The 230686-nt window shown below is 70.2% G+C and carries 210 protein-coding genes, 1 tRNA gene, 2 rRNA genes and 3 pseudogenes (2 of these 216 running past the window's edge); 90 read left to right on the top strand and 126 right to left on the bottom strand.

The genetic code is table 11. The annotated features are described in order from the left end of the window. The 3 genes from NOO62_RS23930 to NOO62_RS23920 form a co-directional block, all read left to right on the top strand. A protein-coding gene (locus tag NOO62_RS23930; protein ID WP_268772935.1) for an NACHT domain-containing protein crosses the window boundary here: on the top strand, positions 1-2712 show its 3' portion. The gene continues 9 nt to the left of window position 1, outside the view; 2712 of the gene's 2721 nt are visible here — the last part of the coding sequence; its start codon lies off the left edge, out of view; the stop codon is at positions 2710-2712. Positions 2713-3522: 810 nt separating this feature from the next. Then, positions 3523-4875 (top strand): hypothetical protein, encoded by a 1353-nt coding sequence (locus NOO62_RS23925; RefSeq protein ID WP_268772934.1) that lies wholly within the window; start codon positions 3523-3525, stop codon positions 4873-4875. After that, the gene (locus NOO62_RS23920) at positions 4872-5768 is read left to right on the top strand and encodes a DNA adenine methylase (RefSeq protein ID WP_268772933.1); all 897 of its coding nucleotides are present in this window, start codon (positions 4872-4874) and stop codon (positions 5766-5768) included. The genes NOO62_RS23925 and NOO62_RS23920 overlap by 4 nt, the downstream gene beginning before the upstream one ends. A 244-nt stretch (positions 5769-6012) precedes the next feature. Here the strand turns inward: NOO62_RS23920 and NOO62_RS23915 are convergent, their stop codons facing one another. Together NOO62_RS23915 and NOO62_RS23910 are read right to left on the bottom strand one after the other, a co-directional pair. Further along, the gene (locus NOO62_RS23915) at positions 6013-6483 is read right to left on the bottom strand and encodes an NUDIX domain-containing protein (protein ID WP_268772932.1); all 471 of its coding nucleotides are present in this window, start codon (positions 6481-6483) and stop codon (positions 6013-6015) included. 2 nt (positions 6484-6485) lie between these two features. Beyond that, on the bottom strand, positions 6486-7232 hold the full coding sequence (locus NOO62_RS23910; RefSeq protein WP_268772931.1) for an XRE family transcriptional regulator: 747 nt from the start codon (positions 7230-7232) through the stop codon (positions 6486-6488). Positions 7233-7478: 246 nt separating this feature from the next. Between NOO62_RS23910 and NOO62_RS23905 the strand changes: the two genes are divergently transcribed. Together NOO62_RS23905 and NOO62_RS23900 are read left to right on the top strand one after the other, a co-directional pair. Further along, positions 7479-7661 (top strand): hypothetical protein, encoded by a 183-nt coding sequence (locus tag NOO62_RS23905; protein ID WP_150477940.1) that lies wholly within the window; start codon positions 7479-7481, stop codon positions 7659-7661. After that, positions 7649-7894 (top strand): hypothetical protein, encoded by a 246-nt coding sequence (locus tag NOO62_RS23900; RefSeq protein WP_268772930.1) that lies wholly within the window; start codon positions 7649-7651, stop codon positions 7892-7894. Before NOO62_RS23905 ends, NOO62_RS23900 begins: the two co-directional genes overlap by 13 nt. Before the next feature lie 903 nt (positions 7895-8797). Here NOO62_RS23900 and NOO62_RS23895 read toward each other — a convergent pair. After that, positions 8798-9295 carry an SCO5717 family growth-regulating ATPase gene (locus NOO62_RS23895; protein ID WP_268772929.1) on the bottom strand — a complete coding sequence of 166 codons (498 nt, stop codon included), beginning with the start codon at positions 9293-9295 and terminating at the stop codon, positions 8798-8800. A 163-nt stretch (positions 9296-9458) separates the two neighbouring features. Here NOO62_RS23895 and NOO62_RS23890 point away from each other — a divergent pair, with 163 nt between their 5' ends. The 6 genes from NOO62_RS23890 to NOO62_RS23865 all read left to right on the top strand — a co-directional run bounded on the left by NOO62_RS23890 (position 9459) and on the right by NOO62_RS23865 (position 15264). After that, a complete protein-coding gene (locus NOO62_RS23890) occupies positions 9459-9815 on the top strand; it encodes a hypothetical protein (protein ID WP_268772928.1) in 357 nt (118 codons plus the stop codon). 110 nt (positions 9816-9925) lie between these two features. Continuing rightward, entirely contained in the window at positions 9926-11332 is a 1407-nt protein-coding gene (locus tag NOO62_RS23885; RefSeq protein WP_268772927.1) for an FtsK/SpoIIIE domain-containing protein, read from the top strand. Positions 11333-11380: 48 nt separating this feature from the next. Beyond that, complete coding sequence (locus NOO62_RS23880; RefSeq protein ID WP_268772926.1) at positions 11381-12076, top strand: DUF2637 domain-containing protein; 696 nt, start codon at positions 11381-11383, stop codon at positions 12074-12076. Between the two features lie 142 nt (positions 12077-12218). Next, a complete protein-coding gene (locus NOO62_RS23875) occupies positions 12219-13670 on the top strand; it encodes a replication initiator (RefSeq protein ID WP_268772925.1) in 1452 nt (483 codons plus the stop codon). Next, positions 13667-13861, top strand: a complete 195-nt coding sequence (locus NOO62_RS23870; protein ID WP_414930872.1) for a helix-turn-helix transcriptional regulator — start codon at positions 13667-13669, stop codon at positions 13859-13861. The genes NOO62_RS23875 and NOO62_RS23870 overlap by 4 nt, the downstream gene beginning before the upstream one ends. Next, entirely contained in the window at positions 13858-15264 is a 1407-nt protein-coding gene (locus NOO62_RS23865) for a tyrosine-type recombinase/integrase (RefSeq protein ID WP_268775743.1), read from the top strand. Before NOO62_RS23870 ends, NOO62_RS23865 begins: the two co-directional genes overlap by 4 nt. Positions 15265-15397: 133 nt before the next feature. Here the strand turns inward: NOO62_RS23865 and NOO62_RS23860 are convergent. Next, a tRNA-Tyr gene (locus NOO62_RS23860) sits at positions 15398-15479 on the bottom strand. A gap of 197 nt (positions 15480-15676) precedes the next feature. Between NOO62_RS23860 and NOO62_RS23855 the strand changes: the two genes are divergently transcribed. Further along, positions 15677-16165: a YajQ family cyclic di-GMP-binding protein gene (locus tag NOO62_RS23855; RefSeq protein WP_268772923.1), complete on the top strand. Its 489-nt coding sequence runs from the start codon at positions 15677-15679 to the stop codon at positions 16163-16165. A gap of 90 nt (positions 16166-16255) precedes the next feature. Here NOO62_RS23855 and NOO62_RS23850 read toward each other — a convergent pair whose 3' ends face one another. From NOO62_RS23850 to NOO62_RS23780, 15 genes are all read right to left on the bottom strand, one after another. Next, on the bottom strand, positions 16256-16522 hold the full coding sequence (locus NOO62_RS23850; protein WP_268772922.1) for a GlsB/YeaQ/YmgE family stress response membrane protein: 267 nt from the start codon (positions 16520-16522) through the stop codon (positions 16256-16258). Positions 16523-16710: 188 nt separating this feature from the next. Next, the gene (locus NOO62_RS23845; RefSeq protein ID WP_268772921.1) at positions 16711-17247 is read right to left on the bottom strand and encodes an SMI1/KNR4 family protein; all 537 of its coding nucleotides are present in this window, start codon (positions 17245-17247) and stop codon (positions 16711-16713) included. A 74-nt stretch (positions 17248-17321) separates the two neighbouring features. Next, complete coding sequence (locus NOO62_RS23840) at positions 17322-18194, bottom strand: hypothetical protein (protein ID WP_268772920.1); 873 nt, start codon at positions 18192-18194, stop codon at positions 17322-17324. A 14-nt stretch (positions 18195-18208) separates the two neighbouring features. Next, positions 18209-18604, bottom strand: a complete 396-nt coding sequence (locus NOO62_RS23835; protein ID WP_268772919.1) for a YccF domain-containing protein — start codon at positions 18602-18604, stop codon at positions 18209-18211. Continuing rightward, entirely contained in the window at positions 18601-19464 is an 864-nt protein-coding gene (gene htpX, locus NOO62_RS23830; protein ID WP_150185717.1) for a zinc metalloprotease HtpX, read from the bottom strand. The genes NOO62_RS23835 and htpX overlap by 4 nt, the downstream gene beginning before the upstream one ends. Before the next feature lie 183 nt (positions 19465-19647). Continuing rightward, positions 19648-21180: an NADH-quinone oxidoreductase subunit N gene (locus NOO62_RS23825; RefSeq protein ID WP_268772918.1), complete on the bottom strand. Its 1533-nt coding sequence runs from the start codon at positions 21178-21180 to the stop codon at positions 19648-19650. Then, complete coding sequence (locus NOO62_RS23820) at positions 21177-22886, bottom strand: NADH-quinone oxidoreductase subunit M (RefSeq protein WP_268772917.1); 1710 nt, start codon at positions 22884-22886, stop codon at positions 21177-21179. Before NOO62_RS23820 ends, NOO62_RS23825 begins: the two co-directional genes overlap by 4 nt. Before the next feature lie 30 nt (positions 22887-22916). After that, positions 22917-24926 (bottom strand): NADH-quinone oxidoreductase subunit L, encoded by a 2010-nt coding sequence (locus NOO62_RS23815; protein WP_268772916.1) that lies wholly within the window; start codon positions 24924-24926, stop codon positions 22917-22919. Beyond that, on the bottom strand, positions 24923-25333 hold the full coding sequence (gene nuoK, locus NOO62_RS23810) for an NADH-quinone oxidoreductase subunit NuoK (RefSeq protein ID WP_268772915.1): 411 nt from the start codon (positions 25331-25333) through the stop codon (positions 24923-24925). The genes NOO62_RS23815 and nuoK (NOO62_RS23810) overlap by 4 nt, the downstream gene beginning before the upstream one ends. After that, on the bottom strand, positions 25333-25992 hold the full coding sequence (locus NOO62_RS23805) for an NADH-quinone oxidoreductase subunit J (RefSeq protein ID WP_414930871.1): 660 nt from the start codon (positions 25990-25992) through the stop codon (positions 25333-25335). The genes nuoK (NOO62_RS23810) and NOO62_RS23805 overlap by 1 nt, the downstream gene beginning before the upstream one ends. Further along, positions 25989-26555, bottom strand: coding sequence for a NuoI/complex I 23 kDa subunit family protein (locus tag NOO62_RS23800; RefSeq protein WP_268772914.1), 567 nt, complete (start codon positions 26553-26555; stop codon positions 25989-25991). Before NOO62_RS23800 ends, NOO62_RS23805 begins: the two co-directional genes overlap by 4 nt. Then, positions 26555-27523, bottom strand: a complete 969-nt coding sequence (locus NOO62_RS23795) for a complex I subunit 1/NuoH family protein (RefSeq protein WP_268772913.1) — start codon at positions 27521-27523, stop codon at positions 26555-26557. Before NOO62_RS23795 ends, NOO62_RS23800 begins: the two co-directional genes overlap by 1 nt. Further along, positions 27520-28746 (bottom strand): NADH-quinone oxidoreductase subunit C, encoded by a 1227-nt coding sequence (locus NOO62_RS23790; protein ID WP_268772912.1) that lies wholly within the window; start codon positions 28744-28746, stop codon positions 27520-27522. The genes NOO62_RS23795 and NOO62_RS23790 overlap by 4 nt, the downstream gene beginning before the upstream one ends. Beyond that, positions 28743-29357, bottom strand: a complete 615-nt coding sequence (locus NOO62_RS23785) for an NADH-quinone oxidoreductase subunit B family protein (RefSeq protein WP_321170655.1) — start codon at positions 29355-29357, stop codon at positions 28743-28745. The genes NOO62_RS23790 and NOO62_RS23785 overlap by 4 nt, the downstream gene beginning before the upstream one ends. Before the next feature lie 59 nt (positions 29358-29416). Then, complete coding sequence (locus tag NOO62_RS23780; protein ID WP_150171008.1) at positions 29417-29806, bottom strand: NADH-quinone oxidoreductase subunit A; 390 nt, start codon at positions 29804-29806, stop codon at positions 29417-29419. A gap of 219 nt (positions 29807-30025) precedes the next feature. On the opposite strand from NOO62_RS23780, the gene NOO62_RS23775 reads away from it, so the two are divergent. From NOO62_RS23775 to NOO62_RS23755, 5 genes are all read left to right on the top strand, one after another. Continuing rightward, the gene (locus NOO62_RS23775; protein ID WP_268772911.1) at positions 30026-31219 is read left to right on the top strand and encodes a sensor histidine kinase; all 1194 of its coding nucleotides are present in this window, start codon (positions 30026-30028) and stop codon (positions 31217-31219) included. Between the two features lie 216 nt (positions 31220-31435). Continuing rightward, the gene (locus NOO62_RS23770; RefSeq protein WP_268772910.1) at positions 31436-32800 is read left to right on the top strand and encodes a sensor histidine kinase; all 1365 of its coding nucleotides are present in this window, start codon (positions 31436-31438) and stop codon (positions 32798-32800) included. A gap of 423 nt (positions 32801-33223) precedes the next feature. Further along, complete coding sequence (locus tag NOO62_RS23765; RefSeq protein ID WP_321170654.1) at positions 33224-33883, top strand: response regulator transcription factor; 660 nt, start codon at positions 33224-33226, stop codon at positions 33881-33883. Between the two features lie 506 nt (positions 33884-34389). Further along, complete coding sequence (locus NOO62_RS23760) at positions 34390-36321, top strand: 2-oxoacid:acceptor oxidoreductase subunit alpha (protein WP_268772908.1); 1932 nt, start codon at positions 34390-34392, stop codon at positions 36319-36321. A 1-nt stretch (position 36322) separates the two neighbouring features. After that, the gene (locus NOO62_RS23755) at positions 36323-37405 is read left to right on the top strand and encodes a 2-oxoacid:ferredoxin oxidoreductase subunit beta (protein WP_398977421.1); all 1083 of its coding nucleotides are present in this window, start codon (positions 36323-36325) and stop codon (positions 37403-37405) included. Positions 37406-37453: 48 nt separating this feature from the next. On the opposite strand, the gene NOO62_RS23750 is transcribed toward NOO62_RS23755, so the two are convergent. Beyond that, complete coding sequence (locus NOO62_RS23750) at positions 37454-37825, bottom strand: winged helix-turn-helix transcriptional regulator (protein ID WP_268772906.1); 372 nt, start codon at positions 37823-37825, stop codon at positions 37454-37456. Positions 37826-37927: 102 nt separating this feature from the next. On the opposite strand from NOO62_RS23750, the gene NOO62_RS23745 reads away from it, so the two are divergent. Next, positions 37928-38803 carry an SDR family oxidoreductase gene (locus NOO62_RS23745; RefSeq protein WP_268772905.1) on the top strand — a complete coding sequence of 292 codons (876 nt, stop codon included), beginning with the start codon at positions 37928-37930 and terminating at the stop codon, positions 38801-38803. Between the two features lie 169 nt (positions 38804-38972). Further along, on the top strand, positions 38973-39962 hold the full coding sequence (rarD, locus tag NOO62_RS23740; RefSeq protein WP_414931007.1) for an EamA family transporter RarD: 990 nt from the start codon (positions 38973-38975) through the stop codon (positions 39960-39962). 181 nt (positions 39963-40143) lie between these two features. On the opposite strand, the gene NOO62_RS23735 is transcribed toward rarD, so the two are convergent. Continuing rightward, positions 40144-41217: a hypothetical protein gene (locus tag NOO62_RS23735; RefSeq protein WP_268772903.1), complete on the bottom strand. Its 1074-nt coding sequence runs from the start codon at positions 41215-41217 to the stop codon at positions 40144-40146. Between the two features lie 209 nt (positions 41218-41426). Between NOO62_RS23735 and NOO62_RS23730 the strand changes: the two genes are divergently transcribed. From NOO62_RS23730 to NOO62_RS23715, 4 genes are all read left to right on the top strand, one after another. Further along, on the top strand, positions 41427-41879 hold the full coding sequence (locus NOO62_RS23730; protein WP_268772902.1) for a VOC family protein: 453 nt from the start codon (positions 41427-41429) through the stop codon (positions 41877-41879). Between the two features lie 108 nt (positions 41880-41987). Beyond that, on the top strand, positions 41988-43583 hold the full coding sequence (locus NOO62_RS23725) for an ArnT family glycosyltransferase (RefSeq protein WP_268772901.1): 1596 nt from the start codon (positions 41988-41990) through the stop codon (positions 43581-43583). A 197-nt stretch (positions 43584-43780) separates the two neighbouring features. Then, positions 43781-44737, top strand: a complete 957-nt coding sequence (locus tag NOO62_RS23720; protein WP_268772900.1) for a M28 family metallopeptidase — start codon at positions 43781-43783, stop codon at positions 44735-44737. Between the two features lie 198 nt (positions 44738-44935). Further along, a complete protein-coding gene (locus tag NOO62_RS23715; protein ID WP_268772899.1) occupies positions 44936-45529 on the top strand; it encodes a flavodoxin family protein in 594 nt (197 codons plus the stop codon). 77 nt (positions 45530-45606) lie between these two features. Here the strand turns inward: NOO62_RS23715 and NOO62_RS23710 are convergent, their stop codons facing one another. The 4 genes from NOO62_RS23710 to NOO62_RS23695 form a co-directional block, all read right to left on the bottom strand. Continuing rightward, complete coding sequence (locus tag NOO62_RS23710; RefSeq protein ID WP_268772898.1) at positions 45607-46539, bottom strand: ABC transporter permease; 933 nt, start codon at positions 46537-46539, stop codon at positions 45607-45609. Then, positions 46526-47497, bottom strand: coding sequence for an ABC transporter ATP-binding protein (locus NOO62_RS23705; protein ID WP_268775740.1), 972 nt, complete (start codon positions 47495-47497; stop codon positions 46526-46528). The genes NOO62_RS23710 and NOO62_RS23705 overlap by 14 nt, the downstream gene beginning before the upstream one ends. Positions 47498-47688: 191 nt before the next feature. After that, positions 47689-49002 (bottom strand): LolA family protein, encoded by a 1314-nt coding sequence (locus tag NOO62_RS23700; RefSeq protein ID WP_268772897.1) that lies wholly within the window; start codon positions 49000-49002, stop codon positions 47689-47691. 266 nt (positions 49003-49268) lie between these two features. Further along, positions 49269-50279, bottom strand: a complete 1011-nt coding sequence (locus NOO62_RS23695) for a polyprenyl synthetase family protein (protein ID WP_268772896.1) — start codon at positions 50277-50279, stop codon at positions 49269-49271. 315 nt (positions 50280-50594) lie between these two features. On the opposite strand from NOO62_RS23695, the gene NOO62_RS23690 reads away from it, so the two are divergent. Both NOO62_RS23690 and NOO62_RS23685 read left to right on the top strand, forming a co-directional pair. Next, the gene (locus tag NOO62_RS23690; protein WP_268772895.1) at positions 50595-52109 is read left to right on the top strand and encodes a peptide MFS transporter; all 1515 of its coding nucleotides are present in this window, start codon (positions 50595-50597) and stop codon (positions 52107-52109) included. 28 nt (positions 52110-52137) lie between these two features. Next, positions 52138-54129, top strand: coding sequence for a CocE/NonD family hydrolase (locus NOO62_RS23685; protein ID WP_268772894.1), 1992 nt, complete (start codon positions 52138-52140; stop codon positions 54127-54129). A gap of 40 nt (positions 54130-54169) precedes the next feature. On the opposite strand, the gene NOO62_RS23680 is transcribed toward NOO62_RS23685, so the two are convergent. After that, entirely contained in the window at positions 54170-54979 is an 810-nt protein-coding gene (locus NOO62_RS23680) for an HAD family hydrolase (protein ID WP_268772893.1), read from the bottom strand. A 320-nt stretch (positions 54980-55299) separates the two neighbouring features. On the opposite strand from NOO62_RS23680, the gene fahA reads away from it, so the two are divergent. The 3 genes from fahA to NOO62_RS23665 all read left to right on the top strand — a co-directional run bounded on the left by fahA (position 55300) and on the right by NOO62_RS23665 (position 57964). Continuing rightward, positions 55300-56589, top strand: a complete 1290-nt coding sequence (gene fahA / locus NOO62_RS23675) for a fumarylacetoacetase (protein ID WP_268772892.1) — start codon at positions 55300-55302, stop codon at positions 56587-56589. A gap of 188 nt (positions 56590-56777) precedes the next feature. Continuing rightward, entirely contained in the window at positions 56778-57575 is a 798-nt protein-coding gene (locus NOO62_RS23670) for a hypothetical protein (RefSeq protein WP_268772891.1), read from the top strand. After that, a complete protein-coding gene (locus tag NOO62_RS23665; RefSeq protein WP_268772890.1) occupies positions 57572-57964 on the top strand; it encodes a GntR family transcriptional regulator in 393 nt (130 codons plus the stop codon). Before NOO62_RS23670 ends, NOO62_RS23665 begins: the two co-directional genes overlap by 4 nt. Before the next feature lie 134 nt (positions 57965-58098). Here the strand turns inward: NOO62_RS23665 and recQ are convergent, their stop codons facing one another. The 15 genes from recQ to NOO62_RS23590 form a co-directional block, all read right to left on the bottom strand. Then, positions 58099-60117, bottom strand: a complete 2019-nt coding sequence (gene recQ / locus NOO62_RS23660) for a DNA helicase RecQ (protein WP_268775739.1) — start codon at positions 60115-60117, stop codon at positions 58099-58101. Positions 60118-60281: 164 nt separating this feature from the next. Further along, positions 60282-61931: an NADH-quinone oxidoreductase subunit NuoN gene (gene nuoN / locus NOO62_RS23655; RefSeq protein WP_268772889.1), complete on the bottom strand. Its 1650-nt coding sequence runs from the start codon at positions 61929-61931 to the stop codon at positions 60282-60284. Next, entirely contained in the window at positions 61928-63499 is a 1572-nt protein-coding gene (locus NOO62_RS23650) for an NADH-quinone oxidoreductase subunit M (RefSeq protein WP_268772888.1), read from the bottom strand. Before NOO62_RS23650 ends, nuoN begins: the two co-directional genes overlap by 4 nt. A gap of 5 nt (positions 63500-63504) precedes the next feature. Further along, positions 63505-65451: an NADH-quinone oxidoreductase subunit L gene (gene nuoL, locus NOO62_RS23645; protein WP_268772887.1), complete on the bottom strand. Its 1947-nt coding sequence runs from the start codon at positions 65449-65451 to the stop codon at positions 63505-63507. 14 nt (positions 65452-65465) lie between these two features. Continuing rightward, the gene (nuoK, locus tag NOO62_RS23640; protein ID WP_003974374.1) at positions 65466-65765 is read right to left on the bottom strand and encodes an NADH-quinone oxidoreductase subunit NuoK; all 300 of its coding nucleotides are present in this window, start codon (positions 65763-65765) and stop codon (positions 65466-65468) included. Further along, a complete protein-coding gene (locus NOO62_RS23635) occupies positions 65762-66601 on the bottom strand; it encodes an NADH-quinone oxidoreductase subunit J (protein WP_268772886.1) in 840 nt (279 codons plus the stop codon). The genes nuoK (NOO62_RS23640) and NOO62_RS23635 overlap by 4 nt, the downstream gene beginning before the upstream one ends. Further along, positions 66598-67257 carry an NADH-quinone oxidoreductase subunit NuoI gene (gene nuoI / locus NOO62_RS23630; protein WP_268772885.1) on the bottom strand — a complete coding sequence of 220 codons (660 nt, stop codon included), beginning with the start codon at positions 67255-67257 and terminating at the stop codon, positions 66598-66600. Before nuoI ends, NOO62_RS23635 begins: the two co-directional genes overlap by 4 nt. After that, positions 67250-68587: an NADH-quinone oxidoreductase subunit NuoH gene (gene nuoH / locus NOO62_RS23625; protein WP_223832484.1), complete on the bottom strand. Its 1338-nt coding sequence runs from the start codon at positions 68585-68587 to the stop codon at positions 67250-67252. Before nuoH ends, nuoI begins: the two co-directional genes overlap by 8 nt. Before the next feature lie 38 nt (positions 68588-68625). Next, positions 68626-71139, bottom strand: coding sequence for an NADH-quinone oxidoreductase subunit G (locus NOO62_RS23620; protein WP_268772884.1), 2514 nt, complete (start codon positions 71137-71139; stop codon positions 68626-68628). Beyond that, complete coding sequence (nuoF, locus tag NOO62_RS23615) at positions 71136-72497, bottom strand: NADH-quinone oxidoreductase subunit NuoF (RefSeq protein ID WP_268772882.1); 1362 nt, start codon at positions 72495-72497, stop codon at positions 71136-71138. Before nuoF ends, NOO62_RS23620 begins: the two co-directional genes overlap by 4 nt. Further along, positions 72497-73348: an NADH-quinone oxidoreductase subunit NuoE gene (gene nuoE / locus NOO62_RS23610; protein WP_268772881.1), complete on the bottom strand. Its 852-nt coding sequence runs from the start codon at positions 73346-73348 to the stop codon at positions 72497-72499. The genes nuoF and nuoE overlap by 1 nt, the downstream gene beginning before the upstream one ends. Beyond that, positions 73345-74679, bottom strand: coding sequence for an NADH-quinone oxidoreductase subunit D (locus NOO62_RS23605; RefSeq protein WP_268772880.1), 1335 nt, complete (start codon positions 74677-74679; stop codon positions 73345-73347). Before NOO62_RS23605 ends, nuoE begins: the two co-directional genes overlap by 4 nt. Next, the gene (locus NOO62_RS23600; RefSeq protein WP_268772879.1) at positions 74679-75401 is read right to left on the bottom strand and encodes an NADH-quinone oxidoreductase subunit C; all 723 of its coding nucleotides are present in this window, start codon (positions 75399-75401) and stop codon (positions 74679-74681) included. The genes NOO62_RS23605 and NOO62_RS23600 overlap by 1 nt, the downstream gene beginning before the upstream one ends. Then, entirely contained in the window at positions 75398-75952 is a 555-nt protein-coding gene (locus tag NOO62_RS23595; protein ID WP_055564035.1) for a NuoB/complex I 20 kDa subunit family protein, read from the bottom strand. Before NOO62_RS23595 ends, NOO62_RS23600 begins: the two co-directional genes overlap by 4 nt. 21 nt (positions 75953-75973) lie before the next feature. Continuing rightward, positions 75974-76333, bottom strand: a complete 360-nt coding sequence (locus NOO62_RS23590; protein WP_003992243.1) for an NADH-quinone oxidoreductase subunit A — start codon at positions 76331-76333, stop codon at positions 75974-75976. An 815-nt stretch (positions 76334-77148) separates the two neighbouring features. On the opposite strand from NOO62_RS23590, the gene NOO62_RS23585 reads away from it, so the two are divergent. Beyond that, positions 77149-77967 (top strand): C40 family peptidase, encoded by an 819-nt coding sequence (locus NOO62_RS23585; protein WP_268772878.1) that lies wholly within the window; start codon positions 77149-77151, stop codon positions 77965-77967. A 124-nt stretch (positions 77968-78091) separates the two neighbouring features. Here NOO62_RS23585 and NOO62_RS23580 read toward each other — a convergent pair whose 3' ends face one another. Beyond that, positions 78092-78421, bottom strand: a complete 330-nt coding sequence (locus tag NOO62_RS23580; protein WP_150170931.1) for a putative quinol monooxygenase — start codon at positions 78419-78421, stop codon at positions 78092-78094. A 61-nt stretch (positions 78422-78482) separates the two neighbouring features. Further along, positions 78483-79769, bottom strand: a complete 1287-nt coding sequence (locus NOO62_RS23575; protein ID WP_268772877.1) for a geranylgeranyl reductase family protein — start codon at positions 79767-79769, stop codon at positions 78483-78485. A 97-nt stretch (positions 79770-79866) separates the two neighbouring features. Between NOO62_RS23575 and NOO62_RS23570 the strand changes: the two genes are divergently transcribed. Continuing rightward, the gene (locus NOO62_RS23570; protein ID WP_268772876.1) at positions 79867-80418 is read left to right on the top strand and encodes a GNAT family N-acetyltransferase; all 552 of its coding nucleotides are present in this window, start codon (positions 79867-79869) and stop codon (positions 80416-80418) included. A gap of 68 nt (positions 80419-80486) precedes the next feature. Here NOO62_RS23570 and NOO62_RS23565 read toward each other — a convergent pair whose 3' ends face one another. From NOO62_RS23565 to NOO62_RS23535, 7 genes are all read right to left on the bottom strand, one after another. After that, positions 80487-82439: a hypothetical protein gene (locus NOO62_RS23565; RefSeq protein ID WP_268772875.1), complete on the bottom strand. Its 1953-nt coding sequence runs from the start codon at positions 82437-82439 to the stop codon at positions 80487-80489. Further along, positions 82397-83011, bottom strand: coding sequence for a zinc ribbon domain-containing protein (locus tag NOO62_RS23560; protein ID WP_268772874.1), 615 nt, complete (start codon positions 83009-83011; stop codon positions 82397-82399). Before NOO62_RS23560 ends, NOO62_RS23565 begins: the two co-directional genes overlap by 43 nt. 157 nt (positions 83012-83168) lie before the next feature. After that, on the bottom strand, positions 83169-83864 hold the full coding sequence (locus NOO62_RS23555) for a demethylmenaquinone methyltransferase (protein WP_268772873.1): 696 nt from the start codon (positions 83862-83864) through the stop codon (positions 83169-83171). A gap of 384 nt (positions 83865-84248) precedes the next feature. Then, positions 84249-84848: an imidazolonepropionase-like domain-containing protein gene (locus NOO62_RS23550; RefSeq protein WP_268772872.1), complete on the bottom strand. Its 600-nt coding sequence runs from the start codon at positions 84846-84848 to the stop codon at positions 84249-84251. A gap of 17 nt (positions 84849-84865) precedes the next feature. Then, entirely contained in the window at positions 84866-86065 is a 1200-nt protein-coding gene (gene mqnC, locus NOO62_RS23545; RefSeq protein WP_268772871.1) for a cyclic dehypoxanthinyl futalosine synthase, read from the bottom strand. An 80-nt stretch (positions 86066-86145) separates the two neighbouring features. Continuing rightward, a complete protein-coding gene (locus NOO62_RS23540; RefSeq protein ID WP_414930870.1) occupies positions 86146-86880 on the bottom strand; it encodes a prepilin peptidase in 735 nt (244 codons plus the stop codon). Between the two features lie 34 nt (positions 86881-86914). Further along, positions 86915-89995: a BTAD domain-containing putative transcriptional regulator gene (locus tag NOO62_RS23535; protein ID WP_268772870.1), complete on the bottom strand. Its 3081-nt coding sequence runs from the start codon at positions 89993-89995 to the stop codon at positions 86915-86917. A 353-nt stretch (positions 89996-90348) separates the two neighbouring features. On the opposite strand from NOO62_RS23535, the gene NOO62_RS23530 reads away from it, so the two are divergent. Together NOO62_RS23530 and NOO62_RS23525 are read left to right on the top strand one after the other, a co-directional pair. Next, positions 90349-93528, top strand: a complete 3180-nt coding sequence (locus tag NOO62_RS23530; protein ID WP_268772869.1) for a DUF6531 domain-containing protein — start codon at positions 90349-90351, stop codon at positions 93526-93528. A 35-nt stretch (positions 93529-93563) separates the two neighbouring features. Further along, positions 93564-93938 (top strand): hypothetical protein, encoded by a 375-nt coding sequence (locus tag NOO62_RS23525; protein ID WP_268772868.1) that lies wholly within the window; start codon positions 93564-93566, stop codon positions 93936-93938. Between the two features lie 12 nt (positions 93939-93950). Here the strand turns inward: NOO62_RS23525 and NOO62_RS23520 are convergent, their stop codons facing one another. The 9 genes from NOO62_RS23520 to NOO62_RS23480 form a co-directional block, all read right to left on the bottom strand. Continuing rightward, complete coding sequence (locus tag NOO62_RS23520; RefSeq protein ID WP_414930869.1) at positions 93951-94433, bottom strand: TadE/TadG family type IV pilus assembly protein; 483 nt, start codon at positions 94431-94433, stop codon at positions 93951-93953. Next, positions 94430-94852 carry a TadE/TadG family type IV pilus assembly protein gene (locus tag NOO62_RS23515; protein ID WP_268772867.1) on the bottom strand — a complete coding sequence of 141 codons (423 nt, stop codon included), beginning with the start codon at positions 94850-94852 and terminating at the stop codon, positions 94430-94432. The genes NOO62_RS23520 and NOO62_RS23515 overlap by 4 nt, the downstream gene beginning before the upstream one ends. Then, positions 94852-95229, bottom strand: coding sequence for a TadE family protein (locus tag NOO62_RS23510; protein ID WP_223828450.1), 378 nt, complete (start codon positions 95227-95229; stop codon positions 94852-94854). Before NOO62_RS23510 ends, NOO62_RS23515 begins: the two co-directional genes overlap by 1 nt. A gap of 125 nt (positions 95230-95354) precedes the next feature. Further along, a complete protein-coding gene (locus NOO62_RS23505) occupies positions 95355-95600 on the bottom strand; it encodes a hypothetical protein (RefSeq protein ID WP_150185664.1) in 246 nt (81 codons plus the stop codon). Positions 95601-95705: 105 nt separating this feature from the next. Next, positions 95706-96635, bottom strand: a complete 930-nt coding sequence (locus tag NOO62_RS23500) for a type II secretion system F family protein (protein ID WP_268772866.1) — start codon at positions 96633-96635, stop codon at positions 95706-95708. Continuing rightward, positions 96632-97627: a type II secretion system F family protein gene (locus NOO62_RS23495; RefSeq protein ID WP_268772865.1), complete on the bottom strand. Its 996-nt coding sequence runs from the start codon at positions 97625-97627 to the stop codon at positions 96632-96634. The genes NOO62_RS23500 and NOO62_RS23495 overlap by 4 nt, the downstream gene beginning before the upstream one ends. Positions 97628-97634: 7 nt before the next feature. Next, positions 97635-98945, bottom strand: a complete 1311-nt coding sequence (locus NOO62_RS23490) for a CpaF family protein (RefSeq protein WP_268772864.1) — start codon at positions 98943-98945, stop codon at positions 97635-97637. After that, positions 98942-99778 carry a hypothetical protein gene (locus tag NOO62_RS23485; protein WP_268772863.1) on the bottom strand — a complete coding sequence of 279 codons (837 nt, stop codon included), beginning with the start codon at positions 99776-99778 and terminating at the stop codon, positions 98942-98944. Before NOO62_RS23485 ends, NOO62_RS23490 begins: the two co-directional genes overlap by 4 nt. A 17-nt stretch (positions 99779-99795) precedes the next feature. Continuing rightward, complete coding sequence (locus NOO62_RS23480) at positions 99796-100518, bottom strand: hypothetical protein (protein ID WP_268772862.1); 723 nt, start codon at positions 100516-100518, stop codon at positions 99796-99798. A gap of 360 nt (positions 100519-100878) precedes the next feature. Between NOO62_RS23480 and NOO62_RS23475 the strand changes: the two genes are divergently transcribed. Beyond that, the gene (locus tag NOO62_RS23475; protein WP_268772861.1) at positions 100879-101802 is read left to right on the top strand and encodes a hypothetical protein; all 924 of its coding nucleotides are present in this window, start codon (positions 100879-100881) and stop codon (positions 101800-101802) included. A 198-nt stretch (positions 101803-102000) separates the two neighbouring features. Then, positions 102001-102879: a S1 family peptidase gene (locus NOO62_RS23470; RefSeq protein ID WP_268772860.1), complete on the top strand. Its 879-nt coding sequence runs from the start codon at positions 102001-102003 to the stop codon at positions 102877-102879. A 105-nt stretch (positions 102880-102984) separates the two neighbouring features. Here the strand turns inward: NOO62_RS23470 and NOO62_RS23465 are convergent, their stop codons facing one another. Beyond that, positions 102985-103626: a hypothetical protein gene (locus NOO62_RS23465; RefSeq protein WP_268772859.1), complete on the bottom strand. Its 642-nt coding sequence runs from the start codon at positions 103624-103626 to the stop codon at positions 102985-102987. A 117-nt stretch (positions 103627-103743) separates the two neighbouring features. Further along, positions 103744-104421 (bottom strand): DinB family protein, encoded by a 678-nt coding sequence (locus NOO62_RS23460; protein ID WP_268772858.1) that lies wholly within the window; start codon positions 104419-104421, stop codon positions 103744-103746. A 536-nt stretch (positions 104422-104957) separates the two neighbouring features. Between NOO62_RS23460 and NOO62_RS23455 the strand changes: the two genes are divergently transcribed. The 7 genes from NOO62_RS23455 to NOO62_RS23425 all read left to right on the top strand — a co-directional run bounded on the left by NOO62_RS23455 (position 104958) and on the right by NOO62_RS23425 (position 112520). Beyond that, complete coding sequence (locus tag NOO62_RS23455; protein WP_268772857.1) at positions 104958-107429, top strand: hypothetical protein; 2472 nt, start codon at positions 104958-104960, stop codon at positions 107427-107429. Continuing rightward, on the top strand, positions 107419-108882 hold the full coding sequence (locus NOO62_RS23450) for a hypothetical protein (RefSeq protein ID WP_268772856.1): 1464 nt from the start codon (positions 107419-107421) through the stop codon (positions 108880-108882). Before NOO62_RS23455 ends, NOO62_RS23450 begins: the two co-directional genes overlap by 11 nt. Positions 108883-109045: 163 nt before the next feature. Next, a complete protein-coding gene (locus NOO62_RS23445) occupies positions 109046-109339 on the top strand; it encodes a hypothetical protein (protein WP_150216924.1) in 294 nt (97 codons plus the stop codon). 59 nt (positions 109340-109398) lie between these two features. Next, positions 109399-110754: a putative T7SS-secreted protein gene (locus tag NOO62_RS23440; protein WP_268772855.1), complete on the top strand. Its 1356-nt coding sequence runs from the start codon at positions 109399-109401 to the stop codon at positions 110752-110754. After that, positions 110748-111188: a hypothetical protein gene (locus tag NOO62_RS23435; protein WP_268772854.1), complete on the top strand. Its 441-nt coding sequence runs from the start codon at positions 110748-110750 to the stop codon at positions 111186-111188. Before NOO62_RS23440 ends, NOO62_RS23435 begins: the two co-directional genes overlap by 7 nt. Continuing rightward, on the top strand, positions 111178-111906 hold the full coding sequence (locus NOO62_RS23430) for a hypothetical protein (protein WP_268772853.1): 729 nt from the start codon (positions 111178-111180) through the stop codon (positions 111904-111906). Before NOO62_RS23435 ends, NOO62_RS23430 begins: the two co-directional genes overlap by 11 nt. Further along, entirely contained in the window at positions 111903-112520 is a 618-nt protein-coding gene (locus NOO62_RS23425; protein WP_268772852.1) for a hypothetical protein, read from the top strand. The genes NOO62_RS23430 and NOO62_RS23425 overlap by 4 nt, the downstream gene beginning before the upstream one ends. Positions 112521-112533: 13 nt before the next feature. Here NOO62_RS23425 and NOO62_RS23420 read toward each other — a convergent pair whose 3' ends face one another. Further along, positions 112534-113136, bottom strand: coding sequence for a hypothetical protein (locus tag NOO62_RS23420; RefSeq protein ID WP_268772851.1), 603 nt, complete (start codon positions 113134-113136; stop codon positions 112534-112536). A gap of 384 nt (positions 113137-113520) precedes the next feature. On the opposite strand from NOO62_RS23420, the gene NOO62_RS23415 reads away from it, so the two are divergent. Continuing rightward, on the top strand, positions 113521-114195 hold the full coding sequence (locus tag NOO62_RS23415) for a hypothetical protein (RefSeq protein WP_268772850.1): 675 nt from the start codon (positions 113521-113523) through the stop codon (positions 114193-114195). Beyond that, positions 114186-115283, top strand: coding sequence for a hypothetical protein (locus tag NOO62_RS23410; RefSeq protein WP_268772849.1), 1098 nt, complete (start codon positions 114186-114188; stop codon positions 115281-115283). Before NOO62_RS23415 ends, NOO62_RS23410 begins: the two co-directional genes overlap by 10 nt. A gap of 60 nt (positions 115284-115343) precedes the next feature. Here the strand turns inward: NOO62_RS23410 and NOO62_RS23405 are convergent, their stop codons facing one another. The 5 genes from NOO62_RS23405 to NOO62_RS23385 form a co-directional block, all read right to left on the bottom strand. Continuing rightward, complete coding sequence (locus tag NOO62_RS23405) at positions 115344-115940, bottom strand: hypothetical protein (RefSeq protein WP_268772848.1); 597 nt, start codon at positions 115938-115940, stop codon at positions 115344-115346. Position 115941: 1 nt separating this feature from the next. Continuing rightward, entirely contained in the window at positions 115942-116637 is a 696-nt protein-coding gene (locus NOO62_RS23400) for a hypothetical protein (RefSeq protein ID WP_268772847.1), read from the bottom strand. Beyond that, a complete protein-coding gene (locus NOO62_RS23395; RefSeq protein WP_268772846.1) occupies positions 116637-118010 on the bottom strand; it encodes a hypothetical protein in 1374 nt (457 codons plus the stop codon). Before NOO62_RS23395 ends, NOO62_RS23400 begins: the two co-directional genes overlap by 1 nt. Then, on the bottom strand, positions 118010-118315 hold the full coding sequence (locus NOO62_RS23390; protein ID WP_268772845.1) for a hypothetical protein: 306 nt from the start codon (positions 118313-118315) through the stop codon (positions 118010-118012). The genes NOO62_RS23395 and NOO62_RS23390 overlap by 1 nt, the downstream gene beginning before the upstream one ends. 119 nt (positions 118316-118434) lie before the next feature. After that, entirely contained in the window at positions 118435-118734 is a 300-nt protein-coding gene (locus NOO62_RS23385; protein ID WP_150185642.1) for a WXG100 family type VII secretion target, read from the bottom strand. 329 nt (positions 118735-119063) lie between these two features. Between NOO62_RS23385 and NOO62_RS23380 the strand changes: the two genes are divergently transcribed. From NOO62_RS23380 to NOO62_RS23370, 3 genes and pseudogenes are all read left to right on the top strand, one after another. Further along, a complete protein-coding gene (locus NOO62_RS23380) occupies positions 119064-123839 on the top strand; it encodes an FtsK/SpoIIIE domain-containing protein (RefSeq protein WP_268772844.1) in 4776 nt (1591 codons plus the stop codon). Positions 123840-123882: 43 nt separating this feature from the next. Beyond that, positions 123883-124533, top strand: coding sequence for a hypothetical protein (locus NOO62_RS23375; RefSeq protein WP_268772843.1), 651 nt, complete (start codon positions 123883-123885; stop codon positions 124531-124533). Beyond that, a pseudogene (locus NOO62_RS23370) lies at positions 124490-124715 on the top strand (hypothetical protein); the annotation flags it as partial. The gene NOO62_RS23375 and the pseudogene NOO62_RS23370, both read left to right, overlap by 44 nt. Positions 124716-124750: 35 nt before the next feature. On the opposite strand, the gene NOO62_RS23365 reads toward NOO62_RS23370, so the two are convergent. Beyond that, positions 124751-125587 (bottom strand): menaquinone biosynthetic enzyme MqnA/MqnD family protein, encoded by an 837-nt coding sequence (locus NOO62_RS23365; RefSeq protein ID WP_268775736.1) that lies wholly within the window; start codon positions 125585-125587, stop codon positions 124751-124753. A gap of 354 nt (positions 125588-125941) precedes the next feature. On the opposite strand from NOO62_RS23365, the gene NOO62_RS23360 reads away from it, so the two are divergent. Continuing rightward, entirely contained in the window at positions 125942-126145 is a 204-nt protein-coding gene (locus tag NOO62_RS23360; RefSeq protein WP_006138897.1) for a cold-shock protein, read from the top strand. A 172-nt stretch (positions 126146-126317) separates the two neighbouring features. On the opposite strand, the gene NOO62_RS23355 is transcribed toward NOO62_RS23360, so the two are convergent. Further along, positions 126318-126887, bottom strand: coding sequence for a helix-turn-helix domain-containing protein (locus tag NOO62_RS23355; RefSeq protein ID WP_268772842.1), 570 nt, complete (start codon positions 126885-126887; stop codon positions 126318-126320). Between the two features lie 96 nt (positions 126888-126983). Between NOO62_RS23355 and NOO62_RS23350 the strand changes: the two genes are divergently transcribed. Beyond that, the gene (locus NOO62_RS23350; protein WP_268772841.1) at positions 126984-127757 is read left to right on the top strand and encodes an AzlC family ABC transporter permease; all 774 of its coding nucleotides are present in this window, start codon (positions 126984-126986) and stop codon (positions 127755-127757) included. Further along, positions 127754-128068, top strand: a complete 315-nt coding sequence (locus NOO62_RS23345) for an AzlD domain-containing protein (protein WP_268772840.1) — start codon at positions 127754-127756, stop codon at positions 128066-128068. The genes NOO62_RS23350 and NOO62_RS23345 overlap by 4 nt, the downstream gene beginning before the upstream one ends. 3 nt (positions 128069-128071) lie before the next feature. On the opposite strand, the gene NOO62_RS23340 is transcribed toward NOO62_RS23345, so the two are convergent. Both NOO62_RS23340 and NOO62_RS23335 read right to left on the bottom strand, forming a co-directional pair. Next, positions 128072-129844 carry an AMP-dependent synthetase/ligase gene (locus NOO62_RS23340; protein WP_268772839.1) on the bottom strand — a complete coding sequence of 591 codons (1773 nt, stop codon included), beginning with the start codon at positions 129842-129844 and terminating at the stop codon, positions 128072-128074. 102 nt (positions 129845-129946) lie between these two features. Then, entirely contained in the window at positions 129947-130264 is a 318-nt protein-coding gene (locus NOO62_RS23335; protein ID WP_268772838.1) for a hypothetical protein, read from the bottom strand. 143 nt (positions 130265-130407) lie between these two features. Here NOO62_RS23335 and NOO62_RS23330 point away from each other — a divergent pair, with 143 nt between their 5' ends. Continuing rightward, positions 130408-131547 (top strand): AraC family transcriptional regulator, encoded by a 1140-nt coding sequence (locus NOO62_RS23330; RefSeq protein ID WP_268772837.1) that lies wholly within the window; start codon positions 130408-130410, stop codon positions 131545-131547. 434 nt (positions 131548-131981) lie between these two features. On the opposite strand, the pseudogene NOO62_RS23325 reads toward NOO62_RS23330, so the two are convergent. Both NOO62_RS23325 and NOO62_RS23320 read right to left on the bottom strand, forming a co-directional pair. Then, positions 131982-132275, bottom strand: a pseudogene (locus NOO62_RS23325) (tetratricopeptide repeat protein); the annotation flags it as partial. Between the two features lie 141 nt (positions 132276-132416). Then, positions 132417-132650, bottom strand: coding sequence for a hypothetical protein (locus NOO62_RS23320; RefSeq protein WP_268772836.1), 234 nt, complete (start codon positions 132648-132650; stop codon positions 132417-132419). 371 nt (positions 132651-133021) lie between these two features. Between NOO62_RS23320 and NOO62_RS23315 the strand changes: the two genes are divergently transcribed. From NOO62_RS23315 to NOO62_RS23300, 4 genes are all read left to right on the top strand, one after another. Next, positions 133022-134170 (top strand): lipase family protein, encoded by a 1149-nt coding sequence (locus NOO62_RS23315; RefSeq protein ID WP_414931006.1) that lies wholly within the window; start codon positions 133022-133024, stop codon positions 134168-134170. Positions 134171-134328: 158 nt separating this feature from the next. Continuing rightward, a complete protein-coding gene (locus NOO62_RS23310) occupies positions 134329-134490 on the top strand; it encodes a hypothetical protein (protein ID WP_268772835.1) in 162 nt (53 codons plus the stop codon). Beyond that, positions 134487-135545 (top strand): molybdopterin-dependent oxidoreductase, encoded by a 1059-nt coding sequence (locus NOO62_RS23305; protein ID WP_268772834.1) that lies wholly within the window; start codon positions 134487-134489, stop codon positions 135543-135545. The genes NOO62_RS23310 and NOO62_RS23305 overlap by 4 nt, the downstream gene beginning before the upstream one ends. Before the next feature lie 76 nt (positions 135546-135621). Continuing rightward, positions 135622-136533, top strand: coding sequence for an aminoglycoside phosphotransferase family protein (locus tag NOO62_RS23300; protein WP_268775734.1), 912 nt, complete (start codon positions 135622-135624; stop codon positions 136531-136533). A gap of 60 nt (positions 136534-136593) precedes the next feature. On the opposite strand, the gene NOO62_RS23295 is transcribed toward NOO62_RS23300, so the two are convergent. Next, positions 136594-137490 carry a ScbA/BarX family gamma-butyrolactone biosynthesis protein gene (locus tag NOO62_RS23295; RefSeq protein WP_268772833.1) on the bottom strand — a complete coding sequence of 299 codons (897 nt, stop codon included), beginning with the start codon at positions 137488-137490 and terminating at the stop codon, positions 136594-136596. Positions 137491-137656: 166 nt separating this feature from the next. Here NOO62_RS23295 and NOO62_RS23290 point away from each other — a divergent pair, with 166 nt between their 5' ends. From NOO62_RS23290 to glpX, 4 genes are all read left to right on the top strand, one after another. Further along, entirely contained in the window at positions 137657-138286 is a 630-nt protein-coding gene (locus tag NOO62_RS23290; RefSeq protein WP_268772832.1) for a ScbR family autoregulator-binding transcription factor, read from the top strand. 89 nt (positions 138287-138375) lie between these two features. Beyond that, complete coding sequence (locus tag NOO62_RS23285; protein ID WP_268772831.1) at positions 138376-139074, top strand: HAD family hydrolase; 699 nt, start codon at positions 138376-138378, stop codon at positions 139072-139074. Positions 139075-139190: 116 nt separating this feature from the next. After that, positions 139191-139946, top strand: coding sequence for an SDR family NAD(P)-dependent oxidoreductase (locus NOO62_RS23280; RefSeq protein WP_268775733.1), 756 nt, complete (start codon positions 139191-139193; stop codon positions 139944-139946). Positions 139947-140130: 184 nt separating this feature from the next. Continuing rightward, the gene (gene glpX / locus NOO62_RS23275) at positions 140131-141168 is read left to right on the top strand and encodes a class II fructose-bisphosphatase (RefSeq protein WP_268775732.1); all 1038 of its coding nucleotides are present in this window, start codon (positions 140131-140133) and stop codon (positions 141166-141168) included. Positions 141169-141364: 196 nt separating this feature from the next. Here the strand turns inward: glpX and NOO62_RS23270 are convergent, their stop codons facing one another. Continuing rightward, positions 141365-142561: a transposase gene (locus tag NOO62_RS23270; RefSeq protein WP_268772830.1), complete on the bottom strand. Its 1197-nt coding sequence runs from the start codon at positions 142559-142561 to the stop codon at positions 141365-141367. A 246-nt stretch (positions 142562-142807) separates the two neighbouring features. Between NOO62_RS23270 and NOO62_RS23265 the strand changes: the two genes are divergently transcribed. From NOO62_RS23265 to NOO62_RS23245, 5 genes are all read left to right on the top strand, one after another. Continuing rightward, positions 142808-143503 carry a helix-turn-helix domain-containing protein gene (locus NOO62_RS23265; protein ID WP_268772829.1) on the top strand — a complete coding sequence of 232 codons (696 nt, stop codon included), beginning with the start codon at positions 142808-142810 and terminating at the stop codon, positions 143501-143503. Positions 143504-143668: 165 nt separating this feature from the next. Then, the gene (locus NOO62_RS23260) at positions 143669-145045 is read left to right on the top strand and encodes a sulfotransferase family protein (protein ID WP_268772828.1); all 1377 of its coding nucleotides are present in this window, start codon (positions 143669-143671) and stop codon (positions 145043-145045) included. Positions 145046-145192: 147 nt separating this feature from the next. Then, entirely contained in the window at positions 145193-146485 is a 1293-nt protein-coding gene (locus NOO62_RS23255; RefSeq protein ID WP_268772827.1) for an MFS transporter, read from the top strand. A gap of 69 nt (positions 146486-146554) precedes the next feature. Then, entirely contained in the window at positions 146555-147736 is a 1182-nt protein-coding gene (locus NOO62_RS23250) for an acyltransferase family protein (protein WP_268772826.1), read from the top strand. Between the two features lie 197 nt (positions 147737-147933). Further along, positions 147934-148383 carry a MarR family transcriptional regulator gene (locus NOO62_RS23245; protein WP_268772825.1) on the top strand — a complete coding sequence of 150 codons (450 nt, stop codon included), beginning with the start codon at positions 147934-147936 and terminating at the stop codon, positions 148381-148383. A gap of 111 nt (positions 148384-148494) precedes the next feature. Here NOO62_RS23245 and NOO62_RS23240 read toward each other — a convergent pair whose 3' ends face one another. From NOO62_RS23240 to NOO62_RS23225, 4 genes are all read right to left on the bottom strand, one after another. Continuing rightward, positions 148495-149310 carry an alpha/beta fold hydrolase gene (locus NOO62_RS23240; protein ID WP_268772824.1) on the bottom strand — a complete coding sequence of 272 codons (816 nt, stop codon included), beginning with the start codon at positions 149308-149310 and terminating at the stop codon, positions 148495-148497. Between the two features lie 107 nt (positions 149311-149417). Then, complete coding sequence (locus NOO62_RS23235) at positions 149418-151058, bottom strand: FAD-binding oxidoreductase (RefSeq protein ID WP_268772823.1); 1641 nt, start codon at positions 151056-151058, stop codon at positions 149418-149420. Positions 151059-151134: 76 nt separating this feature from the next. Then, the gene (locus tag NOO62_RS23230) at positions 151135-152361 is read right to left on the bottom strand and encodes an MFS transporter (protein ID WP_268772822.1); all 1227 of its coding nucleotides are present in this window, start codon (positions 152359-152361) and stop codon (positions 151135-151137) included. A gap of 44 nt (positions 152362-152405) precedes the next feature. Further along, on the bottom strand, positions 152406-153317 hold the full coding sequence (locus tag NOO62_RS23225) for an NADP-dependent oxidoreductase (RefSeq protein ID WP_268772821.1): 912 nt from the start codon (positions 153315-153317) through the stop codon (positions 152406-152408). Between the two features lie 202 nt (positions 153318-153519). Between NOO62_RS23225 and NOO62_RS23220 the strand changes: the two genes are divergently transcribed. From NOO62_RS23220 to NOO62_RS23185, 8 genes are all read left to right on the top strand, one after another. Next, the gene (locus tag NOO62_RS23220) at positions 153520-154824 is read left to right on the top strand and encodes a sedoheptulose 7-phosphate cyclase (RefSeq protein WP_268772820.1); all 1305 of its coding nucleotides are present in this window, start codon (positions 153520-153522) and stop codon (positions 154822-154824) included. Then, positions 154817-155680, top strand: coding sequence for a cupin domain-containing protein (locus NOO62_RS23215; RefSeq protein WP_268772819.1), 864 nt, complete (start codon positions 154817-154819; stop codon positions 155678-155680). Before NOO62_RS23220 ends, NOO62_RS23215 begins: the two co-directional genes overlap by 8 nt. Beyond that, positions 155677-156096 (top strand): hypothetical protein, encoded by a 420-nt coding sequence (locus NOO62_RS23210; RefSeq protein ID WP_268772818.1) that lies wholly within the window; start codon positions 155677-155679, stop codon positions 156094-156096. Before NOO62_RS23215 ends, NOO62_RS23210 begins: the two co-directional genes overlap by 4 nt. A gap of 16 nt (positions 156097-156112) precedes the next feature. Beyond that, positions 156113-157210: a zinc-dependent alcohol dehydrogenase gene (locus NOO62_RS23205; RefSeq protein WP_268772817.1), complete on the top strand. Its 1098-nt coding sequence runs from the start codon at positions 156113-156115 to the stop codon at positions 157208-157210. A 116-nt stretch (positions 157211-157326) separates the two neighbouring features. Continuing rightward, the gene (locus tag NOO62_RS23200) at positions 157327-158112 is read left to right on the top strand and encodes an SDR family oxidoreductase (protein WP_268772816.1); all 786 of its coding nucleotides are present in this window, start codon (positions 157327-157329) and stop codon (positions 158110-158112) included. A gap of 30 nt (positions 158113-158142) precedes the next feature. Continuing rightward, entirely contained in the window at positions 158143-159264 is a 1122-nt protein-coding gene (locus NOO62_RS23195; RefSeq protein WP_268772815.1) for a VOC family protein, read from the top strand. Between the two features lie 35 nt (positions 159265-159299). Beyond that, a complete protein-coding gene (locus tag NOO62_RS23190; RefSeq protein WP_268772814.1) occupies positions 159300-160310 on the top strand; it encodes a ketoacyl-ACP synthase III family protein in 1011 nt (336 codons plus the stop codon). 76 nt (positions 160311-160386) lie between these two features. After that, entirely contained in the window at positions 160387-161475 is a 1089-nt protein-coding gene (locus NOO62_RS23185; RefSeq protein ID WP_268772813.1) for a transaldolase family protein, read from the top strand. Between the two features lie 10 nt (positions 161476-161485). Here NOO62_RS23185 and NOO62_RS23180 read toward each other — a convergent pair whose 3' ends face one another. Both NOO62_RS23180 and NOO62_RS23175 read right to left on the bottom strand, forming a co-directional pair. Next, positions 161486-163069 (bottom strand): alpha/beta hydrolase, encoded by a 1584-nt coding sequence (locus NOO62_RS23180; RefSeq protein ID WP_321170596.1) that lies wholly within the window; start codon positions 163067-163069, stop codon positions 161486-161488. Positions 163070-163176: 107 nt separating this feature from the next. Further along, on the bottom strand, positions 163177-164457 hold the full coding sequence (locus NOO62_RS23175) for an acetyl-CoA C-acetyltransferase (protein WP_268772812.1): 1281 nt from the start codon (positions 164455-164457) through the stop codon (positions 163177-163179). Positions 164458-164529: 72 nt separating this feature from the next. Here NOO62_RS23175 and NOO62_RS23170 point away from each other — a divergent pair, with 72 nt between their 5' ends. Together NOO62_RS23170 and NOO62_RS23165 are read left to right on the top strand one after the other, a co-directional pair. After that, positions 164530-165846, top strand: coding sequence for a 3-oxoacyl-ACP reductase (locus NOO62_RS23170; protein ID WP_268772811.1), 1317 nt, complete (start codon positions 164530-164532; stop codon positions 165844-165846). Between the two features lie 642 nt (positions 165847-166488). Further along, positions 166489-167346, top strand: coding sequence for a MaoC/PaaZ C-terminal domain-containing protein (locus NOO62_RS23165; protein WP_268772810.1), 858 nt, complete (start codon positions 166489-166491; stop codon positions 167344-167346). Here the strand turns inward: NOO62_RS23165 and NOO62_RS23160 are convergent. The 6 genes from NOO62_RS23160 to NOO62_RS23135 form a co-directional block, all read right to left on the bottom strand. Continuing rightward, positions 167309-168040 carry a TetR/AcrR family transcriptional regulator gene (locus NOO62_RS23160; protein WP_268772809.1) on the bottom strand — a complete coding sequence of 244 codons (732 nt, stop codon included), beginning with the start codon at positions 168038-168040 and terminating at the stop codon, positions 167309-167311. The two genes, NOO62_RS23165 and NOO62_RS23160, sit on opposite strands and share 38 nt — an antisense overlap. Before the next feature lie 315 nt (positions 168041-168355). Then, positions 168356-169783 carry a dicarboxylate/amino acid:cation symporter gene (locus tag NOO62_RS23155; protein WP_268772808.1) on the bottom strand — a complete coding sequence of 476 codons (1428 nt, stop codon included), beginning with the start codon at positions 169781-169783 and terminating at the stop codon, positions 168356-168358. Between the two features lie 375 nt (positions 169784-170158). Continuing rightward, positions 170159-170458 (bottom strand): DUF4229 domain-containing protein, encoded by a 300-nt coding sequence (locus NOO62_RS23150; protein WP_268772807.1) that lies wholly within the window; start codon positions 170456-170458, stop codon positions 170159-170161. 116 nt (positions 170459-170574) lie between these two features. Further along, positions 170575-171099: a GNAT family N-acetyltransferase gene (locus NOO62_RS23145; RefSeq protein ID WP_268772806.1), complete on the bottom strand. Its 525-nt coding sequence runs from the start codon at positions 171097-171099 to the stop codon at positions 170575-170577. A gap of 35 nt (positions 171100-171134) precedes the next feature. After that, positions 171135-172298, bottom strand: coding sequence for an aminofutalosine synthase MqnE (gene mqnE / locus NOO62_RS23140; protein WP_268772805.1), 1164 nt, complete (start codon positions 172296-172298; stop codon positions 171135-171137). 63 nt (positions 172299-172361) lie between these two features. Continuing rightward, positions 172362-172817 (bottom strand): Lrp/AsnC family transcriptional regulator, encoded by a 456-nt coding sequence (locus NOO62_RS23135; RefSeq protein WP_030791839.1) that lies wholly within the window; start codon positions 172815-172817, stop codon positions 172362-172364. Positions 172818-172950: 133 nt separating this feature from the next. Between NOO62_RS23135 and NOO62_RS23130 the strand changes: the two genes are divergently transcribed. After that, positions 172951-173076 carry a hypothetical protein gene (locus NOO62_RS23130; RefSeq protein ID WP_268775983.1) on the top strand — a complete coding sequence of 42 codons (126 nt, stop codon included), beginning with the start codon at positions 172951-172953 and terminating at the stop codon, positions 173074-173076. On the opposite strand, the gene NOO62_RS23125 is transcribed toward NOO62_RS23130, so the two are convergent. From NOO62_RS23125 to NOO62_RS23115, 3 genes are read right to left on the bottom strand one after another with little or no spacing between them, the layout of a single operon-like run. Further along, on the bottom strand, positions 173073-173747 hold the full coding sequence (locus NOO62_RS23125; protein ID WP_268772804.1) for a UbiX family flavin prenyltransferase: 675 nt from the start codon (positions 173745-173747) through the stop codon (positions 173073-173075). The two genes, NOO62_RS23130 and NOO62_RS23125, sit on opposite strands and share 4 nt — an antisense overlap. 25 nt (positions 173748-173772) lie before the next feature. Beyond that, positions 173773-174675, bottom strand: a complete 903-nt coding sequence (gene mqnP / locus NOO62_RS23120; RefSeq protein WP_268772803.1) for a menaquinone biosynthesis prenyltransferase MqnP — start codon at positions 174673-174675, stop codon at positions 173773-173775. Next, positions 174672-176132, bottom strand: coding sequence for a menaquinone biosynthesis decarboxylase (locus NOO62_RS23115; protein ID WP_268772802.1), 1461 nt, complete (start codon positions 176130-176132; stop codon positions 174672-174674). The genes mqnP and NOO62_RS23115 overlap by 4 nt, the downstream gene beginning before the upstream one ends. A gap of 89 nt (positions 176133-176221) precedes the next feature. Between NOO62_RS23115 and NOO62_RS23110 the strand changes: the two genes are divergently transcribed. Further along, positions 176222-176539 carry a PLD nuclease N-terminal domain-containing protein gene (locus NOO62_RS23110; RefSeq protein WP_268772801.1) on the top strand — a complete coding sequence of 106 codons (318 nt, stop codon included), beginning with the start codon at positions 176222-176224 and terminating at the stop codon, positions 176537-176539. A 5-nt stretch (positions 176540-176544) separates the two neighbouring features. Further along, a pseudogene (locus NOO62_RS23105) lies at positions 176545-177438 on the top strand (LysR family transcriptional regulator); the annotation flags it as partial. Here the strand turns inward: NOO62_RS23105 and NOO62_RS23100 are convergent. Next, positions 177338-178303 (bottom strand): DMT family transporter, encoded by a 966-nt coding sequence (locus NOO62_RS23100; RefSeq protein WP_268772800.1) that lies wholly within the window; start codon positions 178301-178303, stop codon positions 177338-177340. The pseudogene NOO62_RS23105 and the gene NOO62_RS23100 sit on opposite strands and share 101 nt — an antisense overlap. A gap of 122 nt (positions 178304-178425) precedes the next feature. On the opposite strand from NOO62_RS23100, the gene NOO62_RS23095 reads away from it, so the two are divergent. Then, positions 178426-179373, top strand: a complete 948-nt coding sequence (locus NOO62_RS23095) for an isopenicillin N synthase family dioxygenase (protein WP_268772799.1) — start codon at positions 178426-178428, stop codon at positions 179371-179373. Positions 179374-179401: 28 nt separating this feature from the next. Here NOO62_RS23095 and NOO62_RS23090 read toward each other — a convergent pair whose 3' ends face one another. The 9 genes from NOO62_RS23090 to hemL all read right to left on the bottom strand — a co-directional run bounded on the left by NOO62_RS23090 (position 179402) and on the right by hemL (position 188868). Beyond that, the gene (locus NOO62_RS23090) at positions 179402-180337 is read right to left on the bottom strand and encodes a CU044_5270 family protein (RefSeq protein WP_268772798.1); all 936 of its coding nucleotides are present in this window, start codon (positions 180335-180337) and stop codon (positions 179402-179404) included. Beyond that, positions 180334-180969: an RNA polymerase sigma factor gene (locus NOO62_RS23085; RefSeq protein ID WP_268772797.1), complete on the bottom strand. Its 636-nt coding sequence runs from the start codon at positions 180967-180969 to the stop codon at positions 180334-180336. The genes NOO62_RS23090 and NOO62_RS23085 overlap by 4 nt, the downstream gene beginning before the upstream one ends. A gap of 81 nt (positions 180970-181050) precedes the next feature. Continuing rightward, positions 181051-182148, bottom strand: coding sequence for a c-type cytochrome biogenesis protein CcsB (gene ccsB, locus NOO62_RS23080; RefSeq protein WP_268772796.1), 1098 nt, complete (start codon positions 182146-182148; stop codon positions 181051-181053). Further along, entirely contained in the window at positions 182145-183926 is a 1782-nt protein-coding gene (locus NOO62_RS23075) for a cytochrome c biogenesis protein ResB (protein WP_268772795.1), read from the bottom strand. Before NOO62_RS23075 ends, ccsB begins: the two co-directional genes overlap by 4 nt. A gap of 3 nt (positions 183927-183929) precedes the next feature. Next, positions 183930-184694 carry a cytochrome c biogenesis CcdA family protein gene (locus tag NOO62_RS23070; protein ID WP_268772794.1) on the bottom strand — a complete coding sequence of 255 codons (765 nt, stop codon included), beginning with the start codon at positions 184692-184694 and terminating at the stop codon, positions 183930-183932. Next, complete coding sequence (locus NOO62_RS23065; protein ID WP_268772793.1) at positions 184694-185329, bottom strand: TlpA family protein disulfide reductase; 636 nt, start codon at positions 185327-185329, stop codon at positions 184694-184696. The genes NOO62_RS23070 and NOO62_RS23065 overlap by 1 nt, the downstream gene beginning before the upstream one ends. 89 nt (positions 185330-185418) lie before the next feature. Next, positions 185419-186639, bottom strand: coding sequence for a hypothetical protein (locus tag NOO62_RS23060; RefSeq protein WP_268772792.1), 1221 nt, complete (start codon positions 186637-186639; stop codon positions 185419-185421). Positions 186640-186853: 214 nt separating this feature from the next. Continuing rightward, entirely contained in the window at positions 186854-187546 is a 693-nt protein-coding gene (locus NOO62_RS23055) for a histidine phosphatase family protein (protein WP_268772791.1), read from the bottom strand. Continuing rightward, a complete protein-coding gene (gene hemL / locus NOO62_RS23050; RefSeq protein ID WP_268772790.1) occupies positions 187543-188868 on the bottom strand; it encodes a glutamate-1-semialdehyde 2,1-aminomutase in 1326 nt (441 codons plus the stop codon). The genes NOO62_RS23055 and hemL overlap by 4 nt, the downstream gene beginning before the upstream one ends. 335 nt (positions 188869-189203) lie before the next feature. On the opposite strand from hemL, the gene NOO62_RS23045 reads away from it, so the two are divergent. Continuing rightward, positions 189204-189641, top strand: coding sequence for a hypothetical protein (locus NOO62_RS23045; protein WP_016640275.1), 438 nt, complete (start codon positions 189204-189206; stop codon positions 189639-189641). A gap of 19 nt (positions 189642-189660) precedes the next feature. Here the strand turns inward: NOO62_RS23045 and NOO62_RS23040 are convergent, their stop codons facing one another. Next, positions 189661-190290, bottom strand: a complete 630-nt coding sequence (locus NOO62_RS23040) for an FMN reductase (RefSeq protein ID WP_268772789.1) — start codon at positions 190288-190290, stop codon at positions 189661-189663. Next, on the bottom strand, positions 190287-191411 hold the full coding sequence (locus NOO62_RS23035; protein ID WP_268772788.1) for an LLM class flavin-dependent oxidoreductase: 1125 nt from the start codon (positions 191409-191411) through the stop codon (positions 190287-190289). Before NOO62_RS23035 ends, NOO62_RS23040 begins: the two co-directional genes overlap by 4 nt. A 438-nt stretch (positions 191412-191849) precedes the next feature. On the opposite strand from NOO62_RS23035, the gene NOO62_RS23030 reads away from it, so the two are divergent. The 3 genes from NOO62_RS23030 to NOO62_RS23020 all read left to right on the top strand — a co-directional run bounded on the left by NOO62_RS23030 (position 191850) and on the right by NOO62_RS23020 (position 193278). Next, complete coding sequence (locus NOO62_RS23030; RefSeq protein ID WP_268772787.1) at positions 191850-192185, top strand: YnfA family protein; 336 nt, start codon at positions 191850-191852, stop codon at positions 192183-192185. Positions 192186-192301: 116 nt separating this feature from the next. Beyond that, a complete protein-coding gene (locus tag NOO62_RS23025; protein WP_268772786.1) occupies positions 192302-193066 on the top strand; it encodes an SDR family NAD(P)-dependent oxidoreductase in 765 nt (254 codons plus the stop codon). A 2-nt stretch (positions 193067-193068) separates the two neighbouring features. Continuing rightward, positions 193069-193278 (top strand): hypothetical protein, encoded by a 210-nt coding sequence (locus NOO62_RS23020; RefSeq protein WP_268772785.1) that lies wholly within the window; start codon positions 193069-193071, stop codon positions 193276-193278. 27 nt (positions 193279-193305) lie between these two features. Here NOO62_RS23020 and NOO62_RS23015 read toward each other — a convergent pair whose 3' ends face one another. Further along, a complete protein-coding gene (locus NOO62_RS23015) occupies positions 193306-194499 on the bottom strand; it encodes an RtcB family protein (protein WP_268772784.1) in 1194 nt (397 codons plus the stop codon). A gap of 180 nt (positions 194500-194679) precedes the next feature. On the opposite strand from NOO62_RS23015, the gene NOO62_RS23010 reads away from it, so the two are divergent. From NOO62_RS23010 to NOO62_RS23000, 3 genes are all read left to right on the top strand, one after another. Continuing rightward, positions 194680-195630, top strand: a complete 951-nt coding sequence (locus tag NOO62_RS23010) for a DUF3558 domain-containing protein (RefSeq protein ID WP_321170595.1) — start codon at positions 194680-194682, stop codon at positions 195628-195630. Positions 195631-195774: 144 nt separating this feature from the next. Further along, on the top strand, positions 195775-196647 hold the full coding sequence (locus NOO62_RS23005) for a DUF3558 family protein (RefSeq protein WP_268772783.1): 873 nt from the start codon (positions 195775-195777) through the stop codon (positions 196645-196647). A gap of 250 nt (positions 196648-196897) precedes the next feature. Beyond that, positions 196898-198250, top strand: a complete 1353-nt coding sequence (locus NOO62_RS23000; RefSeq protein ID WP_268772782.1) for a DUF2637 domain-containing protein — start codon at positions 196898-196900, stop codon at positions 198248-198250. Positions 198251-198266: 16 nt separating this feature from the next. On the opposite strand, the gene NOO62_RS22995 is transcribed toward NOO62_RS23000, so the two are convergent. Continuing rightward, positions 198267-198476 (bottom strand): hypothetical protein, encoded by a 210-nt coding sequence (locus NOO62_RS22995; RefSeq protein ID WP_268772781.1) that lies wholly within the window; start codon positions 198474-198476, stop codon positions 198267-198269. Between the two features lie 92 nt (positions 198477-198568). After that, the gene (lysS, locus tag NOO62_RS22990) at positions 198569-200350 is read right to left on the bottom strand and encodes a lysine--tRNA ligase (RefSeq protein WP_268772780.1); all 1782 of its coding nucleotides are present in this window, start codon (positions 200348-200350) and stop codon (positions 198569-198571) included. 156 nt (positions 200351-200506) lie between these two features. Here lysS and argS point away from each other — a divergent pair, with 156 nt between their 5' ends. After that, the gene (argS, locus tag NOO62_RS22985; RefSeq protein WP_268772779.1) at positions 200507-202267 is read left to right on the top strand and encodes an arginine--tRNA ligase; all 1761 of its coding nucleotides are present in this window, start codon (positions 200507-200509) and stop codon (positions 202265-202267) included. A 45-nt stretch (positions 202268-202312) separates the two neighbouring features. Here the strand turns inward: argS and NOO62_RS22980 are convergent, their stop codons facing one another. From NOO62_RS22980 to NOO62_RS22970, 3 genes are all read right to left on the bottom strand, one after another. Then, positions 202313-203254 carry a hypothetical protein gene (locus tag NOO62_RS22980; protein WP_268772777.1) on the bottom strand — a complete coding sequence of 314 codons (942 nt, stop codon included), beginning with the start codon at positions 203252-203254 and terminating at the stop codon, positions 202313-202315. 110 nt (positions 203255-203364) lie between these two features. Next, entirely contained in the window at positions 203365-204588 is a 1224-nt protein-coding gene (locus NOO62_RS22975; RefSeq protein WP_268772776.1) for a PLP-dependent aminotransferase family protein, read from the bottom strand. Between the two features lie 99 nt (positions 204589-204687). Beyond that, on the bottom strand, positions 204688-205992 hold the full coding sequence (locus NOO62_RS22970; RefSeq protein ID WP_268772775.1) for a helix-turn-helix domain-containing protein: 1305 nt from the start codon (positions 205990-205992) through the stop codon (positions 204688-204690). 322 nt (positions 205993-206314) lie between these two features. Here NOO62_RS22970 and NOO62_RS22965 point away from each other — a divergent pair, with 322 nt between their 5' ends. Continuing rightward, a complete protein-coding gene (locus NOO62_RS22965; protein WP_268772774.1) occupies positions 206315-206788 on the top strand; it encodes a carboxymuconolactone decarboxylase family protein in 474 nt (157 codons plus the stop codon). A 153-nt stretch (positions 206789-206941) separates the two neighbouring features. Further along, positions 206942-207853, top strand: coding sequence for an NAD(P)-dependent oxidoreductase (locus tag NOO62_RS22960; RefSeq protein ID WP_268772773.1), 912 nt, complete (start codon positions 206942-206944; stop codon positions 207851-207853). 40 nt (positions 207854-207893) lie between these two features. On the opposite strand, the gene NOO62_RS22955 is transcribed toward NOO62_RS22960, so the two are convergent. From NOO62_RS22955 to NOO62_RS22925, 7 genes are all read right to left on the bottom strand, one after another. Further along, on the bottom strand, positions 207894-208874 hold the full coding sequence (locus NOO62_RS22955) for a zinc-binding dehydrogenase (protein ID WP_268772772.1): 981 nt from the start codon (positions 208872-208874) through the stop codon (positions 207894-207896). A 91-nt stretch (positions 208875-208965) separates the two neighbouring features. Continuing rightward, positions 208966-209955 (bottom strand): porphobilinogen synthase, encoded by a 990-nt coding sequence (gene hemB / locus NOO62_RS22950; protein ID WP_268772771.1) that lies wholly within the window; start codon positions 209953-209955, stop codon positions 208966-208968. Positions 209956-210082: 127 nt separating this feature from the next. Then, the gene (locus NOO62_RS22945; protein ID WP_268772770.1) at positions 210083-211738 is read right to left on the bottom strand and encodes a uroporphyrinogen-III synthase; all 1656 of its coding nucleotides are present in this window, start codon (positions 211736-211738) and stop codon (positions 210083-210085) included. Beyond that, positions 211735-212694, bottom strand: coding sequence for a hydroxymethylbilane synthase (gene hemC / locus NOO62_RS22940; RefSeq protein WP_268772769.1), 960 nt, complete (start codon positions 212692-212694; stop codon positions 211735-211737). The genes NOO62_RS22945 and hemC overlap by 4 nt, the downstream gene beginning before the upstream one ends. Continuing rightward, complete coding sequence (locus NOO62_RS22935; RefSeq protein WP_268772768.1) at positions 212691-214220, bottom strand: glutamyl-tRNA reductase; 1530 nt, start codon at positions 214218-214220, stop codon at positions 212691-212693. Before NOO62_RS22935 ends, hemC begins: the two co-directional genes overlap by 4 nt. After that, a complete protein-coding gene (locus NOO62_RS22930; RefSeq protein ID WP_268772767.1) occupies positions 214217-214972 on the bottom strand; it encodes a redox-sensing transcriptional repressor Rex in 756 nt (251 codons plus the stop codon). Before NOO62_RS22930 ends, NOO62_RS22935 begins: the two co-directional genes overlap by 4 nt. 305 nt (positions 214973-215277) lie before the next feature. Continuing rightward, positions 215278-215580 (bottom strand): glutaredoxin family protein, encoded by a 303-nt coding sequence (locus NOO62_RS22925; RefSeq protein WP_268772766.1) that lies wholly within the window; start codon positions 215578-215580, stop codon positions 215278-215280. Positions 215581-215683: 103 nt separating this feature from the next. On the opposite strand from NOO62_RS22925, the gene NOO62_RS22920 reads away from it, so the two are divergent. From NOO62_RS22920 to NOO62_RS22910, 3 genes are all read left to right on the top strand, one after another. After that, a complete protein-coding gene (locus tag NOO62_RS22920) occupies positions 215684-216637 on the top strand; it encodes an HAD family hydrolase (protein ID WP_268772765.1) in 954 nt (317 codons plus the stop codon). 337 nt (positions 216638-216974) lie between these two features. Further along, complete coding sequence (locus NOO62_RS22915) at positions 216975-217769, top strand: ECF subfamily RNA polymerase sigma factor, BldN family (RefSeq protein WP_268772764.1); 795 nt, start codon at positions 216975-216977, stop codon at positions 217767-217769. A gap of 238 nt (positions 217770-218007) precedes the next feature. After that, a complete protein-coding gene (locus NOO62_RS22910; RefSeq protein WP_268772763.1) occupies positions 218008-219261 on the top strand; it encodes a DUF5667 domain-containing protein in 1254 nt (417 codons plus the stop codon). A gap of 302 nt (positions 219262-219563) precedes the next feature. Here NOO62_RS22910 and NOO62_RS22900 read toward each other — a convergent pair whose 3' ends face one another. The 11 genes from NOO62_RS22900 to NOO62_RS22850 form a co-directional block, all read right to left on the bottom strand. Continuing rightward, positions 219564-220631 carry a lysophospholipid acyltransferase family protein gene (locus tag NOO62_RS22900; RefSeq protein WP_268772762.1) on the bottom strand — a complete coding sequence of 356 codons (1068 nt, stop codon included), beginning with the start codon at positions 220629-220631 and terminating at the stop codon, positions 219564-219566. 14 nt (positions 220632-220645) lie between these two features. Further along, on the bottom strand, positions 220646-221701 hold the full coding sequence (locus tag NOO62_RS22895; protein ID WP_268772761.1) for an NAD-dependent epimerase/dehydratase family protein: 1056 nt from the start codon (positions 221699-221701) through the stop codon (positions 220646-220648). A gap of 175 nt (positions 221702-221876) precedes the next feature. Further along, positions 221877-221975: a 30S ribosomal protein bS22 gene (locus tag NOO62_RS22890; RefSeq protein WP_003948845.1), complete on the bottom strand. Its 99-nt coding sequence runs from the start codon at positions 221973-221975 to the stop codon at positions 221877-221879. Between the two features lie 147 nt (positions 221976-222122). Beyond that, positions 222123-222332 (bottom strand): helix-turn-helix domain-containing protein, encoded by a 210-nt coding sequence (locus NOO62_RS22885; RefSeq protein ID WP_157869005.1) that lies wholly within the window; start codon positions 222330-222332, stop codon positions 222123-222125. A gap of 132 nt (positions 222333-222464) precedes the next feature. Beyond that, positions 222465-223280 (bottom strand): phosphatase, encoded by an 816-nt coding sequence (locus tag NOO62_RS22880; RefSeq protein WP_268772760.1) that lies wholly within the window; start codon positions 223278-223280, stop codon positions 222465-222467. 147 nt (positions 223281-223427) lie between these two features. Then, a complete protein-coding gene (locus tag NOO62_RS22875; RefSeq protein WP_268772759.1) occupies positions 223428-224603 on the bottom strand; it encodes an acetoin utilization protein AcuC in 1176 nt (391 codons plus the stop codon). Further along, positions 224554-225774, bottom strand: coding sequence for an MFS transporter (locus NOO62_RS22870; protein ID WP_268772758.1), 1221 nt, complete (start codon positions 225772-225774; stop codon positions 224554-224556). The genes NOO62_RS22875 and NOO62_RS22870 overlap by 50 nt, the downstream gene beginning before the upstream one ends. A 56-nt stretch (positions 225775-225830) precedes the next feature. Beyond that, complete coding sequence (locus tag NOO62_RS22865; protein WP_268772757.1) at positions 225831-226634, bottom strand: VC0807 family protein; 804 nt, start codon at positions 226632-226634, stop codon at positions 225831-225833. 141 nt (positions 226635-226775) lie between these two features. Then, complete coding sequence (locus NOO62_RS22860) at positions 226776-227420, bottom strand: HAD family hydrolase (protein WP_268772756.1); 645 nt, start codon at positions 227418-227420, stop codon at positions 226776-226778. 104 nt (positions 227421-227524) lie between these two features. Continuing rightward, a 5S ribosomal RNA gene (gene rrf / locus NOO62_RS22855) occupies positions 227525-227641 on the bottom strand. Positions 227642-227728: 87 nt separating this feature from the next. Then, positions 227729-230686, bottom strand: a 23S ribosomal RNA gene (locus NOO62_RS22850) (it continues 164 nt past the right edge of the window).

Raw genomic sequence — 230686 nt, 5'->3', positions numbered from 1 at the left:
GCCGTGATCGGAGCCCGGCTCGCGTCGAGCGTCGTGGGGCCGCTGATCAGAAAGCTGTTCCAGCCCGAGGGCGCCGGGGCCGATCTCGTCGACAAGCCCGTCCGTGTGTCCCGTCTCGTCTCCTTCCGGGGCGAGAAGCGCACGCTCTCCGACAAGGATCTGTACAAGATCGCGGAAGAGCTGGTGAAGCGGGCCGCTCACTCCACCGGCGTGGAGGAACTGCTTCCGTCGTTCGAGAAGCGAGCCGTCATCCACGCCGTCACCGACTCGCTGCGTTCCCTCGGAACGCTCGAAATGGACGACGTACAGGCGGTGCGCCTCGGCCACCTGGCGCTCTCCCAGCATCTGCGCGCGCAGAACAGGACGGCGACGCTGGGCCTGTCCCACGACGCGGTCACACTGCACGCGGGCGTCCTGGACACCGCCTGCCTGCACATCCTGAACTTCTTCACCCAGCGGTCCACGTTCGTCCCGCGCACCCTTCTGGAACAGAGCCGCGGAATCGAGGAGTTGACCAGGAAGATCGACTCCCTGATCACCCGGTCCCCGTCGCCCGCGGACGGCCCCTTCGAGGACCGGTACGCGCACTACATCGCGACCAAGCACGGCAAGCTGAGCATCTTCGGCCTCGACCTGTCGGGCGCACCGGAGAGCTGGCGGCTCGATGTGGCGTATCTGCGGCTGAACGCGGCCGCCGACGTGTTGAGCACCGCGCCCACCATGGTCCCGGCCGACCACGTCCTCGCGGGACGCAACCGCGTACTCCTGCGCGGGCTCGCCGGCTCCGGGAAGACCACGCTCATCCAGTGGCTCGCGGTGTCCACGGCGAAGAGGTCCCTGAACGAACAGCTGCTCTACCTCTACGGACTCGTACCGTTCGTGCTCCCGCTGCGCACCCTGACACGCAGCGGCGCACCTCTCCCGACACCCGACAAGTTCCTGTCGGCCGTGGACTGCCCGATCGCGGGCAGCCAGCCGCACGGGTGGATCGACAGGGTGCTGCAGGCGGGGCGCGGGCTCATCATGATCGACGGGATCGACGAGATCCCCGAGGACGACCGCCACGACGCCCGCCGCTGGCTCCGGGAGTTGCTGAGCGCGTACCCCGACAACCGCTGGCTCGTCACCTCGCGGCCGTCCGCCGTACGGGAACGCTGGCTGCACGACGACGACTTCGCCGAGCTCGACCTGGCCCCCATGAAGCGCGACGACATCGCCGAGTTCATCCAGCGGTGGCACAAGGCGGCCGGCATCAGCGACCAGTACGCCAGCGAGCTGCTGCGTGCGGTGCGGGCCCAGCGAGACCTGAGCAAACTCGCGATCAACCCGCTGATGTGCGGGCTGATCTGCGCGCTGCACCAGGACCGCCGCGGATACCTCCCCCAAGGCCGCAAGGAGATCTACGACGCGGCCCTGTCGATGCTGCTGTTCCGGCGCGACCGCGAGCGCGGTGTCCACAAGTGCGGGCCCATCCATGTCAGCGAGGCCGAGCACATCCAGCTGATCCAGAAACTGGCCTACTGGATGATCCGCAACGGCCGCTCCGAGATGACCCGCACCGACGCGGTGGAGCTCCTGGGCCAGGTCCTGCCCGCCATGCCCAAGGTCGCCGAGCAGGGCACACCGGAGGCCATCTACCGGCATCTGCTCGTCCGTAGCGGCCTGCTGCGGGAGCCGAGTGCGGACTCCGTGGATTTCGTCCACCGCACCTTCCAGGACTACCTGGGGGCGAAGGCGGCCGTCGAAGGGCTCGACTTCGACTTCCTGATCGCCAACGCGCACCTGGACCAGTGGGAGGACGTCATCAGGATGGCGGTGGCCCACGCGCGGCCCACCGAGCGCACGTACCTGCTCACCGGCCTGATCAGGCGCGAGGACGCTTCCCGCCAGGGCAGGGACCGCCTGCACCTCCTCGCGGCCGCCTGCCTGGAGCACGCGACCGAGCTCGCCCCTTCGGTACGGGCGGAGGTGCAGGGGCGGGCGGCGGCCCTGATCCCGCCGCGCTCACCGGACCAGGCGCGTGCGCTGGCGGCGATCGGACCCTTCGTACTGGAGTTGCTGCCCGGGCCGCGAGAGCTGCCGCCGCGCCCCAACGCGCCGGACCCGTTCGCCACGGACGCCCAGAAGGCGCAGGCCGTGGCGGAGGAGGCGGCCTACTGGGCGGTGGCCGACGAGGCGTACTTCACCGTGCTCACGGCCACGCCGATCCCCACGGACGCCGCGATCGAGCTGCTCGCCAAGTACCGCGACCACCCGGACCTACGGGTCCGCAACGAGCTCGCACGCGCGTGGGACAGGTACGACACGGACCTGTACGGCCAGGAGGTCGTCGCCCACCTCGACGAAGACGGTCTCTACTTCCCCGTGTCGAAGCTGCCCGAACTGCACGCACTGCGCAGCTTCGGCGGCCGCTCCCACATCAAGATCACGGGCGAGCTCGCCGTGGACGAATTCGTCGCCATATGTCCGGGGCAGCGCCTCACCCATCTGTGGGTGGAGGCGGACATGGGAGCCACGTGGGACTGGCTGAGCCTCTTCCCCAAGCTGTGCGAACTCACCATCGAAACGCTCCACCCGAGCATCGACGTCAGCACCCTGGAACGGGTCCGCAGCCTGCTCACTCTCCGTGTCCCCGAGGAGACCACGCTCATCGGCACGGACCTGCTTCCGGAGTCCACGACAGTCGTACGGGGACGCCTGGGCCCACTCTGACGCCCGCCCCGCCGCCGACCCTGGGACCACAAACGAAGAAACCCCCTCCGGTCTACGTTTCCGCAGTTCGGAGGGGGTTTACCTTCATGTGGCGGCGCCAGGATTCGAACCTGGGAAGGCTGAGCCGGCAGATTTACAGCGGGCTGGCTTCGCGCGTCCTGACCTGCAAATCCACAGGTTGCCGTGACCACTGGGGGACGTATGGGGGACGCCCCGGCGAGGCGGACATCCGAGTCTCCTCAACCCCGCTCTTCAAATCCGATCAAAGACGCGACGTTCCCAGCACCGCGTGGACGCCAAGGGCGCTGGGCGCGTCTGAAGATTCAACACAACCGAGCTGCTTGCTGACGCATCCGACGGGATCTTGCCATCATGGCATCTACACCCCGAGCAACCCCAACAGGCGTTTCCCGCCCTGTAGTTGACTCGCCAACTGCGCAAACGGCTAGCTGACGGTCGCGGCTCATCGCCTCTGCGCGTCGGCGTTGTCACGGACATAGACCCAGTTGGTGAGCCACGCGATCGGGAACGGACCTGAGAATCGGCAGACCGAGCACCTCGCGTGAGGAGTGCCGCCGTCCTCCTGCTCGGCTCGCACTGCCCGGCTTGGACGGTCGGCTCCGCAGCTTTAGCCACAGACCGGGCAGGACACCGACCAAACCCGCTCCGCCAGCCTCACGACCCATACGGCGACGTCGCCTTTCAGCCAAAAGGCTTGATTTCAACCTTCAGATGGGTACTGAAAGACGATTATGATCTAGTTTTGATAAATGCCGTGCGAGACCGGTACCAGACGAGGACCATAGCGGCATGAAGCAAGCAAGCATGCACGTAGCGTCCTTGACGCTGGACGAAACCAACCCGCGGTACGCAACCAAGACTGGAGGCCTTGAGGAGTCGATCGCTGCGCTACTCGCGAAAGACGACCACAAGCTCCTGAGGCTGGCTCGGGACATCTGCCAGCATGGCATCAACCCATCAGATCTGACCATCGTGCTCGTCGACGGGGCGCAGAACGTGGTACTGGAAGGAAATCGTCGGGTCGCAGCACTCAAGCTGCTGCACAACCCCTCTCTCGCCCCCACGGAAAAACTGAGCAAGCAGTTCGCAGCAATCGGCAAAAGCGGGGAATTCCCTCGGCGGCTTACATGTGTAGTGGCCGAGAGCCGGATGCAGGCCGAGCATTGGATCAGGTTGAAGCACACCGGAGAGAACGGCGGCGTAGGGGTCGTCAGGTGGAGCAGCGGTGAGATCAGTAGATTCAGCGGCCGCTCCACCCCAACCGAGAAAGCGCGGCTTTTCATTGAGGCAATCAATGACTGGTTCCCCGACGACCTGGGTTTGCGGTCCGATGCTCAGACGGTGCGCGGCAATCGGATCACCAATCTGGGAAGAATGATCGCAGATCCCGCCATTCGGAACCGGCTCGGTATCTCTTTCGATGGGGACGTCGTCCTCAGAAGCTATCCGGCCGATAAACTCCGGCCCATTCTCGTTCGACTCTTCCACGATCTCGCCGGCCCTGTCTCTGTAGACCAGATCAAGAACAAGAGGCAGCGGGAAGACTACCTGGAAAGGGTGGAGGGTGATCTCCCCAAGCTGGCCGACCGGCTGGAGGAACCGCAAAAGTACTCGAAGTTCGCCGACAGTGACAGCGCTGGCAATAACGGCGAAGCGTCTGACGCGACCTCCGACACGCCACCCAAGCCGGGGCGTCGGAAGCGGGCCGACTTCGAGAAGAGACTCTTCCAGGGCGTGACTCTCCGGCACGCGAGTCTCAGAACGTCCGACGTGATCGAGGAAGCCAAGCGGATCAAGGTTGATGAGATGCCCAACGTTGCGGCCATCATGGTCCGGGCGGTAGTGGACATCGTGGTCACTGAGGTTGCTGACAAGCTCGGGTGGAGGCGGAATCAGGACACTCTGAAGGGTAGAATCGGCGCCGTCCTGAACCAGGTAGACCCGAAGAAGGACGATCCCCTCCTGGCGAACGCTTGGCGGTTTTCTCAAGAGGATGACGGAGCACTAATTTTGAAATCGCTGCATTCATTTGTGCATACCTGGCAGAATGATCCCCTCTCCTCCGAGGTGCGCAAGTTGAGCGCCGCCTATTCGGCACTGCTCATTAAGGCTGATGAATTGCTGGAAAAGAAAAAGCGATGAGGTACATTAGCCCACTTCGCTACCCGGGCGGGAAGGCCCGCCTGGCGCCATACGTAGCGCACCTTCTAGCGCGACAACGCCCGCGCCCCAAAGCGTATGCAGAAGCATTCGCAGGGGGCGCGGGCGCCGCGCTGCGATTGCTGATCGACAACGAAGTCGAACATATCTACATTAACGATCTCGACCCCGGCGTGGCATCGCTGTGGCGATGCATCTTTAATCATACCGAGGAATTTGTCGATCTTGTTTCCCGTGAAGAAGTCAGCATTGAAGCATGGCATCGGCACGCAGAAATTTATCGTACACCTGCTGACAGGGGCGACCTGGAGCTTGGCTTCTCAACATTCTTCCTAAATCGTTGCAATCGCTCAGGCATCCTGCGAGCGCGACCGATTGGTGGCCTTGATCAAACAGGCGACTGGAAGATCGACGCTCGCTTCAATCGAGTTAACCTGGTTGAGAGAATTAGAAACCTCGGAAGCTACAGCAGTCGGGTTACCCTCTCAGAGATTGATGCGCGAGCATTCATTAAGTCACTAGAACACCAGAGTGACGAGGTTCTCCTCTATGTGGATCCTCCATACTTGGTGCAAGGCGATCGCCTGTACATGGACTCGCTAGCAGAGCATGATCACAAGGAACTCTCGATTGTTCTGCGCGAAACTCCCTTGCGTTGGCTACTGACATACGATGCCGATAAGCGCATTACCGAACAACTCTACAAGGGCTTCCGCTGTGTAGAGTTCAGCATCTTGCACACCGCTCAGATACAGCGCACAGGTGCGGAGTACGCCATTTTCGGAAATCGATTGATCCTTCCCGAGGTCACAGGGATTATCGGCGAGGGGAACTATCGGTGGATGACCTCGAAAAGAAAAAAGAAGGCGGTTTAGCTCGACGAGCGCGAAACCCTGCCCGCCGGAACCCGCCTCATCTTCCGTCTCATTCAGCGCCATTTATGGCTACCTGTATAGGCCCGGTGATGACAGTCACCCCGCGGCTGTCCGCCCATGAATGAACTGTCTGAGTTCCCCGATAGACCATCAATTCAGTTGGTAAGCGTGTTAAAGACGTACCGCTAGGCTTTCGGCGACAGCATCCGCACCGACGCCTAGCTAACGTTGCGCCCCATCACCGTCAGCCGAGATATGGGCACTCGCGGTGCTCCAAGAAGTGCCGGATCCTGAGCCGCTGCGTGTGGTGCATGGGCAACTCCCCAAGCTCCGCCGGACGGACAAATCGAAGCTCCGTCGACTCGTTGGAGATCGCGAGCTGGCCGCCGACGGTCCGGGCGGTGAAGCAGACGTTGAACTGTCGCCGGACCTCGCCGTCCGAGTACTCGATGATGTGCTTCGGGTCGGTGTACGTGCCGACCAGGCCCGTGATTTCGACGTCGAGGCCGGTCTCCTCCTTGACCTCGCGAACCGCCGTGCCCGGTAGGGAATCGGTGAGGTCCATGCCGCCTCCCGGCAGCGCCCACAGGTCGTTGTCCCGGCGTCGCTGAAGCAGGATGCGCCCCTGCTCGTCGGTGACGACCGCTGAAGCGGCGACAACCATGCTGTTCGGCTTCGGGGCGTTCGGGTCGTCGTAGTACTCGGTGCGCGCCATGGTCACTCCTCCTGCTGTACCGGCTTCGCCGTCGCCCAGACCGCGTCGAAGCTCTGCCCGTAGGTGTCGAACATGCCGCCTTCCCCGTTACGGCGGAGGTGCCACACCGGCGCACCGTACGCGTTCGCTCCCCAGACGTGGGCGTTGACCAACAGCTGGTCGTCGGCGCGGTACAAGGAGTTGTAGAGCGTCGTTTCATGGGTCCTTATCTCGATGCCGGATACCCCGACGAGAGGTCGGTAGTGCATGAGGGCCAGTCGGCACCGGGACTCGATGCCGTGCCCGAACCGCTCCTCCTGGCCGCGCGCTTGGACGTTCGGGCTTTCGGCGTCGCCAACTGCGATGCGTACGGAGCAGCCCTCGGCGGCTCGTTCGCGCAGCAGATCGTTGAGCCGCGGGTAGGCCTCGTGCAGGAAGATGGCCGCGTAGACCAGGACGTCGATGCGCTCGCGGGCCTGGGTCATCATGTCGACGAACGCGGATACGGGGAGGTCGGCTCGTTGTTCGTAGAGGGCGACGAGTTCCGGGCTGATCGCGCGGGCGGCGCGGGCCTGGCGAAGCGCCGGCCAGAGTGCGTGCACGTCTTCTCCTAGGGCTTCAGCTGCCTCCAAGGCTGTGGCACGGCGCGGCGTACGGCCCAGATTCACCCAGCGCTCAACCGACTTGGGGTCGACCTCAACGGCCTTAGCGAGTCCGGCGTACGTCCAGCCTCCGGCCGCCATGACGGCTCGTAGTCTCTCGTTCTGCATGAGTCTTCCCCTGAGTCTCGGGACGGCACTAGGGACGTTTTACCCGACGCGGGACGTCCCGAAGTGGGGTTTGGGGGTTGTTCCAAGGTCCCCTCTGTTGACCCGATGCTTCTGCGCACGAGCACGGACGGATATCGACTGCTTACGGGGCGACGCGGACGCTCCGATTGGGCGTCAATCCGCTCCGTCGGCGAGTAGGAGGCAGAAGTGATCGACGACGCGTCCCTTCCGGCTGTCGGCACCCTCATGGTCGATACGCGCACTGGCAAGACGGGCATAGTCACGGGACACGAGGGCCCGTACGTGCAGCTTCGTCCGTCCGGTGGGGGCACCGAGTGGGATGTCCCTCCCGACGCGCTTCGACAACCCACCCAATCCGAAGGGATGAGCTCCAAGGTGGCGGTCGCCAACAGGCGGTGGGGGCTGTGAGCACCCGGGCGGTTCTGAGGTTCGAGAAATGGACCCTCGAACCCGACGTCGAGCCCGACTCGGAGCCGGTGACCTACGCGATGCAGTGCGCTGTGGACAAGGAGACGTCACCGGTTAGTGAGGACTGGGTGGCGCCGCAGGACTGGGTCCTGAAGCACTGCGGCAAGCATCCCTCCCATCACACCTACCGCGAGATCATCACGCGCCCCTGGCGGGCCTGGAGGCGGTCTTGATGCGACGAGCGATCGCGTGGTTGGGGCAGTTCACCGGGCCTCTGTTGATCATCATGATCTCCGGTTCCTGCGGCCTGGTCATCGGCTTCACGCTGGCGACCGGCGCCCTGCCTCTCTGAACCCTCACCCGACAACGAAAGACCGGACCACCCCTCAGCCTGGACAGCATTCCGGGGTGGTCCGGTCGCGGAAGCCCTGATCAGGACCCCGGTGCCGATGGTACCGGGGTGATCGGCGTGCCCGAACGCGGGTTCGGCTGCAACCCCGGCTCCACACAGACAAGTCGGAGAGGAAACAGCATTGCGGCGCGGCCCGTGCATCCCCAGTTCTGACCTCAGCCACCGAAAGTCAGCCACGACGGCGGGGCGGCCGAACGAGCACCCGCCACGTATGCCTCCAGCAACCCCGTGCCGGTCTCAGCCACGCTGCCTCAATACGTCACGGCCCGTGCCACCGACCGGCCTTGGCGATTCGGACGCGGCCTCGGTTCGGTGCTCGTCGGCCTGGTCCTGGTGCTCGAAGTGGTCGGGGTGCTTCATGGTCCCCTCGACCGTCTCGGCGTTGTTGCGCGCTGAGTGGCGGGGGGCCGCCGGAGCGGTGGCGGAGACATGGAGCGGCGGCGGCCCCCGGCCGCCAGCGCGCGCGGCACGCCGCAGGCGGGCCGCCTTGATCCAGTAAAGAAACTCTGAACAGCTCCGCTGCGCTCGGGCTCGCGCAGTACGCACCGATGGCACGGCAGCGAACGGGGAGATATGTCCGACCAGGTAGGCCAGGTAGAAGGGGAGTTGAGCGTCATTCACAGCCCGGAGTCCGCAGAGGTGTCTGCTCTGGTCCGTGAGATCGCGGCCATGGTGGCCAGGCTCAGCCGTGAGACGCGGGAGCTACGGAATGAGGTGGCGCGACTCAGGGCTGCGGATCGTGTCGAGCCTGCTTCAGCTCCTCGACTTCCCGGCGCAACTCCTGATGCTCGGCGCTGAGTACGCGAATCTCGTCGCGCAACGCGGTGAGCACTTCGGCGAGGGAGGGCGGGGCCGTTTCCGAAGTTCGGGGCTCATTGCCCCCGCTCTCACCATCCGCCGGCTCACGTTCGGGGTCGTTGGCCAGGTACCAGGCAGGCGGGGTGTAGTCGATGGCGAACTCGCCCGTGGTGTCGCCGACAGCCACGTCTGCAACGAAGCTGCCGCGGCCGTGAATGGTGTAGATCAGCCCCTCGTCCCGCAGCACGTTCAGAGCGCTTCTCGCGGTCATGTTGGCGACGCCAAAACGCTCTTGCAGCTCACGGACGGGCGGCATCTGCTCGCCGGGCTTGAAGCGGCCTTGCATGATCTCGCGCCGGAGCTCGTCGGCAGCGTGCTGATACGGCGGCCGGCGGTCCTGCTTCTTGTCTGGCGCGGGAGTCATGCCCTCAGAGTAGCCACCCCTAGCTGCCCTAGCACACCCCGCTGACATAGGTCACTAGATACCTAGCTCACTCTTCATACTTGACAGTGCTAGGTCACCGAGGTTCTATAGATCGCACCTCACCGCCTCGTGGTGAGGCTCCTACCGAAGGGACACAACTGTCATGGCCCGTATCCGTGTTGGCCTGCTCCCGACCGCTGCGTTCATAGTCGGCACCCTGCCGGTGCCGAAGTACGCGGACGCCGAGAAGACCCAGTTCGCGACCGACCGCGAGACCGGCGCGAAGTTGATGACGATCACCCTCTTCTTCATGGAGGAGGACCGCGCCGAGGCCCTGAAGATCACCGTTCCGGAGACCGGACTCCCCAACGGCCTCAAGCCGGGACTGCCGGTGAAGCCGGTGGAGCTGTTCGCCACCCCGTGGGCCCGCATCTTCAACGGCTCGCTTGCGGACGGCATCGCCTACCGCGCCGACCGCATCGACCTCCTCACCCCCGCACCGGCCGCCGACGCGGCGTGAGCGGCCCCACCCTCCGGTCCGGCGCTGAGCACGACTGCCCATCGGCTCACGCCGGGCCGGATGCCCGCCCCAGTGCACTCCCCTTCCTCGACTACTCCCAGGAGCAATGAATGTCCGTGCAGGAGGTGTTCGGCATAGCCCCGCTCGTCGTACAAGTCGGCCTCGCTGTGATCGCCGTGTGGGCCGTGGGGTGGGTGGTCCGCTACGTGCGTGCTGACGCCATGACCCGCCAGTCGATCCGTCAGGCCGTGCGCGTGCGGTGGGGCTGGAAGCGGCTCGCGCCGATGCTGAAGCTGTCGGTCACGGACAAGACCCCGACAACGATGGCGTCGCTGGCCAACACGGGCAACAAGCCGATCAAGCCCCGCGTGCTGATCCCGGCTCTGAAGGTCCAGCACGACGCGTACGGGGTGATCGCTCGGGCCAAGTGCCTGCCCCCTGTCGGCCTCGAACAGTTCCAGAAGGCAGCTCCTCACCTGGCCGACGCCTGGGGCTGCACCCGGGTCGCGGTCACCCAGGACAAGCCCGGACAGGTCCTCATCCGTGGCGTCCGCCTCGACCCGCTGAAGATCCCTGCCGAGCACCACCCCACGGGTGAGGTGCCGGACGAGATCGCCCGGTGGGACCTGGGCCTGGACGAGTACGCGCAACCGGTGTCCGTGGACCTGACGCAGGTCCCCGGTGTGACCGTGGCTGGCCTGCCCGGCTTCGGGAAGACCTCGCTCATCAACCGTCTGATCTGCGACTGGGCGCCCTCGCCCACGGTGCAGTTCGTGTGTGCCGACGGCAAGGTGTCGACCGCCCGGGAGGGGGACTACGCCCATCTCGTCAAGCGGATGTTCGCCTTCGTCGGTGACGACCTCGAAGAGGCCAACGCCCTCTTCCGGCGCCTGGTGGACCTGCGCCGTGCCCGCGTCTCGGCCGCCGAACGCGTCCTGGGCGTCCAGAGCATGTGGGAGGTCGGACCGTCCCCGACATGGCCGCTCGTCGTCGTGATCATCGACGAAGCGCACACCTACTTCCGCGACCACAAGGGCAGCGACCCCAAGACGAAGAAGCTCGCCGCCCTCGCTGCCGAGAACGCCCGGCTCGTCGAGGACCTGGTCAAGAAGGGCCGCAGCACGGGCATCCTCACCATCCTTGCCACCCAGAAGTCCACGGGCGACGCGATCCCCACGTTCATCCGCGACGTGTGCCCCATCGGCCTGTCCTTCGCCCAGAAGACCGCTGAAGCGGCCGTGGCCGCCCTCGGCGAGGACATCCGGGAGTGGCCCGACGCCAACCCGATCAATCTTCAGGACCGCTCTTACGTCGGCGTGGCCTCCATGAACCACCAGTCACAGCCGGGCTTCACCCGCATCCGCACCCCCTACGTCTCCGGCGAAGACAGCGCGGCCATCGCCGAGCAGACAGCCCACCTCACCGCCGACCCGGCCGCCTTGCTCACCGGCCGCCTCCCTGGCCTCGACCTCACCAAGACGAGCCCGGGGGACACCACCCCGCCCGTGGCGGCCTGACCTGCCGCACCACCCGTCGCGTCCTCGCCCGGAAGGAGGTGAACACCCATGACTGAGGACCGCATCACTCAGCGCACCATCACCGCCGTGATGATCGTGATCGCCGCCCTGGCGTTCGTCTTCTCCTTCGGCAACGTCTGGTCCCTGGCCCTGCGCCTGGGCGTCCCCGCCCCCATCGCCCCGCTCATCGCGCCGATGGTGGACCTGTCCGTGGTCGGCCTCCTGGTGGCCCTGCGCTACCTCTCCCTGCGCGGCGTCCCGTCCGAGCAGATGACGGCCGCCACACGCCTCATGCACGTCTCCGGCCTGCTGACCCTGGCCCTCAACATCGCCGAACCCATCGCCGCCGAGCACTACGGCCGTGCCGCAGTCGACGCCGTGGCCCCGCTGCTGCTCCTCGGCTGGGGAGCCGTCGGCCCGCAGCTCCTCCGCTGCTTCCACGCAGTCGCGAGCGAGCCCGCCGCACCGGCCACGGAAACCCCCACGGACACCGTCCCTGCGCCCACGCCTGCGGCCCCCGCTGACGACCAGGCACCCGCTCCCACGCCCAGTCGGCCCGAGCCTTCGACCACGCCCGCACCGGCCGCCCCCGCGCTGAAGGTCCCCGAACCGCTGCTGACCGAAGCACGCTCCATCGCCGCATCACACCGCGCCGAGCACGGCGAGCCCATCACCGCGGCTCAGCTCAAAATGCGCCTGGCCATCGGGCTGCCCATGGCCACCGCCCTCCACGCGGCCCTGTAACTCCCCCGCCGGCCTCCCGGCACTTCCGTACCTCGCCCGTCCCCGGGCCAGCCAGTCATGCCTGCGGACAGCAGCCCGAGCGCACTGAATCGCTGCTGCCCGCAGGCCCCACCCTCACGTCGGACGGGAGACCCCGCCACCCATGCGCCGCCACCTCGACCTGCACCACGTACTCAGCCCCGGCTTGCGGGACCTGATCGACCTGGCCAACACCGGCAACTTCGGCCGCGTCACCGAACAGGTCCGCGACCTGCGCGGCTGCACCAACCCCGTCAACCTCCACGGCTGGACGGTCACCACCGACCAGACGACCAAGGAAGTCGTCCGCTCCTACCGCTCCGAAGACGAACCGACCGGACGCCTCCTCACCACCTGCGGCAACCGCCGCTCCTCCCGCTGCCCCACCTGCTCACGGATTTACGCCGCCGACACCTACCACCTGATCAAAGCCGGACTCTCCGGCGGCAAGAACGTCGCCGAAACCGTCCGCGACCACCCCCGCGCCTTCGTTACCCTCACCGCCCCCTCCTTCGGCCCCGTCCACAACCGCAAGACCGACCCGACGGGCAAGCCCCGCCCCTGCGCCTGCGGCACCCACCACACCGAAGACGAACCCCTCGTGGGTACGCCCCTGAACCCCGCCACCTACGACTACACCGGTGCCGTGCTTTGGAACGCCCACGCAGGACAGCTCTGGGCCCGCTTCACGATCTACCTCCGCAGGGCCCTCGCCGCCCACCTCGGCATGACACAGGAAGCACTCAGGACCGGCCTGCGCATCTCCTTCGCGAAGGTCGCCGAGTACCAGAAACGCGGCCTGGTCCACTTCCACACCGTGATCCGCTTCGACGGTCCCAGCGGTCACACGAGCGCCCCTCCCCCGTGGGCCACCTTCGACGCCCTGAACGTCGCCGTGGGCCTGGCCGTCCGCCGCGCTCGGCTCACGGTCGAGTCCGACGCCATCGGTGAACGGGTCATGACCTGGGGCGAGCGGTTCAAGGTCGACCCCATCACCGCCCTCGGTGACGGCGAACTGACGGACGCCAAAGTCGCCGGATACGTCGCCAAGTACGCGACCAAGAACGCTGAAGGCGCGGGCACCGTGGACCGCACCCTCATATGCCGCCCCTGCAAGGGACGCGGATACCTACGCGGCCCCGACGGCTTCCTCGACCTGTGCGCCGACTGCGACGGCACCGGACAGGCCGAACTCATCAAGGCCCTGCCTATCCAGTACCACGCCCGCCAGATGATCCGAACCGCCTGGGACCTCGGCCATCTGCCGGAGTTCGCCCACCTCAAGCTCTGGAAGTGGGCCCACATGCTCGGCTTCCGTGGCCACTTCTCCAGCAAGTCCCGCGCCTACTCCACCACGCTCGGCGCCCTGCGCGACGTACGCCGAGCCTGGCGCCTCGCCACAGCCCGCGCCCGCCGCGGCCTCCCCGACGAAGAGACCACCACCCTCGTCACCGACTCCGCTTGGACCTTCCTCGGCACCGGCTACCGCCCCGGCGAAGAACTCCTAGCCGCCCAAGTCCGCCACGACCAAGCACTCAAGCAACGCGCCAAGACGGAAGGAGACCCGTGGCTGTGAGCACCACCCGAGACCCCAAACTCACCCTCGCCGAGGCGCTCGACGAACTCGGCATGTCGCGAGCGGCCTTCTACCGGCTACGCGCACGCGGCAAGGCACCCAGACTCCTGAAGCTCCCCAACGGCCAAATACGCATCCGCCGTTCCGACCTGGACTCGTGGTGGGACACCTGCGAGGTCGCCGCGTGCTGACCTACGACGTACGTGTCTACAGCATCGAGACCCGCCCCGACCGCCCCAAGCCCTACCGCGTTCGCTGGCTGGTCGGTCCGCAGAAGCACTCCAAGAGCTACACCCTCAAAGCTCAGGCAGATGGTCGGCGCTCCGAGCTGATGACCGCCCTGCGCAAGGGCGACCAGTTCGACGTGGAGACGGGCTTGCCCACCTCCGAACTCCGAGCCTTGCACGGGTCCGTGACCTGGTACGAGCACACACGCGCGTACGTCGACCGCAGATGGGACCGTCTTCCCGCGAAGTCCCGCCGGAACGACGCGGACGCCCTGGCCACCATCACCCCCGCCCTAGTGAAGACGACCGTGGGCCGGCCGCCCGCTCGCGCGCTCCGCACCGCCCTGTACGGGTGGGCGTACAACAAGAGCCGCTGGGATCAGGAGCACCCCACGGAGGTCGCGGACGCGCTGCGCTGGGTGGAGAAGAACTCCGTACCCGTCTCGGCGCTGGAAGACCCCGGGACGATCCGGTTGGCGCTGGACGCTCTGTCGACACTGCTTGATGGCTCCCCTGCGGCCGGACGTACGGCCAACCGCAAGCGGGCCTGCCTCAGTGACGTACTCGGGCTCGCGGTGGAACGGCGGTACTTCAGCGTTCCCGTGAACCCGCTGACCACGGTGAAGTGGACGCCTCCGAAGTCAGCGGAGGAGGTTGACCCTGCGAGCGTCGCGAATCCTCGACAGGTTCATAAGCTGCTCGAAGCCGTGCGCGCACAGGGCGACCGCGGCGCCCATCTCGAAGCCTTCTTCGGATGCCTCTACTACGCCGCCATGCGCCCCGCCGAGGCCGTGGGCCTGACCGCGTCGCAGTGCCACCTTCCTAAGCACGGATGGGGTCGGCTCACGCTTCGCGGCGGCATCGTCCACGCAGGACACGGCTGGACGGACGACGACCGGGCCCACCAGCATCGCCACCTGAAGGCACGAGCAGCCCGGGACTCGCGGGTGGTGCCGATCCCGCCGCACTTCGTGGCCATGCTCCGCTGGCACCTCGCACGCTTTGGCGCGGCCCCTGACGGGCGGCTCTTTCGCACGAGTCGCGGAGGTGTGATTCAAGACACGGGCTATGGCGAGGTGTGGGCAGAAGCCCGGAGCTCCGCCCTCTCCCCCATTGAGGTGGCGTCTCCGCTAGCTCGTCGCCCATACGACCTTCGGTGTGCCGGAGTCTCCTTCTGGCTCTTCTCCGGGGTCGATCCGATGGAGGTCGCTCGTAGGGCCGGGCACTCCGTGGCCGTGCTCCTCCGGGTCTACGCGAAGGTCCTGGCGCAGGCGCAGGAGCGAGCGAACCGCCAGATAGAAGCTGGCCTGCGGGAATGGCACGGAAGCGGCTCATCCCCCGGGGGACGCCTGGGGGACACGCGTTGATCAGGGCCGGGCCAGCCCGAGATTCAGTGAGACAAGCCACGCGTTTCGACCAGCGTTCGAATCGCCGTGTTCGCACACGAAGAAACCCCCTCAGATCAACGTTTCCGCAGATCGGAGGGGGTTTACCTTCATGTGGCGGCGCCAGGATTCGAACCTGGGAAGGCTGAGCCGGCAGATTTACAGTCTGCTCCCTTTGGCCGCTCGGGCACACCGCCGGGTTTGCTGCCCACACTCCGCTTTCGCGGCGCTCCGTGGCAACGACGTAAACGATACCTGATGCCCGGGGGTGCTTCGCCACCCGATTGATCGGCACCCCGTGCGGGGGCGGTGGCTAGGCTTTGCGGATGCGGCCAGCGTCAGTCGGCCGTGTATCCGCTGAGTACGCATACCCCGATACAAGGAGCCACAGGACATGGCCGACTCCAGTTTCGACATCGTCTCGAAGGTCGAGCGGCAGGAGGTCGACAACGCCCTCAACCAGGCCGCCAAGGAGATCTCGCAGCGCTACGACTTCAAGGGCACCGGTGCCTCGATCTCGTGGTCCGGCGAGAAGATCCTGATGGAGGCGAACGGCGAGGAGCGGGTCAAGGCGATCCTCGACATCTTCCAGTCCAAGCTGATCAAGCGGGGCATCTCGCTGAAGTCGCTGGACGCGGGCGAGCCGCAGCTGTCCGGCAAGGAGTACAAGATCTTCGCCTCGATCGAAGAGGGCATCTCCCAGGAGAACGCGAAGAAGGTCGCCAAGATCATCCGCGATGAGGGTCCCAAGGGCGTCAAGGCGCAGGTCCAGGGCGACGAGCTGCGGGTCAGCTCGAAGAGCCGGGACGACCTGCAGACCGTGCAGGCACTGCTCAAGGGGCAGGACTTCGACTTCGCCGTGCAGTTCGTGAACTACCGGTAGGCCGGGTTCGCCGTCGCACGGACTACTGAGGGCGGGCACCCCCGTGGGGCGCCCGCCCTCGCTGCTGGCCGCAGACCGTGGGACGGCGTCTCAGCGCCGTGAGTGTCCGAAGAGGATGCGGTAGGCGACGAGCAGGACGAGTGAGCCGCCGATGGCCGCCACCCAGGTGGCGCCGTCGTAGAAGTCGTCGGCGATCGGGCGGTCCAGGTAGCGGGCCGATATCCAGCCGCCGATGAAGGCGCCCGCGATGCCGATCACGGTCGTGCCGATGAAACCGCCCGGGTCGCGGCCGGGCAGCAGCAGTTTGGCGACCGCTCCGGCCAGCAGTCCCAAGACGATCCAGCTGATGATGCCCATGTGATGACCCGGCCTTTCCCGCGCGGTGAGCTTGGTGCGCTGTTGTCCTGTTAGGACGTCTCTACGGAGAGGCGCGGTTGCGGTGATCCGTGAGGTGCGGCGCATGCCACAGCGGTCGGGCGGTCGGGAGTGCCAGGGGACGAGGGTGCACGGGGGCGAGGGTGCACGGGGGCGAGGAAAAAGCGCTGCTACTCGCGCGTGCGGGTGTCCTCCCACGGCGGTAGGTCCATGCCGTCGTTCTCCTCCTCGTACCACCCCGTGCCGTCGAGCCACGCTATGAGCCAGGTTGTGAGGGTCGGGGCGTCGACGAACCAGGCGTGCCGGGGATCGCCGCCGTTGGGTTCGAAGAGCAGGACCTGTCCGTCGGTGGTCCGGCAGTCCACGCACGCGTACATCGCGCAGCCCCAGTGGGATATCGGCAGCACGCCTTCGGGCCAGCCCCAGGCGGATTCGCGCATCGCGTGGTACTTCTCGACGACCGCCGGTTCGCCTCCGGAGGACTTGCCTTCGAGCAGCGGCAACAGGCCGTACTCCGGGCCGAACCCGCCGTCTCCTATGCGGGTGTAGAGCGCGGTGAGCAGCGGCGGCAGCGTGAAGCCCAGGGACGCCTCCGCGCGGGCCAGGGTGTCCGCGTCCACGGGGGTGGGCAGGGAGTCCCATCCCCAGGGACGGGTGGTGCGCGCCTCGGCGGCGACACGGGCCAGCAACTGCTCGGCGTCGGTCATGAGTTCATGGTGGACCACGGCACTGACAATGCGTCCCGGGCGGCCGCCTCCTCCCCTGTCCGGCGTTTGAGCCTTCAGGCCAGGAGTACCTCGATGTCCATCTGCCTGAGCAGGGCCAGGAGTTCCTCGAAGGTCCGTGCGTGGTCGTCCGTTCGCGGTGTGACGCCCAGACAGGTTCGCGCTGTGTACGCGGTGTGCCAGACGAGGGTGTGGGGAGACGGGGTGTCCATTGCTCCGCGGAGGGCGTCGGTTTTCCCGCGGAGGGAGTCGGTTTTCCCGCGGGTGTGGTCCGTGAGGGTTTCCGGGCTTTGTCCGGCGTAGCCTCCGGGCCCGTTCACCGCCTCGCCCAGTGCGCAGTAGAAGGCGGGTTCGTCGGTGATGTGGCGGCCGTCGAGGTGGCAAGTCGTGGCGGGGGCGCGCGCCGGGGCGAGTTGCTCCGCGTGCTCGCGGGCGATGGCCAGCCAGTGGGACCGGCCGTCCGCGCCCATGCCGTCACGCGCCCAGATGTTGGGCTCCGTGGGGCGGCCGGACCACCAGGCGTCCCAGACCATCCCGGCGGCACGCGGCGGCCGTACGGTCCACGGCTCCAGGGCCAGGTCGACCAGGCCCCTTCCGCGCGCGGAAGGGATCCAGGCCACGACCTCGCCCTCCACGGCGTGCTGCAGGGGGCGCCCCAGCCTTCCGAGGCGCAGCACCCGGCCGTGGCCGAGGTCGCCTCTGCCGGACTCCAGCGCGTCCCGCAGGGCGCCGCGCGGTGCGCAGCCGAGCAGCCGCACCGGAGGCTCCGTCAGCTCGTCCGACGGGGCGTCACGCTCTTCGGGGAGGCCGGATTGGTGCGGCAGTTGATCGGCGAACAGGTGCTGCGCGTCCGCGCAGAGCGCCCAGATCTCGTCGTACGGGGCGGCCTCCGGGTCGTACGCGGCGAGGGCGTACTTCGGCTGCTGCACCGTCGTGCGCCCCGCTAGTAGCGCGCGGCGAACGGCTGGTCGGTGCGGACGATGTCGCGGCCGAGCGGCAGCAGGGAGACGGGGATCAGCTTGAAGTTGGCGACGCCCAGGGGGATGCCGATGATCGTGACGCAGAGCAGGAGGCCCGTGACGATGTGGCCGATGGCGAGCCACCAGCCGGCGAGGACCAGCCACAGGACGTTGCCCACGCAGGACGCGGCGCCCGCGTCGCGGCGCTCGACCGTCGTGTAGCCGAAGGGCCACAGGGCATAGCGGCCGATGCGGAAGCTGGCCAGGCCGAACGGGATGCCGATGATGGTGATGCAGAGCAGTACGCCCGCCAGGAGGTACGCCAGGAACATCCAGAAGCCGCAGAGGACGAGCCATATGACGTTGAGGATTGTCTTCACTGTTGGCGACCTGCCATCTGCTCGAGTCGGGCGATGCGCTCCGCCATCGGCGGATGCGTGGAGAACATCTTGGACATGCCCTGTCCCGGACGGAAGGGGTTCGCGATCATCATGTGACTCGCTGTCTCGAGACGGGGCTCGGGCGGCAGCGGCAACTGCTTCGTCCCTGTTTCGAGTTTACGCAGCGCGCTGGCGAGGGCGAGGGGGTCGCCGGTGAGCTGCGCGCCGGACGCGTCGGCCTCGTACTCCCTGGAGCGGCTGATCGCGAGCTGGATGATGGAGGCCGCGAGCGGGCCGAGCAGCATGATCAGGAGCATCCCGAAGATGCCGGGCCCGTCGTTGTCGTTCGAGCGGCCGACAGGGATCAGCCAGGCGAAGTTGACCAGGAACATGATCACGGACGCGAGGGCGCCCGCGACCGAGGAGATCAGGATGTCCCGGTTGTAGACATGGCTGAGCTCGTGGCCGATGACTCCGCGCAGCTCGCGCTCGTCGAGGAGCCGCAGGATGCCGTCGGTGCAGCACACGGCCGCGTTGCGGGGGTTGCGGCCCGTCGCGAACGCGTTCGGCGCCTCTGTGGGCGAGATGTACAGGCGGGGCATGGGCTGGCGGGCCTGGGTGGAGAGCTCGCGGACCATGCGGTACAGCTCGGGGGCCTCGAATTCGCTCACCGGGCGGGCACGCATGGCGCGCAGGGCGAGCTTGTCGCTGTTCCAGTACGCGTACGCATTGGTGCCGAGCGCCACGAACAGCGCGACGATCAGGCCCGTACGCCCGAAGAAACTGCCGATGACAAGGATGAGCGCGGACAGTCCCCCGAGGAGTACGGCGGTCTTCAATCCGTTGTGCCGGCGGTGCACGGTACGCCCTCCTGGTGGTGCGTGGGGGAACCCTCTGCTGACTGGTGCTTCCACTGTTCAGTGGACCCTCCCGTACTGGTCAACGCCAGGCGGGGAGCACTAGTTCCCTTGTGCACGCAGGAGCGATGTAGGCCGCGCGGGTGATGGTCGCGCGCGCCTTGCCGCGGCCGGTCGCGGAGTGTGTCAGAAGAGGCCGGTGTCCGAGAACCTGAGGATCAGCTGGGGCGCTCCGGAGAGGGCGATGCCGAGGACCGCCGTGAGCGCGATGGCCGCGGTGAGCGGGGCGGGGACACGGTGCTCGACCGGCTCGCCCTTGGGGGCGCGGAACAGGAGCGCGGTCCACTGGAGGTAGTAGAAGAGCGCGATCACCACGTTCACGGCCATCACCACGGCGAGCCAGCCGAGGCCCGCGTCGACGGCGGCCGAGAAGACCGTGACCTTGGCGAAGAGGCCGATGATGCCGGGCGGCAGGCCGGCCAGGCAGAGCAGGAAGAAGCCGAGAACGAGGGCGGCAAGCGGCTTGCGGGCGTACAGCCCGCGGTAGTCGCTGACGCGGTTCAGGCGCCGCGTGCGGCCGACGAGGGCCGCCACGGCGAAGGCGCCGAGGTTCACGGCCGTGTACATCAGGGCGTAGGCGACGGTGGAACCGATGGCCTTCTCGGTGTCGGCGGTGTCGTCGGCGTATCCGGCGGCGGCGATCGGCACCAGGAGGTAGCCCGCTTGGCCGACCGACGACCAGGCAAGGAGACGCACCGCGCTGTACGCGCGCGTGGCCTGCTGGCGCAGGGCCGCCACGTTGCCCGCGGTCATGGTGAGTGCGGCCAGGACGGCGAGTGCCGGGCCCCAGACGTCCGCGTACGACGGGAAGGCGACGACGGTGACGAGGATGAGGCCGGTGAAGCCGACGGCCTTTCCGACGACCGAGAGGTAGGCGGCGACGGGCAGCGGCGCGCCTACGTAGGTGTCGGGCACCCAGAAGTGGAAGGGCACGGCCGCCACCTTGAAGGCGAAGCCGACGAGGGTGAGGGCGACGCCCGTCTGAGCGAGGGTGTGCAGCTGACCATCGACATTCTGGAGCTCTGTGGCGATGTCTGTGAGGTGCAGCGTGCCCGTGGCGGCGTACACGAAGCTGACGCCCATGAGGGTCACCGCGGTCGCGGTGACGGAGGAGAGGAAGAACTTCAGGGCCGCTTCGGAGGAGCGTTTGTCGCCCCGCTTGAGACCGACAAGGGCGAACGCCGGGAGGGAGGCCACTTCGAGGGCGACGATGAGCGTGGCGAGGTCCCGTGAGGCGGGCAGCAGGGCGGCGCCCGCCGCGGACGACAGCAGCAGGAACCAGTACTCCCCGGCGGGCAGTTCGTCGCCGGAGTCCTTGAGGGTGCTCATCGAGAGCAGGGCGGCGAGCAGGGCGCCGCCGAGGACGAGGAGCTGGATGACGAGAGTGAAGCGGTCGGCGGTGTAGCTGCACGCGTGCGTGCCGCCGCCGGTCAGGCAGAAGGTCGAACGGTCGTCGTTCAGGAGCGGCAGCAGGGCGAGCGCGGCCGCGGCGAGACCCGCCACGGAGATCCAGCCGAGGAGCGCCTTCTTGCCGTCCTTCACGAAGAGGTCGGCAACGAGCACGACGAGGCCGACGACCGCCGCGATGGTCGGCGGCGCGATCGCGAGCCAGTCGACGGACTGGACGAGGCTTGCGGCGCTTTCGGCGGCCACGGTCACGACTTGCCTCCAGTGAGGAGCTTCTGCACGGCCGGGTCGGTGAGGCCGAGGAGAGCCGCGGGCCAGAGTCCGGCGAGGACGGTGAGGGCGACGAGCGGGGTCCAGGCGGCGAACTCGTAACCGCGGACGTCGGCGAACTCGGGGACACGGGAGGGAGCGCGGGTGCCGGCGAGGGCCTTGGGCGCGGGTCCCTCGGCGAGCTTCCCGTGCGCGGCTTCGTCCGCGACCTCCCCGTGCGCGGGTTCATCGGCGAGCTTGCCGTGCGCGGGTTCATCGGCGAGCTTGCCGTGCGCGGGTTCCTCGGTCGTCCGCGGCATCGGGCCCATGCAGACGCGGCGTACGACGATGAGCATGTACGCGGCGGTGAGCAGAGTCCCGAAGGCGGCGATCGCCATGAAGGTGAGGAAGGCGGGACGGCTCAGGTCGGCCGCGGGCTCGAACGCGCCGAACAGCGCCAGCATTTCGCCCCAGAACCCGGCGAGGCCCGGCAGGCCGAGCGAGGCGACGGCGGCGAACGCGAGGAGTCCGCCGAGGCGGGGCGCCCTGCCGTAGAGCGCGGCGCCGGAGCCCTGCGCGAGGGTGTCGAGGTCGGTCGTGCCGGTGCGGTCCTTCAGCGCGCCGACGAGGAAGAAGAGCAGGCCGGTGATGAGGCCGTGGGCGATGTTGGCGAACAGGGCGCCGTTCACGCCGGTGGGGCTCATCGTCGAGATGCCGAGCAGGACGAAGCCAATGTGGCCGACGGACGAGTACGCGATGAGGCGCTTGAGGTCGCCCTTCGCGCCCTGCTTGGCGAGCGCGAGGCAGGCCAGGGATCCGTAGATGATGCCCACGACCGCGAAGGCGGCGAGGTACGGCGCGAACTCCCGCATTCCGTCCGGGGCGACAGGCAGGATGATCCGGACGAACCCGTACGTACCCATCTTCAGCATGACGCCGGCCAGCAGCACCGATCCGACGGTGGGCGCGGCGGTGTGGGCGTCGGGCAGCCAGCTGTGCAGCGGCCACATCGGCGTCTTGACCGCGAGCCCGATCCCGATCGCCAGAACCGCGATGACCTGCACGGATGTGGTCAGGTGCCGGCCGTTGTCAGTGGCGAGTGCCACCATGTCGAATGTGCCGGACTTGAGCCCGATGAGGAGCAGGCCCAGCAGCATGACGACGGAGCCGAGCAGTGTGTAGAGGATGAACTTCCAGGCGGCCTGGACCCGTTGCTCACCGCCCCAGCGGGCGATGAGGAAGTACATCGGGATGAGCACCATCTCGAACGCCAGGAAGAACAGCAGCAGATCGAGGACGGCGAAGGTCGCGAGGGTGCCGGACTCGAGCATGAGGATCAGTGCGACGAACGCCTTGGGGGAAGGCCCGGTCGGCATTTTGAAGTAGGAGTAGAGCGCGCAGAGGAAGGTCAGCAGCGCGGTCAGGACCAGAAGGGGGAGCGAGATGCCGTCGATGCCGAGATGGATGCGCACGTCGAGTGCGGGGATCCAGCTGATATCGGTCGTGGCCTGCATCTTCGACGGCTGGTCGTGGTCGAAGCCGAGCGCGAGGACGATCGCTGCGAGCAGGATCGCGCCGGTCACGACCACGCCGTGGCGCAGCACGGCCTGGTCGGGCGACTTTCCCTTCAGCCCGGGCGGGGCGGGCAGGAGAGCGGCCACAGCGCCGATGAGCGGGCCGACGACGATCAACGCCAGAAGAAACTGCATCACGGACTCACTGATACCGATCACGGCTGCTCACGCTCCGGCGGTGGCGACAAGGACGGCGGCGACGGCCAGGACGACCGTGCCTGCGAGCAGCGCGCTCAGGTAGGTCTGCACGTTGCCGGTCTGCGCGCGGCGGACGGCCGCGCCGAGCCAGCGGGGTGCGGTGCCGGCACCGCGCACGTACGTCTCGACGACCTCGCGGTCCAGAAAGCGGACCAGGCTCGCCGCGGCGCGGACGGGGCGCACGAACAGGGCGGTGTGGACGGCGTCGAGGTGGAAGCCGGCAGCCGCGTGCCGGTGCAGCGGGCCGAGCAGCAGACGGCCGGGGTCGGCCGGGTCCGGTGCCGAGGCGACGTCTCCGTACGCGAGCGTGTGGGTGGCGATGGCCTCCGCCTCGACCTGGGCGCCGTCGCCGTCCGGGGTCGCGGCGACCGCGCCCATGGGGACGCGGGCGGCGAGCGCCGTGGTGTGCCGCCACGCGCCGTAGGTGACCAGGGCACCGACGAGGGCGACGCCCGTGCCCAGGACGGAGGTGGTGAGCGTCGGGGCGAGCGAGTGGCCGTCGAACCAGTCCGGCAGGACGCCGACGGTCAGGCCGAAGACGAGTGAGGGGACTGCGAGCACCCAGAGCACGGCAGTCATCGCGAGGGGCTGGCGCCCATGGTCGGGGACCTGTGCTCCCCGGCCGTGGAAGGCGAGCAGCCACAGGCGCGTCGCGTAGGCAGCGGTGAGGAGGGCGGTGAGGAGACCGGCGACGAGGACGATCCAGCCCGCCGCGGTGGGCACGGACTCGGCGTGACCGGTGGCCGTGTGCTCGGCGGCGCCGAGCACCGCCTCCTTGGAGAAGAAGCCGCTGAACGGCGGGATCGCGGCGAGCGCGAGGAGCGCCACGGTCATCGTCCAGTACGCGTCGGGGATGCGGTCGCGCAGGCCGTCCATGCGGGACATGGCGGCCAGCGAGTTGGTGCCGGCGGCGTGGATGATCACGCCCGCCGCGAGGAACAGGAGCGCCTTGAAGGCGCCGTGCGACAGGAGGTGGAAGACGGCGGCACCGCGGTCGCCGACGGCGAGAGCGCCGGTCATGTAGCCGAGCTGACCGATCGTCGAGTACGCGAGGACGCGCTTGATGTCGTCCTGGGCGAGCGCGGCGAGGGCCGAGCCGGCCATGGTGACGGCGGCCATGACGGCGAGGACGACCAGGGCCGCGCCGGAGAGGGCGAAGACGGGGAGGAGCCGGGCCACGAAGTAGACACCGGCGGCGACCATCGTCGCGGCGTGGATCAGCGCGGAGACGGGCGTGGGGCCTGCCATCGCGTCGGGCAGCCAGGTGTGGAGCGGGAACTGCGCGGACTTGCCGGCGACGCCCGCGAGCAGCAGCAGGGCGATCAGCGTCGGGTGGTCCAGGCCGTTGTCCGCGACCGTCGACAGGATCGTCGTGATGCGGAAGGAGCCCGTGTCGGCGGCGAGCGCGAACAGGCCGATCAGGAAGGGGACGTCGCCGAGCTTGGTGACGAGGAAGGCCTTCAGGGAGGCGGCGCGCGCCTCGGGGGTCTCCCAGTAGTGGCCGACCAGGAAGTACGAGCAGATGCCCATGATCTCCCAGCCGACCAGGAGCACCATCAGGTCGCCGGAGTAGACGACGAGCAGCATCGCGGAGGTGAAGAGGGAGACGAGGGAGGCGTACGAGGGGTAGCGCGGGTCCTCGCGGAGGTAGCCCGTCGAGTAGATCTGCACGCACGACGCGACGACGCCGACCAGGACGGCGACGAGGGCGGCGAAGCCGTCGATGTGCAGGGCGAGCTCGATGGGGACCGAGCCGGTCGGGGTGAGTTCGGTGGCGGCGTCGACCGCAGCCGTGCCGCCGCCGGTGCCCCCGCCCTGACGGGCCGCCACGAGCACGGCGAGCAGGAGTGCCGTCAGCGTGGGCAGCACGGCAAGGGGGCGTACGAGACCGGGGATCCGTCGGCCGAGCAGCAGGCCCGCGGCCGCGCCAAGGAACGGAAGGAGGGGGACGAGGACGGCGAGGGTGGTCGTGGTCACGCGGTGGCCTCAGCCTTCTGCGCCGGTGCGGCCTCTTCGTCGGTGTCGCCGGTGTCGCCGGGATCGCCGTCGCTGTCGCCGGGGTCGTCGTCCGGGTGCTCGGCGGTGTCGCGGAGGTCGTCGACGGCGGAGCTGCCGCGGTTGCGGTAGACCGCCAGGACGATCGCGAGGCCGATGCCGATCTCGGCGGCGGCGATGGCGATGGTGAAGAGGGTCAGGGCCTGACCGGCGTGGAGGGAGTCGCGGAGCCAGACGTCGAAGGCGACGAGGTTGAGGTTGACGGCGTTGAGCATCAGCTCGACGGACATCAGGACCAGGATCGCGTTGCGCCGTGCGAGCACGCCGTACAGGCCCACGCAGAAGAGGAGGGCGGCCAGGACCGCGGGGTAGGCGAGGTGGAGGTGCATCAGTTGTTCTCCTCCTGGTCCTGGGAGCGGCCTCGGTTCTGGGTCCGTCCTCGGTTCTGGGCCTGCGACTGGTCCTGGGCGGTGCTCTTGCGGGACAGGACGATCGCGCCGACGAGGGCGGCGAGGAGGAGGACCGAGAGGGCTTCGAAGGGGAGCACCCAGTGCCGGAAGAGGATCGAGCCGGTCACGTCGGTGGAGCCCTGGGCCGCGCCGTCCAGGTCGATCACCGTGGTGCGGAACGCGTCCACGACGACCCAGACCAGGGCGGCCGCGGCGACGAGGGCCACCGCGAGCGCGACGGGGCGGTTGCCCGAATCGGCCTCCGGTGAGCGGCCGATGGGGGCCCTGGTGAGCATCAGTCCGAAGAGGAGGAGTACGACGACGGATCCGACGTAGATGAGGACCTGGACCCAGGCGATGAACTCGGCGGTCAGGAGGAGGTACTCGACGGCGAGCCCGCCGAGCGCGACCACCAGCCACAGCGCGGCGTGCACCAGCTGCCTCGTCGTGACCGTGATGACGGCCGCGCCGAGGGTGACGAGGCCGACCAGGAGGAAGGCGATCTCGACACCCGTCGGGGACAGGAAGCCCTGTGTTTCGGCGGCGCGTGTTCCGGAGGCGATCGTTTCGACGGCGATCGTTTCGGCGGCGATGTTCACGACGACTCCTCGCCCTTCGCCTCGGCTGCCCCAGCCACCTCAGCCGCGGCCAGTTTCTCGGCCGACTTGCGGGCGGCGGCGAGTTCCTTCGGCTCCTCGGCTGCGGGGTCCAGGGCGGGTGGGGTGGGGACGGTCCACATCCACTCGCGGAGCTTGTCGCGCTCGTGGGTGAGTTCGTGGATGTCGGTCTCGGCGTACTCGAACTCCGGCGACCAGAACAGCGCGTCGAAGGGGCAGACCTCGATGCAGATACCGCAGTACATGCAGAGGGCGAAGTCGATGGCGAAGCGGTCCAGGACGTTGCGGCTGCGCTCGCGTCCGCCGGGGGCGGCGGGCGGCACCGTCTCCTTGTGGGAGTCGATGTAGATGCACCAGTCGGGGCATTCACGGGCGCAGAGCATGCAGACCGTGCAGTTCTCCTCGAAGAGGCCGATGACGCCGCGGGTGCGGGGCGGCAGTTCGGGCTGGTGCTCGGGGTACTGCTCGGTGACGGTCTTCTTCGTCATCGTGCGCAGGGTGACGGCGAGGCCCTTGGCGAGGCCCGAGCCTGGGATCGGGGGCATCAGTTGATCGCCACCTTCACGATTCCGGTGAGCGCGATCTGCGCGAGGGCGAGCGGGACGAGGAGGGTCCAGGAGAGCTTCTGGAGCTGGTCCTCGCGGAGACGGGGGTAGGACACGCGCAGCCAGATCACGACGAAGGCGAGGACGGCCGTCTTGAGCAGGGTCCAGACCCAGCCGAAGCCGTCGGCGCCCCACGGTCCGTGCCAGCCGCCGAGGAAGAGGACGGTGGTCAGACCGCACAGGACGACGATTCCCGCGTACTCGGCGAGGAGGAAGAGGGCGAAGCGCAGGCCCGTGTACTCGGTGTAGGCGCCGAAGATGATCTCGGAGTCGGCGACCGGCATGTCGAAGGGCGGGCGCTGGAGTTCGGCGAGGCCCGCGATGAAGAAGACGAGCGCGCCGACGATCTGCCAGGGCAGCCACCACCACTCGAAGGCGTCGACGATGCCGGGCAGTGAGACCGTGCCCGAGGCCATCGCGACCGAGGCGGCGGCGAGCAGCATCGGAAGCTCGTACGCGAGGAGCTGGGCGGCGGTACGGAGGCCGCCGAGGAGGGAGAACTTGTTGGCGCTGGCCCAGCCGGCCATGAGGGAGCCGAGTACGCCGACGCCCATCACCGCGAGCACGAAGAAGATGCCCGCGTCGATGACCTCGCCGACCGCGCCCTCGTCGGGGCCGATCGGGATGGCGATCAGGACGAGGAGGTAGGGCAGCAGGGCGATGGCGGGCGCGAGTTGGAAGACTCGGCGGTCGGCCGCGGCGGGGACGACGTCTTCCTTCTGGGCGAATTTGACGCCGTCGGCGACGAGTTGCGCCCAGCCGTGGAAGCCCCCCGCGTGCATCGGGCCGAGGCGACCCTGCATGTGGGCCATGACCTTGTGCTCGGTCTGGCCGATGACGAGGGGGAGGACCAGGAACACGGCGAAGACGATGACGAGGCGCAGGGCGACGTCGAGGGCGTCGTTCACTCGGTGCCTCCGGTATTTCCGGTGTCGCCGGAGTCCGCGGTGTCGGCGGTGTCCGCGGATTTCCCGGTGCCGCCGGAGTCCGCGGATTTCCCGGTGTCGGCGGTGTCCTTGGGGTTTTCGGTTTCCCCGGTACGGGGGGTGTCTGGCTTCGTCGTGGGCTTCGGCTGGTCCGAGGGCTCGAACGCCGGGCGGGCGTGGTGCCACGGGGCGTCGGACTTCGGTTCGGGGGCGGCCTTCGGAGCGGGGGGCTCTTGTTGCGTGGTTGCCGGTTGGGGGGTTTCCGGTTCCGGGGTTTCCCGTTCCGAGGTTTCCGGTTCCGAGGTTTCCGGTTCCGGGGTTGCCGCTCGTTGGGATGCCGAACCCTGGCTCGCGCTGCGTGCGCGGCGCGGGGGGCGGGCCGGGGCGTCCGGCTGTTGTGCCTCGGTGGGCACTGTGCCGGGCTGCGTGTCCGGGGTCGCCGGGACCTCCGGAGTCACCGGAGATTCCGGGGTCCCCGTGGGCTGCGCTTCGGGGGCCGTCTGGCTTGCCGAGCCCTGGCTGACCGAGCGGGTTCTGCGGGGCGGGCGTTCGCCTGCACCCGCACGGCCTGCGGCGCCCGCACCCGCACCCGCACCCGCCGCGCGTCCCGCGCCGCGGGCCGGGCGGGCCGGGGCCGCGGGGAGCTGGCCCTTGAGCGGGCCCCACTCGTTCGGGTCGGGGACGCCGGGCGGCAGCATCTGGCGGCGCTTGGGGCCGCCGTGCTCCGACTCGCCCGGCTCCTTGGCGCCCGGCCAGGCCTTCGCTACCCGCGCCGCGAGTACGAAGTCCTTGCGGAGGGGGTGGCCTTCGAAGGTGTCGGGCAGGAGGAGCGGGGTCAGTCCGGGGTGGCCCTCAAACATGACGCCGAACATCTCGTGGGTCTCGCGCTCGTGCCAGGCGGCGCCCGCGTACACGTCGACCGCGGAGGCGAGTACCGGGGCGTCGTGCGCGACGGTCGTACGGACGAGGAGGCGGCGTACGGGAGCGAGGGCGACCACGTGGGCGGCGACGCGGAAGCCCGTGCCCGGTTCGTCGACCGCGCTGAGCCAGTCGAAGTAGGTGCAGGTGAGGGTGGTGCGGGCGGTCTCCAGGGCCGTGGTCCAGGAGGCCGCGGGGACGTCGACCGTCAGGACGTCGTACGACTCCTCGGCCGTCGCCTCCGCACCGAAGAGCTCCTCGACGAGGCTCGGCAGCCAGCCGGTCATGCCGTGGCCTCCCCCGGCGCGGGCGGCTGTACGAGGCCGCTCTGGAGTACGGCTGCCGAGGGGCGGGCGCCGGAACCGTTCGCGTACCGCTCCCCCAGCGACTCCCGCGCGATCTTCTCCTGAAGTTTGAGGATGCCCTGGAGCAGCGCCTCGGGGCGGGGCGGGCACCCGGGGACGTACACGTCGACGGGGATGATCTGGTCGACGCCCTTGGTGACGGAGTACGAGTCCCAGTAGGGGCCGCCGCAGTTGGAGCAGGCGCCGAAGGAGATGACGTACTTCGGTTCGGGCATCTGCTCGTACAGGCGCTTCACGGCGGGTGCCATCTTGTCCGTGACCGTGCCGGACACGACCATCAGGTCGGCCTGGCGTGGCCCGGGCGCGAAGGGGATGACACCGAGCCGGATGAAGTCGTGCCGCGCCATGGACGCGGCGATGAACTCGATGGCGCAGCAGGCGAGGCCGAAGTTGAAGACCCAGAGGGAGTACCGGCGGCCCCAGTTGAGGACCACCTTCATCGGTTCGGGGGCCAGCCGGGCGAGCGCGCCCAGCCTCTTCGGCTCGGGAAGCAGCACGGGTTGCGAAGCGGGTTGCGAAGCGGGTTGCGGCACAGGCTGCGAAGCGGATTGCGCAGCGGGCTGCGGCACGGGCTGCCCGTCGGTGTCCGGGGTCACGTCCACGTCAGGACGCCCTTCTTGTATGCGTACAGCAGGCCCACGGCGAGGAAGCCGAGGAAGATGAACATCTCCACGAGCGTCGTCGCGCCGTAGCCGGGCGCGGCGAAGATCGTCGCCCAGGGGAAGAGGAAGATCGAGTCGACGGCGAAGATCACGTAGAGGAACGCGTAGACGTAGTAGCGGACCTGGGTGTGGGCCCAGCCCTCGCCGACGGGGTCGACGCCGCACTCGTACGTCAGGAGTTTCTCCGGGGTGGGCACCACCGGGCGCAGCAACCGCCCCGCGCCGAAGGCCACTGCGACGAACAGCACGCCGACGACGGCGAGCAGTCCGACGACGGAGTACGACTGGTAGTAGCTCGCCGCGACGTTCGTCACGTGCACGTCAGCCCCTCACTCCCTGAACTCCTTGACCTTCCTGGCCCTTTTCGACGATCTGTACGCACGGGAGTCTAGGGCCTGCTAAAGGTTCAGTAAGCAGAGCGTCACGCATTCGGTAAGCAGGGCGTCACGTCGCGGTCGCCCTCGGGTGGGGTTATCCCCCGGCCGTCCGGGCGGCCGCCCTCATGGCGTCGCGGCGGCGGGCCGGGCACCCTAGCGCGTATGACCGCACGCACCACGCCTTTGCACGACGACCGGCCGCCGCCCGCGCGCTTCGCGTACGACACGTACACCTGGAAGGAGATCGTCCACCTCCTGGTGAACCTGCCGATGGGCATCGTCGCCTTCGTCTACACGGTGAGCGTGCTGTCCGTCGGCATCGGTCTGACCGTGACCGTGGTCGGCCTGCCGCTGCTCGCGCTGGCGCTGCTCGGCGCGCGCGTCCTGGGCAGGGCCGAGCGGGCGCGGGCCAGGAAACTGCTGGGCGTACGGGTCGACGAGCCGAGTCCGATGCCGGGAGAGCGGGGGCAGAGTCTTCTCGGGCGGCTGTGGTCGAACCTGAAGGACCCGGTGGGCTGGCGCACCATGCTGTACGGGTTCATCCGGCTGCCCTGGGGCGTGCTGACCTTCGCCGTCGTCGCCGTCGGGCTCTTCGTGCTCTGGCCGGTGCTGCCCTTCATCGTGCGCGGGCTCACCAACGCGGACCGGGCGATGGTGCGCGGCCTGCTCTCCCCCTCCGACGAATTGGAGCGGCGGATCGCCGAACTGGAGTCCGACCGGGGCGTGGTCGTGGACACCGCCGCCGCCGACCTGCGCCGCATCGAGCGCGATCTGCACGACGGCGCGCAGGCCCGCCTCGTCGCCCTCGCCATGGGACTCGGCCTCGCCAAGGAGAAGCTCCTCGAGGACCCCGACGCCGCGGCCTCCATGGTCGACGAGGCGCACGGCGAGGTGAAACTGGCCTTGCAGGAACTGCGCGACCTGGCCCGCGGCATCCACCCCGCCGTCCTCACCGACCGCGGCCTGAACGCCGCCCTCTCCTCGGTCGCCTCGCGCTGCACCGTGCCGGTCAAGGTGGCCGCCGACCTGCCCGCGCGCCCGGCGGCGGCCATCGAGGGCATCGCGTACTTCACGGTCTCCGAGCTGCTGCAGAACATCAGCAAGCACAGCGGGGCGAGGAGCGCGAGCGTCGACGTCTGGCGCGCGGACGAACGGCTGCTCATCCAGGTGTGGGACGACGGGCGTGGCGGGGCGCGGCTCGACGGCGGCACGGGCATGTCGGGGCTCGCCGACCGGCTCGGCGCGGTGGACGGGCTCTTCGTGATCGAGTCGCCCGAGGGCGGTCCCACGACGATCACGGCGGAGCTGCCGTGGCGCGACCGCTCGACGGACGCGGCGCCCGGCCTCCGCAAGTGACGGGTGCCGCCGCTGACCCTCACGGGTCCCGGAGGTAGGGAAAACCCCCGGTTCAAGACGCCGACCGGCTCCATGGCCCGGGGCCGGCGCAGCGGCGAGTCTGTAACCACGGCAACCACGGCAACCACGGCGGACAGGCAGCCGTGAAACACGAAACACCACGGGCCCAGGCCCAGCTCAGGCTCGCACATACGGACGCAGAAACGGACGGCAGCGATGGCCACGGATTACGGACAGGGGTACACGCACATGGACCGGCCGGACTTCCGGGGAACCGACGTCGAGGAGCGGCGGCGCCACCGGCTGCCCGCAGGACTGCGCGCCCCCATCGAGGCCCGCACCTGGCGGGAGTTCGGCTACACCATGCTGAGCCTGCCGATCGGCATCACGTCCTTCGTCTTCGCCGTCACCATGCTCTCGCTCGGCGTGGGCCTGCTGATCACCTTCATCGGCATCCCGGTGCTCGCGGCCGCCCTCGCGGGTTGCCGCGGCATCGGCGCCCTGGAACGGACGCGGGCGCGCGGCCTGCTCGGCGTGGACGTCGCCGCGCCGGAGCCGCTGCGTCCCAACGGCCGCGGTCCGATGGCGCTCGTGGGCGCGGTCCTCAAGAGCGGTGCGTCCTGGCGGCACGTCCTCTACTCGCTGCTGATGCTGCCGTGGTCGGTCTTCTCGTTCACGGTGGCGATCATCTTCTGGGCGTACGGCTGGGTGATGCTCACGTATCCGCTGTGGTTCTGGCTCTTCCCGATGTACGGAGGACAGGACGGCATCCAGCTGTACGGCGGGGACGACGGGCACCGCATCTACCTCGACAACCCCTTCGAGATCGGCATCACCGCCGCGACGGGCCTCCTCATCACGCTGGCCACTCCGTGGATCCTGCGGGCGCTGACGACCGTGGACCGCGTGATGGTGTACGGGCTGCTCGGCCCCTCGCGGCTCGCGACCCGCGTCGTCGAGCTGGAGTCGGACCGTGGCGTGGTCGTGGACACCGCCGCCGCCGACCTGCGCCGCATCGAGCGCGATCTGCACGACGGCGCGCAGGCCCGCCTCGTCGCCCTCGCCATGGATCTGGGCCTGGCCAAGGAGAAGCTGTCCGAGGACCCGGAGGCGGCGGCGCGCATGGTCGACGAGGCGCACGGCGAGGTGAAGGTGGCCTTGCAGGAGCTGCGTGATCTGGCCCGCGGCATCCACCCCGCCGTCCTCACCGACCGCGGCCTGGACGCCGCCCTCTCCTCGCTGGCGGCCCGCTGCACGGTGCCGGTCCAGGTGGAGGTGGACCTGACGAGCCGCCCGGCGGCGGCCATCGAGGGCATCGCGTACTTCACGGTCTCCGAGTTGCTGCAGAACATCAGCAAGCACAGCCGTGCCAGGGCCGCGGGCGTCGACGTCTGGCGCGCCGAGAACCGGCTGATGCTCCAGGTGACCGACAACGGGACGGGCGGCGCCGACGTGTCGGCGGGCTCCGGCCTCGCGGGGCTCGCGGAGCGGCTCGACGCGGTCGACGGGATCCTGGTCGTCGACTCGCCGGTGGGCGGCCCGACGACGATCACGGCGGAACTGCCGTGGCGCCAGGCCTGAGGGGGTCGGCCGCTGGCCCCGAGTGCGGCGCTGAGCCCCGCCTTCGCCTCGCCGCACTCCTGAGGCCTCGCCCCACCCCGCCCCGCCCCGCCGCACTCCTGAGCTGAGCCCCGCCCTGCCTCGCCCCGCCTCGCCCCGCCTCGTCCTGAGCTAAGTCCCCCTCGCCCCCCGCCCCCGGTACGTACCCCCACCGGGGGCGGCCCCCTGCCCCGGCGGCAAGGGAGCAGTCCGGCGAGCGGGCCGGTGGGTCGCGGCGGATCGCGCGATACTGAGGTGCCAAGTGTTCGGCGCCAAGCGGTCGGCGCCACGTGTCCGGCCGGCAACACCGCCGACGGCCGGACGCGGACCAGACAAGCGCGCCGGGGGGCCAAAAGTGCCCGGGGGCCAGAAAAAGTGCCGGGGGGCCAAAAAGTGGAGGACAAAGTGCGGGTGGTCATCGCCGAGGATTCAGTGCTGCTCAGGGAGGGCCTGACCCGGTTGCTGACCGACCGCGGGCACGATGTGGTCGCCGGGGTGGGAGACGCCGACGCCCTGATCAAGACGATCACCGAGCTGGCCGCGCAGGACACGCTGCCGGACGTGGTCGTCGCCGACGTGCGGATGCCGCCGACCCACACCGACGAAGGCGTGCGCGCCGCCGTGTATCTGCGGCATCAGCACCCCGGCCTCGGGGTCCTGGTCCTTTCGCAGTACGTCGAGGAGCAGTACGCCACCGAACTGCTCGCCGGTTCGAGCCGTGGTGTGGGCTATCTGCTCAAGGACCGCGTCGCCGAGGTGCGGGAGTTCGTCGACGCCGTGGTGCGCGTGGCGGACGGCGGCACGGCGCTCGACCCGGAGGTCGTGGCGCAGCTCCTCGGCCGCAGCCGCAAGCAAGATGTGCTCGCGGGGCTTACTCCGCGCGAACGCGAGGTACTCGGCCTCATGGCCGAAGGCCGGACCAACTCGGCGGTCGCCCGGCAGCTCGTGGTGAGCGACGGCGCCGTCGAGAAGCACGTGAGCAACATCTTCCTGAAGCTCGGGCTCTCCCCGAGCGACGGGGATCACCGCCGCGTGCTCGCGGTCCTCACCTATCTCAACTCATGAACAACTGACACCCTGTCAGGTAGACGGGAGCCGGCGGAAGGCGCCGGTCCGGGGCTGTGGCCACAGCCCCGGTCGGGCGTCACTGGAGCCCCGGTCGGGTGCCGTCGGACCCCTTGCCAGGGCCATCGAGGGGCGCCTTCGGACACGCCCGGGACCCGACGGGACATCACCGTAGGCACGAGCGCGACCAGCGGAATCAGGAGTGGAATCAGGAGCGGGATCAGGGGAAGCCACGGAGAGTGACCGAACGTCGCAGGCAGCCGGAGTCGGCCGGAAGCAGGCCCCAGGGACGCAAGTCCTAGAACCAAAGGATGAGCGGGGAGCGTCATCCATGACGGACCGGGGGGCGAGGCGAACCATGGCAAACCAGCGCAACACGGTGTCTCAGAAGTACATCCATCATGCGAACAACCCCAGGAAGGCGACCCTTACAGACGTAGGGTGGACCTTGGGAGCGCCGGTCGTCCCGGCGATCCGCTCAGTCGCCTCGAGGGAGGTCCAGTTCAGTGACCAGCCAGGTCAGTAGCCAAGCCGAGCAGGCCGACGGAGCTGTCGTCGGAGAGCAACGCAAGCCCGCAGGTGACAAGGACGTGCGGCGTCTGGACCGGGTCATCATCCGCTTCGCGGGCGACTCCGGTGACGGTATGCAGCTCACGGGTGACCGGTTCACCTCGGAGACCGCGTCCTTCGGCAACGACCTGTCGACGCTGCCGAACTTCCCCGCCGAGATCCGCGCGCCCGCAGGAACACTGCCGGGCGTGTCGTCTTTTCAGCTGCACTTCGCCGACCACGACATCCTGACGCCGGGCGACGCCCCGAACGTACTGGTGGCGATGAACCCGGCGGCGCTGAAGGCGAACATCGGTGACGTGCCGCGCGGCGCCGAGGTCATCGTGAACACCGACGAGTTCTCCAAGCGCGCCATGCAGAAGGTCGGCTACGCCACCTCCCCGCTGGAGGACGGCTCCCTGGACGGCTACAGCGTGCACCCGGTGCCGCTGACCACGCTGACCGTGGAGGCCCTCAAGGAATTCGACCTCTCCCGCAAGGACGCGGGGCGCTCGAAGAACATGTTCGCGCTCGGACTCCTTTCGTGGATGTACCACCGGCCGACCGAGGGAACCGAGAAGTTCCTTCGAGCCAAGTTCGCCAAGCGCCCGGAGATCGCCGAGGCGAACATCGCGGCGTTCCACGCGGGGTGGAACTTCGGCGAGACCACCGAGGACTTCGCGGTCTCCTACGAAGTCGCCCCCGCCTCCCACGCGTTCGCGACCGGCACCTACCGCAACATCTCCGGCAACCTGGCACTGTCGTACGGTCTGATCGCGGCGGGCCGGCAGGCGGATCTGCCGCTCTACCTGGGCAGTTACCCGATCACTCCCGCCTCGGACATCCTGCACGAGCTCTCCAAGCACAAGAACTTCGGCGTGCGGACCTTCCAGGCCGAGGACGAGATCGCGGGCATCGGCGCGGCCCTGGGCGCCGCGTTCGGCGGATCGCTCGCGGTGACGACGACGTCGGGCCCCGGTGTGGCGCTCAAGTCGGAGACCATCGGCCTGGCCGTCAGCCTCGAACTGCCGCTGCTGGTCGTGGACATCCAGCGCGGCGGGCCGAGTACGGGCCTGCCGACGAAGACCGAGCAGGCCGACCTGCTCCAGGCGATGTTCGGGCGCAACGGCGAGGCGCCGGTGCCGATCGTGGCGCCGAAGACCCCGGCGGACTGCTTCGACGCGGCGCTGGAGGCGGCCCGGATCGCGGTGACGTACCGGACACCGGTGTTCCTCCTTTCCGACGGCTACCTCGCCAACGGCTCGGAGCCCTGGCGCATCCCCGAGGTCGACGAACTGCCCGACCTGCGGGTTCAGTTCGCTTCGGGCACCAATCACACCGAGGCCGACGGCAGCGAGGTCTTCTGGCCGTACAAGCGCGATCCGCAGACCCTGGCCCGCCCGTGGGCGATCCCGGGCACGCCGGGTCTGGAGCACCGCATCGGCGGCATCGAGAAGCAGGACGGCACGGGCAACATCTCGTACGACCCAGCCAACCACGACTTCATGGTCCGGACCCGCCAGGCCAAGATCGACGGGATCGCCGTACCCGACCTGGAGGTCGACGACGCGGGCGGGGACGCCGACACGCTGGTCCTCGGCTGGGGTTCGACGTACGGGCCGATCACCGCGGCCGTCCGGCGGCTGCGTGCCGCGGGTGAGTCCATCGCGCAGGCCCATCTGCGCCACCTCAACCCGTTCCCGCGGAATCTGGGCGACGTCCTCGCGCGTTACGACAAGGTGGTGATCCCCGAGATGAACCTCGGGCAGCTCGCCACGCTGATCCGGGCGCGATATCTGGTGGACGCAGTCTCGTACAACCAGGTCAACGGAATGCCGTTCAAGGCCGAGCAGCTCGCCACGGCTCTCAAGGAGGCCATCGATGGCTGACATGAAAACGGCCGGGCCGGAGGGGACCGGGAGCACGATCGAAGCGCTTTCCCTGGTGCCCAAGGCCGAGGCCCAGCAGTCCATGAAGGACTTCAAGTCCGACCAGGAGGTGCGCTGGTGCCCCGGCTGCGGTGACTACGCCGTGCTTGCCGCGGTGCAGAGCTTCATGCCGCAGCTGGGTCTGGCGAAGGAGAACATCGTCTTCGTCTCGGGCATCGGCTGCTCCTCCCGCTTCCCGTACTACATGAACACGTACGGGATGCACTCCATCCACGGCCGCGCCCCGGCCATCGCCACCGGCCTCGCGTCGTCGCGGCGGGATCTGAGCGTGTGGGTGGTCACCGGTGACGGTGACGCGCTGTCCATCGGCGGCAACCACCTGATCCACGCCCTGCGCCGCAACGTGAACCTGAAGATCCTGCTGTTCAACAACCGGATCTACGGCCTCACCAAGGGGCAGTACAGCCCCACATCGGAAGTCGGCAAGATCACGAAGTCGACGCCGATGGGTTCCCTGGACGCGCCCTTCAACCCGGTCTCGCTGGCCATCGGCGCCGAGGCGTCGTTCGTGGCGCGCACGGTGGACTCCGACCGCAAGCACCTCACCGAGGTGCTGCGCGAGGCCGCCGAGCACCCCGGCACCGCCCTGGTGGAGATCTACCAGAACTGCAACATCTTCAACGACGGCGCCTTCGAGGTCCTCAAGGACAAGCAGCAGGCGGAGGAGGCGGTGATCCGCCTCGAGCACGGGCAGCCGATCCGCTTCGGCACCGAAGGCTCGAAGGGTGTCGTACGCGACACGGTGACCGGTGACCTCAAGGTCGTCGCCGTCACACCGGAGAACGAGGGCGACGTCCTGGTCCACGACGCGCACTCCACGTCGCCGACCACGGCGTTCGCCCTCTCCCGGCTCGCCGATCCGGACACGCTGCACCACACGCCGATCGGCGTCTTCCGCAACGTCGAACGGCCGGTCTACGACACGCTCATGGCCGACCAGCTCGACACCGCCATCGAGCAGAACGGCAAGGGCGACCTGGCCGCGCTGCTCGCCGGCGGCGACACGTGGACAGTCGTCGGCTAGTCCGGCCTTCTCTTGTGTGTTCTCTTGCGCGAGGCCCGGTCCTGATCCTCAGGACCGGGCCTCGTCGTATGCCTGGCGCGCCTTCTGTACATCGCCCATGCGCCGGTCGGTCCAGGCCGAGAGGGCCCTGACCTGCGCTGCCGCCTCGCGGCCGAGGTCCGTGAGGGAGTAGTCGACCCGGGGTGGGATGACCGGTTTGGCGTCGCGGTGCACGATGCCGTCGCGCTCCAAGGTCTGCAGGGTCTGCGCCAGCATTTTCTCGCTGACGCGGCCGATGTGCCGTCGCAGCTCACTGAACCGGTACGAGCGCTCCTCCAGGGCCAGCAGGACGAGGACGCCCCACCGGCTCGTCACATGCTCCAGAACGAGCCGGTGGGGACACATTTCCTCGCCCGCGACCCTCCACGTGCTTACGTCCATGCCAGTACCTTACTTCAAAGTGGGTACTTTCGAATAGTTAGCGCTGTAGCTAGCGTGGGTGGCAGACCACACCGAAGAGTCACTCACCAGGAGCTTTCAGACATGAGCATCGTCGTCACCGGAGCCACCGGAAACCTCGGCCGTCTCGTCATCGAGGGGCTGCTCGCCACCCGGGTCCCCGCCGGGGACATCGCGGCCGTCGTACGCGACAAGGGCAAGGCCGCCGACCTCGCCGAGCGCGGCATCGAGCTGCGAATCGCCGACTACAGCGTCCCCGAGACTCTGGAGGGCGTCTTCGCCGCCGGTGACCGGGTCCTGATGATCTCCGGCAGCGAGGTCGGGCAGCGCGTGCCGCAGCACCGCGCGGTGGTCGACGCGGCGAGCACGGCGGGCGTCGCGCTCCTCGCCTACACGGGCGTCCTCGGCGGCCCCGACGCCGACTTCGAGCTGGCGGCCGAGCACAAGGTGACCGAGCAGCTCATCCTCGACTCCGGCCTGCCCTACACGTTCCTGCGCAACGGCTGGTACCACGAGAACTACACCGAGCACCTCGCCCCGGTCCTTGAGCACGGCGCCGTCGTCGCCTCCGCGGGCGAGGGCCGAGTCGCCTCCGCCTCCCGCGCCGACTACGCGGCGGCCGCCGTCGCCGTCCTGACCGGCGACGGCCACGAGAACAAGGTGTACGAGCTGAGCGGCGACGTCGCCTGGAGCTTCGCCGAGTACGCCGCTGAGGTCGCGACCCAGACCGGCCTGGACATCTCGTACGCGAACGTCCCCGCCGAGCAGCACCTCGCCGTGCTGACCGGCGCCGGGCTGCCGGAGCCGCTGGCCGCGGTCCTCGTCGACGTGGACGCGGCCGTCGCGCGGGGCCGGCTGGCCGGGACGACCGGTGAACTGGCCCGGCTCATCGGCCGCCCGACGACGCCCCTTTCCGAAGCCATCTCGGCGGCGCTCGAAGGCCTGAACCGCCGGTCATGACTGTCTCCCATTTACGGGCATGACAGGCGGGGGCTCGCGGCGCTACCGTCAGTGCGGCAGCAGCGGGACTGCCGTGCATCGAGGAGGAGCCGTGGACAGCGGAGCAGCCGGGACGTCGGCAAAGAACGAGCAGCGCGCCGGGCTGCTGAACGGCTTCGCCGCCTACGGGATGTGGGGCCTTGTCCCCCTCTTCTGGCCGCTCCTCAAACCGGCCGGCGCCGTCGAGATCCTCGCCCACCGGATGGCCTGGTCCCTCGTGGTGGTCGGCATCGCACTGCTCTTCATACGCCGCTGGGACTGGGCGCGCGAGTTGCTCCGCCAGCCGCGCAGGCTGGGCCTGGTGACGATCGCCGCGGCGGTCATCACCGTCAACTGGGGCGTCTACATCTGGTCCGTGAACTCCGGTCACGTCGTCGAAGCCTCCCTCGGCTACTTCATCAACCCGCTGGTCACCATCGCCATGGGCGTCCTGCTCCTCGGCGAGCGGCTGCGCCCGCTGCAGTGGACGGCGGTCGGCGTCGGGTTCGCCGCGGTGCTCGTCCTCGCGTTCGGGTACGGCCAGCTGCCGTGGATCTCCCTCTGCCTCGCCTTCACCTTCGCGACGTACGGCCTGGTGAAGAAGAAGGTCAACCTCGGCGGCCTGGAGTCCCTCGCCGCCGAGACCGCCGTCCAGTTCCTGCCGGCCGTCGCCTACCTGATGTGGCTCGCCACGCAGGGCGACATCGTCTTCGGCACGGAAGGTGCGGGGCACGCGGCGCTGCTCGCGGCGACCGGCGTGGTGACCGCGGCGCCCCTGGTCTGCTTCGGAGCGGCGGCGATCCGTGTACCGCTCTCCACGCTGGGACTCCTCCAATACCTCGCTCCCGTCTTCCAGTTCCTGCTCGGCATCCTGTACTTCCACGAAGCCATGCCGCCCGAGCGCTGGGCCGGCTTCGCCCTGGTCTGGCTCGCCCTCTCCCTCCTGACCTGGGACGCCCTACGCACGGCCCGCCGAAACGCGTCACGCCTTGCGGCGGCACGGGTGGCGGCAACGGGGGTTGAGGCGGGGGGTTCCCTGGAGCAGGGGGGTTCCCTGGAGCAGGGGGGTTCCCTGGGGCAGGGGGGTTCCCTGGGGCAGGGTGATCGCGGGGAGCGGGACGAGCGGGAGGCGGCGGTCTGAGGGTGGGGCGGGCTGCCGCGGAGTGCGGCGGGATCGCTTCGCTTGTAGAGGGTGGTGCGGGATGGTGGCCGGTGGTCGGTGGCCGGTGGCCGGTGGCCGGTGATCAGTGGCCGGTGATCAGTGGCCGGTGGTCGGTGGTCGGTGGTCGGTGGTCGGTGGTCGGTGGTCGGTGGTCAGCCGACTATGCCGCTCGGGCCCCCGGTGAGACCGGGGCAGGGGGTGGGGTCGGGGCAGGGGGTTGGGTCGGGGCAGAGGCCGGGACCAGGGCGCGCTGAGCGGACAGGGACGCGGATATCACCCAGAGCAGGGTCAGGTCGACGCCCAGCTCCACCACCGCTGCGAACTGGTCCATCGTGAACTTGAATATCTGGCCGATGAACATGTCCGCGAGCAGCGCCGCCTGGAAGAGCCGGAAGGCCGTCGCCCGGTCGCTGCGCAGGCGTATCAGTCCGATGATTCCCAGGACGGCCGACACCACTTCGGTGAGCGCGACCGCAAGGTGAGCGCCCGGCTGCGGTTCCCGCGCCAGTTGTCCGCCGAAGAGGTCCACGGACATCCAGACGGAGAACAGCAGCGCTTCGGTCAGCAGGCAGAGCACGGCCAGAGCGAGCACAATCCGTGTCCGTGCCAGCCACCTCAGCGCACGCCCCACGCCGGACGCCCACCTCCGCCACCACGCGTGAACCGCGGGCGGACGCTCGGGGACGGCGGCGATCAGCCGCGCGAGAGCCGCGTCCAGCTCGCGGTCCGAGCCCTCGACAAGTCGCAGTGCAGCCCGGCGCTGCTCGGCCGTGAGCCCGTCGGCAACACCGGCCAGAGCGAGGTCGGCGGCGTGCACGGAGCGCTGTCGCGCGTCGAGGCCGGTGGCCCGAGTGGCCCGGCGGCGTATGAGGTGGGTGAGGAGGAGCAGCAACGCGAAGCTCAAGTAGATGATCCCGGCGGCCGGTTCATAGAAGTAACCCGGCTCGTCCGTGATCTGTTTGCCGACCTCGTCGATGAAGAGTCCGAAGCCGATACCGCCGATGAAGGCGCCGACAATCCGGGACGCTCTGCCGAGGAAGCCCAGCGTGAGCAGGATCGCCGCCATCATCAGCAGGCCACCCCACAGCATGTGGGCGATGTGCAGCGGGCTGCCGCCGCCCCCGCCCAGCTGTGGATAGCCCGCCTGAGCGAGGAAGGCTCGGGTGACGAGGACCGTGGCGATGCCGGTCAGCGCGAAGACGTTGACGTAGGTGGCCGCGTCTGCGGCGCGCACGAGTGATCGACTCCGCCTCATGGCCTGCTCCCCCCCCCTTCCCTCGATTTCAAGGTTCCGCGCAATCCCAGAGTGACGCCTGCGTCGCCGCCGCACGATCCGGGATCACCCCGAGCCAGCCCTCAAAGTCCCCCTAGGTGGCGGCAGTTTGGCGGCCGTACACGGCAAATGCGTGCACAGGGCCTACGTAACCGATATAACTGGTTACCATGTCCACCCTGCATTGGAAGCTCGTCATCGACGCCGCCGACCCACATGCCCAAGCCACCTTCTGGGCTGACACGTTGGGCTACGAGATCGAGGACAACAGCGCACTGATCGAGCGCCTGCTCGACCTCGGCGCCGCCCCCGAAGCCGCGACCCTCGAATTCCGCGGCCGCCGCGCCTGGCGGGACCTGATCGCAGTACGGCACCCCGACGACCCGTACGACGAGGGGAGCGGCACCGGCCTCGGCCGCCGGATCCTGTTCCAGCGCGTACCCGAGACCAAGACCGGCAAGAACCGGCTCCACCTCGACGTACACACCGAGCCGGGAAGCCGTGACGACGAGGTGGCCCGCCTCCAGGCGCTGGGCGCCGCCGTGGAGCAGCACGTCAAAGAGCCGGGAGGCGAGTGGGTGATCATGACGGACCCGGAGGGGAACGAGTTCTGCGTCCACTGAGTCCGCTCAGGCCGCTCAGGCCAGGCTTCTGAGGCCACTGACCGTTCATGGCAGCCGCCGCTCAAGGCGACGCCCCCGCCCGGCACGCCGGACCAGGAAGGCCGCCGCATGGCATCGCAGTCGCGCGCCCATCACCTCCTCCTGGGCGTCAGCGGTGTCTTTGCCGTGTTGTCCCTCGTCCTCGTACCGCTCACCCTGCCCCTCGGCTGGGACGAGACCGTCTACGCGAGCCGCTTCTCGCCGTACGCCCCCGCCACGCCGTTCAGCGCGCCCCGCACGCGGGGTGCGCCGTTCCTCATCGCACCGGTGGCCACCTGGAGCGACTCCGTCGTGCTGCTCAGGGTGTGGCTGACGCTGCTCGCAACGGCCGCTCTCTACCTGGGATTCCGCCCCTGGCTGCGGTTTCTGATCCGGCCGTCGGGGGCCGCGGTCGCCGCCGCGCTGTACGGCGGACTGTGGTTCGTGCTCTTCTACGCGAGCGCGGCAATGCCCAACCACTACACCGCCATGGGTGCCGTCGGGGCGGTCGGGCTCTTCCTCCGGGCACGCCAGTCCCCCGTGACCTGCGCCGGAGTCGCGGGTGGCCTCGCCCTTGCGACTCTGATGCGACCCAACGACGGAGTCGCCCTCGGCGCACCGCTCTTGGCCACCGCCCTGCTGGTGCCCGCCTGGCGGGGGTGGAGTCGCGTCCTTGCCGTGCTCGGCGGGCTCGCGGCGGGTGCGTTGCCGTGGATCGTCGAGGCGTACGTACGGTTCGGCGGAGTCCGCGAACGGCTGACGGAGGCAAGTGAGGTGCAGGGGGACCTGCGTCCCCTGCTCTCCGTGGTCCATCACCTCACCGTCATGGACGGGCCGCTGCTCTGCCGCCCTTGTGACAGCGACACCGTTCGTCCGCTCTCGGCGGAGTGGTGGTTCCTGCTGCCCCTACTGGTGGCGGTCGGGCTATGGAGTGCGCGCGGTGGTAGCCGGGGTGTGGGCGCCCCGAGGCGCGAGGCGCGCCAAGGCCCCCAGGGCAGGCCTCCGCAGCCAAGTAGCGCGGTCCTCCCCGGATGCCTGCTGGCCGCAGCCGTCGCTCTGTCCGTCGCCCTCCCCTACCTCGTCCTCGTCCCCTACGCCGCCCCGCGCTTCCTCGCCCCCACCCACGCCCTGCTCGCCCCGGCCGCGGCCCTCGGCGTGCTCGCCCTTGTCGACGTCGCCCGCGCGTCCCGTCGTCCACGTATCGGCCTCGTCGCCCTGGGGCTGGCCCTCGCCGGACACCTCACCGTCCAACTCCCCCTGGCCCACAGCAATGCCGGGATCCAGGCGGGCGCCCGCGGCGACTGGGCCCGTGTCGCCGAAGTCCTGCACGAGCACGGCGTCGGCGGAAAATCCCGCACAAGCACAAGCAGGGAATCCCGCACAGGCAGGGACTCCCACACAAGCGGGCAATCCCGCACAGGCAAGGACTCCCACACAGGCAGGGACTTCCGCGCAGGCGGGGGCCCCCGAAGCGGAACACACCCTCCCTGCGTCCTCCGCGGCAACACCTCGGTCATTCCCATCGCCTACGTCACCGGCTGCACCCCCGGCCGCCGCGGCACCCCACGCCGCCCCACCGCGCTCGTCCTGCGCGAAGCGGAACCGCCGGCCTGGGCCCGCTCATGGCCCCGCCACCGCGTGCCCGGCACCTACGCACCAGGGTGGGTCGTCCACGTACGCCCGTGAACGTCGGCACCACACGAGCAAGCGCACGTTATCCGGAACCCCGCGCCCGTTTTGCGGTCTTGACGTCACCACAGTCCCACCCGCACCATCAGGCAACTCCGAACTCCTGCGCGACTCACAACCCCCCACCCCCACATGCCAACCCGCTTACCAAGCGCACGAGTTCGTATGACCATTACGGAAACCGGAGCCCCCACATGAAACTCTCCGTTGCCGGACGTACCGCCGTGGCCGCAGCCATAGCCGTCGCCGGACTCCTGACGACCACCGCGATATCCAACGCGGCGCCCGCCCCGAAGGCGGCCTCTCCGAAGGCCGCCGCCCCCGACATCTCCGTCGACAACGTCAAGGCCCACCTCGCCGACCTCCAGTCCGTCGCGGACGCCAACGGAGGCAACCGGGCCCATGGCAGCAGCGGCTACAAAGCCTCCATCGACCAGCTGAAGAAGAAGCTCGACGCCGCCGGTTTCACCACCTCCGTCCAGGAGTTCACGGCAGGCGGCAAGACCGGCTACAACCTCGTCGCCGACTGGCCCGGTGGTGACGACGGACAGGTCGTCATGGCGGGCGCCCACCTCGACAGCGTCTCCGACGGACCCGGCATCAACGACAACGGGTCCGGCTCGGCCGCCATCCTGGAGACCGCGCTCACCGTGGCCCGGGAGAAGTACCAGCCCAAGAAGCACCTGCGGTTCGCATGGTGGGGCGCCGAGGAGATCGGCATGGTCGGCTCCTCGCACTACGTCGACAGCCTGGCCGGCGGCGACCGCTCAAAGATCAGCGCCTACCTGAACTTCGACATGCTCAGCTCCCCGAACGCGGGCTACTTCGTCTACGACGACGACCCCACGGTCGAAAAGACCTTCAAGGACTACTACGCGGGCAAGAACGTCGCCACGGAGCCGGACGACGAGGGCGACGGACGCTCCGACCACGCGCCGTTCCAGCAGGCGGGCGTGCCGGTCGGCGGGCTGTTCAGCGGCGCCGAGACCACGAAGTCGGCGGAGCAGGCGGAGAAGTGGGGCGGGACGGCGGGAGAGGCGTTCGACAAGTGCTACCACTCGTCCTGCGACGGCATGTCGAACATCGACGGCACCGCACTCGACCGCAACAGCGACGCGGTGGCGTACGCGGTGTGGGGGCTGTCCTCGTAGGCGCCGCGGGACGTCGCCCGGAGTGAAGGCCACCCGCCGCGGGACGCCGCCCGGAGCGGAGGCCACCCCCCAGCGGGAGGCATCCACGCCCATAGGTCACCCCCGGCCGTAGGCCACCCCTGACGGGCCAACCCCTGGACGGCATTGCTTGCGCGTGCATATAGTGCACGTGCAAGCAACTGCATCCAGGGGGATCCCATGACCCGCAAGTTCCTCTTCGTCCTCGGCAGCGCACGCCCCGAGGGCAACACCGAGATCCTGGCCCGCAAGGCGGCCGAGCAACTCCCCTCCGACGTCGAGCGGCGCTGGCTGAACCTGTCCGACCTGCCACTGCCCGACTTCGAGGACCGGCGCCACGACGACTCCCGTCCCAGGGCCCGCCCCCGTCCCGTTGGCGACAACGAGGCGGAGCTCCTGGACGCCACCCTGGAGGCCACGGACATCGTCATCGTGTCGCCCCTGTACTGGTACTCGCTCTCGGCCACCGTGAAGCGCTACCTCGATTACTGGGACGCGTGGCTGGAGACTCCGGAGATTGCCTTTAAGGACACTCTCAAGGGCCGCACCCTGTGGGGCGTCACAGCGCTCGCCCACCGCGAGGAGGAGGTCGCCGAGCCTCTTGTCGGCACACTCCGTAACACCGCCGCCTTCTTCCCCATGCACTTCGGAGGCGTCCTGTTGGGCAACGGCACCCGGCCCGGCCACGTCCTGGAGGACACCGATGCCATGGCGCGCGCCAAGACCTTCTTCGCGCAGGAGCCGACGCTGGCCCGCTATCCCTACGACAAGTGAAGACTGCGGATACTGAACGCTGCGGATACTGAAGGCTGCGGAAACCTCCACGCCATCACGTCAGGCCCCACCCCGCCCTACGCCATCACGTCCTTCGCCCCGAACCGCGCCCACGCCGCCGAGCCGAACACGGCCGCGTACAGCCCCTGCATCTGCAGGTTCTTGATGATGTCGTCCCAGTAGATCGGCTCGCGCATCAGGTCGGCGAAGGACAGCCAGTAGTGCGAGAAGAAGTACGGGTGGAGGGCGTGCAGCTGCGGGATCTGGTCCAGGATCTGGACCGTGATCAGCAGGCCGACAGTCGTCGCCATGGCCGCGATACCGCTGCTCGTGAGCGTCGACACGAACAGGCCGAGCGCCGCCACCCCGATCAGTGACACGGCGACGACGAGCGCGATCAGAAGGGCTCTCAGCAGCCCTTCGCCGAAGCCCATACGGGTGCCGGAGATCGTCGTGACCTCGCCGAGCGGGAAGAGCAGCGCGCCGGTCGCGAGCGCCGACGTCGCCACGACCAGGGTCGCGACCAGGCAGAACGTGAGCGTGGTCGCGTACTTCACGAGGAGCAGCCGGGTCCGCCCGGCGGGCGCGACCAGTAGGTAGCGCAGGGTGCCCGCGCTGGCCTCGCCCGCGATCGCGTCCCCCGCAATGACGCCGATCGCCATCGGGAGGAAGAACGGCAGGGTCGCGGCGAGCGCGGTGAAGACCAGGAACAGGCCGTTGTTGGTGATCTGCGCGATGAAGGCGGGCCCGCCTTCGTCGCCGCCTCCGCCGATCGTGGAGCCGTCGCTGGTCTCGATCTTGACGGCGATGCCCACGAGGATCGGTACGGCGGCGAGCACGCCGAGCAGCGCGAGGGTCCGCCAGCGGCGGAAGGTGATCCCGAGCTCGCTGCGGAACAGGCCGAGCGTCCAGATCCATCGCGTCTCCCGCGCGCCCCCCGCCGATGGCGGCCCGGAGGCGCTCTCACCTTCCACGACCCCAGCTGCCCCGGCCGCCTCAGCCCGCGACATCGAACCCCTCCCCCGTCAGTGCCACGAACGCGTCCTCCAGAGAGGCCCGTTCGAGTCCGAATCCGCGGACGCGGACGCCCGCCCCGACCAGCGCGGCGTTCAACTCGGCGAGCTCCACTTCCTGGCCGGACTCGTCCTGACCAGGTGGTTCACCGGTCACGTGGTCCTCCGTCACCACGAGATCCGTCACGCCGTGCTCCTTCAGGACGCGGGCGGCGTCACCCCCGTCCGGCGTCGTCACGACGAGCCTGCCGCGCGCACCCGCCGCGAGTTCGGCGACCGGCCCCTGGGTGATGAGGCGGCCCTGCGTCATCACGGCCGCATGCGTGCAGACCTGCTCGATCTCGTCGAGGAGGTGCGAGGAGAGGAAGACGGTCGTGCCCTCCGCCGCCAACTCCCGCACCAGGGTGCGGATCTCGCGCATGCCCTGCGGGTCGAGTCCGTTCGTCGGCTCGTCGAGGACGAGGAGCCTGCGCGGCTGGAGCAGCGCGGCCGCGAGCCCGAGCCGCTGCTTCATACCGAGGGAGTACGCCTTCGCCTTCTTGCCAGCGGCCGCGGTGAGCCCGACCCGGTCGAGGGCCACCTCGGCCCGTACGCGCCGCGTCCGCGGGTCGGCGGTCGGGTCCGCGGAGTCGTAGCGCAGGAGGTTGTCGCGGCCCGACAGGAAGCCGTAGAGGGCCGGTCCTTCGATCAGCGCGCCCACGTGCGGGAGCACGCTGCGCGTGGAGCGCGGCATGGGGCGACCGAGGACCTGGGCCCGGCCGGAGGTCGGCTCGATGAGGCCCATCAGCATGCGGATGGTGGTCGTCTTGCCCGAGCCGTTCGGCCCGAGGAAACCGAAAACACTGCCTACGGGGACGGTGAGGTCGAGCTGGTCGACGGCGAGGTGTTTTCCGTAGCGCTTGGTGAGCGCGTGCGTCTCGATGACGTGCTCCACCGAGTCCGCCTGCCCCACCACGTCCGCTTCACCCGCCGAGCTGCCGTTGGTACCCGGCACGTTGCCCTCCCTCTTGCCCTCGTGCGACGAGACGGATGGAAGGTGCCTCGGCAGGCACCTTCCATCCGCCGTTCCCCTACGTCAACGCACGACGCGTGCCGCACGTGCCGTACCAGTGGGCATCGTTCGCCACCGGTGGGCGTCGTTCGCCGCTAGTGCGCGTCGTTCGCCGCCTTCACCAGTGCGTCCTTCGTGACCGCGCCTACGTAGACAGTGCCGTCGTCGGTGACGAGGGCGTTGATCAGGCGGGTCGAGAAGACCGTGCCGGAGCCGAACTTGCCGTCCACCTGGTCGCCGAGCGAGTCCAGCAGCTTCTGCGCGTCCTGCGGGACGTCGCCCGAACCAGCCGTCGGCAGGCCCTGGCCGCCCGGCAGCTTCAGTTCGGCGATGGTGCTCCAGCCCTCACCGATGATCTTCGGTTCGTTGAGGTCGCCCTTGTCGAACTCCTTGCCGCCCTTGCCGCCCTTGTCCTGGAAGTCGCGGCCTTCCTTGCCGTGCTCGTCGCCCTCGGTGACCTTCGTGCCCTTCGGAGGCGTGAAGTCGAACGTGGAGGCGGACGGCTTGTCGAAGTCGACCTTCGTAAAGCCCGCGTCGACGACGGCCGCGCCTCCGGAGGCGGGTGTCAGGGTGAACTTGAGCGGCGTGCCGGTCTTCTCGTCCACCGCGATCGTGATCTGGCCGACCGTCGAGCCGGCCTCCTTCGGTTTGATCACCAAGCGATACGCGTCACGGCCGGCGACCTGCGCGGTGCCGTCGACCTTCACGGAGGTGGTGTCGTCGACGGCCTTCAGGGCCTGCTCGGCGAAGTCCGCCGGGGTGGAGGGAACATCCGCCCCGCGACCGGCTTCGTGGCCCTTGTCGCCCTTCTCCGTAGAGGAGCCCTTCTCCGTAGAGGTGCCCTTCTCCGTAGAGGACCCCTTTTCTGAGGAGGCGGCCTTCTCCGTGGCGTGATAGGCCTCGTTCGACGCGCTGTCGTACGCCCACACGTCATCGCCGTTGTGGATCACGCTGTACTCGGATGCGTCCCCTAGGACGGACACCTTCTGCTTGTCGGGGCCGTCGGCCGCGACGCGCAGTGTGTGCGTGCCGGACGCCAGCTCCATCAGCTTGCTCTTGGGGTCGGCCGCCGAGCCCTTGTCGTCGCCGTCCTCGCCGCGGTCCGCGCCGCCGCCACCGCCGAAGCCGCCCGCCATGCCTCCGATCGACGGCAGCCCCAGGTCAGTGCTGATCTTGACGTTGCCGGACAGCTGCTGCGTGTCCGACTCGGCGATCTTCTCGATGAGTTCCTGTGCGGTGACCTTCGGCAGGTCCGGGTCGCCCGATGTGGCGAGCGCCGGGACGAGCCCGATGGTCGCCGCCGCCACCCCCGCCACCGCGATCGGGACCGCGTAACGGGCCGCCTTGCGGCGGCCGGCACGCAGCTCCCCGGCCTCGCTGGTGTCCTTCTCCGGTTCGTACGGTGCCATTGTCTGCCTTACCTCCGTGGTCGGCGGCGGCCTTACCTGTACGTGCCTGCGTCCACCCTGTGCCGCCATTCTCACCCGAATTGGTCAGGAGTGGTTGTTCTCGCTGGACTCCATCCGACCAAATCGGCCAACGAGAAGCGTCAGACCCCGGGCGCAACTCCGCGTACTGCCCTGGGATGACATGAAACGGCGGCGCCTCCCCCATCCCGTAGGGGTCGGCGCCGCCGCTCGACAGTTGTTCGGGGATTGTGTCGCCGTCGGGGCGCTCAGCCCGCGCGGTGCACCACCAGGTCGCAGAGCTCCAGCAGGGACGCCTTGGCGTCGCCCTCAGGAAGCGGTCCCAGCGCGGCGCGTGCGCCCTCCGCGTAGCACACCGTGTCCCTGCGGGCATCCTCCAGCGCGGGGTGCGCACGGAGCCTGTGGAGGGCCTCCGCGTGCCGTGCGTCGTCCGTGAGGTCCGAGTCGAGCAGCTCGCACAGGGCGATGTCCTCGGCGAGGCCGAGCCGCGCGGCCCGCTCGCGCAGCCGCAGGACCGGCAGCGTGGGGATGCCCTCGCGCAGGTCGGTGCCGGGCGTCTTGCCGGACTCGTGCGAGTCGGACGCGATGTCGAGCACGTCGTCGGCGAGCTGGAAGGCGACGCCGAGCCGCTCTCCATACTGCGTGAGGACGTCGACGACGGTCTCGTCGGCGCCGGACATCATCGCGCCGAACCGGCAGGCCACGGCGACCAGCGAGCCGGTCTTGCCCCTCAGCACGTCGAGGTAGTGGTCCACCGGGTCACGGCCCTCGGTCGGCCCCGCGGTCTCCAGGATCTGGCCGGTGACCAGGCGTTCGAACGCCTCTGCCTGGATACGGACGGCCTCGGGGCCGAGGTCGGCCAGGATGTAGGAGGCGCGGGCGAAGAGGAAGTCGCCGGTCAGGACCGCCACGGAGTTGCCCCAGCGCTGATTGGCGCTGGCGACGCCGCGGCGTACGTCGGCCTCGTCCATGACGTCGTCGTGGTACAGCGTCGCCAGGTGCGTCAGCTCGACGACAACGGCGGAGGGCACTACGCGCGGCGCGTAGGGGTCGCCGAACTGGGCAGCGAGCATCACGAGCAGCGGACGGAAGCGCTTGCCACCGGCACGGACGAGGTGCTGGGCGGCCTCGGTGATGAAGGGCACCTCGCTCTTGGTGGCCTCGAGCAGTCCCTCCTCGACAGCCGCCAATCCGACCTGGACATCGGCTTCGAGAGCCTGGTCCCGCACGCTCAGCCCGAAAGGCCCGACGACGGTCACGAGAGGTTCTCCTGTCTGCTGACGATCACACGGCCAACTCGGTCGATCATTGGATCTCGTTCGATGACACGGGTTTGTCGATGTGTCGCTGCCATCACTCAAGTCAGCGTATCCGGTCGACTTTCGATCACGGCGAGCACCTGCCCGCCCGTCGCACGTCGCGGCGCTGGTGGGCGCCCTGCGGAGGCCCTCCGCGGCCGCCCGGCTGACCAGCCCGCGCGGTGGCCGAAGGTCACCGGTATGTTCTTGATCAGCCCATACGACCGACAAGCCCGTCCCGCACCACAACAACCGTAACGATCGGGAGAAGACCCTTTGTCCCGTACTACGGCCGAGTACGAGCCGCCTGCCGAACCGCCCGGTGACCCCGCGCCGGGCGACGACCACGCCTTCTTCGGGCAGCCGCGCGGCCTCCTGACGCTCTCCGGCCTGGAGGTCTGGGAGCGCTTCTCGTTCCTCGGCATGCAGGCCATCCTGGTCCTCTATTTCGCCGACTCCGTCGCGAACGACGGCATGGGGATGGACGCCGGTACGGCCGCGTCGGTATCAGCGGCGTACGGCACTCTGGTCTATCTGGTGTCCGTGGCCGGCGGCTGGCTCGCCGACCGCATCCTGGGCTCGTACCGCGCGGTGCTGTGGGGCGGCATCCTCATCGCGTGCGGGCACTACTCGATGGCCGTGCCGACGGCGACGATGACCTGGGTGGGCCTCGGCCTGATCAGCGCGGGCACCGGCCTGCTCAAGCCCAACGTCGCCTCCATGGTCGGCAAGCTCTACCGCACCGAGGACCAGCGCCGCGACGCCGGTTTCGCGCTGTACTACATGGCGATCAACGTGGGCGCCTTCGCGGGCCCGCTGATCACCGGCTGGCTCGGCGACCACAAGGGCTGGCACTGGGGCTTCTCGGCGGCCGCGATCGGCATGACCTTCGGCCTCGTCCAGTACGTCCTGGGACGGCGCCACCTCGCCGGACGGAAAGCCTCCGCCGAGTTCGCGCTCCCCGGGGACGCGATGCGCCGGGCCGTCCTCATGATCGTCGCCGGCTGTGCCGTGGTCGCCGCGCTCGCGGCGCTGCTCGCCGCCGTGGGCTGGCTGACCATGGACCGCTTCGTCGATCTGCTCACCCTCATCTCGGTGATCGCACCGGTCGTCTACTTCGCGGTGATGTTCCGCAGCCCGCGCGTCACGGGCGACGAACGGCGCAGGCTGCGCCCCTACGTAGTCCTTTTCGCCGCCTCCGTAGTCTTCAACTTCATCCTCTTCCAGGCGTACTCGACGATGATGCTCCTCGCCGCGTCGAACGCGGAGACGTCGATCCTCGGGTACCACTTCCCGGCCAGCTGGTACGCCTCCGCGCTCGGCGCCTTCGAGGTGGCACTCGCGCCGGTCGTCGCCGCCGTATGGGCGCGGATGGGCCCGCGCCAGCCGCACGCGTCCAACAAGATCGCGTTCGGCGTGATCCTGGGCGGCCTGTCGTTCCTCCTGATGGTGCTGCCCACCTCGGGGCACGCCGACGGCACGTACAAGATGGCCGCCTGGTGGATCGTCGGCTCGTACCTGCTGCTGGGGCTCGGCGACATCCTCCTGGAGACGTCCGGGATGTCGGCGACCACGAAGCTCGCCCCCAAGGCCTTCGCCAGCCAGACCATGGCGCTGTGGTTCCTCTCCCTCGCGCTCGCCAACGGCATCCAGGCGCAGGTCGTGAAGGTGTACGGAGAGGTCTCCAATCCGGCGTACTTCGGCGTGAACGGCGCCATCGCCGTGGTCGCGGGCATCGCCGTGATCGCCCTGGCGCCTTGGCTGCGCCGCACCATGCACCCCGTCCACTGAGGACAACCCGTCCACTGAGGTTTCACTCATGCAGATCCGCGACTCCTACCCGTACGAGACCACCCGCGAGGACTTCCGCGTACCCCTCGCCGACGGGACCACGCTCTACGCGCGCGTGTGGCGTCCCGTGACCGACGAGCCCGTCCCCGTACTTCTCGAATACCTCCCCTACCGCCTCAGCGACTGGACGGCGCCGCGGGACTGGCAGCGGCACCCCTGGTACGCGGGCCACGGCTACGCCTCCGTACGGGTCGACGTCCGCGGGCACGGCAACAGCGAGGGTCTGCCCACCGACGAGTACTCGGCACAGGAGCTGGCCGACGGCGTCGAGGTGGTGAACTGGCTGGCCGCCCAGGAGTGGTCGACCGGCAAGGTCGGCATGTTCGGCATCTCCTGGGGCGGCTTCAACTCCCTCCAGATCGCGGCGCTCGCCCCCGAACCGCTCAAGGCGATCGTCACGGTCTGCTCGGCCGACGACCGCTACGACAACGACGTGCACTACATGGGCGGGTCCGTCCTCGCGGTGGACATGCACGCGTGGGCGGCGACCATGCTGGCCTTCGTCTCGCGCCCGCCGGACCCGTACTTCGTGGGCGACGCCTGGCGCGAGATGTGGCTGACGCGCCTCGCGGCCGTGGAGCCCTTCATCCACACCTGGCTGGACCACCAGACCCGGGACGACTACTGGCGGCACGGCAGCGTCAGCGAGGACTACTCCGCGATCGGCGCCGCGGTCCTCGCGGTGGGCGGCTGGCACGACCCTTACCGCGACACCGTCCTGCGCCTCGTCGAACACCTCCCCGACGACCAGGTGCGTGGCCTGATCGGCCCCTGGTCGCACCAGTACCCGGACCGCGGGCTGCCGCCGGGACCCTCGATCGGCTTCCTCCAGGAGACCCTGCGCTGGTGGGACCACCACCTCAAAGGCATCGACTCCGGAGTGATGGCCGAGCCGAAGCTGCGCTCCTGGATCAGCGACTCCCACCCGCCGGCGACGGTCTACCCGGAGCTGCCCGGCGGCTGGGTGGGCGACCCGTCCTGGCCGTCCCCGAACGTCACCCCTGTCCCGTACGCCCTCCAGGGCACCCCTGTCGTCGTCGACTCCCCCCAGCACACGGGCCTGGACGCCGGCCGCTACTTCCCCTTCGGCAACGACGCGGACCTGCCGCCGGACCAGCGGGACGAGGACGCGAAGTCGGCGTGCTTCGAGTTCGAGGTCCCCGCTCAGGTACGCGTCCTGGGGCGCCCCAAGGTGACCCTGCGGCTGCGGATGGACGTGCCGTACGGCCAGGCCGTCGCCCGGCTCTGCGACATCGCGCCGGACGGCTCGTCCACCCTCGTCACCCGGGGCGTCCTCAACCTGTCCGCGCGCAACGGCAGGGACCGCGCGGACGCCTGGCCCCTGGGCGCCACCGAGGACGTCACCTTCGAGCTCAACGGCATCGGCCACACCTTCCCGCCGGGCCACCGCATCCGGCTCGCCGTGTCCTCCGCCTACTGGCCCTGGATCTGGCCCCAGGCGGACTCGGTGGGCTTCACCTTGGAGCCGGTCGGCAGCGCTCTGGAACTGCCGGTCCGCGACGGCGACTTGGATCCGTCGATCACGTTCGGTCCCGCGGAGCAGTCGGAGCCGCTGGGCGTGGTCCACCCCGCGACCCTGGACGAGCAGCGGCCCGAGCGTCTGGTCGTACGCGACGTCGCCAAGGGCGAGTGGCGTCTTGAGGTGGACCCGCGGTACGGCGGCACGCGCGTGTACCCCGACGGGCTCGAGTTCACCGAGGTCGCCCTGGAGACGTACACGATCCAGGAGGGCGACCCGCTGAGCGCCCGCACCCGCTCGGACTGGACGATCCGCCTGCACCGGCCCGATCTCGGCTGGGACACGCGCGTGGAGACGCGCTCGGAAATCACCTGCGACGCGGCGGACTTCATCACGTCGAACGAGGTGGTGTGCAAGGACGGCGACGAGGTCGTCTTCCACCGCACCTGGGAGAAGCGGATCCGGCGGACGGCGGGCTAGGGCCTGTGATGTGGAGACCTGGTACCTGTGTGGTGAGGACCTAGCGCCTCAGCAGACGTTCGAGGACGACGGCGATGCCGTCGTCCTCGTTTGAGAGGGTCAACTCGTCTGCCACCGCTTTCAGTTCCCCATGAGCGTTGGCCATGGCCACCCCGTGCGCGGCCCACAGGAACATGGGGATGTCGTTGGGCATGTCCCCAAAGGCGACCGTGTCGGCCGCCGTCAGGCCGAGCCGCTCGGCGGCCAGCGCGAGCCCGGTCGCCTTGGTCACCCCGCACGGTTGGAGTTCCACCGTGCCGGGCCCGGACATGGTCACCGACGCGAGCGTGCCCACCACGCCCCGCGCGACCGCCGCCAACTCATCGTCCGCCAGCGTCGGATGGCGCAGCAACACCTTGCTGATGGGCTCCTCCCACAGCACGTCCCGCCCGGGCACCCGCACCGCGGGCAGCGTGGGGTGCGGCATCTCGTACCCCGGCTCGATGAGCGTGAGGCCCTCCACGCCGTCCTGGTCCACGGCCGCGTGGACCTGCCCGACCTCCGCCTCGATCTTCCCGAGCGCGACCTCGGCGAGCTCGCGGTCGAGGGTCACCGACCACTCCATCCGGTCCGCGCCGACGTCGTACAGCTGGGCACCCTGACCGCACACGGCCAGGCCGTCGTACCCGAGTTCGTCGAGGAGAGGCCGCACCCGCGGGGCCGGGCGGCCTGTCACCACGAGGTGCCGGGCGCCCGCCCCGCCTGCGGCGGCCAGCGCCCGCCGCGACCGGTCCGAGACCGTGTCGTCGCCGCGCAGCAGCGTCCCGTCCAGGTCAGTGGCGATGAGTGCATATGCGAGGGAGGCGGACATGATCCAGAGAATACGGATCCTGGGCCCGGCCGGAAGCTGCTTGGCAAGGTGCGCATACGGGTGGGTGAGACCGGACTGTACGGAGGCACCGCCGGTTCACCGGAAAGTGGAGGATTACATTCCGGCATGCCTCGTTCCGACTATGCCACCCGGCCCACGCCGGGTGGTCATATGCGGCTGCCAAGTGCCTGTACATCAAGCCGGAATTGAAGGCTTCAGTAAGGCTTATGCGGACATTGTCGACTCTTTAGACACTGCCGCAACTGGGGTATCCACACGTAACGTGTGGCACATCCCTATGGAAAGCGAGGCAGGTACGCATGTCCGAGCAGACCCCGCTCGACCCGGCCGCCGGTGACTCCGCCGACCTTCCCGGAGACGATCCCTTCGGCCTCCCCGAGGGCGACCCCTTCGGACCGCACAACCTTCCCTACGGCGTGTTCTCCCTGACCGGGGAGGCGGACGGCCGACGCAGGGTGGGGGTACGGCTCGGCTCGTACGTCCTGGACGCGGGCGCCGCGGCCGCCGCACTCGGCTCCCCCTACGTCTCGCTCCTCGCCCGTACCACGCTGAACCCGCTGCTCGCCGCGGGCCGCAGGGCCTGGTCCGACGTGCGACGCGCCCTGACGGCATGGGTGACGGTGCCCGCCCACCGTGAGGCCGTACGCCCCCTGCTGCACCCTCTCTCCGAAGTGACCCTGCACCTGCCCTTCGAGGTCGCGGACTACGTCGACTTCTACGCCTCCGAGCACCACGCCTCCAACCTGGGGCAGATGTTCCGGCCGGACGCGCCGACGCCGCTGACCCCCAACTGGAAGCACCTGCCCATCGGTTACCACGGCCGGTCCGGCACGGTCGTCGTCTCCGGTACGGACGTCGTCCGTCCCACGGGCCAGCGCAAGACGCCCGCGGACCCGGCCCCCGTCTTCGGCCCGTCCGTCCGGCTCGACATCGAGGCGGAGGTCGGCTTCGTCGTCGGCGCCTCCTCGGAGCAGGGCACCGCCGTGCCCCTCGCGGACTTCCGGGAGCACGTCTTCGGACTGACTCTCCTCAACGATTGGTCGGCACGCGACATCCAGGCGTGGGAGTACGTCCCGCTCGGGCCGTTCCTCGGCAAGTCGTTCGCCACATCGGTGTCCGCGTGGATCACCCCGCTGGAAGCGCTGGACTCGGCACGGGTCGCACCGCCGGAGCGCACGCACCAGCTCCTGCCCTATCTGGACGACTCCGCGGAGTCCGCGGCGGACGAGCCCGGCGGCTACGACCTGCGCATCACGGTCACCCTGAACGGCCAGGTCATCTCGGAGCCGCCGTTCTCCACCGTGTACTGGACGGCCGCGCAGCAGCTGGCGCACATGACGGTCAACGGCGCCTCGCTGCGCACCGGCGACCTGTACGGCTCGGGCACGGTCAGCGGCCCCGGCCCCGGCCAGTTCGGCTCGCTGATCGAGATGACCTGGAACGGCCGTGACCCCCTCGAACTCCCCGACGGCAAGCGGACGTTCCTCGAGGACGGCGACGTGGTCACGCTCTCGGCCTGGGCGCCGGGACCCAATGGCACGAAGGTCGGACTGGGCGAGGTGACGGGCCGGATCGCGTCGGCGCGCTGAGCTCCGCTCCGCCGATTCACATCGACGCCGACTCGCACCGCCACCCACTTGTACCGACACCAACTTGTACCGACCTCTTGACACAAGCCTCCGAGTCGGGTGAACTTGTACTCAGCGCTTGATACAAGCGAGCGCTGAGTACAGGTCCGGGCCCGACCACCCGGCACCATTCGCTCGGGGGTTCACACATGCACGACACCGACACGGCCAACGACACCCGCACCGCGCCACCGCTCTCATCCCTCGCACCCCTCCCACCAGAGGCAGCAGCGCGCGCCCGCGCCGATCTGTACGCCCGCTGGGCCGGTCTCGCCGCCGGTGCCGCCGCGGCCTGGGCGGTGGCATCCCGCGATAACGGCCTGGGCATCGGGATCCTTTACGCCATACCGGCGTTCGGCCTCTGCGCCGTCGCCGGAGTACTGCTCGGTGACGCCCTCACACCCCCGCCACGCGGCCCCGTCCGCAGCGCCGACCTCACCCCCCGCAGAGCCCGGGACTATGTACCGCGCCGGACGACCCGCTTGCTCATCGCGCAGGCGCTGGCCCTGATCGCCCTACTCGTCGCGGCCGCCGTCATGGCCTCGCCCGACGACCAGGGCCGAGCCGGACGCACCCTCTCTGCCACGTGCCAGGGCATGACCCAAACCGTCGGCCCCTGGCCCGGCCTCTTCTACGGCGCCCCGGTCCTCGCCTCGCTCACCCTCGGCACGGTCGCCTGCGCGTGGTCCCTGCGCCGCATCGCCCGCCGCCCCGCGGAAGAACAGCCACGCCGCGACCGGGCACTGGCGATCACCGCGGCCTGGGGCCTACTGGTCTCCACTCCCCTGCTGGGGACCACGACGTTCGCCGCGGGCTCCCTGCTGGGCCTGGACTGCATGGGGGCATCCGGGTCGGCCTGGATCCTGATACCTGTGGCCCTCTCCGCGGCGTCCACGATGACGTGGTCCCTGACCACGATCGTCTCCCCCCGGGCAGGCCGCCGATGACGGACCCGGCCAGAGGCCCCGCCGTCCGGGTCGACACCACGAGCCCCGTCCCGCCCTACGAACAGATCCGGGCCCAGCTCTCCGCCCTCATCACCACGGGCCGCCTCCCCGAGGGCGAACGCCTCCCACCCGTGCGCCAACTCGCCGCCGACCTGGGCCTGGCAGCGGGCACGGTGGCCCGCGCCTACCGCGAACTGGAAGCGGCCTCCCTCATCCACACCCGCCGCGGCGCCGGCACGAGGGTCGCCCCGCTTCCGGCGGGCACGGCCCCTCTTGACCCGGAGCAACTCGCCGAGCTGGCAGTTCAGTTCGTCACCGCGGCGCGCTCGCTCGGGGCGGACGACGCGGCGGCCATGGGGGCGGTAAGGAAGGCGCTGGACCACGCGTGACCTCGGCGTACGCCTCGGAACGAGTCAAGGTACCGACACTCGTTCACATGTACGTGCAGACCTCTACGGGTTCCCGCCAGTACGCACCGACCGGCAGCTTCCATGATGACGCCGGCGGTCCACGAGGCCCGGGCCTAAGACGTCCAGTCCGGCTCTTGCTCGTCCCCCCAGTCCGGCTCCACCTCATCGCTGAGCGGCACCTCGGCCTCGGTGGACGCTCCGCCCGGCGCTCCACCCGAAGCACCACTCCCCGCAACCGCCCCGCCCAAGAACTCCGCGACGACTCCGACCACGCCCTCGCCGTACGTCGCCCGCTTCTTCTCGCCGACTCCGCTGATGCCCGCCAGGTCCGCGACGGACCCGGGCCGGAGGGTCGCGATCTCACGGAGTGTGGCGTCGTGGAAGATCACATACGCCGGGACGCCCTGTTCCTTCGCCTGGGCGCCGCGCCAGGCGCGCAGTGCCTCGAAGAGGGGGACCGCGTCCTGGGGCAGCTCGGCGACCGCTGCCGCCGACTTCGCCTTGCGCTCGCTCTTGGACGCCCGCGCCGCCGGTGCCCGCTTCGGCTCCTTGCGCAGCCGCACCTCACGCTCCCTGCCCAGGACGGAGCCGCTCGCCTCGGTGAGCACCAGCGTTCCGTACTCCCCCTCGACCGCGATCAGGCCCTGCGCCAGCAGCTGACGGACCACGCCGCGCCATTCGGCCTCCGCCAGCTCTTCGCCGATGCCGAAGACCGAGAGCTGGTCGTGGTCGAACTGGATGACCTTCGCGGTCTTCTTGCCCAGGAGGATGTCGATGATCTGGCCCGCGCCGAACTTCTGGCCGCGCTCGCGCTGCAGGCGCACGACTGTGGAGAGGACCTTCTGCGCCGCCACCGTGCCGTCCCAGGTCTCGGGCGGGGTCAGGCAGGTGTCGCAGTTGCCGCAGGACTCCGCGCCCGCCTCCTGGCCGAAGTAGGTCAGGAGCTGCGCGCGGCGGCACTGGGCGGTCTCGCAGAGCGCCAGCATCGAGTCCAGGTGGGAGGAGGCGCGGCGCCGGAACGCCTCGTCGCCCTCGCCGCCCTGGATCAGCTTCCGCTGCTGCACGACGTCCTGGAGGCCATACGCCATCCAGGCCGTCGAGGGCAGGCCGTCGCGGCCCGCGCGGCCCGTCTCCTGGTAGTACCCCTCGACGGACTTGGGCAGGTCGAGGTGGGCGACGAAGCGGACGTCGGGCTTGTCGATGCCCATCCCGAAGGCGATCGTCGCGCAGACGACGAGGCCCTCCTCCCGCAGGAAGCGGGACTGGTTCCTCGCGCGCGTGCCGCCGTCCAGACCCGCGTGGTACGGGACGGCCTCGATGCCGTTCTTGCAGAGGAACTCGGCGGTTTTCTCCACCGAATTGCGGGACAGGCAGTAGACGATCCCGGCGTCGCCCGCGTGCTCCTCCTTCAGGAAGGCGAGGAGCTGCTTCTTCGGTTCGGCCTTCGGCACGATGCGGTACTGGATGTTGGGCCGGTCGAAGCTCGCCACGAAGTGCCGGGCGTCGGGCATGCCGAGCCGCTGGGTGATCTCCCGGTGCGTGGCGTCGGTGGCCGTCGCGGTCAGGGCGATCCGCGGTACGTCCGGCCAGCGCTGCCCGAGGAGGGACAGGGCGAGGTAGTCGGGGCGGAAGTCGTGGCCCCACTGGGCGACGCAGTGCGCCTCGTCGATGGCGAAGACGGAGATCTTGGCCCGCCCGAGGAGGTCCAGCGTCGCGTCCAGGCGCAGCCGCTCCGGCGCCAGATAGAGCACGTCGAGCTCGCCCGCGAGGAACTCCGCCTCCATCACGCGACGCTCGTCGAAGTCCTGCGTGGAGTTGATGAACCCGGCGCGCACCCCGAGCGCCCGCAACGCGTCCACCTGGTCCTGCATCAGCGCGATGAGCGGGGAGATCACGACGCCGGTGCCGGGCCTGACCAGGGCCGGGATCTGGTAGCAGAGGGACTTGCCGCCGCCGGTCGGCATGAGGACGACGGCGTCCCCGCCACCCACCACGTGGTCGATGACCGGTTCCTGCTCGCCGCGGAAGGCGTCGTACCCGAAGACGCGGTGGAGCGTGCGCAGCGCGTCGCTCTCCGTCACGGTGCCGGTCGCCACGCCCGGCGCCGGTACCGCCGCCGTCACCTCGCTCATGCCTTTGGTCCCATCCATCGCCCTGTCCCCCGCTGTACGTCCTGCCTCGACCACTGCCTCCACGATAGGGCTCCCCACCGACACCGCGGACAGTTATCCACAGGCCACCGCCCGGCACCCCTTCTCGGGATGCCGGGCGGCAGGGTCCGCGCAGGGGAGCCGGGCTAGCGGACGAAGACTCCCGCCTGGTTCGCCAGGTCCAGGAAGTACTGCGGGGCCACGCCCAGCACCAGCGTCACGGCGACGCCCATGGCGATCGCCGTCATCGTCAGCGGCGAGGGCACGGCGACCGTGGGGCCGTCCGCCTTCGGCTCGCTGAAGAACATCAGGACGATCACGCGGATGTAGAAGAACGCGGCGATCGCCGACGACAGCACACCGACCACGACCAGCGGGCCCGCGCCGCCCTCCGCCGCCGCCTTGAAGACCGCGAACTTCCCGGCGAACCCGGAGGTCAGCGGGATACCGGCGAAGGCGAGGAGGAAGACCGCGAAGACCGCGGCCACCAGCGGGGACCGGCGTCCGAGCCCCGCCCACTTGGAGAGGTGCGTCGCCTCGCCACCCGCGTCCCGCACCAGCGTGACGACGGCGAAGGCGCCGATGGTCACGAAGGAGTAGGCACCCAGGTAGAAGAGGACGGAGGAGATGCCGTCCGGGGTGGTGGCGATGACACCGGCGAGGATGAAGCCGGCGTGCGCGACGGACGAATACGCGAGGAGCCGCTTGATGTCGGTCTGGGTGATCGCGATGATCGCGCCGCCCAGCATCGTGATGACCGCGACGCCCCACATGACCGGCCGCCAGTCCCAGCGCAGGCCGGGCAGGACCACGTAGAGGAGGCGCAGGAGGGCGCCGAACGCGGCCACCTTCGTCGCCGCCGCCATGAAGCCGGTGACCGGCGTCGGAGCGCCTTGGTACACGTCCGGGGTCCACATGTGGAACGGCACCGCGCCGACCTTGAAGAGCAGCCCCATCACCACCATCGCGACGCCGATCAGGAGCAGCGCGTCGTTGCCCATGGTGTCGGCGAGCGCCGGGTCCACGGTCTTGACGTTGCCCTCGACGACGTCCGCGACCGTCGCGTACGACACGGAACCCGCGTATCCGTAGAGGAGCGCGATACCGAAGAGCGTGAACGCCGAGGCGAACGCGCCGAGCAGGAAATACTTGACGGCGGATTCCTGTGACATCAGGCGCTTGCGGCGGGCGAGGGCGCACAGCAGGTACAGCGGCAGGGAGAAGACTTCCAGCGCGATGAAGAGCGTCAGGAGGTCGTTGGCCGCGGGGAAGACCAGCATGCCGCCGATGGCGAAGAGCGCCAGCGGGAACACCTCGGTGGTGGCGAATCCGGCCTTGGTGGCGGCCTGTTCGCCCTCACTGCCCGGGACGGACCCGGCCTGCGCCACGAACGAGTCGACGCGGTTGCCGTGCGCCTCCGGGTCGAGACGCCGCTCCGCGAAGGTGAAGATCGCGACGATTCCGGTGAGCAGGATCGTGCCCTGGAGGAAGAGCGCGGGTCCGTCGACCGCGATGGCGCCCATCGCGGCGATCTGCGCCTTGGTGGTGCCGAAGCCGCGGGCCGCGAGCCCGACCACCGCGGCGAAGGCGGCGGCCAGGGAGACCACGGAGAGGAACAGCTGTGCGTAGTACCGGGACTTGCGCGGGACGAAGGCTTCGATGAGCACTCCGATGACGGCCGCGCCGATGACGATCAACACCGGCGACAGCTGCCCGTACTCGATGGTGGGCGCGTCGATCTTGTCGATCGGCTCGGCCGCCGTTGTCCACAGGCTGTGGACGGCTGTTGTGCTCACTTGGCCGCCTCCACATCGGGCTTGGGGTCTTTCTTCTGTACGTCGGACATCGTGTGCTCGACCGCCGGGTTCACCAGATCGGTGAGCGGCTTCGGGTAGACCCCGAGGCCGATCAGGAGGGCGATCAGCGGAGCGACGACGACCAGCTCACGCACCCGCAGGTCGGGCATGGCCGAGACCTCCGCCTTCACAGGTCCCGTCATCGTCCGCTGGTACAGGACGAGCGTGTACAGCGCGGCCAGCACGATGCCGACGGTCGCGATGATCCCGACCACCGGATAGCGCGCGAACGTGCCGACCAGGACCAGGAATTCACTGACGAACGGTGCCAGGCCGGGCAGCGAAAGGGTGGCCAGGCCGCCGATCAGGAAGGTGCCGGCGAGCACCGGTGCGACCTTCTGCACTCCTCCGTAGTCGGCGATCAGGCGCGAGCCGCGGCGCGAGATCAGGAAACCGGCCACCAGCATCAGCGCGGCGGTCGAGATGCCGTGATTGACCATGTAGAGCGTCGCGCCGGACTGGCCCTGCGAGGTCATCGCGAAGATGCCGAGGATGATGAAGCCGAAGTGCGAGATCGACGCGTACGCCACCAGGCGCTTGATGTCGCGCTGGCCGACCGCGAGCAGCGCTCCGTAGATGATGCTGATCAGCGCGAGGACGAGGACGACCGGCGTCGCCCAGTCGCTCGCCTCCGGGAAGAGGCCGAGGCAGAACCGCAGCATCGCGAACGTGCCGACCTTGTCCACGACCGCGGTGATCAGGACGGCGACCGGGGCGGTGGACTCCCCCATCGCGTTCGGCAGCCAGGTGTGCAGCGGCCACAGCGGCGCCTTCACCGCGAAGGCGAAGAAGAAGCCGAGGAAAAGCAGCCGCTCCGTGTTGGTCGCCATGTCGAGCGAGCCGTCCGCGCGGGCGGCGGAGATCTCCTGGAGGGAGAAGTTGCCCGCCACTACGTAGAGCCCGATTACGGCGGCCAGCATGATGAGGCCGCCGACGAGGTTGTAGAGAAGGAACTTCACGGCCGCGTACGAGCGCTGCGCCGAGGCGTTCTCGTCCGTGCCCGCGTGGGCCCGGTCTCCGAAGCCGCCGATGAGGAAGTACATCGGGATGAGCATTGCTTCGAAGAAGATGTAGAAGAGGAAGACGTCCGTCGCCTCGAAGGAGATGATCACCATCGCCTCGACGGCCAGGATCAGGGCGAAGAAGCCCTGGGTCGGCCGCCAGCGCGACGACTTGGTCTCCAGGGGATCGGCGTCGTGCCAGCCCGCCAGGATGATGAACGGGATCAGGAGTGCGGTGAGCGCGAGGAGCGCGACGGCGATGCCGTCGACCCCGAGCTCGTACCGCACCCCGAACTCCTTGATCCAGGCGTGCGATTCGGTCAGTTGATAGCGGTCGCCGTCGGGGTCGAACCGGACGAGCACGGTCAGCGCGAGGCCGAGCGTGGCGAGCGAGACGAGCAGCGCGAGCCACTTGGCGGCGGTCCGCCGGGCGGCCGGAACGGCTGCCGTGGCGATCGCGCCGACCGCGGGCAGGACCGCCGTCGCTGTCAGCAGGGGAAAGGACATCGGTATCAGACCGCCCTCATCAGCAGGGTCGCGGCGATGAGCACCGCAGCGCCGCCGAACATCGAGACCGCGTAGGAGCGGGCGTAGCCGTTCTGCAGTTTGCGCAGCCGCCCGGAGAGGCCGCCGACCGAGGCCGCCGTGCCGTTGACGACGCCGTCGACCAGGGTGTGGTCCACGTAGACCAGGGACCGCGTGAGGTGCTCGCCGCCGCGCACCAGGACGACGTGGTTGAAGTCGTCCTGGAGGAGGTCGCGGCGGGCGGCACGGGTGAGCACCGAACCGCGCGGGGCGGTGACCGGGACGGGCCTGCGCCCGTACTGCACGTAGGCAAGGGCGACGCCGATGACGAGGACCACCATGGTGGCGCCCGTGACCGTGGCGGCACTCAGCGGCGAGTCGCCGTGGTCGTGGTGGGTGACCGGCTCCAGCCAGTGCATGAAGCGGTCGCCGATGCTGAAGAAGCCACCCGCGAACACCGACCCGAAGGCGAGCACGATCATCGGGATGGTCATGGACTTCGGGGACTCGTGCGGGTGCGGCTCGTCGTGTGCGCCCTGCGTCTCGGCGGCGGGCTCGACGTCCGGCTGAGCCGGGGAGGCCGTCGCGCGGTGGCGCCAGCGCTCCTCTCCGAAGAAGGTCATGATCATCACGCGCGTCATGTAGTACGCGGTGATGGCCGCGCCCAGGAGTGCCACCGAGCCGAGGATCCAGCCCTCCGTGCCGCCCTTGGCGAACGCCGCCTCGATGATCTTGTCCTTGGAGAAGAAGCCGGACAGACCGGGGAAACCGATGATCGCGAGGTAGCCGAGGCCGAAGGTGACGAAGGTGACCGGCATGTACTTGCGCAGGCCGCCGTACTTCCTCATGTCGACCTCGTCGTTCATGCCGTGCATGACCGAACCGGCGCCGAGGAAGAGTCCGGCCTTGAAGAAGCCGTGCGTCACCAGGTGCATGATCGCGAAGACGTAGCCGATGGGGCCGAGTCCTGCGGCCAGGATCATGTACCCGATCTGGGACATCGTCGATCCGGCGAGGGCCTTCTTGATGTCGTCCTTCGCGCAACCGACGATCGCACCGAACAGGAGCGTGACCGCTCCGACGACGGTGACGACGAGCTGCGCGTCCGGCGCGCCGTTGAAGATCGCGCCGGAGCGGACGATCAGGTACACGCCCGCGGTCACCATCGTCGCGGCGTGGATCAGGGCCGAGACCGGGGTCGGGCCCTCCATCGCGTCGCCGAGCCAGGACTGCAGCGGCACCTGCGCGGACTTGCCGCACGCGGCGAGCAGCAGCATCAGGCCGATGGCGGTGAGCTTGCCCTCCGAGGTGTCACCCGTGGCCTCCAGGACGGGCCCGAAGGCGAACGTCCCGAAGGTGGTGAACATCAGCATGATGGCGATGGACAGGCCCACGTCGCCGACCCTGTTGACCAGGAAGGCCTTCTTCGCGGCGGTGGCCGCGCTGGGCTTGTGCTGCCAGAAGCCGATCAGGAGGTACGAGGCGAGGCCGACGCCCTCCCAGCCGACGTACAGGAGCAGGTAGTTGTCGGCGAGGACAAGGAGGAGCATCGCCGCGAGGAACAGGTTCAGGTAGCCGAAGAAGCGGCGGCGCCGCTCGTCGTGCTCCATGTACCCGATCGAGTAGATGTGGATCAGGGTGCCCACGCCGGAGATCAGCAGGACGAACGTCATCGACAGCTGGTCGAGCTGGAAGGCGACGTCCGCCTGGAACCCCTCCACGGGGATCCAGCTGAACAGGTGCTGCGACAGGGAGCGTTCCTCCGCGCCCTTGCCCAGCATGTCCGAGAAGAGCACCACGGCGATGACGAAGGAGGCGGCGGCGAACAGCGTGCCGAGCCAGTGGCCCGCGCGGTCCAGTGCCCGCCCGCCGCACAGCAGTACGGCTGCTCCGAGCAGAGGCGCCGCGACGAGCAGCGCAATCAAGTTCTCCACGATTCAGCGACCCCTCAGAGCTTCATCAGGCTGGCGTCGTCGACCGAGGCCGAGTGGCGGGAACGGAACAGCGACACGATGATCGCGAGCCCGACCACGACCTCCGCGGCGGCGACGACCATCGTGAAGAAGGCGATGATCTGTCCGTCGAGGTTGCCGTGCATCCGGGAGAAGGCCACGAACGCGAGGTTGCAGGCGTTGAGCATGAGCTCGATGCACATGAACACCACGATCGCGTTCCGCCTGATGAGCACGCCGGTCGCGCCGATCGTGAACAACAGTGCCGCGAGGTACAGATAGTTGACGGGGTTCACTTCGACGCCTCCTCGGTCCGCCCGGTGTCGCCGCTCCGCAGGTCGGGCCGGTCCAGACGGTCGGTGGAGCGCTGCTCGAGCGCCCGCAGGTCGTCCAGCGCCTGGTTCGACACGTCGCGGATCTGGCCGCGCTCACGCAGCGTCTTGTTGACCGTGAGCTCCGACGGGGTGCCGTCGGGGAGCAGGCCCGCGATGTCCACGGCGTTGTGCCGTGCGTACACACCCGGGGCGGGCAGCGGCGGCAGGTGCTTGCCCTCGCGCACCCGCTGCTCGGACAGCTCGCGCTGGGTCTTGGGACGCTCCGTGCGCTCGCGGTGGGTGAGCACCATCGCGCCGACCGTCGCCGTGATGAGGAGGGCGCCGGTGATCTCGAAGGCGAAGACGTACTTGGTGAAGATGAGCCCCGCGAGGCCCTCCACGTTGCCGCCGGCGTTCGCCTTGCCGAGGCCGTTGAACTCCTTCATGGAGGCATTCCCGATGCCCGCGAAGAGCAGCACCGCGAAGCCGAGTCCACACAGGAGTGCCAGCCAGCGCTGCCCCTTGATGGTCTCCTTGAGGGAGTCCGCCGCGGTGACGCCGACGAGCATGACGACGAAGAGGAAGAGCATCATGATCGCGCCGGTGTAGACGACGATCTGGACGATGCCCAGGAAGTACGCGCCGTTGGCCAGGTAGAACACCGCGAGGATGATCATGGTCCCGGCGAGGCAGAGCGCGCTGTGCACGGCCTTCTTCATGAGAATGGTGCACAGGGCGCCGATCACCGCGACCGTGCCGAGCACCCAGAACTGGAAGGCCTCGCCGGTCGAGGTCGAGTAGGCGGCGAGCTGCGTCATCGGCCGACCACCTTCTCCGAGGCGGGCTCGCCGTCTCCGAAGTCCGCTGCCGCCTCTTGGGGCGTCTCGCCCTTGGAGACGGCGACCTGGGGCACGGTGCCGGGCGCGGCCTCGGTGACCAGGCCGCGGTAGTAGTCCTGCTCGTCCGTGCCGGGGAAGATCGCGTGCGGCGAGTCGACCATGCCCTCTTCGAGGCCGGCGAGCAGCTGCTCCTTGGTGTAGATGAGGTTCTCGCGGCTGCTGTCGGCCAGCTCGAACTGGTTCGTCATCGTCAACGCGCGCGTGGGGCACGCCTCGATGCACAGGCCGCACAGGATGCAGCGGGCGTAGTTGATCTGGTAGACGCGGCCGTACCGCTCACCCGGCGAGTACCTCTCCTCGTCCGTGTTGTCCGCACCCTCCACGTAGATGGCGTCCGCGGGACAGGCCCAGGCGCAGAGCTCACAGCCGACGCACTTCTCCAGGCCGTCCGGATGGCGGTTCAGCTGGTGCCTGCCGTGGAAGCGGGGAGCAGTGGTCTTCTGCTGCTCCGGATACTGCTCGGTCAGCCGCTTCTTGAACATGGCCTTGAAGGTCACGCCGAAGCCCGCGACAGGGTTCTGGAACCCCTGGTTCGATTGGTTCGAGTCGTGCGACTCCTGGTTCGACTCAGCCATCGGACGCCTCCTTTCCGTCACTTCGGGTTCCGTCACTTTGCGTATCCGGTCCACCACTGACAATCAACTCCCGCTCCTGGCGCGAGCGTCGGCGCGGGACGGGTGGCAGGCTCTGGCCTGGCAGCGGCGGCACGGGGAATCCGCCCGCCATGGGGTCGAAGGCGACCGGCTTCTCCTCCTCGGCGGCGGCTTCCTTCTCGCGCTTGTCGCGGAAGATGTCGACGACGACGGAGAGCAGCAGCAACGCGATGACCCCGCCGCCGACATAGAGCGCGATCGAGGTGAATTCGTAGTCCTCGTTCCGCATCGCCCTGACCGTGGCGACCAGCATCAGCCAGACGACGGAGACCGGGATCAGGACCTTCCAGCCGAGCTTCATCAGCTGGTCGTAACGGACACGGGGCAGCGAGCCGCGCAGCCAGATGAAGAAGAACAGCAGCAGCTGGACCTTGATCACGAACCAGAGCATCGGCCACCAGCCGTGGTTCGCGCCCTCCCAGAAGGTGCTGATCGGATACGGCGCCCGCCAGCCGCCCAGGAAGAGCGTGGCCGACACCGCCGAGACGGTGACCATGTTGATGTACTCGGCGAGCATGAACATCGCGAACTTGATGGACGAGTACTCGGTGTTGAAGCCACCGACGAGGTCGCCCTCGGACTCCGGCATGTCGAACGGCGCCCGGTTCGTCTCACCGATCATCGTGACGATGTAGATGATGAAGGAGACGGGCAGCAGCAGGACGTACCAGCGGTCCGCCTGCGCCTCGACGATCGCGGACGTCGACATCGACCCGGAGTAGAGGAAGACGGAGGCGAAGGCAGCGCCCATCGCGATCTCGTACGAGATCATCTGCGCGCAGGAGCGCAGGCCGCCGAGGAGCGGGTACGTCGATCCCGAGCTCCAGCCCGCGAGCACGATGCCGTAGATGCCGACGGAGGCGACCGCGAGGATGTAGAGCATCGCGATCGGCAGGTCGGTGAGCTGCATCGTGGTGCGGTGGCCGAAGATCGAGACCTCGTTGCCCGCGGGTCCGAACGGGATCACCGCGATCGCCATGAAGGCCGGGATCGCCGCGATCACCGGAGCGAGGACGTAGACCACCTTGTCCGCGCGCTTGACGATCACGTCTTCCTTGAGCATCAGCTTGACGCCGTCCGCGAGGGACTGCAGCAGACCCCAGGGGCCGTTCCTGTTGGGGCCGATCCGCAGCTGCATCCAGGCGACGACCTTGCGTTCCCAGACGATGGCGAGGAGGACCGTCACCATCAGGAACGCGAAGCAGAAGACCGCCTTGAAGGCGACCAGCCACCAGGGGTCGCGGCCGAACATGGACAGGTCTTCCGCCGCAAGCGGCACCAGGGTGTGCGTCACGACGTCACCTCCGGGGCCTCAGAGGGCTCCGGCAGGACCGCCGGGCCGATGCGGACGAGGTCGCCGGGGCGGGCGCCGGTGTCCGACGTGACGCCTCCCCCGGTCGAGTTCAGCGGCAGCCAGACCACGCGGTCGGGCATCTCCGTGATCTGGAGCGGGAGTTCGGTCGCGCCCGCCGGTCCTGCGACCGACAGGAGGTCGCCGTCCTTCACGCCCGCCTCCGCCGCGGTGGCAGCGGACACGCGCGCGTGGGCGGCGTGCCGCGTACCGGCCAGGGCTTCGTCGCCGTCCTGGAGGCGACCCTGGTCGAGCAGCAGCCGGTGCCCCGAGAGGACGGCCTCGCCGGCGGCAGGCCGCGGCGGCTGGGCGCCGGTCTCCAGGGGGGCCGTGGCATGAGACCCGTCCCAGCCGCCGAGCCGGTCCAGTTCGCGACGCAGGGTCAGCAGGTCGGGCAGGCCCAGGTGGATGTCACCGGCGTCGGCGAGCATGTGCAGCACGCGCGCGTCGGTGGGCGCCAGCCTGCGCGTCATCTGATCCGGCTTCAGCGCGGCGTCGAACATCCGCGCCCTGCCCTCCCAGTTCAGGAAGGTGCCCGGCTTCTCCGCGACGGCGGCGACGGGCAGGACCACGTCGGCCCGGTCCGTGACCTCGCTGGGCCGCAGCTCCAGGGAGACCAGGAAGCCGACCTCGTCGAGCGCCGCACGCGCGCGTGCCGGGTCCGGCAGGTCGGCGACCTCGACACCCGCCACCAGGAGGGCACCGAGTTCGCCGGTCGCGGCGGCCTCGATGATCTGGCCGGTGTCGCGGCCGTAGCGGTGCGGGAGTTCGGCGACGCCCCAGGCGGCCGCGACCTCGTCCCGCGCGCGCGGGTCGGTGGCCGGGCGCCCGCCGGGCAGCAGCGATGGGAGGGCGCCCACCTCGACGGCGGCACGCTCCCCGGCCCTGCGCGGAATCCACACCAGCCGGGCGCCGGTCGCCGCGGCGGCCCGCACGGCGGCGGTGAGCCCGCCGGGCACGGCCGCGAGCCGCTCGCCGACGACGATGACTGCGCCCTCGGCGCGCAGCGCCTCGGACGCCTCCGTACCGGGGGCCTCCAGGCCGACGCCCGCGGCGAGCGCGTCCAGCCACTCGGTCTCGGTGCCCGGCGCCGCGGGCAGCAGCGTGCCGCCCGCCTTCTCCAGGCCACGGGTCGCGAACGGGGCGAGGGAGAACGTGCGCTGGCCGTGCTTGCGCCAGGCCTTGCGCAGCCTCAGGAAGACGCCGGGCGACTCCTCCTCGGACTCGAACCCGGCGAGCAGGACGGCGGGCGCCTTCTCCAGGAGGGCGTACGTGACGCCGGTCCCGTCGAGGTCCCTGCCCCGGCCCGCCACCCGAGCCGCGAGGAAGTCGGCCTCCTCGCTGCTGTGCACGCGCGCGCGGAAGTCGATGTCGTTCGTGTCGAGCGCCACGCGCGCGTACTTGCTGTACGCGTAGGCGTCCTCCACGGTGAGGCGGCCGCCGACGAGGACCCCGGCCCGGCCGCGCGCACCGGCGAGACCGCGGGCCGCGATCTCCAGGGCCTCCGGCCAGCTGGCGGGTTCGAGCTCACCCGTCGAGGCGTTGCGTACCAGGGGCGTGGTCAGGCGGTCCGGGCGCTGCGCGTACCGGAAGCCGAAGCGTCCCTTGTCGCACATCCATTCCTCGTTGACCTCGGGGTCGTCCGCGGCGAGCCGCCGCATGACCTTGCCGCGCCGGTGGTCCGTGCGCGTCGCGCAGCCGCCCGAGCAGTGCTCGCACACCGAGGGCGACGACACGAGGTCGAAGGGCCGGGAGCGGAAGCGATACGCCGCCGAGGTCAGCGCGCCGACCGGGCAGATCTGAATGGTGTTCCCGGAGAAGTACGACTCGAAGGGGTCGCCCTCGCCGGTGCCGACCTGCTGGAGGGCGCCACGCTCGATGAGCTCGATCATCGGGTCGCCGGCGACCTGGTTGCTGAAGCGGGTGCAGCGTGCGCAGAGCACGCACCGCTCGCGGTCGAGCAGCACCTGGGTGGAGATCGGGACCGGCTTCTCGTACGTCCGCTTCTTGCCCTCGAAGCGGGTGTCCGATTCGCCGACCTGCATCGCCTGGTTCTGCAGCGGGCACTCGCCGCCCTTGTCGCAGACGGGGCAGTCCAGCGGGTGGTTGATGAGCAGCAGCTCCATCACGCCGCGCTGGGACTTCTCCGCGACGGCCGAGGTCAGCTGCGACTTCACGACCATGCCGTCGGTGCAGGTAATGGTGCAGGACGCCATCGGCTTGCGCTGGCCCTCCACCTCGACGATGCACTGGCGGCAGGCGCCCGCGGGGTCGAGCAGCGGGTGGTCGCAGAACCGCGGGATCTCGATGCCGAGCAGTTCGGCAGCCCGGATCACCAGCGTCCCCTTGGGGACGCTGATCTCGATGCCGTCGATGGTCAGCGAGACGAGATCCTCGGGCGGAACCGCCGCCTCCCCGCCCCCGGAGGGAGCGTTGTTGGTGGTCACTGTCATGCGTTCACCTGCGCGCTTTCAGCGGGCCGGTCGGCCCAGAGAGTCGACTTGGCCGGGTCGAAGGGGCAGCCCTTGCCGGTGATGTGCTGCTCGTACTCCGCACGGAAGTACTTCAGGGAGGAGAAGATCGGCGAGGCCGCGCCGTCGCCCAGGGCGCAGAAGGACTTGCCGTTGATGTTGTCGGCGATGTCGTTCAGCTTGTCGAGGTCGGCCATGGCGCCCTTGCCGGCCTCGATGTCGCGGAGCAACTGCACCAGCCAGTAGGTTCCTTCGCGGCAGGGCGTGCACTTGCCGCAGGACTCGTGGGCGTAGAACTCGGTCCAGCGGGTCACGGCCCGTACGACGCACGTCGTCTCGTCGAAGCACTGCAACGCCTTGGTGCCGAGCATCGATCCGGCGGCGCCGACGCCCTCGTAGTCCAGGGGGACGTCGAGGTGCTCGTCGGTGAACATCGGCGTCGAGGAGCCGCCCGGCGTCCAGAACTTGAGCCGGTGCCCGGCGCGCATGCCGCCGCTCATGTCGAGCAGTTGGCGCAGCGTGATGCCGAGCGGTCCCTCGTACTGGCCGGGGTTGGTGACGTGCCCGCTCAGCGAGTAGAGCGTGAAGCCGGGTGACTTCTCGCTGCCCATCGACTTGAACCAGTCCTTCCCCCGATTGAGGATCGCGGGAACGGACGCGATGGACTCGACGTTATTCACGACAGTGGGGCACGCGTAGAGGCCCGCGACGGCAGGGAAGGGGGGACGCAGTCGCGGTTGGCCGCGGCGACCTTCGAGCGAGTCGAGCAGTGCGGTCTCTTCACCACAGATGTACGCGCCCGCGCCGGCGTGCACGGTGAGTTCGAGATCGAGTCCGCTGCCCAGCACGTTCTTCCCGAGGTAGCCCGCCGCATAAGCCTCTCGGACGGCCTCATGGAGCCTGCGCAGGACGGGGACGACTTCACCCCGCAGATAGATGAAGGCATGCGACGACCTGATCGCGTGGCACGCGATGACGATCCCCTCGATGAGGGAATGCGGGTTCGCGAAGAGGAGCGGGATGTCCTTGCAGGTCCCCGGCTCCGATTCGTCGGCGTTGACAACTAGATAGTGCGGCTTGCCGTCTCCCTGTGGAATGAACTGCCACTTCATTCCGGTGGGGAATCCCGCGCCGCCCCTGCCCCGCAGTCCGGAGTCCTTCACGTACGCGATGACGTCGTCCGGGGCCATGACGAGCGCCTTGCGCAGGCCTTCGTATCCCTCGTGCCGTCGGTAGGTCTCCAGCGTCCAGGACTTCTCCTCGTCCCAGAAGGCCGAAAGGACCGGTGCGAGCAGCTTCTCGGGGCTGGTCTCGTTGTCGATCTCGGCTGCCAAGGTCATCACTCCCCCTCCTCGGCGGTCGGCCCTGCCGGGTGCGCCGGGTCGGACGCCGAGGTCTCCTGCGGTGCGTCGTGCGAGCTGAGGTGCTCGGCGGGAGCCTCGTCCTTCGGGCCTCCCGCGCGGGGGTGGACCACGCGCGGCTGCGGCTCCTCGCCCTTGGCCAGGCGCAGTCCGATGAGCGAGGCGGGGCCCGCGCCGCCGCTCGCCTCGACGGCGCCGGGCCGCTGGTCGGGGAAGCCCGCCAGGATCCGGGCGGTCTCCTTGTACGTGCAGATCGGCGCCCCGCGTGTGGGCTCGACCGGTACGCCCGCGCGCAGGTCGTCGACGAGCCGCTTGGCGGACTCGGGGGTCTGGTTGTCGAAGAACTCCCAGTTGACCATCACCACGGGGGCGAAGTCGCAGGCGGCGTTGCACTCGATGTGCTCAAGAGTGATCTTGCCGTCCTCGGTCGTCTCGTCGTTGCCGACGCCGAGGTGCTGCTTGAGTTCGTCGAAGATCGCGTCGCCGCCCATGACGGCGCACAGTGTGTTGGTGCAGACGCCGACCTGGTAGTCACCCGACGGCTTGCGCCGGTACATGGTGTAGAAGGTCGCCACGGCCGTGACCTCGGCGGTGGTCAGGCCCAGCATCTCGGCGCAGAACCGCATGCCCGTGCGCGTGACGTGGCCCTCCTCGGACTGCACCAGGTGCAGCAGCGGGAGGAGGGCGGACCGGGACCCGGGGTAGCGCGCGATGACGTCCTTGGCGTCCACCTCGAGGCGGGCGCGCACGTCGGCCGGGTAGTCGGGGGCGGGGAGTTGGGGCATGCCCAGGCTGACGCCCGTGCCCTGTTCCGAAGGAGTGGTGGTCACCGGTCGACGCCTCCCATCACGGGGTCGATGGACGCGACGGCGACGATGACGTCGGCGACCTGGCCGCCTTCGCACATGGCCGCCATGGCCTGGAGGTTGGTGAAGGACGGGTCGCGGAAGTGGACCCGGTAGGGGCGGGTGCCGCCGTCGGAGACGACGTGCACGCCGAGCTCGCCCTTGGGCGACTCGACCGCCGTGTACGTCTGGCCCGGCGGGACCCGGAAGCCCTCGGTCACCAGCTTGAAGTGGTGGATGAGGGACTCCATGGAGGTGCCCATGATCTTCTTGATGTGGTCGAGCGAGTTGCCGAGTCCGTCGGGGCCGAGGGCCAGTTGGGCGGGCCAGGCGATCTTCTTGTCCTCGACCATGACCGGTCCGGGGGCGAGCCGGTCGATGCACTGCTCGACGATGCGCAGCGACTGCCGCATCTCCTCCAGGCGGATCAGGAAGCGCCCGTAGGAGTCGCAGGTGTCGGCGGTGGGGACGTCGAACTCGTAGTTCTCGTACCCGCAGTAGGGCTGGGACTTGCGCAGGTCGTGCGGGAGGCCCGCCGAGCGCAGGACCGGGCCCGTGGCGCCGAGGGCCATGCAGCCGGCGAGGTCGAGGTAGCCGACGTCCCGCATGCGGGCCTTGAAGATGGGGCTCCCGGTGGCGAGCTTGTCGTACTCCGGGATGTTCTTCTTCATGGTCTTCACGAACTCGCGGAGCTGGTCGACCGTGCCCGGGGGCAGGTCCTGGGCGAGTCCGCCGGGCCGGACGTACGCGTGGTTCATGCGCAGGCCGGTGATGAGTTCGAAGACATCGAGAACGAGTTCACGATCCCGGAAGCCGTAGATCATGATCGTCGTGGCGCCGAGCTCCATGCCGCCGGTGGCGATGCACACCAGGTGCGAGGAGAGGCGGTTGAGCTCCATGAGGAGCACGCGGATGACCGAGGCGCGGTCCGGGATGCGGTCCTCGATGCCGAGGAGCTTCTCGACCCCGAGGCAGTACGCCGTCTCGTTGAAGAACGGCGTCAGATAGTCCATGCGCGTGACGAACGTCGTGCCCTGCGTCCATGTGCGGTATTCGAGGTTCTTCTCGATGCCGGTGTGCAGGTACCCGATGCCGCAGCGGGCTTCGGAGACGGTCTCGCCCTCGATCTCGAGGATGAGCCGGAGCACGCCGTGCGTGGACGGGTGCTGGGGGCCCATGTTGACGATGATGCGCTCGTCGTCGGCCTTGGCCGCCGACTGGACGACCTCGTCCCAGTCGCCGCCGGTGACCGTATATACGGTCCCCTCGGTCGTCTCGCGGGGGGAAGCGTGGGAAGTTCCCTGAGTGGCAGACATCAGCTGTACGACCTCCGCTGGTCCGGAGCCGGGATCTGGGCGCCCTTGTATTCGACGGGGATGCCGCCGAGGGGGTAGTCCTTGCGCTGCGGGAAGCCCTGCCAGTCGTCCGGCATCATGATCCGCGTGAGCGCCGGGTGGCCGTCGAAGACGAGGCCGAAGAAGTCGTACGCCTCGCGCTCGTGCCAGTCGTTGGTCGGGTAGACCGGGACCAGCGAGGCCAGGTGCGGATCGGCTTCGGGGACGCCGACTTCGAGCCGGATCAGCCGGTTGTGGGTGATCGAGCGCAGGTGGTAGACGGCGTGCAGCTCGCGGCCCTTGTCGCCGGGGAGGTGCACCCCGCTCACGCCCGTGCAGAGCTCGAAGCGCAGGGCCGGGTCGTCGCGCAGGGTCCTGGCCACGCGGACGAGGTGCTCGCGCTCGATGTGGAAGGTGAGTTCGCCGCGGTCGACGACCGTCTTCTCGATCGCGTTCTCCGGGACGAGGCCCTGCTCTTCGAGCGCGCCTTCCAGTTCGTCCGCGATCTCGTCGAACCAGCCGCCGTAGGGGCGCGAGGAGGCGCCGGGCAGGGTGATGGTCCGTACGAGCCCGCCGTAGCCGGACGTGTCGCCGCCGTCGTCGGCGCCGAACATGCCCTTGCGTACGCCGATGACCTCGCCGGCCTCGTCGCGCGGCGCGGGGACGCCGTTGCCGTTCAGGTGCTCGTCGTGCGCGTCGCTCACCGCAGCAGCCCCTTCATCTCGATGGTGGGGAGCGCCTTGAGGGCCGCCTCCTCCGCCTCACGGGCGGCTTCTTCCGCGTTCACGCCGAGCTTGGTGTTCTGGATCTTCTGATGGAGCTTGAGAATCGCGTCCAACAGCATCTCGGGGCGCGGCGGACAGCCGGGCAAATAGATGTCAACCGGGACAACGTGGTCGACGCCCTGCACAATCGCGTAATTGTTGAACATTCCACCTGATGACGCGCAAACCCCCATGGAGATGACCCACTTGGGGTTGGGCATCTGGTCATAGACCTGGCGGAGCACCGGCGCCATCTTCTGGCTCACCCGGCCCGCCACGATCATCAGGTCGGCCTGGCGCGGTGAGCCGCGGAACACCTCCATGCCGAAGCGCGCCATGTCATAGCGCCCGGCACCGGTCGTCATCATCTCGATGGCGCAGCAGGCGAGGCCGAACGTGGCGGGGAAGACGGACGACTTCCGCATCCAGCCCGCGGCCTGCTCGACGGTGGTCAGCAGAAACCCGCTCGGCAGCTTCTCTTCGATTCCCATGCTCTTAGACCCCTCTGACCCTTAGTCCCATTCCAGGCCGCCGCGCCGCCATACGTACGCGTACGCAACGAAGACGGTGAGCACGAAGAGCAGCATCTCCACGAGCCCGAAAATCCCCAGCGCGTCGAAGGTGACGGCCCAGGGATAGAGGAAGACGATCTCGATGTCGAAGACGATGAAGAGCATCGCCGTCAGGTAGTACTTGATGGGGAATCGCCCGCCGCCTGCCGGCGTCGGCGTCGGCTCGATGCCGCACTCATAGGCCTCTAGCTTTGCGCGGTTATACCGCTTTGGACCGATAAGCGTGGCCATGACCACGGAGAAGATCGCAAAGCCTGCCCCGAGGGCTCCCAGCACGAGGATGGGCGCATAGGCGTTCACGCTCCTCGCTCCTCTCAGTCGGCACTGACTGTTGGCGGTTGCGTCGGACCGCGCCCTGCTCCCCTTCGAAGATCGCTTACATGTGAAGCAGGTCACAAGCCCAACTGCCCCGCATCCTATGCCCGGCGGTCTGTGATCTGCGACACGGGGTACGCCAACGGCTTTGTGATCTCCACCACCTGACGAAGGATCATGAAGTCGGATGAGCGGTGATCTTCGTACGCGAAGCGCCTGAGTGATCACTAGAGGTGACATCTCGGCGCGTCATCGCTGGTCGAAGGCGTGTCGCACTATCAAGCGATGGCCTCTGCAAGCAAATTGGCGCTGGGCAGGTTCGCTTGGTAAAGGAGCCGCGTTCACACTTTGGCGGCAGAGGTGTGGACGGATGTGGACGCGTGCGCGGATTCACGAGCGACCGAACGCCGGAGGAATCGGGTCCGGCGACCGGTCCGGCGACCCCCTCTTACCGGTGCCGAAATCTGCGGGAGATCTCAGGGATGTCTCAGCGAGATCTCAGGGAGATCCCCGGCAGGCCTCCGGGAGATCCCCAGGAGCCCACGCTGTGACCTGTGCCACACGGGCAACTTCCGTGAATAAGCCGGGCTTGGCCAACGGACTCAACGGGTGGTAGACCGAGGGCAATTCGGGCGTATCGCAGAAAACCCATGATCACAGGCGTGATCGACCCTGTCCGCATTGCCCGTTACGGCGTCAATAAGAAGCGACACGCCCGGGATTCAGGCTCAGAATCCGCAACTGTGGCGCAGCACACGTTTCTTGAAGGGAACCGTGGGTCCCTGCTAGCAGTTGTTCTCATGTCCCACACCGCTCACATACCCAGCCACCGGAAGCCCCGTCGCAGCGCCTCGAAGATTGCTCTGCGCGCCGGTGTTGCCGGTGGCGTCCTCAGCACCCTGGCAGTGGCCGCGGCGGCCGGTACGGCTAACGCTGCCGAGCCGGTGTCCGAGACCATCGAGATGCCCACCCTCTCCACCGATCTGTCCGCTCAGATCGCGCAGTCGGCGGACGCCACCCAGCAGGCCGCCGACACCTACGAGTCGCGCGCCGAGCAGGACGCCGCCGCCTCCAAGGCCGCCAAGCAGGCCAAGGAAGACCTCGCGAAGGCGGAGAAGAAGGCCGAGGCCGAGCGCAAGGCCGAGGCCGCCGCCAAGAAGAAGGCGGACGAGGAGCGCGCCTCGCGTTCCGCCGACCGCACGTCGCTCTCCACGCAGTCCGCGGGCGGCAGCTCCACCACCGCTGACGCCCCGGCTCCGGCCAGCGGCAGCGTCGGCGCCGTCATCGGCTTCCTGAAGGCCCAGCTCGGCGACGCCTACGTGATGGGTGCCTCGGGCCCGAACGCCTGGGACTGCTCCAGCCTGGTGCAGGCCGCGTTCAAGCAGGCGGGCGTGGACCTCCCGCGCGTCTCGCAGGACCAGTCGACGATGGGCACCGAGGTCGGCACCTCGAACCTTCAGGTCGGCGACATCCTGTACTGGGGCGGCAAGGGTTCCGCGTACCACGTGGGTGTGTACATCGGTAACGGCCAGTACCTGGACGCCGCCAACCCCGGCAAGGGCGTTGTCATCCAGGACCTGTCCGGCTACCCGGCCTCGGGTGCCGTGCGCGTCCTCTGACGGCCCCTTAAAGCTACGACCAAGGGCCGGAACCCCCCTGGAGGGGTTCCGGCCCTTGGCGCGCCCTGAGACGCCTTCTCAGGCGTCCTGTGGCGTCTGGCTCACGCGTACGTCGGCGTCCGCGTCACGCGTTCTTCGGCTTCAGCTCCGCCATCTCGGACCAACCACTGCCCTCGATCTCGGTGTTCACGATCTGCGGCACGGACGCGATGAGCTCGCCCATCGTCTCCAGGCCGGCCTTGAAGTGGTCGGAGTTGACGTGCGCGGCGCCCGCGTCCCCGTCGGCGAAGGCCTCCAGCAGCACGAACTGGTTCGGGTCCTCCACCGAGCGGGACCACTCGAAGAAGATGTTGCCCGGCTCCGCGCGCGTGGCGGCGGTGAATGCGGCGGTCCGCTCCAGCCAGCTGTCGCTGTGCTCGGGCCGGACGGTGAACTTGACGGCAATAAATATCATGCGTCCATTTTGCACCGTACTGAGCGGACCGCCCACTGGGGTTACGCCTTAAGTGCCAGGGTTACGCCTTCGGTGCCACCTTGCTCAGGCCGTTGATGATGCGGTCCATCGCGTCGCCGCCCATCGGGTCCGTCAGGTTCGCCAGCATCTTCAGCGTGAACCTCATCAGGACCGGGTGGGTCAGGCCGCGCTGGGTCGCGATCTTCATGACCTTCGGGTTGCCGATGAGCTTCACGAAGGCGCGGCCCAGCGTGTAGTAGCCGCCGTAGACCTCCTTGAGCGTCTTCGGGTAGTTCTGCAGCGCCAGTTCCCGCTGGGCGGGGGTGGCACGCGCGTGTGCCTGCGCGATGACGTCCGCCGCGATCTGGCCGGACTCCATGGCGTACGCGATGCCCTCGCCGTTGAAGGGGTTCACCAGGCCGCCCGCGTCGCCGACGAGCAGCAGGCCCTTCGTGTAGTGCGGCTGACGGTTGAAGGCCATCGGCAGGGCGGCGCCGCGGATCGGCGTCGTCATGTTCTCCGGGGTGTAGCCCCAGTCCTCCGGCATCGAGGCGCACCACGCCTTGAGCACCTCGCGCCAGTCGAGCTCGCGGAACGACTTGGAGGAGTTGAGGATGCCGAGGCCGACGTTGGACGTGCCGTCGCCCATGCCGAAGACCCAGCCGTAGCCGGGCAGGAGACGGTCCTCGCCGGGGCCGCGGCGGTCCCACAGTTCCAGCCAGGACTCCAGGTAGTCGTCGTCGTGGCGGGGCGAGGTGAAGTACGTACGGACCGCGACGCCCATCGGGCGGTCCTCGCGGCGGTGCAGGCCCATGGCGAGCGAGATCCGCGAGGAGTTGCCGTCGGCCGCGACGACGAGCGGGGCGTGGAAGGTGACCGGGGTCTTCTCCTCGCCCATCTTGGCGTGCACGCCGGTGATGCGGCCGGTGCGGTCGTCGATGACGGGCTCGCCGACGTTGCACCGCTCGTACAGGCGTGCGCCCGCCTTCTGTGCCTGGCGCGCGAGCTGCTCGTCGAAGTCGTCACGCTTCCGTACGAGTCCGTAGTCCGGGTAAGAGGCGAGTTCCGGCCAGTCCAACTGGAGCCGTACGCCGCCGCCGATGATGCGCAGGCCCTTGTTCCGCAGCCAGCCCGCCTCTTCGGAGATGTCGATTCCCATGGACACCAGCTGCTTGGTGGCGCGGGGCGTGAGCCCGTCACCGCAGACCTTTTCCCGCGGAAACGCGGTCTTCTCAAGGAGGAGTACGTCGAGACCGGCCTTCGCCAGGTAGTACGCCGTCGTCGAACCGGCGGGGCCGGCGCCGACGACAATTACGTCCGCGGTGTGTTCGGAGAGGGGCTCGGTCACGGCGGGTTCTCCCCAAGGCTCGAAATCTGTGTGCCGACCGGCACGGGATATGGGCAGTCTATGAGGCGGTACTGATCAGCCAGCCGAAGGGCCACACGTGACCGAGCAGACCGCTACCCTGCCCGCGCCGCTCCTCCCCGCCGTGGAGCTGCGCGTCCCCACCCACGAGGACGCCTTTGCCTGGCACCGGCTCTTCGACGACCCCGAGGTCATGGAGTTCTTCGGCGGGTCATCGGCGGAGCTCTCCATGTACGAGGAGCTGACCGCCCGCCAGCGCAGACACGACGCCGAACTGGGCTACTGCCTGTGGACCATGCTCGACGCGGCCGGCGAGCCGATCGGCTTCACCGGCGCCCAGCCCTGGCCCAGGAGCTGGGGCCCGGTGGGCGAGATCGAGATCGGCTGGCGGCTGGGCCGCGCGGCCTGGGGAAAGGGGTACGCGAGCGCGGCGGCGGAGGCGACGGTCGAGCGGCTGCGGGCGGTGGGGGTGCCGAGCGTCGTGGCGATGATCGCCTCCGAGAACGCGCGGTCCGTCGCGGTGGCGCGGCGGCTCGGCATGGAGCTCGGCGAGTCGTACACCACGCCCCCGCGGGTGCCTGGTGACGAGTCGTCGCGGCAGACTTCGCATTGCTTTCGGCTGGTGCTTTAGGGCTGGAGCTTTAGGGCTGGTGCAGGCTCGCCCTCTAGCGAGCCTGCAGCAAGCTTGGAGCCCGGCGGTCAGTCCGTGAGGCGCCACGTGTCGAGTGCGGCCGTGTGCGTCTTCGCGCCCTCGCCCGCGGGCCAGAAGTCCTCGCGCCAGGAGAGCTGGATCGCGTACTCCGTGCCGTTCTCCGCGACGTAACTCTGGTTGAGGGCGTGGATCGTGCGGCCGCCCTCGTCGGTGTACGTGTACTCCCAGAGCGCCCCGTCCCGCCCCTGGAAGGTGTTCTCCTCCATCCGGACGCGGTCGTAGTCCGACTTGTCCGGCGCGGTCTTGGTGTGCTTTTCGATGTTCCTGAAATTGTCGTACGAGGTGTAGGGGGCATCGGCGACGACGCCGACGAGGAACTCCTCACGTCCCGTCGACCCGGCATAGGTGATCTGTCCGGGGCGCTCGGGGTTGACGGGCTGGCGGGTCCACCCTTCGGGCACGGCGAAGGAGAAGCCCTCGGGGTCCGTGACGCGGTCGGTGCCCTCGGGGTCCGGGTTGGGTGAGGCTGAGGGGGTCGGGTCGACGGTGGGGTCGGCGGTGGGATTGTCGGTCGGGCCGTTGACCGGGTCGCCGGACGGGTCCTCGGAGCGGCTGGCCGGGGGCTTGTTGTCCTTGCCCGCGTTGCCCGCCTTGTCGTCCCCCGTGTCCCGCCACAGCAGTGCGCCCGCGGTCGCGCCGCCTCCGACGACCAGGGCCACGGCGATGGTGACCACCCAGGTCGTGGCTCGGTTGCGGGGTTTGGTGGGGAGGGGGTGGAGGGGCTGGTGGGGTTGGTGGGATTGGGGGTTCAGGTGGGTGGGGTGCGTGGGGGGTGGGCTGTAGGTGGCGGCCGTTTGGGTGGGGGCCGTCGGGGTCGCGGGCGTCGGCGCTGGGCTGCTCGTCGGGGGCGGGGGTGTCTGGGTGGGAGGCGTCTGGGGCGTCTCCGTCGGAGGGGTCTGGGGTGTCGCGGGGAGTGGGGCGTACGCGGGCGGCGTGGGGGGTGTGGCGTGTCCGCCCGTCATCTGGAGGAGGTACGGCGCCAGCAGTACCGCCGGGATGGTCCACAGCAGGCCGAACAGGAGGACCTCCGGCACGCTCAGGCCCGTCTCCACGCTGCCGCCGCCACCGCTGCTCGACCCGCCGAATCCCGAACCGCCGTCGAACGCCTGCCCGGACACCTCGACGCCGATGCCGCTGAACCCGGCGAGCAGCAGGACGGAGCCGAAGAAGACGCCCGCGGCGAGGAGCTGCTCTCCGCGGCCCACGCAGCGCCGCGCGGCGAGCACGCCGATCGTCAGCGCGCAGACGAGACCGAGTGCCAACGCGCCCACGATCGCCCAGTCGTTGGTGACGTCACCGAGTTCGGAGAGCCCGAACGACCCGCTCTCGCGCCCGCTCCCGTACATGGAGCTGCTGCCGTGCACCGAGGCCTCCGCGCCCGCTCCCCAGCCGATGCCGAGTGCCGTCACCGCGAGGTTCGGCAGGATCAGCAGCGCGACCAGGAGCGGTGAGACACCGGAGTCGTCGAGGTCCGTGATCTCGGACAGGTCGTCCACCTGGGCGAGGCTGATGAAGGCGACGACCGAGCAGAGTACGAGTACGACGACCAGCGCCCGCAGAGCCGTGCCCGTCGCCCGGATGAGGGACTGTGCTCCCGGCCGTGCGGTCACCCTCGCCCAGACCGACGTGTCCACGCGGAGCAACACCGCGCTGGAGACGGCGAGTCCGAGCAGGAGCGCGCCCAGCGCGGCGAGCACCGGGGACGACGACAGCTCCACGCCCTCGATCTCGGGCTGCGCGAAGAGTGCGAGTCCGAGCACGCCGACGGTCACCAACAGCGCGACGCGCACGGCGGCTTCGAGCCCTGCGGTGGTGCTGTGCCGGGTCGCGCCCCGGGCGATGACGCGGGTCCGGAGCACGCGTACGCCGATGTAGAGCGCCACGAGCCACAGTGCGGTCATCGTGAGCGGGACCAGGTGCAGGGAGGCGGTGCCTTCCACGGCCGTCGCCGTGGAGTCCGAACCCGTGCCGAGGCCTCCGGTGCCGAGGCCTCCCGTGTCCAGGCCTCCCGTGTCCAGGCCCAGGCCGTCGCTTCCGGACCCCGAACCGTAGTCCGGGCGCTCCTCGCGGCCCGAGAACTCGAAGCCTCCGCCGACCGACTGGAGCAGGAGTGCGAGGGCGATGCGGAGCCGGTCGGTGAAGCCGAAGACGGCGTCGTCGTCCTGGCCGTACGCCGGTGTCGCGAGCGCGGCGGCGCCGACCAGCAGTAGGACGACGGGCCAGAGCGCGGCCTGTATGGAGCCGGCCCAGTCGCCGCGGAAGGTGCGGGCGAAGAAGGTGGCGAAGGGGGGGGGGGGGGGGTGGGGGGGGGGGTGTGCGTGGGGGGGGTGGGGGGGGTGGGTGGGGGGGGTGTTTGGGGTGCGGGAGGTGTTCTCTCTGGCTGTGGGGCCGCCTCTTCCGGGTTCGGAGTTTCCTCCGTCGTCGGCTCAGGAAGGCGTTCGCGGCCGCACTTCATGCAGAAGCGGGCCTCATCGGGGGTGGGCGCCCCGCAGTGTGGGCAGTACGACGCCATCAAGACGCTCCGTGGGCTCAGGAGTTCGGCAAGGAATGCGGACCGGCCCGTAAGCGCCGCATAAGTAAACGGCAGGGTCGTATCAACGGACACATCTTGCCTGGTGGCCGGTTCCCTCGGGTCCGCGGAATCCGAGTCTCAACTGGAGCGTTACGAATCAGCTCTGTTTGAAGCCGCGGTGCAGCGCCACGACGCCGCCCGTCAGGTTGCGCCACGCCACCTTCGACCAGCCCGCGTCCTGCAACAGCGCGGCCAGCGACGGCTGGTCGGGCCAGGAGCGGATCGACTCCGCGAGGTAGACGTACGCGTCCGGGTTCGAGGAGACCGCGCGGGCGACCGGGGGCAGCGCGCGCATCAGGTACTCCTCGTAGACCGTGCGGAACGGGGTCCACGTCGCGTGCGAGAACTCGCAGATCACTACCCGGCCGCCGGGCTTCGTCACGCGGTACAGCTCGCGGAGAGCGGCGCTCGTGTCCTGGATGTTGCGCAGGCCGAAGGAGATCGTGACGGCGTCGAAGGTGTCGTCCTTGAACGGCAGCTTCGTGCCGTCGCCCGCGGTGAACGGCATCCACGGGTGGCGCCGCTTGCCGACGCGCAGCATGCCGAGGGAGAAGTCGCAGGGGACGACGTAGGCGCCGGCCTGGGCGAAGGGCTGGGAGGAGGTGGCCGTGCCGGCGGCGAGGTCGAGGACCTTTTGGGCGGGGCGGGCGTCGACTGCGTTTGCGACTGCCTTGCGCCAGAGGCGGGCCTGGCCGAGGGAGAGCACGTCGTTGGTGAGGTCGTAGCGTTCTGCGACGTCGTCGAACATGGTGGCGACGTCGTGCGGCTGCTTTTCCAAGGTGGCTCGGGTCACCCGGCCCATTGTGTCAGGCCGGTCTTCTGCCTTGGCGGCGGCCTCTTTCGCCTGCGGCGGGCTCTCTCGCCTGCGGCGGGCTCTCTCGCCTGCGGCGGGCCTCCTCGCGGGTGCGGCTGCCCTGTGCGGGGGCTTTCGCGGGTGCGGGCTCGTCGTGGTTGCTCGCGCAGTTCCCCGCGCCCCTAAAAACGTCCGCCCCCCGCGCCTGGAAACGTCCGTCCCCCCGCGCCCGGCAAGAGCCGCCTTCGCGGCTGCCCCATGCGGCGCAATCGCGAGTGCGGGCTCGCCGTGGTTGCTCGCGCAGTTCCCCGCGCCCCTAAAAACGTCCGCCCCCCTGCGACTTGAGGCACCGCCGCACCGAAGGATCACCGCACCCATATCGGCTCAGCGCGACCTGTACACCAACCGGCCCTCCACCACCGTCGCCACGCACGTGCCCGCGCCCCGCCTCACCAGGTCTCGGCGGTCTCGTACGTCGAAGACCGCGAAGCGGGCCGGGGAGGCCTCGGCGAGGGGTGGGAGGAGGATCAGGGGGGTTGGGGAGAGGGATGGGGGGCCCGGGAGGGTTGGGGGGCGGTGGGCCTGGGCCAGGGATGCTCTGCGGACCGCGTCCGCGGCCGGGCGGGTGCGGAGGGCGCCGGCGAGCGCCACCGTGCCGTGTGCCAGGAGGCGCTGGACGCCGCGGCGGGCGCTCGCGCCGAGGCGGGAGGGGTCCGCGGCGAAGATCGCGCGGGCGCGTTCGCCGCCGATGGGGTCGACGCCGAGGGTGTCGGACTCGCGCGGGTCGGGGTGGTACGTCGCCTCGAGGAGTTCGGGGGCGTACGGGTTCAGGAGGCCGGGGGTGAGGATTCCGGGCCAGCGGCGGACTCGGGCCGACGGGTGCGCCGCGGCCAGGTCGTCGTACGGACCGACCGCCGCGACGCTCGCGCCGGATACCAGGACCGCCGTCTCCGGGGAGTGCTCGGCAACGTGCAGGGTCAGCAAGGTGGTTTTCGCCGCGCTCAGTTGGTGGCGAGGAGCTTGAGCTCCGGGTGGGCCGTGCCGCCCTCGATCGCCGTGGAGGAGATGTGCGAGGCGACGCGGTCGTCGACCGGGTCGTTCGCCGGGTCGTCGTGCACGACGAGGTGCTCGTACGTCGTGGCGCGCTGCGCCGGGACGCGGTCCGCCGTGCGGATCATCTCGATCATCTCGCGGAGGTTGTTGCGGTGCTTGGCACCGGCCGAGGAGACCACGTTCTCCTCCAGCATGACCGAGCCCAGGTCGTCCGCTCCGTAGTGGAGCGTGAGCTGGCCCGCCTCCTTGCCCGTCGTCAGCCAGGAGCCCTGGATGTGCGCGACGTTGTCGAGGAAGATCCGGGCGATCGCGATCATGCGGATGTACTCGAAGATCGTCGCCTGGGTGCGGCCCTTGAGGTGGTTGTTCTCGGGCTGGTACGTGTACGGGATGAAGGCCCGGAAGCCGCCCGTGCGGTCCTGCACGTCGCGGATCATCCGGAGGTGCTCGATGCGCTCGGCGTTCGTCTCGCCCGTGCCCATGAGCATCGTGGACGTGGACTCCACGCCCAGGTTGTGGGAGATCTCCATGATCTCCAGCCAGCGCTCCCCGGACTCCTTGAGGGGCGCGATGGCCTTGCGGGGACGGGCCGGGAGCAGCTCGGCGCCCGCGCCCGCGAACGAGTCGAGGCCCGCCGCGTTGATGCGCTGGATGGCCTCCTCCACGGAGACCTTCGAGATACGGGCCATGTGCTCGACCTCGGACGCGCCGAGGGAGTGGATGACCAGCTGCGGGAAGTCCTTCTTGATCGCCGCGAAGTGCTTCTCGTAGTACTCGACGCCGTAGTCCGGGTGGTGTCCGCCCTGGAACATGATCTGGGTGCCGCCCAGCTCGACGGTCTCCGCGCAGCGGCGCAGGATGTCGTCGAGGTCGCGGCTCCAGCCCTTCTTCGTGTCCTTCGGAGCGGCGTAGAAGGCGCAGAACTTGCAGGCCGTCACGCAGACGTTCGTGTAGTTGATGTTGCGCTCGATGATGTACGTCGCGATGTGCTCCGTACCGGCGTACCGACGGCGGCGCACGGCGTCGGCGGCGGCGCCGAGGGCGTGCAGCGGGGCGTCGCGGTAGAGGACGAGCGCCTCTTCCGCGGTGATCCGCCCACCTGCGGCGGCGCGGTCGAGGACGGACTGAAGGTCGGCCTTCTCGGTCACCGGGGCGTCCCTTTCGTAAGTTTCGTAAGGGTTGTGGACGGACCAAGCCAGCGTACGCCAGCGGTGTGGAACGCCCGACGTCAGGCGGTGCAGCCCCCCAGCAGCAGGCCCACGAAGGCGCCGCCGATCAGGAACGGGCCGAAGGGGATCGCCGTCTTGCGGCTCGCGCGGCGGGTGACGACCAGGGCCGTTCCGTACAGCGACGCCAGCAGGAAGCCCGCGAAGGTGCCGATCAGGAGGACGCCCCAGCCGTACCAGCCGAGTACGGCGCCCAGACTCAGCGCCAGCTTCACGTCGCCGAAGCCCATGCCGTTGGGGTTGATCAGGAAGAGGATGAAGTACGCGGCTGCGAGGGCCAGTGCTCCGTAGAGGGACGCTTTCCAGGAGCCCGCCTGCTCCGGCACCAGCGTCACCAGTCCTAGCAGGGCGAGCGACGCGGCCGCCAGCGGGAGCGTCAGGACGTCCGGCAGGCGGTGCACGGTGAAGTCGACCAGGGCGAGCAGTACGCCCACGGGGGCGAGCAGGAGCCAGACCGCCAGCTCGGGGCGTGTGCCCGTGGTCGCGGCCAGCGCGGCGCAGACCAGGGCGGTGGTGATGGTCGTGGCGGAGGTTCGGGGGCCGTATGCGGGGGCGGCGCGGCCTTCCTGTTCCCCGCACCTCGCCAGTCCCAGCCATGACCGGAGCGGGTGTCCCTCCGGGCACTCCGCGCGCCACGGCTCGCCCGGCGGCACCGACAGGCGGTACGCGGCCCGCGGTACGAAGAGGCCGACGGAGGCGCCCCACAGGGCGCCTCCGATGATGAGTGTCAACAGCAACAGCTACGACTTCCCTCGTGGACCATTCGTGGCCTCAGCCCGCCGCCGTGACGCCGCTGCGCCACGTCGGCAGCAGCTCGTCAAGGAGCGCCTCCGTGCGCGGCGGCAGTCCGCGTGCGCCGCTGCGGGCCATGAGGTCCGCGGCGACCTGCTGGAGGCGGGCCGGGTCCTCCGTGGCGTGCGTGGCGCGGAGCAGCTCGTTCCAGAGGCGTTCGTCGCCGGGCGCCGAGCCCAGCGCCGCGTTGAGCGCCTCGATCGCCTTCTCCGCGCGGTTCTTCTCCAGGTGGAACTCGGAGAGCGCGAGCCCGATGTCGGCGACGAGCAGCGGGAGCTGGGCGTCGATGATCTCGTGTGTCAGCCAGCCGTACCGCCCCTGCGGCCGGTCGGCGAGCAGCGGACCGCGCACCAGGACCAGCGCGTCGGTGAGCATCCGGCCGCGCACCGCGCGGTTGCCGGCGCCGCGCCCCTGCGTCGCCTCGTGGTAGAGCGACCGCAGCACGTCCAGGTCGGAGACCACCGACTTGGCGAGCGTGAGACGGCCGGTGCGGTCGGCGCGCAGCCTCGGCGAGCCGTCGGGCTCGGTGCCGAGCCAGTCGCGCAGCCGGTCGACGAGCGCGTCCCGCACGTCGTCGGTGACGCCGCGCGGCCACAGCGCGGAGGCGAGCACCCGGGGGTGCACTCCCTCGCGGTGCAGGAGCAGCAGGGCCAGCGCCTCGTGCATCAGCGGGCTGCGCTCGCCGTCCGGGGTTTCGAGGCCGATGATCTCGTACGTTCCGACGAGACGTGCGTAGACCGCGGGGCGGCCCTGCTCGGTGACGTCGACGAGGAACGGCGGCGCGGCGCCCGTGGGGCCGTCGCCGGGGCCCGTGGGGCTGCCGGAACCCTCCGGGTCGGCGTCCGTGAACAGCTGGACGACGGCGCGCTGCTGGGCCTCGGGGAGCGCCTGCGCGGCGAGTTCGAGTCCGAGCAGCGGCGCGAGCAGCTTGCCGTCGCGGGTGATCTCCATCTCCCAGGCGGCGCCGGGCAGGTCCCCGGACTCCGCGCCGACGAGGTAGCCGATGCCCAGGCGGCTCGCGTCCGCGGCGAGTTCGGCGAGCCTGACCGCGTCCTCCGCGCTCGGCTCGGCGGCGAGCAGCACCAGGTGCGGGGCCCAGCGGGTGTGCTGGGCGGGGCCGGTGCGGCCGGTGAGCACGGAGTCGTGCCCGGCGGCGCCGAGCGCGCCGCGCCGCTGCCGCGTCTCGGCCTCCATCGTCTCGATGAGGGCCTCGACGTCCTCCAGGTGGCGGAGGCGGTTGGGCGCGAGCGGCGTGAGGTCCTGGCCGAAGCCGACGACGGTGATGGTCATCCGGTCCGACCAGCCGTTGGTGGCGAGTTCGGCGGCGACCGACGCGAAGACGGCGGCGCGGTCGGCCTCGCTGCCGCTCAGCGACACGATGCCGGGCACGGCCTCCAGGTTGAGGAGGAGTCGCGAGTCGTCCAGGGTGCCCAGGCAGACGAGACCGGGGTAGGGCGCGGCCGTGTCCACGTCCTCGTACCGCTCGGCGTCGGCGCGCGAGAGCACCCAGAACGTCTGGTCCTGGCCCAGCTGCCAGGGCGCGGGCGGGCGTCCTGCGGGCGTGGCGAGCTGGAGGTGCAGGTCGCCGTTGGTCAGCCAGGCCGCGTACACGGTCGGCAGGGGGCGGTTCTCCTCGGCGAGCGAGGCGGCGAGGCCGCGCAGCGACCGGTCGAGGAGGCGTACGCCCTCGGGGTCGGCGCCCACGAGCAGCGCGTCCTGCACGTCCGCCGCGGCGCCGGTCGGCGTCGGCGGCTGCATTCCGCCGCGCCCGCCGACGGCGCCCATGGCCGACTGCCACAGGGCGTGGCGGCGCCGGCGGCCGAGCGCGCCGAGCAGTCCCGCGGCGAGGAGGGGCGCGCCGAGGAGCGCCTCAGGCAGCCCGAAGTCGAAGCCTTCGGAGTCGCTGCCGACCGTGGCGGAGGGAGCCTCGGCGGAGGGACTTTCCGCGGAAGGGGTCTCCGGGGCCTGCGGCATGGCGGGCTTCTCCGGTGCGGCGGGGCGCTGCTCGGGGAGGACGATGTGAGCGGTGTCGCGGTCGACGGAGCCGCCGCCCTGCTGCCCACCACCCTCTTGGGCTCCGCCGCCCTGCTGCCCACCACCCTCTTGGGCTCCGCCGCCCTGCCGCTGATCGCCCGTCTTCGAGTAGTCGGAGATCTGCTCCTTGACGTCCTCGGAGACCTTGGGCGCCTCGTCGGGCATCTCGACGAGCTCGCCGCCATGCGCGTCCGCGGGCATCTCCATGATCCAGCCGGGCCGGATGAGGCTGGCCTCGCTCAGCTTCGAACCGTCGGGCTGCTCACGGTCCTTGTTGAGCTGGTAGATCTCCTTGTACCGGCGGCCGTCACCGAGGTGCCGCTCCGCGACCTCCCACAGGGAGTCGTGGTGGCGCCCCTCGGGGGGCTGGATCCGGTAGTACTTCGTGTCCCCGTCCCTGGCGGTGTTGCCGCCGCCCCCGTCGGCGCGCGCGGCGGCCTGGTCGGCCTGCGCGGCCAGCGCGTCGGCCGCGGTCGCCGCGGCCTGCTGCTCCTGCCCGAAGAGGCCGGGGGTCTGCTGGGCGCTCGCGGCGGACGCAGGCTTCTGGTTGCCCTCCAGGGACTGCCCGAACTGCGAGAGTCCCGGCGCGAAGCTGGCCGCGGTGGCGCCGACGAGCAGCACGGCGGCGACGAGCTGCCGCGCGAGCATCTGACTGCCACCGGCACCCGGCACCCGGCCCGGGATGCCGACTCCGGAGAGCGCGGCCTTTATCTCGACGAGTACGCAGGCGGTGAACTGCGCCCAGGCGAACCAGACGACGACGGTCAGTACGTTGATGAACGTACTGACCGTGATCTCCTGCTGCAGCCAGTTCAGCGACGGCGTACCGCCCGGCAGCGGCCACCCCACGAAGACGGCGAGGGCTCCGGGCACGCCGACGAGGAGCACGGCCAGCGCTACGAACGCGAGGAAGGCCTTGACGAAGTCCCCCGCGGTGCGCCTGCGCCGCGGCAACGGCTGCGGCGTCCGGTTCCGCGGGGACCGCGGGTTCGGCGGGCTCGTCGAGCGTGAGGTGGTGCGCGCCATGGCAGGTGTCCTGGTGTCCTGTGGGGAGGAGTGGATGGTCAGAGGGGTCGGGTGAGCCTACTGAGGTGATGTTACGGAAGGGGTCGGACGTCAGACAGGCCCGGACGGTCCCGGGCGCCGGACCGTCGGCCCGCTTCCTCCCGCCGCATCCGATAGGCCCGTTTCCTTCGCGTGCGGGGCGTGCGGTCCGTCGGCGGCGCTGAGCTTGCGGTTGTACGGATCGGGGGTCCCCGTCACAGTTCCGGTACGGATCCTCGCCGCCCTGGATCCTTCGAACCATGCGCCGATACTGGGCACACAAAGGACCAGGCAGGCCTCATGGATGTGGCCGAATCAGGAAAGGGGCTCCGGGGTTGAACGACGGGCTCAAGGGATCCAAGTCGGCCCGTACGGCGGTCAAGGGCGGGGAGCCGGGCGCGTACGGCCGCGTCAGGAGCAGGATCAGAAGCTGCGGTGACGCGGTCGACGTCGCCACCGGGCAGATGTTCCTGGAGGAGACGGACCTCTCGCTGCCCGGCACGCTGCCGCTGGATTTCACCCGCCGGGTCGCCTCGGGCTATCGGTCCGGCGGCTGGTTCGGGCCGATGTGGACGTCCACGATCGACCAGCGCCTCGAAGTCGACGAGGACGGGATCGTGTTCGTCACGGAGGACGGCATGCTCCTCACGTACCCGCACCCGACGGAACGGGACGCGCCGGACGCACCCGCCGCGCTCGTCCTGCCCGAGTCCGGCCCCCGATGGCCCCTGAAACGCCTCGCCGACGGCGGCTACCGCGTCACCGACCCGGTCACCGGCATCGCCCGCCGCTTCGCCGCGCCCCGCGAGGACGACGGCGTGGCCCTGCTGACCATGATCTCGGACCGCAACCGCAACACCGTCGACTTCGACCACGACACGGAGGGCGCCCCGCGCGCGATCCTCCACAGCGGCGGCTACTACGTGATGCTGACCGTCGAGGAGGGGCGCGTCACCGCGCTCGGCGTGGCGGGCGCCGCCGCGGACGGCAGCGGCGACGACCTCGTCGTCAAGCGGTACGGCTACACCGACGGCAACCTCACCGCCGTCACCAACTCCTCCGGCCTGCCGACGCGGTTCACGTACGACGAGCGGCTGCGCCTCACCGCGTGGGAGGACACGAACAACAGTCGCTACACCTACGCCTACGACGACCAGGACCGCTGTGTCGCCCAGCGGGGCATGGCCGGGCACATGGCCCACACCTTCACGTACGACGTGCCCGACCCCGCCCGGCCGGGGTGCCGCGTCACCGAGGTCACCACGGCCGGGGGCGCCACCTCGCGCTTCGCCGTCGACGACCACTGCCTGGTCGTCGCCGAGACCGACCCGCTCGGCGCGACGGTCACGACCACGTACGACGCGCTGCACCACGTCGCCGCCACGACGGACCAGCTCGGGCACACCACGGCGTACGTCAACAACGAACTGGGCCTGCCGACGGAGCTGACGCGGCCCGACGGCGCCGTCATCCGCGTCGCCTACAACGACCTGAACCTCAAGACGGTCGTCGACCTGCCCGACGGCACCACGTGGCAGTACACGTACGACGAGCGCGGCAACTGCACGTCGGTCACCGAGCCGTCCGGCGTGACCGTCCACAACGCCTACACGCCCGCGGGACACCCTCTCTCGGTCACCGACGAGGCCGGCAACACGACCACCGTGCGGTGCGACGGCGCGGGCCTGCCGCTCAAGGTCACGGACCCGCTGGGCGCCGTCACGGTCTGGCAGCGCGACGCGCTGGGGCGCCCCACGGCCCTCACCGATCCCCTCCGTCACACCACGCGCCTCGCGTGGTCGACGGAGGGGCGGCTCATCGGGCGCACGACTCCTGACGGCGCGGCGGAGTCCTGGACGTACGACGGCGAGGGCAACCGCGTCGCCCACACCGACCAGCTGGGCCAGGTCTCGTCGTTCGAGTACACCCACTTCGACCTGCTCGCCGCGCGTGTCGGCGCCGACGGAGCACGCCACCATTTCGACTACGACGCGTCCCTGCGCCTCACCCGCGTGGACAACCCGCAGGGCCTGTCCTGGACGTACCAGCACGATGCCGCGGGCCGCCTGATCGCGGAGACGGACTTCGACGGCCGCACCACGTCCTACGCGTACGACGCCGCGGGCCGCGTCGTGACCCGTACGAACGCGGTCGGAGAGGCGATCTCGTTCACCTACGACGCGCTGGACCGGCTGATCCGCAAGGAGACAACCGAGGCGGTCACCACCTTCGCGTACGACCTGTCCGGCAACCTGGTCGAAGCGGTCGGCCCCGACTGCCGACTCACCCTGCTGCGATCCCCTTCCGGGCGGCTGCTCTCCGAGACGGTCGACGGGCGCGGGCCCCTCACGTACGCGTACGACGATGCGGGCCGTCGTACGGGACGCACGACTCCGACGGGGGCGACCAGCAGCTGGGAGTACGACGCGGCGGGCCGCCGCACCCGGCTCACCGCGCCCGACGGCCGGACCGTGGAATTCGAGCGGGACGCGGCGGGCAGGGAGACGGCCCGGCGCATCGCGGCCGCCGCCCTCCCGCACTCCGCCGACGGCGCATGCGTGACCCTGGAGCGCGCCTACGACGAAGTCGGCCGCCTCACCACTCACACGGTGACGGCACCCGACGGCAGCCCGATCCAGTACCGCGCCTACGCCTATCGCGCCGACGGAGTCCTCACCGCCCTCGACGACCGGCTCTCCGGCGACCGCCACTTCCAACTCGACCCGGTGGGCCGGGTGACGGCCGTGTCCGCCCACGGCTGGACGGAGACGTACGCCTACGACGCCGCGGGCGACCAGACGCACGCCGCCTGGCCCGACAGCCACCCGGGCCACGAGTCCGCGGGCCCCCGGGAGTACAACGGAACACACCTCACGCGCGCCGGCCACACCGGCTACGCGTACGACGCGCTGGGCCGCATGGTCCTGCGCCGGAAACCGGGGCGGCCCCACCCCCCGCAGACGTGGCGCTACACGTGGGACGCGGAGGACCGCCTCGCGTCGGTGACCACCCCGGACGGCACGCGCTGGCGCTACACGTACGACCCACTGGGCCGCCGCCTCTCGAAACAGCGACTCGGGCCCGAGGGCGAACCCGAAACCGTGGTCGAGCGCACCGACTTCACATGGGACGGCACGACGCTCTGCGAACAGACGACGACGGCGCGGGACCTGCCGCGCCCGGTGAGCCTGACCTGGGACTACGAGGCCCACCACCCCATCACGCAAACGGAACGCCTCCTGCCGACGACCGGCGCGCCCTCCCCCGACGCCATCGACTCCCGCTCCTTCACGATCCTCACCGACCTCGCGGGAACGCCGACGGAACTCGTGGACGAAGGCGGCACCGTCGCGTGGCGGGCCCGCAGCACGCTCGGGGGCACGACCGCGTGGCCGTCGAACAGCACGGCGTACACGCCCCTGCGTTTCCCGGGCCAGTACTTCGACCCCGAAACGGGCCTGCACTACGCCGGCTCCCGTTACTACGACCCAGAAACCGCCCGCTACCTCACCTAAGCTGTCCAGGCACCTAAGGGGAGGGGACAACAACCATGGGCGCCAAGGGCAAGAGCGACCTTTCGATCCCGCTCACCGATCTCGAGGACTACGGCAGCAGGCTGCGCTCCATCAAGACCCGCATGAACCGTACGAAGAAGACCTTCGAGTCCTACAAGGACGACATCGGCGACGGCGGCGTCTACGACTCCCTGGACGACTTCGAGTCCAACTGGGAGGACGGCCGCGAGGACATCGGCCAGCAGCTGGACCAGCTCGCCGACCTGTCCGACGCGGTGGTCCGCGAGTTCAAGAAGCTCGAGGACGACCTGACGAAGAAGATCAACGACGCGGTCAAGGAGAAGGAGGGGACGGGGAAGGGGAAGGGTCAGGGGAAGAGCGGCGGAAAGGGCAAGGAGGGCGAGAAGTAGCCCTGCTGAGCCTCAGCCCACCTCGTTCTCCGCCACCGCTCGTCCCCGCACCGTCACGTCCCCGCCGTAGAACATCCCCGTGAACACCGGGCTGTACGTCATCTGGACCTCGACCTCGACCTGTTGCGGGTTGGCCGTCACACAGTGCGTGTTGGCGACGTCCGCGCCCTTGAGGCCCGCCTCCGCCACGTACGCCGCCACCCGCGCGTCGCAGTTCTCGAAGTTGATGGGGGCGCCCTTGACGCCCTCGTATATGCCTTCGAGGTCCAGGTCCTGGGCTGCGTAGCGCGCGGCCTGTTCCGCGATGTCCGCGGCGCGTTCCCGCTTGGAGATGGAGAGGCCGCCGTCGATGACGAACGCGGCGAGCGCGAGGAAGACGATCGCGAAGATGATGACCGCGCCGGCGCCCGAGCCCCGGTCGTCGAGGCGGGTGCGGCGGGACACGAACCAGTCGCGTACGGCGACGGTGGCGGCAGTGGCGGTGCGGCGTGTCACGCCTGCCTCCGGTACGGGTCCAGCGGGGAGCTGAAGGTGGCCTCCAGCGTCGTCGGGATGTCCAGGCCGAGCATGGCGAGTCCCCTGACCTCGCAGCTGACCTCCACCGTGAAGAACGGGTCGACGGTTTCGTCGAAGCCCTCGCTCTTCTGGACCACCGAGACCGGGCCCGAGCAGACGTCCGCCAGGTCGGCCCGTGCCGCCGCGCGTGCTTCCGCGAGCGCCGTGCCGTGTTCCTTCTGGATCGAGCCCGCGCGTGCGGCGTCGCGCGCCGCGCCGTCGATGGCTCCGCGGCCGTCGACGAGCTGGCCGAAGGCGACGAGGACCAGGATGAGGAGGATCATCACCGGGGCCAGGATCACCACTTCGACCGTGGAGAGGCCACGGTCGTCGCGCAGGCGAAGGCGTACGTTCCGCATCAGCCGTTGTCCTCCACGAAACGCTCGACGGGGCCCGCCGACCGCGCGTGCACGTCCAGGTCCAGGCCCGGGAAGACCGTGGGGACCCGTGCCGTGATCTCCACGCCGACCGTGTTCTGCTCCGGCTGGATCGTCTTCACGTCCGGGCCGAGCACGAGCTTCGGTCCGAGCTGGCGGATGTACGCGTCGGCCACGTCACGTGCCTCGCCCCGCCAGCCGCCCGCGTTCTCGTCGGCCGTGGCGCGGGCCTTGCGCGCGCCCGCCTGCGCCGCCGCCTGGGCGACGTGGTCCGCGAAGAAGTACAGGGCGAACTGCACCGTCGCGAAGATCATGAAGAACAGCACCGGGGTGAGCAGCACGAACTCGATCGCGGTCATGCCGGATTCGCCGCGGGTGGAGGCGGCCTCCACCCTGCGGCGTACGAATCCCCGTATCCCCCGCGATCTCCGCACTCGAACCCCGTCGTCTCTCACGATGCCGCGAACAGTGAACCGTCCGACGGTCAGCAGGTGCTGCCCGCGTCCGCGCCCTTGATGCAGTCGCTGACCTTGTCCGCGCCGCCCTTCAGCGCCGCGTTGATCACCGCGGCCACCACGCCGACGATCGCCACGACGACCGCCGAGATGATGACCCACTCGACCGCGGACGCGCCGCGGTCGAGCTCGCCGGAGCGGGCTCGCTCCACGCGGCCCTTCAGGAAGGCCACGAGGAAGTCGACAGCCGGGTGACTGAAGTTCCGTCCGTTCATGATGAGTAGTCCTCTCAGAGTTGGTGGGGGGAAGAAGCGCCGACCCCCGTTGTCGTCGGCGCCACCTGGTCCTGGCGCACGCGCATCAGATCCGGCACACGCGCATCAGACCTGGAACACGCGCATCGCCGCCGGGAAGATGAGGAAGACCAGGAAGCCCGCGCACAGCAGCAGCTGCGCGACCAGCATCGACTGGGATTTCTCGCCCGCACTGCCCTCGATCTCGGCCAGTTCGCGGTGTCGCATCGTCTCCGCGCGGGAGGCGAGGGACTCGCGCACCTTCGCGCCGTCGTCCGCCACCAGCGCCAGGGACGCCGACAGGTCCTTCAGCTCCTCCACGCCCAGTTCCTCACCGAGCGAGCCGAGTGCCTGCCACTGGCTGACGCCGGTGATGCGGGCGTCGGCCAGAGCGCTTCGGATACGTTGCGTCGCCCATCCGTCGGAGACCTCCGCCGCCGCCATGAGCGCCTCGGGGAGACCGCGGCCGCCCGCGAGGCTCATCGACACCAGGTCGAGATAGGCGCCGATGACGCGGCGCAGGTCGCGCCGCTTGTCCGCCGCGTCCCTGCGTACTTCCAGGTCGGGCAGGAAGAAGAAGAGCGCGCCGAACATCAGCGCCAGCCACACCGGGATGATCGGGCTGCGGCCGACGCCGAGCGTGTAGATGACGGCGAAGAGGAACGGGCCGAAGAACACGCCGGCCGCGGCGAGCAGCACCTTCGTCGCCAGGAACTTCTCCCAGCTGCGGTCGAGGACCGCCAGGTCGGCGCGGAGCGAGCGCTGCTCCCAGCCCTGCTGGAGGTAGAAGTCGGCGACCCGCTGGCCCACGCGGCCGCGCATCGTGCCGAACCGGCCGGGGTTCTCGGTGTCCGTCGTGGCCCGCTGCGACTCGTACGCCGCGCCGCGCGCCCGCATCGCGTCGATGCGCGCGACGGTCGCGATCGCGCTGCGCTTCGACGGCATCAGGGCGCGTACGAGGACGAAGATGCCGAGGCCGAGGATCGCGCCTATCAGTACCGGCATGGTCAGGCTCATCGTCGTACCCCCTCGGACGGGTTGGTGTGGCCCGGCAGGGTCTGCGGGGCGGCGCCGGGGCCCCGGGGACGTACGAACTGGACGCCCGGCTCGTCCTTGACCAGGAAGCGGTCCGGCGTCTCCACCGTCGACAGCTTCCGCAGCCACCAGAAGCCGAGCGCGAACAGCGCGCAGACCAAGGCGAGGACGAGCTGGCCGACCGGCGTGCCGTACGGCTCGACGAACTCGCGGTTGAAGATGGAGAGGCCGAGCACGAACGCGATGGAGACGGCGACCACGATCTGCACCGAGCGTCGGGTCGAGGCGCGCTGCGCCATGACGCGCTGCCGCATGTCGACCTCCTCGCGCGCCGACTTGGCGAGCGCGCCGAGGACCTGGCGCAGGCCGGGGCCGCGCAGCTTGGCGTTGAGGATCAGGGCCGCGACGATGATGTCCGCCGAGGCGTCGTCGATCTCGTCGGCGAGTATCTGGAGGGCCTCGGGGAGCGGGGTGCGTGCGCGGAGGCGGTCCACGAGCGCGTCCAGGTGGGGGCGGAGCACCGGGGCGGCGGCCCGCGCGGACGCGGGGATCGCCTGTTCCAGGCCGACCGCGCCCGCGATGGTGTCGCGCAGCGACTCCGTCCAGGCGGCGAGGGCCTCGACCCGCTTCATCTGCGCCCGCTCCTCGGCGGCGCCGCCGAACAGCTTGTCCCAGAAGAAGACGAGGATGCCCGCCGCGATGCCCGCGACGGCCCAGCGGGTGAGGAGCAGCACGACCAGGCCCACGCCGATGGCGGCGGAGCCGCGCCGGCCCACGAAGCGGACGAGTTCGCTCGCGCGCTCGCTCGCCCGGTGCTTCTCGTGCGCGGGCTTGGCGGGCAGGCCGCGGATCGCGACGGCGAGCAGCGCGAGGCCGCCGCCCGCGGCGACGCCGCAGCCCAGTGCGTACAGGACGGGCAGCGAGAAGACGCCGCCCATGGAGCCGAGACCGTCGAGTGCGGCCAGTGAGTTCATGTCGTGCTCACCCCCATTGCCCGGCGGGGCGGTAGCCGTACGCGGCCAGCTCGTCCATGCAGGCGATCGGCGCGTGGGCGACGATCCGTCCGTCGGGGGCCTCCGCGAAGACCTCGCTGGACAGGACGCGGCCGTCGACGCCGTTGACCTCGCGGACGGAGGTCACCATGCGCTGGAGCTTGCCGCCGGACTGGTAGTTGTTGCGCCGCTGGATGAAGACGACGAAGTTGACGGCTCCCGCGACGAGCATCTGGCTCGCCTCGATGGGGAGCCTCTCGGAGGCCTGCAGCGCGTACGTCGAGATGCGGTTGAAGACCTCACTGGAGCTGTTGGCGTGGATCGTGGAGAGCGAGCCGTCGTTGCCCTGCGACATCGCGTTGAGCATGGTCACGATCTCGTCGCCGAGCACCTCACCGACGATGACGCGGGAGGGGTTCATGCGCAGGGACCTGCGGACCAGCTCCGCCATCGAGATCTCGCCCTGGCCCTCGGAGTTGGGCAGGCGCTCCTCGAAGGCGACGACGTTGGGGTGCAGGTCAGCGAACTGGTCGAGGCCGAGCTCCAGGGCGCGTTCGACGGTCACGAGGCGCTCGTGCGGCGGGATCTCGTTGGCGAGGGCGCGCAGCAGCGTCGTCTTGCCGGCGTTGGTGGCGCCCGCGATCATGATGTTCTTGCGGGCGCGGACGGCGCAGGCCAGGAAGTGGCCGATCTCCGGCGTGATGGTGCCGTTGCCGACGAGGTCGGACATGAAGACCTTGCCCATGCGGGCGCGGCGGATGGAGAGCGCGGGGCGGCGCGTGACGTCCATGACGGCCGACAGACGCGAGCCGTCGGGCAGCCGCAGGTCGAGCTGCGGGTTCGCGGAGTCGAAGGGGCGGGACGACAGGCCCGAGTACGCGCCGAGCACCTGGATGAGCTCGACGAGCTCTTCATCCGTCTCGGCGACCGGGTCGGCCTTGGCCTCGCGGCCGTCGGCGTACCCGACGAAGACCTGGTCGCAGCCGTTGATGTCGATGTTCTCGACCTCGGGGTCGTCGAGCAGCGGCTGGAGCCGTCCGACGCCGAAGAGCGCGGCGTGCACGGCGGCCGCGTACTGCTCCTCGGTCTCCGCGTCGAGGGGGGTGCGCCCGGCGTTGATCTCCGTGCGCGCGTGCTCCTCGAGGATCTGCGCGATGACGGCGCGGGCGTAGTGCCGCTCGTCCTCGCCCGACATCGGGGTGACGCCGGAGACCTGGTCGAGGCGGCGCTGCTCGGCGATGCGGTCACCGGCGTCCTGCCGGAACCGCTTGACGAGCTGGTGATCGACGGGTGCGCTCATCGGCCCGTCCCGGGCTGCTGCGCGACGGGGTTGGTCCAGGCGGCGCCGTACTGCTGGTACAGGTCGACGGTCACCTTGCGCGCGGAGCGGATCAGCAGCGACTTGTCGAGCCTGCCGCGACGGCGTCCGGCCAGCTGGTCGGCGCCCGCGGGGTCCTCGGCGAGGGTGCCCACGACGCGTGCGCCGGTCTGCGCGGCCATCAGCATGTCGTTGACCTGGTGGACGAGCTTCGCGGAGGCCGAGGGGTCGGCGATCAGGAGTACGCCGATGAGGGGCTGCGCCAGGGACGCGGCGCCGCGCGGGCCGCCGTGCAGCTTGGTGGCGAGGGCCGCGGCGCGGTCGCGGACGCGCGCGATGGCCTCGGGCTCGGTGCGCGAGACGAGCAGCACGAGCGCCGCGTGCGGGAACAGCTCGACGGCCGGGCTGTCGCCGCTGATCCGGCCGCAGTCCGCTATGACGTCGGCGGGCGCGTGCGGGGAGTCGGCGAGCTGCGAGAAGGCGCGGCCGAGGGTGGGCCAGAGCCCGGCGAGACCGGCGGCCTGCTCGGCGATGCCGAGGCCGACGAGTACTTCGAGGCCGCCGCTCAGCGGCTGCGTGTGGTCCCAGAGCTGGTCGGGCACGAGGCCGCGGCGTGCGGTGGCCGCGATGGAGAGCATGCCGGTGTTGGGGTTGAGCGGTCCGCCGTGCGCGGCGGCGCTGCGGTAGACCAGGTCGCCGCCGGCCGGGTCGGTCTCCGCGACCAGCACGCGGCGCGGCCAGACGGCGGCGAGCGCGACGGCCGCGGTGGTGACGCCGGGCGAACCCTTGTCGGCGGCGAGTGCGATGAGCGCCATGTCTCTTGTACTCGCCTCTAGTTGGCGTCGTCGGAGACGCGGGCTACGACGGCCTTGCCCTCGGACGCCGCGCTCGCCAGAGCCGCGACCTCCTCCTGCGGGACGACGAGGGTGATGTTGAGGTTTCCGGTGCTCACGGTGGCGTCGCTCTTGGCCGCGATGCTGTTCACCTTGGCGTCGGCGACCAGGGGCGTGCCGCTGGTGGAGCCGCTGCCGCCGCTGGAGCCCTTGCCGGTGGAGGTGCCGGAGACGACGGGGAAGACGGAGACGGTGTCGCCGCTCTTGAGGTCGGAGGGGTATTGGCCCTCCTTCAGGGAGAGGCCCACAGAAGCCTTCCCGGCCGGCAGTTCGGCCTTGGCACCGAACATCTCGCCGACGGCGACGACGCCACCGGGGATGGTGCTCTTGGCCTTGAGCTTCTTGAGCGCGCCGCGCTGCTCGTACGGGATGTAGTTGATGGAGTCGTCCTTGGCGACCATCACGCCGGTGATGTTCTCGTTCTCGACGACGGACTCACCGGCCTGAATGGGCTTGGTCACCTTCACGACCTCGATCCGGTCGCCCGCGCGCAGCACGAGCACCGTGGCGCCGAGGGCACCGACGAGGATGAGGAGGACGGCCAGCGCGGCGAGGGCCGGTTTGCGCTCGCGAGGCGGCGCGGGAAGGCGCTCACCGACTCCCGGCTGGGCCGGTGCGGCAGAACGGTTGTTGCCCGCCCCCGTACGCTCCTGGATCTTCACGCAACTGCTCCCCGCACACCCAAGAAGATTCGGTCAAATATCGTCATCTGCGACACTCGCGGGTCTCTCACCCGGTCTCGGACGGGCTATTCAGCCCCAGGTCCGGTGTCAAGTCATCGCACCGTATCAGCAGCACATAAGCCCCTCAAGGCGCGTTAAAGATCGCGAACCTCACAGCTGTCATCGTTATCCACGCGCGATCCGTGCTGTTCGGTTCCGGTGTCGTCGGACGTGCTTGGGGGTGCCTGGGGGTGGGTTCTGTGACGCGCGCCGGAGCCTGTGCCATGATCCGTCAGCCTCAAGGATGACGCCCCGGAGGACCGGGCCGGTTCTCCACGCGCGAAGGGACACGACGCCACCATGGGCACCCCCACGGAACACCCGTCACTCCTCCCCACAACCCACGCAACCCTGGCCGCGGATCCGCAACTTCTGGCGGCCGCGCGGGACATCGGTGCACGGCACGGCTTCGACTACACGGACGACGCGGCGACGGCGACGCTCCTGCGGGAACGCCGCAAGGCGATCCGCGGGGCGGGGAACAGTGCGCCCGGCTGGCTGGGTGCGCTGGCGGTCGTCGCGGGCGTCTGCTGGCCACTCCTCTCCCCCGCGGTCCCGGCCCTGGCGGACCGCCCTCCGACGTTCCGGTTCGGCCCGGCGGCCTTTCTGCTGGCCCTGACGGCCTGGCTCTGGATACTCGTGTGGCGCCGCTGGAAGAGGGAGTTGCTGCATCCGCTGCTCGCGGGGTACCGCGAGGTGATCGGGGCGGCGACGGCGTACGGGGCGCCGGTGACGCAGGTGCCGGACTGGCTGGTGGGGCGGTCGGAGGGTGGGACGGGGAAGGGGGTGGCGCCGATCCCTTCGTACGGGGAGGTGGGGATCACCCCGACCGGGGGCGCCCCGACCGGGAGCGCCCCGGCCGACACCAGTGTCCCGATTCCGGTGAAAACGGCTGCCGTATCCCAATACGAGGCAAGGGCGGACGAAGGCGGCTGGCACGACGAGGCCGGGTGGATCCTGCTGTTCGCGGGAGGCATCGGGGTCGGGTGGGGATACACGCAGCACGCCCCCGTCGGCTACCTGGCGGGCGCGCTCATCCCGCTGGCGATCGTGGTCTGGCTGGCGGGCAGCCGACAGGGCAACGAGAAGCGGGCGTTGCGCGAGGAGGCACTGGCGTACGTGAGGGCACTCGCGTCGGCGCAGGCGGCGGGCGCGAGGGTGCCGGAACTGTCGCCACAATTGCGGAAGTTGTACGCGGAGGAATCCGAGGAAGAGAAGGAATGAACCCGCCGCACACATTCACCCTCTCTCTTTTCGGCGCGCGGGAATGGGTACGGGATGGTTGAACAACTTAATAAATGCGGGGCAGTTCACTGCCTAGCAGTTCGCAACGTTTGACACAGCCTTCTGGTACGGACTTTTCGCGCGCCGAGTGATTCGTCATTTCCGTCACACGGACGCACGAAAGAGACGTAACCCCCCATGAGAACCCCTCCGAAGACCCCCACGCGCAAGTCCTCCATAGCCGCCGGTATCGCCGCGACCGGCGCGGCGCTGGCGATGGTCGCCACCTCCGCCCCCGCGGCACACGCGATCATCGGCGGCACCGAAGTGCCCAACGACGCCTACCCGTTCATGACGGCGGTCCTGGAGAAGGGGCCGGGCGGCGCGCGCGACCGCCAGTTCTGCGGCGCGAGCCTGGTCACGCCCGACACGGCCGTGACGGCGGCGCACTGCCTGGTCGACGACGCGGGCAAGCCGGTCAAGCCGAAGACGCTCCAGGTGGCGGTGGGCCGTACGGTCCTGTCGTCGCGGCAGGGCCAGCTACGCGACATCGCCAAGGGCGGCGTGGTCGTGCACCCCCGCTATCTCAAGGGCAAGGAGGCGTACGACGTCGCCTTCCTGCGGCTGGAGAAGCCGGTCCGCGGCATCTCGCCCATGGCGCTCCCCACGCAGGGCACGGACGCGCTGATCCGCCCGGGCCAGAAGGCGACGGTCGCGGGCTGGGGCAACACGGACACGGAACTGACGCACACGCCCGACCGCCTGCGTCAGGTGAAGGTGCCGATCCTGTCCCACGCCGAGTGCGGGACGAGCTACAAGGAGTACGACGCCAAGGTCAACTTCTGCGCGGGCGTCGAGGCGAAGGACTCCTGCCAGGGCGACAGCGGCGGCCCCGTCTTCCGCAAGGTCCCCGGCCGCGAGGCCCCGATCCTCATCGGCGTCGTCTCCTACGGCGACGGCTGCGGTGCGCAGGGCGCCCCCGGTGTCTACACGTCGCTCAGCTCGTCGAAGCTGTGGAAGACGCTGGACGAGTCGGCGGCGGGCAAGAAGGTGAAGCGGGCGATGAACCGCCGCTAGCGGCGGGGTGACCGGACCGGCCCGGGACGCGCGCACGTGAACCGCCGCGCTCGGGCCGAGCCGGGCCGGGCCGGGCCCTGCCGGGCGGCCTCGTGGTCGGTGCGCCTACTCCGCGAAGCGGAACGTGGAAGTCACCGCGTCGAAGATGTCGAAGAAGGAGTCCGCGAGTTCGAGGAGCTGGCTGCTGCCGGAGACCAGGGCCACCTTGCCCTCCTGGCCGGGGACCGGGATGAAGGTCTGCATGAGGACGACGCGGATGGTGCGCTCGTCGCCGGGGACGGAGATGTCCTCGACGCCGTACGTGCGGGCCGCGAGGCCCACGCCCGGGATGTCGACCGTCTCGACCTTCCGCCACGCGTCCCCCTCCCGCTTGGCCTCGCGGACGCCGAGCTGGGCGACGATGCGGTCCGGTTCGGTGGGGAGCACGTCGCCGTTCGGAGTGCGGGCGCCGACCAGGGAGACGGTGACCGAACCCGTCACCGGCGTATCGCCGCCGAAGCTCTCCGCCATGCAGCCGCAGTACAGCGCGCCGGACTGCCACGCGTCCTTCGACGCCTTGCGCAGGAACGCCTCGAACGTCTCCCGGTGTGGGGCGAGCTCCGGGCGGGCCCGGACGCGGTCGTTGATCATCTGGCGGATGGCGGCGTCGCGCGACTCGGGGCGCACGTCGAACTCCCACCACGTCTCCGGCACCTTGATGCTGAAGCCTCCGCGCGCGATGGTCTGCGGTGCTGTGTAGCGGGCCATGGCTGGCACCCTTTCCGTCCCCCGGTCGTCCCCCGGTCCGACTGTTCTCTCGTCCGCCAGCCTACGGGGGCGGAGTTCCGGGGCCTGCGCCGCGACCGCTCCCTCCCTCTCCCCCTGCTACTCCCCCGTGGTTCCGTCGATTCGCTCCCTGAGCAGGTCGGCGTGGCCGTTGTGGCGTGCGTACTCCTCGATCATGTGCGTGAGGATGTAGCGCAGTGAGTACGTGTCTCCGCGGAAGTCGACGGTGATGTCGAGGGAGCCCGCGCAGTTCAGGGACTCCACGATGCCGCGGGAGCGGGCGCACTCCGCGTGCCAGATCTCGAACGCCTCGTCGGGGTCCGCGTCCGCCACGTCGAAGTCGGCGGGCTCACCGGGGGCCCGGCCCGTCCAGTGGGCGTTCGCCGCCTCACCGTTCAGCACGTTGCGGAACCAGGACCGCTCCACCTCCGCCAGGTGCCGGACGAGCCCGAGCAGCGACATGTCCGAGGGCGGTACGGCCCGCTCCTTGAGCTGCTCGGCGGTCAGGCCCGCGCACTTCATCGCGAGGGTCTCGCGCTGGTACTGGAGGAAGGCGGCGAGTGAGCCGCGTTCGTCGGCGGCGGCGTGTGGGGGGTCGGTTCTGCGGGGGCCGGGGGCGAGGGCGGGTTTGGTGGGGGTGAGGGCGGGTTTGGTGGGGGTGAGGGGTGTGGTGGGGGTGAGGGGTGTGGTGGGGGTGAGGCCTTTTGGGGGTGTGGCGGGTGTGGGTGTTGTGGGAGGTACGGCGGGTGTGTCGGGTGCGGGGATCTCGTCGGGCATCGGGCCATCATGCCGATGCCGGGCGGGCGCCGCGCCGGAAATCCGCGTACCGAAATTGGCGGCGGGACCTCGACGGGAGCGGCAACCGGACTGCACCCCCGCCCCGGACCGAGCCGAGCCGAGCCGGACCGACCCGGACCGACCTGGACCGACCCGGACCTACCCGGACCTACCCGGACCTACCCGGCCCGGACCGACCCGGCGGGACACCCCGGACCGACCTGGACCGACCCGACCCGGACCTACCCGGACCTACCCGGACCTACCCGGACCGACCCGACCCGACCCGACCCGGACCCACCCGACCCGGACCGACCCGACCCGGACCGACCCGGACCCACCCGACCCGGACCCACCCGACCCGGACCGACCCGGACCGACCCGGACCTACCCGGACCGACCCGACCCGACCCGGACCGACCTAGACCGACCCGACCCGACCCGGCGGGACGCCCCCGCATCCCGTATCTCGTCGGCCTGTCCCGCCGCCCCGGCATCCGTGGTCCTCCGCTCGTCGCGACAGTAAAGTGCGGCGCATGAACGAGGGGGACGCTGTGGCCAAGGAAGCGGAGGGCGCGGGGCGCACGTGGGCCGGGCGGGTTCGCCCCGGCAACGGGGTGGCGGCCGCGCGGGGTGACGGGGTTCGGGCCGATCCGCGGCGTCGTCGACTCGGTCTCCCGCCCGTTCTCCCGCCCGTTCTCCTGCCCGTCCTCCTGCCCGTCCTCCTCGCCGCCTTCCTCACCGTCGGCCTCCTCCCCCTCCTCACCGCCACCCCCGCCCTCGCCGCGCCCAAGCGGTCCCCGCAAGGACCGACCCAAACCACCGCTCTCGCCGCCCTCGCCGCGCCCAAACAGTCCCCGCAAGAGCGCACCCAAGCCGCAGCCCCCACCCCCTCCTCCCCCAGCCCCTCCCCCCGAGACCGCACCCAAGCCGCCACCCTCGCCGCCCACCTCCGCTCCGACCCCGTCTACGTCACCGACCAACTCCCCCGCGCCGTCCCCCGCTCCACCGCCCCCGACTACACCGCGATCGCCGCGGGCATCACCGAGCGGACCGGCGTGCGGACCTACGTGCTCGTGCTGCCGGGGGCCGGGAGCAGCATGGAGAGCAAGGCGTTGCTCGGTGCCGTGCACGACCGGCTCGGGCGGGACGGGCTGTACGTGCTCATCGACGAGTACTCCGTCTCCCAGGCCGTCGCCTTCGGCGTGCGCGCGCCCGCCGAGGACGCGTGGTCGGTACAGCTCCACGAACTCCCGTCCGACGCCGGTCCCCTGCTCAGCTTCGAGCGGTTCGCCGACGTCATCGCGCTGGGTCCGAAGAAGGCCGCGCAGCGGGCCGAGGCCGCCCGCGAGAAGTACGGGTCGAACGGCGCGAACCGCGGCGGCGGCGAGGAGCCCGACGAGTTGCACATCGGCCCCACCGACCGCCGCAACCAGTCCTTCCTCACCGGCATCGCGCTCACCGGCCTACCGCTGCTCGTCCTGCTGATCTCCCCCTACGTACGCCGATGGTGGCGACGGCGGCGCACCCCGGCCGTCGACGTCGTCTCCCTGCGGAAGGGCGACGGGGAAGCGCCCCCGCCCCGACCCCCGTCCCGCCCCCGCCCGCTCCATTGGGTCGAGGCCGCCGTCGCCCTCGCCCTCGCCGCAGCCGTCGCCCTCACCGCCACCGCCCTCTTCGACCAGACCACGTCCAGTGCCTCGCCGCCGCCCACCGGCGCCGACCTGGCATCCCGAGTCGACCGCGTCACGGACGGGCTGCGCCGTGACCCCGTCTACAGCGACCCCGAGAGCCCCCGGCCCCTCACGCCCCGGCAGCTCGCCGACCTCCGCTCCCGTATGAAGGACGCCGACTACGGCTCCGTGCGCGTCGCCCTCGTGCCCCAGCTGCCCGAGGACGAGTCCGGCGGCAACCCCGAGGTGTTCGCCGACGCGCTCTACCGCGGCCTCGGCAAGTCCGGCGTGTACGTCGTCGCCGATCCGCTCACGGGGGACATCGACGTCGTCACGTACGGCGTACGCATCGACGCGAACCTCGTCGCCTTCGATCTGCCCGACGCCATCAGCTACGACGACTCGGACGAGCGTTCCGCCGACCACCGGCTGGGCGAACGCCTCGACGACCTCCTGACGTTCCTCGACGACGCGCCCCGCACGGACACCCCCGAGACGTCGTCGCTCGGCACCGACGCTCCCGACCCCGTCGAGGACGCCGCCCTGCCCCGCCTCTTCAGCACGGACTTCTGGCCCGGTCTCCTGGTGGGGGCGATCGGGGCCGTGTTCGTCTTCCTGGTGGTCGCCGCCGTCCTCGGGATCCTGGGGCACGCGGTGCCGGGGCTGCGTCCCGCCGCTCCGGGGCTCCGCGTCATCCGGCCCAGAAACGGGGGTGGATGTGGTGGTGGGAGCCAGGGCCGGGGACGGAGCGCGGCGGTCATCGGTTTCGACGCGCCCACCGACCCCTCCCCCGCCTACCTCCGCCGCACCGCCCGCGAGGAACTCGACGCGCTGGCCCGCGAGTTCGACCCCGATGCCGCGCTCCCCTCCGGGCTGCGCACCCGCGTGTGGGACTGCCTCGACACCGCCACCCTGCTCGCCGACCGGAACGCCGGCGGGCCCGACGGCCGCGTGGACGACGACGTGCCCGCCGCCGACCTCGCCGCCGCGGTCGCCCTCGCCCGCATGGGCCGCGCCGCGCTCGCGAACCGCGACACCGACAAGCCCTGCTGCGCGCTCAACCCGCTGCACGGCCCGGCCACCGGCTGGCGCGACGCCCAGTACGCGCCGGCGGACACCAGGCGCCGCACCATCCCCGTCTGCGACGCCTGCCGCGCCTTCGTCACCGAGCGGCCGGACCTCGCCCACACGCGCCGCCTCACGCTGCCGTCGCCGTCGGGCGGGCGCGGCGCCGACCGCGTTCCGTACGAGAACGTCGCGGGTCCCCTGCCCGCAGCTCGCAGGGGAGTTCCCCAACTCATCCGCCAGGTACGGGAGTACGCCGGTGTCCAGTGACCCGAACCCTCCGACCACGCCGATCGCCCGTCGGCGGCCGGTGGCGGCATCCCTCGCCGCGCTGATCGCCGCCACCGTCCTGGCTCCCGCGGTCCTCCTGACGTCCACCGCGCCCGCGCAAGCGACTCCCTCCGGCCCCGGCCCCGGTCCCGGCCCCGGTCCCGGCGAGAAGATCGCGAAGGCACTGGCCGAATCCCCCGTGTACGTCGACCCTTCCTACGCCGCGTCCGCCGTACCGCCCGCCCGGCAGAAGGAACTCGTCCGGCGGATCGAAGCCACCGGCCTGCCCATCAAGGTCGTCCTCGTACCGCTGACCAAGGGCGATGCGTACAACGGCGACGCGGACACACTCGCGGGCGTCGTACGCGACCGCCTCGGGGACCGCAGCCCGAAGGCGGACGGCGACCTCATCCTCCTCACCACCGACGGCGAGTTCCACGACTCGATCCGCGGCCACGAGTGGCCCGGCGAGGCGCACCAGGCCGAGGACGCCGCGAACGCGGTCGACCTCATGGACGAACTGGACGACGCGGGCCTCGCGGACCTGACCGCCGAGACCGTCACGGTGATCGAGCGGGGCAACGGCAGGGCGGAGTACGAGAAGCAGTCGAAGAAGCTGCACGAGGACCTGGCCCGGAACCGCGAGCCGGAGACCTCCAAGGACGGCGACTCCAACGACTCCGATGACGGCCGGGACGGCGGTCTCCCCTGGCCCCTCATCGCAGCCCTCGCGGTACCGACGCTCGCCCTCGCCCTCCTCGCGGCCTTCCTCGTACGTTCCGCACACCGCCGCCGCACCGGGCAGGCCGACGCCCCCTTCGCCTTCCCCCGCGCGGTCTTCGCGGCAGCACGCGCCGCGGACGAGGCCGAGCTGCGCCGACGCGCGGAGGCGGAGGTCCTCGCGCTCGGCGAGGCGGCGCGGGCGGCGGACACCGGGGCGACGCCGGGCCTCCAGCGGGCCCTCGACGCGTACGACGCCGCCGGTACCGTCCTCGACTCCGCACGCGGACTGCCCGACCTGGCCGGGGTCCTCGCCCTGGTCATGGAGGGACGCGACGCCCTCGCCGGCACCCCGGACCCGCTCCCCCTCTGCTTCTTCAACCCCCTGCACGGCCGCGCCGTCCGCACCCTCTCCTGGCGCCCCCTGGGCCACCGCGAACAGCTCCGGGTCTCCGCCTGCACCGACTGCGCCCACGCGGTCCGCGACCGCCGCGCTCCGGAAGTCCTCACGGATACGGGTACGGGTACGGGTACGAACACCGGAACATCGGCGGGTTCGGGACCCGGCGGCACCCCGCTCCCCTACTTCGAGGTGGACGCGTCCAAGAGCGTGTGGGCGGCGACGGGTTACGGCTCACTCATCGACGGCGGCGGCCCCGACGCGGAGGACGGGCTTGCGCGGCGGGTGGGGCGGGGGGACTTCTCGCGGGGGCGGGGGTCTTCCCGGGGGTAGGGCCCTTCCCCAGGACATCCACATAACGGCAGCCGCCGAAGCATGACGATCATGGCAAAGTAGTGCCCGCGCAAGGCGACGCACCGAATAGGTAGCGTAGGGATTGCGCCAACGGGGCCGGATGCACGTACAAAACCGGCAAGCACGGCGAGAACGGGGAGACATGTCCGGATCGGACTTGGTCGTCGACTTCCAGCTGCTCAACAAGTCGGCGAGTCAACTGAGCGCCATCGAGAAAGAGTTCCGGAATCTCGGTGAATGGAAGGACGACATCAAGACCGCGGTCGGTGCGTCCGACATCAAGGACGCGATGGGCGACTTCGTGGACAACTGGGACAAGAACCGCAAACGACTTCTCGAATCCCTCGACGAGGTCGGGAAGATGGTCGAGAACACGCGGGACGCGTTTCAGAAGCTCGAGGACCAGTTGTCGAAGAAGGGCAAGAAGGAGAAGTAGGGCAGCCGCTCAGCACGGTCGGAATCACGAGCATTCAGGTTCATTCGGGGGAGAAGGAAATGGCACGGCCCAAGGACTGGCAACCACTGCGCGAGAGCGATCCCGTACCGGGCGATCCCGTCGCGGTGCGCGAGCAGGTCAAGCACATGAAGAAGATCGCCGAGTATCTGCGTACGCAGGCAGAGGCGCTCAATGCGATGGCCGACGCGGACAACCTCAAGGGAAAGTACGCGGAGAAGCTCGGTGAGGACTCCCGCGCCCTGGGCCGCAAGCTCGACGAGGCCGAGGACCGCTATCGCGAGGTGAAGGGCCACCTTTCCGGCTGGGCCGATGATCTCGAAGGGTTCCAGAAGCGGGCGGACAAGGCACTCGACGACGCCAAGGACGCCCAGCGCATCATCGACACCCACGAGAACAAACCGGATTCCGACAAGAAGGCCAAGGACGGCGACGAGAAGGACAAGAAGGGCGACAAGGACTCCGACACGGAGGATCCCGCCCTGAAGAAGGCCAAGGAAGACCTGTCGAACGCCCGCGGCCGCCTCAACACCGCGGCCGGGGACTACGACGAGCGCGCGAGCCATTACGCCGGCAAGATCCGCAAGTCCATCGACGACGACATGGAAGACAGTTGGTGGAACGACTTCAAGGCCTGGGTCGGCGACGCCGACTGGATCGGTGACTGGGCGGACATTCTGAGCTGGGCGGCCACGATCGTGGGCATCGCCGCCATGTTCTTCCCGATCCTCGGTGTCGTCGCCCTCGCACTCACCGCCGTCGTCGCCCTCGCCCACCTGGTACAGGCGGCGACAGGCAACGGATCGTGGTTCGACGTCGTCATGGACATCGGCGCGCTCAAAATGGCGCGCAACGGCGTGAAGGCCGCCAAGGCCATCAAGATGCTGCAGCAGAGCTCCCGCAAAACGGCGGCGGGAGTGGCCAAGGAAGGCGCCGAGTCCGGTGCGGCGGCGACCCGTAAGAACGCCATGAAGAACGCGGCCAAGGGCGAGAAGAAGGGCGGCGGCCGGTCGGGCGGCGACCGCCAGAGAAACCGCGCCCGCCGCCTGAAGATGGAGCAGAAGAACCGCGCGACCGGCAAGAAGGCGGGCGACGAGGTGCGCGACGCCGAGATGCCGCAGATCACCGCGCAGGAAAAGGCCGGTGTTCTCGGCGACGCCAAGCTCGGCAAGCAAATGAAGGACATCAACAAGTGGCGTGACGCCTACCCGGACAACACCAAACTGGCGGACAACGCCCGCGAGGCCGCGCGCCAGAAGGACGCGCTCCGGGGGTCCTGGGCGGTCGGCACCGGACTCGACGCCGCGGACAAGAGCGGCGACGCGGTGTCGGACGGCGAGTACAGCAGGATGAAGGACCGGATGACCACGCCGGTGCCGGGGACGTCGCGATGGTGACGCACGAGCCGCGTGAGGCGCGGGAGCTCCGGGAGGCCCGCCGGGAGGCCCAAGCGGCTCGGGACCGGCGCTTGAACATCGGCGTCGCCGCCTTCCGGTGGATCTTCGTACTGGCCCTGCTCCGCATGTTCGCCACCCCCGCCACCAAGGACTTCTTCGACGAGGAACTGCTGCCGTCGCCGACGTGGGAATGGGCGCTGTGCTCGCTCACCCCCGGCCTGCTGATCTGGCTGGCACGTGCCCCCAAGGACTGGCGGCGGCTGGAGGGCGAGCGCTCGCTCCTGCGCATCGCGCTCGCCCTCTACTTCCTCTACGCCCTGGCCTTCGCGCTCGGCCAGAACGTCCTGGTGCACTGGATCGCCGTCGCCGCCTCCCTCGCCGGTTTCGCCGGGATGTGGCACCTCAACCGCAAGGAACAGCCAAGTGCCCGCTGACCACCCCATACCGGACGGCCCCTCCGCCGAGCCTGCCGACTACGCCGAGCCCGTCGACTCCGCCGAGTCGGCCGTCGAGCTGCCGCCCACCGGCTACCGCGTCCTGCTGCCCTCCGAGTGGGCCCAGATCCCGCTGCGCCACGGCACGGAGGACGCCGTTCGCCGCATCCTGGACGAGGCGTACGCCCGTATCCCCGCCGACGCCCCGCGGGACAAGATCACCCCGTACAAGCGCGAGCTGGAGCGCCGCTTCCGCGCGTCCGTCGCCGAGGCCCAGCGCGGCAAGGGCCTGGACCTCTACCTGCCGGTGAAGCCCATGGGCGACTTCAACGTCGGGGCCTCGATCCTCGTCTCCGAAGCGGTCGTGCCCCGGCGTCCCGGACAGCCGCCATCCACGTCCGAACCGACCGAGGTGGCCGTGCAGTTGCTGTCGCGGGACGGTCGGGACGGTGTGGCGGACGCCGACCTGAGCTCGGGCGAGATCGACGGCGCGCTGGCGGTACGGCGCGAGCACATCGCCGACGCCGCGCCGGACAAGGGCGCCGAGCTCGCGTCGCGGCGCGTCGAGTACATCCTGTCCGTGCCCGCCGACCCGGACCGCTGGTTCGTCGCCGCGTTCTCGACCGTCGGGGGCGGAGACCCGCGGGACGAGCTGGCCGAAGCGCTCGTCGAGTGGTTCGACGCGGTGATGGCCAACTTCCGCTGGAGCCGACCATGAGTGAACTGTTCTGGCCGATCCTCGACATCGAGGACGTCGACGACGACGCGTGGGTGATGGTCCCGCCCCGTGCCGGGCGGGCGGCCCCCTTCCCCGAGTGGGACGACATCGGCGTATGGGCCCGGGAAGTCGCCGAGGACCTGTGGACGGACAGCGACCTCGACCCCGGCCCCAACGGCGTCGACTTCGTCGCAGGCACCCTGCAACGCACCGCCGAGGCCCTCGCCCCGCCCGGCTCGGACCACTGGCTCTTCCTCCACCTCGACCACCCGGCCGACGTCCCGCTCCCCGTCTGCGCGGCGCTCGGCCCGGCCACGGGACCGCGCGAGGAGACGCTCCGCGCCCTCACCGAGGCGGACGACAGGAGCGCCGTCGAACCGCCGGTCGTGAAGACGATCAAGTCCGACCGGCTCGGCAAGGGCATGACCACCTTCCGCTACGTACCGCAGGAGGGCTCCCCGCACCTGCTGGCCTGCGTGCGCTACGCGTGGCAGGTCGATGAGCACGGTGCGGACGTCGTCATCTGGACGGCTTCCGAGGACATCGCGCACGTCATGCGGGCGGCGGAGGACCTGGAGAACCTGGCGCGGTCCCTGAGCGTGTGGGCTCCCTGAGAGCCTGCCCCGCTCACGAGGCGGGCGGCCCCGGCATGCCGATGCGCCGTACGAAGTCGTCGAGGTCGTCCATCGCGCCCAGCACCCGTCGCGGATCGGGGGCGGACACGATGACCACGACATCGCAATCGGTCGCCTCGTGGCGCCAGGCGTACCGCACGCCCGCGACGAGCGTGCCGGCGTCCGCCTCCGTCAGCTGCGTGTAGCGCAGGGAGCGCAGGCCCGTGCCGAGCGACTCCGTGGTGAAGTCCTCCACGATCGGCTTCTCCACGAGGGCCGGGTCGTCCGTGGTGACCAGGGCACGCAGGCTCGCGTCCCGGTCACCGTCCGCCTCGATCGAGGCGACGTACACCGGCAGCGGCATCAGGCGCGGGTCGGGCAGATGGAGGTAGACGTCGAACTCGGGGTGGCTCAAGGGGAATCGCTCCGCGCAGGAGCGCAGCGTCGCGGCCAGGAGCTTGACGTCCTTGCGGGTCGGCTCCAGGCCGCTGTCACCCCACCACGCCTCGGACAGATCACGGCCCCACTCCTTGGGGCCCTTCCACGGCGTGCCCTCCCAGGAGTGCGGGATCTGCATCCACAGGTCGGTGTCGTAGTCCACATGTGGCCAGCTCACGGGCGACTCCAGTCGAGATCGGCCTTCTCGAAGGTCTTCCGCGTCGACTCGACCCAGCCGCCGATCTCCTCGATCTGCTCGACGAGCTTGTCGTCGACCTCATCGGAACCGGCCACTTGAACCCCCGTGCGTGCGCGCTGGATGCCCACCCCTATGACACCTACGACATCTACTACATGGCTGTAGAGGAAACTACCATCGCGCCCGAGCGGAAGATCGCACTCCCGAACCCCCGCGTCACGACACGGTGACAGTCCGTGGGTATCAGGCGACTTGCCCCGCTATCACCGCACTTTCAACCCTGGCGGAACCCGGAACCCCATGGTTAACGTCGGCACGCCGAAGACACCCGTCACCCCACCCTCGCCTCACCGGGAGCCGACCGTGAACCGCCGCACCATGCCCGTCACCGCCGCGCTCGCCGCGACCGCTGCCCTGCTCCTGACGGCATGCGGCGGCGGGGGCGACGGTGACTCCAAGGACAAGGACAAGATCGCCGGAGCCGACGTAGGCCCGGCGAAGCCGAAGAAGTCGGCGGCCCCGTCGGACGCCCCGGCCGCGGACAAGCCGGACGGCGTCGACGTATCGCTGCCGAAGAGCATGAATCTGGTCTTCGACTGGGCCAAGCCGAAGGACGAGAACGAGGCGGCGGCGATGGATGACGCGGCGAACTTCATGCGGGCGATCTATCGGGGCGTCGACAAGCGCACGTCGAAGGACGCGGCGGTGTCCGCGTACTCCACCGGCGGCGGACTGCACTACGCGAAGGTGCAGATCGACGGCCGGATCGACGGCGGCTGGACGGCCACCGGGACTCGGCGCCACTACCAGGCCACCACCCGGTCCGCCCCGAACGGCAAGTCGGTGGAGGTCGCCTTCTGCGTCGACTCGAGCAAGTTCTACGGCAAAGAGGTCAAGACCGGAAAGGTCCTGAAGAGCAAGCCCAGCATCAAGGACTACGACCACTTCAAGATCGTGATGGTCAAGTTCCCCACAGGTGACGGTCTGTGGCAGGCAACGAAGGTGTTCGTCGAGACGAAGGCCAAGCAATGCCAGTGAACAGATCACGGCTCACGACGCTCGGTACCGGCGTGGCGGCCCTGGCACTCGCCGTCGGAGCATCAGCCCTCGCAGCACCGGCGTACGCCGCGGAGCCCAGCAGCAACGGCGACGGCGGAAGCACCGAACAGCAGGGCGGCAGCGACAAGTCCGGCAACGGCATCTACGCCGCCGCGAAAGTCACGTACTCCGGCTCCGTGACCAAGGGCGGCGGCAGCGGCAACGTGACGTCCTCCGACGTCAACTGGACGCCCCCGCCCTGCTGGTACGCCCCGAAGTACGGCGCCAAGGAATTCAAGAAGAAGATGTCCAAGGAGCTCGAGGACGCCACGAGCGCACCCGGGATGGCCGGGCACGCGGGCGCGGCGATCAACGAGTTGCAGCGCCATTACGAGGACGACTACGGCTGGACGGACACCCCCGGCTACAAGGACTACAACGTCGACAAGGACGGCGACGGGATGTTCTGGGCGGCGTTCGAGAACCCCGACGAGCCGGACTACCTCAAGCGGACCTCGTGCAGTGACATCCCCTTCTGGGTCGAGAACGGCGAGGCACCGCCGCCCCAGCACGAGGAAGCCATCAGCCCGGAGATCCTCGCGGCGCTCGCCTACCAGCACATGGAACTGCCGAAGACCAAGGTCACCCTCGCCCCCGACGGCACGGCCAAGGTGAAGCTGCCGACGTGGGCCTGGCTCGACAAGGCGGCCTTCGACGAGGTGAAGGCGACGGCGGAGATCGACATCCCCGGCTTCCACCTCGAGGCGACGACGACCGCGAAGCCCAAGTCGCTGACGCTCGACCCCGGTACGGCGGACGCGACCACGCTCCCCGCGAACGGTGAGTGCCCCATCGTCGGCGACACGATCGGCGAGCCGTACGCGAAGGGCAAGTCCAAGGAGACACCGCCCTGCGGCATCGTCTACGGCCGCTCGTCCGCCGGTTCCACGTTCCCGCTCAAGGCCTCCCTCACCTGGGAGATCAGCTGGACGGGCACGGGCCAGGGTGCGGCGGAGCCGATGCCTGACGGCAAGATCGAGGCGGTCCAGGACGTCACGGTGGAGGAGATCCAGTCGATCAACCGCTGAGGGGCGGCGGCCTGCCGGTGACCCGCCCCACTCGCACCGCGCCGGTCCTGGTGCGGCGGCCTACTCCCAGTGCAGCGTTCCCGCCACGGTGTCGAACAGTTCCACCATCTGCTGCGCCAGGCCCTCCATGGGAGTGGAAAACGTGAGGTTCAGCCACTGGCTGCTCGCGGGGACCGGGACGTGATACGTCACCGTGGTCGTCGCGAGCGTGTTGCCCATCTGGCGTTCGGGGTCGGCCGCTTCGGTCTTCTCCGTCCGTACGGCGTCGCCCGCGGCGTCCAGCTTCCGCACCTCGGCGGGACGCCCCGTCTCCGTGAGTCTGCGGGCCAGGTCGTGCGCCGTGCCGCAGCCGGGCCAGCCGTCCGGGAGCAGGCTCACGAGCAGTGAGGAGGCCAGCGGGAGACCCTCGACGGTCAGCAGCGAGATGTACAGCTCGACACCGCCCTCGCGGTGGGCGGCCTTCGCTTGCTTCTGCAGATCCCGCATGAGGCGTTCTTTGAGAACGGGCGCGTTGTCGATGCCTTCGAACTGGCGGTCGGCAAGTGCGGCGATACCGCGGTCACGCTCGTCGGGGTCGAGGTGCAGCTGGAACCACCCGGCCGGAACGAAGATCGTGTAGTCGGTGGGAGGGGTGTCCCATTCGGTACGGAGGGGCATGTCAGAGCTCACGGGGGGATTCGGGTGCGGCCGGGCCGGGTTCCGGGTGGGTGGGTTCCGGGGGGACGGGCACGAGGCGCAGGGAGGGCATGATGCGGTCCACGAGATCAGTCAGCTCGTCCGTACGCTCGAAGTTGAGCCACCTGGCCTCGGCCAGCAGGATCTCCTCGTGGCCGGTCGGCCAGACCCAGTACCGGACGCTCTCACTCAGCTTCTTGCCCCAGCCGAAGCGCCGCTTCTCGACCAGCACCGCCTGTACCCGGACAGCGGGCCCGATCGGCAACTCGACCTCGGTGATCTGCGCGTCGCCCTTCACTTCGGCGTAGGACCACTTCAACAGCATCCCCTCGTACTCTTTTGGGGAGGGTCGTGTGACACCGTCCTCTCCGTAGGCGAGAACCGCCATATCCGCCAGGAACACGCCGCTGTCGGTGTAGGCGACCGCGGCCAGGAGCGGTCCGGACTCCTGGACGGACAGGGCATGCTCCTCCAGTTCCTGCTGGAGCGCTGCCTTGCTGACATCGAGGCACAGCGGGTCGAACTGCGCCACCAGGTCTGCGGCCAGCTGCCGGGCTTCCGCCTTGGTGCCCTCGTGAAGAGTGAGCCCGAGCCAACCGCCGTCGAAATCGAATTCGACGACGAAATCGTCCTCCGGTCCCGGCGGAGTTCCGTTCGCGCCCTGCTGCTCATGCTCCATTACGACACCTCGTCGACGAAGAGGCCACCAGCGGTCACGCCGCTGCCGGCCACGCTCAGCTGCGTCGCCCTGCGCGACAGCTTGTTGACATCGAACCCGACATCCTTCAGGCCCTTGCCCAGGTCCTTGGCTTCACCAAGGGATGATGCCGCGGACGAGTCCGCCAAGGTGAAGGACTTACCGATCCCCTTCAGGTGGCTGCCGTTCCCGCGTTCCTTCAAAACTCGGCCCATCTCACGGTATCCACCCTTGAAGCCGTCTTTCCACGTGGACCCCTTGAACAGCTCGGTCACGGGCTCCCGCATCGACTTCCCGATGTCGCCCTTTTCCAGCCCCTTGACGAATCCCGCCTCACGGTTGAACTTCTGACGGGTGCGCTTGAGCTGTCGGCCGGTCAGCTTGCCGCTCTTGGCAGCCTGCATACGGTCCACCAACCCCTTGGCGTACCGACCGCTGACCTTGGTCATCGCCTTGCCCGCGCCCATCATCAGCAACCCCACCGCAGCCGTGGCAAGCGCCGTCCACGACTCATCCCCCATACCGACCTGAATGGCCGTGCAGGCGATGTTGATGATCGTGGCCACCATGGAGACGGCGCCGAGAAATCCTGCCAGCCCCTGGCCGACGATGGGAATCCAACCGACCGCGAGAGCGGCGATACCGGCCCATTTGGAGATGTTCTCCGTCCAGTTCGCCACGACGTCCACGACCTGGGAGAAGTCGTCCCAGAAACCATCCTTGAGCGCATCGTCGGAGATGACGTCGTCAATGGCATCACGTGCCTTGCGCGCCGCGTCGTCGCGGATGCTCTGCGCCTTCTTCAGCTTGTCGCGGGCCGCTTCCAGGGACTTCCCGGCAGCCTCCGCCCGGTCTTCCAGCTTCTCCTTGCGCTCCTTGTCGTCCCCCTTGGCGCCGTCACCCTTGTCGGATTTCCCGGAGAGGCCGTCGAGGCTCTTTTTGGCGGCACTCTTGTCGGCCTCCGCCTCCTGGGCCTCCTGCCGGGCGATCTCGGCGATCCGCTGGGCGCGGTGGAGTTCCGTGGCATAACTGCCGGGTGGCGCCGAGGCGTTCGACTCGTAGTCGGCTCCGTGGTCCACGATCCGGTCGCCGACCGCGTCGGCCACCGTCTTGTAGCGCTTGTGCGCGGCCTCCAGACGGCCCCGGCACTTCTTGGCCTTCTCGCGGAACTCTTTCCCGGCGTCGCTGTCCCACGACGTCACTTCCGACGCCGCCTTGAGGTGACGTACCTGGCGCTCGAGCTCGTCGGCCGTCTTGCGGAGTTTGCGGCCCAGCTGTTCCAGGCGGTCCGGGTCTCCGGGGATCGGGTCCTGGTCGGCGAGCGGCTGCCAGTCCCTGGGTCGTGCGCCGGCCATCAGGGCTTCTTCTTGTCGGAGTCGCGGAGCGCCTTGGCCAGCTCGCTGTCGATCTTCTCGTACGTCTTCGCCGCGGCCTTCGCGATGTCTCCGAGACGTTTGATCTCGTCGCCGAGCTCCTCGCGATGCTTGTCCCAGTTGTCTACGAAGTCCCCGAACTGCCAGGACAGATCGTGCTCACCGAAGTCATCCTCGTACTGGCCCTTCAGCTTGTCCAGGCCGTCGAACGCGTCCTTGATCCTGCCCAGCCCGACACCCATCTCACGGATGACGTTCAGGTCGTCGATCCTCGCGTACTCCCCCAAGAGACGTCCCCTCTTCTCACGACGTGGTACCCGTCACTTCTCATCTGCGAACAACGAGAGCGGGGCGGGAACGGCGGGCGCGTGCCGCCGTTCCCGCCCCGACGGAGCCGAGCTCCCGGCTACTTGCGCGCAGCCTTGCCCAGCTCGTCGTCGATCTGCTCGTACTTGTCCGCGGCGTTGGTCAGGTAGTCGCCCATGCCGTCCAGGCCGTCGATCGTCTTCTTCGCGCCCTCGACGAACTCGTCGAAGTTCTCGTCGAACGCCTTTGAGGCGCTCTTCGTGACGAAGCCCGTCTCGACGAGGTGCTTGATGTACTTCTTCAGGCCGTCCAGCTTCTCGTTGAGCTTGTCCTTCTCCTTGACCACGTGCTTGGCCGCGTCTCGCATGTCCTGATATGTGACATCAAGGTCCTTGGCCATGAGGCTCTCTCCCAATCAACTCGCCGCAGGGCCAACCCCCGTGGCTCCCGTAACGCGGATGGTGTGATCTTCCGCTCTTGCGCCAGCAGCTTACGGGTGGGGCGGAGGGGATCACAGCCCGGTTCAGTCACAGCTCTGCTATGAGCGAGTGCGAAGTTCTGCGAAGAAGTTCCTCGATTGAGTTCTTCGACGGAGTTCTTCTATGGAGTTCTTCGGAGTGGTGGGACGGCGCGTACCGGTCCGCGATGCGGCTGTGTACGGGCCGTTGCCTGTGGGAAGGGGGGAGCGGATATCGTCAGGCGCATTGTTCAGCTCCGGGGAGGACGATCGTGCGCCTGACTCTGACCGTCGTCGATCCGTTCGGCGGGGGCACCGCCGACGTGGTTCTCGACGCCGATCCCGAGTCCACCGTGCAGGACATCGCGGTGGAACTGGCCCGGCAGGTCGGCCACAGCGGCGCGCAGGTCATTCCGATCGGGCACGGGCAGCAGGCGCCCGGCGGCGGCGCTCCGATCATTTACGTGGACGGGTACGCCGTCGATCCCTCCGCCACCGTCGTCACCTCGCCGCTGCGCGAAGGCGCCGTCGTCAGCCTCGACGATCCCGCCGGGTGCCTGCCGGGTGAGCCCTCGGGGCTCGTCGAGCTGCGCGTCGCGAGCGGTACCGCCGCCGGCGCCGTGCACCGGCTCGGGATCGGGCGGTACGACATCGGCAGCGGGCCCGCCTCGTACATCCGCATCGACGATCCGGAGCTTCCCGGCCGCGCCCTGACGTTGTCAGTTGCAACCGACGGCACCTGCCGGGCCACCCTCCACGGAACCCCTGAGGAGAAGGAGGGGGTGACGCTCGACGGCGCTCCCTTCGGGGTCGAGGAGGACGAGGCGGAGCCGGTCTCGGCGGCGGTGCCGGTCGATGGTGAGCCCAAGAAGGACCGCAAGGCCCGGGAGAAGCGGGAGCGGCAGGCCCGCAAGGAGTGGAAGGAGCGGAAGGAGGCCCGCGCCAAGCTGGTGAGGGAGAGGGCCAAGGGGGGCAGTGGGCGGCTCGATACCGTTGCCTGGCCGCTCGGGGGGCAGATCGCGCTGGGCAATACGCTGCTCGAACTCGTCCGCTACACGCCTCCGAACGCCGCCCTCAAGTGGTCCGAGGACGGTGCCGGGCTCGACTACAACCGGCCGCCGCGGCTGCGGCCGCCCGAGCGGCAGACCAGTTTCCGGCTGCCCAGCCCGCCCCGTGAGTACGAGGCGCGGCCACTGCCGTGGTTGATGGCGCTGTTTCCGCTGGTCGGTGCCGTCGTCGCCGCGATGATCTTCGATCGCTGGTACTACCTGATCATGGCGGGACTGAGTCCCATCATGCTGTTCGGCAATTACTTCATGGACAAGAAGCACGGGCGCAAGTCCCATGCGAAGCAGGTCAAGGAGTACAAGGAGACCAAGGCCCGGATCGAGCGGGATGCGCAGGACGCGCTGGTGGCCGAGCGGGTCGACCGGCGTAATGCCGTGCCCGATCCCGCCTCCGTGCTCGCCCTCGCCACCGGGCCCCGTACGCGCCTGTGGGAGCGGCGGCGTACCGATGCCGATCATCTGCTCGTGCGGTTCGGGACCGGGCAGCTGCCCTCCGAGGTCGTCCTCGACGACCCGGAGAAGGACGACCACCGGCGGCAGGTGACGTGGAAGATCGAGGACGCGCCCGTCGCGCTGCCGCTGAAGGGGCTCGGTGTCATCGGCATCGCGGGGCCCGACGACTCCGCCACCGCGCTCGGGCGCTGGGCCGTCGCGCAGACCGCGACCCTGCACAGTCCGATGGACGTGCAGTTCTATGTGCTGACCGAGGCCACGTCCCGGGAGAGCTGGGACTGGGTGCGGTGGCTGCCGCACGCCCGGCCGTCCGGCGGTCAGGACATCAACGTACTCATCGGGACGGACGCCGAGACCGTCGGCGCCCGCATCGGTGAGCTGACCCAGATCCTCGATGCGAGGGTCAAGGCCGTCGAGGACAACAAGAGTCAGGGCGCGAGTTTCTCCGATCCCGACATCGTCGTGGTGTGGGACGGGTCCCGGCGGCTTCGGTCGCTGCCGGGTGTGGTGCGGCTGTTGCGTGAAGGGCCCGCCGTGCACATGTACGCGCTCTGCCTCGATACCGAAGAACGGTTCCTGCCCGGTGAGTGCCAGGCCTTCGTCGTCGCCGAGCCGAAGCCGGCCCCGGACCCGAACGCGTACGCGAGCGGCGGCGCCCTGGGGAGCGCGCCGAGCGGGCCCGCGATGCCCCAGCAGGCCCCCGGCGGCTTCCCCTCCTTCCAGGCCTGGCACACCACCGCGCCCGACCCGCAGCAGACCGGCGCCCCGCGCGAGCTGCGGCTGCGCGTCGAGATGAGCGGCGCCGAGCGGCTCCTCGACGTACGGCCCGACTTCGTGACCCCCGCCTGGTGCCTGCGCGTCGCGCGGTCCGTGTCGCCGCTGCGCGACATCAGCGGGGAGACCGAGGACTCCGCGCTGCCCGGGTCGAGCCGGTTGCTCGACGTGCTGCAGCTCGAGCCGCCGACCGCCGGGGCGATCACGGCGAGGTGGCAGGCGGGCGGGCAGTCGACGATGGCCGTCATCGGTGAGTCGTACGACGGGCCCTTCGGCATCGACATGCGCAAGGACGGCCCGCACGGCCTCATCGCCGGTACCACCGGTTCCGGTAAGTCGGAGCTGCTGCAGACCATCGTGGCCGCGCTCGCCGTCGCCAATACGCCCGAGAACATGACCTTCGTCCTCGTGGACTACAAGGGCGGGTCGGCGTTCAAGGACTGTGTGAAGCTGCCGCACACCGTCGGCATGGTCACCGACCTCGACGCGCACCTCGTGGAGAGGGCCCTGGAATCCCTCGGAGCCGAGCTCAAGCGGCGCGAGCACATCCTCGCCGACGCCGACGCCAAGGACATCGAGGACTACCAGGACCTGGTGCGGCGCGACCCGTCGCACGCGCCCGTGCCGCGGCTCCTCATCGTCATCGACGAGTTCGCGTCGATGGTGCGCGACCTGCCCGACTTCGTGACGGGGCTCGTGAACATCGCTCAGCGTGGCCGTTCGCTGGGAATCCACCTGCTCCTCGCCACGCAGCGGCCCTCCGGTGTCGTGTCGCCCGAGATCCGCGCCAACACCAACCTCCGCATCGCGCTGCGCGTGACGGACGGCGGCGAGTCCAGCGACGTCATCGACTCCCCCGAGGCCGGGCACATCTCCAAGAACACCCCGGGACGGGCGTACGTGCGTCTGGGGCACGCCTCCCTCGTACCGTTCCAGTCGGGCCGTGTCGGTGGCCGCCGCCCCGGCGCCGCCGACCCGACGCTGCTCGCGCCCTGGGTCGACTCCCTGGACTGGGCGGCCCTCGGCCGCGCCGCGCTCGTGAAGCCGAAGGCGCAGGCCCGCGAGGAGGAGGAGATCACCGACCTGAAGGTCCTCGTCGACGAGATCATCGACGCGAACCGGACCCTCGGCATCCCCGCCCAGCACAGCCCCTGGCTGCCCGCGCTCGGCGAGACCCTGCTGCTCGACGAGATCCCCGCCCCGGCGCCCCGCACGGCCCCCGGCGCGCTCACGCCCGCCCCGTACGGCGTCGAGGACCTCCCCGCCGACCAGGCGCGCCGCCCGGTCGTCGTGGACTTCGCGCACTTCGGCCACCTGATGATCGGCGGCGCCCCGCGCTCAGGACGCTCGCAGGTCCTGCGGACCATCGCCGCCTCGCTCGCCCGCACGCACTCCAGCGCCGACGTGCACCTCTACGGCATCGACTGCGGCAACGGCGCGCTCAACGCGCTGACCCGCCTGCCGCACTGCGGCGCCGTCGTCGGCCGCAACCAGACCGAGCGCGTGGTGCGCCTCATCAACCGCCTCAAGGGCGAACTCACCCGCCGCCAGGACCTGCTCGCCGACAAGGGGTACGCCGACATCGGCGAGCAGCGGGCCGACGCCGCCGAGGACGAGCGGCTGCCGCACCTCGTCGTACTCCTCGACCGCTGGGAGGGCTGGCTGCCCACGCTCGGCGAGATCGACCACGGTTCGCTGACCGACGAGATCACGACGATCATGCGCGAGGGCGCGAGCGTCGGCCTCCACATGGTGCTGACGGGTGACCGGCAGCTCCTGGTGGGCCGCATCTCCTCCCTCACCGAGGACAAGTACGGCCTGCGCCTCGCCGACCGCTCCGACTTCTCGATGCTCGGCATCCCGGCCCGCAAGGTCCCGGAGGAGATCGCGCCGGGCCGCGCCTTCAGGAACGAGAGCGGCACCGAGACGCAGTTCGCGCTGCTCTCCGAGGACTCCACCGGACAGGGGCAGGCTGCCGCGATCGCCGCGATCGGTGAGCGGGCCGCGGCCCGCGACGCGGACGTGCCGCGCCACCGCCGCCCGTTCCGCGTCGACACGCTGCCGAGCCGCATCTCCTTCGAGGAGGCGTGGGAGCTGCGCGACCCGGACGCCTCGCGCTCCAAGCTGTGGGCGCTGGTGGGCATCGGCGGCGACGAGGTCATGGGGTACGGGCCCGACCTGGCGGAAGGCGTGCCCGCGTTCGTCATCGCGGGTCCGGCCAAGTCGGGTCGCTCGACGGTCCTGATGAACATGGCGCGTTCGTTCCGTACGCGGGGCGTACGTCTCATCGTCGCCGCGCCGCGCCAGTCGCCGCTGCGGGCGCTCGAAGGCACCGAGGGCGTGCTGAAGGTGTTCACCGGGGACGACATCGACGAGGACGAGTTCGAGGAGCTCATCGACGAGGCGGAGGCGTCGCCGGAGGACCCGGTCGTCGTCCTCATCGACGACGCCGAGATCCTCGAGGACGCGGACGCGGCGAGTCACTTCAAGCGGATCATCCAGCGCGGCGCCGACCTGGGTCTCGCCCTGGTCCTCGCCGGTGACGAGGAGGACGTCTGCAGCGGCTTCTCGGGCTGGCAGGTCGACGCGAAGAAGGGGCGCCGCGGCATTCTGCTGTCGCCGCAGGACAGCTCCAGTGGCGATCTGATCGGGCTCAGGATCTCCCGCAGCATGGTCGGCGGCCCGGTGGCGCCGGGCAAGGGCATGCTGCACCTCGGCAGCGGCGAGATCTCGACGTTGACGACTCCGCTGTAGCGGATGACCTGGCGGATGACCTGACAGAAGCGAGGAGGCGGTCGTGGGGAGTTCCCGGCGGCGGGCCGCGGGGCCCGCGCTGCGGTACGAGCACGTGCCGGGGGCGCGGACCTCCGGCCGGTCGGGGGAGCGGAAGGGGAAGGGGGCGGCCGAGGAGGGGGAGCGGGCCAACTGGCTCTTCGGCACCCTGATGTTCCTCGCCGTCCTCGCCGTGGTGGTCCTCTTCGGCCTGGCCGATCTGGCCTGGGGCGACACGCTGTGGGGAGAGGTCGCGCCCGCCTGGCCCGGCGGCGGCTACGGCTTCGCGATCACCATCGGGCTCCTCGCCCCGCCCGCCGTCGCCGCGATCGTCGTGCCGCTGTCGCGGGCGAACTGGAAGAAGGAGCCGCTGCGTGCGTCGGGCCGGGCGGCCGCCGCTCTTCCCGGCGTGGCGCTGACGTGTCTGCTTCTCCTGCTCTGCTTCGGAGCGACCAGGCCCAAGCGCCGCCGCCGCGGACCGGAGTGCTTCGCGCACGGCGAGCCCTGCTGGATCCACGAGCAGTACCCCTACCTGTGGCTGCCGGGCGTCGCGGCAGCCGTCTTCTGCGCGGTGGCGGGCGGCTGGCTCGTGCACCTGTACCTGAAGAGGCGCCGCGCGGCTCTCACTCAACCCGGGACGGATAACCCTGCCGGGCGGCAACGGCTATCCCAATAACTATTGGATGGGGACCGGCCTCGAGCTGTTGGCCCAGGGAAGGGAAGAGCCTGACGTTCATCGTGGTGATGCCCGTACTCAATCCGGACGCAAAGAACTATTACGACGGGAGCGATATTCCGGGACAGCCCGGAATGGGCACGTGGATGACTGACGACGTCCCCGATTTCGTCCGGGCGAATTCCGGACACCGTCCCGGCCCCGGCAGATGAGCCGCCTACGGCTCCAGGAGCGCCACCCGCACGTCCGCGGGGAAACCCGTCGTCGGGCCGACCCTGCGGGCGAACTCGGTCACGCCCTCCAGCTGCGCGCCGCCGAAGCGGAAGTCCAGGGTCGTGAAGTACCGCTCCAGGATGCCGGCGTCGAAGGACTCCCAGCGCGCGGCCTGCTCGGCGACCTTGCCGACCTCCTCCAGGGAGAGGTCACGGGAGGAGAGGAACGCCTTGTGCACCGCGCGGACGACCTCCGGCTCCCGCGTCGCGTAGTCGCGCCGCGCCGCCCAGACGGCGAAGACGAACGGCAGGCCCGTCCACTCCTTCCACATCTCCCCCAGGTCGTACACGTCGAGGCCGAGCCGCGGTCCGTCGATGAGGTTCGCGCGGAGCGCCGCGTCGCCGATGAGGACGGCGGCGTCCGCCTCCCGCATCATCAGGCCCAGGTCGGGCGGGCACGTGTAGTACTCGGGCCGCACGCCGTGCCGCTCGGCGAGGAGCAGCTGTGCGAGCCGCACGGACGTCCGGGAGGTCGAGCCGAGCGCCACGCGGGCGCCGTCCAGCTGGTCGAGCGGCACCTGCGAGACGATCACGCACGACATGACGGGGCCGTCGCAGCCGACCGCGAGGTCGGGGAAGGCGACGAGGTCGTCGGCGTTCTTCAGGAACTCGACGAGGGTGACCGGCGCGATGTCCAGCTCGCCCCTGACCAGCTGCTCGCTGAGCTTCTCGGGGGTGTCCTTGGTCAGCTCGAAGTCGAGGAGGGTCCCGGTGCGTGCGAGGCCCCAGTACAGGGGCATGCAGTTGAGGAACTGGATGTGACCGACGCGCGGCCGGGGAATGCGACGGGAGTCGTGCGCATGTTCGGCGCCTGTCCCCGCGAAGGCGTTCAGGGGAGAATTGTCCACATCGGCGAGGCTAGCCCCCTTGCGGTACGGTCGGGGCGCCGGGGCCGGGACGTGTCCCGTCAACCCCACTGGGGGCCTCGTCAAACCTCCGGGTGACGTGATCTTGCCCCCTATTGCATTCCCCTGCCTGCGTGCTAAGCTCGCCGCAAGTTGCAGTTTGGTTTCCCTTGCAGTACAGAGCCTGCGGAGCATGTAACTCCGCGGGCTCTCGTCGTTTTCAGACTTATGCAGTTGTTTAAACAATCGCTGGTTCTGGAGCAGGGCAACCCTTTGGCCCAAGGAGGGCTTATGGCTACCGGAACCGTGAAGTGGTTCAACGCTGAAAAGGGCTTTGGCTTCATTGCCCAGGAAGGCGGCGGCCCGGACGTCTTCGTCCACTACTCCGCGATCAACGCGAACGGCTTCCGCTCCCTCGAGGAGAACCAGGCCGTTTCCTTCGACGTGACGCAGGGTCCGAAGGGCCCGCAGGCGGAGAACGTCACCCCGATGTAATCGGGCGCCCCACGCGAGTGGGGCGTGTGGTTGCTCCGGTGACCAGATCCGGAGATTGAGAGCAGTACCCAAGGAGCCCCGCTCCTCCGCGCGAGCGGAGAAGACGGGGCTCCTGCCTTTGCCGGCCCCTGGGCCTTGGGCGACGTCGGTGCGGTCCCGGGGGCGGCGGGCCCTACACGTGCTGCATGATCATGACGAACGTCGTGTTCGGCTCCAACGCCTCGTACGAGTGCGGGACGTCGCCGCGGTACGACATGTAGTCACCGGGGGCCAGTTCCACCGTTTCGCCGCGTGGGCCCGCCAGGAGGCGGCCCGTGCTGATGACCAGGTGTTCCACCGAGCCGGGGATGTGCGCGTCGGACTCGCGGGGCGCGCCCGGTTCCAGTGCGCCGTGGTAGATGTCGCGCCGGACGCCCGTGGGGCCCGGGGAGAGCAGCGTGCCCGCGTACGAGGAGTTCTCCGCGTGCATGGTCGGGCCCTCGCCCGCGCGGATCACCGTCACGGCGGGCGCGGGTGACTCCACGAGCACGCTGAACGGTACGCCCAGCGCGACAGCCAGCGCCCAGAGCGTCTCGATGCCCGGGTTGCCCGTGGCCGCCTCCAGCTGGGACAGCGTGGACTTCGCGATGCCCGCACGCTTGGCCAGCTCGGAGAGGGAGAACCCGGCCCTGGTGCGCTCACGGCGCAGAGCCGCGGCCACCCACTCGCGCGGCATGCGGGACGCTCCGGACGCGTCGGTCATTGTGTGCTTCTCCTCGCCTGCCACCCCGTGCGTTCGGTACAGGGGACCGATCGTTCGCCTTGACGAACGCGATCCTCTCCGCCCATCCTACGACGCATGCGTTCGCCACACCGAACAGACGACCCGCCCTGCCGAACGGACGAGAGTGCCACCGGCCTCGTCCGCTTCGCCGACCTTCCGCCCGGCGTCCTGCGCGACATCGCGCTCGTCTGGCTCGCCGACGCCGTCGTCGGCGTCTCCTTCGGCGCCATCGCCGTCGGCGGCGGGCTACCCGTGTGGGTGCCCGTCCTCATGTCGCTGCTCGTGTACGCGGGGTCCGCCCAGTTCAGCGCGGTCGGCGTCCTCACCGCGGGCGGCGGCCCCGTCGCGGCCGCGGCGACCGGCCTGCTGCTCAACTCCCGTACGGCCGCGTTCAGCCTCGCCCTCGCCGACGACCTCGGCCGGTCCTGGACCGCGCGTCTCATCGGCGCGCACCTCGTCACCGACGAGACCGCCGCGTTCGTCCTCGCCCAGGAGGGCCGCAGACAGCGCACGGCGGCCTTCTGGATATCCGGCGCCGGACTGTTCGTCGCGTGGAACCTCTCCGTGCTCGCGGGCGCCCTCGCCGGATCCGCGCTCGGCGACACCGACCGGTTCGGGCTCGACGCCGCGTTCCCCGCGGTGCTGCTCGCGCTGGTGCTGCCCGCCCTGCGCGGCGACAACGCGGCACGGCGGGCCTCGGCGGCCGGGGCGGTCATCGCGGTGCTCGCCGCGCCGCTGCTGCCCGCGGGGGTGCCCGTGCTCCTCGCCCTCCTCGGCCTGCTCGCGGCCCGCCGCGGACCCCGACGCCCCCGCCGTCCCCGTACCGCCTCTTCGAGGAGCGCCTCATGAACGCCACGCTCGCCTGCGTCCTCGCCCTGGCCGCCGGAACGTACGTCTTCCGGCTCGCCGGACCCGTCCTGCACGGCCGCGTCGAACTCCCCGCCCGCGTCCAGGAGATGCTGGCCGTGGGCGCCACCGTGCTGCTCGTCGCGCTACTCGCCACCGGTGCGCTCACCGAGGGGCAGGGCTTCGCGGGGTGGGCGAGGCCCGCCGGGGTGCTGGCGGGCGGGGTGCTCGCCTGGCGCAGGGCACCGTTCGCCGTGGTCGTGGTGGGCGCGGCGGCGACGACGGCGCTGCTGCGGCTGGCCGGGGTGCGGTAGCCCTTAGAGCCTGGCGGCCGGGCCCCGTTCGTACAACTCCTCCACCGCCTCCGCGTACCGCTCCGTCACCGCCTTCCTGCGTACCTTCAGGCTCGGTGTGAGCAGGCCGCCCTCCACCGTGAAGTCCTCGTCCAGGACGGTGAAGCCGCGGATGCGGGCCGGTCGCGAGGCCGTGGCGTTGGCGGCGTCCACGGCCTCCTGGACCAGGGCGCGCACGCGCGGGTCGCGGGCGGCGGGGACGGTCAGCGTCACGCCCTCCCGGGCCGCCCACCCCGTGACCTCCTCCGCGTCCAGGGTGACGAGTGCGACCGGGTAGGGCCGGTGGTCGCCGACCATCACGGCGCGGGAGACGAACCGTGACGTCTGGATGGCCAGTTCGGTCAGGGACGGGGTGAGGTTCTTGCCGCCGGAGGTGATGATGAGGTCCTTCTTGCGGCCCGTGATCGTGAGGAACCCGTCGTCGTCGACCGCCCCCAGGTCGCCCGTGTGCAGCCATCCCCCGGCGTCCAGGACGTCGCGGGTGGCCCCGGGGTCGTTGTGGTAGCCGTGGAAGACCATGGCGCCGCGGGCCAGGACCTCCCCGTCCTCGGCGATGCGGAGCTCGACGCCGTCGACGGGGCGGCCGACGGTCCCGTACCGGACCGCCCCCGGGTGGTTGAGGGTGAGGACGCCCGCGGACTCCGTCATCCCGTATCCCTCGTAGACCGCGATGCCGCAGGCCCGCAGGAAGTCGACGGTGTCGGGCGCGATGGGCGCGCCGCCCGTCAGCGCCCACCGGACGCGGCCGCCCAGCGCCTGCCTGATCAGGCCGTAGAGCGCCTTGTCGGCCGCTTCGTACGCGTCCCGCAACTCGTCGGGCAGCTCACCGTCGGCGGCGAGGACCCCGATGCGGACGGCCTCCTCGAACCGCTCGCGGCCACCTTCCTCCGCCTCCGCGAGCGACAGCACCACGGACCGCACCTTCTCGAACAGCCGCGGCACGGACGGCAGATGTGTGGGCCGCGCCTCGGCGAGTTCGGAGACGACGTCCTCGATGCGGCCGCCGAAGTAGGTGAGCGTGCCGCCCGCGATGAGCGTCGTGAACTCGATGAGCTGGGCGAGGAGGTGGGCGAGCGGCAGATAGAGGTACGTGGACTCGCCGGGGCCGCCGTCCACGAGCGGCACGGTGGCGGCCTGCACGGCCAGCAGGTTGCCGTGCGTGAGCAGACAGCCCTTGGGCGGGCCCGTGGTGCCCGACGTGTAGATGATGGTCGCGAGGTCCGTGGCGCGGCACGCGGACGCGCGCTGCAACAGGGCGGTCCGCGTGCCGAGTTCGCCGGGCATCTCCGTCATGAGGAGCACGCGCCGCAGGCCGGGCAGCCGGTCCCGCAGCCGCTCCACCTTCGCCGCCCGGGCCGCGTCCTCGCAGATCACGACCTCCGCGCCCGAGTCCGACAGGACCCACGCGACCTCGTCGTCACCGGCCGTCGGATAGACCGGCACCACGACGGCGCCCGCCGCGAGGACACCGAAGTGCGTGCAGGTCCACTCGGGGCGCGTCTCGGCGAGGACCGCGACGCGGCCGCCAGGGCCGACCCCGAGCGCGAGCAGCGCCCGGCCCACCCGGCGTGTGGCGTCGCGGAGTTCCGCGTACGACATCCCGGCCCACTCACCGTCGTCGCGCCGGAAGCGCAGGGCGGGCAGTCCGGCGTGGCGCTCCGCCGCCCACTCCGCGAGGAGCGCCAGGGTGCCGGGCAGTTCGGGCGGCTCTACGGGGTCCTTCCGCGTCTGCTGCATGCGTACGACGCTAAGGAGCCCGCCCGGCCGCGGGGATGACGCGGAACGTCAGCACCACTGGCCGGGGCGCTCAGCGCGGGCCGGGCCTCGCCCGGCCGGGGGTCAGGCGATGCCGCCGTTGGTGGGCAGGTCCCTCTTCTCGCCCCTGAAGACCGGCTTCCAGTACTGCGAGATCGAGGGCGGGCCGCCCCACATGGACGTCGGCACCACGTACACGTTGTTCGACACGTAGTTGTTCTGCGGGCCGAGCGCGTACTCGGGATGGACGCGCGGGAGCAGCGCGTAGCTGTCCGCGTCGTGGGCGACCTGGCCGCTGCCGTGCACGCGGCGGATGATCCACTCCTGGTGCAGGCTGCCGTCCGGCTCGCGCAGGCGCGGGTAGTCCTTGGCGGTCGCGCCGGCCGTGTTGATGCCGGACATATCTGTGACCTTCCGTCGATGGAAACAGAAAGAAGCACATGTGGCGTCTTGGCCGTGCGGGTCGGACATCGCGAACGCCAGCCGCTTCTGATGGGCTGTCACGCGGTGTTTTGGGTCAACCTTCCCGGCGCTAACGTCGTGTCATGGCCAGGCGGACGATCACTGTGCACCACGTACGGGCCGTGCTGCGCGGCGCCGAGCGGCACGGCGTGGACACGGTGCCGCTGCTGCGCGGAGCGCAGATACCGCCGCTCCTGCTCGGGGACGACCGGGCCCGGGTCACGGCGCCCCAGTTCGCCCGGCTCTTCCGCGAGCTGTACCGCGCGACGCAGGACGAGTTCCTGGGCCTCGGCTCCGCCGTCAGCAGGCCGGGGACGTTCGCGATGATGTGCCAGGCGGCGCTGGGCTGCCGTGATCTCGGCGCGGCCGTGGAGCGGGGCACCACGTTCTACGGTCTCTTCCCCGGCGGGCCCGACCTCGCCCTCGAACGGCGCGGCGGCGACGCGGTGTTCGGCGTACGCAACGATCTCGAACAGGACTACTTCCTCGCCGAGTGCCTCGTCATCATCTGGCACCGGCTGTGCAGCTGGCTCATCGGGCGTCGCATCCCACTCCGCTGGGCCGAGTTCGGGCACCCGCCGCCCCCGCACAAGGACGAGTACGAGCTGCTCTTCGGGTGCCCCGTGCGGTTCGGTGCCGAGCGGACCGGCGCGGGCTTCGATCCGCACTGGCTCGACGCGCCGCTCGTCAGGGACGAGGACGCGCTGGACGAGATGCTGCGCCGGGCCCCCTTCGAACTCCTCAGCCGCCGCGAGTACGGCACGACCGTCGCCGAACAGGTGCGCCGCGTCCTCGCCCGGGCCCTGCGCTCCTCGCCCCGGCTCCCCTCCCTCGGCGAGATCGCGGCGCGGCTCGCGGTGAGCCCGGCGACGCTGCGCCGCAGGCTCGCCCAGGAGTCCACGTCGTACCAGCAGCTGAAGGACGCGGTGCGGCGCGACGCGGCGATCGCCGGTCTGGTGGAGGGCCACGAGCCGATCGCGGAGCTCGCGGCCCGGCTCGGCTTCTCCGAGGACACGGCGTTCCACCGGGCGTTCCGGCGGTGGACGGGGACGACGCCGGGCGCGTACCGCACGGAGACGGAACGCCCGGCGGGGGTCCCTCCCTACGACTCGTCGTCGCCCGGAGGCGGGCCGCCCGGGGGACTGTCCGGCGGGCCGTCCGGCGGCGGGGGCGCGTCCGACGGGGTTTCCGCCGGGGTCGCCGAGGAGGCCTCGCGCGGCTGAGGCCTCGCGACCTCGAAGCGCGCGCCGTTGACCGCCGCGCCGTCGCCGGACACCGTCGTCTCCCCCTCCTGCTTGCCGAGCCGCCTGCTGGTACGGCCGAGGGCGATCAGCACGGTGATCAGCGAGGCGGACGTGGACTCGATGCGGCGGGTGTGGCGCACGGCCTCCTCGTACGCGGCGTGGGCCTGCGGCAGCAGGTCCTGCGCGTCGTAGACGTCCCCCATGTCCTTGAGCACGGACGCGTACCAGCCGGGGTCGGAGTCGCCGTCGACCAGGGCGAGCACCGCCTGGTAGCCGGCCACCGCGTCGGCGTAGGCGCCCTCGACTCCCATGCGGCCCAGCTCCTCGTGGGTGAGGGCCATGTTGTGCAGGACGGCCGCGCGCCGCTCGGCGTCCCCGATCTTCGGGACCTCCGCGGCGAGCTGCTCCAGGACGTCCCGCGCCTCGGTCCGCTCCCCCAACGCGACCAGCGTGTTGGCGAGCGCCGTCATCGTCGTGGCGAGGTCGCTCGGATTGTCGGCCTGCTGCTTGTACGAGACGGCCTGCCGGAAGTACTCGACGGACTCCTTGAGGTCGCGGGCGTCGCGGTAGGTGTCGGCGATGTCGTGCAGGATGATGCCGTAGACGCCCGGTGACTCCTGGGGGTCGGTCAGGCCGCGCGCCTCGTAGAAGCAGGCGAGGGCCTGCTCCAGGCGGGCGGGCCGCGACTGACTGGTCTCTTCAGGCATGGCGGTTCTCCTTTCGGGGTCGGAGGGTCGGAGAGTCCGGGGGGGTCCTGCTTCCGGCGGACGGGCTGGCGGCGCGGGTTGGGGTACGGGCTGGCGGCGCGGGTTGGGGCACGCCGTCGCCGCTGTCCTCGCGCTCCCCCGTCAGCACCTGTGTGCGGTACGCGACCGAACCCGCGCGGGCGGACCGCTGGGCGCGAGGGCGGGCCGCAGCTCCCGTACGAGCTCCCGCAGCCCGTCGGTGTACGCCCGGCGCACGCCGTCGTCCACATCGTCCAGGGCGATCCCGAAGCGGGTGCGCCAGGAGATCCGCTCGTCGCCGCGCAGCCGCCGACCCGGGTCGCCCTCCGCCAGTGCTGCCATGGCGTCATCGAGCATGCGCCACACCCCCATCGCTCCGAGCCGCGCGGCTCCCCCTCTGGGAACGTAGCGCCGAGACGGTGGTCTGGATACCTGCGAGCCGAGGTCAACGAAGGTGAGCGTCCCGGTCATCCCGGCGATTACCCGCCGGTCTCTACGGTCGTTGACAGAACACCCCTGCCCCTGAGGAAAGTCGGGAGAGCCGCATGCACACACGTACCAGCGCCAGAGCGTGGGCCGTGGTGGCCGCGCTCGGCCTGTCGGCCATCACCCCGCTCACCGCGGCACACGCCGCGGGACACCCCGCCGCACCCACCGGCACCCCCGCGGTCACCGCGAACGCGGCGGATGCAGCGGACGCAATGGACGCAGCGGACGCAATGGACGCAATGACCATCGCGCCCGCCGCGAACACCGTGAACGCCGCGACCCCAGCCACCCCTCCAGCCCCCGCAGCCCCCACAGCCCCCGCGACCGCCGACTCCCCCGGCGACATCGTGACCTCCGAGCCCAGCAGCTTCCACCCGCTCCCCGGGCAGGCGACCAACACCAAGGCCTGGAAGATCCACTACCGCTCGACCACGGCCAAGGGCGAGCCGAACACCGTCTCCGGCACGGTCATCGTGCCGCAGGACGGCAGGAAGGGCCCCCGCCCCCTGATCACGTACGCCGTGGGAACCGTCGGCGTCGGCGACCACTGCGCTCCCAGCGCGGGCTTCCCCAAGGGCACCACGGTGGAGGGCAACCTCATCCAGCAGCTCACCCTGCGCGGCTGGGCGGTGGCCGTCACCGACTACGAAGGGCTCGGCACACCCGGCGACCACACGTACACGGTGGGCCGCGCCGAGGGCCAGGCCGTGCTGGACGCGGCCCGCGCCGCGATCCGGCTGCCCGAGGCGGGCCTCGGCGAGGACACGCCGGTCGGCATCATGGGCTACTCGCAGGGCGGCCAGGCCTCGTCGTGGGCGGCCGAGCTGCACGGCTCGTACGCTCCCGAGCTCGACGTCAAGGGCACGGCGACCGGCGGCGTACCCGGTGACCTGCTGAGGGTCGCGAAGTTCAACGACGGCCTGTACGGCTCGGGCCTGATCTTCATGGCGGCGATCGGCCAGAACGCGGCCTTCCCCGAGCTGAAGCTCGACTCCTACCTCAACCCCCGGGGCAAGAAGCTCATCGGCGCCCTGCGCAACTCCTGCGTCGCGGACGGCTCGGTGCTCGGCGCGTTCAAGACGATCGCGTCCATGACCACGAAGAACCCCCTCGAACAGCCCGACTGGAAGCAGCGCCTGACCGAGTCCCAGGTCGGCACGGCCAGGCCGGACGCGCCCGTGTACCAGTACCACGCGCTCGCCGACGAGCTCATCCCGTACGCCGTGGGCAAGAAGGTCCGCCAGGACTGGTGTGCGCGAGGGGCGAACGTGGAGTGGCACACGGTGCCGGTCGGCGATCACGTCAGCGGCGTGATGACGCAGTCGCCGTTCGCGGCGCAGTGGCTGGCGGAGCGGTTCGCGGGGAAGGCGGCACGCGGCAACTGCTGAACGGCGCCTCCCCCTGTACCGCGGGGCGGAAAAGGAGTGGGCCCACGCGACGAAATCCCCCTAGGATCTCGAGGTTTGCACGACTGAGGTCTGCATGATCTGAGGTCTGTACGACCCGAGGTCTGTACGACTTCGAGAACCCGGGGGGAATTCTCGTCATGCTCATCGCGCCCACGGCCCTGTCCCTGGCCATGCTGGCCCTGTTCGTCCTGGCGATGAAGGCGTCCGACGCGGCGCCGCACCGCGGTGGGGCGGAGCCCGGCGCCGAACCCGAGGGCCCCGGTGTACCCGGAGGCCCCGGAAAGGGAGCCGCCCGATGACCGTACCCACCACGCCGCGCACCCCGCCCGACCCACCCGCCCCCACCCCCGCGTCCACGGCTCCTCTGACGCCGCCGCCGGGCGACCCCTCGCACGGGGACCCGGCCCCCGGCCCCGACTTCATCACTCCGACGGACAACGTCTTCGTCCGCACCCACCTCGGCGGCTTCCCCGACATCGACCCCGCGGCCTGGACCCTGACGGTCGAGGGCCTGGTGGAACGCCCTCTGCGCCTGGGCCTCGCGACGCTCCGCGCCCTGCCGTCCGGTCGGCTCACCGCCGTCCACGAGTGCTTCGGCAGCCCGTTCCGGCCCGACACGCCCACGCGCGCGGTGACGAACATCGAGTGGGCGGGCCTGCCGCTGGCCGCGCTCCTGGACCGCGCGGGCCCGCTGCCCGCCGCCCGGCACGTGCTCTTCGAGGGCGCGGACACCGGCTCCTTCCAGGGCGAGGACGGACTCTCGTACGTGAAGGACCTCCCCCTGGAGACCGCACTCCGTGACGTGTTCCTCGCGCACGGCATGAACGGCGAGCCGCTGCGCGTCCGGCACGGGTATCCGCTGCGGGCCGTGGTTCCGCGCATGTTCGGCACGAACTCCGTGAAGTGGCTGACGCGGATCGTCCTGACGGACGAACGCCCGGAGCACGTGTTCACGACGACCTTCTACACGCGCACGCTCCCGGGGGACGACACGCCGCAGCCGGTGCGCGCACTGGACGTCAACAGCAAGATCCTCTCGCCTGCCCCGGACGCCGATGTGCCCTACACCGGGTGGGCGTTCCGCGGCCGTACGTGGAGCACGACCGAGGTCGTCCGCCTCGACCTGTCCTTCGACGGCGGCCCGTGGGAGCCGGCCACCCTGGACGTCCCCGGCGGCGACCCGGCCTGGCAGGGCTTCTCCCTGCGCCGCACGCTCGCGCCGGGCCCGCACACGGTCCGCTCGCGCGCGACGGACGCGGCGGGCCGCGTCCAGCCGCCGCCGGGCGCGCGGAACTCCGTGCACGAGCTCCGGTTCACGGTGGGCGGGCCCCCGAGCCGCTCGCCTCACCCGTAAGCCGCCCGCCTCATCTGTACGCCGTACGCCGTACGCCGTACGCCGCCCGCCGCCCGCCGCCAAGGAGCAGTCAGTCATCAAGGCGCCCGAGATCGAGATCACCGAACCCGTACTGCGCACCCTCCTCAAGGAGCAGCATCCGGACCTGGCGGAGCTGGAGATCCGCCGGGCGGCCAGGGGGTGGGACAACGAACTCTGGCGGCTAGGCGACGACTTGGCGCTGCGCATGCCCCGCACGGAGCGCGCCCCCGGCCTCCTGCGCAAGGAGTACCGCTGGCTGCCCGCGATGGCGCCGGGCCTCCCCCTCCCCGTACCGACGCCCTTGCGCCTGGGCGTGCCGTCCGCCCGCTTCCCGGAGCCGTGGACCGTGGCGGCCTGGGTGCCCGGCACACCGGCGGACCGCACGCCGGTCAGCCGGGGCGGCCGGGCCGCGGACGCCCTCGGGGAGTTCCTGCGGACGCTGCACGCGCCCGCGCCCGTGACGGCGCCCCCGCACCAGGGGCGGGGCGGCCCACTGCCCCCGCTCGCGCACGACTTCACCGCGCGGCTCGCGGATCTGTCACCCGAGGACATCGGCGTCGGCCCGGACGACGCGGACGCCCTGCGCACCCTCTGGCAGGACGCCGTCGCGGCGCCCGCCTGGCAGGGCCCGCCCACCTGGCTGCACTGCGACCTGCACCCCGCGAACGTCGTGGTCACCGACGGCGCCCTCACCGGCGTGCTCGACTTCGGCGAACTCTGCGCGGGCGACCCGGCGACGGACCTCGGAGCGGCCTGGCTGCTCCTGCCGGAAGGCTCCGCGCCCCGCTTCTTCGAGGCGTACGGACGCGCCGACGAGGCGATGGTCCGCCGCGCCAAGGGGTGGGCGGCGCTCCAGTCCCTGGCCCTCATCGAGGTCGGCCGCAACGGGGAGCGAGGCCTGCCGGGCGGCAAGGTGACGTGGGGGCACGCGGGGCGGGCGACGCTGCGGAGGCTGATCGCCCGGTAGCGCGCCCCGTGTTACCGATACCCGGGCCCGGCGGCCCTCCGTTCCGCCGGGCCCGGGGGTTCACGGTGCCGGGTGTGCCAGGGTCACGCGGCAGGAGAACGCCTCGTTGCCCTCCTGCAACGCGGTGACCGAGACGCTGAGGTGACCCTCCGGGTACGCGGCCGGTTCGACGTGGGCGGTGATCAGGCAGGGCGCGTCGAACTCGACGTAGCGGAAGAACGCCGACTCGAAGCGGACCGGGAAGACGTCCCCGCCCCGGGAGCCCTCGACGGCGTGGGCGGCCTGTCGGGCGGCTTCGAGCAACAGCATGCCCGGCGCGTGGTCGACGGGGTGGTCGAACAGGATGGGGTGCGTCTGGTCGACGCGCAGCTGCCACTGGTGCGGCAGCGGGGTGGGCGAGAGCACGACGTCGGCGGCGTGTTCGCGGCCCACCAGGGCGGGCGGTACGGCGGGGCTGAGGCTGAGCGGGGCCGCGGTCGCGTCGCCGGGCGGCGTGCAGCGGTCGCCGCGGAGTCTGCGGTAGATCGCCGGGGCATGGCTGCTGAACCGGGTGTGCGCGGTACCGAGGTGGCGGCCGTCGCGCACGATCTCGATGTCCATCGTGAGCGCGGCGAGACGGCCGCCGCGCCGGGTGATGTCGCCGCAGGTGATGCGGAGTTCGACGTCCATCGGGCCGACGCCGAGCCCCATCGCGTCCGGCGCGACCTCGAAGGTGAAGTGCTGCCAGATGAGGTGGTGGCCGAGCGGCACGTCGTACAGGGCGTGCGAGATCAGCGGGATGCTCTGCCGCAGCGTCTCGGCGAGCAGCATCGGGTCGTGGCGTCCGGCCACGGGCGCGTAGAAGGCGTGCCCGCGCGGCCACCGGGCGGTGACCGTCACCCGGTCCTCACCCACGGGTGCCCAGCCGGTGAGCAGTACCTCGGCGCTGACGCGCTTGTGGACGTACTCCTGCGGCACGTGACGCAGTTGAGCCGTTGGCGCGGTCTGAGCATACGAAACGAGAGTCATGGGTCCCCCCCAGGGATGTGTGATGCCCGATCGAAGTGCGCGGGCTCTGGTCTCCCAGAACCATGACGCGTAAAGTAACGTGCGTTCTTTTTGTTTGTCGAGAGAGGCCGTCCGGATGCCGGAACCGAAGCAGGAGCGGGCCCAGAAGACGCGCGACGAAATCCTTCGCGCCGCCGCTGAGGTCTTCGACGAGCGCGGGTACAGCGGTGCCAGCATGCGGGAGATCATGAACCGCGCCGGTGTGACGCTCGGAGCCGTCTACTTCCACTTCCCCAACAAGGAAGCGTTGGCCCTGGCGGTGATGCGCGCCCAGCCGGCCAGCATCGTCCCCGCCCTGAAGTCGCAGGGCCTGCAACGCCTGGTGGACATCACGTTCGTGTGGGCGCACAAGCTCCAGACGGACCCGATGCTGCGCGCGGGCGTCCGGCTCACCAGCGAGCAGACCGGCTTCGGCCTCGACGACGCCACGCCCTACCGGGAGTGGGCCCGGATCATGGAGGAGTGCCTCGCCGACGGCCGCACGGCGGGCGACGTCCGTGCGGACGTCGACGTCCGCACGCTGGCCGAGTTCATCGTCTCCGCGTGTACGGGCCTCCAGGCGTACTCCCTCCTGTCGAGCGGCCGCGAGGACCTGCCCGAGCGGACCCGGGCCATGTGGCGCCTGCTCATGCCCGCGATCGCCACGGGGAACGCCGCCGACAGCATCGACGTGAGCGAGTCGCGGGAGGCGGCGGTCAACGCCTGACGGCGCCCCCGCCGATCACCGCCCAACCCACCACCCACCACCCCGCCCACCACACCACCGTTCGACCGACCAGCAGCCAAGGACGTTCCATGCACCAGCACTTCGCCCGCCTGCGTCTCGTCGCGCTCAACATCGACGGCGTTCTGCTCAACGACACGTTCAGCCCCGTCATCGGCAACTTCATCACCAGCCGCGGTGGCGTGTACGACGCCGCGACCGAGCGGCGCATCCTCTCCCAGCCGCGCCGCATCGCGGGCGGCGAGATGGCCCGCGCGGCCGGCCTCGACATCACGGGCGACGACGCGCTCGAGCTCTACTTCGAGGAGCGCGACCGCTACGTCGCCGAGCACCCGGTCCAGCCCAACCCCGGCGCCGCGGAACTCATCGAGCGGATACGCGGCCTCGGCCTCAAGGTGGTCTGCTACGGCGGCCTGAGCAAGCCCCACTTCGACACCCACCTGGGCCGCTGGGCGCACCTCTTCGACGGCCCCGGCTACGTCTGCACGGACTCGTTCCGCCCCGGCATCAAGGAGATCGCCGAGGACGTCTTCTCGCTGGCCCTCGACGAGGTGCTGTTCGTGGACGACGTCGCCCGGGTCGCCGAGGCGGCGAAGGGACTCGGCGTGCCGTTCATCGGCCATCCCTGCAGTTTCCAGCGCACGTTCATGGAGGAACTGTCGGTGCGGCACATCGTCGACTCGCTGGACGCGATCGACGAGAACCTGCTGCGCACGCTGGACGCGGAGGCGGCGTCGAACGCCAGCTGGCCCGCAAGTACCGCAAGTTGAGACCGGCACCACTCCACGTAGCATCACAACCGGGGGACGACAGCACAATGAACGACACCACGGTGAACGACACGACGACGAACAGCACGACGACGAACAGCGGGCCCGGACACGGCATGCTGGCCGGTAAGACCATCATGATCACCGGCGCTTCGAGCGGCATCGGCGCGGCGTCGGCCCGGCTGTTCGCGGCCGAGGGCGCGGCCGTGGTCCTCATGGCACGCCGTGAGCAGCTGGTGGAGAAGATCGCCGCGGAGATAGCGGAGAGCGGCGGGCAGGCCCTCGCGGTCGCCGGGGACGTGACGGTCCCGGCGGACGTGAGGCGTGTGGTCGACGCGGCGGTGGAGACGTACGGGCGGCTCGACGGCGGTTTCAACAACGCCGGTTGGGCCACGGCGGGCACGCCGCTGCACGAGACCGACGACGCGGTCTTCGACCAGGTCATCGACGTCAACGTACGTGGCGTCTGGAACTGCATGAAGGCGCAGATCACCGCGATGCTGGCGGACGGCGGAGGGGGCGCCGTCGTCAACACGTCCAGCGCGGCGGGCGTGGTCGCGACGGGTGCCACGGCGTCGTACATCGCGGCGAAGCACGCGGTGCTCGGCCTGACGAAGGCGGGCGGCGACGAGTACGGGCGGCGCGGGATCCGGGTGAACGCCCTGGTGGTGGGGAGCACCCGCACGGAGCTCATGGACGAGGTGCTCGCGGAGACGCCGTCCCTGGAGGAGAGCTTCGTCTCCCGCTCCATGCAGAAGCGGATGGCCGACCCGACGGAGGTGGCACAGGCCGCGGCGTGGCTGCTCAGCGACCGCTCGTCGTTCGTGACGGGCGGCTCCGTGCCGGTCGACGGCGGGTGGACGGCGGCCTGAGGCGGGGGGCGGGCTGTTCGGGGCCGGGCACAGGAGGTGGGGTCGGCCTTGACCCCACCACCCCTCTGGGGAGTTGCCAAAGGCGTGGGGGGTCGGGGGCGGGGGCGGGCGTCGTGGGGTGTGAGGGACGTAACGTCCGGACCGTAGCTGTCCGTTCACCGTTCGGAAGGTCTCACCGGTGTCTCTGCTCACCTCTCCCGTCCCGACGTCCTCCCCGCTGGCGGTAGCCGCGGAGGCTCCCGACCGTAATCTCGCCCTGGAGCTCGTCCGGGTCACCGAGGCCGCTGCCATGGCTGCGGGGCGCTGGGTGGGCCGCGGTGACAAGAACGGCGCCGACGGTGCCGCCGTGCGGGCCATGCGGACCCTCGTCTCCACCGTCTCGATGAACGGCGTCGTCGTCATCGGCGAGGGTGAGAAGGACGAAGCACCGATGCTCTTCAACGGTGAGCGCATCGGTGACGGGACCGGCGCCGAGGTCGATATCGCCGTCGACCCGATCGACGGCACCACCTTGACCGCGAAGGGCATGCCCAACGCCATCGCCGTGCTCGCCGCCGCCGACCGCGGCGCCATGTTCGACCCGTCCGCCGTCTTCTACATGGACAAGCTGGTCACCGGCCCCGAAGCCGCGGACTTCGTCGACATCGACGCGCCCGCCTCCGTCAACGTCCGCCGCGTCGCCAAGGCGAAGAACCTGGCCCCCGAGGACGTCACCGTCGTCGTCCTGGACCGGCCGCGGCACCGGGGCGTGATCGACGAGGTCCGGGCGACCGGCGCCCGCATCAAGCTCATCTCCGACGGCGACGTCGCCGGTTCCGTCCTCGCCGTCCAGGAGGGCAGCGGCGTCGACCTGCTGCTCGGCATCGGTGGCACCCCCGAAGGCATCATCTCGGCCTGCGCCATCAAGTGCCTGGGCGGCACCATCCAGGGCAAGTTGCGGCCGGGGAACGAGGAGGAGCGCAGGCGCGCCGTCGACGCCGGGCACGATCTCGGCCGCGTCCTCGCCACGGACGACCTGGTCAAGGGCGACAACGTCTTCTTCGTCGCCACCGGCATCACCGACGGCGAGCTGCTGCGCGGTGTGCGGTACGGCGCGGCGAGCGCCACCACCGAGTCCCTGGTGATGCGCTCCCGCTCCCGTACGATCCGCCGCATCGACTCCACCCACCGGCTCACGAAGCTGCGTGCTTACAGCGCGATCGACTTCGGGCGGGCGAGCTGACGTCACGGCGACCCCCGCGCCCGGGTGGATCTCAGAGCCTGTGTCATAACCCCGGCCGGGTGGTCGCCGCCTGGCACGCACGCTCGCGGCGTTGCCGAAACGCCCTAGTAGCTCCGCTACGAGGACGCTCCGGCGCCTTGCGATCGCACGCACCAGGCGACGCCCACTGATCCGACCAGGGTTATGACACAGGCTCTCAGGCGATGCGGCGCTGCTGCCATCGGTCCGCCGCGTCCTCCGCGACGAGTCGCCGGTACGCGTACGCGGCCGACGCCAGTGTCATGTGGTGGTGCCAGCCGGGGAACGAGCGGCCCTCGAAGTCGCGCAGGCCGTAGTTCTCCGTGAGGTCCGCGAGCGCGGCGGCCGTGCCGGACTGTGCCTGCACCAGCGGCAGCAGATCGTGCAGCCGCGGTCCGACCAGACTGGTCAGCCAGATGCGCCCCACGCCGGGGGACCCGGGACGGCGCCGTGCGAAGACCCGGTAGACCGCCGGGGACACGCCCCGCCGCCCGGGCAGCCGCACCAGGGCCGAGACCAGCCGGTCCGCGCGCGGTGTGCCGTCCCGGAAGTCGACCGGGGCCGACACCGCCCCTTTCGGGGACAGGAGTTGGAGTAGCCGGCCCGCCGTGAGGACGCCGTCGGGCGCGCCCGGCGCGGCTGCGCGCTGACCCTCCGGTACGACCCGCAGGCCGTGCGGCACAGCGATCACGCTGTGGCGCCCGCGCGCCGTCAGCTCCGTGGCCAGATACGCCCCGGACGTCGGGTGGTGGCTCGTGTCGGCGACCACCGGGACCGGTTCACGGCCGGTGTGCGGGGTGAGCGAGTCGACGAGGTGCAGGACGTGCTCCGTGGGAGAGCAGTGCCGCACGGTGTCGGGGATGCGCGTCCGCGCGCGCAGCTCCTCGTCCTCGTCCCACTCCTTGGGGAGCCGCAGCCGCCAGTCGACGGGAATGTGCGCGGTGTCCGAGGAGAGGAAGAGCCCTATCCCCATCTGGCAGTTGACCGTGCGGCCCGTGGCCCGCTCGAACCGCTGGTGCACGCCGCAGGAATGGCTGCCCCGCTTGGGCAGCACCGCGACGCCGACGGTCCAGGCACGGACCCGGGTGCGGTGCTCGGCCAGGCGCAGCAGCTCGTGCCGGGCCGGATTCCACTCCCAGGGGCTGGCGTTGGCGAACTGGTGCAGGGACTGCGCGGCCGTCGGTCCCGCGTGCAGCTGCGCCGCGAGCCGCCTGACCGACTTCCTGCCGGGCGTGGTGAGCAGCCCCAGTACGTAGGCCGCGGCCCAACGCCGCTGGTCCGCGCGGCGCAGATGACCGAAGACGGTCTCCGCGTACGAGGTGATCGACCCGTCCGCGATCAGCTCGGGCAGCCGTTGGTCCTGCAGCTCTGTCATGGCATTCCCTCCCCGTGATGGCGCCTGACTCCCACAAGAATAGAGAACGTTCGTTTTCTTTTGAAGAGCGGGGTGCGGATGGGAGTGCAGACGGCCGCGACTTGGCCAAGTTCCGCCGGGGCCGTGCGGCACGAGGGGCGACTTTCGGAAGTCGGCGTTGTCGAGCGCGCGACCAGTGCCCACAGTGGCTGTGGCGTGCAGGACCGGAGCGGATTCATGGGCTCCGGGAGGACAGGGAAGGGCGAGATGGTGAAGCAGGAACGGGCCGCGAGGACCCGGGAGGCGCTGGTCCGCGCGGCGGCCCATGAGTTCGAGCACACCGGGTACGAGGGCACGTCCCTCACCCGGGTCGCCAGGGCCGCGGGGATCTCGGTCGGCGCCCTCACCTTCCACTTCTCCTCCAAGGCGGGCCTGGCGCAGGCCGTGCGGACGCGCGGTGACGCGGCGGTCCGTGCGTGTGTGGCGGAGGCCGGCGCGGCCACGGGCACGGGCACGGCGCCCGCGTTCGGCTCAGCGCTCGGCGGCGTTGTCGACACCGCGCTCGACACAGCGCTCGACACCGCCCTCGACACCGTGGTCGCGCTCACCCTCGCGCTCGCGCGGCTACTCGAAAGGGACGAGGTGGTGCGGGCGGCCGTCCGGCTGTGGCGCGAGCTTCCCGACGGCGACGGCACGTGGTCCGGCCTCTGGCTGCCCGCGGTGGCGGAGACCCTCGACCGCGCGGGCCGGGCCGGGCTCGTCCCCTCCGTCGGCGAACGCGACGTGATGCTCCTCGCGGAGTACCTCCTGGCGGGTGCGGAGTCCCGTCTGCGGGGGCGGCTCCACAGGCCGCCGGGCGGGGGCGAGGGCGTGGGCGAGGGCGAGGGCGAGGGCGAAGGCAGCGTGGAGCGGGATCTCTCCCGTCTCTGGGCACTCGTCCTGCCGGGCCTGTCCGCGCGCTGACACCGGGCGGGCGCTGCCGCCGGGGCGGGCGGCCGGGCGGGGACACGTACGCGAAGGCACCTCAGGCATCACAGGACAGGACTCGATGGGGCCGACCCGGCCCGCCCGCCGTGCGGACACGACACGCACGGCGGTGAGTGACGCACGTATACGGAAGGTGGGTCGGTGAGCAGACGGAGTGAACCCGCTGTCCTCGCACGCGAGTCGGCTGTTCCCTGGGGCGGCACCGGAGGCGGCCCCGTCTGGGGCCGCGGCGGCAGCCGACCGCGACGCGCCTCCGGCGACCTGCCGCGGGCGGCGGCACGTGGGGTGCCCGGCGGACCCCTGAACGCACGCGACCGCGACGAGCCCAGCGGACCCCTGAACGCACGCGACCGCGACATGCCCGGCACGCACCCTGACGCACGCGACCGCGACGTGCTCGCCGTCGACGACCTCCTGGACCGGGTCCGCGAGGACGGCGCCGACGACGCCGTCGGGCTGCGCTTCCTGCCCGCGCTCGACCGGCTGCTGCACGCCCTCGACACCGAGGCCGACCTGCACGCGCAGGGCCGCGCGGCCGCACGCTCCACGCTGGTGGCGGCCCTCCTGAAGCAGCAGCAGATGATCCGGCTGCTGCGGGACCGGCCCGAGATCGCCCTCAACGACATCCGCGCCCCGATCTTCGTCACCGGACTGCCGGGCAGCGGCGCGGCGATGCTGCACAACGTTCTCGCCGAGCACCCCGCACTCGACGCGCCGACCCTCGCGGAACTGCACGACCCGGCGGGCCGCCCCACCACGATCCGCCAGCGCCGCGCGGCCCTCGACCGGGCCGCGAACGTCGCACGTGACGCGGCGCTCGCCACGGCGGGGCGGGGCTCCGGGCTGCTCCTCGGCCCCACGCGCCCCGGCGGCTGCCACCGGCTGCTCGGGAACGCGTTCCACGACATGGCGGCGACGCTCTCCTGGCGGGTCCCCGGCTACGCGGCGTGGCTGGAGACGGCCGACATGACGGAGGCGTACGCGTTCCACCGCGCCCAGATCCAGGCCCTCACCTGGCGCATCCCGGCGTCCCGCCCGGTCCTGCGCGACTCCTTCCACGCCCGCCACCTGAAGCAGCTCCTGCGGGTCTACCCCGACGCCAAGGTCATCCAGGTGCACCGCGATCCCGCGGACACCGTCGCCGCGTGCGCGGGCATCGCGACGGCGCTGCGCGAACGCACGGCCCACCGGGTGCGGCCCGCCGGGGCGGAGTGGGCCGACCGCGTCGAGCGCCACCTCGTGGCGTCCGAGCGGGCCCGGCTCGACGTCCCCCGGGGGCGCCTGCTCGACCTGCGCTTCGACGACCTGGTGGCGGACCCGGCAGGACAGGTGCGTGCCGTGCTCGCCTTCGCGGGCGTGACGGCGACGCCGATGTTCGACCGCGTCGTGACGACGTTCGTCGCCGGGACCGCCCGCGAGGCCCGCCGCTCACGGCCCTTCCAGCCCGCCGAGTTCGACCTCTCACGCCGCGAGTTGCACAGCCGCTATGCCGTGTACCGGGCGCGTTACGGCGTATGACACACGACCCCCACGTACGCGGATCCCACGTACGCGGATCCCACGTACGCAGTCTCAAGAAAGCGAGTGCCGTCGGTGACCGTGATATCTGACGAGGTGACGTCCCTGGCCCCCCGAGGGCCGGAGGAGCCGGAGGAGCTCCAGGGAATGGAATCAGCCATTCCTACCTGGCGGTTGGCGCTCACCGTCGGCGTCGTCGCCCTGGGCGGACTGCTCTTCGGCTTCGACACGGGCGTCATCTCCGGAGCACTCCTCTTCCTCAAGGAGGACTTCCACCTGACGTCCTTCCAGGAGGGCGCGGTCATCTCCTCGCTCCTGCTCGGCGCGGCGGCCGGCGCCCTGTGGAGCGGCGGTCCCGCCGACCGCTGGGGGCGGCGCAAGACGCTGATCGTCATCGCCGCCACCTTCACGCTCGGACTGCTGCTCGCCACCCTGGCCACCGGCTTCTGGACCCTGGTCGCCGCGCGCGTGATCCTCGGGCTCGCCGTCGGCTCCGCCTCCTCGCTCGTCCCGCTCTACCTCGCCGAGGTGGCGCCGCCCCGGCTGCGCGGCCGCCTCATCACGGTGAACCAGATCCTGCTCACCGCGGGCATCCTCGTCTCGTACCTGATCAACCTCTGGTTCGCCGATGACGCCAACTGGCGCGCGATGTTCGGCGCGGGTCTGATCCCATCCGTCCTGATGCTGGTCGGCCTCTTCTTCGTCCCCGAGAGCCCGGTGTGGCTCCGGCGGCGCGGGCAGGGCGGCGGGGTGACGGCACGCGAAGAGGGCGGGAGTCACCGCGCACTGCGCGGGATGCTCGCCGAGCCCGTCGTGCGGCGCGCGCTGCTGATCGGCGTCACGATCGGCGCGGTGCAGCAGTTCGCGGGGATCAACACGATCATCTACTACGCCCCCAGCATCATGCAGCGTGCCGGGCTCCCCGCCACGAACTCGATCATGTACTCGGTCGCCATCGGCGTGGCCAACCTGCTGATGACGGTCGCCGCGATCCCGCTGGTCGACCGGGCGGGCCGCAAGCCGCTGCTCATCCTCTCCCTCGTGGGCATGGCCGCGGCGCTCGTGCCGCTCGGGTGCGCGCTGAACGGCGCGTTCGGCGGGGCCTCGCACACGGTCAGCCTCGTCTCCATGGGGCTCTACGTCTCCGCCTTCGCGGTCGGCATCGGACCGGTGTTCTGGATCCTCGCCGCCGAGGTCTTCCCGCCGGACGTACGGGCCAAGGGGGTCGCGCTCTGCGTCCTCGTCAACTGGTCCGCCAACTTCGTCGTCGGCCAGCTCTTCCTGCCCGCCGCCGATCTGTTCGGCGAGGCGAGCGTCTTCTGGTGCTTCGCCGCGGTCTGCGTCGCCGCGCTGGTCTTCGTGGTGCGCACGGTCCCGGAGACGAAGAACCGCTCGTTCGAGGAGATCCAGCGGGAGCTGGCGTCAGGCGCACAGCACTAACTCTTGCAGCGCAGGTCCTTGCATCAGGATGCAATCGCTTCCACCCCATCCCACCGCACGGAGGTCCCCATGGCGACGAACGTCGCACCCCTCAGCAGTACGGCCGACACGGCCCCCGCCCCCAACGCCGCCCCGGCCACCAGACCCGCCGGATTCGCCCGGCTCCCCTCCCTGACCGGCCTGCGCTTCATCGCCGCCGTCATGGTCTTCCTCTTCCACGCGTCCCTGACCACCGAGCCGCCCCTGAACCCCTTCAGCGGCGACGTCTCGGACTTCTTCCACGCCGCCGCCAGCAAGACGGGGTGGATGGGCGTCACGTTCTTCTTCCTGCTCAGCGGCTTCATCCTCACCTACTCAGCACGCCCTGATGACACACCCCGCAGGTTCTGGCGCCGCCGCCTCGTCAAGCTCTACCCCAGCCACGTGGTCGGCTGGATCGGCGCGATGGTGCTGTTCGCCGCGGCGACCGCCACCTGGCAGCAGTGGCTGCCCAACCTGCTCCTGCTCCAGACGTGGATCCCGGACTACCACACGTACTTGAGCATCAACCCGCCGAGCTGGTCGCTCTCCTGCGAGGTCTTCTTCTACCTCTGCTTCCCCCTGCTGCACCGCTGGATCTCGGCGATCCGGCCCGAGCGGCTGTGGGCGTGGGCCGGCGGCCTCGTCGTCACGATCACCGCGATCCCCGCGCTCGGCTACCTCCTGCTGCCCGACGGCACCATGTCCAACGGCTTCCCGGTCTCCGAGATCCAGTACTGGGCCGTCTACATGCTGCCTCCGGTGCGCACCCTCGACTTCGTCCTCGGCATCGTCATGGCGCGCATCCTCATGACCGGCCGCTGGATCAACCTGGGCATGCTGCCCGCCTGCGGTCTCGTGGTCGTCGGGTACGCGGTCGCCAACGCCACCCCCTGGCTCTTCGGCCTCAACGCGGCGGCACTCATCCCGTTCGCCCTGCTCATCCCGGCCGTCGCCGCCAACGATCTGCGAGGTGACCGTTCGCCGTTCCGCGGGCGCGTGATGGTGTGGCTCGGCGAGGTGTCGTTCGCCTTCTACATCGTCCACAACGTCCTGCTGGTGCACGTCCGTTCACTGATCGGCGAGACGCGGCAGTTCGGGTTCGCCGGGGGCATGGGCGTCATGGCCCTGTACTTCGTGGTGTGCATGGCCTTCGCGTGGCTGCTGCACAAGGGCGTCGAGATGCCGATGATGCGCAGGTTCGCCAAGCCCCGCGCGGAGCGGCGCCCGTAGCGACGACCAGAGCCGGCGCGCCCCGCCCGAGGGTGCGCCGGCTCTTGCGTGCGTCCACATGCTGGTCTCGGGACGGACCTTGACCTATGCTTGCAAAGGCAAGTATTTCACTGCTGTGACGACACCGTGGGGCGCCGAGCCGCTTCCAAGGGGGCCGGGGTTCGGGCGCAGGCGATTACAGGACGGTGAAGGACGGCATGGCGACTGCCGCGCGCGGACGACTCAGTGGCGAACTCGAACTGTGGAGGCAGCTGCTCCTCCTGGTGAACGGGGTCAGCACGACGCTCGACAAGAAGCTCCAGCGCCAACACGGCGTGACAGCATCGGAGTTCACGGCCCTGTCGGTCCTGGGGCGCGGCGCGCTGCGGATGCAGGAGCTGGCCGACTCGGTGGGTTCGAGCCAGTCCACGATGAGCCGTCTGGTCACGCGCCTGGAGAACGAGGACCTGGTCGCCCGTACGGTCGGCGAGGAGGACCGGCGGGTGATGTTCGCCCACCTCACCGCCGAGGGCAAGAAGCTGGTCGCGCAGGCGCAGGGCACGTTCGCCAAGGAGCTGTCGCTCGCCCTCGACATGGCCTCCTTCGAGCCGGAGACGGCGTCCCTGGTGAACCGCCTCCGGCACGCGCCGACGCCTCCGGCACGGTAGCGGGGGCACGGGACAGAGCCCGGAGCCCGGTGGGGGCGGTTCTCACCGCCCCCACCGGGCTCCGGGCTCTGTACGGACGTACGACGCGCGGAAGCGCGCCCCGCGACCGGCTCAGGCGGCCTCAGTCCCGCCCTTCGCCTCACCCTCCGCCTCGCCCTCCGCGAGGAACTCATCCACCAGCTCGGCCAGTTCCGCGGGCTTCTCGAAGACCGCGAAGTGACCGGCGTCCAGCTCGGCGTACCGGCTGCCCTTGATCGCGGCGTGCAGCGCGCGGGAGTGCTGGACCGGGATCATGTTGTCGTGCGTGGCACCGATCACCAGGGTCGGCGCGGTGATCCGGGTCAGGTGCTCGGTGATGTCGAGCTCCAGGTTGAGCGCGATCTGCCGGCCGATGCCCGCGGGGACGCCGCCCGAGACCATCTCCTCGACGCCCGCGACGCCGAAGGAATTGACCTGCGCCGTGGTCCAGCCGTTCAGCTGGAGGAACCGGCCGAACGTTTCGTGGTCGAGCTGGTCGAGGCGGTGCCACAGGTCGAAGTAGAGCTGCTGGCGTGCGTCGTTCTTGATCCAGCCGGTGAGCAGGACGAGGCGGCGCACCTTCTCCGGGTGCTCGGCGGCGTAGGCGGCGACGGCGAGGGCGCCCTGCGACCAGCCCACCAGGTCGACGGGGCCCTCGGCGCTGCTGTCCTCGATCGCGGCGTCGATCTGGGCGATGAGCAGGTCAAGGGTGAGCGGGCCGCCCTCGTCCTCGGTGGCGCCGCTGCCCGAGTAGTTGGGGACGACGACGGTGCGGCGGTCACTGAAGGTGTCGCGCAGCTGGTCGTACGTTCCCGCGTCGCCGCCGGTGCCGTGGACCAGGACGAGGCCGGGACCGGTGCCGGTCTCGAAGTACTCCACCTTGGAGCCGTGCGTCGAAGCGAAAGGCATCGCTTTCTCCTTGTTGTCGTGTCGCTGTCGTGCGGGGAGGGGGGAGCCGCGCCGGTGGGGCCGGCGCGGCGCCGCGGCCCGGGGAGGGACCGCGGAGATCAGGGGGATCAGCCCGCGGAGGGCTCGACGGACTGGGCGTGCCGCAGGATGCCGCGCGGGTCCCAGGCGGCCTTCACGCGTTGCAGGCGCGGGTAGTTGTCCTTGTAGTAGAGGGCGTGCCACGGCGTCGTCGAGGTGTTGTGCGCCGGGTCGCCGAGGTCGACGTCGGCGTAGTTGACGAAGCAGCCGTCGTTGACGCGGCCCGGCGCGGGCACACCGCCGGAAGCGCTGTAGACGTCCCGGTAGAACTCGCGCACCCACGCCAGGTGCCGCTCGTCGTCGGCGGCGTCCTGCCAGAACGCGAGGTACTGGAGCTTCATCACCGAGTCCCGCTGGGCCACCGCGGTCGCGTCCGGGGCGACGGCGTTGACGCGGCCGCCGTATCCCGCGATCAGCAGCAGCGCCGCCGGGTTGGTGTAGTCGGTGCGGGTCAGGTGGTGGTACGCCGCGGAGAGCTGGTCGTCGGGGAAGCTCGCCCGCATGTACGCGGACTTGTCCTCGAAGCGCAGCGTCGGGTCGCCGCCCGCGAACCCGGGCCACTTGGTGGCGTGCAGGAACGGCAGGCGCTGCGTGCTGACTTGAGGCATGACGGGCACGCCCGCGCCGACGGCGGCGACGAACGCGTCCAGGTCGGCCTCGGCGCCGGAGCGGGTGGCGTCGAGCTGCGTCACCATCGTGATCGCGCCCGCCGCCTTGTGGGCCGCCTTGAGCTGGCTGAACAGGTCGAGGTGGGTGGCGTCCGGGCCGCCGTGGGCGACGAACCAGTCGCCGTAGTTCTTCACCAGGCGCTTGAAGCCCGTCTGCGTCAGACCGTCCCAGGACCAGGTGACGGTCGACGTGAGCAGCTCCGCGGGCGGGCGGGGCAGGAGCTTCGCCGGGTCGGAGCCGGTGGCGCCCGGGGTGCGGAGCAGGTACTTGGTGACGATGCCGAAGTTGCCGCCGCCTCCTCCGGTGTGCGCCCACCACAGGTCGCGCAGGCGGGCGTCGGCGCTGTCGCGGGTGGCGACCACCTTGCGTACGGTCTTGTCCTTGTCCACCGTCACGACCTCGACGCCGTGCAGGTGGTCGACGGTGAGGCCGAACAGGCGGGACAGCGCGCCGTAGCCGCCGCCGACGATGTGGCCGCCGGCCGCCACCGACGGGCAGGAGCCGCCGGGCAGCGTGACGCCCCAGCGCTTGAACAGGGTGCTGTAGACGTCGGAGAGCCAGGCGCCGGGCTCCACCACGAAGACCCGCTGACCGGCGTCGTACGTCACCGAGGCCAGCTGCGACAGGTCGATGACGACCTTGATGTCGGAGCTGGTCGTGAAGTCCTCGTAGCAGTGGCCGCCGCTGCGCACCGCGACGCGCTTGCCCGCCGTGACGGCCTCTTTGACGGCGTCGACGACCTGGTCGGCGCCGGTCACCAAACGTACGTAGTCGGGCTTGCCGACCCAGCGCTGGTTGGTGCCGCGGATCAGCTCCGGGTAGCGGGCGTCGTCGGGCCGCACGGTGACGGCCGACGGGGCGGGGGCGGACTCGGCGCGGACGGACGTGGCCCGTACGGGCACGGCCTGTGCGAGGCCCGCGGCGGGAACCGTCGCGCCGAGGGCCACGCCGCCCGCCGCGGCGGAACGCCGCAGGACCCTGCGCCGGGTGAGCTCACTCATCAGTGCTACTCCAGAGAAGTCGGGTGCCACAGGTGGTTGCTGCGGCAGGTGGGGCCGCGGACGACGGGTGCCTGCCTCAGTCGGCCGCGGCGGGAACGCGCGGAGCGGGAGCGGGGTCCACAGGGGTGGAAACGGCGGTGGCACGCTCGGCCCGCCGGTCCTTCCTGAGCTCGTTCGCCGCGAGGCTCATCGCGAGCCAGGAGAGGACCGCCGACGCGGCGATGACCACGCGCAGCCCGAGGTCCCAGCCGAGGAGCTGCCCGCCGAACCACGCGCCGAAGGCGATGCCGATGTTGAAGGCGCCGATGTTGATGGCGATGGCGAGCGTCGGCGCGCCGTCCCCCGCACCCTTGAGGATGCGTGCCTGCAACCCCGGCATGACGGCGAAGTAGGCGGCGCCGAAGACGACGAGCAGGACGAGCAGGAGCCAGGGCACGTCGCCGCCGAGCGCCATCAGGGCGAGGTCGGCGCCGAGCACCGCGAGGACGCCGACGAGCGAGGGCATCAGCGCACGGTCGGCGAGCCTGCCGCCGATGAGGTTGCCGATGAGGGAGCCGCAGCCGACGAGCAGCAGCAGCCAGCTCACGGTCGAGTCGTCGAACCCGCCCATCGAGGTGAGGATGGGGTTCACGAAGGTGTACGCGGTGAAGACGCCCGCCATCGCCAACGCCGTGAGCAGGATGGCGATCTGGACCGTACGGTTGCGCAGCACCCGCAGCTCGGCACCGACGCCACCGGACCCACCGGCGACCGGCACGGGCGCGACGGGCGGCCGCCAGGCGACCAGCGCGAGGGCGAGCAGGCTGAGACCCGCGATGCTCCAGAACGCCGAGCGCCAGCCGAAGTGCTCCTCCAGGAGGACGCCGAGCGGCACCCCGAGCACGGTGGCGAGGTTGAGGCCGACGGCGACCCGCGACACGGCCGAGGCCTCCTTGCCCTTCTCCGCCAGCGAGCCCGCGACGACGATGCAGACCGCGAACAGCGTGCAGTGGGTGATCGCCGAGAGCACGCGTGCGGTCATCAGGACCGCGTACGTGGGGGCCAGCGCGGCGAGCACGTTGCTCGCCGTGAACAGCCCCATCAGGCCGAGCAGCAGCGGGGTGCGGGGCACCCGGCTGCTGGCGAGGGTGACGAGCGGGCCGAGGACCACGACGCCGAGTGCGTACGCCGTCACGAGCAGCCCCGCGTCGGACAGGGAGACGTCCAGGTCACCGGCGATGGCCGGCAGGACACCGGCGACGACCAGCTCCGCGCTGCCGACGCTGAAGACGCAGAGCATCAGGGGGAAGAGGGCAAACGGCATGGCTGTTCCAATGCACGGGTCGGGGGTAAAGGAGAGAGCCGGGGTCAGTCCCAAGGAGAGATCAGGAGCTTGCCGCGGGAGCCGCCCGCCGCGAGCCGCCGGTGCGCCTCGCCCACCTCGGCCAGCGGGAACGTCTCCGCGACCCGCAGGGTGAGCACGCCCTCGTCCACCAGGGCGGAGAGCTTCGCGAGGCGCTCGCCGTCCTGCTCCACGAACGACATCCGTACGTCGATGCCGCGTTCCGCGACGGGCGGGGCCGTCGGCACGATGGAGACGGCGCGCCCACCGTCCCGCACCCCGGCGACGGAGCCGGGCAGTCCCGCCGTCTCCAGGAGGCAGTCGGCGGCGCCGGGCGGCACGGGGCGCTCGTCGGAGTACGCCTCGTGGGCGCCGAGCGCGTGCAGCCGGTCGGCGTCGCCGGGGCGGCCGTACGCGAGCACCTTGAGGCCGCGGGAGACGGCGAGCTGGACGGCGAACCCGCCGACGGCGCCGGTCGCGCCGGTGACGAGCAGGGTGCCGCCGGCCGGCGGGGCGAGGGCGTCGAGTGCCTGGTGGGCGGTGAGCCCGGCCAGCGGCAGCGCGGCGGCGTGCGCGAGGTCGGCGTCGCGCGGGGCCTTCGCGGCCAGTTCCGCGTCGAGTGCGACGTACTGCGCGTGGGTGCCGACCCCGGTGGCCATCTGCGCCGACATGGCGACGACCCGGTCCCCCGCGGTGAAGCGGTCGACCCCGGTGCCGCACTCCTCGACGACTCCGGAGAGGTCCCAGCCGAGGATCATCGGGAAGCCGTGGCCGACGTTCTGGGCCGCCGACCCCGAACGGACCTCCAGGTCCACCGGGTTGACGGCGGAGGCCGCGACCCGGACCAGGATCTGACCCGGCCCCGGAGTGGGGCGGGGCAGCTCGGCCACGGTCAGCAGTTCGGGGCCCCCGTACCGGGGCAGGGTGCTGGCACGCACGTAGATCCTCCTGCGAGTTATGTGATTACGGCAGAACGTAGCAGTCGTTCGGTTCTGCGTTCCCGCCTCTACGGGCAATGCACTCCTACTTCGCCAAGTCCAGGAAATGGCCGATCGCGCTTGCGGTTGATTGCTTGAGAATGCATAGATTAAGCCGCTCTCCACAACCGAGAGGCTCACTCCGAACCAGTTGAGGTGATCCGTGTCCGGGAACAATTCGGCGCTTCTGGGCCGTCCCAGCGAGCACGTCCAGACCGTCGGGTACGGGGCGGCCGGCTCCGTCGGCGACGCCGCCGTCGCGGCTCAGCCCAGCGCGGGGCTGTACGCCTACAGCGAGCGCGTCGACTCGTGGGTCGTCCGTACCGCCAAGCCCGTCAGCTACGAAGTGCGCGTCGCCGACGGCCTGTTCGACTTCGAGCGCACGGACCTCCTGGCACCGGCCGCGGCCCCCGGCAAGCGCCTGCGCCGGTTCGTGGTGCTCGACTCCGACGTCGACCTGCTCCACGGCAACCGCATCCGCGCCTACTTCGACTACCACGACGTCGAGCACGTCATCTGCGTCGTACCGGCCGACGAGACCGTCAAGAGCTTCGAGACCGCGGCCCGTATCGTCGAGGAGCTCGACGCGTTCGGCGTGGACCGGCGCCGCGAGCCCCTCATCGTCATCGGCGGCGGCGTCCTCATGGACATCGTCGGCCTGGCGAGCAGCCTCTACCGCCGCGGCACCCCGTTCATCCGCGTCCCCACCACCCTGATCGGCCTGGTCGACGCGGGCGTGGGCGCCAAGACCGGCGTCAACTTCAACGGGCACAAGAACCGGCTCGGCACCTACTTCCCCGCCGACCTCACCCTCCTGGACCGCACCTTCCTCGCCACGCTCGACCGCCGCCACATCGGCAACGGGCTCGCCGAGATCCTCAAGATCGCCCTGATCAAGGACGCCCGCCTCTTCGACCTCCTGGAGAGCCACGGACCGCTCCTCCTGAACGAGAAGTTCCAGGGTGAGAGCGAGTCGGGCGAGGACGCCGCGCGCGAGGTCGTGCACCGCGCCATCCAGGGCATGCTGGAAGAGCTGCAGCCCAACCTGTGGGAGACCAAGCTGGAGCGCTCGGTCGACTACGGCCACACCTTCAGCCCCACCGTCGAGATGCGCGCCCTGCCCGCGCTGCTGCACGGCGAGGCGGTCTGCGTCGACATGGCGCTGACCACCGCACTCGCCCGCCGCCGCGGCCTGATCGACGACGCGGACGCGCGACGCGTCTACGACGTGATGCACGGGCTCGAACTGCCCGCCTGGGACGACCTCCTGGACCAGCCGGAACTCCTGACGGCCGCGCTCCTCGACACCGTCCGCCACCGCAACGGCCAGCAGCGCCTGCCGCTCCCCGTGGGCATCGGCGACGTCACCTTCGTCAACGACGTCACTGAGCGCGAACTCCTCGACGCGGTCGCCGAGTTGCGGGTCGCCGGGCGCGGGCGTGACCTCGTGGAGGGACACCATGTCTGAGACCGCGTACGCCCCGGCACCCGACGCGCAGACCTTCTCCGCGTACGGCGGTGGCGGTGGCGGTGGCGGTGGCGGTCGTGACGTGATCATCGGTGACGTCAGCGGACCCGCCCACATCCACGGCGTGCACGGCACCACCGGCGTGACCCGCTGGAAGGCCCTCGCGTCCGGCGCGGACCTGCACGGAGGCTGGGAGGCCGTCGAGTGGGCGTGCGTCCCGCCGGGCGGCGTGAGCGGTGAGCACCTGCACACCCGGACCGAGGAGGTCTACTTCATCCTCTCCGGGACCGGCGAGATCTACCTCGACGGCACCGCCCACCCGATCGCCCCGGGCTCGATGGTCCTCACCGGCCTCGGCACCGTCCACGGCCTGCGCAACACGGGCGACAGCGATCTGGCCTGGCTGGTCATCGAGATGCGGTCACCCCGCTTCAGCGAGGCGCTCGGCGCGACCGCCGCCCCCGTCGACACCCCCACGCCCACCCCCACCCCCGCTTCCGCTTCCGCTTCCGCCAAGGAGGAGCCCCCGGTGCCCACCGCACGCCTTCACGACCTACGAGCCGAACGCTCCGTCTCCCCCGCCGGCGTCTTCACGGGCCCCCTGCGCACGCTCGCCCTGGAGACGGTCGACGCCTCCGGCACCGTCGAGCTGACGGCCGACGGGCGCGAGCACATGGTGTTCGTGCTCTCCGGCACGGGCTGGGTCGAGAACGGCAGCGACACCGCGGAGCTCCACCCGGGCACGGCCGTGACGCTGCCGCTCGGCACCCGCGCCCGCATCGGCGCGGACCGCGAGGACGGCCTGGAGTTCTTCCACGCCGAGGTCGCCGTCGCGTCGCCGGGGTCCGACCGGTGATCGTCAGCGAACCCGCCAGGCCCTCCCTGCGCGGCGACGGCGGCACCTGGCGCTGCCTCGCCCGTCGGGGCATGTTGCACAGCGAGTGCGAGTCCTTCGAACAGATCCGCCTCTCTCCCGGCGCCACCTGGGCGCACGAGCCGGGCCACGGCACCGAGGCCGCGCTCTACGCCGTCGCCGGGTCGGCGTCGGTGGACTCCGATGCCAGTGCCGGGCGCGTGCTCGACGCCGGTGGCGCGCTGCTCGTCGAGGCGCGCGCCGCGGTGCGGGTGACCGCCGGAGCCGAGGGGCTCGACCTCCTCGCCGTACGCGTGCTGCCCGCCGATGTCGCCTCCGTGCTCCCCGTCCGGGTGCCGGAGCTGCCGACGCGCGAGCAGACCCCGATTTTCCGCCCGCCGACCGAAGACGGGCGCTGATTGAGGAGCAGACACGTTGGCTGAACACCACGAAAAAGTGCTGCCGCCCACGGACGACCTGCTGTGCGGCCGCTGGCCCAACGGCTCCATGAAGGCCGCCGCGGTCATGGACGTCAACAAGGTCGGCCAGGTGGAGGTGGAGATACCGGGCCCCGAGCTCGGCTATGTCCTGGTGGCCCCCACGACGGTCGGCATCTGCGGTACGGACCTCGAACTCCTGCACGGCACGGCCAGTTACGTGCGGGACGGCAGGGCCACCATGCCCCACGTGTTCGGCCACGAGTGGGTCGGACGTGTGGTGGCGATCGCCGGGAACTGCCAGTACTCACGGCAGCTGCAGATCGGCGACCGCGTCGTCGGGCAGACCATGCTCTCCTGCGGGGGCTGCCGGGCCTGCCAGCGCGGCCACCGCAACGAGTGCTCGCAGCTCAAGGAGGTCGGCCTCTACGGCCAGCAGGGCGCGGCAGCCGAGTTCATCAGGCTCCCCGCCCAGTCCCTGACGAAGGTCCCGCCGGGCGTCGACGACTTCGCCGCCGCGCTCGCGGAACCCGCGGTCACGGTGCTCGCGGCGCTGGACAAGGTCGGGGTCTTCCCCGGCGAACGCGTCCTCGTCTTCGGCACCGGCACGATGGGCCTGCTCGCCGTGCAGATGGCGCGCCGCGTCGCGGGCACGGTCGACGTGGTCGGCATCGACGACGCGGGCATCGGCGCCGCGCTGCGCATGGGGGCGGAGCACGCCTTCCTGCCCGGTGAGGCGCGCGACGGCGACTACGACGTCGTCATCGAGGCGTCCGGCGCGGTGCCGGCCCTCCTCGAGGCGCTGCGGGTCGCCGACGTCGGGGGCCGGATCGCGGCGGTGGGCGTGCCCAGCGACCCGCTGCCGGCCGTCGACGCCTCGGAGCTCGTGCTGCGCGGCGTCACCATGACCGGCGTACGGCACGGGCTCGACTACTACGAGCGCGCGCTGCGGCTCTTCTCCGACGGCGTCCTGTCGGCGAAGGGCATGATCGCCGACGTCTTCGAGCTGGCCGACGTCGACAAGGCGTTCGAGCTCCTGGAAAGGGGGCGTCGGGCCGCTCCCAAGGTGGCCCTGTCACTGACTCCCCGCCCCTGAAGGGGCCGTGGCCGGCGACCGCCCCTGACGCTTCCCTCCCCCGGCTGCGTCAGGGGCTTCCGGCCCCACCTCACCTCGCCCCACCCCGTTTCCACCCTGATCAGGAAGGACACCCCATGAACCGCCCCATCGCCGTTGTCACCGGCGCCAGTTCGGGCATCGGCGCGGCCGTGGCCGAGGCGCTCGCCGCCGCCGGTTTCGACCTCGTCGTCGGCTACGGACGGCAGGCGGACGCCGCCAAGGAGATCGCCGACGGGCTCGCCGTGCGGCACGGCGTACGGGCCGGGACCCTCGGGCTCGACCTGACCGACCCCGCCGCCGCGGGCGAGGCCCTGCGGGACTGCGTCGACGCGTTCGGCGGCATCGACGTACTGGTCAACAACGCGGGCCTGAACCGGCGCGCCTCGGTAGTCGAGGAGAACCTCCAGGACTGGCAGCGCATCCTCGACGTCAACCTGACCAGCCCGTTCCGGCTGAGCCAGGTCGCCGTCGAGCGCATGATCGCGCAGGGCCGCGGCGGCCGCATCATCAACATCACCAGCATCCACGAGCACATCCCGATCGGGGAGGGCAGCACGTACTGCGCCGCCAAGGGCGGCCTCGGCGCGCTCACCAAGGCCATGGCGCTCGACCTGGCCGGGCACGGCATCACCGTCAACGCCGTGGCACCCGGCGAGACCGCGACGCCGATGAACAACGTGCCCGCAGGACTGGACGCCGCCGACATCGCCCGCCCCGCCATCCCCGCGGGCCGCCCCGGCCGCCCGGACGAGGTCGCCGCCCTCGTCGCCTACCTGGCGTCGCCCGCCGCCGCCTACACCACCGGCACGTCGACCCTCGTCGACGGCGGCATGGCCCTCTCCGCGGCGGTCGCCAACGCCGCCCACGCCGGCACGGTCTGACCCCGGCCGCCCCCAACCCTGGAGCAGAACATGTCACCCACAGCCCCGCCGGAGACCCGGGCCACCACGACCGACCGGACCGCCGCCGCCCCCTCCATCCCCACCGCCCGCAACGTCGACCACTACGCCTACACCGTCGCGGACCTGGACGCGGCCGTGGACTTCTGCACCACGGTGCTGGGCGCCGACGTCCTCTACCGGCTCGGCCCGGTCGAGGAGCCGGACAGCGACTGGATGGAGCGCCAGCTCGGCGTCCACCCGCGGGCCAGCACGCACATCGCGATGCTGCGCCTGGGCCCGGACAGCAACCTGGAGCTGTTCCAGTACACCGCGCCCGAACAGCGCACCCAGGCTCCGGAGTTCACCGACGTCGGCGGCCACCACATCGGCATCCACGTGGGCGACCTGGACGTGGCCCTCGCCAAGGCCGCCCGGTCCCCGCACGTCCGCGTCCTGGGCGAGCCGCGCACCGACACGAGCGGCCCGACGGCGGGCAACCGCTGGATCCACCTGCTCACCGACTGGGGCATGCGACTCGAACTCCGCGAACTGGCACCCGAGTTGCCGTACGAGCGCGACACCGCGGCGCGCGTCTACCGCCCCGCCGGTGACTGGCCGCGCGGCCTGCCCGGCGCCCTCGGCATCGGCCACGTCGGCTACTCCGTGGCCGACCTGGACGAGGCCGTCGCCTTCTTCACCGGACCGATGGGCGGCGAACTCGCCTACCGCACCACCGAGTCGGTGGACGCGCCGACGGCCCGCCGCCAGTACGCGGTCCAGGACCCCTTCCGCAAGGACACCGCGGCGATCCGCCTCGGCCCGGTCACCACCGTCGAGCTCAGCAGCTACGAGATCGAGGGCCGCCGCACGGAACGCCCGCGCAACAGCGACGTGGGCGGCCACCACCTGGCGTTCTTCGTCGACGACGTCGAGCGGGCCGCCGCGTGGCTCGCGGCGACGGACGGCGCCGAGGTGCTCGGCGAGCCGCAGCTCATCGAGGACGGCGGCCCGATCCACGGCGACCGCTGGGTCTACTTCCGCGGCGTCGGCGGATTCCAGCTCGAGGTGCTCAACATGCCGCCCGGCATGCCGTACGAGCAGCACACCGCGGCGCGCAGGTTCGGCCCGAGCCCGCGGTGGACCAACCGCTGACAGCGCGGCGACAAGCAACAGAAAGAGGTGGGGGAATGCGCTGGACCGACATCTACGTGGAGAGCGCGGCCGCCGAGTTCGGAGAGCCGCAGACCGGTCAGGAGGCGGTGGACCTCGGTCTGCTGCCCGCCGAGGAGATCGAGCGGAGCGCACAGCGCTCCGTGTCGGTGAGCGACGGGCGCAGCGCGCCGGAACTCGCGGCGGCCGCGGGCCGTACGGCGCTCGCGCGCAGCGGCAGGGACCCGCGGGACGTGGGGCTGCTCATCCACGCGGACTGCTGGTACCAGGGGCTCGACTTCTGGAACACGGCCGCGTACGTCCAGGACCAGGTGCTCGGCCACGGCGACTGTGTGGCGTACGAGCTGCGGCAGATGTCCAACGGCGGGATGAGCGCCCTGGAGAACGCGGCGGCGCGGCTCGCGGCGATCCCCGACACGGGGGCCGCGCTGGTCACCACGGGCGACCGGTTCGCGGACCCGGCGTTCCCCCGCTGGAGCACCGACCGGGGCCTGGCGTTCGGCGACGCGGGGACGGCCGTCGTCCTGTCCCGCACGCCGGGGGCGCTGCGCCTGGTCGCCACGTCGTCGTACTCGCAGCCGATGCTGGAGGGCCTGCACCGCGGGGACGAGCCGTTCCTGCCGAGCGGGAGCGGGACGGGCCCGCTCGACCTGGTGGCGCGCAAGAAGGGGTTCCTGCGCGGGCGTTCCCAGGACGAGATCACGACGCGCAACGAGACGGGCATGATGTCCGCCGTCAAGACGTGCCTCGCGGAGGCCGACGCGGACATCCACGAGATGACCGCCGTGGTCGTCCCGTTCTTCGGCGCCCGGCTCTCCCGACTCCAGTGCCTGGCCCCGCTCGGCATCCAGCCCGAGGTGACGCTTCAGGAATTCGGCCTGACGGTCGGCCACTTGGGCGCGGGCGACCAGGCGGCGGGCCTGGCGAAGCTCCTGGCGGACGACGCGCTGAGCAGCGGCGACCGGGTGCTGCTCGTGGGGGTGGGCGCGGGCTTCAGCTGGACGTGCGCGGTCCTGGAGCGGAGCTGACTCCGGTGACGTATGTGACGGCATTCGACGCATTCGATGCATTCGACGCGAGGGATACGAGGAGAGGGTGGGGGCGATGAATCACGCCTGGAAGCGATTGCGGGCCGAGGGCGTCGACGTATGGATCGACGTAACGGCAACCGCTGAGAACGCGGCGCGCGAGATCCGCCGCGCGCTCGCGGAGGGCGAGGTGGCGGGCGCCCGCATGGGCACCGCGCACGACGACCCCGCGGGCGGCCACGTCACGGCCGACGGGATCAGGCGGGCCTGCGATCAGCTCCTCCCCCACCACCGGGCGAGCGGCGGCACCAAGGGCCTGGTCTCCGTCCCCCTCCCCACGGCCCCGCCGGACGCTACCGACGCCGAGACCGACTCCGACACCGATTCCGGTGTCTGGGCGGCGCGGGCCCGCGCCCTGCGCGACGAGATCGACCGCCCCAACCTCGTCGTACGCCTCCCCGAGGAGGCGGCCGACACGGCGACCCTGCGATCACTGCTGGCGCTGGACGTAGCGGTGGAGGTGTCCGGGGTGTGCTCCCCGCGCCGGTACGGGCAGGTGGCCACGGCCCTCCTGTCGGCACTGTCCGCGCGGACCGCGCTGGAGGGGTCGGCCCGCGCGGCCTCCTTCCTCTCCTTCGACGTGACGGGCGTCGAACGCCACGTCGACGCCCGCCTCGACCTCATCGGCTCCGACGAGGCCAAGGCGCTCCGCGGCCGCGCGGGAGTGGCGTGCGCCCGCCTCGCGCACCGTACGCACGAGATGACGTTCTCCTCGGCACGCTGGGGAGCGCTCGCGGCCGCGGGCACCCCGGAACCGAAGCTCCTGTGGGTGACGGGCGGCGCCTCCCCGTACCGCGCGGCGCACTACGTGCAGGAGCTGGTGACGAGGGGCACGGCCACGGCGATGCGCCCGGCCGCGGCGCACGCGCTGGCGGAGGCGGGCACGGTGAGCGGCGACCGGGTGTGGCGCCACTACGCCGACGCGGAACGGACGTTGGCGTACCTGAACTGGTTCGGCATCTCGATGGAGACGGTGGCGGCGGGTACACACGGCTCACCACGGACGCTCGCGGCAGCGACGGCGCCCCGTGCGGACAAGCCCCATCCGCCCGTCCGCCCGCACCGTGCGGCCCACCAGGCCCACAGACGGCTGACCCCGGCCTGATCCGCCGACCTCACCCACCGTCGTCGGCCGCGCAGGACTCGCCGCTCTTGGGCGTCTCCCCGTACAGCAGGAACCCGTTCACCTTGTCCTGGACACACGTGGACCCCAGATAACCGGTGTGCCCGTCCCCCTTGTTGTCCAGGACGACGGCCTGCGAACCGAGGCGGCGCGCGGTCTCCTCCGTCCACCGGTAGGGCGTGGCCGGGTCACCGCGCGTGCCGACGAGCAGCAGCTTGGGCGTCTTCACGTCACGTACGTCCTCCCGGATGTAACTCGTCCCGGCCGGCCGCCCGAAGCAGAGCAGGACGGGCATCAGCATCGACTTGCCGAAGACGGGCGACGCGTCGTCGAACTGCTTCTGCAGCCTGCCGACTTCCTTCTCTATGTGGGCGGCGTCGGGCCGGTCGGGGTCGTCGGCGCAGTTCACGGCCATGAGAGCGGCAGCCATGTTGTCGGGGGGCATGTTGTCGGAGGGCATGTCCTCGCCTGCCGACGGCACAGCGGGCGGCCTCCCCGGAATGCCCGTATGCGACAGTCCCCCGCTCATCCGTATCAGCGCCCGAGGATCACCGTCCGCGAGCAGCGCCCCCAGCGCCTGCGAGAGCGCGGGCCACGCCTGCCTGCTGTACAGGGCCTGACCGAGTACGCCGACGACGTCCTGGCCGGTGAACTCGGCGCCGTCCATGGAGCGCAGCGGCATCTGGTCCATGTCCTTGATGAGCCTGACCATGCCCTTGCGCGCGCTGCGCGAGTCCGTGCCGAAGACGCAGCCCGCGTTGCCGGTGCACCAGGTGAGGAAGTTGTCGAGAGCGGTCTGGCGGCCCTCGGCGGTCACGAGGGACTGCTCGGCGACGGGTTCGGTGAGCGTGTCGACGCCGTCGAGGACCATCCGTCCGACGCTCTTCGGGAACTGCGCGGCGTACACGGCGCCCAGCCGCGTGCCGTACGAGAACCCCAGGTAGTTGAGCTTCTTGTCGCCGAGGGCCTGGCGCATGACGTCCAGGTCGCGGGAGACGTTGACGGTCCCCATGTGCGGCAGGACGGGCCCCGACTTCTTCGCGCACTCGGCGGCCACCTTGCGCATCTCCGCGAGCACGGCGGCCGCGTCACCCGTTCCGCCGGACGAGGGACCGGTGCTCTCCTCCGCGTCGCCGCAGCTGACCGGCTCGCTCCGGCCGACGCCGCGCGGGTCGAAGGAGACGACGTCGTAGTCCTTGCTGAGGAAACCGAAGTCCTTCTGGGCCCCGGCGAGTGCGGATACGCCGGGTCCGCCCGGCCCGCCGAAGTTCAGCAGCAGGGAGCCGCGCGGCTTGCCGCTCGCGCTGGACTTCATCCGGATCATCGCGACGTCGACGTCACCCGCGTCGGGGTCCGCGTAGTCGAGCGGCACGCTCACGTGCCCGCACCGGATGTCCTCGGCGCCGCCCGTGGCCTCCGCCATGGCCTCGGTGTCGCCCTTGCAGGCGCCCCATTCGATCTTCTGCGTGTAGTAGCGCGCCAGATCGGGCCGCCCGCTGTCGTCACCGGCGGCGGCCATGCCCGCTCCCACGACGACCAGCACGGTGACGCCGGCGACTGCACAAGCTCCGCGCACGGCAACCTCCCAGGGTGTGCCCCTCGGCTCACCCTAAGCGCGCCCCACGCGCCTCGCCCGTCCGGCGCAGACCCGCACTCACCCTCCGTGACAACCCTCACCCACCGTCACTCCCGCCGTTCCAGAATCGCGGTCACCCCTTGCCCGCCCGCCGCGCAGAGGGAGATGAGCCCGCGCCCGGGCCGCCCCCGCTCGGCGAGGAGCTTGGCCAGCGTGGCGACGATCCGCGCCCCGGTGGCCGCGAAGGGATGCCCGGTGGCGAGGGAGGACCCGGCGACGTTCAACCGCTCCCGGTCCACCGTGCCGAGCCCCCGCTCCTCCCAGGCGGCGAGCGTGGCGAGCACCTGCGAGGCGAAGGCCTCGTGCACTTCCACGAAGTCGAAGTCCCCCAGTCCGAGCCCGGCGCGCTCCAGCATCCGGGGCACGGCGTACGTGGGTGCCATCAGGAGCCCGTCCTCGCCCCCGGCGACATCACCGTGCACGAAGTCCACGGCGGCCGTCTCGCAGGCGACGAGGTGCGCCAGCGGTTCGAGGCCTCGCGCCGCGGCCCACTCGTCGCTCCCCAGCAGTACGACGGCCGCGCCGTCCGTCAGCGGAGTGGAGTTCCCCGCGGTCATGGTCGCCCCGCCGCCCGCCACCCCGAACACGGGCTTCAGTCCGCCCAGTTGCCCCACGGTCGACCCCGGCCGCAGATTCTGGTCCCGCGTGAGCCCTTCGTACGGCACGACGAGATCGTCCAGGAACCCCCGCTCGTACGCGGCCGCGAGCCGCTGATGACTGGCCGCGGCGAGCTCGTCCTGCGCCGCCCGCGTGATCCCCCACTTCCGCGCGGTCACGGCGGCGTGCTCGCCCATGGAGAGCCCGGTCCGCGGCTCGGCGTTGCGCGGGATGTCGGGCACGAGGTGCCGCGGCCGTACGCCGCCCAGCGCCCGCAGCCGCCCGCCCACGGACCTGGCGCGCCGGGCCGCGAGCAGCACCCGCCGCAGCTCGTCGTTGACCCCGAGCGGAGCGTCGCTCGCCGTGTCGGATCCGCCGGCGATGCCGGACTCGACCTGCCCGAGCATGACCTTGTTGGCCACGGCGACGACGGCCTGCATCCCGGTTCCGCAGGCCTGTTGCAGGTCGTAGGCGGGCGTACGGGAGTCGAGGGCGGACCCGAGGACGACCTCCCTGGCGAGGTTGAAGTCCCGGCTGTGCTTGAGCACGGCGCCCGCGACGAGCTCGCCGACCACGCCCTCCCCCCGGAGGCCGTGCCGCTCGACAAGCCCGTCGACGACGGCGGTCAGCATGTCCTGGTTGGACGAGGTGGCGTACGGCCCGTCGGAACGGGCGAAAGGTATGCGGGTGCCGCCGAGGACGGCGACGCGGCGCACAGAGGGAAGACTCATGTCTCGACCAGCTCCTGACCCTTGAGTAACCTTACTCCGAAGTAAATTTACGACCGAGCTGGGAGTTGGACAATGGCCGACCGCTACCTGACCTTCACCGCCACCGGACCCGGCCGCTTCCTCACCCGCCGCCTGGGCCTGCCCCAGCCGACGCGACTGCACCGCTGGTCCCGCGAACACCCGTCCCTGACCGGTGAGTTGCTGCTCCTCACCGCCTCCCCGGCCTCCCCCTACGCCACGGACCTCCCGACCCTCCTGGCCTCGACGTCCCTGACCGTCACCACAACGCCGGGCCGTCCCACGGCCGTTGTCGTCGACGCCACGGACATCACGGACACGCGCTCGCTCACCGAGGTGTACGCGGTGCTGCACCCGGTGGTCCGGGACGTCGCCGACAACGGCCGCGTCCTGATCCTCGGCTCCCCGCCCGACCCGGCGGACCACCATCAGGCGGCGGCACAGCAGGCCCTGGAAGGTTTCCTGCGTTCCCTCGCGAAGGAGCTCGGCCGCGGCCGCACCGCCAACCTCGTCCGCGTCACCGGCCCGATAGCCACCGCCGAATCGACGCTCCGCTTCCTGCTCTCCCCCAAGTCGGCGTACGTCACCGGCCAGGTCATCGAGACCGGCCCCGCCGAGACGGTGGCCGCCCCGGCCGACCGAAACCGTCCGCTGGCCGGCCGCACCGCCCTCGTCACGGGCGCGGGGCGCGGCATCGGCGCGGCGGTCGCGGAGGTCCTCACCCGCGACGGCGCCCGGGTCGCGCTCCTCGACGTACCGTCCGCCCAGGCCGACCTGGCCCGCCTGGCCGACCGCCTCGACGGCGGCACGGCGCTCCCCCTCGACATCACGGCGCCCGACGCGGGCGAACGGATCGCCGCGGCGCTGCCCGACGGCCTCGACGTCCTCGTCCACAACGCGGGCATCACGCGGGACCGCAAGCTGGCGAACATGGCGCGGGACCGCTGGACCTCGGTCCTCGACGTCAACCTCACCTCCGTCCTCGCCGTCACCGACACGCTCCTCAAGACCGGCACGCTCCGCCGCGGGGGGTGCGTCGTCGCCACGGCGTCGATCGCCGGGATCGCGGGCAACGCGGGCCAGACGAACTACGCGGCGAGCAAGGCGGGTGTCATCGGGCTCGTACGGTCGTTGGGGCCTCGGGCGCTCGCGGAGCACGGGGTGACGGTGAACGCGGTGGCGCCCGGCTTCATCGAGACGAGGATGACGGCGGCGGTCCCTCTCCTCATCCGCGAAGCGGGGCGCCGCATGAACTCCCTCGCGCAGGGTGGCCTTCCCGTCGACGTCGCCGAGACGGTGTCCTGGCTGGCGCAGGGAGGCGTCAACGCCCAGACGGTCCGAGTCTGCGCGCAAAGCCTCCTGGGCGCGTGACCGGTGCCCCCTGCGACGCCCCGCTCCGCACTAGCGCCAACCCCACCGCTCCGCGGCGGATCACTCCCACCCGCCCGCCCGTTCACCCCGCGACGCCCCGTCCCGTAGGAGCGCCAAGACCGCCGCTTCGCGGCGGATGTTCCCCACCCGCCCGCCCGTTTGCCCCGCGACGTCCAGCGGGAGTAGGGGCAAGGGCTGCGGTCCCACCGGGCCGCAGCCGCGAGCGCGCCGGAGGGGACGTGGGGGTATGTGCGCACGGAGCACCGAGCACACCCCCACGGCCGGGAATGTCGGGCGCGGCGCAGGGATAGCGAGTACGTACATACCCCCGCGGCCCCGCCCCCACAGACGAACCGAAGGCGCACCCACCCCCACCGACCCGCACCCGCCCGCGAGACGCGAGGGGACGTAGGGGTATGTGCGCGCGGCGCAGGGATAGCGAGTACGTACATACCCCTACGGCCCCGCCCCACAGACGAACCGAAGGCGCACCCACCCGACCCGCACCCGCACCCGCACCCGCACCCAGAAACGGACCGACGGCGCCCCCCGCCCAAGGCGACCCGCACCCACCCGCGGCCCCGCCCCCACAGACGGCCCACGGCGCACCCGCCCCCACCGACCCGCCACCGGAAGGACGCAATGCCCGCCCTAGCCCTCCTCCGAGCCGCCCTCAGGCGCACCCGTCCCGACCCCGACCCATCAACCCCGCCACCCCCGACCCGGCTCACCACCACCCGCACCCCGGACCCCGCCCACCTCGCCGCCTACCAGCGCGTCTGCGGGTTCGGCGCGGCCTTCGACGACGTCCTCCCCCTGACGTACCCCCACGTCCTCGCCTTCCCCCTGACCATGCGGCTCATGACCGCGCGAGACTTCCCGCTCCCCCTGCTCGGCCTCGTGCACACTTCCATCGAGGTCGACCAGTACAGGCCCATCCGCCCCACCGAAGAGCTGCGCCTCACGGTCCGCACCACCGCCCTCGCCCGCCACCGCCGCGGCACCGAAGCCACCCTCCTCACGGAAGCCACGTCCCCCGACGGCGCACTCCTCTGGCAGTCCCGCAGCACCTACCTGGCCCGCCACAAGACGGCACAGAACGCCAGCACCTCAGCGCCGGGCACCGCCCCCGCCCCAGCCCCCGCCCCCGCCCCCGGCGAGAAGACGTGGGAGCTGCACGCCGGCCTCGGCCGCCGCTACGCCGCCGTCAGCGGCGACCGCAACCCCATCCACCTGCACGCCCTCACCGCCCGCCCCTTCGGCTTCCCCCGAGCGATCGCCCACGGCATGTGGACCGCCGCGCGCTGCCTGGCGGAGCAGGGGCAGGGGCAGGGGCAGGGGCAGCAAGGAATACACACCCGCATCGAGTTCAGGGCTCCCGTCCCGCTCCCCACCGCCGTCGCCTACTCCGCCCCCACCCCGCACACCTTCGAACTCCGCAGCCCTGAGGGCAAGCTGCACCTCACAGGGGTGACGGGACCCACCGACGCCCCTCCATGAGGCCCCCGAGGCCCGCCCACGCGAAGTTCATGAGCGTCGCCGCCGCCTCCTTCGCGGAGACGGATCCCTCCACGTTGGCCCACCCGGCCAGCGACTCCGCCGCGCCCACCAGCGCCTGCGCGAGACCGGCGACCTCCCGCTCGGGCAGCGAGGGGTCACCGTGGGCGGACCGGGCCGCCTCCGCGATCAGCGTCGTGACGAAGGAGACGATCTCCTCCCGCATCGCGGCGACCTCCGCCGCGAACGGCTCCCCCTGCGTCCGCGCCTGGCTGTGCAGCACGGCCCACCCGTCGGGCCGCTCCGCGGTATGCGTGAAGAACGCCCGCAGCCCGTCCCACAGTTGACGATCAGCAGGCACGGCGGGCACGCCGGGCACAGCGGGCGCGCCGAGCCCAGCCGGTACGCCAGACACAGCCGGTACGCCGAGCCCAGCCGGTGCGCCAGGCACAGCGCGGTCGTTCTCAACACCCCGCCCCGCCGCCCCCTCCCGCACCGCCGCGACCAACGCCGCCGCCTCCCGCCGGATGCACGCGCTGAAGAGCTCTTCCTTGGAGTTCAGGTACAGGTACACGAGCGGCTTGGAGACGCCTGCGAGTTCCGCGATCTCGTCCATGGACGCGGCCCGGTACCCCCGCTGCCCGAACGTCCGCACCGCCGCGTCCAGCATCTGCTGCTCGCGCACGGCCCGCGGCATCCTCGTCTGCTTCGGCTGCTTAGCCCCTCCAGGCCGCTTCCGCTGCCGCTTCTCGCCCACCCCGGCCCCCGCCTTCCCACGCTGTCCGTTCACACGTCAGCGTACGGTCAACGGGGACCGGGTCACGATTACCGGATCCCAGCCTGATCCGAGCCTGATTAAGCCACTGGTGAGGGTCATACTGAACCCGCCTTTGAAGCCGTCAAGGTCGTGCACAGAAACGAAAGAACCCCACTCCGGAATTGTTCCGGGGTGGGGTTCCCATGACCGACAAGGGTCAAAGGGGCGCAAGGAAACCCAGCGCCGCCGACCGCCTCACGCGGTCGCAGGCACCTTCCGCGACGACCGCGCGTCCTCCGGCGAGTCGGCCGAACCGGCCGAGCCCGCCGCGTCCGCTGAGTCCGCCGAGTCCGCCTCGTCGAGGTCCTCCAGCGACGACGCCGACGCACTCTCGTACGCCTCGCGGTCGAGGATCTTCTCGCGGGCCGCGACGATGACCGGGACCAGCGCCTGGCCGGCGACGTTCGTCGCGGTGCGCATCATGTCGAGGACCGGGTCGATGGCGAGGAGCAGGCCCACGCCCTCCATCGGGAGGCCCAGCGTCGACAGGGTCAGCGTCAGCATGACCGTGGCGCCGGTCAGACCCGCCGTCGCGGCCGATCCGACGACCGACACGAACGCGATGAGCAGGTACTCCTTGATGCCCAGGTTCACGTCGAAGATCTGCGCGACGAAGATCGCGGCGATCGACGGGTAGATCGCGGCGCAGCCGTCCATCTTGGTCGTGGCGCCGAAGGGCACGGCGAAGGAGGTGTACTCCTTCGGGACGCCGAGGCGCTCGGTGACCTTCTGGGTGATCGGCATGGTGCCGACCGAGGAGCGGGAGACGAACGCCAGCTGGATCGCGGGCCAGGCGCCCTTGAAGAACTGGAGCGGGTTGACCTTGGCGACGAACGCGAGGAGCAGCGGGTAGACGCCGAAGAGGACCAGCGCGCAGCCGATGTAGATGTCGGCGGTGAACGTCGCGTACTTGCTGATGAGGTTCCAGCCGTAGTCCGCGATGGCGAAGCCGATGAGGCCGATGGTGCCGATCGGGGAGAGCTTGATGACCCACCACAGGGCCTTCTGGAGGAGGGCGAGCACCGACTCGCTCAGCTCCAGGATCGGCTGCGCCTTGTCGCCGATCTTCAGCACGGCGATACCGGCGACGGCGGCCATGAAGACGATCTGCAGAACGTTCAGCTGAGTGAAGGGCGTGATGACGTCCTTCGGGATGATCCCGGTCAGGAAGTCGATCCACGAGCCCGCGTGGTCGGGCGCCTTGCCGTCCTTCGGCGTGAGGCCGGTGCCGGAGCCGGGGTTGGTGAGCAGGCCGATGGCGAGGCCGATGGCGACCGCGATCAGCGACGTGATCATGAACCAGAGCAGCGTGCGGGTGGCCAGCCGTGCGGCGTTGTTGACCTTCCGCAGGTTGGTGATCGACACCAGGATCGCGAAGAAGACGAGCGGGGCGACCGCGAGCTTCAGCAGGCCGATGAAGGTGTCACCGACCTTGGAGAGGGTCGTGACCAGCCAGGAGATGTCCTGGCTGCGGGCGAGCCAGCCGAGCAGGACGCCCAGCACGAGGCCGCCGAGGATCTGCGCCCAGAAGGGGATCTTGAGGAACTTGGGTATCCGGAAGCCGGACTGGGGCTTCTCGGTCTGGCCGGCCTTGTCGGCGGGCGTCGCGGAATTCGCGGACACGGACACACTCCGGTGAGGAAAGTCAGGGGGAGGGGGACGTACGGGAGCGGCGACCGCGAAGGGTCAGCGAGTGCCGCTGCTGCGGGGTCACTTTCAGATGTGACAGGCCGCGGACATGCAGCGGCAGAGGTCGACATGCAGGCGCGCCACGAGCGGGACGCTCATGGCGTTGCGGTGCGCTGCTGCTGTCTTCATGTCGAACACGTTAACACTCGTGCTTTGAGAACATCAAAGGTCTTGTTTGAGGTAAGGGGTGCGACGGGACGCGGACGGGGTGCGGTCGGCTCCCTGCAACGCACGGAACCCCGGCCCCGGAGCGATGCTCCGGAACCGGGGTCCCCGAAAGTGTGTGACGAAGCTTACGAACGCCGCAGCTTACGAACTCTGCGCCTGCGCGCGCGCCACGTCGTCCGCCTCGTCCTCCTGCGTGCGGTTGGCCTCCAGGTTCGCCTTGGCGCGGTCCACGCGCGCCACGACGGTCTCCGAGGCGCGGTCCCGCTCCTTGCGGAGGACCACGAAGCTGATCGGCGCGGAGATGACCAGCGCGAGCAGCAGCACCCAGAGCAGGTTCGACTCACCGAGGCCGCGCGGCAGGATCTCGGAGTAGACGAGGCCCCAGACGACCAAGAAGCAACCCACGAAGATCCCGAGGCGCATCAGCGTGTAGCGGAGCATGTCAATCCACTCTTCCGTTCCGAAATGGGCCCGAGTAGGACGAGCCTCTCCAGTGAAGCACGGAGAACTCAGCCCCCGACAAGGGGGGGCGGGCCAAAACCCGGGCCCGCCCGGCCCTACCGAAGCTGCCGCAGAAGCATGATGTCGTCGCGGTCGTCGCCCGGCGCGACGCGTATGGCGCCGGGCACCCGCCCGACCTCCTTGTAGCCGCAGGACGCATAGAAGTGCTCGAGGCCCGTTCCGCCGCGACAGGTGAGCCGGATCGCGTCCGTGCCCTCCAGCGTGCGGGCCGCGTCCTCGACGGCGGCCATCAGGTCGCGGCCGTACCCCTTGCCCTGGTGCCGGGGGTGGACCATGACCGTGTAGAGCCATATCCAGTGCCGCATGAGGCGGTGCGTGTTGTGGGTGAGGAACGCGGTCGCGGCGACGGCGCCCTCCTCGTCGTACCCCACGAGGAGCCGTGTGCGGCCCTCGGCCATCGCGGCGAGGTGCCGGACGAACTCGGGCCGTATCTCCTCGGGCGTCGTGGGCGGCACGAAGCCGACGGCCCCGCCGGCGTTGGTGACGTCGGCCCACAGGGCCAGGACGCCGTCGCGCAGCGCGGGGTCGACCGGCGGATCCAGCCGGAAAGTGAGCGACATGGACAGAACCCTCCGACCTCTGAACCCTCCGCCCCTCAGACCCGCATGGCCTGCGGCGTCTCCCGGAGCAGCGGGTCGGGACCCTCGTACTCCCGGATCGCCTCGTACCGCGTGTTCCGCTCGACCGGGCGGAAGCCCGCTTCGCGGATCAGGTCGAGGAGGTCCTCGCGGGTCAGCTTGTTCGGCGTGCCGAAGTTGTCCGCGTCGTGCGTGATCTTGTACTCGACGACGGAGCCGTCCATGTCGTCCGCGCCGTGCTGCAGCGCGAGCTGCGTCGTCTGCAGGCCGTGCATGACCCAGAAGACCTTGACGTGCGGAACGTTGTCGAACAGCAGACGCGACACCGCGAAGGTCTTCAACGCCTCCGCGCCCGACGCCATGGTCGTCCGCGCCTGGAGGCGGTTCCTGACCTTGCCGTCCCGCATGTCGACGAAGTCGTGCTGGTACCGCAGCGGGATGAAGACCTGGAAGCCGCCGGTCTCGTCCTGGAGCTCACGCAGGCGCAGGACGTGGTCGACGCGGTGGCGCCGCTCCTCGATGTGGCCGTACAGCATCGTGCTCGGGGTCTTGAGACCCTTCTCGTGCGCGAGGCGGTGGATGCGCGACCAGTCCTCCCAGTGGGTGCGGTGGTCGACGATGTGCTGCCGGACCTCCCAGTCGAAGATCTCCGCGCCGCCGCCGGTCAGCGACTCCAGGCCCGCCTCGATCAGCTCGTCGAGGATCTCGGAGGCGGGCATCCCCGAGATCGTCTCGAAGTGGTGGATCTCGGTGGCGGTGAAGGCCTTCAGGGAGACGTTCGGGAGGGCCTTCTTCAGCTCGCTCAGCGACCGCGGGTAGTAGCGCCACGGCAGGTTCGGGTGCAGGCCGTTGACGATGTGCAGCTCGGTGAGGTTCTCGCCCTCCATCGCCTTGGCGAGACGGACGGCCTCCTCGATGCGCATCGTGTACGCGTCCTTCTCGCCCGGCTTGCGCTGGAACGAGCAGTACGCGCAGGACGCGGTGCACACGTTCGTCATGTTGAGGTGACGGTTGACGTTGAAGTGCACGACGTCGCCGTTCTTGCGGGTGCGCACCTCGTGGGCGAGCCCGCCGAGCCAGGCCAGGTCGTCCGACTCGTAGAGCGCGATGCCGTCCTCGCGGGACAGCCGCTCCCCGTCCCGGACCTTCTGCTCAAGATCCCGCTTGAGACCTGCGTCCATGCCCTCGCCCTTACCTCTCCCTACGACCTGCCACCAACTCACGCCAACGGTACGCCCCGGGGCTCACTCCTCTTCGGGCAGCTCTCCGACCCGGTTCTCCCACTTGGTGGAGAGCACGATGGTCGTCCGGGTGCGGGAGACGCCCCGCGTGCCGCTGAGCCTGCGGATCGTCTTCTCCAGGCCGTCCACGTCGCTGGCCCTGACCTTGAGCATGTACGAGTCGTCGCCCGCGATGAACCAGCAGTCCTCGATCTCGTGCAGGTCCTTCAGGCGCCGCGCCACGTCCTCGTGGTCGGCGGCGTCGGAGAGCGAGATGCCGATGAGGGCGATGACACCGAGACCGAGCGAGGCGGAGTCGACGGTCGCGCGGTAACCCGTGATGACACCGGCCGCCTCCAGGCGGTTGATCCGGTCCGTGACGCTGGGCCCGGAGAGGCCGACGAGCCGGCCGAGTTCGGCGTACGACGCCCGTCCGTTCTCCCGCAAAGCCTGGATGAGCTGCCTGTCCACGGCGTCCATAGGTGCGATGCCTTTCATTATTCAGCGATACCGCGAGTCTATGTGTAGAATCTAAGGCGTAACAGGGTCTAGACCCTGCGAATCTTTCTCAATCTCAGCCGATCAACGACGATCCTTCAGGAGTGAGTCACCCGTGTACTCGATCGAGATGGCCTACGCCCGCATGCGCGAGCTCCAGGACCTGGCCAACCGCTCGCGTGCCCACAAGACCGCCGCGCCCGAGGCCCGCCGCACGAAGCGCGCCGCCAAGAAGCGCTAACCCCCCTGGGAGCCGGAGCCCAGCTCTCCCTCCCACCGGCGGTACAGGCTGTGCGGCACCCGTGCCGCGTCCAGCACCCGCCCGGCGACGAAGTCCACCAGATCCTGGATGTGCGTCGCCCCCGCGTAGAACGCCGGAGAGGCGGGCAGCACGATCGCGCCCGCCTCGTCCAGGCCCACCAAGTGCTTCAGCGTCTGTCCGTTCAACGGCGTCTCGCGTACGCAGACCACGAGCCGTCGGCCTTCCTTCAGCGTCACGCTCGCCGACCGCTGCAACAGGTCCTTCGACAGACCCAGCGCCACCCCGGCCACGCACGCCGTGGACGCCGGGACGATCAGCATCCCCTTCGTCGCGTACGACCCCGAGGACGGCCCCGCCGCCAGGTCACCGGCCGACCAGTACCGCACGTCGGACACGTCCGGGTCGAACACCCCCGGCTTGCCGTCCGCACCGCGCCCCAGCCACTGCCGCAGATCGTCGCGCCAGTGCGCGTCCCGGAAGGCGATCCCCGTCTCGTCGAGCAGCGTCAGCCGTGACGCCCGGGACACGACGAGGTCCACGCTCTCCCCCGCCGCGAGCAGCGCACGCAGCACAGCGGCGGCGTACGGCGTGCCCGAGGCACCCGACACCCCCACGATCCAAGGCCTACGCTGTGTATCTCCTGCGTTCACGCTATGAAGCCTATCGCCGGGCTCATCAGACGGTGAGGCCGCGTACGAGCAGATCCAGCAGCGCGCACGCGAACAGGGCGATCCCGATGAATCCGTTCACCTGGAAGAAGGCACGGTTCAGCCGGGACAGGTCGTGCGGCCGCACGATCGAGTGCTCGTAGACGAACGCTCCGGCGACGACCGCGAGGCCGAGCCAGAAGAAGACGCCCGCGTCGGTGGACGCCGCGTACCAGACGAAGAGCGCCGTCGTCACCAGGTGACAGGCGCGCGCACCCCAGATGGCGGCCGGGATGCCGAACCGTGCGGGCACCGACTTCACGCCGACCTCGCGGTCCGTCTCCACGTCCTGACAGGCGTAGATCAGGTCGAAGCCGCCGATCCAGATGCCGACCGCGAGCCCGAGGATCACCGCCTGTCCCGACCACTCACCGGTGATCGCGATCCACGCGCCGACCGGGCCCATCGCCTGCGCGATGCCGAGGATCGCCTGCGGGAAGTTCGTGAACCGCTTGCCGTACGGATAGACGACCATCGGGATCACCGCGACGGGCGCGAGCGCCAGACAGAGCGGGTTGAGCAGCGCCGCCGACGCGAGGAACACGGCCAGCGCGATCAGCGCACCCGTCCACGCCGACTTCACCGACACCGCGCCCGTGACGAGCTCGCGGTGGGCGGTGCGCGGATTGCGGGCGTCGATCTCGCGGTCGATGATCCGGTTCGCCGCCATAGCGAACGTCCGCAGCCCCACCATGCACACCGTCACCAGGAGCAGCCGCCCCCAGTGGATGTTCTCGTCCAGCCGGAACATCGCGGTCAGCGCCGCGATGTACGCGAACGGCAGCGCGAACACGGAGTGCTCGATCATCACGAGCCGAAGAAATGCCTTGGTGCGCCCCGGCTGCGGGATCGCGGCTGATGCTGAACTCACGAGAGTCCGTACTCCTTCCAGCGACGGTCGACCTTCGCCGCGATGGACGGGTCGGACTCGACCATCTCCGGCCAGCCGCCGTCCCGTACGTAGCCCTCCTCGGGCAGCTTCTTCGTTGCGTCGATGCCCGCCTTGCCGCCCCAGAACTGCTGGTAGGAGGCGTGGTCGAGGTGGTCGACGGGACCCTCGACGATGGTGAGGTCGCGGGCGTAGTCCGTGTTGCCGAGCGCGCGCCAGGACACCTCGTGCAGATCGTGCACGTCACAGTCCTTGTCCACGACGACGATCAGCTTCGTCAGGGACATCATGTGCGCGCCCCAGATCGCGTGCATGACCTTCTGCGCGTGCTTCGGGTACTTCTTGTCGATCGAGACGATCGCGCAGTTGTGGAAGCCGCCCGACTCCGGCAAGTGGTAGTCCACGATGTCCGGGACGATCACCTTGAGGAGCGGCAGGAAGAAGCGCTCCGTGGCGCGGCCCAGCGGGCCGTCCTCCGTCGGCGGGCGGCCGACCACGATCGACTGGAGCAGCGGACGCTTCCGCATCGTCACGCAGTCGATCTTCAGCGCGGGGAACGGTTCCTGCGGCGTGTAGAAGCCCGTGTGGTCGCCGAAGGGCCCCTCCGGCAGCATCTCGCCCGGCTCCAGCCAGCCCTCGATGACGACCTCGGCGTGCGCGGGCACCTGGAGCGGCACCGTCTTGCAGTCGACCATCTCGACGCGCTTGCCCTGGATGAACCCGGCCAGCATGTACTCGTCCATGTCACCGGGCAGCGGCGCCGTGGAGGCGTACGTCACCGCGGGCGGGCAGCCGAAGGCGATCGCGACCGGCAGCTTCTCGCCCCTGCGCGCGGCCACCTGGTAGTGGTTGCGGCTGTCCTTGTGGATCTGCCAGTGCATGCCGATGGTGCGCTTGTCGTGGCGCTGCAGGCGGTACAGACCGAGATTGCGGACGCCGGTGTCGGGGTCCTTGGTGTGGGTCAGGCCCAGGTTGAAGAAGGAGCCGCCGTCCTCGGGCCACGTGAAGAGCGCGGGCAGCTGCTCCAGGTCCACGTCGTCGCCCGTGAGGACGACCTCCTGCACCGGCGCGCTGTCGGACTTCACCTTCTTCGGCGGTACGTGCGCCATCGCGCCGAGCTTCCCGAACGCCTCGCGCACCCCGACGAAGCCGTGCGGCAGCTCCGGCTTGAGCAGGCCGCCGATCTTCTCGCTGATCTCGTCGTACGACTTCAGGCCGAGCGCCTTCAGGAGGCGCCGGTCCGTGCCGTACACGTTCATCGCCAGGGGCATCGCGGAGCCCTTGACGTTCTCGAAGAGGAGCGCGGGGCCACCGGCCTTCTGCACCCGGTCGGTGATCTCACCGACCTCCAGGTACGGGTCGACCTCGGCCTTGATGCGCTTGAGATCGCCCTCGCGGTCCAGTGCCCGGAGCAGGGAGCGAAGATCGTCGTAAGCCATGCGTTCCAGTATCCGGCACCGGTTACCCTGGCCCCGTCACCGGGGGCACGCACGCCACCCGCCGCAACCGCTTGGGGGATCGCGCCACCATGCTCAGGTATCTGCCGTTCCTGCTGGTCCTGGCGGTGTGGATCTACGCCTTCATCGATGTCCTGAACACTCCGGAGAAAGAGGTCAGGCATCTGCCCAAGGTGGTGTGGGTCATCATCGTGCTCCTCTTCGGAGAGGTGCTTCTCGGCCCCATCGCCTGGTTCGTCACCGGCAAGAAGCGGCACGCGCCCGGTGCGGCCGGAGGCGGCAGGACCCGCTGGGTCGCGCCCGACGACAACCCGGAGTTCCTGAAGTCCCTGAAGGACAAGGAAGAGGACCCGGACGAGAACCGGCGCGACAAGGGCAACGAGGGCTGACGGCCGTGGAACTGCGGCTGCTCGTGACCTTCGAGAAGGTCGCCACCGTCCTCAGCTTCACCCGGGCCGCCACCGAGCTGAAGTACGCGCAGTCCAGCGTCACCAGCCAGATCCGCGCTCTGGAGACCTCACTCGGCACGGAGCTCTTCGACCGGCTCGGCAGCCGCATCCGCCTCACCGAGGCGGGCGAGCGGCTGCTGCCCTACGCCCGGCAGCTCATCGACCTCTCCGACGAGGCACGGGCCGCCGTCGTCGGCGCCGAGGAACCCTCCGGCACCATCGCGGTCGGCACCATGGAGTCCCTGACCTCCTACCGGCTGCCGCCGCTCCTCGAACTCTTCCACCACCGCTACCCGAAGGTGCGGCTCTCGCTGCGCCCCACACTGGGCGACGAGACCCGGCAGGCCCTGCGCCAGGGGACGTACGACGTGGGCTTCCTGATGGAGCCGGAGACCGCGCACCAGGGTCTGGAGACCGAGGTCCTCGCCGAGGAGCCGCTGGTCCTGGTCTGCGCGCCCGCCCACCCGCTCGCGGGGCGCGGCGCGGCCGCCCTCACCACGGGCGACCTGGCGTCGGCGCAGCTCGTCGGCACCGAACCGGGCTGTCCGTACCGTGACCTCTTCGAAGCGGAGCTCCACGAACGCACCGGCACGCCACCCCCCTTCATGGAGTTCGGCACCATCGAGGCGACGAAGCAGGGGGTGGCGGGCGGTCTGGGGGTCGCGCTGCTGCCCTCGGTGGCCGTGGCGCGGGAGCTGGCGGAGGGCACGCTCGTACGACTGCCGTGGGAGCCGCCCTTCACACTGTGGACGCAGCTCGCGTGGCGGTCGGGGAAGCGTCTGGCTCCGCAGGTGCGGCTGTTCGTCGAGCAGGCCGTGCGGCTCGTGCGGGAGCAGGGCTCGCCGTCCGGGCCAGCGTGACCTTGAGGCTCGCGGCGACGATGAGCGGGACGCCGAGCGCCTGGACGAGCCCGATGTGGTGGCCGTAGACCGCCCAGTCGGCGACCATCGCGACCGCCGGGTAGGTGAAGGCGAGCACGGCGATCTTGGCGGTGGGCAGCTTCGCGTACGCCGCGTACATCAGGACGTACATGAGGCCGGTGTGGATCACGCCGAGCCCGGCGAGCCAGGCCCACCCGGCGCCGGTGCCGCCCATCGCGCCGAAGTCGGTGAACGGCAGCAGCAGCGGGATGCCGATGACGACCTGGACCAGGGCGATCAGATGCGGCCGTACGCCGGTGACGCGCTTGGTGACGAGGGTGGACAGGGCGTAGAGGACGGCGGCGAGGAGCGCGAGCCCGATGCCCGCGAGCGAGCCCGCGTCCCCGAACCGCACCCCCGAGACCAGGATGAGCCCCGCGAACGCGACGACCAGCCAGCCCAGTTGGGAGCGCGACAGCCGCTCGCGCAGGACGAGGGCGCTGAGCAGCACCAGGAAGAACGGCTGTGTGTGGTAGACGACGGTGGCCAGCGAGATCGAGCTGGCCTCGTACGCCTTGAAGAGGAACACCCAGTTGAAGACGATGAACACCCCGCCGAGCGCGGCGAGTCCGAACTTCTTGAGGGTGAGGCCGTGGTCGCGGAAGTAGCCGCGGGCGAACGCGTACGCGCCGAGGGCGAGGGCGCCGAACAGGACGCGGAAGAAGACGACGTTGAAGGCGGACGCACCGGACTCGACGACGAAGATGCCGAGGGTGCCGGACAGCATCATGGCGGCGGTGAGCTGGGCCGTGCCCGTGCGCTCGGAAAGCTTGTCTGAGGTCATGTCCATGAAGCTACGAGCGGGCGTATGTGCTGGTCCACGCGCCAGTGAGGCGTCCTTCCGATGGCTCCATCGGCGGCGTCGATGAGGCCTGACAGGGGCCCCGGACGGGCACGATGGGAGACATGACCAGCGCACCGGCGCACAGCGCGTCCCGCATCCCGACCGTCGATCTGCGGCCCTGGCTCTCCGGCGATCCCGAGGCCCGCGCGCGGACGGCACGGACCGTCGACGAGGCGCTGCGCAGCGCCGGGTTCCTCCTGGTGACCGGGCACGGCGTCGACCCGGCGCTGCGCGCGGCGATCCGGTCGTCGGCGCGCGGCTTCTTCCGTCTCCCCGAGCGGGCCAAGCGGCCGTACGCGGTGAAGGTCGGCGACCGCGGCTGGCTGGGCCCCGGCGCCGAGGCGAACAGCTACGCGGAGGGCACGGCCGCTCCCCCTGACCTCAAGGAGTCGCTGTCCTTCGCCGCCGACGAGCCGACGGGTGACGCGGCGGTCGACGCGGAGTGGTTCGCGGCGAACACGTGGCCGGAGGAGACGCCGGAGCTGCGGGCCCTGGTGACCACGTACCTGCGCGAGATGCGGTCGCTCTCGGACCGCCTCCTCGAACTCCTCGGCGTGGCCCTCGGCGAGCCCGAGGACTTCTTCACGCGCCACACCGGGCACCCCACGTGGGGCTTCAACATCAACTGGTATCCGGGCCGCGAGACCGTGGGCGAGCCGGAGCCGGGCCAGTTCCGCATCGGCCCGCACACGGACTTCGGCACGGTCACGGTCCTCGACCGGCAGGCGGGCCGGGGCGGCCTCCAGGTCTTCACGGACGACGACGGCTGGCAGGACGCGCCGTTCGACCCGGAGGCGTTCACGGTCAACATCGGGGATCTGATGGCACGTTGGTCCGGCGGCCGCTGGCAGTCGGGCCGCCACCGCGTGCTGCCGCCGCCCGCCGACCTGCCCGCCGAGGAGCTGATGTCACTCGTGTACTTCTACGAGTGCGACCCGGGCACGGACGTACGGGGCGTCGACTCGCACGTGTACCTGCGGGGGCAGTTGGACGCGATCACCGTGGAGTAGCCGTCGCGCACTCCTGACATGGGTGCACTCATGGGCGCTCGCCCAGCTTGTCGACGACGGTGCGCTCCAGGATGGCGCTGCGGCCGACCACGGTCCCCTTCTTGAACCCGGTGGGCAGATCCTCGACGGCGACCTCCCGCTCGCCGAGGAACTGCTTGGTCTTCTTGTCGAAGATCAGCTCCTGCCGGATGCCGTCGTCCTCACGGGCGATGGCGACGCCGTGCCGCCCCTCGGCGTCCACCGCGTCCTCGACCAGCTCGACGCCGGGAATCTTCGAGGCGGCCAGGTACAGGGCCGCGGCCTGCTCGGGCGGCATCAACGACTCGTACGAGAGGTCGCCGACCAGCACGAACGTGTTCTGGTCCTCGCTCTCGCCGCCGTCGCTGACCTTGTGCAGCCAGTCGAGCATGTTGACCGGGTCGGTCGGCAGCTTCTGCAGGCTGCGGTAGTGATCGTCCCCCTCGACCAGAGGGGGGTCGGCTTCCATGCGCTCGTACTGGAAGCCGCCGTCCGGCTCGTGGAGCATCTCGTCGTGCAGGCCGTCGACGGACTGCCAGACCTCCCGGGGGCGGACGGGTTCGATCTCCGACTTCTCGCCGTCCTTCGACACCGTGGTCGCCATGTAGCCGGCCTTGCTCTTGATGTAGACGTACTGGTCGTCCCGGACCCCCTTCTGCGCAGGCTGCGCCTTCGCCGCCGCCGCGATCTCCTCCAGCATCCGCACCGTCTCCTTCGACGGCGGGCCCGCCTGCGCCGCACGGTCGCCGAACGGCGAGGCGACCAGGACGCCCGCCACGACCGTCGCGGCGACCGCTCCCGCGAGGAGCGCGGGGCGGAACCACGACTTGGCCCGCTTCTCGTTCCGCTTCTGGTCTTTCTGTTCCTGCCGGATCTCGGTCAACAGGTGCTCCTTGAGCAGGTGATGACGGCCCGGCGGAAGGTCGCGCTCGGGAAGCTCGTTCATCGGTTTCCCTCCTTGATGGGCCTGACCGCCGTGGTGCGGTCACCTCTTACCTGTCCGCGCCTCTTGGGAGGTTCCAAGGCTTTTGCGAGTTTCGCCCGGGCCCGGGAGAGACGGGAGCGCACCGTGCCGACGGGGATGCCGAGCGCGGCCGCCGCCGACACGTAGTCGAGCCCCGACCAGACGCACAGCGCGAGCACCTCGCGCTCGGCGCGGCGCAGCTCCGCCAGAGCCGTGCGGACGAGGGCGAGCTGCTCCTCGTCGTCGATGCGCCCGGCGAGCTCGTCGGCGAAGTCGGCGACCACCTCGTCGCGCGGAAGGCGTGCCACGGCGGCCGCGTGCCGACGGGCGGCCCTGCGGGTGTTGCGGGTGACGTTCGTGGCGACGCCGAGCAGCCAGGGCCGCAGCGACCCGCCGTCCGCGTCGATCCGGCCGCGCAGCCGCCACGCGTCGAGGAAGGTCAGGGACACGATGTCCTCGGCGGACGACCAGTCGCCCGTCAGGCGGTAGGCGTGGTTGTAGACGGAGCGTGCGTACGCGTCGAAGAGCTCGCCGAAGGCGACGGCGTCCCCGTCCCTGATGCGGACGCGCAGCGCTCTGTGACGTGCCTGAAGTTCCCCCTGATTCGTCTCCACGCCCCCTTACCTGTCCGAACGGAAGAAGCCGGTTCCCGTGACCTGGGTCACGGGAACCGGCTTCTTGTGAAGGTGCGTCGCTCAGACCCCGGCGTACGAGTGCTTGCCGGTGACGAAGATGTTCACGCCGTAGTAGTTGAACAGCCAGCAGCCGAAGGCGATGAGGGCCAGGTAGGCGGCCTTGCGGCCCTTCCAGCCCGCCGTGGCGCGGGCGTGCAGGTAACCGGCGTAGGCGACCCACGTGATGAAGGACCAGACCTCCTTGGGGTCCCAGCCCCAGTAGCGGCCCCACGCGTCGCCCGCCCAGATCGCGCCCGCGATGATCGTGAACGTCCACAGCGGGAAGATCGCGGCGTTCAGGCGGTACGAGAACTTGTCGAGCGAGGCCGCCGAGGGGAGCCGCTCCAGGACGGAGGTGGCGAACTTGCCGGGCTGCCCGCCGCTCGCGAGCTTCGTCTCATAGCTGTCGCGGAAGAGGTAGAGGAACGTGCCGACGCCGCCGACGTAGAAGACGGCACCGCAGAAGATCGCGGTGGAGACGTGGATCCACAGCCAGTACGAGTGCAGCGCGGGCACCAGCTGGTCGCTGTCGGTGTACAGGACGGTGACGGCGAGACCGAGGTCGAGCAGGACCGTCGTGACCAGCGGGAGGCCGAGCCAGGCGATGTTCTTCTTCAGCGCGAGCAGCACCAGGTACACGGCGACGGCCACGGTGGAGAAGGTGATGCTGAACTCGTACATGTTGCCCCACGGCGCGCGCTCCACCGACAGGGCGCGGGTGAGCACGCCGCCGAACTCGAGCAGGAACGCGAGGACCGTGAGGGAGACGGCGATGCGGCCGTAGAGGTCGCCCTTCTCGTCGCCGCCGGAGGCGCCGGGCCCGTCGGGCACGTCACGGGTGCCGGCCACGGAACGGGTGACGACCTTGGGGCGTTCCAGGGTGGCGGTGCCGCCCTGGGCCTGGGTGGTGACGGCGGGCGCGGCCGCGGCAACCGTCTTGCTGCCCGGCGTGAGCGCCGCCGCCGTGCGGGCGACCTTGCTGCGGCTGCCGAAGAGCCACTCCGCCATGTGCGCGAAGAACGCCAGGAGGTAGACGGCCATCGCGGAGTAGATCAACACGTTGCTGATGTGCGCGAGGTTCTCGTTGGGCTCGGCGGCCAGGGTGGTGGCGAGATTCACTTCTCAGCCCCTTCGGCAGGTACGACATCGGGGTCGGTTGCGGCGTCGGAGCCGGAGGTGGCTTCCGCGTCCGGGTCCTGTTCGGGCGCGGTGGGCGCCTGATCGTGCAGGTGGGCGGCGAGCTGGGCAAGCTCTTCGGGGACCTTGGCGGACTCGCTGCGGCCGAGGCCCGCCATCTCGACGACGGTGACGCCGTCGGCGCCCTTGACCGCCCGCACCCAGACGCGGCGGCGCTGGATGAACAGGGACCCCGCGAGACCGGCGACGGCGGCGATGGCGCCGCCCAGCGCCCACCCGGTGCCGGGCTGCTGGGAGATCTGGAAGGTCGCCCACTCCTTGAGGTCCTTCTCGAAGGTGATCGAGCCGGCGCCGTCGGGGAGCTTCATGGTCTCGCCGGGGCGCAGCCGCTGCTTGAGCAGCTCGCCCTTGGCGTCCTTGAACTTCGTCATCTTGCGGGTGTCCAGCTGGTACACGTTCTGCGGGACACCGGCGTCCACGCCGAGGCTGCCGTGGTAGGCGGACAGGGCGAGGACCGGGTAGTTCGCGGCGGGGAACTGCGAGAACATCTGGCCCTTGCCGGCGCCCGCGAAGGTCGGCACGAAGAAGGCGTTGAAGCCGAGCTGGTCGGACTTGCCGTTCTTGTCGCGGTAGCCGTCCATGACCTTGATGGCGCCGGTCGAGGTGCCGTTCTGGTCGATGGGAAGGACCGGTACGGACGCCCGGTAGACGACCTTGCCCTTGCCGTCCCGGACGGTGACGGCGGGGGCGAAGCCGTGGCCGATCAGGTAGACCTTCGAGCCGTCGACCTCCAGCGGCTCGTTGACCTCGATGGACTTCTTCTTCTCGGGGCCGTCGGCGCCTTCGCTGTAGGTGACGTCCGCGCGGTAGGTGCGGGCCGTGCCGCGGTTGGGCCCCGACTCCTGGTACGTCCCCACGAACTTGTCGAGCGTGAAGCTGAAGGGCGCCAGGTCGTCGGAGTCGTAGAGGCTGCCGGACTTGAAGTCGTCGTACTGGCTGAGGGTGTTGGCGAAGCCGTCGCCCTCCATGACCAGCTTGCCGCCCTCGGACTTGAAGAGCTGTCCGGCGGCGAACGCGACGAGCATCACGATCAGCGCGATGTGGAAGAGCAGGTTGCCGGCCTCGCGCAGGTAGCCCTTCTCGGCGGCGACGGAGCTGCCCGCGCCGGAGCCCGCGGTGTGCGCGCGGAAGCGGCGCTGCTTGAGCATCGCGAGCGCGGCGTCGTGCACCTGCTCGGGCTCGGCGTCGGTGCGCCACGTCGTGTAGGCGGGCAGCCGGGTCAGCTTCTTGGGGGCGCCCGGCGGGCGGCCGCGGAGCTGGCCGACGAACTGCCAGGTGCGGGGCACGATGCAGCCGATGAGGGAGACGAACAGCAGGATGTAGATCGCGGAGAACCACACCGAGCTGTAGACATCGAAGAGCTGCAGCTTGTCGTAGAGCGGGCCCAGCGTCGTGTGCCGGTCCATGAAGTCCTGGACCTTGAGCTCGTCGACGTTGTTCTGCGGGATCAGGGAGCCCGGGATCGCGCCGAGGGAGAGCAGCAGGAGCAGGATCAGCGCGACGCGCATCGAGGTGAGCTGCCGCCAGAACCAGCGGATCCAGCCGATGGGGCCGAGGCGCGGCAGGTTGGGGGCGTCGTCCCGGTCCCGTGGAGCGGTCGACAGTCTGGCGCCCGCGGCACCGAGGTCGCCGTCCTCGCGGGACCCGTCCGTGCCCTCGCGGGCTTCGGACGTTCCTTCAGGAGCTTCTGTCTTACTCATGAATCAGATCCCCGGGGTGTAGCTGCTGGTCCAGACCTGCATTTCCTGCACCATGCTGTCCCACACACCGGTGACGAGGAGGAGGCCGGTCGCGATCATCATGATGCCGCCGATGCGCATCACCCAGACGTAGTGCCGCTTCACCCAGCCGAACGCGCCGAGCGTCTTGCGGAAGGCGACCGCGGCGAGGATGAACGGGATGCCGAGCCCCAGAGAGTACGCGACACCGAGGATGGCACCGCGTTGCGGGTTGGCGTCCTCGGCGGAGAGGGCGACGACCGAGGCGAGGGTCGGGCCGATGCACGGCGTCCAGCCGACGGCGAAGAGGGCACCCACTATCGGTGCGCCGGCCAGCCCGACGGCGGGCCGCTTGTGGAAGCGGAACTCGCGCTGTGTGAGCCACGGCATGAGCCCCATGAAGAAGAGGCCGAGCACGATCATCACCACGCCGAGCGTCGTGTTGACGGCGCTCTGATGCTCCTTGAGCGTGCGCCCGAGCGCCCCGAAGAAGACGGTGGCCGACACGAAGACGACGGTGAATCCCGCGACGAACAGTCCGGCGCCCGCGGCCATCCGGCCGCGCTTCGCCTCGCCGAGGTCCTGGCCGCTGACGCCGGTGACGTACGACAGGTAGCCGGGGACGAGCGGCAGGACGCAGGGCGAGAAGAAGGAGACGAGTCCGCCGAGCAGGGCGACCGGGATCGCGAGGAGCAGGGCTCCGCTCATCACGGTCTGGTTCGGTCCGGTGAAGGCCGCGAGCGTCGACATCACTTCTCCGCGAGCACGGGGTCGATCATCTTCCGCAGCTTCTCTTCGTCCAGTGGCTGCTGCGAGCGGGCCGCGATCTTCCCGTCCCGGTCGACGACGAGCGTGGAGGGGATGAAGTTCGGGTTGAGCGAGCCCTTGGGGAAGCGCAGCATCAGCTTGCCGCTCGGGTCGTGCAGGCTCGGGTAGGGAACCTTGTGTTCCTTCTCGAACTGGATCGCCGGGCCCCGCTCGGGGTCACGCGTGTTGATCCCGACGAACTCGACGCCCTTGTCCTTCGTCTCCGCGGCGACCTTCACGAAGTTCGGCGCCTCGGCCCGGCACGGGGCGCACCAGGAGCCCCAGACGTTGATGACGACGACCTTGCCCTTGTAGTCCTCGGCGATGTTCAGCTTCTTGCCGTCGAGGGTCTCGCCGTCGAGCGACGGGTTCGCCTTGCGGTCCGCCTTCTTGACGGTGGCGATGCCGTCGGACCCGGCGACGAAGTTGGTGTTGCCGGAACCCCCCGACGTGCCGCCGGAGCCGCAAGCGGACAGTGTCAGCGCGGCGACGACGGCACCTGCGGCGAGCAGGGCGGCGCGGCTGCGGCGGTGATTGCTGCTATCGGTGCGGTGTGGGGCGCGGCAGGCGACACTCATGTGAAAAGTTTCGCATGTCCATTTCGTGGATCTTCCGCACCCCCTCCACCGAACGAAGTCCCCTCTTCAGAGCGGACCGGGGGCCCGTCTCAGAGGCTCTTCCAGCCGCCCGCCGGCTGCTGGCCGACCTCGAGGCCCTGGAGCTTGGTGAGGATCTTCGGGTCCTGTACGTCGAGCCAGTCGACGAACTGGCGGAACGAGACGAGGCGCACGTCCTTCTTGCCCGCGATGTGCTTCAGGGCCTCCTCCACGGCGTCCATGTAAATGCCGCCGTTCCACTCCTCGAAGTGGTTGCCGATGAAGAACGGCGCACGGTTGGACTCGTAGGCCCGCTTGAAGCCGGATATGTACGCCTCCGTGGCCTGCTTGCGCCAGCCCGGGTAGTTGTACGAGGGAGCCTTCGTGGAGTTCTTCGACTGGTTGGCGAGGATGTTGTAGTCCATCGACAGGACCTCGAAGGAGTGCCCGGGGAAGGGCACGGCCTGCAGCGGCAGGTCCCAGATGCCCATCTTCTTCTGCGGCCAGCGCTGGCGGCCGCCGGGCGAGGACGCGTCGTAGCGCCAGCCGAGCTTCTTCGCCGTCGGCAGCAGGTTGTCCTGGCCGAGCAGACACGGGGTGCGGCCGCCGACGAGTTCCTTGTCGTAGTCGAAGGGCAGCGAAGGCAGATCGGTCCAACCCGTGTTCGTACGCCACTTCTTGACAAAGGACTTGGCCTGGTCGATCTCGTCCTGCCACTGCGCGGGCGTCCAGTTGGCGACCGTTCCCGTGCCCGCGCAGAAGTGCCCGTTGAAGTGCGTGCCGATTTCATGGCCGTCGAGCCATGCCTCACGAACGTACTTCAGTGTGTCCTTGATGTGACCGTCGGTGAGATAACCGATGTCGGATGCGCCGACTCCGTTGTTCGGCGGACGGTACATCCGCTTCTTCGATTCCGGGAGCAGATAAAGCCCCGAGAGGAAGAACGTCATGTGCGCGTCGTGCTCCTTGGCGAGCTTCAAAAAGCGCGGGAACAGACCGTTCCCCACTTCGCCCGCACCGTCCCAGGAGAAGATCACGAACTGCGGCGGCGTCTCGCCCGGCTTCAGCGGAACCGGCTTGCCCGGCTGGTGGGGCTGCTTGCCGGTGTACGAGGTCGAGCCGTCACCGATCGGCTTGGCCGGCTGCTTGTTCGCGCCGCCCGGCTCGTCCCCGGCCTTTCCCGCGGGCCCCGACGAATCGCCGCCGCCCCCGGAGCCGCATGCCGCGAGCCCGAAAGCGGCGGCCGTACCGGCTCCGAGTCCGAGCATTCCCCTGCGGCTGATGTCGCGCATTCCATCCCCAATCGTCGCGCCCTTGGGTCCGGCCCTGCTCTATCTGCCATGCAAGACGGACGACCCGTTAGAGGGCGCGACGATCACCGGGGTTCCGGTAAGCCGCAGTTATTTATGTTGTTTTACCGGAAGGGGACATACAGTCGCTGCGCGATTACGCGACGTCGATAATCAGGGATGCCCCGAGTTGCCCTAAAGGGAAAAGCAGTTGCCCTCAGGCGCCGAATGCCTTGCCCTTGCCCTTCACCGGCTTGGCGCCGGCGAGGAGATGTGCGGGCACCAGATCCCTCGCGGGTTCCGAGTACCCCACCGAAACGATCTTGTCGCCGCGGTAGGTGAACGTCGTCAGCGACGCGAGGGTGCACTGCCGCTTGCGCGGGTCGTGCCAGAGGCGGCGCTTCTCCACGAAGCTGCGCACGATCCAGATCGGCAGCTGGTGGCTGACGCACACCGCCTCGTGCCCGCGGGCCGCGTCCTTCGCCGCGTCCAGGGCGCCCATCATCCGTACGACCTGCTCGACGTACGGCTCGCCCCAGGAGGGCTTGAAGGGATTGACGAGGTGCTTCCAGTTGTCGGGGTTCTTCAGCGCGCCGTCCCCGACACCGAAGGTCTTGCCCTCGAAGACGTTGCCCGCCTCGATGAGCCGCCCGTCCGTGGCGAGGTCGAGGCCGTGCGCCTTGGCGATCGGCGTGGCCGTCTCCTGGGCGCGGTCCAGCGGCGAGGCCACGACATGCGTGACATCGCGCCGGGAGAGGTGTTCGGCGACCCGGTCCGCCATCTGGCGGCCCAGCTCGGACAGGTGGTAGTCGGGCAGCCGCCCGTACAGGATCCCGTCCGGGTTGTGCACCTCGCCGTGGCGCATCACGTGGACGACGGTCAGCTCGTCGCCCGCCGGGGTGCCGGTCATGCGGGGACCTCCGTGGCTTCCGCGGCCGCGCGCGCGGCCCCCGGCAGGGCGGCGGCGATCCGCTCGATCGCCCGCTCGTCGTGGGCGGTGGACACGAACCAGGACTCGAAGGCCGACGGCGGCAGATAGACCCCCTGCGACAGCATCGAGTGGAAGAACGCGGTGAAGCGGAAGGACTCCTGCGCCTTCGCGCCCTCGTAGTCACGGACCTCGCGGTCGGTGAAGAAGACGGAGAACATGTTCGACGCGTTCTGCAGGCGGTGGGCGACGCCCTCCTTGCTCAGCGCCTCCGTCACGAGCGAGCGCAGCTCCGCGGAGACGGCGTCCACCTTGTCGTACGCGGCGTCGTCCAGGAGACGCAGCTGCGCGAGGCCCGCGGCCGTCGCGACCGGGTTACCGGACAGCGTGCCCGCCTGGTAGACCGGGCCCGCCGGGGCGAGGTGCGCCATGACGTCCGCGCGGCCGCCGAAGGCCGCGGCCGGGAAGCCGCCGCCCATGACCTTGCCGAAGGTCATCAGGTCGGGCGTCACACCGTCCACACCGAACCAGCCGGCCTTCGACGTACGGAAGCCGGTCATCACCTCGTCCGAGATGTACAGCGCACCGTTCTTGGCGCAGGCGGCCTTCAGGCCCTCGTTGAAGCCCGGGCGCGGCGGCACCACGCCCATGTTGCCCGGCGACGCCTCGGTGATCACGCAGGCGATCTCACCGGGGTACTTGTGGAAGGCCTCGTGCACGGCCTCGATGTCGTTGTACGGGACGACGATGGTGTCGCCCGCCTGGGCGCCGGTGACACCCGGGGTGTCCGGCAGGCCGAACGTCGCCACGCCCGAACCCGCCGCGGCGAGCAGCGCGTCGACGTGCCCGTGGTAGCACCCCGCGAACTTGATCACCTTGGCGCGGCCGGTGAAGCCGCGCGCGAGACGGATGGCGGACATGGTCGCCTCGGTGCCGCTGGAGACGAGCCGCACCTGCTCGACGGGCTCGACGCGGGCCACGATCTCCTCGGCGAGCGCGACCTCGCCCTCACCGGGCGTACCGAAGGAGGTGCCGCGCGCGACGGCCTCCTGCACGGCGGCGGTCACCTCGGGGTGGCTGTGCCCGAGGATCATCGGACCCCACGAGCACACGAGGTCGACGTACTCACGGCCGTCGGCATCAGTCAGGTACGGACCGGCACCGGACACCATGAAACGGGGCGTACCACCCACAGCGCGGAACGCGCGCACGGGAGAGTTCACACCGCCGGGCGTCACGGCCGCCGCACGGTCGAAAAGAGTCTGCGAAACTGGGGCGCTATACGGGAAGCTCACACGAGCCATGGTGTCAGAGGGCGCGGACATCCTGCGGACAGGTGTTTCACTCCACGTTTTAGCGGGTGAGCGTGGGGGAGGTCACTGACACGATGATCGGGTTGCGTGGCGGGGGCCGCGAGGCCTAGAAAAGACAGGGCCGTGCCGCCCTGGCAAAGCAGTCGGGTGGAGATATGCATCGCGGTGGCGGACTGGGCGAGGGGACCGACGGCCTGGGCCCCCGGCGTGCCCGGCGGGGCAAGCACCGACGCGAAGCGGAAGCGGAACCGGCGCAGGCGTCCGACCAGACGCCCGTCGCTTCCGGCGAGTCCAGGCGGGACCGGGTGAGCAGCAGGAGTGGCGGGGTGGGGGTGACGTACAAATACTTCGGCGCCCCGGACGGCGCGACCGCCGCCCGCGTGCCGATCTCGATGCGGCCCGAGGAGCTCGGCGGTGACGAGCTCGGCATGGGCGGCATGTTCACGAAGATCAAGCCGGAGACGATGGCCGCGATGGTCCTGACCGGCATCGAGGGCATACCCCTGCACAAGGTCCCCCCGCTCGAACTCGTCGTCCTCCACCCCGACTACGCCGTGGTGAAGCTCCCCATGACCGTCGTCGACCCGCTGCGCGGCATCGGCGAGGAGTCGGTGGGCGCCGCGGCGTTCATATGGTCCACGGTCCCGGACCGCGGCGGCCCGCGCGACGCCTTCAACGTGTACCAACTCCTGCACGAGTGGCAGGACTTCTCGCATCGCCTGCACGACGCGGGCCACCAGGCGTACTGCCTGGTGTGGCCCTGAGCGGCCCCGCCGATCTCGGCTAGCGCTCCCGCAGGGCGGCGAGTCGCTGCTCGAACGGGACGACGACCGGCGTGTCGGCGGCCCCGGCTGCGGTCCCGACGGCGAGCCCGACGGCAGTTCCGTTCCCGGACACCGACCCCATGAGCCGCGCGAGCTCCGCGCCCGCCCGGTCAAGACGCTCCGCGAGCCCTTCCGCGCCCCAGTCCTCGGACGCCGCGTAGACCCCGGTGGGCACGACGACGGCCCGCAGGTACGCGAACAGGGGCCGCAGCGCGTGGTCGAGGACGAGGGAGTGCCGGGCCGTGCCGCCCGTCGCCGCGACGAGGACCGGCTTTCCCGCCAGCGCGTCCTTGTCGAACCCGCTGACCGCGTCGAAGAAGGACTTGAACAGCCCGCTGTACGACGCGGAGAAGACGGGCGTGACGGCGATCAGACCGTCGGCGTCGCGCACGGCGCCGATCGCCGCGTCCAGGGCGGGCCCGGGGAACCCGGTCGTGAGGCTCTGCGCGATCCCGACCGCGAGGTCGCGCAGTTCGACCACTTCGACGCCGACGTCGGCGTGCTGCCCGACGGCGGCGGCGAGCCGGTCGGCGAGCAGGCGGGTGGACGAGGGCACGCTCAGCCCTGCGGACACGACGACGAGCTTCATGCGGTGACCTCTTCCTGTGCGGTGGTGCGGTGGTGCCGGTCCACGTCGGCGGAGACTCCGGCCACGCGCGTCGCGTGCGTGGGCGCGTCCGGGACGCCTGCCGGGCGGTTCTTGGCGAACTCCTCGCGCAGCACGGGGACGACCTCCTCGCCGAGGATGTCGAGCTGCTCCAGAACGGTCTTCAGCGGCAGCCCGGCGTGGTCCATCAGGAACAGCTGCCGCTGGTAGTCGCCCACGGTGTCGCGGAAGGACAGTGTCCGCTCGATGACCTGCTGCGGGGAGCCCACGGTGAGCGGGGTCTGCGCGGTGAACTCCTCCAGCGAAGGCCCGTGCCCGTACACGGGCGCGTTGTCGAAGTAGGGCCGGAACTCCCGTACGGCGTCCTGCGAGTTCTTGCGCATGAACACCTGCCCGCCGAGCCCGACGATCGCCTGCTCGGGCGTGCCGTGCCCGTAGTGCGCGTACCGCGACCGGTACAGCTCCACCATCTTCGCGGTGTGCTCGGCGGGCCAGAAGATGTTGTTGTGGAAGAACCCGTCTCCGTAGTACGCGGCCTGCTCGGCGATCTCAGGGGACCTGATCGAGCCGTGCCAGACGAAGGGCGCGACGCCGTCGAGCGGCCGGGGCGTCGAGGTGAAGGACTGCAACGGCGTACGGAACTTGCCCTCCCAGGTGACGACGTCCTCGTCCCAGAGGCGGCGCAGGAGGGCGTAGTTCTCGACGGCGAGGTTGATGCCCTGGCGGATGTCCTTGCCGAACCACGGGTAGACCGGGCCTGTGTTGCCGCGGCCCATCATCAGGTCGACGCGGCCGTCCGCGAGGTGCTGGAGCATCGCGAAGTCCTCGGCGATCTTCACCGGGTCGTTGGTGGTGATGAGCGTGGTCGAGGTGGACAGGACGAGGCGCTCGGTGCGGGCGGCTATGTAGCCGAGCATCGTGGTCGGGGACGACGGCACGAAGGGCGGGTTGTGGTGCTCGCCGGTCGCGAAGACGTCGAGGCCGACCTCCTCGGCCTTGAGCGCGATGGCGACCATGGCCTTGATCCGCTCGGCCTCGGTCGGCGTGCGGCCGGTGGTCGGGTCGGTGGTCACGTCGCCGACGCTGAAGATCCCGAACTGCATGGCTGGCTCACTCTCCGCGGGTCCGCGTGTCGCTTCCGCGTACTTGTTGACGGTTCAACTATACCCACGGAACAGGGGTGCGCCCCGGCCTATTCCCGGGAGGCCCGCCCCTGGCCGGTGCTGAGGTCGGAGGGGGTGCGTGAAGTGTCCATGGGACGACGGTACGAAGGGGAGGGGACCCGCGGCTCGAAGAAACGCGACACTCCGGGCGGACGGGCTCCGCGGGCCCTACCATCCCTCCCTGTCAGACGCGTCCACAGGAGGTGACGGTCCCCGCCACGCCGCCGAGGGGTGCGGGCGGGCGTACGAGGCCATGCAGCGCCGCGACTCGACGGACAGCTCACTCATCAGCAGCCCGCGCCGTTGCACTGCCGCTGCCCGATACCCGCGCCGGACAGCAATCGTGCGACGCACGCCCGCTCTGCCACCCTGTTGACCATGCTCACCGCACGCTCCGCCGCACTCTTCGTCCTGGCCGCGCTCTTCGAGATCGGCGGGGCCTGGCTCGTCTGGCAGGGCGTGCGGGAGCACAAGGGATGGGCGTGGATCGGCGCGGGCGTGATCGCGCTCGGCATCTACGGTTTCGTGGCCACGCTGCAGCCCGACGCGGAGTTCGGCCGCATTCTCGCGGCGTACGGCGGGATCTTCGTCGCGGGGTCGATCGTCTGGGGCATGGTCGCGGACGGCTACCGGCCCGACCGGTGGGACGTCGCGGGGGCGCTGATCTGCCTCGCGGGTATGGCCGTGATCATGTACGCGCCGCGGGGCCGCTGAACGACCGGGCACCGCGGAGCCACTGATGGACCGGGCGCCGCGGAGCCACTGAACGGCCCGCATATCCTGACCGAAGGCCCACCGACCCCAATCCGCACGCCTGCCGAGGAGCGCCCATGACCGCCGCAGCCACCCGCATCGCGATCGTCACCGGCGCGAGCAGCGGTATCGGCGCCGCCACCGCCCGCGGCCTCGCCGCCGCGGGCTACCGCGTCGTCCTCACCGCGCGCCGCAAGGACCGCATCGAGGCGCTCGCCGCCGAGCTGAGCGACGCCGGACACGACGCGGTCGCGTACGCGCTCGACGTCACCGACCGCGCGGCCGTGGACGAGTTCGCCACCGCGTTCCGCAAGATCGCGGTCCTGGTGAACAACGCGGGCGGCGCGCTGGGCGCGGACCCCGTGGCGAGCAGCGACCCGGCGGACTGGCGCCAGATGTACGAGACGAACGTCATCGGCACGCTCAACGTCACCCAGGCCCTGCTGCCCGCCCTCACCGCGAGCGGCGACGGCACGGTGGTCGTCCTCTCCTCGACCGCCGGACACGGCACGTACGAGGGAGGCGGCGGCTACGTGGCCGCGAAGCACGCCGAGCACGTACTCGCCGAGACCCTGCGCCTGGAGATCGTCGGCACGCCGGTCCGCGTCATCGAGGTCGCCCCCGGCATGGTCAAGACGGACGAGTTCGCCCTGACCCGCTTCGGCGGCGACGCCGACAAGGCCGCGAAGGTCTACGCGGGCGTCGCCGAGCCGCTCACCGCGGACGACGTGGCGGACACGATCACGTGGGCGGTCACGCGGCCCCCGCACGTCAACATCGACCTCCTGGTGGTCCGCCCGCGCGCCCAGGCCTCCAACAGCAAGGTCCACAGGGAGTCCTGACCATGCGCCTCCCCGGCGACGACCCAGGCCGCCCCGCGTACTCCGCGGACTCCCCCGACCCCCTGGAACGCCTCACCCACGAACACGAGGCCCGCACTCTCGCCGAAGAGGCGAAGAACGAACGCCTGGTCTGGTGGTACCTGGCGTACTTCCTCTTCGGCATCCACATCGTCGCGTTCGTCATGATCTACGCGGTCACCCACGCGAAGTGACGGACGAAGGGCCCGGCACGCAGGCCCTCACCCCTTCACGCAGACGACCTGCTTCAGCTTCGCCACGACCTGGACGAGATCCCGCTGCTGGTCGATGACCTGCTCGATCGGCTTGTACGCGCTCGGGATCTCGTCCACGACGCCCGAGTCCTTGCGGCACTCGACGCCCCGCGTCTGCTCCTCCAGGTCCTTCGTCGAGAAGCGGCGCTTGGCCGCGCCCCGGCTCATCCGCCGCCCCGCGCCGTGCGAGGCCGAGTTGAAGGACGACTCGTTGCCGAGGCCCTTCACGATGTACGAGCCGGTGCCCATGGAGCCCGGGATGATGCCGTAGTCCCCGCTGCCGGCACGGATCGCGCCCTTCCGGGTGACCAGCAGGTCCATCCCGTCGTAGCGCTCCTCGCTGACGTAGTTGTGGTGGCAGGAGATCTCCTGCTCGAACGTCGGCCTGGCCTTCTTGAACTCCTTGCGGACCACGTCCTTGAAGAGCGCCATCATGATCGCGCGGTTCTTCTTCGCGTACTCCTGGGCCCAGAACAGGTCGGTCCGGTACGCCGCCATCTGCGGGGTGTCCGCGATGAAGACCGCGAGGTCCCGATCGACCAGGCCCTGGTTGTGCGCGAGCCCCTGAGCCACTCCGATGTGGTGGTCGGCCAGCTCCTTGCCGATGTTGCGGGAGCCGGAGTGCAGCATCAGCCAGACCGAACCTGACTCATCAAGACAGAATTCGATGAAGTGGTTCCCGGATCCAAGCGTTCCCATCTGTTTCGAGGCACGTTCATGACGGAACTTGACCGTTTCGGCGATCCCGTCGAACCGCCCCCAGAAGTCCTCCCACCCCGCAGTCGCCATCCCATGGAAGCGCCCCGGCCCGACGGGGTCATCGTGCATGCCCCGCCCCACCGGAATCGCCTGCTCGATCTTCGAGCGCAGGCGGGACAGGTCACCCGGAAGGTCATTGGCGGTGAGCGACGTCTTGACGGCGCTCATCCCGCAGCCGATGTCCACGCCGACCGCCGCCGGACAGACCGCGCCGCGCATGGCGATCACCGAGCCGACCGTCGCGCCCTTGCCGTAGTGGACGTCCGGCATGACCGCCAGGCCCTTGATCCACGGCAGCGTCGCCACGTTCTGGAGCTGGCGCATCGCCGAGTCCTCGACCGTGGCCGGATCCGTCCACATCCGTATCGGGACCTTCGCCCCGGGAACCTCTACATACGACATATCGTCCTCATTCCCCCGTAAACAACTACAAGCCTAGAAGCGCAAATACCGGCGCCAAGGTCAACGAAAGGGGTGACGGACCGGCGTCCACGGCAGCGCGTGCGATACACATTGTGTCCACCGGTCGCCCATCAGCGGCAACCCAATAACCAGGCAGAGCCAGGCGAGAGGAGCCATACGGTGCAGCTGAAGGCCAAGGCCTGTGTACCGGGCGTCGCCGCGCTCCTCGCGGTCGTGCTGACCGGCTGCACCGGCGGGTCCGGTGGCGGTGACGAGAGCGACGACTCCAAGCCGGGCGGCAGCGGCGGCTCGAACGCCCCGGCGCAGCCCGGCAAGTACCGCACCCTCCCGGAGCCCTGCGGCGAGGTCGACGAGGGCACCCTCGACTCGATGCTGCCCGGCATCCCGGAGATGGGGGACCCCGAGCAGCGCGAGAAGGCGTACGAGGGCACGCCCACGGTCACGTACGACACGGACCGCCGCGTGGGCTGCAACTGGAAGATCGAGTCGACCGGCGCCTCCCACCACCTGCTCATCGACTTCGAGCGCGTCGTGTCGTACGACGGCTCGGTCAGCGACGACGCCCGCGCCGCGGAGGTCTACGCGACGAAGCTGCGCGAGGCGGGCCTCTCCCGGCCGACCGACTCGCCCACCGAGAGCGAGGACACGGAGAGCGAGGACCCGGACGACGACGCGAGCCCTGACAGCAGCAAGAGCTCCGACGACAGCGAAAGCCCCGGTGACAAGGCCCAGGGCGGCAAGAACGCCCGCGCGGACGACGACAAGGGCAGCCGCAAGGGCACGCGTAAGGGCACCGATCAGGGCCCGGAGGACGACGGCGCCGCCCTCGACGGCGCCGACTCCTCCGCGCCCTCGACCCCGCCCCCGGGCCTGGAGTCCCGCACCCTCCCCGACCTCGGCGACGAGGCCTTCCTCGACGACGCCCTCACCACCGCCACCTCCGCCTCCCGTCACCGCACCGTGACTGTGGTGTTCCGCACGTCGAACGTCATCGTGACCATCGAGTACGACGAGCAGCCCGGCCGTCGCACGGATGTCCCCGACAGCAAGGAAATGCAGGACAAAGCGCAGGACCTGGCCGACAGCCTGGCCGGCGACTTCGACGAGTAGCGGGTGACGGGAGCGGGTACGGGCGGGGCCCCCGACGGCCTGAAGCGGAGTCGTCCGCCGTCCCATGCGCGTACCGTGGCCCCTCGGACCCGACGACGTCACGAGACGAACTGGACGTCACGAGACGAACAGAGTGAAGGAACCATGCACCGACCTGCACAGCGAAAGCGACAGCTCCGCAGCCGCCTCCTCGTCTGCGCGGCCGCCGTACCGGTGATCCTCGTCGCCGGCTGCTCCTCCGACTCCGGCTCCGACTCCGGATCCGACGCGTCGAAGAAGGACTCGGGCGCCAAGTCCTCGGCGTCGGCCAAGTCCGGCGACGACGCCCCGAGCGTGGAGATGGCCGCGTACGCCAAGCTTCCGGAGCCCTGCGACGTCCTGTCGAAGAAGACGCTCGAGGAGCTCGTGCCGAAGGCGGAGGACAAGTCCGGCAAGGCCGGCACGTCCAGCGACACGGCGCTGCGCGGCAGCTGCTCCTGGGACAGCCTCGACAACAACGGCGTGGACGGCTCGCAGTTCCGCTGGCTGCGCGTCTCGCTGATGCGCTTCGAGTCGGACGCGTCGCTCGGCAGCGGTGCCAAGCGCGCGCAGGACAGCTTCGCGAAGCAGGTCGCCGACGCGCAGGCGACGAAGGGCGCGAAGAGCGTCAAGGCGGAGCCGGTGCAGGGTGTCGGCCAGCAGGCGACGCTCGTGCGGTACGACCTGAAGAAGGACAAGGACACCTTCAAGCAGCAGACGTTCGTGACGCGCGTGGAGAACGCGGTCATCACCGTCGACCTCAACGGCGCGGGCCTCGCGGGCGACAAGTCCCCGGACGCCGGCAAGCTGGGCAAGGACGCGCAGAAGGCCGCGAAGGAGGCCGCCGAGTCGGTCGTCGCGGCCAACGAGGGCGGCGGCAAGGCGTCGTCGGGCGCGAGCGACAAGCCGAAGTCGGACGACAAGAAGTCCGACGTCTCCAAGTCCGACGACTCCAAGTCCGACGACAAGAAGAAGAGCGGCAGCGGCACCAAGTCCTGACGCTTCCGCAGAGCGCCACGCGCGCGCCCGGCGCACCCAACACGCGCCCTCACCAGGCGAGTTGACGGAGCCCGGCCCCTCACGGGCCGGGCTCCTGGCGTACCGGCACACGTACCGGCACACGTACCGGCACACAGCGTTCCGTACGTATGTGCCAGGCTGTCGCTCGCAATACGGCGCCGCACGGCGCCACTAGCCGCTACAAGCCGGCACACGGTCTTGCACAGGGAGGGGTTCGCGGGTGGCCGCGATGCAGCTGACACGCACGCACCGGATACTCATCGGAGTGGTCGTCGCCGGAGCGGTCGTCATCGCCGGGATCGGCTTCGCGGGGTCGTACGCGGCCGTGCGCGAACTCGCCGAGGAGAAGGGGTTCGGCGACTTCTCGGTGGTCTTCCCCATCGGCGTCGACGCGGGCATCTGCGTGCTGCTCGCCCTGGACCTCCTGCTGACCTGGCTCCGCATCCCCTTCCCGCTGCTGCGGCAGACGGCGTGGCTGCTCACGGCGGCGACGATCGCGTTCAACGCCGCGGCGGCCTGGCCCGACCCGCTGGGCGTGGGCATGCACGCGGTGATCCCGGTGCTGTTCGTGGTGGCCGTCGAGGCGGCGCGGCACGCGGTGGGCCGGATCGCGGACATCACCGCCGACAAGCACATGGAGGGCGTGCGCCTCACGCGCTGGCTGCTCTCCCCCATTCCCACGTTCAAGCTGTGGCGCCGCATGAAGCTGTGGGAGCTGCGCAGTTACGAGCAGGTCATCAAGCTCGAACAGGAGCGCCTCGTCTACCAGGCGCGCCTCCAGGCCCGCTTCGGCCGCGGCTGGCGTCGCAAGGCTCCGGTGGAGTCCCTGATGCCGCTGCGCCTGGCCCGCTACGGGGTTCCGCTCGCCGAGACGGCTCCGGCGGGGCTCGCGGCGGCGGGCATCGATCCGGTCCTGCTCCCGCCTGCGCCCGCGGTCTCCATGACGAAGGCGCCCGAGGCGACGAAGGCATCCGAGGGTCCGCAGCAGCCTCAGCTGACGGCGGCGCCGGAGTCCGGACCCGCCCCGGGTCCCGCGCAGCCCCAACCGGGCCCGCGGACGGACCCGCGGACGGACCCGCAGACAGACCCCCAGACGAACTCTCAGTCCGCGGCCGAGACCCCGGCCCCCGAGGAGGCCCTCCCCGTCGCGAACCACGCGAGCCCCTGGTTCGCGGCGCACAACGCGTCGTACGCCCCGGTGGCCCCGTACGACGAGTGGTACGCGGAGCAGGAGCGACAGCAGGCGCCCGACGGGCAGGACGGCCAGGGCGACCAGGGCGACCAGGGCGACCAGCAGGCCTTCCCCGTGCCGAACGGCGCGGGCGGCACCCGCCCCCTCGGCGAGGGCGGCACCCCGCAGCAGCACATGGGACCCGTCCCCGCCCCGGCCCCCTCCGACGAGGACCTGTACCAGGTGTTCCGGCACTCGATAGAGGGTGAGGGCATGCCGACCCCGGGTGCGTTCGCGGCCAACGCGGAGGCGGCGTTCGGTCTGCGTCTCCAGTCCCGCGAGCTGAACAACTACATGGACCGCTTCTCGGCCCGCCTCGAGAACGAGCTCATGGAAGACCACATCGCGTAACCGCCGACACCCTGAGTCAGACGCGCGCCCGCCGCCTCTTCTTCGCGGTCTCCCCGTACACGGCGAGCACTACGCCCGCCACGAGGAGCGCCGCGTAGAGCGGCGTGGGCACGTCCCACCACTTTTTGAGCATGCCCCACGGCTCGTCGCCGAACGTCCGTCCGGCGACGCCGAGTGCTCCCTGGATGCCGACGACCCAGCCGACGATGGCGATGATTTCTCTCATGCGTCCACCATCGGCCGGGGATCAGCCGTCCGCGTCCTGCCTCCGGCCGAACCGGAGGTAGTCCGAAGGATGCACAGGACCCGCGTGGGGTCCTACGCGGCCAGCAGCTTGCGCACGCGGTCCGCGCCGACGGCGAGGAGCAGCGTGGGCAGGCGCGGGCCCGTCTCGCGGGTGACCAGGAGGCGGTAGAGGAGGGCGAAGAAGGAGCGCTGGGCGCCCTTGATCTCCGCCGGGAGTTCCTTCGCCGTCGCGTCCGCGGAGAAGCCCGCCTGCACCTTCGGCACGCCGTAGACGAGGTGGGTCAGGCCGTCCAGGGACCAGTGCGAGTCCAGGCCCTCCAGGAGGAGGCGCAGGGATTCGCGGCCCGCGTCGTCCAGGGACGACAGGAGCTCCGTGTCCGGCTCGGAGCGGACGATGGTGCGGGCCTCGGCCGGGACCTGGGTGGTGATCCAGTTCTCGGCGCGGTCGAGGCGCGGCCGGGTCTCGTCGAGGGACGTGATCGGGTCCGAGGGGTCCAGGTCCCGCAGGATGCGCAGGGTCTGGTCCTCGGCGCCGGCGGTGATGTCGGCGACGGAGGCCAGCGTGCGGTACGGCAGCGGGCGCGGGGTGCGCGGCAGCTCACCGGCGGCCGTGCGGACCGCCCGCGAGTGCGCGGCGACGTCCGCGGGCAGCGCCGATCCTTCGGCGACCTTCGCCTCCAGCTTGTCCCACTCGTCGTAGAGCCGCTGGATCTCCTGGTCGAAGGCGATCTTGAAGGACTGGTTGGGCTTGCGGCGCGCGTACAGCCAGCGCAGCAGCGGCGCCTCCATGATCTTCAGGGCGTCGGCCGGGGTGGGCACGCCGCCCTTGGAGGACGACATCTTCGCCATGCCGGAGATGCCCACGAAGGCGTACATGGGGCCGATCGGCTGCACGCCGTCGAAGATCTCGCGGACGATCTGGCCGCCGACGACGAAGGACGAGCCCGGCGACGAGTGGTCGACGCCGGACGGCTCGAAGACGACGCCCTCGTACGCCCAGCGCATCGGCCAGTCGACCTTCCAGACCAGCTTGCCGCGGTTGAACTCGCTGAGCCGGACGGTCTCGCCGAAGCCGCACGCCGTGCAGGTGTAGACGAGCTCCGTGGTCTCGTCGTCGTACGAGACGACGGCCGTCAGGTCCTTCTCGCACTGCCCGCAGTACGGCTTGTACGGGTAGTACCCGCTGGTGCCGCCGCTGCCGTCGTCCTCGGAGGCCGCGCCCGACCCCTCGGCGGCCTCCAGCTCGGCCTCGTCGACGGGCTTCTGCTGCTGCTTGCCCTTGCCGCCCTTCGCGGGGTCCTTCTTGGTGCGGTACTGGTCGAGGATCGCGTCGATGTCACCGCGGTGCCTCATCGCGTGCAGGATCTGCTCGCGGTAGACACCGGAGGTGTACTGCTCGGTCTGGCTGATCCCGTCGTACTCCACGCCCAGCTCGGCGAGCGCCTCGGTCATGGCCGCCTTGAAGTGCTCGGCCCAGTTCGGGTACGCGGAACCGGCCGGGGCCGGGACGGACGTCAGGGGCTTGCCGATGTGCTCGGCCCAGGTCTCGTCGATGCCGGGGACGCCGGCCGGGACCTTGCGGTACCGGTCGTAGTCGTCCCAGGAGATGAGGTGACGGACCTCGTACCCACGGCGGCGGATCTCGTCCGCGACCAGGTGCGGGGTCATGACCTCACGGAGGTTGCCCAGGTGAATGGGACCGGAGGGGGAGAGCCCGGAGGCGACGACGACCACCGGCGCGGCCGCGCCATCGTGTTTCGCGCCCGGGGCACGACGCTCCGACTCGGCGATGACCTCATCCGCATAGCGGGAGACCCAGTCGGTGGTATCGGTGCTCTGAGCCACGATCGGCACGCCTTTCTTCTACGTGTTTCTTCTACGCGAGTACCGCTTGACGGAGCCATTCTCCCAGGTCGCCCCCTAACCGCGAAAACAGCTTTTCACCGCGTGGGATACTCGGTTTCCGTAGCTTCAGCACAGCCAGGCACCCGAGCAGAACGGCACCCATTCATGGCCTCGGTCACGTCCCTCACCGCCTCCGTCCACCAGCGCCTCGCGGACGCCCTCTCGGCTGCCCTGCCGGAGGCCGGCGCCGCCGACCCGCTGCTGCGACGAAGCGACCGGGCCGACTACCAGGCCAACGGCATCCTGGCGCTCGCGAAGAAGGCCAAGGCGAACCCGCGCGAGCTGGCCGCCCAAGTCGTCGAGCGGATCACCCACGGCGAGCTGCTCGCCGACGTCGAGGTGTCGGGCCCCGGGTTCCTGAACGTCACGGTCACCGACAAGGCGATCACGGAGACGCTCGCGGCCCGTGCCGCCGACGGCGACCGGCTCGGCGTACCGCTGAACCCCGCCGCGGGCACGACCGTGATCGACTACGCGCAGCCGAACGTGGCGAAGGAGATGCACGTCGGTCACCTGCGCTCCGCCGTCATCGGCGACGCGCTGCGCCACATGCTGGACTTCACCGGCGAGAAGACGATCGGCCGCCACCACATCGGCGACTGGGGCACCCAGTTCGGCATGCTCATCCAGTACCTGATCGAGAACCCGGGCGAGCTGGCCCCGGCCGACGAGGTCGACGGCGAGCAGGCCATGTCGAACCTGAACCGGATCTACAAGGCTTCGCGCGCCGTCTTCGACTCGGACGAGGAGTTCAAGGAGCGGGCCCGCAAGCGGGTCGTCGCCCTGCAGTCCGGGGACAAGGAGACGCTCGACCTGTGGCAACGCTTCGTCGACGAGTCGAAGGTCTACTTCTACTCGGTCTTCGAGAAGCTGGACATGGAGGTCCGCGACGACGAGATCGTGGGCGAGTCCGCGTACAACGACCTGATGCCGGAGACCGCCCGTCTCCTGGAGGAGTCGGGGGTCGCCGTCCGCTCCGAGGGCGCGCTCGTCGTGTTCTTCGACGAGATCCGCGGCAAGGACGACCAGCCGGTCCCGCTGATCGTGCAGAAGGCGGACGGCGGCTTCGGTTACGCGGCGTCGGACCTCTCCGCGATCCGTGACCGCGTCCTGGACCTGAACGCGTCGACGTTGCTGTACGTGGTGGACGTGCGGCAGTCGCTGCACTTCAAGATGGTCTTCGAGGCGGCCCGCCGGATGGGCTGGCTGAACGACGACGTCACCGCGCACAACATGGGCTACGGCACGGTGCTCGGCGCGGACGGCAAGCCGTTCAAGACGCGTGCGGGTGAGACGGTGCGCCTGGAGGACCTGCTCGACGAGGCGGTGCAGCGCGCGGCGGACGTCGTGCGGGAGAAGGCGCGGGACCTCACCGAGGAGGAGATCCAGGAGCGGGCCTTCCAGGTCGGCATCGGCGCCGTGAAGTACGCGGACCTGTCGACGTCGGCGAACCGTGACTACAAGTTCGACCTCGACCAGATGGTCTCCCTGAACGGCGACACGTCGGTCTACCTCCAGTACGCGTACGCGCGCATCAAGTCGATCCTGCGCAGGGCGGGCGACGACGCGCGGCCCACCGCGCACCCGGAGCTCGCGCTCGCCCCGGCGGAGCGGGCGCTCGGCCTGCACCTGGACGCGTTCGGCGAGCTGATCGCGGACGCGACGGCGGAGTACGCGCCGCACAAGCTGGCCGCGTACCTCTACCAGCTGGCGTCGCTGTACACGACGTTCTACGACCAGTGCCCGGTCCTGAAGGCCGACACCCCGGCCCAGGTCGAGAACCGCCTGTTCCTGTGCGACATCACGGCGCGGACGCTGCACAAGGGCATGGAGCTGCTCGGCATCAGGACGCCCGAGCGCCTCTGACGCCCGGGCGGTCCTGACGGGGCCGACGGTTCTTACGGGGCCGGGTCAGGCGTAGTAGTGGATGGTGCCGTTCAGCGCGGCGGTGCCACCACTGCCGCAGTACTGCTTGAACGTCGCGGCGAACGCCTTCAGTTCACCGGCCTCGTTCAGGGCGAGCTTGGTCACCTTGAACTCGCCCGACGTGGTGTTGCAGCCCCGGCCGTTGCCGTTGACGTCGAGCTCCGCGAGGCCGTCGTCGCCGAACCGGTTGGCCTGGTAGGTCTTGCCGACCTCCAGGGTCTGCCCCTTCGGCGCGCCGAGGTCGGCGGACCAGCCGTCGCGCTTCCCGGACGCCGTGTAGTGCACCCGGGATGCGTCGCCGTAGGCCCCGAAGGTGCTGGTGGAGCCGGTGTAGGAGACGGTGCGGCCGCCGCCGATGTAGTCGTCGGGGTCGCTCTGGAAGCGGTACGACAGCGGGTAGGCGCGGTACTTGACGGCGCCCTTGAGCGCGGGGGCCGTGGCGCTCTCGCAGTTCTGCGTGAACGAGGCGTCCAGGACGGTGACGTTGCCGTCGGCGTCCGTCTCGATCTGGTTGACCGCGAACTGCCCGTACACCTCGTTGCAGCCCCGGCTGCCGCCGCTGACGTCGAGGCCGGGCGAGCGGCCGGTGCGGAACGCGGCGCGCTCGGCGCCGCGGTAGACGCCGGGGCGCAGCTTCTCGCCCCGGGGCGCCGCGATGTCGATGCTCCACCCCGCGTCGGGCAGCCGCACCGTCAGGGATTCCGCGGTGCCGCTGATCCGCAACGGGCTCTGCGGGTCCTTGTACGTGCCCGACTCGCCCTGGCCGATGTAGTCGCCCGCCGCGCTCGTGTACGCGTACGAGCTGACGGCGACCGGGTCGCCCGCCGCGGCCCGCGCGGGCGCGGCGACGGCGAGCAGCCCGCCGGTCAGCGCGACGCCGACGAGGGCGTGTCCGAGTCTCTTGGCGGACAGAGCTGTGATGCGCATGGCAATCCCCTCGGTGTGAAGCATCCGCACTCCCCGGGCGGATGAATGCTCAACAGAGGTCACCCTAGGCGCGGGCACCGACAACTGCCTCCGCGATCACGCGAGTTCGCTCAGTTTTCACCGGAGGCGACCTCAAGCGCCCGTCCGAGTCGCCGCAGCCCCTCCGCGATCTCGTCGGGCGTCTGCGTCACGAAGCACATGCGCAGGGTCGTCCGGTCGGGCTCGCCCGCGAAGAAGGGGGCGCCGGGGACGTAGGCGACGTCGTGCGTGATGACGGTCCGCAGCAGTTCCGTCGTGTCGTGGCCGTCGGGGAGCTTCGCCCACACGAACATGCCGCCTTCGGGCCGGAGCCAGGAGGAGCCCTCCGGGAGCGCGTCCGCGAGGCCCGCGAGCATCGCGTCGCGCCGCTCGCGGTAGACGCCCGCGACGTGTGCGACGTGCGCGTCCAGGTCCCGGTCGGCCAAGTACCGTGCCGCGGCGAGCTGGTTGACGGTGGGTGTGTGCAGGTCCGCGGCCTGCTTGGCGACGGCACAGGCGCGCAGCAGTCCGGCGGGGGCGCGCAGCCAGCCGAGCCGCAGGCCGGGCGCCATGACCTTGGAGAAGCTGGACAGGAGCACGGTCCGGTCCCCGGCGCCGGAGTACGTGGCGATCCACGGCGCGCGCTCCCCCTCGAAGCGCAGTTCGCCGTACGGGTCGTCCTCGACGATCCACAGTCCGAGCCGTTCGGCGACGCGGGCGATCGCCGCGCGCCGGTCGGCGGGCAGGGTGCGTCCTGTCGGGTTCTGGAAGGTGGGGACGGTGTACAGGAGCTTGGGGCGGTGCAGGGCGACGAGGTCTTCGAGGGCGGTGGGGTCGATGCCGGACGCGTCGCAGGGCACGGGCACCACGCGGGCGCCCGCGAACGCGAAGGCCTGGAGGGCCGCGAGGTAGCAGGGGTTCTCGACGAGGACGGTGTCGCCGGGCTCGACGAGCGCGGTCGCGAGGAGGGAGAGGGCCTGCTGCGAGCCGGTGGTGACGAGCACGTCGTCGGCGTCGGTGGGCAGTCCGCGGGCGGTCGTGCGGGCGGCTATGGCGGTACGGAGGGCGGGCTCGCCCTCGGTCGTCGCGTACTGGAGCGCCCGCTCGGGCATCTCTTCGAGGACCGCGCGGAACGCGGCCGCGATGCCCTCGCCGTCGAAGAGGCCGGGGGCGGGCAGGCCGCCCGCGAAGTTGATGACCTCGGGCCGCGCGGTGACCGCGAGGATGTCCCGTACCGGCGAGCCTCCGACGGCCGCGGCGCGCGCGGCGAGCGGCGGCAGGGGGGCTGCGGTACGGGCGGGCTCGGTGACGGTCACGGCGACGGCTCCTTCGGCGCTGGCGGCTGTGCCCGCACCCTAAGCACGCGGGTGCGGGCCACACACGCCGTTCCGGGATGCGGACGTGGCCGTACCAGGTCAGCTGTCCTGCTTGAACCACCCCGTGTAACCGGGCGGCCAACCGTAGGTGGGGCGGCCCTTCTTGCCGCTGGTGCGGAACGGCTTGCTCTGGTCGTCGATGCGCAGGGAGTTGTGCCGCTTGCCGCTGGACCACTCGAGCTCCAGGTACCACCGCACGTCGTGCAGATCGGTGTCGGCCACGATGAAGAAGACCTCGGGGTCCTTCTCGCTGACCTTGTACGGGAAGTCGCGCTGGCCCGACTGGGGTTTGAGGTGCGGCGACGCGTCGTCGAGGTCGACGGAGAAGGACTTGGGGTAGACGCCGCCGCCGCAGCCGGTCGCCATCTGGAAGTTGTTCCAGGCCAGCGGCTCGCTGGTGCTCTGCACGCGGACGTTCATGTCCTGGAGGACGACGGTCTCCTCGCCCGTGCCCTGCACCGTGACCTCGATGAGCTGCCGGCCCGCCGCGACGGCGCCGAGGTCGCCGACCCAGCCTGCCGCGTCCTGCACGGCGGGCTGCTCCGGCACCTCGGAGGCCTTGCGGTTCACGAGGAAGTCCTGGAGGCAGGGGTCGTCCATGGCGTACGGCCTGGTGCGCACCGTCACCGGCACGTCGAAGGCGCTGCCGCTGTCGCCGCCCGCGGAGGCCGGGCCCTTGCCGGGGCCCCGGGAGGTCCTGGAGCCGGACCCGTCGCTCTTGGAGGGCGACGCGGAGGCGCCGCCCTTCTTCTTGCCGTCGTCCTTCTTCTTGCCGTCGTCGCTCTTGCCCTCGCCCTCGTCCTCGCTCTCGCCGGTGGGGGCGCCGTCGGGGGTTTCGCCGGGGCGGGGCGAGGCCGCCGCGCCCGTGTCCCGCTTCTTGCCGTGGTCGCCGTCGCCGTTCATGGCGAGGGCGACGGAGCTGATGCCGACGACGGCGGCGACGGCCGCGGCGAGGATGAGGGGGCGCCGCCTGCGCATCGGGGAGCGCTGCGGGCGGTCGGTGACCAACTCGGTCTCGGGGCCGGGGGTTTCCTGTTCCCCGTGCCGCTGTTCCGGTGCGGGGCGTGGGGTCGCGACCGGTCGGGCCGGTGGTTCCGGTTCCGTCTTCTTGCCCCGCGAAGCGTCCGCGAGGATCCACCGCCGGTGGACTTCGACGAGCTCCTCCGGGGACGCCTTGCAGAGGCGGGCGAACCGCTCCACAGGAGCGAACTCGGTTGGCACGGCATCCCCGTTGCAGTACCGGTGCAACGTCGACGTGCTCATGTGGAGCCGCTTGGCCAGCACTCCATAGCTGAGCCCCGACCGCTCCTTGAGCTCCCGCAGCAGCTCCGCGAGAGTCGCCATCTCCGCCCTCCACCATTCCATTTACGCGTCCCGAGCCATATCCGGCACACAGTAAGGACCAGCCGTACCCCTCGCCGGTTCCCGGATCGCCCCTGGTGTCCGCAGCGTCACGGTCACCGCCGTCGCCTCGGCGACACTCGCGGCGCGGCCGACGGACCAGCACAGCACGGTCCCGCTCCCGGGCTCCAACCGGCGCACCGCACGCGACTCGGTCGAGAGGGAGAGACGCAGGTCACATCCGTTCCTGTCACATTCCGACCGGGCCCGTCCGTCCTCACTGTGTACCACCGGGAATCACCGGCCAACGGCACAGGAGCACATCATGGAAGCCCGTTTGAACGTCTTCGCCAGCCCGTCCGCAGGCAAGGCCCTGAAGCACCTCACCGCGGTCGGCAAGGTCGTCTCGGACACGGGGCTGCCGGCCGCCACGCAGGAACTGGTCAAGATCCGCGCGAGCCAGATCAACGGCTGCGGCTTCTGCCTCGACATGCACACCAAGGAAGCCATCGCCGCCGGCGAGAACGGCACGCGCCTGCACCTGATCGCCGCGTGGCGCGAGGCGACGGTCTTCACCGACACCGAGCGCGCCGCCCTGGAGCTGACGGAGGAGGGCACCCGCATCGCCGACGCGGCGGGCGGCGTCCCGGACGAGGTCTGGGGCAACGCGGCCAAGCACTTCGACGAGGAGCAGCTGACCGGCCTGACGATGCTGATCGCCCTCATCAACAGCTACAACCGCCTGAACGTCATGGTCCAGCAGCCCGCGGGTGACTACCAGGCCGGCCAGTTCGGCTGATCCGCCCCGGCACGGGGAGCTCCGCCCGGCTCACGCACCTTTTGGTGAGTACCGCACAAAAAAGTCGGTACTTGTCCGCCTCATGGAGCCGAACGAGGATCGAAGACGTACCCGGAGGAACGGTCCGACGGGACGTCTCGAAGGAGCTCCCCCGTGCCCGACACCCCTGCGCACACCCCTGCGCCGCACACCCCTTCCCACCACCCCGTCTCCGTCCTGGGTCTGGGCCTGATGGGCACAGCCCTCGCCTCGGCCCTGATCAAGGCCGGGCATCCGACGACCGTATGGAACCGGACGGAGTCGAAGACGGGCCCGCTGGTGGCCCAGGGCGCCGTCCCCGCCGCCACCGCGCGGGACGCCGTCACCGCGGGCGGCCCGGTCATCGTCTGCCTCACGACCAACGACAACGTACGCACCCTCCTGGAACCCGAGGCCGACGCCCTCGCGGGCCGCACCGTCGTGAACCTCACGAACGGCACGCCGGGCCAGGCACGGGAGTTGGCCGACTGGGCGGCCGCGCACGGCATCACGTACATCGACGGCGGCATCATGGCCGTCCCGCAGATGATCGCGACGCCCGGCGCGTACATCCTCTACAGCGGCACCGACGAGGCGGCCTTCGAGACGCACCGCCCGACCCTGGCCGCACTGGCCGGCACGAAGTGGGTCGGCACCGACCCGGGCCTCGCCGCCCTGTACGACCTCTCGCTGCTCACCGGCATGTACGGCATGGTGATGGGCGTCGCACAGGCCAACGCGCTGATCCGCAGCGAGGGCATCCCGGCCGGTGAGTTCGCGCCGCTCCTTGCCGACTGGATCGTCGCGATGACGCGGGGCCTCGTGCCGGGCGCCGCCGAGGCGCTCGACGCGGACCGGCACCTCACCGACGTGTCCAACCTCGCCATGAACCGCGAGGCGTTCCCCAACTTCACCCGGGCGTACGCCGATCAGGGGCTGCGGGCGGACCTGTTCGAGCCGCTCCAGGCTCTCCTCGACCGCGCGGTGGAGCAGGGCCACGGCGCGGACGGCCTCTCCCGCCTGGCGCTGCTGCTCGAAAAGGCCTGACCGCGGGACGCCGGGACGCCGGGACCACGGGACGCCGGAGCTATGGGACCAGCACCACCTTCCCGGTCGTCTCCCGCCGCTCGATGGCGGCGTGCGCCTCGGCGGCCCGCTCCAGCGGGAACGTCTGGATGTCGGGCACCAACTCCCCCTTGGCGGCGGCATCCAGGGCCTGCCGCTGGTACGCCGGGGCGTCGGCGGGGTTCTCGAGCAGGTGCAGCAGCGCGTTGGTGAAGGTGATGTCCCGCTTCGCGAGCACCTCGGGGCCGGGCTCGAAGGCGCTCTGCGACGACCAGCCGATGACGACGTACCGTCCCCCGTCGGCGATCAGCTCGAAGGCGGCGGCGCCCTTCTCCCCGCTCACCCCGTCGAGTACGGCGGTGACGCGCCGCCCGCCGCCGAGCCGCTCGGCGACCTCGCGCTCCCAGCCGGGCCGGTTGTAGTCGACGGCGATGTCGGCGCCGAGCTCCAGCACGGCGTCGACCTTGGCGGACCCGCCCGCGGCCCCGACCACCGTCGCCCCGATGGAGCGCGCGTACTGGACGACGAGCCGCCCCACACCCCCGGCCGCGGAGGTCACCAACACCACATCATCGGAACGGAGTTGAGCGACACCGAGCAGCCCCATGGTCGTGGCCCCGGTCATCACCATGGTCACCGCGGCCTCGAACCCGAGCCCGTCGGGGACGATGTGCGCCTGCTCGACATCGGCGACCGCCAGTTCGGCGTACCCGCCGGGGGTCGCGCGCGGGACCACGACGGAACGCCCGAGCCACTCGGTGTCGACGCCGGGCCCCACGGCCTCCACCGTGCCCGCGACCTCACCGCCGAAGACGGCGGGCAGGTCGGGCAGGGGTGGCGCCATGTCGGACGCCTCGCCGCGGCGCATGACGGTCTCGACGAAGTGAACTCCCGCCGCCTTCACGGCGATCCGCACCTGCCCGGGCCCCGCGACGGGGTCGGGCAGGGTCTCGTTGCGGAAGTTCTCGGCGGGACCGAACTCGTGCAGGACGACAGCGCGCATGGTGTGCTCCTCGGAACGTGGAAACGAACGTCGATGCACACCACTCTCCGACCTCAACCGAACTTGAAGTCAAGAGCCCCCGCGACCCGCCTCAGAGCTGCCGCGCGACCTCGGTGGCCCAGTACGTGAGGATCATGTTCGCGCCCGCGCGCTTGATCCCCGTCAGGGACTCCATGATCGCCCGGTCCCTGTCGATCCAGCCCCGCTCGGCGGCGGCCTGGATCATCGCGTACTCGCCACTGATCTGGTACGCCGCCACCGGCACGTCGACCGCGTCGGAGATCCGGGCGAGGATGTCGAGGTAGGGGCCCGCGGGCTTCACCATCACCATGTCGGCGCCCTCTTCGAGGTCGAGCGCCAGCTCCCGCAGGGACTCCCGGGTGTTGGCCGGGTCCTGCTGGTAGGTCTTGCGGTCCCCCTTCAGGGACGACCCGACGGCCTCCCTGAACGGGCCGTAGAAGGCCGAGGAGTACTTCGCGGTGTACGCGAGGACGGACACGTCCTCGTGGCCGACCTGGTCCAACGCGTCGCGGATGACGCCGATCTGACCGTCCATCATGCCGCTCGGGCCCACCACGTGGGCGCCCGCGTCGGCCTGCACCTGCGCCATCTCGGCGTACCGCTCCAGGGTCGCGTCGTTGTCGACCCGCCCCTGGCCGTCCAGGACACCGCAGTGACCGTGGTCGGTGGTCTCGTCGAGGCACAGGTCCGACATGACGATGAGATCGTCGCCGACCTCGTCGCGCACGTCGCGGAGCGCGAGCTGCAGAATCCCGTCCGGGTCGGTGCCCGCGGTGCCCACGGCGTCCTTCTTCGACTCCTCGGGTACGCCGAACAGCATGATCCCGGCTACCCCGGCCTCCATCGCCTCGACGGCGGCCTTCTTCAGGCTGTCGCGAGTGTGCTGGAAGACGCCGGGCATGGCCCCGATCTCCACGGGGTCACTGATCCCCTCGCGCACGAACGCGGGCAGGATCAGATCGGCCGGATGCAGCCGCGTCTCGGCGACCATGCGCCGCATGGCGGGCGTGGTCCGCAGCCGCCGCGGCCGCGCCCCGGGAAACGATCCGTACTTGGTCACTGTCTCTCTCACCTCACGAAAGGTTCTGGTCCCGACTGAAGGTTCTCAGCCGGGACCAGGGAAGTTCAGCCCGTCCGGCGTTTGAGGACGAACTCGGCGAAGCCGGTGATCAACGGTGCCGGACCGCTCAGGGTGCCGTACGCCTCCGACGCGAACCCGGCCGACGCTCACTGGGCCGCGTAACAGGGTCACCCGCCTCAAGAGCCGCCGCACGGCGCCCCGCACCGAACTCCGCCAGCGCCTCGGCGAGCTTGTGCACGGACGGCTCCGGAGCCATCACGTCCACCCGCAGCCCGTGCTCCTCCGCGGTCTTCGCGGTGGCGGGACCGATGCACGCGATCACGGTGACGTTGTGCGGCTTGCCGGCGATGCCGACAAGGTTGCGCACCGTGGACGACGACGTGAAGAGCACCGCGTCGAAGCCACCGCCCTTGATCGCCTCGCGCGTGTCCGCCGGCGGCGGCGACGCCCGCACCGTCCGGTAGGCGGTGACGTCGTCGACCTCCCACCCGAGGTCGATGAGCCCGGCGACCAGCGTCTCCGTGGCGATGTCGGCCCGCGGCAGGAACACCCGGTCGATCGGGTCGAAGACCGGGTCGTACGGCGGCCAGTCCTCCAGGAGCCCCGCGGCCGACTGCTCACCGCTCGGCACCAGGTCCGGCTTCACGCCGAAGGCGATCAGCGCGGCGGCGGTCTGCTCACCGACGGCCGCGACCTTGATCCCGGCGAAGGCACGCGCGTCGAGCCCGTACTCCTCGAACTTCTCCCGCACCGCCTTGACGGCGTTGACGGAGGTGAAGGCGATCCACTCGTACCGCCCGGTGACCAGACCCTTGACCGCGCGCTCCATCTGCTGGGGCGTGCGCGGCGGCTCGACCGCGATGGTCGGGACCTCGTGGGGCACCGCGCCGTAGGACCGCAGCTGGTCGGAGAGCGACGCCGCCTGCTCCTTCGTACGCGGCACGAGGACGCGCCACCCGAAGAGCGGCTTCGACTCGAACCACGACAGCTGGTCGCGCTGGGCGGGGGCCGAACACTCGCCGACCACGGCTATGACGGGCCTGCCGCCGTCCGGCGAAGGCAGCACCTTCGCCTGCTTGAGCACCTGCGCGATGGTGCCGAGCGTCGCGGTCCAGGTGCGCTGGCGCGTCGTCGTACCGGCGACGGTCACGGTCATCGGGGTGTCCGGCTTGCGGCCCGCGGCGACCAGTTCACCGGCGGCCGCGGCCACCGAGTCCAGGGCCGTCGAGACGACGACGGTCCCGTCGGACGCGCCGACCTCGCTCCAGCAGCGGTCGGAGGCGGTACGGGCGTCGACGAAGCGGACGTCCGTACCCTGCGCGTCCCGCAGCGGCACACCCGCGTAAGCGGGCACGCCGACGGCGGCCGCGATGCCGGGGACGACCTCGAAGGGGATGCCGGCGGCGGCGCAGGCGAGCATCTCCTCGGCCGCGTACGTGTCGAGGCCCGGGTCGCCGCTCACCGCACGCACGACCCGCCTGCCGCCCTTCGCGGCCTCCATGACAAGATTGGCGGCAGCTCGGAACGGCGTCGCGTCGACGGTCATTGACGTGTCGTCAGCTGCCGGCTGGGGTGTGTCCACACCTCCCCTGGCATGCACGCGGACGACGTCGAGCACATCGGGCTCGGCGATCAGCACATCCGCTCGGGCCAGCGCCTCGACGGCGCGGAGGGTCAGCAGTCCCGGATCTCCGGGTCCGGCACCGAGGAAGGTGACGTGCCCGTGTGCGGGAATGCCGGGAAGGTTCGAGGTGGGGCTCAAAGTGCTCGCTCCCCCATCAGACCGGCCGCGCCCTTGGCGAGCATCTCGGCCGCGAGTTCGCGGCCCAGCGCCATGGCTTGGGTCTCCGTCTCGGGCACGGGACCGGTGGTGGACAGCTGCACCAGCGACGAGCCGTCGGTCGTACCGACGACGCCGCGCAGGCGCATCTCCTTGACAATCTGCCCGTCGGCCAAGAGGTCGGCCAACGCGCCCACGGGCGCGCTGCAGCCGGCTTCCAGGGCGGCGAGCAGGGATCGCTCGGCGGTCACGGCGGCCCGGGTGTACGGGTCGTCGAGCTCGGCGAGCGCGGCGGCGAGTGACGCGTTGTGCGCGGCACACTCGACCGCCAGTGCCCCCTGGCCGGGGGCGGGCAGAACAGTGTCGACCGACAGGAGCTCGGTCACCTCGCCGGCCCTGCCGACGCGGTTGAGTCCGGCGGCGGCGAGGACGACGGCGTCGAGCTCGCCCTTGTGCACGTATCCGATGCGGGTGTCGACGTTCCCGCGGATCGGCACGGTCCGGATGGACATGCCGTGGTTGCGCGCGTAGGCGTTCAGCTGCGCCATGCGGCGCGGCGAACCCGTGCCCACGCGGGCGCCGTCGGGCAGCTCCGCGAAGGTCAGGCCGTCGCGCGCCACCAGCGCGTCGCGCGGGTCCTCACGGACCGGCACGGCGGCGAGGGTGAGCTCGGCGGGCTGCGCGGTGGGCAGGTCCTTGAGCGAGTGGACGGCGAAGTCGACCTCGCCACTGGCCAGCGCCTCGCGCAGCGCGGCGACGAAGACGCCGGTGCCACCGATCTGCGCGAGGTGCTCGCGCGAGGTGTCGCCGTACGTCGTGATCTCCACGAGCTCGACGGGACGCCCCGTCAGCTTCTGGACCGCCTCGGCCACGTGGCCGGACTGGGTCATGGCCAGCTTGCTGCGCCTGGTCCCGAGTCGATAGGCCCTCTCGGTCATGCCCGGCCTCTATTCGGGTCGTCGTTCTCGTTGTTCATGTGGTCAGCCCTGCTGACCGCCGCGACCGTCTGCGGGTCGAGGTCGAAGAGCGTGCGCAGCGCGTCCGCGTACCCGGCGCCGCCGGGCTCGCTCGCCAGCTGCTTGACCCGCACCGTGGGTGCGTGCAGCAGCTTGTCGACGACGCGGCGGACGGTCTGCGTGATCTCCGCGCGTTGCTTGTCCTCCAGGCCCGGCAGCCGTCCTTCGAGCCGGGTCATCTCGCCGGCCACCACGTCGGCGGCCATGGTGCGCAGGGCGACCACGGTCGGCGTGATGTGCGCGGCGCGCTGGGCGGCGCCGAAGGCGGCGACCTCGTCGGAGACGATGCCGCGCACCTTCTCCACGTCGTCGGCCATCGGGGCGTCCGCGGACGCCTCGGCGAGCGACTCGATGTCGACGAGGCGGACCCCGTCGATGCGGTGCACGGCCGCGTCGATGTCGCGCGGCATGGCGAGGTCGAGGAGGGCGAGTGACGTCGTACGCCCTTGGGGGGCGCCGCCGTCCCGCGCGGCGACCGGCGCCGGGCCGTCGCCCCGCGCCTTCTCCAGCCACGCGGCGTGCTGTTCGAAGCCAGTGGCGTCGCCTCCGGCGGTACCGGCGGCCGGGTCGGCGGAGGGCGCGGGAGTGTCGCGCACGGCCGGTGCGGGGGTCGCTCCGCCCACCGCGGTGGCGACGGCCTCGGCGGTGAGCACGAGTCCGGTCGCGCCGGTGCAGGAGACGACCACGTCTGCACGTGTCAGTTCATCGGCCACGTCGGCCATGGGGACGGCGCGTGCCAGGGCCTCGGTGCCGGAGTCCGCGAGGATCTCCGCGAGGCGCCGGGCCCGCTCCTGCGTGCGGTTGGCGATGACGAGCTCGCGGACGCCCGCGCGCGCGAGCGTCGCCGCGGCCAGCGAGGACATCGAGCCCGCACCGATCACCAGGGCGCGCTTGCCCTCGGCCCAGTTCTCCACGGACCCGCCCTCGGCGAGCTGCTCGAGGCCGAACGTCACGAGCGACTGCCCTGCCCGGTCGATGCCGGTCTCGGAGTGCGCGCGCTTGCCGACCCGCAGGGCCTGCTGGAAGAGGTCGTTGAGGAGCTTGCCCGCGGTGTGCAGCTCCTGCGAGCGCGCCAGGGCGTCCTTTATCTGGCCGAGGATCTGGCCTTCGCCGACGACCATCGAGTCGAGTCCGCACGCCACCGAGAACAGGTGGTGGACGGCACGGTCCTCGTAGTGGACGTACAGATAAGGAGTGAGCTCCTCAAGGCCGACGCCGCTGTGCTGCGCGAGCAGCGTGGACAGCTCGGCGACGCCCGCGTGGAACTTGTCCACGTCGGCGTAGAGCTCGATGCGGTTGCAGGTGGCGAGCACGGCCGCCTCGGCGGCGGGCTCGGCGGCCAGGGTGTCCTGCAGAAGCTTGGCCTGCGCGTCGACGGAGAGCGCGGCGCGCTCCAGGACGCTCACCGGGGCGCTGCGGTGACTCAGCCCCACGACCAGGAGACTCATGCCGGCATCACGGCGGGGACGTCCCCGTCGGGTCCCTTGCGCTGCTGCTTGGCGGAGACGGGCGGGACGGGGCCCTCGTGGGCGGCGTCCTCACCGGCCTTGCGCTGCTCGTGGAAGGCGAGGATCTGCAGCTCGATGGAGAGGTCGACCTTGCGCACGTCGACGCCGTCCGGCACGGAGAGGACCGTCGGCGCGAAGTTCAGGATGGAGGTCACACCGGCGGCGACGAGCCGCTCGCAGACCTGCTGGGCCGCGCCTGCGGGGGTCGAGATCACGCCGATCGAGACGCCGTTGTCGCTGATGATCTTTTCGAGCTCGTCGGTGTGCTGCACCGGCATGCCCGCGACAGGAGTGCCCGCCATCGCGGGGTCGGCGTCGATGAGCGCGGCGACACGGAACCCGCGCGAGGCGAACCCGCCGTAGTTGGCGAGCGCGGCGCCGAGGTTACCGATGCCGACGATGACAACCGGCCAGTCCTGGGTGAGACCGAGTTCACGGGAGATCTGGTAGACGAGATACTCGACGTCGTAGCCGACGCCGCGCGTCCCGTAGGAACCCAGGTACGAGAAGTCCTTGCGCAGCTTCGCGGAGTTGACTCCCGCGGCGGCCGCGAGCTCCTCGGAGGAGACCGTGGGCACCGAGCGCTCCGACAGTGCGGTGAGGGCTCGGAGGTACAGCGGAAGCCTGGCGACGGTGGCCTCGGGAATTCCTCGGCTGCGGGTCGCCGGTCGGTGAGTTCGGCCAGTTGCCACGGTGCTCCTGCGGGTAGAGCGGGGCTGCAGGCGGTCACTCGTCCCCAGACCGCCCCGTCGAATGCAGGCTATGTCTTTGTGAACGCGTGCACAAAGATGGTGTCCGATTTGCCCGGCCAACGTGACCGGGGTCACGCACTCCCGGCGCACGATCGTGGAACCGGCGCGCGGGCGGTGTCGTTGCTCATTTGATGGGGGCAAAACCGCACACTCTCCTCACGATCGTCGCCCCCGAGACCAAAACCGCCCTAAAGCGTAATCGACTTCGCGGGCACTTTGTACTGACCGGTCAGTGCCGGACGGCCCTACCCGTCGAGCTCGCGCCGCAGCCGCACCTCGTCCACGCGCCAGAAGGTGTGCTGCTCCCCGTCCACGAGGACGACGGGAATCTGCTCCCAGTAGGCCCGGTGGAGCTCCTCGTCCCGCGTGATGTCCTTCTTCTCCCACGGGGTGCCGAGCTCCCCGCAGACTTTCTCGATCACCGACTGTGCGTCATCGCACAGATGGCACCCCGGCTTCCCGATGAGGGTGACCAGCCGCTCCCGCGGCTTCTTCTTCTCCGTACGACCGCTCGTACGACCGCTGCTACGACGAAAGATCGGGCTCATGCCGCCATTCTCACCCGCCCTCCCACGGCCCGGACACAGAGAGTTCACAGGCCCGATTCCTCCCGACTCCGGAACCACCGAACAAACTGGCTATGCTCACGGCATGGCCGCTCTCGGATGGCTCACCCCCCGTAGGCGCTCCGCCACGGCGCGGAGCGTGTTGGCAGGCGAGGCCTCGGCTGAGGCAGCGCGCAAGTCCTCCCAGGAGCAGGAGGAGCTCGACGCCCTCGCCGCACAGGCCGCGCCTGACGAAGGCGAGCAGGAACCGGAGTTCCCCGTCGTCGGCGACGACAAGGCCGCCGCCTTCTTCGACCTCGACAACACCGTGATGCAGGGCGCCGCGATCTTCCACTTCGGCCGCGGGCTCTACAAGCGCAAGTTCTTCGAGCGCCAGGAGCTGTTCCGCTTCGCCTGGCAGCAGGCCTGGTTCCGGCTCGCGGGCGTCGAGGACCCCGAGCACATGCAGGACGCACGCGACAGCGCCCTGTCCATCGTCAAGGGCCACCGGGTCGCCGAGCTGATGTCCATCGGCGAGGAGATCTACGACGAGTACATGGCGGAGCGCATCTGGCCCGGTACCCGCGCCCTCGCCCAGGCCCACCTCGACGCGGGCCAGAAGGTCTGGCTGGTCACCGCCGCGCCGGTGGAGATCGCCACGGTCATCGCCCGCCGCCTCGGCCTGACCGGCGCCCTCGGCACCGTCGCCGAGTCCGTCGGCGGGGTCTACACCGGAAAGCTCGTCGGCGAGCCCCTGCACGGCCCCGCGAAGGCCGAGGCCGTCCGCGCGCTGGCCGCCGCCGAGGGCCTGGACCTGGGCCGCTGTGCCGCGTACAGCGACTCGCACAACGACATCCCGATGCTCTCCCTCGTCGGGCACCCGTACGCGATCAACCCCGACGCCAAGCTGCGCAAGCACGCCCGCGATCGGGACTGGCGGCTGCGGGACTACCGCACGGGCCGCAAGGCCGCGAAGGTCGGCATCCCCGCCGCCGCCGGTGTCGGCGCGCTCGCGGGCGGCGCCGCCGCGGCCGTCGCCCTGCACCGCCGCCGCCACTGACCTCGCATTTCGCCCTGCGCGCACGCTCCGCCCCGAGCATTCCGTCGGTCCTACCCCGCCACGCCTGCCGCCAGTCACGCCGGTAGCACTCGGCCACAACACGCCTCAGGCCGACACGGAATGTGAACTGATTCGATCAATAAGCGGTCACTCTGCGGTACTTGACCGGGCGCCAATGGGTTACAGAAGCGACGTAATCGATGATTTGAGCAACTGGGTGTAGCGCTGCCTGTACGAAGCGTTATTCTCCTCAGACGCATAAGGGACCCCGCACGTCGCTACGACGGGTGAACGGTCCCGCACTGCACGTGATGGAAGCTCTGCCTCTGGGAGTCCCGTGTACCCACACGTCGGGGTTGACGCCTCGGGCCTGGCTACGCTGCGCGCAACGGTCATCGACCGCTTGCGCGGCTTCGTCCCCACCGCGTACGCCGTCCCCGCCGTCCCCGCCCTTGCCGTCCCCGCACCCGCCGGGCCCTGCTATGCCCTGGCGAACGGCGGTGCGGCAGTCAGCAGACGGGCCCGTTCCGGTTCCGCTGCCGCCACCTCGGCCCCCACCCCCCGCCGCCCCGCGGCGGACAGCGACAGCGCACGCATGATGGACCTGGTCGAACGTGCCCAGGCCGGCGAGTCCGACGCCTTCGGACGCCTCTACGACCAGTACAGCGACACGGTCTACCGCTACATCTACTACCGCGTCGGCGGCAAGGCGACCGCCGAGGACCTCACTAGTGAGACCTTTCTGCGCGCCCTCCGCCGCATCGGCACCTTCACCTGGCAGGGCCGCGATTTCGGCGCCTGGCTGGTCACGATCGCGCGCAACCTGGTCGCCGACCACTTCAAATCGAGCCGATTCCGCCTCGAGGTGACCACCGGCGAAATGCTCGACGCCAACGAAGTCGAGCGCAGCCCCGAGGACTCCGTCCTGGAGTCCCTCTCGAACGCCGCCCTCCTCGAAGCCGTCCGCCGACTCAACCCCCAGCAGCAGGAGTGCGTGACCCTGCGCTTCCTCCAGGGCCTCTCCGTCGCCGAGACCGCGCGGGTCATGGGCAAGAACGAGGGCGCGATCAAAACACTCCAGTACCGCGCGGTGCGCACACTGGCCCGACTCCTGCCCGACGACGCCCGTTAGCGCTCCGTAGCGCCCAACTCGCCATCCGTGGCGGCCAGATGGGCGCCACGGAATTGTCGCGGTCCGATCATCTGTCGTCCGTAACCCAAGTGCCGCGACGCTCGTTGTGCGGGATGCAGGCTCCCTGTGGTCGCTACCTGGCTGGCTCCGCTCACCCGATCGTGTGGAAATGGTCAGGACATGCAACCCTCAGGACCCCCTGGGGAGTCGACCGTCTTGACGAGAGGAGGTGCCGCCAGTGATCGCGAACGTATCGGCCCACCGGCGGGCGAACGCCTTCGCCCAGGCCCTGGAGGAGCATTCCGACCAGGGTCCGGCGGCCGAGCAGTCCGTGGACTCCACGCCCGTACCCGCGGCCGCACCCGTGGAGTCCCCCGAAACCACCGGCCGCGCCGAACCGTCCGAGCAGAGCCGCATGCTGGCCCTGGCGGACGGTCTCGACGCGCTGCCAAAGCCCGCCCTGGACCCCGAGGTCAAGGTCGTCCAGCGCGCCCAGCTCGTGGCCGCGATGGAAGCCATGTTCCTCGAGGGCGGCAGTCCCGCCGTGCCCGAGCAGCGGTCCCGCAAGGGTGCTCACCGGGCGGGTGCTCTGCGGAAGTTGCGGCCGCGCTCCCGCCTGTCCAAGGGCATCGCGGCGGGCGGCCTCACCGTCGGCGTCGCCGCGGGCGCGTTCGGCGGAGTGGCCGCGGCCAGCTCCGACGCGCTCCCCGGCGATTCGTTGTACGGCCTCAAGCGCGGCATGGAGGACTTCAAGCTGGGCCTGGCCGACGACGACACCGACCGCGGCCAGATCTACCTGGACCACGCGTCGACCCGCCTGAACGAAGCCCGCAGGCTCATGGAGCGGGGCCGCTCCGGCGCCCTGGACCACGAGTCCCTCGGCGAGGTCAGGCGAGCCCTCTCCGGCATGCGGCACGACGCCGCGGAGGGCCACCGCCTGCTCCTCGAGGCGTACGAACGCGACGGCTCCCTGGGCCCCATCCAGGCGCTGTCCGCGTTCTCCCGGTCGCACCGCGAGGCATGGACCGACCTCAAGGGACGCCTGCCCGTCCAGCTGGGCGACGTCGGAGAGCAGGTGAACTCCGTCTTCGACGCCATAGACGAAGAGGTCGACCCGCTGCGCTCCCTCCTGCCCAGCGCGCCGGAGAAGGGCGGCTCCACAGGGCGTACGTCACGTGGCCCCAGCGGCTCCGACAGCTCCGACGGCCGTCCCTCCCACCCCTCGGGCGGCGGCAGTTCCCACCACAGCGGGACGGGCAGCGACAGCAAGCCGAAGCCCTCCACGTCGGACCGCAAGGACGACGGCCTCCTCGGCGGCACCACCGGCGGCCTCCTCGACCCACCGGACGAGAAGACCAGCCCGGAGCCCTCGGACGGCAAGAGCAAACCCGGCCGCCACAGCTCCCCGGCCGAGCCGGACGTGACGCTGCCCCCGCTCCTGCCCGGCCTCCAGCTCCCGGAGCTCGGCATCAAGGGCGAGGACGCGAACTAGTCCTTGCCGGTACGCGGCTGGGGCGCCCTCCTGGTGAGGAGGGCGCCCCAGCCGCGTACCCACGCCCAGAAGAACACCCTCTAGCCCATAAGAACACCGTCTAGAAGAACACCGACCGCCGCTGCACCAACAGCTTGTACAGCGAATGCTGTATCTGCTCCCGCACCTGATCCGTCAGGTTGAACATCAGCATCGGGTCCTCCGCCGACCCCTTCCCAACGCCGCCCTCGCACCGCTTCGCGGGCTTCGCACGGCTGCGTCGGACTCCGTCCGCCGACTCCACGCACCCCGGCACAGTCGCCTCAGAAGAACACCGACCGCCGCTGCACCAACAGCTTGTACAGCGAATGCTGTATCTGCTCCCGCACCTGATCCGTCAGGTTGAACATCAGCATCGGGTCCTCCGCCGCCTCCGGCGGATACCCGTCCGTCGGGATCGGTTCACCGCACTGGATCGTCCACTTCGTCGGCAACGGCACCGCACCCAACGGACCGAGCCACGGGAACGTCGGAGTGACCGGGAAGTACGGGATGCCGAGGACCCGCGCCAGCGTCTTGGCGTTGCCGATCATGGGGTAGATCTCCTCCGCCCCGACGATCGAGCACGGCACGATCGGTGAGCCCGTGCGCAGCGCCGTCGACACGAAGCCGCCGCGGCCGAACCGCTGCAGCTTGTAGCGCTCACTGAACGGCTTCCCTATGCCCTTGAAGCCCTCCGGCATCACGCCCACCAGCTCGCCCCGCTCCAGGAGCCGCTCCGCGTCCTCCGCGCACGCCAGCGTGTGCCCGGCCTTGCGGGCCAGTTCGTTGATCACCGGCAGCATGAAGACGAGGTCGGCGGCGAGCAGCCGCAGGTGCCGGCCCTCGGGGTGGTTGTCGTGCACCGCGACTTGCATCATCAGGCCGTCCAGCGGCAGCGTCCCCGAGTGGTTGGCGACGATCAGCGCCCCGCCGTCGGCGGGGATGTTCTCGATGCCCTTCACCTCGACCCGGAAGTACTTCTCGTAGAACGGCCTGAGCATCGACATCAGGACCTGGTCGGTGAGCTCCTCGTCGTAACCGAAGTCGTCGACCTCGTACTCACCCGTGAGCCGCCGCCGCAGGAACGCCAGGCCGCCCGCGATGCGCCGGTCCCAGCCGCCACCACCGGCCCGCGGCCCCGGCACCCGCCCCCGCGGCTCCGCGGGCACCGGCTGCTCCTCCGCGGCCTGCCGCACGTCCTGCGGCGGCCCCTCCTGCTGCCCGGGCAGCGCCTTGACCCCGGCCACGGGGTCGCCCGTGCGCCGGGGCGCGGACCTGCGGCGCGAGGTGCGCTGCGCGCTGCCGCGCGACCGGTCGTCGTCGAACGGAATGACCTTGGCGTCCGCCATCGTTGACGCTCTCCTCAGTTGGCGCTCGGGTGGCCGCCCGCGAGGGGCAGCGCGGCGATCCGGTCGACTGCCCCCGCGAGGGCACCTGGTGGCAGCAGCCCGGGGCCCCGGCTGCGTACGAAGTCCGCGAAGGTCTCCGCGGTCGTGTACTTCGGCTCAAACCCCAGTGTCTCGCGCATCTGCCGGGTGGCCACGACCCGGCCGTGGGTGAGCAGCCTGATCTGCTCGGGCGAGAAGTCCGTCGCCCCGAGCGTGCGCAGCGCGGAGCCGACCCAGGTGACGGCCGGCAGGAACATCGGCACGGTGGGGCGGCCGAGCCGCCGCGAGCACTGGGACAGGAGCAGCTGGCCGTCGCCGGCGATGTTGAACGTGCCGCTGTTGAGCGTGCCGCGCCGCGGTTCGTGCGAGGCGAGCCGCAGCACCTCGACCGCGTCGTCCTCATGGACGAACTGGAGGCGCGGGTCGTAGCCGAACACGGTCGGCAGGACCGGCAGCGAGAAGTACTCGGCGAGCGGGGAGTCCGCGGCGGGGCCGAGGATGTTCGCGAAGCGCAGCACGCACACCGCGACGTCGGGGCGGCGCCGCGCGAAGCCGCGCACGTACCCCTCGACCTCGACGGCGTCCTTGGCGAAGCCACCGCTGGGCAGCGATTTGGGCGGCGTCGTCTCCGTGAAGACGGCGGGGTCCTTGGGCGCCGACCCGTACACGCTGGTGCTCGACTTCACCACGAGCCGCTTGACCGTCGGCGACTTCTGGCAGGCGCCGAGCAGCTGCATGGTGCCGATGACGTTGGTCTCCTTGACCGAGCCGCGGCCACCCCCGCGGCCGCCGAGCGCCGTCGCCGTGACGTCCATGTGCACGACCGTGTCGACGCCGTGCTCGGCGAGGACCCTGGCGATCGTGGGCTGCCGGATGTCGGCCTGGACGAAGTCGGCGCCGCCCAGATGGTGCTCGGGCGGTACCGCGTCGACGGCGACCACCCGGTCGACGTCCGGGTCTCGCTGGATGCGCCGGACGAACCGTCCGCCCAGCTGTCGGGCCACCCCGGTCACGAGCACGACCTTGCCCAAGATCAGCGCCTGCCTTTCCCCAAACCCTCGCCGCGCCACCGTCGGCTGTGTCCCGGACCACGCTATCGGGTGCACGTTGCGCTGTGATGTCCGTGCACCCAGAGACGGCCGAAAACACCGAAGCCCTCCCGTCGGATGACGGGAGGGCTTCGGACCACGCTGTTACAGCGGTCGCCTACTTCTTGTTGCGACGCTGAACGCGAGTGCGCTTCAGCAGCTTGCGGTGCTTCTTCTTGGCCATCCGCTTACGCCGCTTCTTGATAACAGAGCCCACGACTACCCTCGCTCACTTCTCTTCACTCGGTGCGGGGCAGCAGACTGGGCCCACACGACCTACGTCGGCCTAGCCTACCCGTCCCCGCGTGAGGGACGTAATCGAGGGGCCATGACCCCTGCGCGACGGGCCCTCGGGACCCCTCGCTCAACCTGCTTCGACCCCCACATAGGACTCGCGGAGGTACTCGTGAACCGCCTGCTCCGGTACCCGGAAGGACCTTCCGACCCGGATGGCGGGCAGATGACCGCTGTGCACCAGCCGGTACACGGTCATCTTGGACACTCGCATTACCGAGGCGACTTCCGCCACGGTCAGAAACTGAACCTCGTTCAGCGGCCTCTGGTCTGCAGCCATGACACCCCACCTGAACCTTCCGCACATGACGGGCACCGGCTTCCCCTTCCGGTGACTCTTCGTCGCTGCGCGCTCACTCCCCAGACTAGGGGCGGATGGTGCGAGTGGGGAAGAGGAGCAGCCATCGGCCGCCTACTGTGACAGACACGCTCGATTGAGTACATAGCGAGTAAGCGGTCGGTAGTAATCAGACCGCACAGCGTCATCAAGCGGAACGACGACGGACACCTGCCCCTCGGCCTCCCCGACGAACAGCGCGGGATCGTCCGTATCCGCCAGACCGATCGCCTCGAACCCCAGCTGACCTGCTCCGCAGACCCATCCGTGGTCCCCCACGACCAAGCCCGGAAGCGGTCCGCCGGCCTCCGCTGCGGCATCCAGGGCAGCCCGAATCGGGAGGGGTGAGTGGGTGTGTGCGCCGGTCTCACTCCCGGTGGGACGCACGCCGGGTTCGCGCACCAGCGCGACTCCTTGTACGTAGTCAAGGTTGTACGTGCGTAGGCCAAACCGGGTCGTTATGTCGACACTGTTGCCCTGCGCGGGGGTGAGGACAGGACATCCGGCCGCCGACAAGGCGTCCGCCAACGCGGCGTAGAACCCGAGCAGCCGGTGCGGGTGACCGGTCCCGAAGAGCACGGGGAGACGCCTCCGCGCGGCGGCCGCGAGCCGTTCCGCGAACGCGTCGAGCGCCACCAGCGTCCGTTCCGGATCGATGACGTCGGCTCCCGAGGTGCACCTCGGATCGGCCGACACTCCGCACTTGTCCGACATCAGGCGCAACAGATCGCCCGGGCCCCAGCCCCATTCGGGGTCGAGCCCGAGAAGTATCCGCGGGTCACGGGCCGCGAAGAGCCGATAGCTCCGCAGGCTCTCTTCCCGTGAGGTCGCCACGGGCCCGGCCAACCGGGCCGCCAACAGATGCGCACGCAGGGCGCCGGTGCTCAACACGCTGCCGATGCTGGCGCATCCACCGCCCCGCGTCCCCAAAACCCCGGAAAACACCCACAGTTGGGCTAACACGGGCATACTCGGGACCGGCCCTCTCCGTCGGCCCTGTCCGTCGATCTCCTCCGTCGGCAACCTCCGTCGGCCCTGCTACGCCAGCAGCCCCCGCAGCGGGAACACGGCGCGTCGCGCGGCGAGCACCGCCTGATCGAGGCGGTCCTCGGGGTCGTAACCCGACTCCCACCCCTTCCAGTCCACCGGCCACCGGCCGTCCGTCATCCGCCCGGGCGCCAACTGGCGCGTGCGGGCGAAGACTTCCTGCCGCCAGGACTCGGGGATCTCCGCGGTCGGTTCGACCGGCCGCCCCGCGGCGACGGCGACGAGATGCGTCCAGGACCGCGGCACCACATCCACCACCGCGTACCCCCCACCGCCGAGCGCGACCCACCGCCCGTCCGCGTACTCGTGGGCCAGCTCGTGGCACGCCACCTGCACGGCCCGCTGCGCGTCCAGCGACACCGCGAGGTGCGCCAGCGGGTCCTCGAAGTGCGTGTCCGCGCCGTGCTGCGTGACGAGGACCTGCGGCCGGAACTCGGCGAGCAGCTCGGGCACCACAGCGTGGAAGGCCCGCAGCCATCCCGCGTCCCCCGTACCGGCGGGCAGCGCGACGTTCGCGGCCGTCCCCTCGGCCGCACCGTCCGCACCCGTCTCGTCGGGCCACCCGGTCTGCGGGAACAGCGTCCGCGGATGTTCGTGGAGCGAGACCGTGAGAACCCGCGGGTCCTCCCAGAACGCGGCCTGCACCCCGTCACCGTGGTGCACATCCACGTCCACGTACGCCACGCGCTCCGCGCCCAGTTCCAGGAGCCGGGCGACGGCCAGCGCGGCGTCGTTGTAGATGCAGAACCCGGAGGCGCCCCCGGGCATCGCGTGGTGCAGCCCGCCCGCGAAGTTCACCGCGTGCAGCGCGTCCCCGCGCCACACGGCCTCGGCCGCGCCGACGGACTGTCCTGCGATAAGCGCCGACACGTCGTGCATCCCGGCGAAGGCCGGGTCGTCCTCCGTGCCGAGCCCGTACTCCCCCCGCGCGGACGCCGGGTCCACGGAGGCGGCCTTCACCGCGTCCACGTAGTCCCCGCGGTGCACGAGCCGCAGCGTCGAGTCACCGGCGCGCTTGGCCGAGACCACCTCCAGCTCCCGGTCGAGCCCGAAGGCGTCGACGAGACTTCGGGTCAGCCCGAGCCGGACCGGGTCCATCGGGTGACCCGGGCCGAAGTCATAGCCCGTTACTGCCTCGTCCCACATCAGCTGTGCGCGGCCACTCATGCCCGTCACCGTACCGGTCCGGTCCCGGGGCGAAGGAACGGGCGTACGGCAAGGTCAAGAGCACCAACACCATGGGAACGACCATGGCCCCCCGGTAGTTCCAGGCGTCCCCGAGTGCTCCCACCAGCGGCGAACCGATCAGAAAGCCCACATAGTTGAAGATGTTCAGTCGCGCGACGGCCGCATCCGAAGCCCCCGGGAACAGCCTTCCCGCCGCGGCGAACGTCTGCGGAACGATCACGCACAGCCCGAGCCCGAGGACCGTGAACCCGGCGATCCCGACCCACGCCCCCGGCGCCACCGCCACGACCGCGAACCCCAGGGCCGCCACCACGGACCCGGCCCGCACCACCGCCACGGCACCGAAGCGCCGCACCCCGAGGTCCCCGAGCGCGCGCCCCACCAGCGTCATGACCATGTAGACGTTGTACGGAACGGTGGCGACCTCCTCCGAGCTCCCCAGCACGTCCTCCAGGTACTTGGCGCTCCAGTTGGAGACGGTCGAGTCACCGATGTAGGCGAAGGTCATCACCAGGCAGAGCGGAAGCAGCACCTTGAACACGACGCCGTCCCCACGACCGCCCGCCTCCGCCCCGGCCCCTCCCTCGGCCGCCTCCGCATCGACGTACCACCGAGTCCCGATCAGCGCGGCCGGCAGCAGCACGGCCACGACCGGCAGATAGGAGACGAAGAGCGACAGATCCCAGTGCGCCCCGGCCCAGGCCAGCGACGCCCCCACGATCCCGCCCAGGCTGTACGCGGCATGAAACCCGAGCATGATGCTCCGCCCGTACGCCCGCTGAAGACTCACCCCGAGCATGTTCATCGACGCGTCCAGCGCACCCACCGCGAGCCCGAACGCCCCGAGCGCCACAGCGACCTGCCACAGCGCGTCCCCCGCGCCCACGCCAAGCAGCGCCAGCAGCACGACGGGCTGCGACCACCGCAGCACGACGCTCGGCGGCACCTTCTTGACCAGCTGCTCGGTACCCACGCTCCCGGCCCCCGCCAGGATCGGCACCGCCGCGAGGAAGACGGGCAGCAGCCCGTCGGATATCCCGTACCGGTCCTGGATCGCCGGGATCCGCGTCACCAGCAGGGCAAAGGTCACGCCCTGCACCAGGAACGCGAACGCCAGCGAGGCCCTGCCGCGCCGCAGCACTTCGGTCATGGCTGCAGAGCGTAGGGCCCCGGACTACCCGTGGGTAGATAGATCACTCACCCAATTCAGCACCCTTCGCGCCTCGCAGCGCACGCCCCGCCCATCTCCCCAGCCGTCTCCCCGACCGCCTTCCCGACCATCTTCTCCATGGGCGCGACGGCCAGGGCGCCGCTCACCCACACGGTCAGCGTGATCGTCACGGCCGCGATCGCCCCACCGAGCCACACCATCGTGTCGACGGGCAGCGTGTAGGCCCCGACGACCCGCAGCAGCGCCTCCCCGAACAGCCCCGCACCCCACACGACCGAGAACGTCCGCTCCAGCCGCGCGAACCGCCCCCGCCCGGCGCTCAACCGCTCCCACGCCGCGGTCCTCGCCGCCTTCCCCTTGGTCACCCAGGGCTTGAGGGCAACGGTCATCAGCGGCCGCCCGGCCACCACCGACAGCAGAACCGCGATCCCCACGGTCGCCGTGATCGCGCTGTCCTTGGCGAGCATCAACCGCGGATCCCCGGCGATCAGGCTCATTCCCAGCCCAACGACGTTGGCGGTCAGAATCAGCGCGGCGAGCCCGTTGACCCGCCGCTCCTCGACCAGCCCCCACGCCGTCCGCGCAGCAGGCATCACGCTGCTCCAGGCGAGCGCCGCCATGGTGCCCATTCCGAACCCCTTGCTGAGCAGGTAGTACGAGGCGGTGGGCACCAGCGCGTCGAGCACGAGCGGCTTCAGGGACTCGACGCGCGCTTTGCGTACGCCGCGGGCGTCACCCGCGTCACCCGCGTCACTGGCATCACCGGCAGCGGTACGGGCGCGGCCGACCTCGGCACGGGGCTGGAACTCGACAGGTGTGTCGGTGGCGAGCTGGCTCATGATCGGGTTCCTCCGTCGGGCTGCGGTGTGCGTCCGGTTCCTTCGCGACGACCTCAGCTTCGCCTCTACGGCCCACTCACCGACAGGAACGATCGTCCGGACCTCACCATGACAAATGTCAGCCCCACTCCCCGGCTGCCGTCATACGAGCAGGTCGGGCAACTCCCGCAGGTCACCGAAGAGTTCGGTGGCGCCCGTGAGCCGCTCGGCGGGCGTCATCGCGGTGTACCCGAGGACGTCCATTCCGGCGGCGACGGCGGCCCGCACCCCGAGTGGGCTGTCCTCCACCACGACGCACTTCTCCGGCGCGACACCCATGCGCTCGGCGGCGTACAGGAAGAGATCGGGCGCCGGCTTGCCCCGCCCGACGTCCTGCGCACTGAAAACCCGGTCCTCACCGAACCATTTGTCGAGCCCGGCCTTCCGATGTCCGACGCGAATCCGCTCATGGCTCCCGGAGGACGCCAGACAGTAGGCCACGCCGTCCCCGGCCAGCTTCTCCAGCACTTCCACGGCCCCGTCCACGGGTCGCAGCTCCCGTTCGAAGGCGGCGAACACCCGCCCGTGAAAGACGTCGTCGAAGTCCTCGGGAAGCCGCCGCCCACTCCGCTCGAGAATCAGATCGTGTACGCGGTGCACGGCGGCCCCCATGTAATCGCGCAGGGAGTCCTCGTACGAGGTGGGGTGCCCGAGCTCGGTCAGATAGGCGGCCAGGATCGTATTGGAAATCGGCTCGCTGTCCACCAGAACGCCGTCGTTGTCGAAGATGACGAGGTCGTATCGCATATCCCGACCCTAATCCTTCTCCGAAAAACCACCGTGGACCCCAGAAGGACCCCTGGAACGCAGAAAACCCCCGCACCAATGGTGCGGGGGTTTTCCCAAAAAAAGTTCGGCGGCGTCCTACTCTCCCACAGGGTCCCCCCTGCAGTACCATCGGCGCTGTGAGGCTTAGCTTCCGGGTTCGGAATGTAACCGGGCGTTTCCCTCACGCTATGACCACCGAAACACTATGAAACTGTCAACCGCACCATGCGTGACCTTGCATGGGGTTGTTCGTGGTTTCAGAACCAACACAGTGGACGCGAGCAACTGAGGACAAGCCCTCGGCCTATTAGTACCAGTCACCTCCACCCGTTACCGGGCTTCCAGATCTGGCCTATCAACCCAGTCGTCTACTGGGAGCCTTAACCCCTCAAAGGGGGTGGGAATACTCATCTCGAAGCAGGCTTCCCGCTTAGATGCTTTCAGCGGTTATCCTTTCCGAACGTAGCCAACCAGCCATGCCCTTGGCAGGACAACTGGCACACCAGAGGTTCGTCCGTCCCGGTCCTCTCGTACTAGGGACAGCCCTTCTCAATATTCCTACGCGCACAGAGGATAGGGACCGAACTGTCTCACGACGTTCTAAACCCAGCTCGCGTACCGCTTTAATGGGCGAACAGCCCAACCCTTGGGACCGACTCCAGCCCCAGGATGCGACGAGCCGACATCGAGGTGCCAAACCATCCCGTCGATATGGACTCTTGGGGAAGATCAGCCTGTTATCCCCGGGGTACCTTTTATCCGTTGAGCGACGGCGCTTCCACAAGCCACCGCCGGATCACTAGTCCCGACTTTCGTCCCTGCTCGACCCGTCGGTCTCACAGTCAAGCTCCCTTGTGCACTTACACTCAACACCTGATTACCAACCAGGCTGAGGGAACCTTTGGGCGCCTCCGTTACTCTTTGGGAGGCAACCGCCCCAGTTAAACTACCCATCAGACACTGTCCCTGATCCGGATCACGGACCGAGGTTAGACATCCAGCACGACCAGAGTGGTATTTCAACGTTGACTCCACGAACACTGGCGTGCCCGCTTCAAAGTCTCCCACCTATCCTACACAAGCCGAACCGAACACCAATATCAAACTGTAGTAAAGGTCCCGGGGTCTTTCCGTCCTTCTGCGCGAAACGAGCATCTTTACTCGTAGTGCAATTTCACCGGGCCTATGGTTGAGACAGTCGAGAAGTCGTTACGCCATTCGTGCAGGTCGGAACTTACCCGACAAGGAATTTCGCTACCTTAGGATGGTTATAGTTACCACCGCCGTTTACTGGCGCTTAAGTTCTCAGCTTCGCACGCCCGAAAGCGCACTAACCGGTCCCCTTAACGTTCCAGCACCGGGCAGGCGTCAGTCCGTATACATCGCCTTACGGCTTCGCACGGACCTGTGTTTTTAGTAAACAGTCGCTTCTCGCTGGTCTCTGCGGCCACCCCCAGCTCACGGAGTAAATCCGATCACCAGTGATGGCCCCCCTTCTCCCGAAGTTACGGGGGCATTTTGCCGAGTTCCTTAACCATAGTTCACCCGAACGCCTCGGTATTCTCTACCTGACCACCTGAGTCGGTTTAGGGTACGGGCCGCCATGAAACTCGCTAGAGGCTTTTCTCGACAGCATAGGATCATCCACTTCACCACAATCGGCTCGGCATCAGGTCTCACCCTCATGTCATCCGGATTTACCTGGATAACGGGCTACACCCTTACCCCGGGACAACCACCGCCCGGGCTGGACTACCTTCCTGCGTCACCCCATCACTCACCTACTACCACCTTGGGTCGGCGGCTCCACCACTTCCCTTTGCCCGAAGGCTCCAGGACGGCTTCACGGCCTTAGCATTAATGGGCTCGATGTTTGACGCTTCACAGCGGGTACCGGAATATCAACCGGTTATCCATCGACTACGCCTGTCGGCCTCGCCTTAGGTCCCGACTTACCCTGGGCAGATCAGCTTGACCCAGGAACCCTTAGTCAATCGGCGCACACGTTTCTCACGTATGTATCGCTACTCATGCCTGCATTCTCACTCGTGAACCGTCCACCACTGCCTTCCGGCGCGGCTTCACCCGGCACACGACGCTCCCCTACCCATCCCAGCACCCGTTGGGGCTTATTGCTGGAATGACACGACTTCGGCGGTACGCTTGAGCCCCGCTACATTGTCGGCGCGGAATCACTAGACCAGTGAGCTATTACGCACTCTTTCAAGGGTGGCTGCTTCTAAGCCAACCTCCTGGTTGTCTCTGCGACTCCACATCCTTTCCCACTTAGCGTACGCTTAGGGGCCTTAGTCGATGCTCTGGGCTGTTTCCCTCTCGACCATGGAGCTTATCCCCCACAGTCTCACTGCCGTGCTCTCACTTACCGGCATTCGGAGTTTGGCTAAGGTCAGTAACCCGGTAGGGCCCATCGCCTATCCAGTGCTCTACCTCCGGCAAGAAACACACGACGCTGCACCTAAATGCATTTCGGGGAGAACCAGCTATCACGGAGTTTGATTGGCCTTTCACCCCTAACCACAGGTCATCCCCCAGGTTTTCAACCCTGGTGGGTTCGGTCCTCCACGACCTCTTACAGCCGCTTCAACCTGCCCATGGCTAGATCACTCCGCTTCGGGTCTTGAGCGCGCTACTAAATCGCCCTATTCGGACTCGCTTTCGCTACGGCTTCCCCACACGGGTTAACCTCGCAACACACCGCAAACTCGCAGGCTCATTCTTCAAAAGGCACGCAGTCACGAGGATGGAGCAAGCTCCATCCCGACGCTCCCACGGCTTGTAGGCACACGGTTTCAGGTACTATTTCACTCCGCTCCCGCGGTACTTTTCACCATTCCCTCACGGTACTATCCGCTATCGGTCACCAGGGAATATTTAGGCTTAACGGGTGGTCCCGCCAGATTCACACGGGATTTCTCGGGCCCCGTGCTACTTGGGTGTCTCTCAAACGAGCCGCTAATGTTTCGACTACGGGGGTCTTACCCTCTACGCCGGACCTTTCGCATGTCCTTCGTCTACATCAACGGTTTCTGACTCGTCTCACAGCCGGCAGACTGTAAAAGAGAGATCCCACAACCCCGTATGCGCAACCCCTGCCGGGTATCACACGCATACGGTTTGGCCTCATCCGGTTTCGCTCGCCACTACTCCCGGAATCACGGTTGTTTTCTCTTCCTGCGGGTACTGAGATGTTTCACTTCCCCGCGTTCCCTCCACACTGCCTATGT

The sequence above is a fragment of the Streptomyces sp. Je 1-369 genome, assembly GCF_026810505.1.
In the GTDB taxonomy this organism is placed as follows: Bacteria; Actinomycetota; Actinomycetes; order Streptomycetales; family Streptomycetaceae; genus Streptomyces.
The sequence above is the reverse complement of the archived record's forward strand: the minus strand, read 5'-3'. Positions and strand labels throughout refer to the sequence as shown.

What these genes read in the sequence shown, in the direction of transcription:
- NOO62_RS23925 (WP_268772934.1), top strand. Translation starts at nt 3,523, where the DNA reads ATGAAGCAAGCAAGCATGCACGTAGCGTCCTTGACGCTGGACGAAACC.
- NOO62_RS23920 (WP_268772933.1), top strand. Translation starts at nt 4,872, where the DNA reads ATGAGGTACATTAGCCCACTTCGCTACCCGGGCGGGAAGGCCCGCCTG.
- NOO62_RS23915 (WP_268772932.1), bottom strand. Translation starts at nt 6,483, where the DNA reads ATGGCGCGCACCGAGTACTACGACGACCCGAACGCCCCGAAGCCGAAC.
- NOO62_RS23910 (WP_268772931.1), bottom strand. Translation starts at nt 7,232, where the DNA reads ATGCAGAACGAGAGACTACGAGCCGTCATGGCGGCCGGAGGCTGGACG.
- NOO62_RS23905 (WP_150477940.1), top strand. Translation starts at nt 7,479, where the DNA reads ATGGTCGATACGCGCACTGGCAAGACGGGCATAGTCACGGGACACGAG.
- NOO62_RS23895 (WP_268772929.1), bottom strand. Translation starts at nt 9,295, where the DNA reads ATGACTCCCGCGCCAGACAAGAAGCAGGACCGCCGGCCGCCGTATCAG.
- NOO62_RS23890 (WP_268772928.1), top strand. Translation starts at nt 9,459, where the DNA reads ATGGCCCGTATCCGTGTTGGCCTGCTCCCGACCGCTGCGTTCATAGTC.
- NOO62_RS23885 (WP_268772927.1), top strand. Translation starts at nt 9,926, where the DNA reads ATGTCCGTGCAGGAGGTGTTCGGCATAGCCCCGCTCGTCGTACAAGTC.
- NOO62_RS23880 (WP_268772926.1), top strand. Translation starts at nt 11,381, where the DNA reads ATGACTGAGGACCGCATCACTCAGCGCACCATCACCGCCGTGATGATC.
- NOO62_RS23875 (WP_268772925.1), top strand. Translation starts at nt 12,219, where the DNA reads ATGCGCCGCCACCTCGACCTGCACCACGTACTCAGCCCCGGCTTGCGG.
- NOO62_RS23855 (WP_268772923.1), top strand. Translation starts at nt 15,677, where the DNA reads ATGGCCGACTCCAGTTTCGACATCGTCTCGAAGGTCGAGCGGCAGGAG.
- NOO62_RS23850 (WP_268772922.1), bottom strand. Translation starts at nt 16,522, where the DNA reads ATGGGCATCATCAGCTGGATCGTCTTGGGACTGCTGGCCGGAGCGGTC.
- NOO62_RS23845 (WP_268772921.1), bottom strand. Translation starts at nt 17,247, where the DNA reads ATGACCGACGCCGAGCAGTTGCTGGCCCGTGTCGCCGCCGAGGCGCGC.
- NOO62_RS23820 (WP_268772917.1), bottom strand. Translation starts at nt 22,886, where the DNA reads ATGCAGTTTCTTCTGGCGTTGATCGTCGTCGGCCCGCTCATCGGCGCT.
- nuoK (WP_268772915.1), bottom strand. Translation starts at nt 25,333, where the DNA reads ATGCACCTCCACCTCGCCTACCCCGCGGTCCTGGCCGCCCTCCTCTTC.
- NOO62_RS23800 (WP_268772914.1), bottom strand. Translation starts at nt 26,555, where the DNA reads ATGCCCCCGATCCCAGGCTCGGGCCTCGCCAAGGGCCTCGCCGTCACC.
- NOO62_RS23790 (WP_268772912.1), bottom strand. Translation starts at nt 28,746, where the DNA reads ATGACCGGCTGGCTGCCGAGCCTCGTCGAGGAGCTCTTCGGTGCGGAG.
- NOO62_RS23775 (WP_268772911.1), top strand. Translation starts at nt 30,026, where the DNA reads ATGACCGCACGCACCACGCCTTTGCACGACGACCGGCCGCCGCCCGCG.
- NOO62_RS23770 (WP_268772910.1), top strand. Translation starts at nt 31,436, where the DNA reads ATGGCCACGGATTACGGACAGGGGTACACGCACATGGACCGGCCGGAC.
- NOO62_RS23755 (WP_398977421.1), top strand. Translation starts at nt 36,323, where the DNA reads ATGAAAACGGCCGGGCCGGAGGGGACCGGGAGCACGATCGAAGCGCTT.
- NOO62_RS23750 (WP_268772906.1), bottom strand. Translation starts at nt 37,825, where the DNA reads ATGGACGTAAGCACGTGGAGGGTCGCGGGCGAGGAAATGTGTCCCCAC.
- NOO62_RS23745 (WP_268772905.1), top strand. Translation starts at nt 37,928, where the DNA reads ATGAGCATCGTCGTCACCGGAGCCACCGGAAACCTCGGCCGTCTCGTC.
- rarD (WP_414931007.1), top strand. Translation starts at nt 38,973, where the DNA reads ATGTGGGGCCTTGTCCCCCTCTTCTGGCCGCTCCTCAAACCGGCCGGC.
- NOO62_RS23730 (WP_268772902.1), top strand. Translation starts at nt 41,427, where the DNA reads ATGTCCACCCTGCATTGGAAGCTCGTCATCGACGCCGCCGACCCACAT.
- NOO62_RS23725 (WP_268772901.1), top strand. Translation starts at nt 41,988, where the DNA reads ATGGCATCGCAGTCGCGCGCCCATCACCTCCTCCTGGGCGTCAGCGGT.
- NOO62_RS23720 (WP_268772900.1), top strand. Translation starts at nt 43,781, where the DNA reads ATGAAACTCTCCGTTGCCGGACGTACCGCCGTGGCCGCAGCCATAGCC.
- NOO62_RS23715 (WP_268772899.1), top strand. Translation starts at nt 44,936, where the DNA reads ATGACCCGCAAGTTCCTCTTCGTCCTCGGCAGCGCACGCCCCGAGGGC.
- NOO62_RS23710 (WP_268772898.1), bottom strand. Translation starts at nt 46,539, where the DNA reads ATGTCGCGGGCTGAGGCGGCCGGGGCAGCTGGGGTCGTGGAAGGTGAG.
- NOO62_RS23700 (WP_268772897.1), bottom strand. Translation starts at nt 49,002, where the DNA reads ATGGCACCGTACGAACCGGAGAAGGACACCAGCGAGGCCGGGGAGCTG.
- NOO62_RS23685 (WP_268772894.1), top strand. Translation starts at nt 52,138, where the DNA reads ATGCAGATCCGCGACTCCTACCCGTACGAGACCACCCGCGAGGACTTC.
- NOO62_RS23680 (WP_268772893.1), bottom strand. Translation starts at nt 54,979, where the DNA reads ATGTCCGCCTCCCTCGCATATGCACTCATCGCCACTGACCTGGACGGG.
- fahA (WP_268772892.1), top strand. Translation starts at nt 55,300, where the DNA reads ATGTCCGAGCAGACCCCGCTCGACCCGGCCGCCGGTGACTCCGCCGAC.
- NOO62_RS23670 (WP_268772891.1), top strand. Translation starts at nt 56,778, where the DNA reads ATGCACGACACCGACACGGCCAACGACACCCGCACCGCGCCACCGCTC.
- NOO62_RS23665 (WP_268772890.1), top strand. Translation starts at nt 57,572, where the DNA reads ATGACGGACCCGGCCAGAGGCCCCGCCGTCCGGGTCGACACCACGAGC.
- recQ (WP_268775739.1), bottom strand. Translation starts at nt 60,117, where the DNA reads ATGAGCGAGGTGACGGCGGCGGTACCGGCGCCGGGCGTGGCGACCGGC.
- NOO62_RS23650 (WP_268772888.1), bottom strand. Translation starts at nt 63,499, where the DNA reads ATGTCCTTTCCCCTGCTGACAGCGACGGCGGTCCTGCCCGCGGTCGGC.
- NOO62_RS23635 (WP_268772886.1), bottom strand. Translation starts at nt 66,601, where the DNA reads ATGACGCAGCTCGCCGCCTACTCGACCTCGACCGGCGAGGCCTTCCAG.
- nuoI (WP_268772885.1), bottom strand. Translation starts at nt 67,257, where the DNA reads ATGGCTGAGTCGAACCAGGAGTCGCACGACTCGAACCAATCGAACCAG.
- nuoH (WP_223832484.1), bottom strand. Translation starts at nt 68,587, where the DNA reads ATGTTCGGCCGCGACCCCTGGTGGCTGGTCGCCTTCAAGGCGGTCTTC.
- NOO62_RS23620 (WP_268772884.1), bottom strand. Translation starts at nt 71,139, where the DNA reads ATGACAGTGACCACCAACAACGCTCCCTCCGGGGGCGGGGAGGCGGCG.
- nuoF (WP_268772882.1), bottom strand. Translation starts at nt 72,497, where the DNA reads ATGACCTTGGCAGCCGAGATCGACAACGAGACCAGCCCCGAGAAGCTG.
- NOO62_RS23605 (WP_268772880.1), bottom strand. Translation starts at nt 74,679, where the DNA reads ATGTCTGCCACTCAGGGAACTTCCCACGCTTCCCCCCGCGAGACGACC.
- NOO62_RS23595 (WP_055564035.1), bottom strand. Translation starts at nt 75,952, where the DNA reads ATGGGAATCGAAGAGAAGCTGCCGAGCGGGTTTCTGCTGACCACCGTC.
- NOO62_RS23585 (WP_268772878.1), top strand. Translation starts at nt 77,149, where the DNA reads ATGTCCCACACCGCTCACATACCCAGCCACCGGAAGCCCCGTCGCAGC.
- NOO62_RS23580 (WP_150170931.1), bottom strand. Translation starts at nt 78,421, where the DNA reads ATGATATTTATTGCCGTCAAGTTCACCGTCCGGCCCGAGCACAGCGAC.
- NOO62_RS23560 (WP_268772874.1), bottom strand. Translation starts at nt 83,011, where the DNA reads ATGGCGTCGTACTGCCCACACTGCGGGGCGCCCACCCCCGATGAGGCC.
- NOO62_RS23535 (WP_268772870.1), bottom strand. Translation starts at nt 89,995, where the DNA reads ATGGCGCGCACCACCTCACGCTCGACGAGCCCGCCGAACCCGCGGTCC.
- NOO62_RS23525 (WP_268772868.1), top strand. Translation starts at nt 93,564, where the DNA reads ATGGGCGCCAAGGGCAAGAGCGACCTTTCGATCCCGCTCACCGATCTC.
- NOO62_RS23515 (WP_268772867.1), bottom strand. Translation starts at nt 94,852, where the DNA reads ATGCGGAACGTACGCCTTCGCCTGCGCGACGACCGTGGCCTCTCCACG.
- NOO62_RS23510 (WP_223828450.1), bottom strand. Translation starts at nt 95,229, where the DNA reads ATGACCGCGATCGAGTTCGTGCTGCTCACCCCGGTGCTGTTCTTCATG.
- NOO62_RS23505 (WP_150185664.1), bottom strand. Translation starts at nt 95,600, where the DNA reads ATGAACGGACGGAACTTCAGTCACCCGGCTGTCGACTTCCTCGTGGCC.
- NOO62_RS23500 (WP_268772866.1), bottom strand. Translation starts at nt 96,635, where the DNA reads ATGAGCCTGACCATGCCGGTACTGATAGGCGCGATCCTCGGCCTCGGC.
- NOO62_RS23495 (WP_268772865.1), bottom strand. Translation starts at nt 97,627, where the DNA reads ATGAACTCACTGGCCGCACTCGACGGTCTCGGCTCCATGGGCGGCGTC.
- NOO62_RS23490 (WP_268772864.1), bottom strand. Translation starts at nt 98,945, where the DNA reads ATGAGCGCACCCGTCGATCACCAGCTCGTCAAGCGGTTCCGGCAGGAC.
- NOO62_RS23485 (WP_268772863.1), bottom strand. Translation starts at nt 99,778, where the DNA reads ATGGCGCTCATCGCACTCGCCGCCGACAAGGGTTCGCCCGGCGTCACC.
- NOO62_RS23475 (WP_268772861.1), top strand. Translation starts at nt 100,879, where the DNA reads ATGGGCACCCCCACGGAACACCCGTCACTCCTCCCCACAACCCACGCA.
- NOO62_RS23470 (WP_268772860.1), top strand. Translation starts at nt 102,001, where the DNA reads ATGAGAACCCCTCCGAAGACCCCCACGCGCAAGTCCTCCATAGCCGCC.
- NOO62_RS23465 (WP_268772859.1), bottom strand. Translation starts at nt 103,626, where the DNA reads ATGGCCCGCTACACAGCACCGCAGACCATCGCGCGCGGAGGCTTCAGC.
- NOO62_RS23460 (WP_268772858.1), bottom strand. Translation starts at nt 104,421, where the DNA reads ATGCCCGACGAGATCCCCGCACCCGACACACCCGCCGTACCTCCCACA.
- NOO62_RS23455 (WP_268772857.1), top strand. Translation starts at nt 104,958, where the DNA reads ATGAACGAGGGGGACGCTGTGGCCAAGGAAGCGGAGGGCGCGGGGCGC.
- NOO62_RS23445 (WP_150216924.1), top strand. Translation starts at nt 109,046, where the DNA reads ATGTCCGGATCGGACTTGGTCGTCGACTTCCAGCTGCTCAACAAGTCG.
- NOO62_RS23440 (WP_268772855.1), top strand. Translation starts at nt 109,399, where the DNA reads ATGGCACGGCCCAAGGACTGGCAACCACTGCGCGAGAGCGATCCCGTA.
- NOO62_RS23435 (WP_268772854.1), top strand. Translation starts at nt 110,748, where the DNA reads ATGGTGACGCACGAGCCGCGTGAGGCGCGGGAGCTCCGGGAGGCCCGC.
- NOO62_RS23425 (WP_268772852.1), top strand. Translation starts at nt 111,903, where the DNA reads ATGAGTGAACTGTTCTGGCCGATCCTCGACATCGAGGACGTCGACGAC.
- NOO62_RS23410 (WP_268772849.1), top strand. Translation starts at nt 114,186, where the DNA reads ATGCCAGTGAACAGATCACGGCTCACGACGCTCGGTACCGGCGTGGCG.
- NOO62_RS23405 (WP_268772848.1), bottom strand. Translation starts at nt 115,940, where the DNA reads ATGCCCCTCCGTACCGAATGGGACACCCCTCCCACCGACTACACGATC.
- NOO62_RS23400 (WP_268772847.1), bottom strand. Translation starts at nt 116,637, where the DNA reads ATGGAGCATGAGCAGCAGGGCGCGAACGGAACTCCGCCGGGACCGGAG.
- NOO62_RS23395 (WP_268772846.1), bottom strand. Translation starts at nt 118,010, where the DNA reads ATGGCCGGCGCACGACCCAGGGACTGGCAGCCGCTCGCCGACCAGGAC.
- NOO62_RS23385 (WP_150185642.1), bottom strand. Translation starts at nt 118,734, where the DNA reads ATGGCCAAGGACCTTGATGTCACATATCAGGACATGCGAGACGCGGCC.
- NOO62_RS23360 (WP_006138897.1), top strand. Translation starts at nt 125,942, where the DNA reads ATGGCTACCGGAACCGTGAAGTGGTTCAACGCTGAAAAGGGCTTTGGC.
- NOO62_RS23355 (WP_268772842.1), bottom strand. Translation starts at nt 126,887, where the DNA reads ATGACCGACGCGTCCGGAGCGTCCCGCATGCCGCGCGAGTGGGTGGCC.
- NOO62_RS23350 (WP_268772841.1), top strand. Translation starts at nt 126,984, where the DNA reads ATGCGTTCGCCACACCGAACAGACGACCCGCCCTGCCGAACGGACGAG.
- NOO62_RS23345 (WP_268772840.1), top strand. Translation starts at nt 127,754, where the DNA reads ATGAACGCCACGCTCGCCTGCGTCCTCGCCCTGGCCGCCGGAACGTAC.
- NOO62_RS23340 (WP_268772839.1), bottom strand. Translation starts at nt 129,844, where the DNA reads ATGCAGCAGACGCGGAAGGACCCCGTAGAGCCGCCCGAACTGCCCGGC.
- NOO62_RS23335 (WP_268772838.1), bottom strand. Translation starts at nt 130,264, where the DNA reads ATGTCCGGCATCAACACGGCCGGCGCGACCGCCAAGGACTACCCGCGC.
- NOO62_RS23330 (WP_268772837.1), top strand. Translation starts at nt 130,408, where the DNA reads ATGGCCAGGCGGACGATCACTGTGCACCACGTACGGGCCGTGCTGCGC.
- NOO62_RS23320 (WP_268772836.1), bottom strand. Translation starts at nt 132,650, where the DNA reads ATGCTCGATGACGCCATGGCAGCACTGGCGGAGGGCGACCCGGGTCGG.
- NOO62_RS23315 (WP_414931006.1), top strand. Translation starts at nt 133,022, where the DNA reads ATGACCATCGCGCCCGCCGCGAACACCGTGAACGCCGCGACCCCAGCC.
- NOO62_RS23310 (WP_268772835.1), top strand. Translation starts at nt 134,329, where the DNA reads ATGCTCATCGCGCCCACGGCCCTGTCCCTGGCCATGCTGGCCCTGTTC.
- NOO62_RS23305 (WP_268772834.1), top strand. Translation starts at nt 134,487, where the DNA reads ATGACCGTACCCACCACGCCGCGCACCCCGCCCGACCCACCCGCCCCC.
- NOO62_RS23290 (WP_268772832.1), top strand. Translation starts at nt 137,657, where the DNA reads ATGCCGGAACCGAAGCAGGAGCGGGCCCAGAAGACGCGCGACGAAATC.
- NOO62_RS23285 (WP_268772831.1), top strand. Translation starts at nt 138,376, where the DNA reads ATGCACCAGCACTTCGCCCGCCTGCGTCTCGTCGCGCTCAACATCGAC.
- NOO62_RS23280 (WP_268775733.1), top strand. Translation starts at nt 139,191, where the DNA reads ATGCTGGCCGGTAAGACCATCATGATCACCGGCGCTTCGAGCGGCATC.
- NOO62_RS23270 (WP_268772830.1), bottom strand. Translation starts at nt 142,561, where the DNA reads ATGACAGAGCTGCAGGACCAACGGCTGCCCGAGCTGATCGCGGACGGG.
- NOO62_RS23265 (WP_268772829.1), top strand. Translation starts at nt 142,808, where the DNA reads ATGGTGAAGCAGGAACGGGCCGCGAGGACCCGGGAGGCGCTGGTCCGC.
- NOO62_RS23255 (WP_268772827.1), top strand. Translation starts at nt 145,193, where the DNA reads ATGGAATCAGCCATTCCTACCTGGCGGTTGGCGCTCACCGTCGGCGTC.
- NOO62_RS23250 (WP_268772826.1), top strand. Translation starts at nt 146,555, where the DNA reads ATGGCGACGAACGTCGCACCCCTCAGCAGTACGGCCGACACGGCCCCC.
- NOO62_RS23245 (WP_268772825.1), top strand. Translation starts at nt 147,934, where the DNA reads ATGGCGACTGCCGCGCGCGGACGACTCAGTGGCGAACTCGAACTGTGG.
- NOO62_RS23240 (WP_268772824.1), bottom strand. Translation starts at nt 149,310, where the DNA reads ATGCCTTTCGCTTCGACGCACGGCTCCAAGGTGGAGTACTTCGAGACC.
- NOO62_RS23235 (WP_268772823.1), bottom strand. Translation starts at nt 151,058, where the DNA reads ATGAGTGAGCTCACCCGGCGCAGGGTCCTGCGGCGTTCCGCCGCGGCG.
- NOO62_RS23230 (WP_268772822.1), bottom strand. Translation starts at nt 152,361, where the DNA reads ATGCCGTTTGCCCTCTTCCCCCTGATGCTCTGCGTCTTCAGCGTCGGC.
- NOO62_RS23215 (WP_268772819.1), top strand. Translation starts at nt 154,817, where the DNA reads ATGTCTGAGACCGCGTACGCCCCGGCACCCGACGCGCAGACCTTCTCC.
- NOO62_RS23200 (WP_268772816.1), top strand. Translation starts at nt 157,327, where the DNA reads ATGAACCGCCCCATCGCCGTTGTCACCGGCGCCAGTTCGGGCATCGGC.
- NOO62_RS23195 (WP_268772815.1), top strand. Translation starts at nt 158,143, where the DNA reads ATGTCACCCACAGCCCCGCCGGAGACCCGGGCCACCACGACCGACCGG.
- NOO62_RS23190 (WP_268772814.1), top strand. Translation starts at nt 159,300, where the DNA reads ATGCGCTGGACCGACATCTACGTGGAGAGCGCGGCCGCCGAGTTCGGA.
- NOO62_RS23185 (WP_268772813.1), top strand. Translation starts at nt 160,387, where the DNA reads ATGAATCACGCCTGGAAGCGATTGCGGGCCGAGGGCGTCGACGTATGG.
- NOO62_RS23175 (WP_268772812.1), bottom strand. Translation starts at nt 164,457, where the DNA reads ATGAGTCTTCCCTCTGTGCGCCGCGTCGCCGTCCTCGGCGGCACCCGC.
- NOO62_RS23170 (WP_268772811.1), top strand. Translation starts at nt 164,530, where the DNA reads ATGGCCGACCGCTACCTGACCTTCACCGCCACCGGACCCGGCCGCTTC.
- NOO62_RS23165 (WP_268772810.1), top strand. Translation starts at nt 166,489, where the DNA reads ATGCCCGCCCTAGCCCTCCTCCGAGCCGCCCTCAGGCGCACCCGTCCC.
- NOO62_RS23160 (WP_268772809.1), bottom strand. Translation starts at nt 168,040, where the DNA reads ATGCCGCGGGCCGTGCGCGAGCAGCAGATGCTGGACGCGGCGGTGCGG.
- NOO62_RS23150 (WP_268772807.1), bottom strand. Translation starts at nt 170,458, where the DNA reads ATGCTCCGCTACACGCTGATGCGCCTCGGGATCTTCGTGGGTTGCTTC.
- NOO62_RS23145 (WP_268772806.1), bottom strand. Translation starts at nt 171,099, where the DNA reads ATGTCGCTCACTTTCCGGCTGGATCCGCCGGTCGACCCCGCGCTGCGC.
- mqnE (WP_268772805.1), bottom strand. Translation starts at nt 172,298, where the DNA reads ATGGACGCAGGTCTCAAGCGGGATCTTGAGCAGAAGGTCCGGGACGGG.
- NOO62_RS23135 (WP_030791839.1), bottom strand. Translation starts at nt 172,817, where the DNA reads ATGGACGCCGTGGACAGGCAGCTCATCCAGGCTTTGCGGGAGAACGGA.
- NOO62_RS23115 (WP_268772802.1), bottom strand. Translation starts at nt 176,132, where the DNA reads ATGGCTTACGACGATCTTCGCTCCCTGCTCCGGGCACTGGACCGCGAG.
- NOO62_RS23110 (WP_268772801.1), top strand. Translation starts at nt 176,222, where the DNA reads ATGCTCAGGTATCTGCCGTTCCTGCTGGTCCTGGCGGTGTGGATCTAC.
- NOO62_RS23100 (WP_268772800.1), bottom strand. Translation starts at nt 178,303, where the DNA reads ATGACCTCAGACAAGCTTTCCGAGCGCACGGGCACGGCCCAGCTCACC.
- NOO62_RS23095 (WP_268772799.1), top strand. Translation starts at nt 178,426, where the DNA reads ATGACCAGCGCACCGGCGCACAGCGCGTCCCGCATCCCGACCGTCGAT.
- NOO62_RS23090 (WP_268772798.1), bottom strand. Translation starts at nt 180,337, where the DNA reads ATGAACGAGCTTCCCGAGCGCGACCTTCCGCCGGGCCGTCATCACCTG.
- NOO62_RS23075 (WP_268772795.1), bottom strand. Translation starts at nt 183,926, where the DNA reads ATGAGTAAGACAGAAGCTCCTGAAGGAACGTCCGAAGCCCGCGAGGGC.
- NOO62_RS23070 (WP_268772794.1), bottom strand. Translation starts at nt 184,694, where the DNA reads ATGTCGACGCTCGCGGCCTTCACCGGACCGAACCAGACCGTGATGAGC.
- NOO62_RS23065 (WP_268772793.1), bottom strand. Translation starts at nt 185,329, where the DNA reads ATGAGTGTCGCCTGCCGCGCCCCACACCGCACCGATAGCAGCAATCAC.
- NOO62_RS23060 (WP_268772792.1), bottom strand. Translation starts at nt 186,639, where the DNA reads ATGCGCGACATCAGCCGCAGGGGAATGCTCGGACTCGGAGCCGGTACG.
- NOO62_RS23055 (WP_268772791.1), bottom strand. Translation starts at nt 187,546, where the DNA reads ATGACCGGCACCCCGGCGGGCGACGAGCTGACCGTCGTCCACGTGATG.
- hemL (WP_268772790.1), bottom strand. Translation starts at nt 188,868, where the DNA reads ATGGCTCGTGTGAGCTTCCCGTATAGCGCCCCAGTTTCGCAGACTCTT.
- NOO62_RS23040 (WP_268772789.1), bottom strand. Translation starts at nt 190,290, where the DNA reads ATGAAGCTCGTCGTCGTGTCCGCAGGGCTGAGCGTGCCCTCGTCCACC.
- NOO62_RS23035 (WP_268772788.1), bottom strand. Translation starts at nt 191,411, where the DNA reads ATGCAGTTCGGGATCTTCAGCGTCGGCGACGTGACCACCGACCCGACC.
- NOO62_RS23030 (WP_268772787.1), top strand. Translation starts at nt 191,850, where the DNA reads ATGCTCACCGCACGCTCCGCCGCACTCTTCGTCCTGGCCGCGCTCTTC.
- NOO62_RS23025 (WP_268772786.1), top strand. Translation starts at nt 192,302, where the DNA reads ATGACCGCCGCAGCCACCCGCATCGCGATCGTCACCGGCGCGAGCAGC.
- NOO62_RS23020 (WP_268772785.1), top strand. Translation starts at nt 193,069, where the DNA reads ATGCGCCTCCCCGGCGACGACCCAGGCCGCCCCGCGTACTCCGCGGAC.
- NOO62_RS23015 (WP_268772784.1), bottom strand. Translation starts at nt 194,499, where the DNA reads ATGTCGTATGTAGAGGTTCCCGGGGCGAAGGTCCCGATACGGATGTGG.
- NOO62_RS23005 (WP_268772783.1), top strand. Translation starts at nt 195,775, where the DNA reads ATGCACCGACCTGCACAGCGAAAGCGACAGCTCCGCAGCCGCCTCCTC.
- NOO62_RS23000 (WP_268772782.1), top strand. Translation starts at nt 196,898, where the DNA reads ATGCAGCTGACACGCACGCACCGGATACTCATCGGAGTGGTCGTCGCC.
- NOO62_RS22995 (WP_268772781.1), bottom strand. Translation starts at nt 198,476, where the DNA reads ATGAGAGAAATCATCGCCATCGTCGGCTGGGTCGTCGGCATCCAGGGA.
- argS (WP_268772779.1), top strand. Translation starts at nt 200,507, where the DNA reads ATGGCCTCGGTCACGTCCCTCACCGCCTCCGTCCACCAGCGCCTCGCG.
- NOO62_RS22980 (WP_268772777.1), bottom strand. Translation starts at nt 203,254, where the DNA reads ATGCGCATCACAGCTCTGTCCGCCAAGAGACTCGGACACGCCCTCGTC.
- NOO62_RS22970 (WP_268772775.1), bottom strand. Translation starts at nt 205,992, where the DNA reads ATGGCGACTCTCGCGGAGCTGCTGCGGGAGCTCAAGGAGCGGTCGGGG.
- NOO62_RS22965 (WP_268772774.1), top strand. Translation starts at nt 206,315, where the DNA reads ATGGAAGCCCGTTTGAACGTCTTCGCCAGCCCGTCCGCAGGCAAGGCC.
- NOO62_RS22955 (WP_268772772.1), bottom strand. Translation starts at nt 208,874, where the DNA reads ATGCGCGCTGTCGTCCTGCACGAGTTCGGTCCCGCCGAGAACTTCCGC.
- hemC (WP_268772769.1), bottom strand. Translation starts at nt 212,694, where the DNA reads ATGACCGAGAGGGCCTATCGACTCGGGACCAGGCGCAGCAAGCTGGCC.
- NOO62_RS22935 (WP_268772768.1), bottom strand. Translation starts at nt 214,220, where the DNA reads ATGAGTCTCCTGGTCGTGGGGCTGAGTCACCGCAGCGCCCCGGTGAGC.
- NOO62_RS22925 (WP_268772766.1), bottom strand. Translation starts at nt 215,580, where the DNA reads ATGAGCCCGATCTTTCGTCGTAGCAGCGGTCGTACGAGCGGTCGTACG.
- NOO62_RS22920 (WP_268772765.1), top strand. Translation starts at nt 215,684, where the DNA reads ATGGCCGCTCTCGGATGGCTCACCCCCCGTAGGCGCTCCGCCACGGCG.
- NOO62_RS22900 (WP_268772762.1), bottom strand. Translation starts at nt 220,631, where the DNA reads ATGGCGGACGCCAAGGTCATTCCGTTCGACGACGACCGGTCGCGCGGC.
- NOO62_RS22885 (WP_157869005.1), bottom strand. Translation starts at nt 222,332, where the DNA reads ATGGCTGCAGACCAGAGGCCGCTGAACGAGGTTCAGTTTCTGACCGTG.
- NOO62_RS22875 (WP_268772759.1), bottom strand. Translation starts at nt 224,603, where the DNA reads ATGAGTGGCCGCGCACAGCTGATGTGGGACGAGGCAGTAACGGGCTAT.
- NOO62_RS22870 (WP_268772758.1), bottom strand. Translation starts at nt 225,774, where the DNA reads ATGACCGAAGTGCTGCGGCGCGGCAGGGCCTCGCTGGCGTTCGCGTTC.
- NOO62_RS22865 (WP_268772757.1), bottom strand. Translation starts at nt 226,634, where the DNA reads ATGAGCCAGCTCGCCACCGACACACCTGTCGAGTTCCAGCCCCGTGCC.
- NOO62_RS22860 (WP_268772756.1), bottom strand. Translation starts at nt 227,420, where the DNA reads ATGCGATACGACCTCGTCATCTTCGACAACGACGGCGTTCTGGTGGAC.